Origin of the sequence: Dietzia sp. oral taxon 368, assembly GCF_002999155.1 — a bacterium.
Taxonomy (GTDB): domain Bacteria; phylum Actinomycetota; class Actinomycetes; order Mycobacteriales; family Mycobacteriaceae; genus Dietzia; species Dietzia cinnamea.
The window spans coordinates 851,583-1,074,316 of the sequence record NZ_CP027238.1; the positions used below are offsets into that span (position 1 = coordinate 851,583).

220 protein-coding genes, 4 pseudogenes and 1 riboswitch (2 of these 225 cut by a window edge) are annotated in these 222,734 nt (G+C 71.3%); of the genes and pseudogenes, 115 read left to right on the forward strand and 109 right to left on the reverse strand.

What is annotated here, in order from left to right:
• The 4 genes from C3V38_RS04060 to C3V38_RS04075 all read right to left on the reverse strand — a co-directional run.
• Positions 1 to 1,295, reverse strand: the 5' portion of a protein-coding gene (locus tag C3V38_RS04060; RefSeq protein WP_061916614.1) for an ABC transporter permease. Its footprint begins 1,279 nt before the window's first position; only the first 1,295 of its 2,574 coding nucleotides appear in the window; the start codon lies at positions 1,293 to 1,295; its stop codon lies off the left edge, out of view.
• Complete coding sequence (locus C3V38_RS04065) at positions 1,295 to 2,062, reverse strand: ABC transporter ATP-binding protein (RefSeq protein ID WP_061916611.1); 768 nt, start codon at positions 2,060 to 2,062, stop codon at positions 1,295 to 1,297. The genes C3V38_RS04060 and C3V38_RS04065 overlap by 1 nt, the downstream gene beginning before the upstream one ends.
• 27 nt (positions 2,063 to 2,089) lie before the next feature.
• A complete protein-coding gene (locus tag C3V38_RS04070) occupies positions 2,090 to 3,088 on the reverse strand; it encodes a pseudouridine synthase (RefSeq protein ID WP_106385144.1) in 999 nt (332 codons plus the stop codon).
• A gap of 248 nt (positions 3,089 to 3,336) precedes the next feature.
• Positions 3,337 to 3,978: a dihydrofolate reductase family protein gene (locus C3V38_RS04075; RefSeq protein ID WP_106385145.1), complete on the reverse strand. Its 642-nt coding sequence runs from the start codon at positions 3,976 to 3,978 to the stop codon at positions 3,337 to 3,339.
• 156 nt (positions 3,979 to 4,134) lie between these two features.
• Here C3V38_RS04075 and C3V38_RS04080 point away from each other — a divergent pair, with 156 nt between their 5' ends.
• The 5 genes from C3V38_RS04080 (at position 4,135) to C3V38_RS04100 (ending at position 6,754) form a co-directional block, all read left to right on the forward strand.
• A complete protein-coding gene (locus C3V38_RS04080; RefSeq protein ID WP_106385146.1) occupies positions 4,135 to 5,031 on the forward strand; it encodes a universal stress protein in 897 nt (298 codons plus the stop codon).
• Positions 5,028 to 5,318 carry a GNAT family N-acetyltransferase gene (locus C3V38_RS04085; protein WP_106385147.1) on the forward strand — a complete coding sequence of 97 codons (291 nt, stop codon included), beginning with the start codon at positions 5,028 to 5,030 and terminating at the stop codon, positions 5,316 to 5,318. The genes C3V38_RS04080 and C3V38_RS04085 overlap by 4 nt, the downstream gene beginning before the upstream one ends.
• 138 nt (positions 5,319 to 5,456) lie before the next feature.
• Positions 5,457 to 5,738 carry a GlsB/YeaQ/YmgE family stress response membrane protein gene (locus C3V38_RS04090; protein WP_106385148.1) on the forward strand — a complete coding sequence of 94 codons (282 nt, stop codon included), beginning with the start codon at positions 5,457 to 5,459 and terminating at the stop codon, positions 5,736 to 5,738.
• A gap of 105 nt (positions 5,739 to 5,843) precedes the next feature.
• A complete protein-coding gene (locus C3V38_RS04095; protein ID WP_106385149.1) occupies positions 5,844 to 6,101 on the forward strand; it encodes an antitoxin in 258 nt (85 codons plus the stop codon).
• Positions 6,102 to 6,157: 56 nt separating this feature from the next.
• Positions 6,158 to 6,754, forward strand: a complete 597-nt coding sequence (locus C3V38_RS04100; RefSeq protein ID WP_106385150.1) for a TetR/AcrR family transcriptional regulator — start codon at positions 6,158 to 6,160, stop codon at positions 6,752 to 6,754.
• Between the two features lie 61 nt (positions 6,755 to 6,815).
• Here C3V38_RS04100 and C3V38_RS04105 read toward each other — a convergent pair whose 3' ends face one another.
• Complete coding sequence (locus tag C3V38_RS04105; RefSeq protein WP_106385151.1) at positions 6,816 to 7,379, reverse strand: DUF2020 domain-containing protein; 564 nt, start codon at positions 7,377 to 7,379, stop codon at positions 6,816 to 6,818.
• A gap of 74 nt (positions 7,380 to 7,453) precedes the next feature.
• Between C3V38_RS04105 and C3V38_RS04110 the strand changes: the two genes are divergently transcribed.
• Positions 7,454 to 8,077 (forward strand): TetR family transcriptional regulator, encoded by a 624-nt coding sequence (locus C3V38_RS04110; RefSeq protein WP_106385152.1) that lies wholly within the window; start codon positions 7,454 to 7,456, stop codon positions 8,075 to 8,077.
• Positions 8,078 to 8,120: 43 nt separating this feature from the next.
• On the opposite strand, the gene C3V38_RS04115 is transcribed toward C3V38_RS04110, so the two are convergent.
• A complete protein-coding gene (locus C3V38_RS04115) occupies positions 8,121 to 8,702 on the reverse strand; it encodes a DUF1990 family protein (protein WP_061229236.1) in 582 nt (193 codons plus the stop codon).
• Between the two features lie 98 nt (positions 8,703 to 8,800).
• Between C3V38_RS04115 and C3V38_RS04120 the strand changes: the two genes are divergently transcribed.
• The 3 genes from C3V38_RS04120 (at position 8,801) to C3V38_RS04130 (ending at position 12,349) form a co-directional block, all read left to right on the forward strand.
• Complete coding sequence (locus C3V38_RS04120) at positions 8,801 to 9,751, forward strand: hypothetical protein (protein WP_106385154.1); 951 nt, start codon at positions 8,801 to 8,803, stop codon at positions 9,749 to 9,751.
• Between the two features lie 607 nt (positions 9,752 to 10,358).
• Positions 10,359 to 11,282 carry an Ig-like domain-containing protein gene (locus tag C3V38_RS04125; RefSeq protein WP_063972354.1) on the forward strand — a complete coding sequence of 308 codons (924 nt, stop codon included), beginning with the start codon at positions 10,359 to 10,361 and terminating at the stop codon, positions 11,280 to 11,282.
• A 125-nt stretch (positions 11,283 to 11,407) separates the two neighbouring features.
• Positions 11,408 to 12,349, forward strand: a complete 942-nt coding sequence (locus tag C3V38_RS04130) for an Ig-like domain-containing protein (protein WP_063972353.1) — start codon at positions 11,408 to 11,410, stop codon at positions 12,347 to 12,349.
• A 202-nt stretch (positions 12,350 to 12,551) separates the two neighbouring features.
• On the opposite strand, the gene C3V38_RS04135 is transcribed toward C3V38_RS04130, so the two are convergent.
• The 6 genes from C3V38_RS04135 to C3V38_RS04160 all read right to left on the reverse strand — a co-directional run bounded on the left by C3V38_RS04135 (position 12,552) and on the right by C3V38_RS04160 (position 20,192).
• Entirely contained in the window at positions 12,552 to 13,571 is a 1,020-nt protein-coding gene (locus tag C3V38_RS04135) for an alpha/beta fold hydrolase (RefSeq protein WP_106385155.1), read from the reverse strand.
• Positions 13,568 to 14,644 (reverse strand): diacylglycerol kinase, encoded by a 1,077-nt coding sequence (locus C3V38_RS04140; RefSeq protein ID WP_070723227.1) that lies wholly within the window; start codon positions 14,642 to 14,644, stop codon positions 13,568 to 13,570. Before C3V38_RS04140 ends, C3V38_RS04135 begins: the two co-directional genes overlap by 4 nt.
• An 80-nt stretch (positions 14,645 to 14,724) precedes the next feature.
• A complete protein-coding gene (gene ctaD / locus C3V38_RS04145; protein WP_106385156.1) occupies positions 14,725 to 16,482 on the reverse strand; it encodes a cytochrome c oxidase subunit I in 1,758 nt (585 codons plus the stop codon).
• Between the two features lie 140 nt (positions 16,483 to 16,622).
• Positions 16,623 to 18,629, reverse strand: coding sequence for a M13 family metallopeptidase (locus tag C3V38_RS04150; protein WP_070721306.1), 2,007 nt, complete (start codon positions 18,627 to 18,629; stop codon positions 16,623 to 16,625).
• Positions 18,630 to 18,705: 76 nt separating this feature from the next.
• On the reverse strand, positions 18,706 to 19,374 hold the full coding sequence (locus tag C3V38_RS17340; RefSeq protein ID WP_083324359.1) for a hypothetical protein: 669 nt from the start codon (positions 19,372 to 19,374) through the stop codon (positions 18,706 to 18,708).
• A gap of 305 nt (positions 19,375 to 19,679) precedes the next feature.
• On the reverse strand, positions 19,680 to 20,192 hold the full coding sequence (locus C3V38_RS04160) for a DUF4395 domain-containing protein (RefSeq protein ID WP_070721308.1): 513 nt from the start codon (positions 20,190 to 20,192) through the stop codon (positions 19,680 to 19,682).
• A 163-nt stretch (positions 20,193 to 20,355) separates the two neighbouring features.
• Between C3V38_RS04160 and C3V38_RS04165 the strand changes: the two genes are divergently transcribed.
• Positions 20,356 to 21,045, forward strand: a complete 690-nt coding sequence (locus tag C3V38_RS04165; protein WP_106385158.1) for a pentapeptide repeat-containing protein — start codon at positions 20,356 to 20,358, stop codon at positions 21,043 to 21,045.
• 27 nt (positions 21,046 to 21,072) lie between these two features.
• Here C3V38_RS04165 and C3V38_RS04170 read toward each other — a convergent pair whose 3' ends face one another.
• The gene (locus C3V38_RS04170; RefSeq protein WP_070722748.1) at positions 21,073 to 21,345 is read right to left on the reverse strand and encodes a hypothetical protein; all 273 of its coding nucleotides are present in this window, start codon (positions 21,343 to 21,345) and stop codon (positions 21,073 to 21,075) included.
• A gap of 254 nt (positions 21,346 to 21,599) precedes the next feature.
• Here C3V38_RS04170 and C3V38_RS04175 point away from each other — a divergent pair, with 254 nt between their 5' ends.
• Positions 21,600 to 22,592: a glycoside hydrolase family 25 protein gene (locus C3V38_RS04175; protein ID WP_165001064.1), complete on the forward strand. Its 993-nt coding sequence runs from the start codon at positions 21,600 to 21,602 to the stop codon at positions 22,590 to 22,592.
• Here C3V38_RS04175 and C3V38_RS04180 read toward each other — a convergent pair.
• The 5 genes from C3V38_RS04180 to trmB form a co-directional block, all read right to left on the reverse strand.
• A complete protein-coding gene (locus C3V38_RS04180) occupies positions 22,589 to 22,948 on the reverse strand; it encodes a DUF3054 domain-containing protein (RefSeq protein WP_106385159.1) in 360 nt (119 codons plus the stop codon). The genes C3V38_RS04175 and C3V38_RS04180 overlap by 4 nt on opposite strands.
• Positions 22,949 to 22,953: 5 nt before the next feature.
• On the reverse strand, positions 22,954 to 24,285 hold the full coding sequence (locus C3V38_RS04185) for a TIGR00374 family protein (RefSeq protein ID WP_070722754.1): 1,332 nt from the start codon (positions 24,283 to 24,285) through the stop codon (positions 22,954 to 22,956).
• A gap of 65 nt (positions 24,286 to 24,350) precedes the next feature.
• The gene (locus C3V38_RS04190) at positions 24,351 to 26,756 is read right to left on the reverse strand and encodes an MMPL family transporter (RefSeq protein ID WP_106385160.1); all 2,406 of its coding nucleotides are present in this window, start codon (positions 26,754 to 26,756) and stop codon (positions 24,351 to 24,353) included.
• 11 nt (positions 26,757 to 26,767) lie between these two features.
• The gene (locus tag C3V38_RS04195) at positions 26,768 to 27,442 is read right to left on the reverse strand and encodes an NYN domain-containing protein (RefSeq protein WP_082767749.1); all 675 of its coding nucleotides are present in this window, start codon (positions 27,440 to 27,442) and stop codon (positions 26,768 to 26,770) included.
• 49 nt (positions 27,443 to 27,491) lie between these two features.
• Complete coding sequence (gene trmB, locus C3V38_RS04200; RefSeq protein ID WP_070723247.1) at positions 27,492 to 28,268, reverse strand: tRNA (guanosine(46)-N7)-methyltransferase TrmB; 777 nt, start codon at positions 28,266 to 28,268, stop codon at positions 27,492 to 27,494.
• A 109-nt stretch (positions 28,269 to 28,377) separates the two neighbouring features.
• Here trmB and C3V38_RS04205 point away from each other — a divergent pair, with 109 nt between their 5' ends.
• The 7 genes from C3V38_RS04205 (at position 28,378) to C3V38_RS04235 (ending at position 35,893) form a co-directional block, all read left to right on the forward strand.
• Positions 28,378 to 29,028, forward strand: a complete 651-nt coding sequence (locus tag C3V38_RS04205; RefSeq protein WP_232303104.1) for a hypothetical protein — start codon at positions 28,378 to 28,380, stop codon at positions 29,026 to 29,028.
• The gene (locus tag C3V38_RS04210) at positions 29,025 to 30,305 is read left to right on the forward strand and encodes a hypothetical protein (RefSeq protein WP_106386361.1); all 1,281 of its coding nucleotides are present in this window, start codon (positions 29,025 to 29,027) and stop codon (positions 30,303 to 30,305) included. Before C3V38_RS04205 ends, C3V38_RS04210 begins: the two co-directional genes overlap by 4 nt.
• Complete coding sequence (locus C3V38_RS04215; RefSeq protein WP_061229369.1) at positions 30,302 to 30,715, forward strand: DUF6802 family protein; 414 nt, start codon at positions 30,302 to 30,304, stop codon at positions 30,713 to 30,715. The genes C3V38_RS04210 and C3V38_RS04215 overlap by 4 nt, the downstream gene beginning before the upstream one ends.
• A 103-nt stretch (positions 30,716 to 30,818) precedes the next feature.
• On the forward strand, positions 30,819 to 32,645 hold the full coding sequence (locus C3V38_RS04220) for a phosphoenolpyruvate carboxykinase (GTP) (protein WP_061229370.1): 1,827 nt from the start codon (positions 30,819 to 30,821) through the stop codon (positions 32,643 to 32,645).
• Positions 32,646 to 32,799: 154 nt separating this feature from the next.
• A complete protein-coding gene (locus C3V38_RS04225) occupies positions 32,800 to 33,558 on the forward strand; it encodes a hypothetical protein (protein WP_070721801.1) in 759 nt (252 codons plus the stop codon).
• A 77-nt stretch (positions 33,559 to 33,635) separates the two neighbouring features.
• Entirely contained in the window at positions 33,636 to 35,132 is a 1,497-nt protein-coding gene (locus C3V38_RS04230) for a cell wall metabolism sensor histidine kinase WalK (RefSeq protein WP_232303105.1), read from the forward strand.
• A gap of 98 nt (positions 35,133 to 35,230) precedes the next feature.
• Positions 35,231 to 35,893 carry a response regulator transcription factor gene (locus C3V38_RS04235; RefSeq protein ID WP_061229373.1) on the forward strand — a complete coding sequence of 221 codons (663 nt, stop codon included), beginning with the start codon at positions 35,231 to 35,233 and terminating at the stop codon, positions 35,891 to 35,893.
• 27 nt (positions 35,894 to 35,920) lie between these two features.
• Here C3V38_RS04235 and C3V38_RS04240 read toward each other — a convergent pair whose 3' ends face one another.
• Entirely contained in the window at positions 35,921 to 37,393 is a 1,473-nt protein-coding gene (locus C3V38_RS04240) for an aldehyde dehydrogenase (RefSeq protein ID WP_070721805.1), read from the reverse strand.
• 118 nt (positions 37,394 to 37,511) lie between these two features.
• The gene (locus tag C3V38_RS04245) at positions 37,512 to 38,330 is read right to left on the reverse strand and encodes a class I SAM-dependent methyltransferase (RefSeq protein WP_061916104.1); all 819 of its coding nucleotides are present in this window, start codon (positions 38,328 to 38,330) and stop codon (positions 37,512 to 37,514) included.
• A gap of 56 nt (positions 38,331 to 38,386) precedes the next feature.
• Here C3V38_RS04245 and C3V38_RS04250 point away from each other — a divergent pair, with 56 nt between their 5' ends.
• A complete protein-coding gene (locus C3V38_RS04250) occupies positions 38,387 to 39,625 on the forward strand; it encodes a glycosyltransferase family 4 protein (protein ID WP_106385161.1) in 1,239 nt (412 codons plus the stop codon).
• On the opposite strand, the gene C3V38_RS04255 is transcribed toward C3V38_RS04250, so the two are convergent.
• Positions 39,567 to 41,417, reverse strand: coding sequence for a hypothetical protein (locus tag C3V38_RS04255; RefSeq protein ID WP_254426079.1), 1,851 nt, complete (start codon positions 41,415 to 41,417; stop codon positions 39,567 to 39,569). The genes C3V38_RS04250 and C3V38_RS04255 overlap by 59 nt on opposite strands.
• Positions 41,418 to 41,537: 120 nt before the next feature.
• Between C3V38_RS04255 and C3V38_RS04260 the strand changes: the two genes are divergently transcribed.
• Positions 41,538 to 42,824: a polysaccharide biosynthesis protein gene (locus tag C3V38_RS04260; protein ID WP_106385162.1), complete on the forward strand. Its 1,287-nt coding sequence runs from the start codon at positions 41,538 to 41,540 to the stop codon at positions 42,822 to 42,824.
• A 490-nt stretch (positions 42,825 to 43,314) separates the two neighbouring features.
• Here C3V38_RS04260 and C3V38_RS04265 read toward each other — a convergent pair whose 3' ends face one another.
• Positions 43,315 to 44,637 carry a DUF3068 domain-containing protein gene (locus C3V38_RS04265; RefSeq protein ID WP_070721897.1) on the reverse strand — a complete coding sequence of 441 codons (1,323 nt, stop codon included), beginning with the start codon at positions 44,635 to 44,637 and terminating at the stop codon, positions 43,315 to 43,317.
• Between the two features lie 104 nt (positions 44,638 to 44,741).
• Here C3V38_RS04265 and C3V38_RS04270 point away from each other — a divergent pair, with 104 nt between their 5' ends.
• A complete protein-coding gene (locus C3V38_RS04270; protein WP_106385163.1) occupies positions 44,742 to 45,980 on the forward strand; it encodes an acyltransferase in 1,239 nt (412 codons plus the stop codon).
• A 2,174-nt stretch (positions 45,981 to 48,154) separates the two neighbouring features.
• Here C3V38_RS04270 and C3V38_RS17920 read toward each other — a convergent pair.
• Both C3V38_RS17920 and C3V38_RS04280 read right to left on the reverse strand, forming a co-directional pair.
• A pseudogene (locus tag C3V38_RS17920) lies at positions 48,155 to 50,398 on the reverse strand (DUF3367 domain-containing protein); the annotation flags it as partial.
• Positions 50,399 to 50,434: 36 nt separating this feature from the next.
• Positions 50,435 to 50,602, reverse strand: a complete 168-nt coding sequence (locus C3V38_RS04280; protein ID WP_082767775.1) for a DUF2613 domain-containing protein — start codon at positions 50,600 to 50,602, stop codon at positions 50,435 to 50,437.
• Positions 50,603 to 50,777: 175 nt separating this feature from the next.
• Here C3V38_RS04280 and C3V38_RS04285 point away from each other — a divergent pair, with 175 nt between their 5' ends.
• From C3V38_RS04285 to C3V38_RS04295, 3 genes are all read left to right on the forward strand, one after another.
• Positions 50,778 to 51,404, forward strand: coding sequence for a TetR/AcrR family transcriptional regulator (locus tag C3V38_RS04285; RefSeq protein ID WP_106385164.1), 627 nt, complete (start codon positions 50,778 to 50,780; stop codon positions 51,402 to 51,404).
• On the forward strand, positions 51,401 to 53,278 hold the full coding sequence (locus C3V38_RS04290; protein ID WP_106385165.1) for a long-chain-acyl-CoA synthetase: 1,878 nt from the start codon (positions 51,401 to 51,403) through the stop codon (positions 53,276 to 53,278). The genes C3V38_RS04285 and C3V38_RS04290 overlap by 4 nt, the downstream gene beginning before the upstream one ends.
• 80 nt (positions 53,279 to 53,358) lie before the next feature.
• Positions 53,359 to 54,429: an alpha/beta hydrolase gene (locus tag C3V38_RS04295; RefSeq protein WP_061229382.1), complete on the forward strand. Its 1,071-nt coding sequence runs from the start codon at positions 53,359 to 53,361 to the stop codon at positions 54,427 to 54,429.
• A gap of 54 nt (positions 54,430 to 54,483) precedes the next feature.
• Here C3V38_RS04295 and C3V38_RS04300 read toward each other — a convergent pair whose 3' ends face one another.
• Both C3V38_RS04300 and argJ read right to left on the reverse strand, forming a co-directional pair.
• Complete coding sequence (locus C3V38_RS04300) at positions 54,484 to 54,969, reverse strand: nuclear transport factor 2 family protein (protein WP_061229383.1); 486 nt, start codon at positions 54,967 to 54,969, stop codon at positions 54,484 to 54,486.
• Positions 54,966 to 56,177: a bifunctional glutamate N-acetyltransferase/amino-acid acetyltransferase ArgJ gene (gene argJ, locus C3V38_RS04305; RefSeq protein ID WP_061229384.1), complete on the reverse strand. Its 1,212-nt coding sequence runs from the start codon at positions 56,175 to 56,177 to the stop codon at positions 54,966 to 54,968. Before argJ ends, C3V38_RS04300 begins: the two co-directional genes overlap by 4 nt.
• Before the next feature lie 544 nt (positions 56,178 to 56,721).
• On the opposite strand from argJ, the gene C3V38_RS17540 reads away from it, so the two are divergent.
• The 3 genes from C3V38_RS17540 (at position 56,722) to C3V38_RS04310 (ending at position 58,010) form a co-directional block, all read left to right on the forward strand.
• Positions 56,722 to 56,883, forward strand: coding sequence for a hypothetical protein (locus C3V38_RS17540; RefSeq protein ID WP_157076973.1), 162 nt, complete (start codon positions 56,722 to 56,724; stop codon positions 56,881 to 56,883).
• Positions 56,884 to 57,236: 353 nt separating this feature from the next.
• On the forward strand, positions 57,237 to 57,395 hold the full coding sequence (locus C3V38_RS17545; protein WP_165001066.1) for a hypothetical protein: 159 nt from the start codon (positions 57,237 to 57,239) through the stop codon (positions 57,393 to 57,395).
• 147 nt (positions 57,396 to 57,542) lie between these two features.
• Positions 57,543 to 58,010, forward strand: a complete 468-nt coding sequence (locus C3V38_RS04310; RefSeq protein ID WP_061916119.1) for an SRPBCC family protein — start codon at positions 57,543 to 57,545, stop codon at positions 58,008 to 58,010.
• 22 nt (positions 58,011 to 58,032) lie between these two features.
• Here C3V38_RS04310 and C3V38_RS04315 read toward each other — a convergent pair whose 3' ends face one another.
• Both C3V38_RS04315 and C3V38_RS04320 read right to left on the reverse strand, forming a co-directional pair.
• Positions 58,033 to 59,169: a nitronate monooxygenase family protein gene (locus C3V38_RS04315; RefSeq protein WP_061229386.1), complete on the reverse strand. Its 1,137-nt coding sequence runs from the start codon at positions 59,167 to 59,169 to the stop codon at positions 58,033 to 58,035.
• Complete coding sequence (locus tag C3V38_RS04320; RefSeq protein ID WP_106386362.1) at positions 59,166 to 60,467, reverse strand: APC family permease; 1,302 nt, start codon at positions 60,465 to 60,467, stop codon at positions 59,166 to 59,168. Before C3V38_RS04320 ends, C3V38_RS04315 begins: the two co-directional genes overlap by 4 nt.
• A gap of 33 nt (positions 60,468 to 60,500) precedes the next feature.
• Between C3V38_RS04320 and C3V38_RS17550 the strand changes: the two genes are divergently transcribed.
• Both C3V38_RS17550 and C3V38_RS04325 read left to right on the forward strand, forming a co-directional pair.
• On the forward strand, positions 60,501 to 60,644 hold the full coding sequence (locus tag C3V38_RS17550; protein ID WP_007631416.1) for a hypothetical protein: 144 nt from the start codon (positions 60,501 to 60,503) through the stop codon (positions 60,642 to 60,644).
• A 99-nt stretch (positions 60,645 to 60,743) separates the two neighbouring features.
• Positions 60,744 to 62,042 (forward strand): glycoside hydrolase family 3 N-terminal domain-containing protein, encoded by a 1,299-nt coding sequence (locus C3V38_RS04325; protein ID WP_061916125.1) that lies wholly within the window; start codon positions 60,744 to 60,746, stop codon positions 62,040 to 62,042.
• A gap of 25 nt (positions 62,043 to 62,067) precedes the next feature.
• On the opposite strand, the gene C3V38_RS04330 is transcribed toward C3V38_RS04325, so the two are convergent.
• The 5 genes from C3V38_RS04330 to C3V38_RS04350 are packed head-to-tail and all read right to left on the reverse strand — an operon-like array spanning position 62,068 to position 65,896.
• The gene (locus C3V38_RS04330; RefSeq protein ID WP_061230005.1) at positions 62,068 to 62,712 is read right to left on the reverse strand and encodes a DNA-3-methyladenine glycosylase I; all 645 of its coding nucleotides are present in this window, start codon (positions 62,710 to 62,712) and stop codon (positions 62,068 to 62,070) included.
• Between the two features lie 60 nt (positions 62,713 to 62,772).
• Positions 62,773 to 63,468: a hypothetical protein gene (locus tag C3V38_RS04335; RefSeq protein WP_061229996.1), complete on the reverse strand. Its 696-nt coding sequence runs from the start codon at positions 63,466 to 63,468 to the stop codon at positions 62,773 to 62,775.
• Positions 63,469 to 63,477: 9 nt separating this feature from the next.
• On the reverse strand, positions 63,478 to 64,218 hold the full coding sequence (locus tag C3V38_RS04340; protein WP_061229997.1) for a trimeric intracellular cation channel family protein: 741 nt from the start codon (positions 64,216 to 64,218) through the stop codon (positions 63,478 to 63,480).
• An 8-nt stretch (positions 64,219 to 64,226) separates the two neighbouring features.
• A complete protein-coding gene (locus tag C3V38_RS04345; RefSeq protein ID WP_061229998.1) occupies positions 64,227 to 64,793 on the reverse strand; it encodes a GtrA family protein in 567 nt (188 codons plus the stop codon).
• A 32-nt stretch (positions 64,794 to 64,825) separates the two neighbouring features.
• On the reverse strand, positions 64,826 to 65,896 hold the full coding sequence (locus tag C3V38_RS04350) for a glutathione S-transferase family protein (protein ID WP_061916128.1): 1,071 nt from the start codon (positions 65,894 to 65,896) through the stop codon (positions 64,826 to 64,828).
• Positions 65,897 to 66,017: 121 nt separating this feature from the next.
• On the opposite strand from C3V38_RS04350, the gene C3V38_RS04355 reads away from it, so the two are divergent.
• Complete coding sequence (locus C3V38_RS04355; protein WP_061916130.1) at positions 66,018 to 67,037, forward strand: DUF2332 domain-containing protein; 1,020 nt, start codon at positions 66,018 to 66,020, stop codon at positions 67,035 to 67,037.
• Positions 67,038 to 67,049: 12 nt separating this feature from the next.
• Here C3V38_RS04355 and C3V38_RS04360 read toward each other — a convergent pair.
• The 4 genes and pseudogenes from C3V38_RS04360 to ectA all read right to left on the reverse strand — a co-directional run bounded on the left by C3V38_RS04360 (position 67,050) and on the right by ectA (position 70,579).
• Positions 67,050 to 67,882, reverse strand: a pseudogene (locus C3V38_RS04360) (PIG-L family deacetylase).
• A 341-nt stretch (positions 67,883 to 68,223) separates the two neighbouring features.
• Complete coding sequence (locus tag C3V38_RS04365; protein ID WP_061230002.1) at positions 68,224 to 68,646, reverse strand: ectoine synthase; 423 nt, start codon at positions 68,644 to 68,646, stop codon at positions 68,224 to 68,226.
• Positions 68,647 to 68,702: 56 nt separating this feature from the next.
• Positions 68,703 to 69,998, reverse strand: a complete 1,296-nt coding sequence (ectB, locus tag C3V38_RS04370; RefSeq protein ID WP_061230003.1) for a diaminobutyrate--2-oxoglutarate transaminase — start codon at positions 69,996 to 69,998, stop codon at positions 68,703 to 68,705.
• A 68-nt stretch (positions 69,999 to 70,066) separates the two neighbouring features.
• A complete protein-coding gene (ectA, locus tag C3V38_RS04375; protein ID WP_061230004.1) occupies positions 70,067 to 70,579 on the reverse strand; it encodes a diaminobutyrate acetyltransferase in 513 nt (170 codons plus the stop codon).
• 98 nt (positions 70,580 to 70,677) lie between these two features.
• Here ectA and C3V38_RS18285 point away from each other — a divergent pair, with 98 nt between their 5' ends.
• Positions 70,678 to 70,932 carry a pyridoxamine 5'-phosphate oxidase family protein gene (locus C3V38_RS18285; protein ID WP_311199403.1) on the forward strand — a complete coding sequence of 85 codons (255 nt, stop codon included), beginning with the start codon at positions 70,678 to 70,680 and terminating at the stop codon, positions 70,930 to 70,932.
• Between the two features lie 314 nt (positions 70,933 to 71,246).
• On the opposite strand, the gene C3V38_RS04385 is transcribed toward C3V38_RS18285, so the two are convergent.
• Positions 71,247 to 72,968, reverse strand: a complete 1,722-nt coding sequence (locus tag C3V38_RS04385; RefSeq protein ID WP_254426080.1) for an HNH endonuclease signature motif containing protein — start codon at positions 72,966 to 72,968, stop codon at positions 71,247 to 71,249.
• Between the two features lie 560 nt (positions 72,969 to 73,528).
• Positions 73,529 to 74,686 carry an acyl-CoA dehydrogenase family protein gene (locus C3V38_RS04390; RefSeq protein ID WP_106385167.1) on the reverse strand — a complete coding sequence of 386 codons (1,158 nt, stop codon included), beginning with the start codon at positions 74,684 to 74,686 and terminating at the stop codon, positions 73,529 to 73,531.
• 109 nt (positions 74,687 to 74,795) lie between these two features.
• Between C3V38_RS04390 and C3V38_RS04395 the strand changes: the two genes are divergently transcribed.
• Positions 74,796 to 75,569: a PIG-L deacetylase family protein gene (locus C3V38_RS04395; protein ID WP_106385168.1), complete on the forward strand. Its 774-nt coding sequence runs from the start codon at positions 74,796 to 74,798 to the stop codon at positions 75,567 to 75,569.
• A 10-nt stretch (positions 75,570 to 75,579) separates the two neighbouring features.
• Here C3V38_RS04395 and C3V38_RS04400 read toward each other — a convergent pair whose 3' ends face one another.
• From C3V38_RS04400 to C3V38_RS04410, 3 genes are all read right to left on the reverse strand, one after another.
• The gene (locus C3V38_RS04400; protein WP_106385169.1) at positions 75,580 to 76,326 is read right to left on the reverse strand and encodes an APA family fibronectin-binding glycoprotein; all 747 of its coding nucleotides are present in this window, start codon (positions 76,324 to 76,326) and stop codon (positions 75,580 to 75,582) included.
• Positions 76,323 to 77,123 (reverse strand): alpha-ketoglutarate-dependent dioxygenase AlkB, encoded by an 801-nt coding sequence (locus tag C3V38_RS04405; RefSeq protein ID WP_106385170.1) that lies wholly within the window; start codon positions 77,121 to 77,123, stop codon positions 76,323 to 76,325. The genes C3V38_RS04400 and C3V38_RS04405 overlap by 4 nt, the downstream gene beginning before the upstream one ends.
• Before the next feature lie 74 nt (positions 77,124 to 77,197).
• A complete protein-coding gene (locus tag C3V38_RS04410; RefSeq protein WP_061914552.1) occupies positions 77,198 to 78,622 on the reverse strand; it encodes an MFS transporter in 1,425 nt (474 codons plus the stop codon).
• Between the two features lie 500 nt (positions 78,623 to 79,122).
• Here C3V38_RS04410 and C3V38_RS17345 point away from each other — a divergent pair, with 500 nt between their 5' ends.
• Positions 79,123 to 79,317 (forward strand): hypothetical protein, encoded by a 195-nt coding sequence (locus C3V38_RS17345; RefSeq protein ID WP_129591165.1) that lies wholly within the window; start codon positions 79,123 to 79,125, stop codon positions 79,315 to 79,317.
• A gap of 102 nt (positions 79,318 to 79,419) precedes the next feature.
• On the opposite strand, the gene C3V38_RS04415 is transcribed toward C3V38_RS17345, so the two are convergent.
• Positions 79,420 to 80,304, reverse strand: a complete 885-nt coding sequence (locus C3V38_RS04415; protein ID WP_061914549.1) for an inositol monophosphatase family protein — start codon at positions 80,302 to 80,304, stop codon at positions 79,420 to 79,422.
• A gap of 137 nt (positions 80,305 to 80,441) precedes the next feature.
• Between C3V38_RS04415 and C3V38_RS04420 the strand changes: the two genes are divergently transcribed.
• Genes C3V38_RS04420 through C3V38_RS04440 form a run of 5 tightly spaced genes read left to right on the forward strand, consistent with a single transcriptional unit; the run spans position 80,442 to position 84,962 of the window.
• Positions 80,442 to 81,086, forward strand: coding sequence for an ABC transporter permease (locus tag C3V38_RS04420; protein WP_061228522.1), 645 nt, complete (start codon positions 80,442 to 80,444; stop codon positions 81,084 to 81,086).
• Positions 81,083 to 82,279: an ABC transporter ATP-binding protein gene (locus tag C3V38_RS04425; RefSeq protein ID WP_106385171.1), complete on the forward strand. Its 1,197-nt coding sequence runs from the start codon at positions 81,083 to 81,085 to the stop codon at positions 82,277 to 82,279. The genes C3V38_RS04420 and C3V38_RS04425 overlap by 4 nt, the downstream gene beginning before the upstream one ends.
• On the forward strand, positions 82,276 to 83,028 hold the full coding sequence (locus tag C3V38_RS04430) for an ABC transporter permease (RefSeq protein ID WP_070721630.1): 753 nt from the start codon (positions 82,276 to 82,278) through the stop codon (positions 83,026 to 83,028). Before C3V38_RS04425 ends, C3V38_RS04430 begins: the two co-directional genes overlap by 4 nt.
• Entirely contained in the window at positions 83,025 to 84,017 is a 993-nt protein-coding gene (locus tag C3V38_RS04435; protein ID WP_106385172.1) for a glycine betaine ABC transporter substrate-binding protein, read from the forward strand. The genes C3V38_RS04430 and C3V38_RS04435 overlap by 4 nt, the downstream gene beginning before the upstream one ends.
• A 60-nt stretch (positions 84,018 to 84,077) precedes the next feature.
• Positions 84,078 to 84,962 carry an alpha/beta fold hydrolase gene (locus tag C3V38_RS04440; RefSeq protein ID WP_232303034.1) on the forward strand — a complete coding sequence of 295 codons (885 nt, stop codon included), beginning with the start codon at positions 84,078 to 84,080 and terminating at the stop codon, positions 84,960 to 84,962.
• 12 nt (positions 84,963 to 84,974) lie between these two features.
• Here the strand turns inward: C3V38_RS04440 and C3V38_RS04445 are convergent, their stop codons facing one another.
• From C3V38_RS04445 to C3V38_RS04455, 3 genes are all read right to left on the reverse strand, one after another.
• Entirely contained in the window at positions 84,975 to 85,298 is a 324-nt protein-coding gene (locus tag C3V38_RS04445; protein ID WP_106385173.1) for a hypothetical protein, read from the reverse strand.
• A 9-nt stretch (positions 85,299 to 85,307) separates the two neighbouring features.
• Positions 85,308 to 85,613: an MmcQ/YjbR family DNA-binding protein gene (locus C3V38_RS04450; protein WP_371412138.1), complete on the reverse strand. Its 306-nt coding sequence runs from the start codon at positions 85,611 to 85,613 to the stop codon at positions 85,308 to 85,310.
• Positions 85,614 to 85,840: 227 nt separating this feature from the next.
• Positions 85,841 to 86,269, reverse strand: coding sequence for a hypothetical protein (locus C3V38_RS04455; protein WP_106385174.1), 429 nt, complete (start codon positions 86,267 to 86,269; stop codon positions 85,841 to 85,843).
• Positions 86,270 to 86,409: 140 nt separating this feature from the next.
• Between C3V38_RS04455 and C3V38_RS04460 the strand changes: the two genes are divergently transcribed.
• Positions 86,410 to 87,432, forward strand: coding sequence for a carbon-nitrogen hydrolase family protein (locus C3V38_RS04460; RefSeq protein ID WP_232303033.1), 1,023 nt, complete (start codon positions 86,410 to 86,412; stop codon positions 87,430 to 87,432).
• A gap of 36 nt (positions 87,433 to 87,468) precedes the next feature.
• Here the strand turns inward: C3V38_RS04460 and C3V38_RS04465 are convergent, their stop codons facing one another.
• The gene (locus tag C3V38_RS04465) at positions 87,469 to 88,359 is read right to left on the reverse strand and encodes a cation diffusion facilitator family transporter (protein ID WP_061914536.1); all 891 of its coding nucleotides are present in this window, start codon (positions 88,357 to 88,359) and stop codon (positions 87,469 to 87,471) included.
• Positions 88,360 to 88,427: 68 nt separating this feature from the next.
• Between C3V38_RS04465 and C3V38_RS04470 the strand changes: the two genes are divergently transcribed.
• From C3V38_RS04470 to C3V38_RS04480, 3 genes are all read left to right on the forward strand, one after another.
• Positions 88,428 to 88,862, forward strand: coding sequence for an NfeD family protein (locus C3V38_RS04470; RefSeq protein ID WP_061914533.1), 435 nt, complete (start codon positions 88,428 to 88,430; stop codon positions 88,860 to 88,862).
• Between the two features lie 52 nt (positions 88,863 to 88,914).
• The gene (locus C3V38_RS04475) at positions 88,915 to 90,276 is read left to right on the forward strand and encodes an SPFH domain-containing protein (protein WP_061914530.1); all 1,362 of its coding nucleotides are present in this window, start codon (positions 88,915 to 88,917) and stop codon (positions 90,274 to 90,276) included.
• Between the two features lie 70 nt (positions 90,277 to 90,346).
• A complete protein-coding gene (locus C3V38_RS04480) occupies positions 90,347 to 91,003 on the forward strand; it encodes a TetR/AcrR family transcriptional regulator (RefSeq protein WP_061228533.1) in 657 nt (218 codons plus the stop codon).
• 24 nt (positions 91,004 to 91,027) lie between these two features.
• Here C3V38_RS04480 and C3V38_RS04485 read toward each other — a convergent pair whose 3' ends face one another.
• The 7 genes from C3V38_RS04485 to C3V38_RS04515 are packed head-to-tail and all read right to left on the reverse strand — an operon-like array spanning position 91,028 to position 99,710.
• Positions 91,028 to 92,467, reverse strand: coding sequence for a TIGR01777 family oxidoreductase (locus C3V38_RS04485; RefSeq protein WP_061228534.1), 1,440 nt, complete (start codon positions 92,465 to 92,467; stop codon positions 91,028 to 91,030).
• A gap of 35 nt (positions 92,468 to 92,502) precedes the next feature.
• Entirely contained in the window at positions 92,503 to 93,279 is a 777-nt protein-coding gene (locus C3V38_RS04490; protein ID WP_082767679.1) for a lipocalin family protein, read from the reverse strand.
• A complete protein-coding gene (locus C3V38_RS04495; RefSeq protein WP_106385175.1) occupies positions 93,276 to 95,495 on the reverse strand; it encodes an MMPL family transporter in 2,220 nt (739 codons plus the stop codon). Before C3V38_RS04495 ends, C3V38_RS04490 begins: the two co-directional genes overlap by 4 nt.
• A gap of 41 nt (positions 95,496 to 95,536) precedes the next feature.
• Positions 95,537 to 96,346: an alpha/beta fold hydrolase gene (locus tag C3V38_RS04500; RefSeq protein WP_070722930.1), complete on the reverse strand. Its 810-nt coding sequence runs from the start codon at positions 96,344 to 96,346 to the stop codon at positions 95,537 to 95,539.
• Between the two features lie 36 nt (positions 96,347 to 96,382).
• Entirely contained in the window at positions 96,383 to 97,093 is a 711-nt protein-coding gene (locus C3V38_RS04505; protein ID WP_061228536.1) for a histidine phosphatase family protein, read from the reverse strand.
• Positions 97,093 to 98,424: a phosphotransferase family protein gene (locus C3V38_RS04510; protein ID WP_371412139.1), complete on the reverse strand. Its 1,332-nt coding sequence runs from the start codon at positions 98,422 to 98,424 to the stop codon at positions 97,093 to 97,095. Before C3V38_RS04510 ends, C3V38_RS04505 begins: the two co-directional genes overlap by 1 nt.
• Complete coding sequence (locus C3V38_RS04515) at positions 98,421 to 99,710, reverse strand: acyl-CoA dehydrogenase family protein (protein ID WP_061228538.1); 1,290 nt, start codon at positions 99,708 to 99,710, stop codon at positions 98,421 to 98,423. Before C3V38_RS04515 ends, C3V38_RS04510 begins: the two co-directional genes overlap by 4 nt.
• Positions 99,711 to 99,790: 80 nt before the next feature.
• Between C3V38_RS04515 and C3V38_RS04520 the strand changes: the two genes are divergently transcribed.
• Together C3V38_RS04520 and C3V38_RS04525 are read left to right on the forward strand one after the other, a co-directional pair.
• A complete protein-coding gene (locus tag C3V38_RS04520; RefSeq protein ID WP_061228539.1) occupies positions 99,791 to 100,780 on the forward strand; it encodes a glucosyl-3-phosphoglycerate synthase in 990 nt (329 codons plus the stop codon).
• A 79-nt stretch (positions 100,781 to 100,859) separates the two neighbouring features.
• On the forward strand, positions 100,860 to 101,468 hold the full coding sequence (locus tag C3V38_RS04525) for a trans-aconitate 2-methyltransferase (RefSeq protein WP_061228540.1): 609 nt from the start codon (positions 100,860 to 100,862) through the stop codon (positions 101,466 to 101,468).
• Between the two features lie 435 nt (positions 101,469 to 101,903).
• Here the strand turns inward: C3V38_RS04525 and C3V38_RS04530 are convergent, their stop codons facing one another.
• Both C3V38_RS04530 and C3V38_RS04535 read right to left on the reverse strand, forming a co-directional pair.
• Complete coding sequence (locus C3V38_RS04530; protein WP_061228541.1) at positions 101,904 to 102,650, reverse strand: nicotinamide riboside transporter PnuC; 747 nt, start codon at positions 102,648 to 102,650, stop codon at positions 101,904 to 101,906.
• Between the two features lie 100 nt (positions 102,651 to 102,750).
• Positions 102,751 to 102,906: riboswitch (FMN riboswitch) on the reverse strand.
• Between the two features lie 121 nt (positions 102,907 to 103,027).
• Positions 103,028 to 103,534 (reverse strand): Rieske (2Fe-2S) protein, encoded by a 507-nt coding sequence (locus C3V38_RS04535; protein WP_232303032.1) that lies wholly within the window; start codon positions 103,532 to 103,534, stop codon positions 103,028 to 103,030.
• Positions 103,535 to 103,597: 63 nt separating this feature from the next.
• Between C3V38_RS04535 and C3V38_RS04540 the strand changes: the two genes are divergently transcribed.
• Positions 103,598 to 104,758: a pyridoxal phosphate-dependent aminotransferase gene (locus C3V38_RS04540; protein ID WP_061228542.1), complete on the forward strand. Its 1,161-nt coding sequence runs from the start codon at positions 103,598 to 103,600 to the stop codon at positions 104,756 to 104,758.
• 43 nt (positions 104,759 to 104,801) lie between these two features.
• On the opposite strand, the gene C3V38_RS04545 is transcribed toward C3V38_RS04540, so the two are convergent.
• The 3 genes from C3V38_RS04545 to C3V38_RS04555 form a co-directional block, all read right to left on the reverse strand.
• Positions 104,802 to 105,767, reverse strand: coding sequence for an NADPH:quinone oxidoreductase family protein (locus C3V38_RS04545; protein WP_061228580.1), 966 nt, complete (start codon positions 105,765 to 105,767; stop codon positions 104,802 to 104,804).
• Positions 105,768 to 105,863: 96 nt separating this feature from the next.
• The gene (locus tag C3V38_RS04550) at positions 105,864 to 106,301 is read right to left on the reverse strand and encodes a hypothetical protein (protein WP_061228543.1); all 438 of its coding nucleotides are present in this window, start codon (positions 106,299 to 106,301) and stop codon (positions 105,864 to 105,866) included.
• Between the two features lie 20 nt (positions 106,302 to 106,321).
• The gene (locus C3V38_RS04555) at positions 106,322 to 106,984 is read right to left on the reverse strand and encodes an SDR family oxidoreductase (protein ID WP_082767681.1); all 663 of its coding nucleotides are present in this window, start codon (positions 106,982 to 106,984) and stop codon (positions 106,322 to 106,324) included.
• 197 nt (positions 106,985 to 107,181) lie between these two features.
• On the opposite strand from C3V38_RS04555, the gene C3V38_RS04560 reads away from it, so the two are divergent.
• Positions 107,182 to 108,444, forward strand: coding sequence for an Ig-like domain-containing protein (locus C3V38_RS04560; protein WP_061228545.1), 1,263 nt, complete (start codon positions 107,182 to 107,184; stop codon positions 108,442 to 108,444).
• 93 nt (positions 108,445 to 108,537) lie between these two features.
• On the opposite strand, the gene C3V38_RS04565 is transcribed toward C3V38_RS04560, so the two are convergent.
• On the reverse strand, positions 108,538 to 110,013 hold the full coding sequence (locus C3V38_RS04565; protein WP_061228546.1) for a peptide MFS transporter: 1,476 nt from the start codon (positions 110,011 to 110,013) through the stop codon (positions 108,538 to 108,540).
• A gap of 225 nt (positions 110,014 to 110,238) precedes the next feature.
• Between C3V38_RS04565 and C3V38_RS04570 the strand changes: the two genes are divergently transcribed.
• Both C3V38_RS04570 and C3V38_RS04575 read left to right on the forward strand, forming a co-directional pair.
• Positions 110,239 to 111,597 carry a hemolysin family protein gene (locus tag C3V38_RS04570; RefSeq protein WP_061228547.1) on the forward strand — a complete coding sequence of 453 codons (1,359 nt, stop codon included), beginning with the start codon at positions 110,239 to 110,241 and terminating at the stop codon, positions 111,595 to 111,597.
• Positions 111,594 to 112,697: a hemolysin family protein gene (locus C3V38_RS04575; RefSeq protein ID WP_243699593.1), complete on the forward strand. Its 1,104-nt coding sequence runs from the start codon at positions 111,594 to 111,596 to the stop codon at positions 112,695 to 112,697. Before C3V38_RS04570 ends, C3V38_RS04575 begins: the two co-directional genes overlap by 4 nt.
• 72 nt (positions 112,698 to 112,769) lie before the next feature.
• Here the strand turns inward: C3V38_RS04575 and C3V38_RS04580 are convergent, their stop codons facing one another.
• Positions 112,770 to 113,270, reverse strand: a complete 501-nt coding sequence (locus C3V38_RS04580) for a DUF4112 domain-containing protein (protein WP_061228548.1) — start codon at positions 113,268 to 113,270, stop codon at positions 112,770 to 112,772.
• A gap of 83 nt (positions 113,271 to 113,353) precedes the next feature.
• Here C3V38_RS04580 and C3V38_RS04585 point away from each other — a divergent pair, with 83 nt between their 5' ends.
• From C3V38_RS04585 to C3V38_RS04595, 3 genes are read left to right on the forward strand one after another with little or no spacing between them, the layout of a single operon-like run.
• Positions 113,354 to 115,285 (forward strand): penicillin-binding transpeptidase domain-containing protein, encoded by a 1,932-nt coding sequence (locus C3V38_RS04585; RefSeq protein ID WP_061228549.1) that lies wholly within the window; start codon positions 113,354 to 113,356, stop codon positions 115,283 to 115,285.
• An 18-nt stretch (positions 115,286 to 115,303) separates the two neighbouring features.
• Entirely contained in the window at positions 115,304 to 116,218 is a 915-nt protein-coding gene (locus C3V38_RS04590; protein ID WP_061228550.1) for an SDR family NAD(P)-dependent oxidoreductase, read from the forward strand.
• A gap of 10 nt (positions 116,219 to 116,228) precedes the next feature.
• Positions 116,229 to 118,046, forward strand: a complete 1,818-nt coding sequence (locus C3V38_RS04595) for an acyl-CoA dehydrogenase (protein WP_070720705.1) — start codon at positions 116,229 to 116,231, stop codon at positions 118,044 to 118,046.
• A gap of 117 nt (positions 118,047 to 118,163) precedes the next feature.
• On the opposite strand, the gene C3V38_RS04600 is transcribed toward C3V38_RS04595, so the two are convergent.
• Positions 118,164 to 118,841 (reverse strand): fasciclin domain-containing protein, encoded by a 678-nt coding sequence (locus C3V38_RS04600; RefSeq protein ID WP_061228552.1) that lies wholly within the window; start codon positions 118,839 to 118,841, stop codon positions 118,164 to 118,166.
• A gap of 150 nt (positions 118,842 to 118,991) precedes the next feature.
• Here C3V38_RS04600 and C3V38_RS04605 point away from each other — a divergent pair, with 150 nt between their 5' ends.
• From C3V38_RS04605 to C3V38_RS04615, 3 genes are all read left to right on the forward strand, one after another.
• The gene (locus C3V38_RS04605) at positions 118,992 to 120,530 is read left to right on the forward strand and encodes a molybdopterin-dependent oxidoreductase (RefSeq protein WP_061914496.1); all 1,539 of its coding nucleotides are present in this window, start codon (positions 118,992 to 118,994) and stop codon (positions 120,528 to 120,530) included.
• 98 nt (positions 120,531 to 120,628) lie between these two features.
• Entirely contained in the window at positions 120,629 to 121,210 is a 582-nt protein-coding gene (sigK, locus tag C3V38_RS04610; protein WP_061914492.1) for an ECF RNA polymerase sigma factor SigK, read from the forward strand.
• Entirely contained in the window at positions 121,207 to 122,073 is an 867-nt protein-coding gene (locus C3V38_RS04615; protein ID WP_061914490.1) for an anti-sigma factor, read from the forward strand. Before sigK ends, C3V38_RS04615 begins: the two co-directional genes overlap by 4 nt.
• Positions 122,074 to 122,138: 65 nt before the next feature.
• On the opposite strand, the gene C3V38_RS04620 is transcribed toward C3V38_RS04615, so the two are convergent.
• Positions 122,139 to 123,413 carry a class I SAM-dependent methyltransferase gene (locus C3V38_RS04620; protein WP_070722687.1) on the reverse strand — a complete coding sequence of 425 codons (1,275 nt, stop codon included), beginning with the start codon at positions 123,411 to 123,413 and terminating at the stop codon, positions 122,139 to 122,141.
• Positions 123,414 to 123,478: 65 nt separating this feature from the next.
• The gene (locus C3V38_RS04625) at positions 123,479 to 124,951 is read right to left on the reverse strand and encodes an FAD-binding oxidoreductase (protein WP_070722690.1); all 1,473 of its coding nucleotides are present in this window, start codon (positions 124,949 to 124,951) and stop codon (positions 123,479 to 123,481) included.
• 320 nt (positions 124,952 to 125,271) lie between these two features.
• On the opposite strand from C3V38_RS04625, the gene C3V38_RS04630 reads away from it, so the two are divergent.
• Complete coding sequence (locus C3V38_RS04630) at positions 125,272 to 125,871, forward strand: DUF732 domain-containing protein (RefSeq protein WP_061228557.1); 600 nt, start codon at positions 125,272 to 125,274, stop codon at positions 125,869 to 125,871.
• A gap of 21 nt (positions 125,872 to 125,892) precedes the next feature.
• Here C3V38_RS04630 and C3V38_RS04635 read toward each other — a convergent pair whose 3' ends face one another.
• Positions 125,893 to 127,020, reverse strand: a complete 1,128-nt coding sequence (locus C3V38_RS04635) for a patatin-like phospholipase family protein (RefSeq protein ID WP_061914484.1) — start codon at positions 127,018 to 127,020, stop codon at positions 125,893 to 125,895.
• Positions 127,021 to 127,209: 189 nt separating this feature from the next.
• On the opposite strand from C3V38_RS04635, the gene C3V38_RS04640 reads away from it, so the two are divergent.
• On the forward strand, positions 127,210 to 127,692 hold the full coding sequence (locus tag C3V38_RS04640; protein ID WP_061228559.1) for a DUF4262 domain-containing protein: 483 nt from the start codon (positions 127,210 to 127,212) through the stop codon (positions 127,690 to 127,692).
• Positions 127,693 to 127,730: 38 nt separating this feature from the next.
• A complete protein-coding gene (gene aroD, locus C3V38_RS04645; protein WP_061228560.1) occupies positions 127,731 to 128,660 on the forward strand; it encodes a type I 3-dehydroquinate dehydratase in 930 nt (309 codons plus the stop codon).
• Here the strand turns inward: aroD and C3V38_RS04650 are convergent.
• Positions 128,651 to 129,091: an SRPBCC family protein gene (locus tag C3V38_RS04650; protein ID WP_061228561.1), complete on the reverse strand. Its 441-nt coding sequence runs from the start codon at positions 129,089 to 129,091 to the stop codon at positions 128,651 to 128,653. The two genes, aroD and C3V38_RS04650, sit on opposite strands and share 10 nt — an antisense overlap.
• A 47-nt stretch (positions 129,092 to 129,138) precedes the next feature.
• On the opposite strand from C3V38_RS04650, the gene C3V38_RS04655 reads away from it, so the two are divergent.
• From C3V38_RS04655 to C3V38_RS04675, 4 genes are all read left to right on the forward strand, one after another.
• Positions 129,139 to 129,687, forward strand: coding sequence for a DUF1697 domain-containing protein (locus C3V38_RS04655; protein WP_061228562.1), 549 nt, complete (start codon positions 129,139 to 129,141; stop codon positions 129,685 to 129,687).
• 293 nt (positions 129,688 to 129,980) lie between these two features.
• Positions 129,981 to 130,529, forward strand: a complete 549-nt coding sequence (locus C3V38_RS04660; RefSeq protein WP_061228563.1) for a DUF2599 domain-containing protein — start codon at positions 129,981 to 129,983, stop codon at positions 130,527 to 130,529.
• Complete coding sequence (locus tag C3V38_RS04665) at positions 130,526 to 131,143, forward strand: GNAT family N-acetyltransferase (protein WP_061228564.1); 618 nt, start codon at positions 130,526 to 130,528, stop codon at positions 131,141 to 131,143. Before C3V38_RS04660 ends, C3V38_RS04665 begins: the two co-directional genes overlap by 4 nt.
• A 1,429-nt stretch (positions 131,144 to 132,572) precedes the next feature.
• On the forward strand, positions 132,573 to 133,376 hold the full coding sequence (locus C3V38_RS04675; RefSeq protein WP_061228565.1) for an alpha/beta fold hydrolase: 804 nt from the start codon (positions 132,573 to 132,575) through the stop codon (positions 133,374 to 133,376).
• A 39-nt stretch (positions 133,377 to 133,415) separates the two neighbouring features.
• Here C3V38_RS04675 and C3V38_RS04680 read toward each other — a convergent pair whose 3' ends face one another.
• Positions 133,416 to 134,105 (reverse strand): DUF981 family protein, encoded by a 690-nt coding sequence (locus C3V38_RS04680; RefSeq protein WP_254426081.1) that lies wholly within the window; start codon positions 134,103 to 134,105, stop codon positions 133,416 to 133,418.
• Positions 134,106 to 134,288: 183 nt separating this feature from the next.
• On the opposite strand from C3V38_RS04680, the pseudogene nadE reads away from it, so the two are divergent.
• Together nadE and C3V38_RS18295 are read left to right on the forward strand one after the other, a co-directional pair.
• Positions 134,289 to 135,107, forward strand: a pseudogene (nadE, locus tag C3V38_RS18290) (ammonia-dependent NAD(+) synthetase); the annotation flags it as partial.
• 24 nt (positions 135,108 to 135,131) lie between these two features.
• Positions 135,132 to 135,695 carry a cysteine hydrolase family protein gene (locus tag C3V38_RS18295; protein WP_256386777.1) on the forward strand — a complete coding sequence of 188 codons (564 nt, stop codon included), beginning with the start codon at positions 135,132 to 135,134 and terminating at the stop codon, positions 135,693 to 135,695.
• Between the two features lie 24 nt (positions 135,696 to 135,719).
• On the opposite strand, the gene C3V38_RS04690 is transcribed toward C3V38_RS18295, so the two are convergent.
• Entirely contained in the window at positions 135,720 to 136,352 is a 633-nt protein-coding gene (locus C3V38_RS04690) for a YdcF family protein (RefSeq protein WP_106385177.1), read from the reverse strand.
• Positions 136,353 to 136,464: 112 nt separating this feature from the next.
• On the opposite strand from C3V38_RS04690, the gene C3V38_RS04695 reads away from it, so the two are divergent.
• Entirely contained in the window at positions 136,465 to 137,133 is a 669-nt protein-coding gene (locus tag C3V38_RS04695) for a DNA-3-methyladenine glycosylase (protein ID WP_106386363.1), read from the forward strand.
• 465 nt (positions 137,134 to 137,598) lie between these two features.
• On the forward strand, positions 137,599 to 138,096 hold the full coding sequence (tpx, locus tag C3V38_RS04705) for a thiol peroxidase (protein ID WP_007631493.1): 498 nt from the start codon (positions 137,599 to 137,601) through the stop codon (positions 138,094 to 138,096).
• 83 nt (positions 138,097 to 138,179) lie between these two features.
• On the opposite strand, the gene C3V38_RS04710 is transcribed toward tpx, so the two are convergent.
• A complete protein-coding gene (locus C3V38_RS04710; protein WP_061228570.1) occupies positions 138,180 to 138,743 on the reverse strand; it encodes an NADPH-dependent FMN reductase in 564 nt (187 codons plus the stop codon).
• 66 nt (positions 138,744 to 138,809) lie between these two features.
• Entirely contained in the window at positions 138,810 to 139,619 is an 810-nt protein-coding gene (locus tag C3V38_RS04715; protein ID WP_061228571.1) for a hotdog fold thioesterase, read from the reverse strand.
• A gap of 86 nt (positions 139,620 to 139,705) precedes the next feature.
• On the opposite strand from C3V38_RS04715, the gene C3V38_RS04720 reads away from it, so the two are divergent.
• The 3 genes from C3V38_RS04720 to C3V38_RS04730 all read left to right on the forward strand — a co-directional run bounded on the left by C3V38_RS04720 (position 139,706) and on the right by C3V38_RS04730 (position 143,336).
• Positions 139,706 to 141,184 carry a cell wall metabolism sensor histidine kinase WalK gene (locus tag C3V38_RS04720; RefSeq protein ID WP_106385178.1) on the forward strand — a complete coding sequence of 493 codons (1,479 nt, stop codon included), beginning with the start codon at positions 139,706 to 139,708 and terminating at the stop codon, positions 141,182 to 141,184.
• Between the two features lie 11 nt (positions 141,185 to 141,195).
• Complete coding sequence (locus C3V38_RS04725) at positions 141,196 to 142,590, forward strand: sensor histidine kinase (RefSeq protein WP_106385179.1); 1,395 nt, start codon at positions 141,196 to 141,198, stop codon at positions 142,588 to 142,590.
• 68 nt (positions 142,591 to 142,658) lie between these two features.
• Entirely contained in the window at positions 142,659 to 143,336 is a 678-nt protein-coding gene (locus tag C3V38_RS04730; protein WP_305790983.1) for a response regulator transcription factor, read from the forward strand.
• Positions 143,337 to 143,634: 298 nt separating this feature from the next.
• On the opposite strand, the gene C3V38_RS04735 is transcribed toward C3V38_RS04730, so the two are convergent.
• On the reverse strand, positions 143,635 to 145,110 hold the full coding sequence (locus C3V38_RS04735) for an IS1182 family transposase (RefSeq protein ID WP_061917889.1): 1,476 nt from the start codon (positions 145,108 to 145,110) through the stop codon (positions 143,635 to 143,637).
• A gap of 105 nt (positions 145,111 to 145,215) precedes the next feature.
• Between C3V38_RS04735 and C3V38_RS04740 the strand changes: the two genes are divergently transcribed.
• On the forward strand, positions 145,216 to 146,097 hold the full coding sequence (locus C3V38_RS04740) for an ABC transporter ATP-binding protein (protein WP_061229254.1): 882 nt from the start codon (positions 145,216 to 145,218) through the stop codon (positions 146,095 to 146,097).
• Complete coding sequence (locus tag C3V38_RS04745; RefSeq protein WP_061229255.1) at positions 146,094 to 147,371, forward strand: ABC transporter permease; 1,278 nt, start codon at positions 146,094 to 146,096, stop codon at positions 147,369 to 147,371. Before C3V38_RS04740 ends, C3V38_RS04745 begins: the two co-directional genes overlap by 4 nt.
• Here the strand turns inward: C3V38_RS04745 and C3V38_RS04750 are convergent.
• A complete protein-coding gene (locus tag C3V38_RS04750) occupies positions 147,337 to 148,044 on the reverse strand; it encodes a response regulator transcription factor (RefSeq protein WP_061229256.1) in 708 nt (235 codons plus the stop codon). The genes C3V38_RS04745 and C3V38_RS04750 overlap by 35 nt on opposite strands.
• Positions 148,045 to 148,056: 12 nt before the next feature.
• Positions 148,057 to 148,896 (reverse strand): serine O-acetyltransferase EpsC, encoded by an 840-nt coding sequence (gene epsC / locus C3V38_RS04755; RefSeq protein WP_061229257.1) that lies wholly within the window; start codon positions 148,894 to 148,896, stop codon positions 148,057 to 148,059.
• 105 nt (positions 148,897 to 149,001) lie between these two features.
• Between epsC and C3V38_RS04760 the strand changes: the two genes are divergently transcribed.
• Positions 149,002 to 149,325, forward strand: coding sequence for a putative quinol monooxygenase (locus C3V38_RS04760; RefSeq protein ID WP_061229258.1), 324 nt, complete (start codon positions 149,002 to 149,004; stop codon positions 149,323 to 149,325).
• Between the two features lie 91 nt (positions 149,326 to 149,416).
• Here C3V38_RS04760 and C3V38_RS04765 read toward each other — a convergent pair whose 3' ends face one another.
• The gene (locus C3V38_RS04765) at positions 149,417 to 150,235 is read right to left on the reverse strand and encodes a DUF1906 domain-containing protein (protein ID WP_061229259.1); all 819 of its coding nucleotides are present in this window, start codon (positions 150,233 to 150,235) and stop codon (positions 149,417 to 149,419) included.
• A gap of 156 nt (positions 150,236 to 150,391) precedes the next feature.
• Between C3V38_RS04765 and C3V38_RS04770 the strand changes: the two genes are divergently transcribed.
• Positions 150,392 to 151,330, forward strand: a complete 939-nt coding sequence (locus C3V38_RS04770) for an SDR family NAD(P)-dependent oxidoreductase (protein WP_061229260.1) — start codon at positions 150,392 to 150,394, stop codon at positions 151,328 to 151,330.
• Positions 151,331 to 151,398: 68 nt separating this feature from the next.
• Positions 151,399 to 152,874, forward strand: coding sequence for an IS1182 family transposase (locus C3V38_RS04775; protein WP_061917889.1), 1,476 nt, complete (start codon positions 151,399 to 151,401; stop codon positions 152,872 to 152,874).
• A 178-nt stretch (positions 152,875 to 153,052) separates the two neighbouring features.
• Here the strand turns inward: C3V38_RS04775 and dapA are convergent, their stop codons facing one another.
• Positions 153,053 to 153,940, reverse strand: a complete 888-nt coding sequence (gene dapA, locus C3V38_RS04780; protein ID WP_061229261.1) for a 4-hydroxy-tetrahydrodipicolinate synthase — start codon at positions 153,938 to 153,940, stop codon at positions 153,053 to 153,055.
• Positions 153,941 to 154,068: 128 nt separating this feature from the next.
• Here dapA and C3V38_RS04785 point away from each other — a divergent pair, with 128 nt between their 5' ends.
• The 4 genes from C3V38_RS04785 to C3V38_RS17935 all read left to right on the forward strand — a co-directional run bounded on the left by C3V38_RS04785 (position 154,069) and on the right by C3V38_RS17935 (position 156,859).
• The gene (locus C3V38_RS04785; protein ID WP_061229262.1) at positions 154,069 to 154,377 is read left to right on the forward strand and encodes a hypothetical protein; all 309 of its coding nucleotides are present in this window, start codon (positions 154,069 to 154,071) and stop codon (positions 154,375 to 154,377) included.
• A gap of 12 nt (positions 154,378 to 154,389) precedes the next feature.
• Positions 154,390 to 155,781 carry a hemolysin family protein gene (locus tag C3V38_RS04790; protein ID WP_061229263.1) on the forward strand — a complete coding sequence of 464 codons (1,392 nt, stop codon included), beginning with the start codon at positions 154,390 to 154,392 and terminating at the stop codon, positions 155,779 to 155,781.
• The gene (locus C3V38_RS04795; protein ID WP_244881703.1) at positions 155,774 to 156,562 is read left to right on the forward strand and encodes a hemolysin family protein; all 789 of its coding nucleotides are present in this window, start codon (positions 155,774 to 155,776) and stop codon (positions 156,560 to 156,562) included. The genes C3V38_RS04790 and C3V38_RS04795 overlap by 8 nt, the downstream gene beginning before the upstream one ends.
• A 75-nt stretch (positions 156,563 to 156,637) precedes the next feature.
• A complete protein-coding gene (locus tag C3V38_RS17935; protein ID WP_254426082.1) occupies positions 156,638 to 156,859 on the forward strand; it encodes a hypothetical protein in 222 nt (73 codons plus the stop codon).
• On the opposite strand, the gene C3V38_RS18180 is transcribed toward C3V38_RS17935, so the two are convergent.
• On the reverse strand, positions 156,856 to 156,981 hold the full coding sequence (locus C3V38_RS18180; protein WP_256386791.1) for a hypothetical protein: 126 nt from the start codon (positions 156,979 to 156,981) through the stop codon (positions 156,856 to 156,858). The genes C3V38_RS17935 and C3V38_RS18180 overlap by 4 nt on opposite strands.
• 461 nt (positions 156,982 to 157,442) lie before the next feature.
• On the opposite strand from C3V38_RS18180, the gene C3V38_RS04800 reads away from it, so the two are divergent.
• Complete coding sequence (locus C3V38_RS04800; RefSeq protein WP_061229264.1) at positions 157,443 to 158,234, forward strand: pirin family protein; 792 nt, start codon at positions 157,443 to 157,445, stop codon at positions 158,232 to 158,234.
• 32 nt (positions 158,235 to 158,266) lie between these two features.
• On the opposite strand, the gene C3V38_RS04805 is transcribed toward C3V38_RS04800, so the two are convergent.
• The 3 genes from C3V38_RS04805 to C3V38_RS04815 all read right to left on the reverse strand — a co-directional run bounded on the left by C3V38_RS04805 (position 158,267) and on the right by C3V38_RS04815 (position 161,298).
• Entirely contained in the window at positions 158,267 to 159,976 is a 1,710-nt protein-coding gene (locus C3V38_RS04805) for a BCCT family transporter (RefSeq protein ID WP_061229265.1), read from the reverse strand.
• A gap of 64 nt (positions 159,977 to 160,040) precedes the next feature.
• Positions 160,041 to 160,646 carry a CAP domain-containing protein gene (locus tag C3V38_RS04810; RefSeq protein WP_106385181.1) on the reverse strand — a complete coding sequence of 202 codons (606 nt, stop codon included), beginning with the start codon at positions 160,644 to 160,646 and terminating at the stop codon, positions 160,041 to 160,043.
• Between the two features lie 187 nt (positions 160,647 to 160,833).
• Positions 160,834 to 161,298, reverse strand: a complete 465-nt coding sequence (locus C3V38_RS04815) for a hypothetical protein (protein ID WP_254425955.1) — start codon at positions 161,296 to 161,298, stop codon at positions 160,834 to 160,836.
• Between C3V38_RS04815 and C3V38_RS04820 the strand changes: the two genes are divergently transcribed.
• On the forward strand, positions 161,297 to 162,439 hold the full coding sequence (locus C3V38_RS04820; protein ID WP_061917901.1) for an IS630 family transposase: 1,143 nt from the start codon (positions 161,297 to 161,299) through the stop codon (positions 162,437 to 162,439). The two genes, C3V38_RS04815 and C3V38_RS04820, sit on opposite strands and share 2 nt — an antisense overlap.
• 27 nt (positions 162,440 to 162,466) lie before the next feature.
• Here the strand turns inward: C3V38_RS04820 and C3V38_RS04825 are convergent, their stop codons facing one another.
• Positions 162,467 to 162,874 (reverse strand): MerR family transcriptional regulator, encoded by a 408-nt coding sequence (locus C3V38_RS04825; RefSeq protein ID WP_061229267.1) that lies wholly within the window; start codon positions 162,872 to 162,874, stop codon positions 162,467 to 162,469.
• Between the two features lie 132 nt (positions 162,875 to 163,006).
• Between C3V38_RS04825 and C3V38_RS04830 the strand changes: the two genes are divergently transcribed.
• Entirely contained in the window at positions 163,007 to 164,575 is a 1,569-nt protein-coding gene (locus C3V38_RS04830; protein WP_061229268.1) for a SulP family inorganic anion transporter, read from the forward strand.
• A gap of 25 nt (positions 164,576 to 164,600) precedes the next feature.
• Here C3V38_RS04830 and C3V38_RS04835 read toward each other — a convergent pair whose 3' ends face one another.
• Both C3V38_RS04835 and aspA read right to left on the reverse strand, forming a co-directional pair.
• Entirely contained in the window at positions 164,601 to 165,377 is a 777-nt protein-coding gene (locus C3V38_RS04835; protein ID WP_061229269.1) for an acetoacetate decarboxylase family protein, read from the reverse strand.
• Between the two features lie 48 nt (positions 165,378 to 165,425).
• The gene (gene aspA, locus C3V38_RS04840) at positions 165,426 to 166,889 is read right to left on the reverse strand and encodes an aspartate ammonia-lyase (RefSeq protein WP_061229270.1); all 1,464 of its coding nucleotides are present in this window, start codon (positions 166,887 to 166,889) and stop codon (positions 165,426 to 165,428) included.
• Positions 166,890 to 166,996: 107 nt separating this feature from the next.
• Between aspA and C3V38_RS04845 the strand changes: the two genes are divergently transcribed.
• The 3 genes from C3V38_RS04845 to C3V38_RS04855 all read left to right on the forward strand — a co-directional run bounded on the left by C3V38_RS04845 (position 166,997) and on the right by C3V38_RS04855 (position 169,140).
• Complete coding sequence (locus tag C3V38_RS04845; protein WP_061229271.1) at positions 166,997 to 167,788, forward strand: phosphatase PAP2 family protein; 792 nt, start codon at positions 166,997 to 166,999, stop codon at positions 167,786 to 167,788.
• A complete protein-coding gene (locus tag C3V38_RS04850) occupies positions 167,785 to 168,324 on the forward strand; it encodes an O-acetyl-ADP-ribose deacetylase (RefSeq protein ID WP_061229272.1) in 540 nt (179 codons plus the stop codon). The genes C3V38_RS04845 and C3V38_RS04850 overlap by 4 nt, the downstream gene beginning before the upstream one ends.
• Before the next feature lie 144 nt (positions 168,325 to 168,468).
• A complete protein-coding gene (locus C3V38_RS04855; RefSeq protein WP_061229273.1) occupies positions 168,469 to 169,140 on the forward strand; it encodes a hypothetical protein in 672 nt (223 codons plus the stop codon).
• Between the two features lie 73 nt (positions 169,141 to 169,213).
• Here C3V38_RS04855 and htpG read toward each other — a convergent pair whose 3' ends face one another.
• Positions 169,214 to 171,247, reverse strand: coding sequence for a molecular chaperone HtpG (gene htpG / locus C3V38_RS04860; RefSeq protein WP_061229274.1), 2,034 nt, complete (start codon positions 171,245 to 171,247; stop codon positions 169,214 to 169,216).
• Positions 171,248 to 171,381: 134 nt separating this feature from the next.
• Here htpG and C3V38_RS04865 point away from each other — a divergent pair, with 134 nt between their 5' ends.
• The 3 genes from C3V38_RS04865 to C3V38_RS04875 all read left to right on the forward strand — a co-directional run bounded on the left by C3V38_RS04865 (position 171,382) and on the right by C3V38_RS04875 (position 173,311).
• Positions 171,382 to 171,969 carry a maleylpyruvate isomerase N-terminal domain-containing protein gene (locus C3V38_RS04865; protein ID WP_061229275.1) on the forward strand — a complete coding sequence of 196 codons (588 nt, stop codon included), beginning with the start codon at positions 171,382 to 171,384 and terminating at the stop codon, positions 171,967 to 171,969.
• Positions 171,970 to 172,055: 86 nt separating this feature from the next.
• On the forward strand, positions 172,056 to 172,484 hold the full coding sequence (locus C3V38_RS04870; protein ID WP_061229276.1) for a VOC family protein: 429 nt from the start codon (positions 172,056 to 172,058) through the stop codon (positions 172,482 to 172,484).
• 50 nt (positions 172,485 to 172,534) lie between these two features.
• The gene (locus C3V38_RS04875) at positions 172,535 to 173,311 is read left to right on the forward strand and encodes an SDR family NAD(P)-dependent oxidoreductase (protein WP_007631533.1); all 777 of its coding nucleotides are present in this window, start codon (positions 172,535 to 172,537) and stop codon (positions 173,309 to 173,311) included.
• Positions 173,312 to 173,417: 106 nt separating this feature from the next.
• On the opposite strand, the gene C3V38_RS04880 is transcribed toward C3V38_RS04875, so the two are convergent.
• The 4 genes from C3V38_RS04880 to C3V38_RS04895 form a co-directional block, all read right to left on the reverse strand.
• On the reverse strand, positions 173,418 to 174,248 hold the full coding sequence (locus tag C3V38_RS04880) for an amino acid ABC transporter permease (protein WP_061229277.1): 831 nt from the start codon (positions 174,246 to 174,248) through the stop codon (positions 173,418 to 173,420).
• Positions 174,245 to 174,907 (reverse strand): amino acid ABC transporter permease, encoded by a 663-nt coding sequence (locus tag C3V38_RS04885; RefSeq protein WP_007631535.1) that lies wholly within the window; start codon positions 174,905 to 174,907, stop codon positions 174,245 to 174,247. The genes C3V38_RS04880 and C3V38_RS04885 overlap by 4 nt, the downstream gene beginning before the upstream one ends.
• 113 nt (positions 174,908 to 175,020) lie before the next feature.
• A complete protein-coding gene (locus tag C3V38_RS04890) occupies positions 175,021 to 175,842 on the reverse strand; it encodes a glutamate ABC transporter substrate-binding protein (protein WP_061229278.1) in 822 nt (273 codons plus the stop codon).
• Between the two features lie 58 nt (positions 175,843 to 175,900).
• The gene (locus C3V38_RS04895) at positions 175,901 to 176,635 is read right to left on the reverse strand and encodes an amino acid ABC transporter ATP-binding protein (RefSeq protein WP_061229279.1); all 735 of its coding nucleotides are present in this window, start codon (positions 176,633 to 176,635) and stop codon (positions 175,901 to 175,903) included.
• 112 nt (positions 176,636 to 176,747) lie between these two features.
• Between C3V38_RS04895 and C3V38_RS04900 the strand changes: the two genes are divergently transcribed.
• Positions 176,748 to 177,986 (forward strand): fatty acid desaturase, encoded by a 1,239-nt coding sequence (locus C3V38_RS04900; protein WP_061229280.1) that lies wholly within the window; start codon positions 176,748 to 176,750, stop codon positions 177,984 to 177,986.
• Between the two features lie 16 nt (positions 177,987 to 178,002).
• The gene (locus C3V38_RS04905) at positions 178,003 to 178,464 is read left to right on the forward strand and encodes a hypothetical protein (protein ID WP_061229285.1); all 462 of its coding nucleotides are present in this window, start codon (positions 178,003 to 178,005) and stop codon (positions 178,462 to 178,464) included.
• A gap of 32 nt (positions 178,465 to 178,496) precedes the next feature.
• On the opposite strand, the gene C3V38_RS04910 is transcribed toward C3V38_RS04905, so the two are convergent.
• The 3 genes from C3V38_RS04910 to C3V38_RS04920 all read right to left on the reverse strand — a co-directional run bounded on the left by C3V38_RS04910 (position 178,497) and on the right by C3V38_RS04920 (position 180,565).
• The gene (locus C3V38_RS04910) at positions 178,497 to 178,775 is read right to left on the reverse strand and encodes a WhiB family transcriptional regulator (RefSeq protein WP_061229281.1); all 279 of its coding nucleotides are present in this window, start codon (positions 178,773 to 178,775) and stop codon (positions 178,497 to 178,499) included.
• A 229-nt stretch (positions 178,776 to 179,004) separates the two neighbouring features.
• Positions 179,005 to 179,991 (reverse strand): glycosyltransferase, encoded by a 987-nt coding sequence (locus C3V38_RS04915; protein ID WP_061229282.1) that lies wholly within the window; start codon positions 179,989 to 179,991, stop codon positions 179,005 to 179,007.
• A gap of 13 nt (positions 179,992 to 180,004) precedes the next feature.
• Complete coding sequence (locus C3V38_RS04920; protein ID WP_061229286.1) at positions 180,005 to 180,565, reverse strand: type 1 glutamine amidotransferase domain-containing protein; 561 nt, start codon at positions 180,563 to 180,565, stop codon at positions 180,005 to 180,007.
• A gap of 87 nt (positions 180,566 to 180,652) precedes the next feature.
• Between C3V38_RS04920 and C3V38_RS04925 the strand changes: the two genes are divergently transcribed.
• A complete protein-coding gene (locus C3V38_RS04925; RefSeq protein ID WP_223210220.1) occupies positions 180,653 to 181,387 on the forward strand; it encodes an LmeA family phospholipid-binding protein in 735 nt (244 codons plus the stop codon).
• 15 nt (positions 181,388 to 181,402) lie between these two features.
• Here C3V38_RS04925 and C3V38_RS04930 read toward each other — a convergent pair whose 3' ends face one another.
• A complete protein-coding gene (locus C3V38_RS04930) occupies positions 181,403 to 183,016 on the reverse strand; it encodes an adenylate/guanylate cyclase domain-containing protein (RefSeq protein ID WP_165001067.1) in 1,614 nt (537 codons plus the stop codon).
• A gap of 244 nt (positions 183,017 to 183,260) precedes the next feature.
• Between C3V38_RS04930 and C3V38_RS04935 the strand changes: the two genes are divergently transcribed.
• Positions 183,261 to 184,967, forward strand: coding sequence for a DEAD/DEAH box helicase (locus C3V38_RS04935; protein ID WP_106385183.1), 1,707 nt, complete (start codon positions 183,261 to 183,263; stop codon positions 184,965 to 184,967).
• A 248-nt stretch (positions 184,968 to 185,215) separates the two neighbouring features.
• Here C3V38_RS04935 and C3V38_RS04940 read toward each other — a convergent pair whose 3' ends face one another.
• From C3V38_RS04940 to C3V38_RS04950, 3 genes are all read right to left on the reverse strand, one after another.
• Entirely contained in the window at positions 185,216 to 186,040 is an 825-nt protein-coding gene (locus tag C3V38_RS04940; RefSeq protein ID WP_070720264.1) for a thioesterase family protein, read from the reverse strand.
• A gap of 23 nt (positions 186,041 to 186,063) precedes the next feature.
• Positions 186,064 to 187,296 (reverse strand): acyl-CoA desaturase, encoded by a 1,233-nt coding sequence (locus C3V38_RS04945; RefSeq protein ID WP_070720267.1) that lies wholly within the window; start codon positions 187,294 to 187,296, stop codon positions 186,064 to 186,066.
• A gap of 136 nt (positions 187,297 to 187,432) precedes the next feature.
• Positions 187,433 to 188,458, reverse strand: a complete 1,026-nt coding sequence (locus C3V38_RS04950) for an LLM class flavin-dependent oxidoreductase (protein WP_070720270.1) — start codon at positions 188,456 to 188,458, stop codon at positions 187,433 to 187,435.
• 66 nt (positions 188,459 to 188,524) lie between these two features.
• On the opposite strand from C3V38_RS04950, the gene thiM reads away from it, so the two are divergent.
• Genes thiM through C3V38_RS04965 form a run of 3 tightly spaced genes read left to right on the forward strand, consistent with a single transcriptional unit; the run spans position 188,525 to position 190,546 of the window.
• Complete coding sequence (gene thiM / locus C3V38_RS04955; protein ID WP_106385184.1) at positions 188,525 to 189,385, forward strand: hydroxyethylthiazole kinase; 861 nt, start codon at positions 188,525 to 188,527, stop codon at positions 189,383 to 189,385.
• The gene (locus tag C3V38_RS04960) at positions 189,382 to 190,185 is read left to right on the forward strand and encodes a thiamine phosphate synthase (RefSeq protein ID WP_106385185.1); all 804 of its coding nucleotides are present in this window, start codon (positions 189,382 to 189,384) and stop codon (positions 190,183 to 190,185) included. The genes thiM and C3V38_RS04960 overlap by 4 nt, the downstream gene beginning before the upstream one ends.
• On the forward strand, positions 190,172 to 190,546 hold the full coding sequence (locus C3V38_RS04965; RefSeq protein WP_165001068.1) for a VOC family protein: 375 nt from the start codon (positions 190,172 to 190,174) through the stop codon (positions 190,544 to 190,546). Before C3V38_RS04960 ends, C3V38_RS04965 begins: the two co-directional genes overlap by 14 nt.
• A gap of 25 nt (positions 190,547 to 190,571) precedes the next feature.
• On the opposite strand, the gene C3V38_RS04970 is transcribed toward C3V38_RS04965, so the two are convergent.
• The 4 genes from C3V38_RS04970 to C3V38_RS04985 all read right to left on the reverse strand — a co-directional run bounded on the left by C3V38_RS04970 (position 190,572) and on the right by C3V38_RS04985 (position 194,212).
• A complete protein-coding gene (locus tag C3V38_RS04970; protein ID WP_106385187.1) occupies positions 190,572 to 191,252 on the reverse strand; it encodes a TrkA family potassium uptake protein in 681 nt (226 codons plus the stop codon).
• Complete coding sequence (locus tag C3V38_RS04975) at positions 191,245 to 192,621, reverse strand: TrkH family potassium uptake protein (protein ID WP_106385188.1); 1,377 nt, start codon at positions 192,619 to 192,621, stop codon at positions 191,245 to 191,247. The genes C3V38_RS04970 and C3V38_RS04975 overlap by 8 nt, the downstream gene beginning before the upstream one ends.
• Positions 192,622 to 192,707: 86 nt before the next feature.
• Positions 192,708 to 193,652, reverse strand: a complete 945-nt coding sequence (locus tag C3V38_RS04980; protein WP_106385189.1) for a sigma-70 family RNA polymerase sigma factor — start codon at positions 193,650 to 193,652, stop codon at positions 192,708 to 192,710.
• Positions 193,649 to 194,212: a carboxymuconolactone decarboxylase family protein gene (locus C3V38_RS04985; RefSeq protein ID WP_106385190.1), complete on the reverse strand. Its 564-nt coding sequence runs from the start codon at positions 194,210 to 194,212 to the stop codon at positions 193,649 to 193,651. The genes C3V38_RS04980 and C3V38_RS04985 overlap by 4 nt, the downstream gene beginning before the upstream one ends.
• 69 nt (positions 194,213 to 194,281) lie before the next feature.
• Between C3V38_RS04985 and C3V38_RS04990 the strand changes: the two genes are divergently transcribed.
• Complete coding sequence (locus tag C3V38_RS04990; RefSeq protein ID WP_007625866.1) at positions 194,282 to 194,911, forward strand: DUF1707 domain-containing protein; 630 nt, start codon at positions 194,282 to 194,284, stop codon at positions 194,909 to 194,911.
• 162 nt (positions 194,912 to 195,073) lie between these two features.
• Here C3V38_RS04990 and C3V38_RS04995 read toward each other — a convergent pair whose 3' ends face one another.
• A complete protein-coding gene (locus C3V38_RS04995) occupies positions 195,074 to 196,441 on the reverse strand; it encodes an MFS transporter (protein WP_106386366.1) in 1,368 nt (455 codons plus the stop codon).
• Between the two features lie 153 nt (positions 196,442 to 196,594).
• Here C3V38_RS04995 and C3V38_RS05000 point away from each other — a divergent pair, with 153 nt between their 5' ends.
• Together C3V38_RS05000 and C3V38_RS05005 are read left to right on the forward strand one after the other, a co-directional pair.
• Positions 196,595 to 197,005 (forward strand): PPOX class F420-dependent oxidoreductase, encoded by a 411-nt coding sequence (locus C3V38_RS05000; protein WP_106385191.1) that lies wholly within the window; start codon positions 196,595 to 196,597, stop codon positions 197,003 to 197,005.
• Positions 197,006 to 197,106: 101 nt separating this feature from the next.
• Entirely contained in the window at positions 197,107 to 197,679 is a 573-nt protein-coding gene (locus C3V38_RS05005) for a peroxidase-related enzyme (RefSeq protein ID WP_106385192.1), read from the forward strand.
• Positions 197,680 to 197,751: 72 nt separating this feature from the next.
• On the opposite strand, the gene C3V38_RS05010 is transcribed toward C3V38_RS05005, so the two are convergent.
• Entirely contained in the window at positions 197,752 to 198,456 is a 705-nt protein-coding gene (locus C3V38_RS05010) for a superoxide dismutase family protein (protein ID WP_106385193.1), read from the reverse strand.
• A 444-nt stretch (positions 198,457 to 198,900) separates the two neighbouring features.
• On the opposite strand from C3V38_RS05010, the gene C3V38_RS05015 reads away from it, so the two are divergent.
• A complete protein-coding gene (locus C3V38_RS05015) occupies positions 198,901 to 199,143 on the forward strand; it encodes a Flp family type IVb pilin (RefSeq protein WP_106385194.1) in 243 nt (80 codons plus the stop codon).
• A 128-nt stretch (positions 199,144 to 199,271) separates the two neighbouring features.
• Positions 199,272 to 199,661: a TadE/TadG family type IV pilus assembly protein gene (locus C3V38_RS05020; RefSeq protein ID WP_106385195.1), complete on the forward strand. Its 390-nt coding sequence runs from the start codon at positions 199,272 to 199,274 to the stop codon at positions 199,659 to 199,661.
• A gap of 97 nt (positions 199,662 to 199,758) precedes the next feature.
• On the opposite strand, the gene C3V38_RS05025 is transcribed toward C3V38_RS05020, so the two are convergent.
• The gene (locus C3V38_RS05025) at positions 199,759 to 201,072 is read right to left on the reverse strand and encodes an ISL3 family transposase (RefSeq protein ID WP_106385009.1); all 1,314 of its coding nucleotides are present in this window, start codon (positions 201,070 to 201,072) and stop codon (positions 199,759 to 199,761) included.
• A gap of 261 nt (positions 201,073 to 201,333) precedes the next feature.
• Here C3V38_RS05025 and C3V38_RS05030 point away from each other — a divergent pair, with 261 nt between their 5' ends.
• The 7 genes from C3V38_RS05030 (at position 201,334) to C3V38_RS05060 (ending at position 208,111) form a co-directional block, all read left to right on the forward strand.
• Positions 201,334 to 202,056: a hypothetical protein gene (locus C3V38_RS05030; protein WP_217354160.1), complete on the forward strand. Its 723-nt coding sequence runs from the start codon at positions 201,334 to 201,336 to the stop codon at positions 202,054 to 202,056.
• Between the two features lie 10 nt (positions 202,057 to 202,066).
• A complete protein-coding gene (locus C3V38_RS05035; RefSeq protein WP_106385196.1) occupies positions 202,067 to 202,789 on the forward strand; it encodes a Flp pilus assembly protein CpaB in 723 nt (240 codons plus the stop codon).
• Positions 202,786 to 204,018: an AAA family ATPase gene (locus C3V38_RS05040; protein ID WP_106385197.1), complete on the forward strand. Its 1,233-nt coding sequence runs from the start codon at positions 202,786 to 202,788 to the stop codon at positions 204,016 to 204,018. The genes C3V38_RS05035 and C3V38_RS05040 overlap by 4 nt, the downstream gene beginning before the upstream one ends.
• Complete coding sequence (locus C3V38_RS05045; RefSeq protein WP_106385198.1) at positions 204,015 to 205,520, forward strand: CpaF family protein; 1,506 nt, start codon at positions 204,015 to 204,017, stop codon at positions 205,518 to 205,520. Before C3V38_RS05040 ends, C3V38_RS05045 begins: the two co-directional genes overlap by 4 nt.
• The gene (locus C3V38_RS05050; protein ID WP_106385199.1) at positions 205,517 to 206,461 is read left to right on the forward strand and encodes a type II secretion system F family protein; all 945 of its coding nucleotides are present in this window, start codon (positions 205,517 to 205,519) and stop codon (positions 206,459 to 206,461) included. Before C3V38_RS05045 ends, C3V38_RS05050 begins: the two co-directional genes overlap by 4 nt.
• An 89-nt stretch (positions 206,462 to 206,550) precedes the next feature.
• Positions 206,551 to 207,453: a type II secretion system F family protein gene (locus C3V38_RS05055; protein WP_106385200.1), complete on the forward strand. Its 903-nt coding sequence runs from the start codon at positions 206,551 to 206,553 to the stop codon at positions 207,451 to 207,453.
• A 1-nt stretch (position 207,454) separates the two neighbouring features.
• Positions 207,455 to 208,111, forward strand: a complete 657-nt coding sequence (locus C3V38_RS05060) for an A24 family peptidase (protein ID WP_007633021.1) — start codon at positions 207,455 to 207,457, stop codon at positions 208,109 to 208,111.
• On the opposite strand, the gene C3V38_RS05065 is transcribed toward C3V38_RS05060, so the two are convergent.
• From C3V38_RS05065 to C3V38_RS05085, 5 genes are all read right to left on the reverse strand, one after another.
• Positions 208,108 to 209,037: a tryptophan-rich sensory protein gene (locus C3V38_RS05065; protein ID WP_106385201.1), complete on the reverse strand. Its 930-nt coding sequence runs from the start codon at positions 209,035 to 209,037 to the stop codon at positions 208,108 to 208,110. The two genes, C3V38_RS05060 and C3V38_RS05065, sit on opposite strands and share 4 nt — an antisense overlap.
• 250 nt (positions 209,038 to 209,287) lie before the next feature.
• Complete coding sequence (locus C3V38_RS05070) at positions 209,288 to 209,554, reverse strand: hypothetical protein (RefSeq protein WP_129591166.1); 267 nt, start codon at positions 209,552 to 209,554, stop codon at positions 209,288 to 209,290.
• 198 nt (positions 209,555 to 209,752) lie between these two features.
• A complete protein-coding gene (locus C3V38_RS05075; RefSeq protein ID WP_106385202.1) occupies positions 209,753 to 212,182 on the reverse strand; it encodes a cation-translocating P-type ATPase in 2,430 nt (809 codons plus the stop codon).
• Positions 212,183 to 212,189: 7 nt separating this feature from the next.
• Complete coding sequence (locus tag C3V38_RS05080) at positions 212,190 to 212,405, reverse strand: heavy-metal-associated domain-containing protein (protein WP_007633030.1); 216 nt, start codon at positions 212,403 to 212,405, stop codon at positions 212,190 to 212,192.
• A gap of 68 nt (positions 212,406 to 212,473) precedes the next feature.
• The gene (locus C3V38_RS05085; protein WP_007633032.1) at positions 212,474 to 212,764 is read right to left on the reverse strand and encodes a metal-sensitive transcriptional regulator; all 291 of its coding nucleotides are present in this window, start codon (positions 212,762 to 212,764) and stop codon (positions 212,474 to 212,476) included.
• Positions 212,765 to 212,923: 159 nt separating this feature from the next.
• Between C3V38_RS05085 and C3V38_RS05090 the strand changes: the two genes are divergently transcribed.
• Positions 212,924 to 213,403, forward strand: coding sequence for a DUF4383 domain-containing protein (locus C3V38_RS05090; protein WP_007633033.1), 480 nt, complete (start codon positions 212,924 to 212,926; stop codon positions 213,401 to 213,403).
• Between the two features lie 110 nt (positions 213,404 to 213,513).
• Here C3V38_RS05090 and C3V38_RS17940 read toward each other — a convergent pair whose 3' ends face one another.
• From C3V38_RS17940 to C3V38_RS17950, 3 genes and pseudogenes are all read right to left on the reverse strand, one after another.
• Complete coding sequence (locus tag C3V38_RS17940) at positions 213,514 to 213,702, reverse strand: hypothetical protein (protein WP_007633035.1); 189 nt, start codon at positions 213,700 to 213,702, stop codon at positions 213,514 to 213,516.
• Positions 213,703 to 213,865: 163 nt separating this feature from the next.
• Entirely contained in the window at positions 213,866 to 214,198 is a 333-nt protein-coding gene (locus tag C3V38_RS17945) for a hypothetical protein (RefSeq protein ID WP_253695454.1), read from the reverse strand.
• A gap of 70 nt (positions 214,199 to 214,268) precedes the next feature.
• Positions 214,269 to 214,580, reverse strand: a pseudogene (locus C3V38_RS17950) (tellurite resistance protein permease); the annotation flags it as partial.
• A 320-nt stretch (positions 214,581 to 214,900) separates the two neighbouring features.
• On the opposite strand from C3V38_RS17950, the gene C3V38_RS05100 reads away from it, so the two are divergent.
• The 9 genes from C3V38_RS05100 to C3V38_RS05145 form a co-directional block, all read left to right on the forward strand.
• Positions 214,901 to 215,305, forward strand: coding sequence for a four-helix bundle copper-binding protein (locus tag C3V38_RS05100; RefSeq protein ID WP_106385203.1), 405 nt, complete (start codon positions 214,901 to 214,903; stop codon positions 215,303 to 215,305).
• A 93-nt stretch (positions 215,306 to 215,398) separates the two neighbouring features.
• Positions 215,399 to 215,716: a YrhK family protein gene (locus C3V38_RS05105; RefSeq protein ID WP_043568772.1), complete on the forward strand. Its 318-nt coding sequence runs from the start codon at positions 215,399 to 215,401 to the stop codon at positions 215,714 to 215,716.
• A 146-nt stretch (positions 215,717 to 215,862) separates the two neighbouring features.
• Positions 215,863 to 218,274 (forward strand): molybdopterin oxidoreductase family protein, encoded by a 2,412-nt coding sequence (locus tag C3V38_RS05110; RefSeq protein WP_081470590.1) that lies wholly within the window; start codon positions 215,863 to 215,865, stop codon positions 218,272 to 218,274.
• Positions 218,271 to 218,753 (forward strand): hypothetical protein, encoded by a 483-nt coding sequence (locus C3V38_RS05115; RefSeq protein ID WP_007633047.1) that lies wholly within the window; start codon positions 218,271 to 218,273, stop codon positions 218,751 to 218,753. Before C3V38_RS05110 ends, C3V38_RS05115 begins: the two co-directional genes overlap by 4 nt.
• An 18-nt stretch (positions 218,754 to 218,771) precedes the next feature.
• On the forward strand, positions 218,772 to 219,200 hold the full coding sequence (locus C3V38_RS05120) for a ChaB family protein (protein WP_007633048.1): 429 nt from the start codon (positions 218,772 to 218,774) through the stop codon (positions 219,198 to 219,200).
• Between the two features lie 121 nt (positions 219,201 to 219,321).
• Complete coding sequence (locus C3V38_RS17955; RefSeq protein ID WP_007633049.1) at positions 219,322 to 219,801, forward strand: APC family permease; 480 nt, start codon at positions 219,322 to 219,324, stop codon at positions 219,799 to 219,801.
• A 439-nt stretch (positions 219,802 to 220,240) separates the two neighbouring features.
• Positions 220,241 to 221,566 (forward strand): lipase family protein, encoded by a 1,326-nt coding sequence (locus C3V38_RS05135; RefSeq protein ID WP_069388651.1) that lies wholly within the window; start codon positions 220,241 to 220,243, stop codon positions 221,564 to 221,566.
• Positions 221,567 to 221,640: 74 nt separating this feature from the next.
• Positions 221,641 to 222,120, forward strand: coding sequence for a MarR family winged helix-turn-helix transcriptional regulator (locus tag C3V38_RS05140; RefSeq protein WP_223210251.1), 480 nt, complete (start codon positions 221,641 to 221,643; stop codon positions 222,118 to 222,120).
• Positions 222,117 to 222,734, forward strand: partial view of an MFS transporter gene (locus C3V38_RS05145; protein ID WP_106385204.1) — the 5' end (the start) only. It continues 789 nt past the right edge of the window; the window shows 618 of its 1,407 coding nt (coding positions 1-618); the start codon lies at positions 222,117 to 222,119; its stop codon lies beyond the right edge, outside the window. The genes C3V38_RS05140 and C3V38_RS05145 overlap by 4 nt, the downstream gene beginning before the upstream one ends.

Sequence of the window (222,734 nt, forward strand, 5' to 3'; positions counted from 1 at the left end):
AACGCCACTCCGCTGACCACGGCGAGGACGCCGATGTAGGTGCGCCACGCGCCGCCGGCCTCGGTGGAGACCGAGCCGACGCGCATGCCCTGCACGGGGGCGACGCGTCCGGCGCGCCGGGCGGGGGCCCAGGCGGAGAACACGGTGACGACGAAGCCCAGCGCCAGTGGGGTGATGACCGACATCGGCGTGAGGGAGAGGGCGCCGGACGGGATGCCCAGATCGAGGGCCTCGAGCACCAGGAAGATGAGCTGCGCGAGCCCGAAGCCCGCCAGCACGCCGATCGCGGAGCCGACGAGCCCGGTGACGGCGGCCTCGGCCATGACGGACCGGGTGAGCTGACGGCGGGACGCACCGATCGCGCGCAGCAGGGCCAGTTCGCGCAGCCGCTGCGCGACGAGCATGGAGAAGGTGTTGTAGATGATGAACGTGCCCACGAGCAGGGCGATCAGCCCGAACGCGACGAAGAAGTAGTTGACGAAGTCGAGGATGGTCGACAGCTGCTCGGAGAGCCGCTCGCGAACCTCGTCGCCGGTGCTGACGGTGTAGTCGGGGAACTCGGCGGCGATGGTGTCGCGGACCTGCTCCTGGCTCACGCCCGGCTCGGCGCGGACGGAGACGCCGGAGGCGTTCTCGCCGTCTGTGAACAGGGCGCGGGCACGGTCCTCGGAGAACCCGACACCCACGTAGCCGCCGACGTCGGTGTCGTTGGCGTAGGAGCCGACGACGGTCACCTCGAGCATGCCCTGACCGGTGGTGTAGACCTCGGCCGTGTCGCCGATGGCCAGCCCGGCGCTCTCGAGGACGGTGGTGGGCAGGACGACCTCGTCGTCGGCTGCGGGGGCACGGCCGTCGACGATCCAGCTGTTGTCGCCGACCGAATGGGCGGGGTCGACCCAGGCCAGGCCCTCCGAGGGCGCGCCGCCGGACTGATACGGCGTGCCGTCGGCGTTGAACAGCACCACGGTGCCGGAGACGCCGGGCGTGGCCGCCTCGACGCCGGGCAGTTCCAGGACCCGTTCGGCCACCTCGAACGGGACGCCGGCGCCGCGCGGGTCCTCGGGCTCGATCATGGCGGACAGGTCGGCGGTGCCCTGTTCGAGCAGGCCGTCGAAGGTGCTCTTGAGGGTCGAGGTGAACACCAGCGAGCCGGTGACGAACGCGGTGCCCAGCACCACGGCCAGCACCGACAGGACCAGTCGGAGTTTGTGCGCGGCGATGTTGCGCAGGGAGACGCGCAGCATGGGCCGCGAGTGGCGGGGCGCGTGTCGCGCCTCGTGCTTTCCGCCGGCCATCACCGCTCCTCGAGGGCGCCCATGGCCGACAGGATCTCGTCGGCGGTGGGGCGCTCGAGCTCGCGGACCACCCGGCCGTCGGCGAGCAGCAGGACGCGGTCGGCGTAGGTGGCGGCGCGGGGGTCGTGGGTGACGATCACGACGGTCTGGCCGAAGTCGTCGGCGGCGCTGCGCAGGATCGACAGCACCTCGGCGGAGGAGGTCGAGTCGAGGTTCCCGGTCGGCTCGTCGCCGAACAGGATGTCGGGGCGGCCGACGAGGGCGCGGGCGCACGCGACGCGCTGCTGCTGCCCGCCGGAGAGCTCGGACGGGCGGTGCGAGAGCCGGTCGGCGATCCCCAGCCGCCCGATCACCTCGTCGAACCAGGCGCGGTCGATGGTGTGGCCGGCGATGTCCTGCGGCAGGGTGATGTTCTCCTCGGCCGTGAGCGTGGGCACGAGGTTGAAGGACTGGAAGACGAAGCCGATCCGGTCGCGGCGCAGCGCGGTGAGGTCCTTGTCCCCGAGCCCGACGATCTCGGTGTCGCCGATGCGCACGGAGCCGGAAGTCGGCCGGTCGAGGCCGGCCATGCAGTGCATGAGGGTGGACTTCCCGGAGCCCGAGGGACCCATGATGGCGGTGAACCGGCCACGTTCGAAGGTCGCGCTGACGTGGTCGAGGGCGCGGACCTCGGTCTCCCCCTCCCCGTACGTCATGACGAGGTCGGTGGCGACGGCGGCGGCGTCCGCCGCGCCCTCCCGGTGGTGGGTCTCGGCCTGGGTGGTCATGTGCTCCCTCGGATCATGGTGGTCGACCTACAGCTTGCAGGAGTTCGGAGCCGGGGCCGATCGGGGATTGCCCGGGTTTCCACCCTGATCCTGCCCGCCGGGCCAGGCGTCGAGGGTGCGTCTGCTGGCGAAGTGGCGCGGCTGCCCGGTGACGGGGTCGGTGAAGGCGATCTCAGAGGCGAGGAGCTGCAGGGGGCGGGTGAAGTCGCCGGGGGTCACGTCGAGGACGTGCGGGTAGAGGTCGTCGCCGAGGATCGGGGTGCCGAGCGCGTTCATGTGGACGCGCAGCTGGTGCGTGCGCCCGGTGGTCGGTTCGAGGCGGTAGAGGCCCAGTCGGTCGGGCCCGGCGCCGCGGGTGTCGAGCAGGGTGATGCGCGTGTGGGCGTCGGGTTCGCCGGCCACCTCGGCGGCCTGGAGGATTCCGCGGGTCTTGAGGATGCGGCTGGATCGTTCGCGCACGGTCGCGACGCCGTCCGGGGCGGGGGCCACGGCCAGGTAGGTCTTGGTGACGCGGCGGGCGGCGAAGAGGTCCTGGTAGGCGCCGCGGTGGGCGGGGTCGGTGGTGAACACGAGGACGCCGGCGGTGAGCCTGTCGAGGCGGTGGGCGGGCGCGAGGTCGTCGAGCCCGAGGTCGCGCCTGAGGCGCACCAACGCGGTCTCGGTGACGTGTCCGGCGCGGGGGGTGGTGGCGAGGAAGTGGGGCTTGTCGACGACGACGAGGTGGTCGTCCCGGTGGAGGACCTCGATCTGATGCGGCACGGGGATCTCCGGGTCCGGCGTCCGGTACATCCACACGTCCATCCCCCGGTGCCGCCGGGTGGCCGGGGTGACGGCCGCCCCGTCGGCGGTGACGACCTGCCCGGCCTCGAGGGCCGCGTCGAGCTCGGCGAGCCGGTCGGGGAAGCGGCGGCGCAGTTCCTCGACGATGCTGCGGGGTCCCTGTCCGGGGTCGGCGAGGCGGATCCGCACCGGGTCGACGCCGTCTCGCAGCGGGAGCGGACGACCGCGTCGCCTGGAACCGGACATGTCCCTCAGCCTAGTCGGTGGGCTACACTCACTCGCGCAACAACTGTCTCGTGCATCACATGCACCACTAGAACCTCGGGAGCGCTCATGATCGACGCCGTCGTCGACTTCTTCCTCTTCGGCCCCGGTCGCGCCGTCCTCCCGGCGTTTCAGGGCAGCTTCAACCTGGCCTACCCCGCGAACGCACCGTTCCCCGACGAGTTCTGACCGGGCCCGCCTCCCCCGGGGTCGGCCGGGCCCGGCGGCGGTCAGCGCCGGAAGGTGACGTGGATCGTCCCGCTGGCCGCCGTCTCCGTGGTGACGGTGCGTCCCCGCTCGAGCCCGCGCAGGTCGTCCCAGAGTCGGACCCCGCGGCCGAGCACGATGGGCGCGATCCCCACGTGCAGCTGGTCGACGAGGTCGGCCTTGAGGAAGTCCCGCACGACGCTCGCGCCGCCGCCGATCCGGATGTCCTGCCCACCGGCGGCCTGTCGTGCCCGCTCGAGCACGTCCTCGGGGGCGGCGTCGACAAAGATGAAGCGGGTGCCGTTCGCCATGTCGATCGGCGGCCTCGGAGAGTGCGTCAGCACGAAGACCGGCACACGGAAGGGCGGTTCGTCGCCCCACCACCCGCGCCAGTCGGGGTCGTCCGGATTGGCGTGCAGGCCGAACATGCCCGCTCCCATGATCTCGGCGCCGATCCCCTCGAAGTAGGCCGCCGCGTACTCGTCGTCCACCTCTGTCGTGCCCTCACCGCTCGGGTCGTGCAGCACGCGCTCGCGGAAGGTGCGGGTGGCGGCGTACGCGGCGGTCAACCGGCCCCAGTCCTCTCCCATCGGGTCGTCCGCGGTCTGGTCGGTGGTGGTCGCGAATCCGTCGAGGGAGATGTTGAGGTCGACGCGGACGGCCATGAGCGCTCCAGAGATCGCGGTAGCGGGATGCGATCACCCTAAGAGGTGAGGACCGCGTCGAGACCGGAATCGGTGGACGGGCCGGCCGATCCGAGGAGGGCCGGTGTGACCGACAGATCTGTTATCAACTGTCGAGAACGGCGGTAGTCTCAGGACATGAGCTCCCTCGAGAACACCGTCGTCGTCGGCGTCGACGGCTCCGCCGCCTCCACCGGCGCGGTCGCCTACGCCGCCAACACCGCCGCCGCCCGGCGCGTCCCGCTCAGGCTCGTGACCACGTACACGATGCCGGCGGCGATGTTCGCCGAGGGGATGATCCCGCCCCAGCCCGTCTACGACGAGCTGGAGCGCGAGTGTCACCCGATCATCGAGAAGGCGCGGGCCACCGCGGAGAAGGTCGCGCCCGGCGTCGAGGTGTCGCACGCGATCGTCGAGGGCAACCCGGCGCAGGTGCTCATCGACTACTCACGCAAGTCCAAGATGATCGTCCTGGGCTCCCGCGGACTGGGCGGCATCAAGGGCATGGTCCTCGGATCCGTCTCGGCGGCCGTCGCCAGCCACGCGTTCTGCCCGGTCGTCGTCACCCGTGAGGACACGGACGACCTCGACCGCACCGGCCCGGTAGTCGTGGGCATCGACGGCTCCGAGGTCAGCGCCAAGGCCACCGAGTGGGCGTTCGCGGAGGCCTCCGCGCGCAACACCCCGCTCGTCGCGGTGCACACCTGGATGGACCCGCAGGTCCAGGCCGCGGCCGCCGGCATCTCGCTCACCGAGGACGACTGGAAGCAGCTCGAGGACCAGCAGCTGCAGACGCTGTCCGAGCGGTTGGCGGGATTCTCGGACCGCTACCCCGATGTCGAGGTGCAGCGGTACGTGACCCGCGATCGCGCGGTACGGGCTCTGGTCGAGCAGTCGGAGAACGCCCAGCTCGTCGTCGTCGGATCCCACGGGCGCGGTGGCTTCGCGGGCATGGTCCTCGGCTCCACCTCGCGGGCGCTGCTGCAGGCGGCGCCCTGCCCGGTCATGGTCGTGCGTCCGGAGTCGCACTCATGAGCGGCTCGGAGGATGTTCAGGTTCGGCGCGACGACGCCGCGGGGCGGTTCGAGATCCTCGTGGACGGTGTCGTGGCGGGCCAGGCCGAGTACAGCGACGGCCCGGACGGCGTCCGCGAGTTCCCGCACACGGTCGTCGCGTCCGAGTTCGGCGGCCGTGGCCTGGCCGGACGCCTGGTCGCCGAGGCCCTGCGGGTGACCCGCGAGGAGGGCCTGCGCGTGCGCCCATCCTGCTCGTTCGTCGCCCGGTACATCGAGAGAAACCCCGACTCGGCGGAGGTCGCCTGAAGGACACGGGCCAGTAACGAGTGAGCGACGTTTGATCACCGAGCGCCTCCGACCGGAAGCGTTCGTGTCGTTGTCGTGTTCTCCTGAGTGAGCGGCCCGTCCCGGGCCGAGAACATCTCTCGGGAAAGGACAATCGCCATGGGCACCATCATCGCCTGGATCATCATCGGCGGACTCGCCGGCTGGGTCGCCTCCAAGATCATGAAGCGTGACGCCGAGATGGGCATCGTCGCCAACGTCCTCGCCGGCGTCATCGGCGCCTTCGTCGTCGGTTGGCTCGTGTCGTTCTTCACCAGCAGTGAGGGCGGCGCCATGCCGGAGGCCTTCTCGATTCCCGGCGTCCTCGCCGCGATCGTCGGTGCATGCCTCCTGATCTGGATCGTCTCCGCGATCCGTGGTCGCGGGCGCTCCAGGGTCTGACACCCCTCGCACGATCGCTATCAGGACGGCCCGGCTCCCACGTGGGGCCGGGCCGTCCGCACACAATCACCACCCTCTTCGCACCAGCACTGGAAGGAGCACGAGATGGGACTGTTCGACAAGGCCAGGGACTTCGCGCGGAAGAATCCCGACAAGGTGGAGGCTGCCCTCGACAAGGCCGGAGACGCGTTCGACCAGCGCACCGGCGGCAAGCACGCCGCGCGTACCGACAGCGTCCAGCAGAAGGCCGGCGAGTTCCTCACCGGGCGGACGGCCGACGCTCCCGGCGTGCCCGACGCGCCGGACGGCACGCCGACCCCCGACCCGGACACGTCGCAGCACAGCCGCGGGCCGGGAGACTGACCGACGCCCGCCCGGCCGAGGTGGTATCGGCTATCTCTGCCGATAGTCTGTTACCCGTGACGAGAACACGGTCGACCAAGCCCGGACCGCGGGAGCGGCTCTTGGCGACGGCGACCCGTCTGTTCTCGACCGACGGGATCCGGGCGGTGGGGATCGACCGGATCCTGCGCGAGGCCGGGGTCGCCAAGGCCAGTCTCTACAACACCTACGGGTCCAAGGACGAGTTGGTGGTGGCGTACCTGCGGTCGGTCGCCGAACGGGACCGCGAACTGTGGCGCCGCCGCGCCGACCTTGCCCCGGACGCCCGGGGACGCGTCCTCGCACTGTTCGACATCGTGCGCGAGCAGGTGGAGCCGGCGATGCCCGGGTCCTGTCACCTCGCGGCCGCGATCGAGTTCCCGAGCCCCGCGACCGACGGCGAGCGCGCGATCCGCGCGGCCGTGGCCGATCAGCGGGCGTGGGTGGCCCAGACCCTGCGCGACGAACTCGCCGCGATGGGACTGGAGGACCCGGACAACATCGCCGACCTCGCCGACCGGCTGGCGCTGCTGCACGACGGCTCGGTCACCGCCGCGATGCTCGGCGAGGTCCGGACCACCGCCATGACCGCGCGGAGCATGGCCGAGCTCATCCTGGGGATGGTCACCGCCTGAGGCCGGCGGGCCCCGGTCCCGCGCCCCGCCCCGCGGCCCGAGCCCCGCGTCCCGCCGAGCCTCAGTTCTCGAGCCGCGGCCCGATGAGCTCGACGACGCTCCGCACCGCGCCGGGCTCCTCGCCGGTCGACTGCACGGCGAGGACGCGGTCGTCGCCGGACAGGACGGCCAGCGCCCCGGCCGGCCCGACGGTGACGCCGCCGCTCCATCCGGCCCCGGCCTCCACCGGCTCGGACTCGCCCGGCGGCGCCGACTCGGCGACGAGTTCCGCCGCGCGTTCGGGCGACGCCACCTCGTAGACGGTGGTCGTCAGGTGCACGGCGCCGTCGGCGTCGTAGAAGAAGCAGGCCGCCGGGTCCACGCCGTCGTCGATCCGGACGTCCGCGGCGGGCACACCGGCCGCCGCCGAAACCTCGTCGGCGGACAGGTACGGGCAGTCGGCCTCCGAGACCGGTTCGACCGGAGGCAGTTCCGGCTCGACCGTCTCGGGCGGGGCGGTCCGGATGGTGCCCATCTCCGCGGCCGGCTCCGAGGAACCGCTGCACCCGGCGAGAACACCGAGCAGGAGCACGGAGGCCGCGCCCAGGGCGACTGTGTCGAGGACCATACCCGCGGGTTTGCGCATAGGGCCAGGATAGAGGCCGGGCCGCTCAGTAGAGTCGGCGGCAGCAGACCGGTCGAAGGAACGGGAGGGTGGCCATGGGTGGCTCCGCGGGCACAGCCTCCGGCACCGACCGCACCGAGGACCGGCGGCGCGAGCTCCGGTCGGTGATCTCCGCCGCGGCGGTCGACCTGGTGATCGAGCGCGGGCTCGACGCGGTGACGGTCGACGAGATCGCCAGCGCCGCCAACGTGTCGAGGCGGACGTTCTTCAACTACTTCCCCTCCAAGGCCGCCGCGTGCATCCCGGACACTCCCCCGGCCGGGCGGGAGCACGTGCAGGAGTTCCTCTACGACCGCAGCGTGTCCACCATGACCGCGCTGGCCCGCCTCATGTGGCACCAGGTGTCCAACGCGCGGCGAAGCAGCGCAGCGTTCGACCGGTTCCACGACATGTGGCGACGCGAGCCGGGGGTCCGGACGCAGGTCCACGAGATCCTGGCGCTCACGGAGAAGGAGCTCGCACAGCTGGTGGCGCGCCGCGAGGGTCGGGCGCCGGACTCGGTCGAGGCGGCGACCGTGGCCGCGGCGTCGATCGCGATCCTGCGGGTCGCGGTGGAGCGGTGGCGGACGGACGAGTCCGGGTCGTTGCTCGAGCACCGCATCCGCGAGGCGTTCGAGGCGGTCGCCGACTCCATGGCGCCCGTGGACGCCCCGGGCTGAGGCGGGCGCCGCGCGGGGCGGTGCGGGGTCGCGCCGCGCGGGGTCACGCCCCGCCCGGGCGGGGCGCACCGAGCGCGCGGAGCAGCCGGTCGGCCATGCGGTCGTAGGCGCGCGCCTCGCGCGCGGTGGCGCCCGGAAGCACGTAGAACGTCCGGGGTCGCCACACCGTGCGGACGGTGGCGGTGACCGCGGAGGTGGCGGGGTGGAGGTCGAGGTGGCAGCGGTGCTCGGCCACCGCGGTGTTGCCCTCGAGGGTGCCGACGACGAGGCCCTGCCGCAGCGACTCGTCGATCCGGTCGACGAGTCGGCAGGGTCCCCGCATGGGCCCGTCCAGGACGACCACGTCCACCGACGGGCCCCGATCGGTCGGGGTGATGCGCAGTCCCGACCGACGGTGGGCGGACAGCGACATCAGATCGTCGGCCAGCGCGTCGAACACGGCGACGCCCTCACCGAGCCCCGCGGTGGCGACGGCCTCCCGCCAGCCTTCGGGCGCGCAGCCGTGGGCGGGCAGGCTCGAGCGCTGGTACCCGAGCGCGGGCCCCGGAAGCGACGCCGGGGGCGGGTCCAGGGGAGGGCCTTGGCGACGATCGCCCTCGGGGACGGCACCGGATATCGACTCCACTCCCGCAGTGTCGCCGGGCCAGGTGAGCGGACGGCGCACGCGCGATGAACGGCGGACGTCGGGGGACCGTACGGCGGGCCGCACCGTAGGATCGGATCATGCGATCCCAGCGACCCCGACCGGCGCGCGGTCGTCGTCTCGCTCGCGGATTCAGCGCCCTCACGGCGATCACCGCCGTCGCCACGGTCGCCGGGTGCACGGCCGGCCCCGACGCGGGCGACTCCGGCCCGCCACGATTGACGCCGAATCCCCGACACGACATCGCGGCCGCGATGGTCGAGGGCCGACCCGCACCCGACGAGCGGCTCAACGCCTGCGAACTGCTGGACCTGACCACCGAGGAGATCATCCAGCTCACCCGCGCGGACATGCCGGAGGTCGACCCCACCGGCTCCGGCGACCTCGGCCTACTGTGCACCTACGGCGGTCCGGGCTCGCCCGAGCGACTCGAGGCCGAGCGCTCCGCCGCCGCGACCGGAACCGGGACCACCGGCACCGAGACCACCGTCACCGGGGCGGACGGGGTCGAGACCACCGTCACCGCCACGGAGGACACGGAGACGACCGAGGCCGAGGACGAGACCGGGGCCGGGGCCGGGGCCGGGGCCGGGGCCGAGCAGACCACGTCCGCGGCGGTGACCACCTCGCCGACCGCGCCGGCGTTCGACCCCGGGATCGTCCCCGACACGTTCGCCGCCGGCGTCGTCACGCCGCGCGCCGGGGCGGAGGCGGCCCTCGCCGGGCAGGCCACGCTCCTCGGGGTGCGCTACGCCTGCTCCGAGGTGCGCGGGAGCGACGCCGCGGCGATCCAGGACGCGGCGCCGGCGGCCCCCGGGGCGCCCGCGCCCGTCCGACCGGACCTGGCCACGGCCTACATCGACTGCGTGGCGGCGCCGACCGGCGGCGGAGTCGAGGTGCACACGATCCTGGTGTCCGGCGACGAGCTGTGGCACATCACCCTGCTCAAGCCGGAGACCCCGCGGTCGCCCGACGCCGAGGCGTCAGCGCTGAGCGGACTCCACCGGGTGGCGCAGCGCATCCTCGCCTGACAGCCGGCGACACGGCCTGCGGAAGACTGGGCCCGCCGACGCCCGTCGGCACAGACGGGAACGGCGCCGGAGCCCCTCAGCATCCGACGCCGTTCCTCTATCCGGCGGATCGAGCACGATCCGGCCTTCCTCGCTGCCTTACACGGCTGCGGGTGGCACCCCCCCAGGTGCCCCGGTCTCTCGACCGGCCCCTCTGAAGTGTGAAGTCGCAGCCCCTCAGCAACCACTTCACCCTCGCCACCGACCCCTCAGGCGGTGACTGCGTCGACCATATGTTGCATCCGAGACCACATCAACCCCATGAGCAGGCGTTCTGTCGCTGACTTACGGTCAATAACGGCCCGCGGCGTGCCTACCAGCAGTTCTCCGATCCCCGTTACCAACGAACGTTGGGACGGTTGCGCGGCGTGGGTCCGCGAGTCGCGCCCGCGGGTTCGCGGCGGCCCGGGAGGCCCTGCGCCCCACGGGATGTACAGACGGGACGAGGCGAGGGTATTGTTGCTCCTGTTACTGATGTGGCGCATGGGACTAGGCCGCTGCCGGCCCGCCCGTGCGCCCGCGTCGCCCCGCCCCGCCGCCTCATCGCGGCGCCGCACCGAGGAGACCGATGTCGCGCCGACCCCGGACCATCGCCCCGCTTCTGGCCACGGCAGGCCTCGCCGTCGTCGGCCTCTCCCCCGCCGCCTCCGCGCAGTCACTCGCCGGCTACACCGGATCCACCGGATCGGTCGGCGCGTTCGGCTCCGAATCCGCCCCGGTCCCCACACCCCCGATACCCGGCGTGTCCGGGGTCCTCACGATCCCCGTCCCCGCACAGGCGCGCGCCGCCGCCGAGGTCGGCGTCGCCTCCGTCTACCCCACCCCGGGCGAGACGGTCGGCGTCGCACAGCCGGTGATGATCCACTTCGACGGCCCCGTCACCGACCGTGCCCGCGCCGAGGCCTCCGTGTCGATCCGGACCGCCCCCGCGGTCGGCGGCAAGTTCTACTGGGTGAGCGACACCGAACTGCGCTGGCGCCCGCACGAGTTCTGGCCCGCCCACACCTCCGTCACCGTGTGGGCGGGCGGACGCGAGCACGCCTTCCGCACCGGCGACGCGATCGTCTCCACCTACGACGACAACACCCACCTCGTCACCGTCACCCGGAACGGCGAGGTCATCCGCACCATGCGCGCCTCCGCCGGCCGCGACACCTTCCCCACCCACAACGGGATCTACTACAACGGCTGGCGCGACCGCCAGGTACGCATGGACTCCTCCACCTGGGGACTGGCGATGGACGCCGGCGGCTACGACACGACCGTCGAGAACGGCGTGCGACTCAGCTACGACGGCATCTTCATCCACTCCGCACCGTGGTCGGTCGCCGACCAGGGCGTCCGGAACGTCTCCCACGGGTGCATCAACGTCAGCCCCGAGGACGCGGCCTGGTACTACGACAACACCGGCAATGGCGACCCGTTCATCGTGGTGAACGGCCCCGGCAGGCAGTTCGGCGCCTTCGACGGTCAGGGCGACTGGAACTACTGACCTCGGGGCTCCCGGGGGCGCGGGACGGACCCCCGGGAAACACTTCGGTTGTGGCACACGACATCTCCTTGTAGAAGTCTGAGCGAGACCGAAGAAGAATCCCGTCCGTCCCCCAGGAGCCCCTCATGCCCCGACACCCCCGCTTCTCGGCAGCCGCCGCGATCCTCGCCGCGGTCGCCCTCGTCCTGGGCGTCCCGGCTGCCACCGGGGCCGCCCCCGCCGCGCAGGCCCAGTCCGTCATGCCGCTGAGCCCGCCCGGCGTCCCCCAGCTCGAGAACGCACCGCTGCCGACCCCCGTCATCCCGGGGGTGCCCGCGCAGCCCGTGCTCACCTACCCGGTCATCGGCCCCGCCCGTCCGGCACCCGAGTACGGCGACGTCACCGTCTTCCCGACCCCCAACGAGGTCGTGGGCGTCGCGCAGCCGGTCATGTTCTTCTTCGACCGACCCATCACCGACCGCGCCCGCGCCGAGGCGACCATCGGCATCCGCACCGAGCCGCCGGTAGCGGGCAAGTTCTACTGGGTGAGCGACCGGGAGGTGCGCTGGCGCCCCCACCAGTTCTGGCCCGTCAACACCTCCGTCACCGTGTGGGCCGGCGGCAAGCGTCAGCAGTCCTTCCGCACCGGCGACGCCGTGATCGCCGAGTTCGACGACCGCACCAAGCTCGTCACCGTCACCCGCAACGGCCAGCACGTCCGCACCATGCGCGCCTCCGCCGGCCGCCCGGGCTGGGACACCTACAACGGCATCTACTACACCGGCCAGCGCGGGCGGCAGGTCCGCATGAACTCCGAGACGTTCGGGCTACGGATCGAGGAGGGCGGCTACAACTCGATCGTCCACGACGCCGTCCGGCTCAGCTACGACGGCATCTACATCCACTCAGCCCCGTGGTCCGTGGCCGACCAGGGCGTTCGCAACGTCTCCCACGGCTGCATCAACGTCAGCCCCGAGGACGCCCGCTGGTACTACGACACCACCCGCAACGGCGACCCGTTCATCGTCAAGAACGGCCCCGGACGACCCTTCGGTGCCTTCGACGGTCAGGGCGACTGGAACTACTGACCCCGACCGACTCCGTCGTGGCCGCAGCGGCCCGTTCGCGCGCCGGGCGGCCAGTCCCCGGCTAGAGCCGCTCCCCGCCATGGCGTCTCGCGTGTGCCCCGGTACGCGGCGTCGGCAGCCGCTCCTTTCCATGGCGTCTCGCCCACCCCGCGGAGTGCGCGAGACGCCATGTCGGGGAGCGGCTGTGTGGAGACGGCCCGACTCAGCGGGGCGGGACCGGCGCGAGCACACCCACGAGCTGGTCCGCGGGCACGCATCGGGGCGGGGGCACGTCGAGGCCCGCGCTCTCTCCCGCGCCGTCGCCCGGCCCACCGGGCCCACTGCGCAGCGGCCCACCCAGCGCATCGACCACCAGATCCACCGCACGCGGGGACGCCAGCACGGTGAGATGCCCTGACCGGTCGGCCTCACACCCGTCCTGCAGCCGGACCACCCGCAGATCGACGAAGTCCGGCACCTGCGGCGCCACCACGGGACCGGTGAGCTCGTCGTAGTCGGACGACACCGCCACGTAGCGCACACCGCGCGCGAACGGTACGCCCTCGTCGCCCAGCCAGGCCAGGGTCGCCTCCGCGTCGCGTTCGGCGGTCTCGGCGGCCAGCACGCCGAGCAGGTCGGTGACGAACTCCGGCGGCCCCTCGCCCGATCGCGCGGGGTCGGCGCCCAGCGTGACGACCGTCCGCACCGAGTCGGCCCGCGCGGTGGCGGCGACGAAGGAGGCGATGATCGCTCCCTGCGAGTGCCCGACCAGGTCGACCTCGGCGGCGCCGGTGAGCGCGCGCACCCGGTCGATCTCCGCGGCGAGCTGCGGCGCTGACGCCCCGGTGAGCGAGTCCAGCCCTCCGGCGGCGCCCAGCCCGGGCAGTGCCCCGACGGTCGGCGCCCACACGCAGAACCCCTCCGCGGCCAGCGCCGCGCCGAAGCTCGCCCACGAGTTGCCGCCGTTGAGCCCGGTGCCGTGGACCAGGATCACCGGCTCTGGCCGCTCGGCGGTCGGTCGGCAGTCGTCGCGGTTGAGGCCCGGCGGGTCGGCGAGGCCGTGCGTGAGTTGGTGGACAGCGCCGTCCCACCAGCGCCACGGGACGCCGGCGGCTGTGGGTGGGGTGGTGGGCGCGGCCGTGGAGGTGGGCGCGGCCGTGGAGGAGGGTGCGGCCGTGGAGGTGGCCGGGGCGGTGGCGACGACGACGAGGGCCGCCACCGCGACAGCGCGCAGGAGCGTCATCTGCTCATTAAGCCACGGCCCGTGATCATCGGCAGGTCCTTGGCGTAGACGAGGCCCGGCTCCGCGGCGACGACCGCCTCGACGGAATTGACCAGCCGCATCGCGGTGACCCGCATGCCGGACTCGTTGTGGTCGCCGTGTTCGGCGTGGTGACCGAACTCGATCCGCATCGCCGGGTCGCCGGAGATCTCGACGCGGTAGCAGCCGTCGCCGTGATCGGGCCGCGGCCAGTCGGGGGCCTGATCGTGGGCCGTGCGGGTGACGTGTTCCAGCACGATGCGGAACTCGCCGTCGACCTGTCCGACCACCTCGAACCGCAGCGCCGCCTGCGTCCCCTCGGGCACCTCGCACGCGAGGAGCGACAGGTCCCGGTCGGCGGGCAGACGCTCGTGCCGCTCGACCAGCGGCTCGTCGAGGGTGACGTCGAGCGCTGCGGCGAGCTGCCGGACCACCGACCCCCAGCCGGCGGCGAGCATCCCGGGCCGCAGCAGCGGCGGCAGGGTGTCCATCGGCTGCCCGAAGCCGAAGAGCCGACGCATGGTCTCGCCCTGGTGGTAGACGGAGTAGTCGGCGATCTCGCCCACCCGGATGTGGTCGATCCGCCGGGAGAGGCTCGTCATGACCAGCGGCAGCACGTCGTTGGCGAAGCCGGGATCGATGCCGTTGACGTGCAGTGTCGCGCCGCCCTCGCGCCCGGCGGCGTCCAGCGCGGTGATCATGTCCTCCGGGATGGTGCCGTGCGGGAACTGCAGCAGCACCGGCCCGGAGGCGATGACGTCGATCCCCGCGCGCAGGAACCGGTGGAAGTCCTCGATGGCCTCCATGAACCGGGTCTCGGTCTCCGCGGTGTAGACGACGGCGTCGGGCTCCAGGGCGAGCAGCGCGGCGGCGTCATCGGTGGCGGCGACGCCCAGGTCGCGGCCCAGCCCGGCCAGGCGGCCCGCGTCCTGTCCGACCTTGGCCGGGTCGGAGACGAACACGCCCACCAGCTCGAGCTCGGGCCGGGCATCGATCCCCTCGACCGCCATCCGCCCGAGGTACCCCGTCGACCACTCCACGACCCGGATCGTCATGGAACGTGACCCTATGCGACGACCCGGGCGCCCCGGCGGGTCACGTGGCGGGCGGGCCAATCACGTGGCGCCGGGGCGTCTTACCTGTCCTGCGGAGACGGTCCCCGCTCCGGCACGTCCTTGGGTGCGTTCGGGTCCTCCGCATTGCGGCTGCCGCCGACATGCGCCTCCTCGCGCATCCGCTCGCTCATGTGCGGGTAGTGCAGTTCGAACGCGGGGCGCTCGGAGCGGATGCGCGGCAGGCTCGCGAAGTTGTGGCGCGGCGGCGGGGACGAGGTGGCCCACTCCAGGGAGTTGCCCGCGCCCCACGGGTCGTCCACCAGGACGAGGTCGCCGTAGCGCCAGCTGGAGATGATGTTCCAGATGAACGGCAGCATCGCGATGCCGAGGATGAACGAGCCGACGGACGAGATCTGGTTGAGGACGGTGAAACCGTCCGAGTCCAGGTAGTCGGCGTAGCGGCGCGGCATCCCCTGGTTCCCCAGCCAGTGCTGGACGAGGAACGTGGTGTGGAAACCGATGAACGTCAGCCAGAAGTGCCACTTGCCCAGCCGCTCGTCCAGCATGCGGCCGGTCATCTTGGGGAACCAGAAGTAGATCCCCGCGAAGGTGGCGAACACGACGGTGCCGAACAGGACGTAGTGGAAGTGCGCCACCACGAAGTACGAGTCGTGCACGTGGAAGTCGATCGGCGGCGCCGCGAGCATGATGCCGGTCAGCCCGCCGAACAGGAACGACACCAGGAAGCCCAGGGCGAAGAGCATCGGCGTCTCGAAGGTAATCTTCCCGCGCCACATGGTGCCGATCCAGTTGAAGTACTTCACACCCGTGGGCACGGCGATGAGGAACGTCATGAACGAGAAGAACGGCAGCAGGACGGCGCCGGTGGCGAACATGTGGTGCGCCCACACGCTCATGGACAGGCCGGCGATGGCCAGGGTCGCGAAGACCAGGCCGGCGTAGCCGAACAGCGGTTTCCGGGAGAACACCGGGAGGATCTCGGTGATGATCCCGAAGAAGGGCAGCGCGAGGACGTACACCTCGGGGTGGCCGAAGAACCAGAACAGGTGCTGCCACAGGATCGCCCCGCCGTTGGCCGGGTCGAAGATCCGGCCGCCGAACGTGCGGTCGTAGAACACGCCCATGCCCGCCGCGGTGAGCAGCGGGAAGATGAGCAGGATCAGCACCGACGTGACGAGGATGTTCCACGTGAAGATCGGCATCCTGAACATCGTCATGCCGGGGGCCCGTAGGCAGATGATGGTGGTGACGAAGTTGACGGCGCCGAGGATCGTGCCGATGCCACCGATCGCCACCCCGAGGATCCACAGGTCCGCGCCCACGCCCGGGGAGTGGATCTTGTCCGAGAGCGGGGCGTACATGGTCCACCCGAACGACGCCGCGCCACCGGGAGTGATGAAGCCGGTGAGCAGGATGATGCCGCCGGAGAGGAACAGCCAGAACCCCATGGCGTTGAGGCGCGGGAACGCCACGTCCGGCGCGCCGATCTGCAGCGGCATGACGTAGTTCCCGAACCCCACGACGATCGGCGTGCCGTAGAACAGCAGCATCACGGTGCCGTGCATGGTGAACAGCTGGTTGTACTGCTCGTTCGACAGGAACTGCATGCCCGGGAAGAACAGCTCCGCCCGGATGAGCAGGGCCATCAGGCCGCCGATCGAGAAGAACACCAGGCACGTGGCGATGTACATCAGGCCGATCTTCTTGTGATCGGTCGTGATGAACAGCTCACGCCAGGAGAGCCCGAACGGCCGCCGGATGGCGGGAGCGTCCGCTGCGGTGACCGCCCGCCCGGGCGGCACGAGAGTGTCTGACATCGGTACCCCGTTCCTCTTCACGGCCGAGGCGGGGCGCGGCGGTCGCCGCGTCCCGCGTTGTGACCAGCGCCAAGATCAGGTGACGACTCTCACCGTACGCGTCCCCCGGCGGAACGGAGCGGGATCGCCCCCGAGAGGGCTTACCAGATGCTCACCCGCTCCTCAGGCGCCAGCCACAGCCCGTCCGCATCGGTCACGCCGAAGGCCTCATGGAAGTCGTCGAGGTTACGCACCACCTGGTTGCAGCGGAACTCCGGCGGCGAGTGCGGGTCCACGGCGAGCCGCCGGGCGGCCTCCTCGGCGCGGGTCTTGGTGCGCCACACGATCGCCCACGAGGTGAGGAGCCGCTGGATCCCGGTCATGCCGTCGATCTCCGGACCCACGTCCGGCCCCTGCGCCGGCTGGCCGTCCGTGCCCTGCGCCAACCGGTAGGCCAGCAGCGCGATCGTGAGGCCGCCCAGATCGCCGATGTTCTCCCCCACCGTGAAGGCCCCGTTGACGTGGTCCTTCTGGGGATCGAGGCCGTCCGGGGTGAGGCCCTGGTACTGGGCGATCAGCGCCTCCACGCGGGTCCCGAACGCCTCGCGGTCGTCATCGGTCCACCAGTCGACCAGGTTGCCGTCGCCGTCGTACTTCGCCCCCTGGTCGTCGAAGCCGTGGCCGATCTCGTGGCCGATGACCGCGCCGATCGCCCCGTAGTTGGCGGCGTCGTCGGCGTCGGCGTCGAAGAACGGCGGCTGCAGGATCGCGGCCGGGAAGACGATCTCGTTCATCACCGGGTTGTAGTAGGCATTGACGGTCTGCGGCGTCATGTGCCACTCGTCGCGGTCGACGGGCCCGCCCAGCTTGCCCAGTTCGTACTCGTGCTCGAACCGAGCGGAGCGACGGACGTTGCCGATGAGGTCGTCGGCGCGGACCTCGAGCGCCGAGTAGTCCCGCCACTTGTCGGGGTAGCCGATCTTCGGCACGAACGCCTCGAGCTTGTCGAGTGCGCGCTCGCGGGTGGCCGGGGTCATCCACGGCAGCCTGCTGATCGAGTAGCGGTACGCGGCGGTGAGGTTGGCGACCAGTTCCTGCATGCGCGCCTTGTGGCCGGGCGGGAAGTGGCGGGCCACGTACTCCTTGCCGACCTCCTCGCCGAGGGCGGCCTCGACCGCGCCGACGCCACGCTTCCAGCGGGCCTTGATCTCCTCGGTCCCGGACATGACGGTGCCGTAGAAACGGAAGTTCTCCTCGACCAGCGCCGTGGGCAGGTACGGCGCGCGGGAGGAGACGATCCGCCAGCGCAGCCACTCCTTCCACGTCTCGAGCGGCTCACCGGCCCAGAGCCCGGCCACCGCGGTGAGGAAGTCGGGCTGCATGGCGACGAGCCGACCGAAGGTCTCCTCGGTGCCGCCGAGCTCGCGGGCCCAGTCGTGCCAGGGGAAGCCGGGGGCCAGCGTCGGCAGCTCGTCCCAGGTCACGGGGTTGTAGGTCTTGTCCGCGTCGCGACGGGCCACGACGTCCCAGTGCGCGGCGGCGATGCGCGTCTCCAGCGCCAGGATCCGCTCGGCGCTCTCGCGGGCCGCGGTGGCGTCCGCGAGCCCGGCCAACTCGAGCATCCGCGCGATGTGTTCCGTGTACTGCTCGCGGATCTGCGCGTACTGGTCCTCACGATAGAAGGACTCGTCGGGCAGTCCGATGCCGTACTGCACCAGGTAGAGGATGTACTCGGTGGAGTTCTTGGCGTCGTTGTTGACGTAGGCGCCGATGAGCCCGCCGACGCCGACCTTCTCGAGCCGCGCCATCGCCAGCGCGAGGGAGTCCGCGTCTCCGGCGCCGTCGACCTCGGCCAGGTCGGGTGCCAGCGCCTCGACGCCCGCCGCCTCCACCGCATCGGTGTCCATGAACGAGGCGTAGAACGCGCCGATCCGGGAGTCGACCGGGGCGTCGGTGATGATGTCGCGCACCCGCTCCTCGGACAGGTCGCGCAGCGCGAGGAACGCGCCGTCGATCGGCCGGTCCGCGGGGATCACGTGGTCACGGATCCACGTGCCGTTGACGTGTTGGTACAAGTCGTCCTGTGGCCGGACGTCCGTGTCGACGTATCGCAGGTCCAGGCCCGAGGGGCGAGGGGCGTCGGTGGTGGGGATCTCGGTCGCTGTCATGCGACCAGGTTACGGAAGGGCGCGGCCCACGCGGGTGGGATGACGACGGCGAGGACCCGCGGCGGCCGGTCCGCGATCAGGGCAGACCGTGGCGCGCGTTGTGATCCTTCGCCCCCTGATAGGCGTCGACCATCCCCCAGACCCAGAACCCGAACATGATCGGCAGCCCGATGAGGACCACCGAGAGCAGTACGCCCACGCCGTAGCCCGCAAGGATGCCGACACCCCTACCGACCCGACCGTTGAGCATCGTGCCCAGCCCGGGGATGAGCAGTGAGGCCACGAGCATCAGCGCCGGGTCCTTGCGAGTGGCCGGTGGGTACTGGCCGTAGGGCTGCATCGCACCGTACGGCTGGGCGTGGGGCTGACCGGGATGGCCGTACTGCGGCATTCCGTACTGCTGCATGTCAGAGGGTCGGGCATAGGGCTGCGCGTACGGCTGGGTCCCGTGACCCGGCTGCGCGCCGTGCTGCGCCGGGTCGAACTGCCCCGCGCCGTACTGCGGGTCGCCGTAGCCCGCGCCGCCGGAGGCCGGGTCACCGAACGCGGTGTCCCCGAACGCCGTGTCGCCGAACGCGGTGTCCCCGAACGCTGAGTCTCTGAACGCCGTGTCGCCGAAGTCGGAGCCGGGATAGCCGCGGATGCCCTCCTGCTGGGCCCACGTGTCGTAGCGCTTCTCGAAGTCGCGGTCGCCGGACCGGTCGTCGGGGCGGTCGGAAGCGGTGCCGTCAGCGGGAGTGCTCATGTGCCCACACTAACGCGGGGCGGCGGCGGCCCGGTCGCGGCGAGGAGACGATCGGGAGCTCGAGCAGACCGCCAGCGCACCCGGCTCCAGACGCGCTGCCCCTCTGCCCTGCGCTGGGAGAGTGCACGCTTGTCGCCGACCCACGCTGCGGCGATGGACCATTCCGCCAGCGCGAGCCGAAGAGGCAGCGCATCTCGGGAGGGTCGCGCTGGGTGTTTGTTCGGCACGCGCGGCCGACGCCGACGTGCGCTGCGGGAGCGTCGCGGATCGCCGCACCGTCGACACCGGACTCCGGTGGGAGAGCCTCAGTTCCGGGCGGCCATCCCGGGCCGGGCCCAGATGTCGGCGCAGTCCGCGCACGCGTCGTCCGAGATGAGGCCGACACGCTGGAGCTGCCCGTACATCCAGCAGCCCAGGCAGAAGCCGAGCGCCGCCTCCGCGAGTGCGGCCAGCACCAGCACGCCGAGCACCACGATCCCTGCCGTGGTCAGTCCGCCGAGGAACAGACCGAAGGCGATCGACGACATCACCAGGCCGATCGTCTGGGCGAACCGCTTGGGCGCGCCGGAGACCAGCTTGGGTTCCGCGCTCACCCGCGGGGCGAGCACGTGCACGGAGAGCCGGCCGAACGGCGAGTACCGCGGGCCACCCGCCACCCGCAGCGCGAAGCCGACGACCAGAGCCCCGGCGAGCCAGGTCCGGGCGGGCGACGGCACGAGGATCGTGACCACAGCGAGGGTCACCACCAGGGCAGCGGTGCAGCGGGCGGCGTAGTCGTTGACGACCTCGGGGAAAGCGAACGCCTCGCGCAAACTCATGGCCTCACCTCTCTGTCAATTCGGATAGACCGATCTGTCTATCTCGTGTCGAGCCTACTCCTGTCGCCCGCGATCCGGGACGCCCGGCCGGCACGGCCCGGACTGACGGCGCGACCGCCGCGGACGGGGCGACCCAGGTGTACTGACCACCTAGGCTGAGGCCGTGGCCCCACCGTTGCGTCGTCGCTCGAGCTCTCCCCGTCCCCCCGCCGCCCCCGCACTCCCCCGGCGTGATCAGCTCGGCCCGCCCCTCTCGGACGTGGAGCCCGACGGCCTGTGGGACGGGGTCCTGGCCACCGCCGAGCACGCACCCGGCCCGGAGGAGGGCGCCGTCGCGATGGGCGGGATGGAGGTCCGCGAATCCGCGCTCGAGGACCTACGGCTCAGCGGCGCCCGCGCTGACGGCCTACGACTCACCGACGTGGTGCTCAGCGGGTGCGACCTGTCCGGACTCGTCGCCGACGGGGCCAACCTCACCCGCGTGCGGTTCGTCGGCTGCCGACTGACCGGCATCGTCCTGTCCGACGCGCGGTTGACCGACGTGACGTTCGAAGACTGTCACGCCGACATGATCAACCTGCGGATGGCGCGCCTACAGCGGGTGCGCCTCGCCGCGACCCGCTGCCGTCAGGCCGACCTGCTCGAGGCGCAGATCGCCGACCTCACCACCGAGGGGGCCGACCTGCGCGGCGCGACCGTCGAGCGGGCGAGCGCCTCAGCCGCGGACCTGCGCGGCGCCGACCTCGCGGACCTGCGCGGGGCCTCGGCGTTGCGGGGCGCGCTCATCTCGCCCGACCAGGTGCTGGGCGTCGGGCTCGCCCTCATCGGCGAGGCGGGGATCCGGGTCGAGTAGTGCAGCCGGGCCGATCGCGCCGCGGCGTCAGGCCAGATGCGACGCGGAGGCCCGCCACTGGTTGACGGCCCGGTTGATGATCGCCTGGAGCTGGAGGATCTGGTCGCGGTCGGTGAGCGTGATGCCGTCGGCCCCGGTGCGCAGCCGGAGTTCCGGCACACCGCGGTCCGCGCCGTCCTCGTCCAGCACCACGGTCTCGGCGACGGACACCTCGAGGAACGGGTCGTCGTCCGGACCGTCGACCTCCGTGACCAGGTCCTGCCGGTAACGAGGGGTGGTGAGGTCGATGGCATCGGTCATGAGGGGCACTCCCGACTGTTCGGTGGGGTCGCCTTAAGAGTAGGTGAGAAAACCAGGTCAACGTACGCGTGGGACAGCGTGTTACAGGTTGTTGTGATTCCGTGACCCACGCCACCCCCACCCGCGGTCCGCCCGGCTTCGACGCGCTCGACCGCGGGCCCGCGGGGACGTCGCCGACCACCCGAACTGGACAGTTGTGGAAAAAGATGCGCGAGTTGCTTGTGTGACTGTTGTGGTTGCCACATACTCACCCCATGACCACTGCCGGACCGTCAGCCCGACGCGCCCTCCTTCCCCGACTCCTCGTCGCCCTGGCCTCTGCAGCAGCTCTCTCGGTCGGCCTCCTCGTCGTCGTCATCTCCCCCCGCGCCGACGCCGAGGTGCCGCTCTCACCCGTCTACCACGGCCTCGCGCAGGGCCTCGACGCCTCCAGCTGGCAGCATCCGCACGGCGCCGGGGTCGACTGGCAGGCCGCCGCCGCGGCCGGACAGTCCTTCGCCTTCATCAAGGCCACCGAGGGCACCGGGCCGGCCAACCGGTACTACGAGGCCGACATCGCCGAGGCGCGCGCCGCCGGGATGCTCGTGGGCAGCTACCACAAGGCCCGCCCCGCGATGGACCCCGCGCAGCAGGCCCACGCGTTCGCCGACCGACTGCAGTCGGTGGGCGGCCCGCAGTTGCCGCCCGTGCTGGACCTCGAGACCGACGAGGGGCTCGACGCCCGGCAGCTCGCCGACTGGACGCAGGTCTTCCTCGACACGCTCGCGCACCGCACCGGCCGCACGCCGATCCTCTACACGTACCGCTACTTCTGGATCGACCGCATGGACAACACCCCGCGCTTCGCCGAGTACCCGCTGTGGCTCGCCGAGTACGGCGTGTCCGAACCGACGCTGCCCGTGATCGGCGGCTGGGGCCAGTGGCTGTTCTGGCAGCGCTCGGAGACCGGCGAGGTCCCCGGGTTCGCCGACGACGTGGACCTCAACGTCTTCGCCGGCACCCGCGCGGACCTCGACGCGTGGCTCGGGCCCGTCGAGCCCGCGCCCGAGCCCGCCCCTGCGCCTGAGCCTGCCCCGGCTCCGGCCGCCGAGGCCGCGGCGCCGATCCCGCCCGAGGTCCCCGTGCCCGTCGAGGCCGTGACGATCCCCGTCCCGCGCGATCTCCCGACGCCCGACGGCGTGCGGCTGCCCGAGTCCATCGAGGTCCCGGCGGAGGTCGTGGCGCAGCTGGCGGACGGGCTGCGCTAGCGCCGTCGTCGGACGAGCATCGCGCGCACCGCGCGCCACCCCGCCAGGAACACCCCGGTGACGACACCGGCCACGATCATGAAGCTCCAGTGCGGCACCCGGCCGTCCCCGAGCCCGCGGATCACCATGCCCACCACGAGCGTGGCCAGCCACAGCAGCACGCCCGAGCCGATCGACGAGGGCTCTCGGCGGCCGGCCAGCAGGACGAGCCAGCCCACCGCCAGGCCCACGAGGAACGGCCACGCGGTGCCCCACACCTGCGCCACGCCCAGGCCTTCGGAGTGCGCGCCGCGCCCGAAGGTGGAGAACACCACCACCAGCACGGCGTCGAGCACGATCATGACCGGCACGGCCACGGGTCTCACCTGTCCTTCTCTTCCCGGGCCTCCCGGCCGGTGAACGGGTAGGGGTTCTGCCCCGACTCCTCGTCCGCGGCGCCGTCCTCCCGCACGCGCACGCGGAGCAGCGGGAGCGGGCCGGAGTCATGGGTCACCGTCGGGCGCCACGGGTTCCCGTGCAGCGGCCACATCGCGGTGAGCCCGGCCGGTGGGGCCGCCGCGACGGTCGCGCGGGACTGTGCGGTGCGAGACGACCCGGACGACGAGGACGACGACGAGGACTGCTCGCCCGGGTCGTGTTCGCCCAACGGGTCGGCGTCGGGGTCGACGTCCACGGCACCACGGTAGAAGAGGAAGAAGACCACCCACCCGGCCAGGGCGACCAGCACGAAGCTGACGATGCGGTAGACGAACACGGTCGCGAAGGCCTGATGCGCGCCGAGCCCGCCCGCGGTCAGGGCGGTGATGAGCGCGACCTCGACGGTCCCGAGCCCGCCGGGCGTGATGGGGGCGGTGGCGACGATCTTGCCGGTGACGTAGGCGATGCACAGGCCGCCGATGCTGTGCTGGGCACCGACCGCGTTGGCGGCCGCCCACAGGCAGCCGATGTCGGCGACCCAGTTGAGCAGGGAGAACGCGAACGCCTTGGACAGCTGCCTCTTGCTCAGGTCGACGGCGTCGGCCTGCTCGACGACCTTGCGCACGCCGGCCGCGCCGTGGTCCGCGGGCTTGTGCCGCCGGGCGTTGATCCAGGCCAGGATCGACAGGACCGACCCCTCGATCTTGTCCGGGTGGCGGGCCGCCCACTGGACCACCACGACGATCGCGACCAGACCTAACGCAGAGAGCACCAGCAGGAACGGGTTGGACACGGATCCCACGAGGAAGAAGCCGAGCAGGGCGAGCAGCACGATGCCGACGGTCGACAGGACGCCGGAGATCACGAGCTGCCACGACGCCACGACCCGGGTCGCGCCCCACTGCCGGGTCTTGCGGTACGTCAGGGTGGTGCCGAAGACCTGCCCGCCGGGGATGCAGGTGGAGAAGGCGTTGGCGGAGAACACGAGGCCGACGCTGGCCCAGTAGCCGACGCGGACGCCGGCGGACTGCAGCAGCACCTTCTGCACGGAGCCGTAGCTCGACATGGACAGGTAGGAGAAGACGAGAGCGGCCGCGATCCAGCCCCAGTGCGGGCGGGCGACGGCCTCGAAGCCCTCGGCGAAGAACGGCATCTGGCCGCGGAGCCAGTACAGGATGAACCCCAGGACGGCGAGCGTCGCGCCGGCCTTGAACCACGGGTTGCCCAGGACAGCCCGGATACGGCGCCGCACCTCGGCGCCCCGCGTCCCCGTCATCACCTCACCATAACCAGAGCGTGCCGCCCGTCCCAGGATCCCACACCGGGGGCCCGGGGCGGCGGTCACGTCTCTGGGTCCTGTCGACGTTCCTGCATCAGGCGGGCGATCAGCTCGGAGGCGGGGATCCTGCCGCCGGGGGTGGACTCGGGCTCGTCGTCGTACTCGGTGTCGTAGACGGGCTCGTACTCGGACTCGGGCTCGGTGTCCTGCGCCTGCGGCGCACTCGTGACCTCGGGCTGCCGGTCGAGCACGGCGACCGACGTAGCGGCCCCGGCCGGCGCGTGCGCCGCCCCGGCGGGCCGACCGGCGAGGAGCTCGGGCTCGTCGTCGATCTCCGCCTCGCCCAGGCCGATCCGCTCCTGGACCCGCTTCATCCACGTCGGCGCCCACCAGTTGTCGGTGCCGAGCATCTGCATGACCGCCGGCACCAGCAGCATGCGGATGACGGTGGCGTCGATGATGAGCGCGGCGATCATGCCGAACGCGATGTACTTCATCATCACGATCTCGGAGAAGGCGAACGCGCCCGTCACCACGATGAGGATGAGCGCAGCCGACGTGATGATCCGCCCGGTCTGCGCGACGCCGCTGCGGATCGCCACCGCGGTGCGCGCGCCGCGGGAGCGGGCCTCGACCATCCGCGAGACGAGGAACACCTCGTAGTCCGTGGACAGTCCGTAGATGATCGCCATGAGCAGCACCACGACCGGCGAGGTGAGCGGGCCCGGCGTGAAGCCGAGCAGCCCGGACAGGTGCCCGTCGACGAAGATCCACGTGAGGATGCCCAATGTGGCGCCCAGGCCGAGCATGTTCATGATGGCCGCCTTGATCGGCAGCACCAGCGACCCGAACGCCAGGAACATCAGCAGCGTCGTGGCCACGAGGACGTACAGGACGAACCACGGCAACCCGGCGATCAGGGCATCGACCGAGTCCTTCTCCATGGCAGGGTTTCCGCCCACGAACACCTCGGTACCGGCGGGGATCGGGAAGGACTGCAGGTACTCGACGGTCTCGGTGGCCGCGTTGCGGTCGACCACGCCGGCCTGCAGCACCACGACCTCGCGACCCTGCGAGTCCTGCCCGCCCGAGCGGGCGAACTGGAACGGACCGGTGAGTCCGGGCGCCTCGTTGGCCGCGGAGCGGATCTGCGACAGGGTCGCGCCGTCCGAGCCGAGAACCACGAGCTTCACCGGGTCGGTGCGGGTACCCGGGAAGTTCTGGTCGTACTCCTCCTGCGCGACGCGCGTGGGGTTGTCGGGCGGCAGGTAGGTCTCGTTGATGCCGCCGAACTTCACGCCCGAGAACGGGATGATGAGCGCGACCAGCACCACCACGACCGGGATCGCCACCGCCACCGGGCGCTTCATGGAGAAGTCGGCGACGCGGCCGAACAGGCCGTTCTCGACCTCCTCGCGGGTGCGGTGCCGCTGCATCCGCTTGATGCCGAGCGCGTCGACGCGGTGGCCGAGCAGCATGAGCACGGCCGGCAGCAGGGTCACCGAGAGCGCGGCGGCGAGGATCACCGCGGCGATCGCGCCGTAGGCGACGGACTTGAGGAAGTCCTGCGGGAAGACCAGCAGGCCCGACAGGGTCACGCCGACCATGACCGCCGAGAACACCACGGTCCGGCCGGCGGTGGCCACGGACCGGCGCACTGCGGCGTCCGGTGGATACCCCTCGGCCATCTCCTCGCGGAACCGGCTCACCACGAACAGGCCGTAGTCGATCGCCAGTCCCAGGCCGATGAGGGTCACGACGTTCTGTGCGAAGGAGTTCACGGGCGTGATCAGTGACAGCAGGTGAAGTGCGCCGAGCGAGCCGAGGATCGTCAGCACGCCCACCGCGACCGGCAGGAACGCGGCCACGACGCCGCCGAAGACCACGATGAGCAGGAGGAACACGAGCGGCAGCGCGATGAGTTCCGCGCGCACGAGGTCGGCGTCCATGCCGTCCTGTAGGGCGCCGGCGACGGGCTGCAGGCCGGCGATGTCGGTCTCGATGCCCTCGACCGGGATCTGGTCCTCGATCGCCCGGAAGTTCTGGAGGATCTCCTCGGCCTCGCCGGCGATCTGGATGGAGGCCACCGCGATGCCCGCGTCACGGTTGACGAGGGCCGGTGACTGGTTGAACACGAAACTGGTCACGCCGGTGACCCGGTCGGGGTTCTCGGTCCGGATCGACTCCAGCGACTGCCGGATGGGCTCCTGGAACGCCGGATCGTCGACCGACGTGCCCTCGGGGGCGTGGTAGGACACCACGACGTCGCCGAGCGCGTCGCGTCCGTACGCCTCCTGCTCCAACCGCTCGGCGGTCGCCCATCCGCTGTCGGGGTCCTCGAAGCCGCCCTGGCCGAACGGGTTGCCGAACGCGGAGCCGGCGAGGCTGAGGAAGGCCATGACCAGCACGGAGCAGATCAGGACGAGGACGCGGCGGCGGGCGACGAACCGCCCGAGTGAGTTGAACACCGGGGGAGCTCCTAGCGCGAGGTGAGCAGTGCCGACAGCGGCCGCAGCGGCTGCAGCCAGGCACCCTCGTCGGGCAGGTTGTCGAGGCTGACGCGCGGCAGGGGCTCGCGGAACACCCCGGGGATGTCCTCGAGGTCGAGGAACGTGATGGTGTCGTGCTGGACGGCCCAGGTGGCGTGCTCGCGGAACCCGATCACTGCGACCGGGATGTCCTCGGCCAGCTCCTCGAGGGGCTCGCGGAACGCCTGCCCGTCGGCGGAGGCCACGACGACGCCGGCGAGTCGGCCGGACTCGGCGCGCCGGTCGATGTGCTCGAGCATGTCGTCGTCGACGTCGGAGTCGTCGCTGGTCTTGGGCTTGGCGAAGACGGCGAAGCCGACGTTGCGCAGCGCCTCGACCCACGGGCGGACGTTGTCCGAGGTGCCCGGGACGATGTTGGTGAAGACGGTCGCCTCGGCCTCGAGGGCGTCCTGCGTCCGCACGGACAGGTCGGCGGTGTAGCCGAGCAGCCAGCGGCCGAGCGCGTCGAAGCGCGGGCGGTACACGGCGGTCGGGCGGCCGCCGAGGATCGAGCCGAGCCCCATGTCGACGTTGGGTGCGTCCCACACGAGGAGCACCACCCCCGGTCCGTCGGGCGTGGCCACGTCCGTCGTGTCGTGGTTGCGCATCTCGTCTGGTGGGGTCATCGCGTCGTCCGCCTCGGTTCTCGTCGTACGGGGTTCCTGGGGTGGGGCGTCAGTGCACCCGACGCCAGAGGAACTCGTTGATCACCCGTTCCTCCTGCAGCCCCTTGCCCTCGAACTTCGTCACGGGTCTGTCCAGACTGAACGGTACGTGGCGGAGGTCCGTCGCGGGGTCCAGCCGCTGGAGCGCGGGCTCGGCGTCGCCGGTCTCGGCGATCCACTCGGCGTAGTCGGCGTGGTCGGTGGCCACGTGCAGCACGCCACCCGGTCGCAGCCGCGATGCGATGAGTTCGAAGGTGCCGGACTGCAGGAGCCGCCGCTTGTGGTGGCGGGCCTTGGGCCAGGGGTCGGGGAAGAACACGCGGACACCGTCCAGGTCGGCCGGCGCGAACATGTTGGTGAGCACGTCCACGCCGTCGCCACGGATCATGCGCACGTTCTCCAGGCCCTCGCGCAGGATCATGCCCAGCAGCTGGGCCAGCCCGGGCTGATACACCTCCACGGCGATGACGTCGATGTCCGGCTCGGCCGCGGCCATCGCGGCCGTGGACGTGCCGGTGCCGGAGCCGATCTCCACGATCAGCGGTGCGCGCCGGCCGAAGAGCGCCTCGCGGTCGACGATCTCGTCGGAGACGTTACGCCCGTAGGCCGGCCAGTGCTCCTCCCAGTTGCGCTGCTGCCCGGGCCGCAGGGTGCCGCGGCGGAACCGGTAGGCGGTCACCCGGGGGAAGAGACGGGCACTGTCGTCCGGGGTGCCACCGTCGTTCGGGGTACCACTGTCGTCCGGGGTGCCACCGGCCGCGTGTGCGGGGTTCTCGCTCTGGTTCACCCGGCCATCATCCCGTAATCCGTGGTCGCCTCCGAATCCGGGCGTCGGGGCCCGAGGGGAAGGTCTTGCCGCCCGCAGGCGGTCGGGTCACGATGATCGCGTGCCATCCGTGACCCCCGACACCGAGCCCCCGGCCCCGGCTCGTGCCCCCGACCCTGACCCCGTCGCACGGGTCCGGCGCCTGGTCGCGTCCGCCCGGGAGCGGGACGGGGGCCGGGGTGGGACCGCCCCGGTGGAGGCCGCCGTCGCGCGTGTCGACGCGCCGGCCGATATCCGCATTCGCGGCGGACTGGGCTCGGGTCGCCGCACGCTCGCCGCCGCGCTGCGCGTCCGCCGGGGGTGGCGCGCGCGGGTCGACGACCTGGACGTCGTCGCGGCGCCCGGTTCCGAGCCCGCCGCACCGCCGGACGCGGAGATCGTGTGCCTACGCACCGCCCCGTGCCGCCATGAGGAGGCGTGGGTTCGCCGCGCGCGCCGGCACCCGATGCTCGTGGTGGCCACGGGGGTCGACGACGACGAGGACCCGCCGCACTGGGCCCGTGGACTACCCGCCGTGGACGCGCGCGAGCCCGGGCACCGGTCGGTCGACGGCGTCGTGTCCTTCCTCGAACGCGCCCTGCTCGATCTGTCGACGACCCGGGTGTCCCGTCTCGAGGCCGAGTTGGAGATGCTCGCGGTCCACGACGAGGTGGGCGATCTCGCCGAGGCCGCCCTGTGCGCCCTGGGCGCGGCCGCGCTCCCCGGATCGGCGTCGACGTGACGGCCGCTCCGGCCCCGCCCCGCGAGTTGACGATCGCGGTGCTGGGGGCCCGGGACTCCGCGGCTCCCGCCGTCGCCTCGGCGTTGTCCGCCGCAGCGGGCACAGGGTTGTCCGCCGCAGCGGGCCCGGCCGCCGACGCCGAAGCCCGGATCCGTGTGCTCGTCGACGCCGCACCCGAGGACCGGCCGGACGCGGCGGTCCTCGTCGTCGACGCCGTCTGCCCGGTACGCCCCGACGACGTCGAGGTCGCGCGCGGCGTCGCGGCCCGCCTGCCGATGGCGGTGGCCGTGGCGGGGCGCGCCCGCACGTGCACGGCCGAGCACCTCTCGGAGACGGTCGACGTCACCACCCGCCGCCTGGTAGACGCCGGCGTGAGGTGCCCGGTCCAGGTCGTCGACGAGGGCCACCCCGGCGCCCCCGCCGCCCTGCTGTCGTCGCTGCTCGCCGCGGTGCGTGCGGGCGCCGTGCCCACCGCGCCCGGCGGCCCGGTCCCGCGGCCCGCCGGGCCCGACCCGGCGACCGCCACCGTCGACTGGCTCCTCGCCCGCCGCACCGAGGCCATCACCACGCGCTCCCAGGCGCTGCGCCAGGACGTGCAGGCGCTGCGCATGGAGGTGGTCCAGGACCTGCACCGGTCCGTGCGCGACCTCGGCGGCCGCGCACGCGAGGAGCTCGCCGCCGCGCCGCGCTCCCGCGTCGACGCCCTCGTGCACCGCCTCGCCGCCGACGCCGACGCCGCGGTGGCCGCCACCGTCGCCCGCGCCGACCGCCGCGCCGACGCCCTCGTCGCCCGGCACCTCGGCCCGACCGCCCCGGCCGGACCGCGGATCCCCGCGCCGAAGAGCGGCCTCACGCCGGGACGCCCGCCCCGCAACACCGGCGAAGAAATGCTCGTCATGATCACCGGCGCCGCCGGCGGCACCGGTGTGGGCCGGATGCTGCTGGCCCCGCTCGCCGAAGTGCCGGGCGCCGCGGCGCTCGTCATCCCGCTCGCGCTGCTGTGCGGCGTGGCGCTGGGGTGGGTCACCGTGACCGTGCGCCGGACGCAGACGCTGCGCACCCACACCGTCGCCGCGGTGGGCGACAGGCTCGCGGCGCTGCGCGCGGAGACCGAACAGTCCCTCGGCTCGCGGATCCTCGCCGCCGAGGCCACGATCACCGACGGGTTCGCCCACGATCCCGGGCCCCGGGTCACCGACCTCGACCGGCGCATCCGCCGCAGGCGTTCCGAGCAGGCCGCCCGGTCCCACACCATCGCAGGGGGCACGTCGCCATGACCGATCCACTCGCCGGCCCGGACCCGTTCGACCACCACTACGCGCCCGACGTCTGCGGCCTGGAGGGCGCGCCGCTGGCCGAGCCGTCGTCGCTGGGGCTGCACGTCCCCGTCGGTGACGAGGTCCTCGACCTGGGCTCACCCGAGGCGGACCTCGACGGGGACGGCTTCATGGAGGCGGTCACGCGCGGCGATGACCGCGGCCTGACCGTGTACACGGACGTCGACGGCGACGGCACGGTCGACCACGTCTCGACCGTGCGCTTCGACGGCAGCTACGACTCGTGGCGGCTGGCCAACCCCGCCGAGGGAGTACCCTTCGGGGGCTTCACCAACGAGGCCGGCGACGATCCGGCCTCGCCGCCCCCGCCGCCGGCGCGATGGGAGCGCATCGACCACGGCCACATCTGAGGGATCCCTCACATTTGGGCGCGATCGGGGCTCGGACGCGGCGATCCGCACCGGTTGGCGATACCCTGTGACCAAGACCATGCACCACGCGCGAGGAGCAGTGATGACCACCACCACCATTCCCGGCCTCGAGGGTCAGGCACCAACCGATCACACCGAGATGCTCGCGTGGATCGCGGAGGTCGCCGAGCTCACCCAGCCGGACCGGGTCGTCTTCGCCGACGGCTCCGACGCGGAGTGGGATCGCCTCACCGCCGAGATGGTGGCGGCCGGCACCTTCGTCAAGCTGAACGAGGAGAAGAAGCCCAACTCGTTCCTGGCGCAGTCGGACCCCAAGGACGTCGCCCGCGTCGAGTCGCGCACGTTCATCTGCTCCGAGACCGCCGAGGGTGCCGGCCCGACGAACAACTGGCGCGACCCGGCCGAGATGCGCGCCCAGATGACCGACCTCTACCGGGGTTGCATGCGCGGCCGCACCATGTACGTGGTGCCCTACTGCATGGGCCCGCTGGACGCCGAGGACCCCAAGCTGGGCATCGAGCTCACCGACTCCGCGTACGTGGTCGTGTCCATGAAGATCATGACCCGCATGGGCTCCGCGGCGCTCGAGAAGATCGGTGCCGACGGCGCCTACGTCAAGGGCCTGCACTCGGTGGGCGCCCCGCTCGCCGAGGGGGAGAAGGACGTCCCCTGGCCGTGTAACGAGGAGAAGTACATCACCCACTTCCCGGAGACCCGGGAGATCTGGTCCTTCGGCTCCGGTTACGGCGGCAACGCCCTGCTGGGCAAGAAGTGCTTCGCGCTGCGCATCGCGTCCGCCATGGCCCGCGACGAGGGCTGGTTGGCCGAGCACATGCTCATCCTCAAGCTCATCTCCCCCACCGACGAGGTCCACTACGTCGCGGCCGCCTTCCCGTCCGCGTGCGGCAAGACCAATCTCGCGATGATCCAGCCCACCATCGAGGGCTGGCGCGCCGAGGTGGTCGGCGACGATATCGCCTGGATGCGCTTCGGCGCCGACGGCCGCCTCTACGCTGTCAACCCCGAGTACGGCTTCTTCGGCGTGGCCCCCGGCACCAACTACTCGTCCAACCCCAACGCCATGAAGACGCTGGAGCCGGGCAACGCGATCTACACGAACGTCGCGCTGACCGATGACGGCGACGTGTGGTGGGAGGGTCTCGAGGGCACGCCGGACCACCTCATCGACTGGCTGGGCAACGACTGGACCCCGACCGGCGACGGCGAGGCCGGCAACGCCGCGCACCCCAATTCGCGCTACTGCGTGCCGATCGACCAGTGCCCCGTCACCGCGCCCGAGTTCAACTCCCCCGAGGGCGTGCCGATCTCGGCCATCCTCTTCGGCGGCCGGCGCGCCGACACGGTCCCGCTGGTCAGCGAGGCGTACTCGTGGAACCACGGCGTGTACATCGGCGCGACCCTGTCCTCCGGGCAGACCGCCGCCGCCGAGGGCCAGGTCGGCGCGGTGCGTCGCGACCCGATGGCCATGCTGCCGTTCGTCGGTTACAACGTCGGCGAGTACTTCCAGCACTGGGTCGACATGGGCGCCCGCGGTGGCGACAAGATGCCCAAGATCTTCCTGGTCAACTGGTTCCGCAAGAGTGCCGACGGTCGCTTCCTGTGGCCGGGCTTCGGCGAGAACAGCCGCGTGCTCAAGTGGGTTATCGACCGCATCGAGGGTCGCGTCGAGGGTGATGAGACGGCCGCCGGCCTCACCGCCCGCGCCGCCGACATCGACATGACCGGGCTCGACACCCCGCTCGAGGACGTCGAGGCCGCCCTGGCCGTCGACCCGGAGGAGTGGCGACGCGAGCTGCCGCTCATCACCGAGTGGCTCGAGTTCTGCGGCCCCAAGGTCCCGGCAGAGGTCCACGAGCAGTTCGCCGCCCTCAAGGAGCGCCTGGGCTGACACTCCCTCACAGGATCGATAGCGGACGGGTCACACATTCTACTCGGAGTGACCCGTTCGCTATTACCATATGTTCGACGCTCTTCGCAGTGGCGCCACCGGGTGTCAAGGTGAACGACTGAGCGGAACACCGTGTTCCCGCGGGAGGAAAGGTATGAGAGCCACCGTCGTCGGACTCATCGCCCTCCCTGCGACGGCCGACGGGCTGGTCGTCGCCGCCACGGTCATGGGTTCCGGAAACGAAGACGCCCCTCCTGCCGCGCCCGAGCGCACGACCACCGTCTCGACGGGCGGAGGCTCCGACACCGCGGACGAGACCCGGGTCGCCGCCCCCGAGCCCGTCGGCACCGCCATCGAGGGCGTCCGGCCCCACCTCACCGTGATCGACGGCCTGTCCGCCCTCCCCGTGCCGGCACCGATCCCCTCGATCCTGTCGAGACTGTCCGCGCGGCCGGCCGACCTCGTACCCCTGCCGCCGCCGACCGACGGTCGTACCGAACCCGCGCGCTCCGGATTCGTGGCCGGGGACGGCGCCAATCGTGGCCGGAACCCCGACACCGTGGATCGCAACGAGCCGCTCGGCTCGGCGGGGTCGGGCGCGGGCGACATCCCGCCGGGCGTCACAGATCACCGCGCTCCCCGGCCGGGCCGGGATCACCCCGCGACCCCGTCGCCCATGGACGACGGCCCCGAGGGCACGCCCGATCGTCCGGAGCACCCGACCGGCCGGGACGCGCCGGTCGTGATCGGGCCGGTTCCGGGCGCCCGGATCGTCGTACTCACCACGGGCGCGCCCGCGGAGAACACTCCGGTTGAGGGCACCCCGGCCCCCGCGACGCCGACGGACGGTTCGCCCGCCGACGGCGAGCCGGGAGCGGCGCACCCCGCCGATGACGGCTCCGAGCCGAGGTGAGCCCCTCTCTCGGGAGGTCACAACCGGCCCGCTGGTGGCATTCTGCGCGTCTGCGCATCACCGTCAGCATCACCCTGGTGACCGCGGCCGTGTTCGCCGCGATGGTGATCTTCATGATCCAGATGCTGGACCTGAGCACGGAACGCGTCACCGACTCCCGGCTCAACCGCGAGGCGGCCGACTTCTCGACCTTCATGTCCGCCGGTATCCTGCCGTCGTTCGAGTCGGACGACCCCACCGTGGAACAGCTCATCCGGGCGTACCTGGCTCAGCAGTACCCTTCCTCCGAGATGCTGCTCGTCGGCACGGCCAACGAGTCGGGGACCCAGTTCACCCTCTCCCGGTACGGACCGGACGAGGACCGGCTGTTCCCCCCGGGCATGCGCTCGCAGATCCAGCGGATCGGACTGTCCCCCATGGAGGACTCCGGCGTGATCGACGACTCGGTGCGCTGGCGCAAGGCCACCGTCGAGAGCCCCGCCGGGCCGGCCAACATTGTGGTGGCCATCCACGACCGCGGCACGCATGACGAGACCCGCCGCGTCAAGAGCTTTCTGCGCTGGGCGGCCGCCGGGGGCATGGTCGTGAGCGCACTACTCGCGTGGTGGATCGCCGGCCGGATGCTCGTCCCGGTGAGACGGATCCGCGAAGCGGCGGAAACCATTTCCGCGGCCGATCTGTCACGGCGCGTGCCCTCCGACGGGCCCGACGAGATCGTCTCCCTCGCCGACACCGTCAACGACATGCTCGAGCGGGTCGAGGAGGCCTACCGCACACAGCGGGAGTTCCTGGACGACGCCGGCCACGAGCTGCGGACACCGCTGACCGTGGTCCAGGGCAATCTCGACCTCATGCCCGAGGACCCGGAGGGCCGGACGGAGACCATCCGGCTCATACAGGACGAACTGTCCCGGATGACCCGCATCGTCGAGGACCTGCTCACGCTCGCCCGCGCCGACCGTCCGGACTTCCTCCGCACCGCCGCGACCGACGTCACCGAGCTCGTGCTGGACGTCGAGGCGAAGATCGAGGTGGTGGCCGACCGGAACTGGCGGGTGCTGCCGTACGCCGAGGGCCTGGCCAGGTTGGACCAGCACCGGATCACCCAGGCCCTCATGCAGTTCTGCTCCAACGCGGTCCGGTTCACCGGCCCCGGGGACACCATCGAGATCGGGTGCCGGGTCATCGAGCCCGGTGACCCGACCATCGCCGCGGAGCTCGTGTCCGGGGCCGTCCCGGAGACCCCGGAGCGGGAGTCCTACCGTCGCCGGCTTCTGTGGTGGGTCCGCGACAGGGGACCGGGGATCCCGCCCGGCGAGGAGGAGAGCATCTTCGAGCGGTTCCACACCGCGCGCGGCCAGCTCCGTGACGGACGCGGCGGCACCGGCCTCGGGCTCGCTATCGTCTCGACGATCGCCAAGGCGCACGGAGGCCGCGCGTTCGCGTTCAACGCCGCCGGGGGCGGCGCGACGTTCTGCATCGTCATCCCCTTCGTCGCGCCGCCGCCCGCGAAGGGTTCCGGCTCGCCCGCCGGGACCGACCCGTCCGACGCGAGCGGCTCCGAGACCCGCTGAACCCCCCGGTCCCCGGCCGAGCCGCGGACACGGTCGCCCGCCAGCGTCCAGCAGCGCGGTACCCGTGCGATACTCCCAAGTCGGAGAAGGAGGGATGCATGACGAACGTTCTCGTCGTGGAGGATGATGACCTCATCCGCTCGGTCTTGGTCAAGGCACTCGGTGGTGCCGAGTACACCGCACTCGAGGCGGTGGACGGGGAGAGCGCGCGTGCCATCCTGTCGACCATCTCCGACATCGACCTGATGTTGCTCGACATCGGCCTGCCCGACACCGACGGACTGACGCTGCTGCGCGAGGCCCGCGATCGCGGGTTCGCCGCGCCCGTCATCATCCTCACGGCCCGCGACAGCGTCGCGAACACCGTCGAGGGACTGGAATCCGGCGCCAACGACTACATGGTCAAGCCTTTCCGAGTCCCCGAGCTGCTCGCCCGCATCCGGCTGCGGTTGCGCGAGCACGAGGCGACCGAAGACCCGGGCATCCTCGAGCACGCCGGCATGCGCCTGGATATCCGTACCCGCCGCGTCGAGGTGGACGGCCGCATCCAGGAGCTCACCAACCGCGAGTACTCGCTGCTGGAGATGCTGCTGCGCAACAGGGGCGAGACCATCAGCCGCGAGCAGCTCCTCGAGAGCGTCTGGGGCATGGACTTCGACCCGGGTTCCAACATCGTCAACGTCTACATCCGCTCCCTGCGCCGCAAGATCGGCGAGAACAAGGTGCAGACGGTGCGAGGGGTCGGCTACCGCGTGGAGTGAGCGCGCGGGCCGGGGCGCCCGCAGGCGTCAGGTGCCGGACGGCTCCCAGCCGAACGGCATGAGCACGCTCTGCAGCTCGCAGTACGCGTCCAGCCCCTCGGGCCCGTTCTCGCGGCCGATACCGGAGTTCTTGAACCCGCCGAACGGGGCGGTGGGATCGAAGGCGTACCAGTTGATGCCCATGGTTCCGGTGCGCACCCGCTGGGCCACGGCGAGCGCGGCGTCGGGGTCGGACGAGTAGACGGCGCCGGCGAGGCCGAACTCGGAGTCGTTGGCGATCCGCACGGCGTCGTCGACCGTGTCGTAGGCGATGACCTGCAGGACCGGACCGAAGATCTCCTCCTGGGCGATGGTCATGGAGTTGTCGACGTCGCGGAAGACGGTCGGCTGGACGTAGGCCCCTCCCGACACGTGCTCGGGCAGGCCCTCGACCTCGCCGCCACCGTAGGCGATGGTCGCGCCCTCCTCGACGCCCTTGCGGATGTACCCCTCGACGGACGCCTTCTGCTTGTGGTTGGCCAGCGGGCCGAACACGGTGCCCTCGTCGGCGGGGTCACCGACGGGCATGAGCGAGACGTTCTCGACCAGCGCGTTCACCACCTCGTCGTAGCGCGAACGCGGGGCCAGGATCCGGTTCTGGGACACGCACGCCTGGCCGGAGTTCATCAGGGCGGAGAACACCATGGTGCCGGCGGCGGAGGCCAGGTCGGCGTCCTCGAGGACGATGGCGGCGCTCTTGCCGCCCAGCTCGAGCGAGCAGCGCTTGAGGCCCTGCGCGGCGATCCCGGCGATGTGCCTGCCGACCTCGGTCGAGCCGGTGAACGAGATCTTGTCGACATCCGGGTGGGACACCAGGTGATCACCCACGGAGCTGGGGCCGGTCACCACGGACAGCACCCCCTCCGGCAGGCCCGCCTCGCGGAACAGGTCCGCCAGCCACAGCGCGGACAGCGGGGTGGCCGAGGACGGCTTGAGGATGACCGAGCTGCCGGACAGCAGGGCCGGCGCGAGCTTGGCGGTGTTGAGGTAGAGCGGGACGTTCCACGCGGTGATCGCCGCGACCACGCCGACGGGCTGGCGGGTGACGACGGAGGCGCCGAAGTCGCCCTGACGCACCTCGGACCACGGGAAGGTCTCGGCGAGACGGGAGTAGTAGCGCAGTACGCCGAGGGTGGGGGTCACCTGGATCATCGACGCGGCGCTCGCGGGCGCGCCCATCTCGTCGGACAGGATCTGGCAGACCTCGGCCTGGCGCTCCTCGAGCATGTCGGCCGCGCGGGCGAGCAGTGCGCCGCGCTCGGCGGGCGGCGTGTTCCGCCAGACGCCGGACGCGAACGAGTCGCGGGCCCGGCTGATCATCTCGTCCAGGTCGTCGGTGGTGGTCTCGGCGACACGACCCACGACCGTGTTGGTGGCCGGGGACGTCACCTCGAGGACGCCGGTGGTGACCGGATCGGTCCAGCGGGTGCCGGAGAAGAGCTTGTCATGGACGACGACCACGGGGGACCTCCGTGCGGTGGGGTACAAGAGCGGTGGGAACCGTCCCGTCAACCGGGAGTGAAGCTAACAAGAACGTGTTCCACCTCACTGTAGCGAGGGTCCGGCCCGCCGTGGGGCGCTACTTCGCGCGCAGCACTAACACCAGATTCGACACGAGGACCTCCCGCACGAGCGGGACGTGCACCAGCCACCACGCCCACCGCGGGTGGTAGCGGGGGAACGCGGCGAGGAGCTCGGCGGAGTCGGTGCCGCGCGCCCAGGCCAGGCCGTCGGCGCAGCCCACCTCGAACAGGGACTCGCCGTAGACGTTCTTGGGCGGGTGGCCGTGCCGCCGTTCGTAGAGCCGCCGCGCGCGCTCGCCGCCGAGGTAGTGGGTCAGCCCCATCTCGTGGCCCCCGAAGGGGCCGTACCAGAGGGTGTAGGAGACGACGACGAGGCCGCCCGGTCGCGTCACCCGGCACATCTCCTCGGCCATGCGCCAGGGCTCGGGCACGTGCTCGGCGACATTGCTCGAGATGCACACGTCCACCGCATCGGTCCGCACCGGCAGGGCCATCCCGCTGCCGCGGATCGACCCCGTCTGGTCCAGGCCCGCCGCGGACATCTCACCGACGTCCGGCTCGACGGAGACGTATCGGGCGCCCTCGGCGGCGTACGCGTCGGAGAAGTAGCCGGGCCCGCCGCCCACGTCGAGGACCGTCAGCCCGGGAAGCCTCCCGGCGTCGGGGCCGGGGCCCGGCCGGGCGGGCTGATCGCCGGACTCGGCCCACAGGTCCGCGACCAGCTCGACGGTGTCGCGCGCCAGGCCGGAGTAGAAGGCGTCCGGGTCGGACTGCTCGAGGGGGAACGAGCGCAGCAGCCCGAGCGAGCGGCCGAGGGTGGCGCGGCGGGCCACCGATCGCAGCGCGGGCGAGCGGTGGACGGGATCGGTGAGCACGGCGGGGACGATACCGGCGGTCCGGAACGGCCCGGCCGCCCGCGTACAGTGTCCGGGTGGCTCGAATCCTGCTGCTGTGCTGGCGCGACAGTACTCACCCGCAGGGCGGTGGCAGCGAGCGCTACCTCGAGCACGTCGCGGACGGTCTCGCCACGGCCGGCCACACGGTCGTCTACCGGACCTCCCGCTCGCGGGGCGCGACCCGCTCCGCGACCACCTCCACCGGCGTGCGGTTCAGCCGGGCCGGCGGGCGCTTCACCGTCTATCCCCGCGCACTGCTGGCGATCCTGTCCGGCCGGCTCGGCCTCGGGCCGCTCGGGGTCCTGCGACGGCCCGACGTCGTCGTCGACACCCAGAACGGCGTCCCCTTCTTCGCCCGCCTGATCACCACCGCCCCCGTCGTGGTGCTGGTCCACCACATCCACCGCGAGCAGTGGCCGGTCGCCGGGTGGCTGGTCGCGCGGATCGGGTGGTGGGTCGAGTCGTGGGTCTCGCCGCGCGTCCACGCCCGGTCCCAGTACGTCACCGTGTCGCTGCCGTCGGCCGACGAGCTCGCCGCGCTCGGCGTCGCTCCCGCGCGCATCGCGGTGGTCCGCAACGGCCTCGACCCGCTGCCCGACGGAGTCATCCCGGCCTCGCCGGGCACCCGCGCCACCGGCCCGCGGCTGGTCGTCCTGTCCCGGCTGGTGCCGCACAAACACGTCGAGGACGCGCTGGACGTGCTCGCGACCCTGCGGGCGAGTCGACCCGGGCTCGTGCTGGACGTCATCGGCAGCGGCTGGTGGGCCGACCGGCTCCGCGAGTACGCCGCCGAGCGCGGGCTCACCGCCCCCGCCGGCGAGACCGGCGGCGGTGGTGAGACCCGCGGCGTCGTGTTCCACGGGCACGTCGACGAGGCCACCAAGCACCGCCTGCTCGCCGGCGCCACCGTCCACCTCATGCCCTCGCGCAAGGAGGGGTGGGGGCTCGCCGTCTCCGAGGCCGCGCAGCACGGCGTCCCCACCGTGGGCTACCACCACGCCGCGGGACTGCGGGACTCGATCGACGACGGCGAGACGGGCCTCCTCGTGGACGACGTCGCCGCCATGACCATCGCCGCGGACCGTCTCCTGTCGGACCCCGACCTGCGGGCGCGGATGGGTGAGGCCGCCCGCCGGAAGGCCGCGGGGATGTCGTGGCCCGCCACCGGCGCGGCGATGGAGCGGGTCCTCGCGGCCGTCACCGAGGGCCGGCGGCTCAGCGGCGTGATCGACGGCCGGGCCAACCGCCAGCCAGCGCCGCGCCGACCAGCGTGAGCAGCCACAGCGCGTGCGCCGCCAGCACCGCCGCGCGGGCCCACGCCGGGGCGCCGGGAGGGGTGACCGCGCCCCATCGCGAGTCCGCATCACCCGGCCCGTCCGGCGGGGCGAGCTCGTGCAGGGTCAGTTCGGGGTCGGAGAACCTCGTCGTCGTCGCCATCAGGGTCTCCTCCGCCGCGCCCCGGGGCCCGGCGGACGTGCGCTCGTCGAGCACCCAGCGCACGCCCAGGCCCGCCAGCTCGCGGGGGTCCGCGCCGCGCAGCAGCGCGTCGGTGGCGCGGCGCGCGCGATCCCCCTCGCCCGGCACCGCGGTGGCGTCACCCACCCCGGCTCCGGCCACGAGCAGATCGCCCGCGACGAGGACGCGGGTGTCGAGCAGCCGCGGCGCGGGGTCGAGGACCGGCCGGCCCTCGGCCCACAGCGGCGTCGAGCGGAACGACCCCGCCGGCAGCACCAGCAGGTCCCCTGGCCGACCGTCGACGATGCCCGCCACCTGCTGCCACCCCTGCCCGTACGTCACCGGCCGCAACTGCTGCCACAGGGCGCGCGGGGCGTCCGGGACCGCGGCCACGGCCACCGCCGTGACGAGCACCCCGGCGACGACCGGCCGCACGCGCGCGGAGAGGGCCCGGGCGGCGAAGGCCAGCGCGAGCACGGTCGCCGGCAGCGCCAGAGCCACGAACTTCTGGGTGTCCCGCAGCAACCCCGCGCCCGGTACAGCGGTGACCAGTGCCTCCATCGCCGCGAGACCCGGGCGCGTCGCGGCGGCGGCCACCAGCAGCCATGCGGCGAGGGCCACGGGGACCGTCGCGCGCACCACACGGTCACGTCGCGCCCGCCACAGGCCCCGCGCCGCGAGCACCCACACGAGCAGCAGCGCGAACAGCGCGGCGGCCGCCCACCACGTGGCCCGCGAGGGCGGCACGGCCTGGGAGTTCCATATCCCACCCAGCGCGACGACCGAGCCCAGCGTCCCGATCCCCGGTTCGGCGCGGGCAGCGAACGCGGCCACCCCTACGGCCGCCTCCGCTCCCCCACCGGCAGCGCCACCCGACCCGGCGTCCGGTCCGATCCCGGCCCGGTCACCCGCCGCGGTGAGAGCGGTCGCCAGCCCCCACGGCAGGGCGGTCACAGCAGCCGTAGCCGCCAGCGCTACCGCAGCCCGGCGCCGACGAGCGCCCCCTCCGCCACAGGCCAGCGCCACCACCGCCGCGACGACCGCCAGGACCCACCCCGTCGGCGTGAGCCCGGCGGCGGCCAGCGCAGCACACGCCGCGGCCACCCGGGGCCGGCCCCGGGCGAGCAGAACCGGCATCGACACCACCGCCGCGACCCCCGCCAACAGCGACCAATGACCCTGGAGGAGCCGCTCCACCACGAACGGATTCCACACCGCGCCCACCACCGGCGCTAAGCGCGCCCACACCCCCGTGGCGCTCTCTCCGAGCAACACCCTCCGCACGAGCGCACCCGCCGCGACCGCCAGCCACACGCAGAACACCGCCGTGAGCAGACCCGTCAACGGCCACATCGGGAGCCCGACCGCATCCAACGCCCGGGTCGCCCACGCCACCGCCACGTCCTGCGGAACCGCCCGCGCCGCCGACTCCCCCAACCCGAGCGCCGCGTCCGACAGTGGCGGCGTCGGCGTGGCCACCCAGTCCCGCAACAGCGGGAAGCCCGGCCGCGCCACCCCGGCCAGCAGAACGCCCGAGACGACCACACCCACCGCGGCGTCCGTCACGGCCGGCCGCGCGATCACGCGGTAAAACCCGGCAGCGGAGGACATGTGCACATTCCACCACGCGCCACGGTCGCGCCGATCGCACTGGCGGGGTGGCCGACCCGGCGCCACCGCGTCACCCGACCCGCAGGAGAGACCGCGGGACGGCCCCCTACGATCACCGATGTGGACCATCAGGCGCGCGAGGCGGCACCCGGCTCCGCCACCAGGCGCGTCCTGACCGGCGCGGGCGCGGTCACGGCCGGGTCGATGCTGGCCAACATCGCCGCCTACCTCCTGCATCTCCCGGCCTCCCGGTGGCTCGGCCCGGAGGGCTACGGCGCGTTCGCCGCCTTGCTCTCCGCGCAGTTGCTGGTGGCCGTGCCCTCGCTCGCGCTGCAGGCGGTGGTGGCCCGCGAGCACGTCCGCGGTGTCCCCCGGGACGTCCTGCGCGCGCTCGGCAGACGGGCAGCGCTACTGGTCGCGGTGGTCGCGGCGTCGGTCGTCGTGCCCATGTCCCTGCTGCTCGACACCCCGGTGTGGGCCACGGCCGCAGCGCTGGCCCCTGGCCCGGTGCTGTGCCTGCTCGCCACCGAGCAGGGGCTACTGCAGGGCGCCGAGCGGTTCCGGGCCCTCGGTGTGGTGCTCGCCCTGGCCGGCGCGGGCAAGGTCGCCCCCGCCGTCGCGGTACTCGCCGTCGGCGGCGGTGTCGGACCCGCACTCGCCGCCGGGGCCGTGGGCGTGGGCGCGGCCTGGGTCGTGGCGGCGCGGGTGACGTCCGGGCCCGCGTTGGCCCCGTCCAGCCTGGGGACGGGAGGGGACTCGGCCGGCGGGGGAACGCTCGGCAACTCGGCTGGCGTGGGCCCGCGCGGAGACGGGGCGGCTCTGACCTCCCCCGGCGTGGCCGCCGTGCTCGCCGCCGGCCAGGTGCAGCTGGTGATGATGGCCCTCACCTCGGTCGACCTGCTCCTCGCCCGGGCACTGCTGGCCCCGGAGGACGCAGGCCGCTACGCGCTGGGGGCGGTCGCCGCGAAGGCCGCGTTCTGGCTGCCGCAGGCCGTCGGCACGGTGCTCTATCCGCGGATGGCCGATCCGGCCGGACACCGGGGAGCCGTCCGCTCGGCAGTGACGGTCCTGCTGGGCATCGGCGCGGTCGTCGTGATCGGGGCCGCCGTGGCCGCGCCGCTGGTGCCGGTGGTCGTCGGCGAAGACTACCGGCCGGTCGCCGGGCTCCTCTGGGCGTTCGCCCTGCTCGGTGTGACACTGAGCGTCCTGCAGGCGTTCCTGCTGGCCATCATCGCCTCCGACCGGACCGTTGAGGCCGGGATCGCGTGGTGCGGGCTGGTGCTCACCGCAATCGCCGTGTGGTCCGCTCCCCGCGATGTCGAAGGCGTCCTGGCCGCCGCGCTCGTCACCGTCGTCCTCACCACGGTCACGGCCGGCTGGCGCGCGCTCCGGTCGCGGCCGGCCTGATCCGAGGGCGCTGGGCCGGACCGAGCCCCTCCGGCCGAGCCACGCCACCTATCCACTTGCGACTCGCCTACGGGACCCCGTGGGCGGCGCGTGATCCGATAGGTGACGCGGTTGCCGGCGCGGCTGACCTAGCAGGGTCGTCGCGAACCGCGTCGGGCTCGCGGCGCGCGATCTGCTCCTCGGACCTCGATTCACCCCTCGCGCCGCGATTCGCTCTCGGAGTTCCTGGGGCAAGACGCAATCAGAAGCGCAGCGCGTGATCCGATAGGCGGCGCGGTTGCCGACGCGGCTCGGCGCGGTTGCCGACGCGGTTGCCGGCGCGGCTGACCGAGCAGGGTCGTCGCGAACCGCGTCGGGCTCGCGGCGCGCGATCTGCTCCGGCAACGAGAAGAGCGTCCCGCACACGCCCTCTCAGGTGATGTGTGCGGAACGCTCTCGTCGATGCGCCAGGCGGCGGGGCCGGCTCAGCTCAGGCCGCCACCGGCTCAGCTCAGGCGCGCGCCCGGGCGGCGTGACCGCCCGTGCCGCCACGGCCACCGCGCAGACCGAGCACGATGCCGCCGATCAGCGAGATCAGGCCCAGGATGCCGAGGACGGCGGGCACGACGCGGCCGAACGTGTTGAGCGTGTCCGCGCTCTCCTGCGCACCGGCGAGGGTCACCTGCTGCGTCTCCTCGTTCCAGCCGGACTGGAAGCGGACGGCCGTGCGGGTGGGCTCGGCCCTCTCCTCCTCCATGCGGGCCTTGTCGCCGAAGAACGCGTCGGCCTCGGCCTGGCCCTCGGCGAAGAACTGGAAGATGTCCTCCTTGCCGTTGACGATCTGACCGGTGGTCGGGTTCACCCACACCGTGCGGGTGTTGGTGTAGAAGCGGCGCATGTCGACCGCGCGCTCGGGGTCGCCTCCGAGGCCCCACTGCCCGGCGGTCATGCCCTCGCGACGGTAGCTGGCGAGGATCGACTCGACGGCGGGGTCGTAGCCGTCGGAGATGGAGGCGAAGTGGTCACGGATCGAGGACCACATGTCGATCGGGCCGAGCTCCTGGCGGAACTCGTAAGCGTCGATGCCACCGACGGTGGTCTCGCCGACGAACTCGATCGGGTTGGTGGTGAAGGTGCTGGCGTCGAAGTAGTCGTAGGCCCGCTGCTCGGTGTCGAACGGGAACTTGTACTGCAGCCCCTCGCGCACGAAGCCCGTGGGGGCGTCGTCACCGCCCGAGCCGCCGGCCACGATCTGCAGCGTGCTGGTCGCCTCGTCCACGGGCATCGCCGAGACGCGGTCGACGGTCACGCGGTCGATCGTGGCGTTGATCAGCGCCTCGACGTCGTCGCCGCCCTGCTTGTCCTCACGCAGCAGCGACTGCGCGGCCTGCATGGTGATGACCTCGGCGTCAGACGGCTCGACGGCCTGGACACGACGCTGCGAGTACATCGGGATGTCGTTGTCGATGAAGCACGTGACCGCGAACTGCACGCCGGAGTCGTCGGCCTCGGGCCCGTCGAGGGTCTCGACCGTCTCGCCCTCACCCTCGGCGCCCTCGCCCTCGTCGGCGGGGGCCTCGGGCGCCCGGCACTCGGCGCGGTCGGCGTTCAGCTCGGTGGGCGTGTTGGACGCGAGCGCACTGCCCACGAGGACCGCTCCCGGCACGGTGTCGGTGACGGTGGTGGAGTTGATGTCCAGCGGCGTCTTCTTCTGCGCCGGCACGACGAAGAACACGAGAGCCAGTGCCATAGTGATGAGAAATGCGCCGAGCCCGACGAGGACCAGTGCGGGCACCGACGACCTCCGTCCCGCCGAACTGCTCTGACGTGCCATCGTCTAGTCCTCCTGGTGTCGCGCCCTGGGCCCGCCGGGTTACCACCCGGTAACCACCGGGTTGCCTGCCCGGCCGGACCATCATCAGGAGAAGATTAACAGTGATGAAGAACGCATTCGGCACCCCCGACCCCCGAGTCGGCACTCTGCCGTCCGCGACCGGCTTCGCCCCGGCGCTGGAAGGCCTGCGGGCGGTCGCCGCGTTCGCGGTCCTCACGACGCACGTCGCGTTCCAGACCGGCTCCTCCACGGGCTCGTTCGTCCACCGGGTGTGGGGCCGGTTCGACCTGTCCGTGGCCGTCTTCTTCGCACTGTCCGGGTTCCTGCTGTGGCGGGCGCACGCCCTCCACGCGCGTCGGAACGGCCCGGGCACCGCCCGTCCGGCGGTGGATTATCTGCGCTCCCGCCTGGTCCGGATCCTGCCCGCCTACCTCGGAGTGGTCGCGGCGGTCTTCCTCCTCATCCCGCAGAACGTCCGCGCGTCAGCTGCGACCTGGGCGTCCAACGTGACGCTCACCCAGGTGTTCGTGCCCGATTCGCTGGTCGAGGGCCTGACGCACGCGTGGTCGCTGTCGGTGGAGATGAGCTTCTACCTGGTGCTGCCGCTGTTGTGGTGGGCGCTGTCGCGGCTGCGTGGTCCGGCCGCGCGGTGGCGGATCCCGGCGATCGCGGCGGTGGGGGTGGCGAGCCTCGGCTGGGCGCTCGTGCCGTGGTATGATTTCGGGCTTCCCGAGCGGATCAACGACCAGATCCTGCCCCCGGCGTTCGCGTCGTGGTTCGCGGCCGGGATGATCCTCGCCGAGCTGGTCGCCGCGCCGCCCGGGCGGGTCGCGGCGCTGGCCCGGCACTCGCGCGCGCGGTGGGCGTGGTGGGCGGTCGCGGCCGCCGCGTTCCTCGCCACCACGGTCCCCCGGTGGTTCACCGAGGGCTTCGTCCACCCGTCGGGCCCGGAGTTCGCGGCCCGCACCGCCCTCGGTGCGGTGGTCGCGTTCTGCCTCCTGGCGCCGGTCGCCCTGTCGCCGGACCGGGAGCGGTTCGCCGTTCTGGGCTCGCCGGCCCTCACCACGCTGGGCCGGTGGTCGTACGGCGTGTTCCTGTGGCACGTCCTGGTCCTGCACTTCGCGTTCCAGATCGCGTCGGTGCCCATGTTCTCGGGCCGGATGCTCACGGTCTGGCTGGTCACCGCCGTGATCTCGACGGTGGTGGCGGCGGCGAGTTACGCGCTGGTGGAGGTCCCGTCCCAGCGCTGGCTGGCGCCCCGACGCGCGCCGCGCGGGCGTCCGGCGGACGGCCAGCTCGCGGCGAGCCCCGCGCAGACGAGCCCGGCGACCGTCGCGACCTGAGGCCCGAGGGAGTCCCCGGCGTAGCCGAGCGGGTCCGGCCACGGTGCGCGGGCGAGCAGCGCGGCACCGGCGACGATTCCCACGCCGGCGCCGGCGACGAGCAGCCGCCGCGCCCCTGCCGCGCCGAGGTGGCGGCTGGCCGCCAGCGCGCAGGCGGTGAGCCCGGCGGTCACCGCGAGCCCGACCGGCCCGGCGAGAAGGTAGCCCACCGCGGCGGTCGCCACGACGGTGACGGGACCGCGGCCGCGCCACGGCGTCGCGCGGGTCCCCGCCCGGTCGCGGTGGCCGCGCACGAGGAACAGCAGCAGGACCAGCAGCAATGCGAAGGGTCCGGTGAGCAGCGCCCACCGGTACGGCGCGTCGAGCGGGACGGTGAGCACGAGCGTGGCGCCGGTCGTGGCGGCGGGCAGCACCCAGCCCTGCTTCCACCCGTCGACCGTCACGGCCCGCGGATCGGCCAGGGCGGTGCCGTCGTCGGCGACCAGGCGCGCCCGCCACGCCGGCGAGACCGATTCGGGGACCACCAGCACGCGCTCGCGCGGGGCGGCCGGGACGTGCAGCTCGCGGTGGGCGTCGTCCCACCGGACGGTGGTGACCGCCCGGGTGGGCTGCGGGGCGCCGCCGAGGACGCGCGCGGCGCCGGCCGACGCGCTGCCGGCTCCCTCGCCGCCGGTGGTGGAGCCGGGACCGTCGACGACGACGAGGCCCACGGTGTCCACCGAGAACGCCTCACCGGGATCCACGGAGACCTCCTGCGGCCCGGCGGGGAGCGGGACCGGGGACTCGTCGCAGAGTTCGGCCGGAACGGCGCGGCCCTCGAGCAGGGCCCGGCGGGACGCGGTGATCCGCGTGCCCACGACCCGGTCGCCGATGTGCAGCCGGGGCCCGTCCTGGCAGGTCAGCGTGACGGGGTCGTCGTCGGCGGCGGGCAGCGCGCCGATGCGGGCGCCCGAGGCGTCCTGCACCCAGACCTCGGCGATGCCGGCGGGCACGGGCGCCCCGCCGGGGGTGCGCACGTCGCGGGTGCTGTCGACGCGGACGGTGACGCGGTCGGTGTGGTCGGCGGGGAGGTCGACGACGACGGAGCCGTCCTCCTCGGGTGTGAGCGTGGCGACGTCGACGCGCGTGCGCTGGAGGCCGGTGTCGATCGTGACGACCCTCGGCGCCGCCGGCGCGTCCGAGCGGGGCGCCCACAGGCGCAGTGACCCGACGAGGTGGCGCCCGGGCAGGCGCAGGCCGAGCGACGGCGACGGGGCGTCGGTCGCGTGCCAACTGGTGGAGCGGTCCCCGTCGACGGCCGCCGACGGCGCACCCGCGGGATCGGTGACGAGGGAGTCGCCCTCCGCGCGCACCTGCCGGGCCCGCGAGGCCGGGTCGCCGCGCAGGACGTCGTCAAGGGCGCTGCCCGGGCGCGGGCGCACGAGCAACCGGGGGGCGACGGCGGTGTCGGCGGGGACGTCGAGCAGTCGGGCGAACCGGCCCGGTTCCTCCGGGGCGATCGCGAGGTCGGGGGCGCACCGGGCGGCGCCCGTGGCCTCCTCCGCCCCGGCGAGTCCCTCGACGGGGCTGCCGCCGTGGACGCAGTCGGTGCGGCCGGCGAGCTCTTGCCGCAGCAACCAGCCCGACGGCGCGCGGGTGTCGTCGGCCCGCTCGGGCAGGGCGATGGTCCGCAGCAGCGGGATGTCCTCGCCGCCGGCGGCGAGCCCGATCTCGGAGACCTCGAAGTACGTGCCGCGGCCTCCGTCGGCGACGCCGGTGACCGTGACCCGGACCTGCTCGGTGGGGCCGGGCGGCAGGACGACGGTCGTCTCCTCGTCGGCGCGCGGGTAGACCGTGGTGGTGCCCGTGTCGGTGCGGACCTCGAGCGCGGTGACCTGCGGGCCGACGGCCGGCGCGGGGACCGTCAGCCGCAGGACCGCGCGGTCGACGGGCTCGGTCAGGTCGATGGCGATCCACTCGCCGAAAGCCGAACCGTATCCGCCGGAGCGCCACGCGGTGTCCGGGTCGCCGTCCACGGCCGCGGCCACGGAGTGTGAGGGCCGCACGGGGCCGGTCTGTGCGGAGTCGGCCGCCGAGGACGACACGCTCACCCTGGCGTCCCGCCAGCGGGCCCGGGTGCGCGATGGCTCGTCGCCGGCGACGCTCGCCGAGTAGTCGGGGACCGCGCCACGGCTGCGCCGTGGATCGCCCTCGGCCCGGACGGCGGAGGAGTTGTGGTCGAGCCGGCCGAAGTCGGTCTCGCGGTCGGTCGGCGAGTCCGTGAGCACCGGCGCCGTGGAGGCCAGCGGCCGCGGCCTCGGGAACGGGTCGGACGCGGGGTCGACGCCGGCCGCGAGCGCGTCGGCCTCGAGCAGCCGCGTCACGCGCGGCGGCGAGCCGATGGTGTCCTGCTCGGCGAGCAGGTCGTCCAGCCGGGACAGGGCCTCCGGCCCGCCCGCGACCACGGGCAGGTCGCGAACCTCCACCGTGTACGGGGCGGTCGCCGACCGGGGCGGTCCGGGCGGCGTCGCATCCGAACCCAGGCGGGAATCGACCCGGTAGATCTCGATCGCCGGATACGCCGGCCGGAGCCCGGAATCGTGGACGACCACCTCGTCGTCGTCGCCACCGTCCCCACCGCGAGCCACTCCCGCGCCGCCGTCACCGCCGGTGCCCTCGGCACCGACGTCGTCCCCCCGCGCGGCGACCGGCTCGCCGAACTCGGCGACCTTCACGAGCCCGGGAGAGCCGTCGACGGCCTGGTGGACCAACGCCGGGCGCGGCGCGGCGGAATCCACCGACAGGTCGTTGCGCACCACCAGGTACCCGATGCCCAGCGAGGCGAGCGTGGCGGCCATGCCGGGCGCCGCGCGGCCGTCGGCGAGGCGGCGCTGCACGGCGTCGAGGGCACGGATCGCGGGGGCGGGCTGCAGCGGCACGGAGTCCCGCACCGCCCACGGCGTCTCGGCCAGCGGCTGGAGCGGCTCGTCGCGGGTGACGCCCCAGACCTGACGGCCGAACGACGCGCCGGGGACCACCAGGGCGCGGGTGGTCGCGGCAGGGTCGCGGTCCTCTGTGCCCGGCCCGGCCACCGGCGCGTTCTCCGACAGCCACGCGGCGGCCTGCGGCCAGTGATCGGGCAGCTCCTCGTGCGACCCCACCGGCGCGAGACGCCCGAGCCACGCCGGCGCGACCGACACGCCCGCCGCGAGCACCACGATCATCGCCACGGCAACCGCCCGGTCGCGCTCCGGATGGGCCAGCGCGCCGGGGGCCCGCTCGCGGTCGAGACCGCCGAGCAGACGCGCGAGCAGGTGCGCGACGCCCAGGACGAGCGGCAGACGCAGCAGCGGCTCGAACTTGTGGACGTTGCGCAGCGGAGCGCCCGCGCCGTCGAGGAGGGCGCGGACCATCTCGGCGAACCCGCCACCGGCCGGGCCCACCCACGCCGCCGACATCGCCACCAGGCCCACGGTCGCGATCACCAGCAGTCGGCCGCGCGCGGGCATCCCGCGCATCAGCAGGCCCACGACCCCGGCCGCCGCCAGGACGCCGGTGGCCAGGACGAACGCGGGCTCGCTGGTGAGGTCCGCGCCCGCGATGCGGTCGGTCGACACGAACGGCACCCACGTCGCGGCCCCGCGCAGCACCTCGGTCACCGACGCCCACCTGGTGGTGACCTCGGCGGACTCGATGTAGTCCAGGAACGGCGGCGACACCCGGCCGAGCAGCACCAGCGGAACCGCCCACCACACGCACACCGCCGCGGACAGCGGCACCCACCACGCGGCCAACCGCGCCCACGTCCGGCCCGGCCGGTGCAGCGCCCACCACAGGACCGCGGGCAGGCACGCCACCGCGGTCGCGACGGCGTTGACGGCACCCATCAGCGCCAGCGCGAGCGCGGCGCCGGCCCCGCCGCGACGCGGTGACATCCGGCCCTGCAGCACCCGGATGACCGGCAGCAGCACCCACGGCGCCAGGGCGACCGGCCAGATCTCCGACGAGATCGACCCCAGGTCGCCGAGCATCCGCGGGGCGAGCGCGTAGAGGACACCCGCGACCGGGCGCGTGACGCGGGTGCCGATGCGCAGCGCGGCGGCCACGCGCACCACGCCCACGTACGCGACGGTGAGCACGACCGCCCACCACAGGCGCTGGGTCAGCCACGCGGGCATCCCCGCCAGGTCGAACAGGGCGAAGAACGGCCCCTGCGGGAACAGGTAGCCGTAGGCCTGGTTCTGGACCTGGCCGGCGAAGGACAGGCCGGTCCACAGGTGGGTGGCCTGGGCGAGGAAGCGGCCGGGGGCCGCGACGAGGTCGTACTTGGTGTCCGGGGCGATCAACCCGGGGGACTGCAGACAGGCCAGCAGCAGGAAGGCGAGGAACGCGACGACCGCGTCACGCGCACCGGCGCCGAGACGGGCACCGCGGATCACCTACGCCGGCGTGCAGAGAGTCGAGAGCTGCGGGCGTCAGCGCGCGCCGTACTCGACCTGGCCGAGGAGGGCCTGGTCGGCGGGCGGTTGCGGCACGTCCGGGATGGAGTTCTCGGCCATCGTGGTGTTGACCCCGAACGCGACGATGCCGCCGAGGACGATTCCGCCGACTGCGCTGGCGAGCGCTCCGGTGCCGAAGCTCATCGTGGTCTCCCTGGGGTTCACGTAACGGTGGGTGTCCTGCGGTGTCGTCGAGACACCGATGCCGGAAGCGTAACACCCGTCGGGGCGCCGGATCCGGGGAGCGGCTCCCACGAGTCCTTACCGGCGGGTAAGTTGAGTGTGGCACATGACACCGCGACCCGCCGGGAGGAGACCTGTGACGACGGGGACCAAACGCATCCCACGTGCGATCCGCGAGCAGCAGATGCTCGACTCCGCGATCCGCGTGTTCTCCGATCTCGGCTACCGATCGGCCTCGATGGACACCATCGCCCGCCACGCGCGCATCTCCAAACCGATGCTGTACCTGTACTACGGCTCCAAAGAGGAACTGTTCGCGGCGTGCGTCGTCCGCGAGTCGGGTCGGCTGATCGACCACCTCACCGCCGCCGCCACCGGCAGTGCCGGCCCCCGCCGACGGCTCGAGGACGTCGTCCAGGCGTTCCTCGAGTTCGTCGACGCCCACACCGACTCGTGGAATGTGGTCTACCGTCAGGCATTCGCCGAACCCCAGTTCAGGGAGGAGGTCGAGAAGACCCGGACGGTACTGGTCGACCTCACCACCGATCTGCTCGCGCAGAATTCGGGCGACGAGCGCGGCCGCGAGGTGCTCGAGGTGGTCGCCACCGCCCTGGTCGGTGCAGGCGAGGCGGTCGCGGACCGCGTCGCCCACCGGTCGATCCCCACGTCGGTGGCCGCCGCTGTCGTCGTGGAACTCGCCTGGCGCGGCCTCGCGGGCGATCCGACCAAGTCACTCACCACGCCCACAGAGGAGAAGTCGTGACCGACAAGACCACCGTCACCGGCCGCCGGTCCGGGGCCGCCCGCACACTCAGCCCGGCGGACCTCGCGCGCGGCCTGCCCTCCCTCGCCGCCGACCTGCCGTCCGTCCTCAACGGGCTGCGTATCGTGCGGACCTCCCGCAGCACGGACAAGGTCTCGATCGGGCGCCGTTTCCAGAAGCTGGCCGCCGCCCGGCCCGACGCGCCTTTCATCAAGTTCCTCGGCACGGAGATCAGTTACGGCGAGGCCAACCGCCGCGCCAACCGGTTCGCCGCGGTCCTCAAGGCCCGCGGCGTGACGCGCGGCGACACGGTTGGCATCTGTATGGGCAACCGTACCGAGGTACTGCTCGCGATCCTCGGCGCTGTCAAGGTCGGCGCCTCCGTGGGCCTGCTCAACCACCACCAGCGCGGCGAGGTTCTCGACCACTCGCAGAAGATCCTCGAGTCCACGCTCGTGCTGGTCGGCGCCGAGTGCGCCGAGGCCGTGCAGTCCGTGCCGCGCGAGAACTGGATCGGCGAGCTCCTCGCCGTCAGCTCCGAGGTCGACCTTCCGTTCCGCGACTTCACCGCACGCCACCGCCCTGACGAGCTGGCGGACCTGACGTGGCTCGAGGACGAGCTCGCGACCCTCGGCGACGACGTCGGGGACGTCAACCCGCCGGAGGCCGACGAGACGGTCGGCACGGAGACCGCGTACTACATCTTCACCTCGGGCACGACGGGCCTGCCCAAGGCCTCGACCATGTCCCACTACCGGTGGAACAGGGCGATGGCCGGCTTCGGCCTGTCCGGCGTGCGACTGAAGAAGGACGACGTCCTGCTCAGTCCGCTGCCGATGTATCACAACAACGCACTCACGGTGGCCCTCGGCTGTGTGCTCGCCTCCGGGGCGTGCCTGGCGATCGAGGAGCACTTCTCGGCGTCGAAGTTCTGGGACCAGGCCCGCGCGACCGGGGCGACCGCCGCCATCTACATCGGCGAGATCTGCCGCTACCTGCTCAACCAGGATCCCGGCCCGGGCGACCGCGACCACTCGATCCGCGTGATGACCGGCAACGGGCTGCGGCCCGAGATCTGGGACGAGTTCCAGGAGCGCTTCGGCGTCGGCCGGATCTGCGAGTTCTACGCGGCCAGTGAGTGCAACATCGCGTTCGTCAACGCGTTCAACGTCCCACGGACCACCGGGTACTGCCCGATGGACTTCGCGATCGTCGACTACGACCCCGACACCGGTGAGCCACGCCGCGGCGAGGACGGCCGGTTGACCCGGGTGGGCAAGGGAAGGACCGGCCTGCTGATCAGCGGCATCTCCGACTCGCAGCCGTTCGACGGCTACACGGACGCCGAGGCAACGGAGAAGAAGATCGTCCGCGACGCGTTCAGCGACGGCGACGCCTGGTTCGTCTCCGGCGACCTCATGCTCGACCAGGGGCTCAAGCACGCCTCCTTCGTCGACCGCCTGGGCGACACCTTCCGCTGGAAGGGCGAGAACGTGGCGACCACCGAGGTCGAGGCCGCGATCGGCGCCCGCCCGGAGGTCGACCAGGCCGTGGTCTACGGCGTCGCGGTCCCGGACGCCGACGGCAAGGCCGGCATGGCGGCGATCCGCCTGCACGACAAGTCGGACTTCGACGGCGCGGCGCTCGCCGAGCACCTGCGGGACTCCCTGCCGTCGTACGCGGTCCCGCTGTTCATCCGGCTGTCCAAGGAGCTCGAACACACCTCCACCTACAAGAGCCGCAAGACCGAACTGCGCGCGCAGGCGTTCGACACCTCGACGTTCGACGACCCGCTCTACGTGCTGTCCAAGGAGAAGGGGTACGTCCCGTTCTACGATGGCGCGGAGAACGACGTCGTCGCCGGCACGGTCTGACCCACAGCCCCGTGCCCGGGCCCTTTAGCAGCAGCGCCGCAGGGCCGGCCGGCGTTCCCACCAGGAGGTATCGCCGCCGCATGCCCAGCCGTCCCGCGACCCGCCGTCCCGCGGCCGGCCGTCGCGCACCGGGCCGTCAGGTGCCGGGCCGCCGCATCCCGCGCACCCGGGCAGACCTGTCCCGCCGCTCGCTGCTGATAGGCCTGTCGGCCGCGCTCGGCGGGGCGGCGGGGTGGGCTCTCACGTCGGTGATCGGGCGGGGTGACGACGACGAGGACCTCGATCGCGGCCAGAGCGCCGAGTCCGTGGCCCCGCGCCCGTACGTGCCGCCGGAGGGTGCGGTCCCCGTGCGCGAGCCCCGCCGGTTCCACTACGCCGATCCGGGCGATACGGACGGGCAGTCGTTCGGGGACCTGTACCTGCCCGACTCGGCGAACCCCGCGCTGCCGGTGGTGGTGCTCGTCCACGGCGGGGGCTGGAAGGACTCGCTCGGCCTGACATACATGGAGAACCAGGCCCGCGACCTGGCCTCATTCGACGTGGCGGTGTGGAACGTGGAGTACCGGCGGGTGGACTCCGGCGGCGGCTGGCCCACCACGGTGGCCGACGTGTGCGACGCCGTCGACCACCTCGCCGAGGTCTCCGCGCAGCTCGGCGATCGGCTCGATCTGCGCCGGGTCGTGGTGGTCGGGCACTCCGCGGGCGGGCACCTGGCGCTGTGGGTCGCCGGCCGGGCGCGGCTGCCGTCCTCGCTGCCCGGCTCGAGGCCGGTCGTGCCGGTGTCCGGCTGTGTCTCGCTGGCGGGGGTCGCGGACCTGCTCATGGCCGAACGCGCCGGCGACAGGTACGTCCACGATCTCCTCGGCGGGCGCCCGGGCGACCGCCGGCAGCGGTACGTCGACGCCTCCCCGGTGACGCACCTGCCCGCCGGGGTCCCGGTGGTGTGCGTCCACGGCCGCGAGGACAAGGTCGTGCGTCCCGAGCAGTCCGAGTCCTACGTCCGGGCGGCGCGCCGGGCCGGCGATCCGGCCCGCGTCTCGCTCGTACCCGGTGGCCACGACCCGTGGGGCGACATCACCGGCACCGTCTGGCACGACACCCGCGACACCATCCTCGCGATGGCACGCCGTAGCCCCGACCCCGCGGGCTGAGCGCAGGGGCAGACCCGCGCGTGCAGCGCACCCGCACGAGTCCGACCCGCCTGCTCAGACCCAGCCGGTGTCCACGCGGATCCGCTCGAGCCGGCGGTAGGAGATCAGCCACCGCCCGTCCACGCGGCGGTACCGCTCGTGATAGTGCCCCCAGCCGTGGAGCCGGCGCTCGCGGTCGCCGACGCGCCACCAGAGCCGGTCCTCCATGGCCCAGATCCCGCTCGCAGTGGGTTCGCCGGTCTCCGGGTCGGGGCCGGTGAACTCGAGCAGCGGGGTGTGGCCGTGGTGGACGCTGGTCACCGGGCTGGAGCCGTCGAGGGTCTCGCGAATCGCGGCAGTGAGCGCGTCGCGGCCGCGCACCTCGGCGGCGCCGCCGCTGGCCGCCCACGACTCGCTCACCACGTCCTCGGTGTGGCACGGCCCGTAGGCGTCCCACTGCTTGGTGTCCATGACGTACAGGCGGCGGGCGAACACCGCGCGGATCGCCTCGAGGTCCGCGGCGCCGAACTCGTGCGCGCTCACGTCATCGTGCGCGCTCACGTCGTGTAGTCGGCGTTGATCGAGATGTACTCCCGCGTGAGGTCGCAGCCGTAGACCGTGCAGGAGCCGTCCGCGGCGCCGCCCTCCACGCCCAGGTCGACGGAGATGGTGACCTCCTCGGCCCGCATGATCTCGGTGAGCCGCTCGAGCTCCGCCTCACCGGGGAAGGCGGGATAGGTCTCGAGGTCGCCGAAGACGATCCGCACCCGCTCGGGGTCGATGTCCGTGTCGTCGTGGCACTTGCCGATCGCCATGGCCACGCGGCCCCAGTTGGGGTCGGCCCCGTGGACGGCGGTCTTGACCAGCGGCGAGTTGAGGATCGCCTTGGCCACGCGCTTGGCCTGCGCGCGGTCGCGCGCGCCCGTGACCTCGACGGTGAGCAGTTTGGTGGCGCCCTCGCCGTCGCGGGCCAGCTGCCGGGTGAGGTCCAGGCAGACCGCCTCGAACGCCTCGCGCAGCTCGACCTCGCCGACCGGATCGCCCGCCCCGCTGGCCAGCGCGATGGCCGTGTCGGAGGTCGAGGTGTCGGTGTCCACGGACAGGCAGTTGAAGGTCTCGTCCACCGCGGCCCGGAACGCCGAGTCCAGCACACCCGGCTCCACTGCGGCATCGGTGAACAGCACGGCGATCATCGTTGCCATGTCCGGTTCGATCATCCCGACACCCTTGGCGATGCCCACCACCTGAGCGGTGCCGCCCGTCGTCGTCGTCACCTCCACCCGCGCGGTCTTGGGGTGGGTATCGGTGGTCATCATCGCGGTCGCCAGCGCGACGGCGTCGGCGTCGAACGTCGCGCCCGCCAGGCCGTCGAGGTGCGCGCGCAGCTTGTCCATCGGGTAGCGGCGGCCGATCACGCCGGTCGAGGCGATGAGCAGCTCCCCCGGGGCCACGGCGATGGCGTCGGCGGCGCGCTCGAGCACCTCCCGCGCGTCGGCCATTCCCTGCTCACCGGTGGCGACGTTGGCGTTCTTGGCCACCACGACCACGCCGCGCGCCGTACCGCTGGCGGCGTTCTGTCGGCTGAGCACGACCGACGGCCCCGCGAAGAGGGAGCGGGTGAACACCGCGGACGAGGCCGGGGAGGGGCCGTCATTGACGACGACGAAGACGTCGTCACCGCGCTCGCGCAGTCCCGCGGCCCCTGCGTGCGCGCGGAAGCCTGGCGGGAGCGGGACGGGGTCGTGGGCGGGCTGCGTGGGCGGCGTCATGTGCTCCATTCTTACTGCCGCACCCCGGCGCCCGCCGCCACCCCGCTGGAACTCCCGAGCTCCCTGGCGATGACCGTGCAACACGCAGGCCCACCCAGTGGATGTACTTGTGAGCCACATCACAGTAGAAGCCCTGGGGGCCCGGTTCATCGCGACCGCCTTCGGCTCCTGATTCGACCGACCCCCGGCCAGATCCGGACCGGGGCCACGCACGCCGGACACCGGTCCGGCCCCCACCCGCCGCGCCGGCGCCCGCCATCCACGGGCGCCGGCGCCGCTGATATCCGTGGCGCACCCTACAGCTCCAGTCACTGCGCACGGCATTCGGCGAAATATGCATTAGATCACACCATAAATGTTTGCGGACCTCCGACGTCGGTTGATAAAGATTCTGACGTCGGCGCCAGCGCCCACAGGGCAGGCCTGTCACCGATGTCGGGTAACGACTCGGACCCGGATCCGGATGTACCTCACGAGTCCGCAAGCAGGACTGCACCACGGAAGCGGCGCACCCCGGCGCCGCTCAGAGCGAAAGGATCATCACATGATCGAGCAGATTTTCAACGGCATCCTCGGCTTCTTCAACAGCCTCATCGACACCGGCTCCACCGCGGCCCAGGGCTTCGTCAGCACCGGCTCCACCGCGGCCAAGGGCGTCTACGGCACCGTCACCGGCTCGCTCGGCGACATCGTCGGCTCGCTCTGAGCTGAGTGATCCCGGGCCTTCGGGTCCAGATCTACGCAACGACACCGGCAGCCGCCTCGCGCGGGTGCCGGTGTCGTACATTTCAGCCGGCCCTCCCCCTTTTCGCCGGATCACTCGATACATAGTGCGACGCGTGAAGTGATCTAGATCACATTAACCGAGACCGCGACTTCACCTGCAAAAGTAAACGATTCCCTCGGACCTTGGGCCCTCTTCGGCGTCCGAGCGGATGAAACGGCCCGGCCAGCTACGTAGCGTCTGGTGGTGAGATCTTGAGGGACCAACGGTCCGCAGGATCCTCACGCCAGACCGAGCGGCGCATCCGGCGCCGCCCCTGACGAAAGGACCACATCATGGGTTCCATTGAGCAGTTCCTCCCCGGCCTCGCCGCTGGCTCCAACGCCGTCAACACCGGCTCGCAGGTCGTCGACGGTGGCGCCGGCCTGGCCGCCGACGTCCTCGGCTTCTTCGCCGGGCTCGTCAGCACGGTCACCGACGCCCTCGGCTCCTGAGCCGACGCGCCTCACGGCGCATCGCGCGGGTCGGTGTCAGCTGACCTGAGCACGAGAAACCGGCCTCCGCCTCGGCGGGGGCCGGTTTCCCTATTTCGGCGTCCGCGTGCTTCCTCCGCGACGCTGGACGCCGGTAGCCTCGAGGCCATGGAACTCGACCTGTCCCGCCACGTCGCCGCCGACCCGGACACCGTGTGGTCCGTGCTCACCGACATCCCCGAGGCGCACCGGACGCTCAGCGGGGTAGTGGCGGTCGAGATCCTCACGACCGGCCCCTATGAGCCCGGCCTGCGGTGGCGCGAGACCCGCAAGATGTTCGGGATGAAGGCCACCGAGGAGATGATGGTGATGGCCGCCGAGCCGCCTCACTCCACCACGATCGTCGCCGAGAACGGCGGGACCGAGTACACGACCGTCTTCACCATCACACCCGACGCCGAGGGCGGGTCGACGCTCCGGATGCGCTTCGGAGCCGAGACTGCCCACGCTCCCGCGGTCTCCCGCGTCGTCATGGGGCTCATGGGAAAGTTCGCCGAGAAGTCCACCCGCAAGACCATGGAGCAGGACCTCGCCGACATCGCGGCCGAGGCCGAACGGCGGGCCTCCTCTTCCTAGCCGCCGTGGGCGCGTACCTGATCTACTCGGCCCAGCCCGCCTGCTCGCCCGCGCGGTCCCACAGCTCCGCGACGACCTCCGCGGCCGGCTGGTCGGCGTAGGCGTCGGCGGCCCGCCAGCGCGATCCCGCCCACAGTGGCGGCACCTCGATGTCGCCCGCCCGCGCGGCGGCCTTGCGCATCGGGCCGGTGAGCAGGTGCAGGTGCGGGTACGCCGCCGGCGCGGCCTCGTGGAACTCCGCGACGAACTCGTTGACGAGCGCCCGCGCGTAGCGACCGGTGTAGCAGCGGGTCGGCCGCGACTCGGTGAACCGGGGGTCGCCGAGCGCGGACCGGTGCAGTGCGCTCGTGCCCGCCTCAGGGGTGCGCAGCAGCACGGTCCCGAGCTGGACGCCGTCCGCGCCCGCTGCGAGCACGGCGGCGACGTCGTGCGGGGTGCTGATCCCGCCGGCGGCGACGAACTGCACCTCCGGCAGTGCCTCGCGCACCGCCCGCACCAGTTCCACCGTCGTGATGTCGTCGGGCTCCTCGCCCACCGTGGTCGTGGAACGGTGCCCGCCGGCCTCCGCGCTCTGGACCGACAGCCAGTCCGCCCCGGCCTCGACGGCCCGCCGCGCGTCGGCGACGCCTGCCACCGTCACGACCACGGCCGTGCCCACGTCCTGTAGAGCACGGACCATGCCGGGCTCCGGGATGCCGAAGGTGAACGAGACCACCGCGACCGGGTCGTCCAGCAGCGCGGCGAGCGTGGCTTCCTGGTCGAAGTCGGTGAATCCCGGCGACTCCGCGAGGGCCACCTCGAGCCGCCTGGCGACCGGCCCGATCGCCTCGGCGTAGCGCTCGACCGCCTCGGGACCGCCCGCCGCCGCCAGCGCGGCGTCGGAGTCGGCGCGATCCAGCAGGAACACGTTGACGCCGAACGGCGCGTCGGTGAGCTCGCGGACGCGCCCGATCTCCGCTCTGGTGTCGGCGGCGTCGAGGTAACCGGAGCCGATCATGCCCAGGCCCCCCGCCTCGCCCACCGCGGCGATGAGTTCGGGCGTCGTGGGGCCGCCGGCCATCGGCGCCCCGATCACGGGCCGGCGCAGATGCGACGGGAGCAGGCGGCGGTGGTTCTGGCCCTGCGGGGCCCGGTCGGACTGTGTCTGGTGCTCGGTCATGCCCGTGACGCTACGCCCGGGGTCACCGCCCTGGGGCGGGTGACGGCGTAGACCACACCGCCGACGACGAAGACGACGAGGCCTCCGACGACCGACTGCCAGGGCAGGCTCCCGGCGACGATCACGCATCCGACCGCGCCGAGCACCGGCACCCAGGCCGGCAGTCCGCGGCGCCGTCGATCAAGACGCAGGGCCGCGGTGTTCGCGACGAGGTAGTAGATCAGGACGGCGAAGGAGGAGAACCCGATCGCCTGCCGTACGTCGGCCGCCAGGACGATCACGGCCACCACCACGCCCACGCAGATCTCGGCGACGTACGGCGTCCGCGTGGTGGGGTGCACTGCCGCCAGCGGAGCGGGCAGGTGCCGGTCCCGCGCCATCGCCAGGGTTGTGCGGGAGACGCCGAGCACTCCGCCCAGCAGGGCCCCGAGCGCGGCGATCCCGGCGGCGATCCGCACCACGGGCGCGAGCACCTCCCCGGCCGGGACCCTCTCAGCGGCGTCCAGCACGGGCGCGGCGCTCGCGGCCACGCCTTGCACCCCGAGCACGTGGACCGTCGCGGCGAGAACGATCGCGTAGACGGCGATCACGACGCTGATGGCGATGACGACCGCTCTCGGGATCGTGCGGCCCGGGTCGCGCACCTCCTCCCCGAGCGTGGCGATGCGGGCGTACCCCGCGAAGGCGAAGAAGCAGAACCCCGCGCCGCCCAACACGCCGAGTATGCGCCCGGGCAACGCCTCTCCGTCGACGGCGGGCACTGCCGCGGGCGCCGCCGCCCCTGGCACTGCCGATGAGCCGGCCGACGAGACGAACGCCGCCACCACGAACACTGCTAGTGCCGCCAGCACCACGCCGACCAGTACCTTCGACGCCGTGGCCGTGCGCTGCACCCCGAGAACCGACAGCACCGTCAGCGCCAGCACGGCCACCGCGGCGACCACCGAGGACTGCTCCGGCCAGAGGTACAGGCCCACGGTCAGGGCCATCGCCGCGCAGGACGCCGTCTTGCCCACCACGAATCCCCAGCCGGCGAGAAACCCCGGCAGCGGGCCGAGCAACTCGCGACCGTAGACGTAGGTCCCGCCCGCCGCGGGGAACTGCGCTGCCAGGCGAGCTGAGGACAGGGCGTTGCACACGGCCACCACGGCGGCCACCGCGAGTGAGGCCCACACCCATGAGCCGGCGCGTGCGGCGGCGGGCGCGAACGCCACGAACACGCCCGCCCCGATCATGGCACCGAGGCCCACCACGACGGCATCGGACGGCCCCAGTCTGCGGTCGAGAGTCGAGTCCATCCACACACCATCGCAGCCGCAGGTGGACGAGACGTGAACTCCTCGACCGTGGTCCCCCGCCGCGATTCAGCCCTGCCCCGGGCGCTGGTCAATTCCGAACACGTCTCCGGCGGCAGGGGCAGCGTCGGGCAGGCGATCGATTTCGGCAGCAGAGCGCTCGAGATGGTCGGACGCTGACCCGATGCCGGGACGCCCGGGCGCCCCTGGGACACCACCCATGGTCGGAGTGCGCGGGACCAGCGCGGTCCCCGAGTCGACCCCGGATACAGTGGGGGCGTGTCCCCCACCCGCCGGCTCCGTGTGGCGGTGGCCGCCCTCGCTGCGGGGTTGACATTGGTCGGGTGCGCCCCCGGGGAGCCCGCCGCGCCCGGCTCGGACCCCACCGCCGCCGCCGCGGCCGCTCCTGCTCCGCAGGCGACTGCCGCCCCGGCCGCTGATCCCGGTGGCCACAGGTCGGCACCCCCGCCCGGATGCGTATCTCCGCTGGACGGGCTGACGCAGCGTCAGCGGATCGCCCAGCTGTTCACCGTCGGCGTGAGTTCCATGGCCGACGCCCGTCGAGCGGTCGAACAGCACTCGATCGGCGGCATCTTCCTCGGCGGTGACGTGGTGGGCGAGGTGGTCTCCGGCGATGGGCTCGCCCGACTGCAGCACGACTCGCCCCTACCCCTGCTCGTGGCGATCGACGAGGAGGGCGGGCGCGTCTCCCGCATCGCGCCGTATGCCGGCCCGCTGCCGTCCGCCCGCGTGATGGCCGCGACCATGAGCCCCGATCAGGTCCGGGCGGCTGCCCGCGCCCGAGGGGAGTTTCTCCGCGGGATGGGCGTGACCGTCGATTTCGCGCCCTCCCTCGACGTGTCCGAGCAGCCGGACGGCGCGGTGATCGGTGACCGCTCCTTCTCCCCCGACCCCGCCCGCGTCGTGTCCTATGCCCGTGCGTTCGCCGCCGGCCTGCGTGACGCTGGCATCGCCCCGGTGTTCAAGCACTTCCCGGGGCACGGACGCTCCTCCGGCGACAGTCACCACCGCTCGGTGACGGTGCCCCCGCTCGACGAGCTCATGACCCACGATCTGCGGCCCTTCGCGGCACTCGCCCGGACCCCCGGCGCGGGCATGATGCTCGGCCACCAGCAGGTCCCCGGCCTGACCGGGGTCGACCGGCCCGCGTCGCTCTCGCCCGCCGCGTACCGGCTGCTGCGAGAGGGCCACGGCTACGGCGCCCCGCCCTTCGATGGCCCGATCTTCACCGACGACCTGTCCGGCATGCGCGCCGTGACCGACGCGTTCGCGCTGCCCACCGCCGTGACCGAATCCCTCATCGCCGGGGCGGACTCCCCGCTGTGGATCACGACGGCCGGGCTCGGTGAGACCCTGGACGCCGTCGAACGCGCCGTGGCCGACGGCACCCTCAGCCGGCGGGCGCTGGACCGGTCGCTCGAACGCATGGCGACCCTGCGGGGAATCCCGGTGTGCGTGGGCGGCCCCGCCACCGGGTTGCTCGAGCATGACGGTTCGCTGGCCCCGCCGTTGCGCGACCTCCCGCCGCGGGCGGGCCTGGCGCCCCTGCCGGCGTGACCCGGGTCGGGGCGCCGCTGCCGGGTCAGCCCGCGCCCGGCAGCGGAGCCCAGACCCCCGACGTGCCGCGGCGGTGCGAGTCCACAAGGTGCGTATCCACCACGCCAATGGCCTCCAGGAGGGCGAAGACCGTCACCGGTCCGACAAAGCTGAACCCCCGTCTCTTGAGCTCCTTGGCGAGCGCCTCCGACTCCGGCGACCGGGTCGGCACCTCGTTCATGGTCCGCGGCTCGGGTGTCGCCTCCGGCCGGTAGGACCACACGAGCTCCACCAGGCCGCCGTCGGATCGCAGCGCGACCACGGCGCGCGCGTTGGCGACGGCGGCGTCGATCTTGCGGCGATTGCGCACGATCCGCGTGTCGGCCATGAGCCGCGCGACGTCCTCTTCGCCGAAGGCCGCCACGGCGTCCGGGGCGAACCCCGCGAACGCCTCGCGGAACGCGGGCCGTTTGCGCAGGATCGTGACCCAGCTCAGCCCGGACTGGAACCCCTCGAGGACCAGCCGCTCGTACAGGCCGGCCTCGTCCCGGACGGGCATGCCCCACTCGGTGTCGTAGTACTCCCGCAGCAGCGGGTCCCGCGCCGCCCACGGGGGCCGCCTCAGCCCGTCCTCGCACAGCACGGAGCCGGAAGGCGCGGTCGTGGTGATCTGCACGTCGTCGATCTGCATGTCGTCTCCCTCGTCGGTCGGACCACCGGCGATGGTGGTCGCCGTCACCCTAGGACCGGACTATGACAGCACCCCGGTGAGCTGGACGATGCGGACGACGGCCAGCACGGTCAGCGCCACGCCCACGACCAGGGTGAGCACCCGCCCGGCCACGCGGCCGTAGGACAGGAACCGGTCGATGCGACGGGACGCCGCACCGATGCTGCCCGACGGCACCCGCGACAGCGCGATGATCAGCCCGGTGCTGGGCAGGATCGCGATGACCGCGAAGAACAGGATCTGCAGCAGCTTGGACCACCACGGACTCTCGGCGAACGAGATGAGCACCATGCCCGCCGCGAACGGCGCGGATGTCCCCGACTGGATGACGCCGAGCGCGATGCCGGTGGCCATGATTCCGAATTTCTGCAGGACGTTCTGGGTGAGCGGGGCCTCGACGCTCTCCTCCTTGGCCTCCGCGGGCCGGCGCAGGCCCATGACGGTGATGACCAGGCCGATCACGCCCAGCGCGATCATCGCCCACAGGTTGTAGAACAGGCTCCGGACGAACTCCTGGTTGTTGCCGATCACCCACACGGAGATCAGCGAGAGCAGCACGATCCCGCAGAACGCGCCCCCGGTGAACCGCGCCGCCCGAGGGGCGAACGCGATGCCGCGGCCGGCCGACGTCAGCCACAGCCCCGCGATGACGGCGAAGGCCAGGAGATTGAGCGAATCGATCGCCGCGAAACCCAGCAGGCTGAGGTAGTACTGCACCGGGTCACCCTACCGGCGGCCGAGCTCGTCGTCGTCGTACTCATCGTCGCGGAGGCCGTCGTCCCTCTCGCCGCGCGGTCGGCCGAACACCGACCGCTCCCGGCGCCGCAACACGTCCAGGTCCCGCACGGTCCAGGTGCGCACGGGCGCCGGCACGCGCCACTGTCGGGCCCACGCGACCATCCGGAAGGCGAACACCAGCACCGACAGCACGGTCGCCGATACCGGCCCCCACACATCGGTGGACACGGCGACGGCCGTGAGCGCGGCGCCGGTCGCCGCGGGGATCACGTACAGGTTCGACCCGCTGAACACGGCCGGGATCTCGTTGGCCACCACGTCGCGCATCAACCCGCCACCGACCGCGGTGACCACGCCGAGCAGCAGCGCCGAGGCCACCGGCATGCCGTGATCCAGCGCGCGCGCCGTGCCGAACGTGCAGAACAGGCCCAGGCCGGCGGCGTCGCACGCCACGATGAGCGTCTGCACCCGGTGGATGACCGAGCCCAGCAGGTACACCACCACGACGGCGACCAGTGGCGGAACGAGGTACACGGGCTTGGCCAGCGCGAGCGGCGTGACGCCCAGCATGACGTCGCGGATGATGCCCCCGCCGAGCCCCGCGAGCAGGCCCAGGATGAACCCACCGGTGATGTCGATGTCCTTGCGCGCGGCCAGCAGGTTGCCCGAGAGGGCGAAGAAGAACACGCCCATCAGGTCGAACCACAGGACCAGCGGCGACGTCTCCACGGTCGGTCCTAGACCACCGCGTTCGCGGTCGAGCGTGCGTGGTGTCGGTTACGCACCGCGCGGAACGTCCAGAGCTTGTTGACGACGAAGTTGATCGGCATCGTGATGAGGATCGTCAGCAGCTGACTCCAGTACTCCCGGGAGTGGATCCCGGCCTCCTCGTGCCACCACGGCTCCGGCAGGTAGAGCGGGCTGGTGGGGTTGGTGAACGCGAGCTTGATGAAGATGCCCGCGGCCGCCGCCACCGACCCCACCACCAGGAACGGCCAGAACTCCTGCCACGCCGGCGCCTTGTGTCCCTTACCGAACGTCCAGTGCCGGTTGAGCAGGAAGTTGTAGAAGTTGGCCACCAGGAACGCCACGATCCACACCAACGTGGTGAACCGGAAGTTGAACTCCGTGCCCGCGATGGGGAACAGGATCTCCTGCGCGTTGGCCGTGCCGCCGTTGGCCTTGTTCATCAAGACCGTGACGATCATGTTGACGACCATGCCCGAGCCGCCCACGATTCCGAACATGACGAACTGCCGGGCGCCGCGACGATAGCGACCGAGTTCGGCGGGGGCTGGGTTCACAGGCGACCAGTCTAGGCCCTCTCCCGGGGACGTCAGGCCGCGCCGTGTCCCTCCGGCACCCTCTCGGACGGATCGGTGATCGGCCCGGGCGCGGTCCCGTCGCCGAACGGGCGACCGCCCAGCTCCTCGCGGTGGTGCGGGGTGAGCAGGCCGGACAGGTCCGGCCCCTTGGGGATGACGCCGGTGGGGTTCACGTCCCGGTGCACGTTGTAGTAGTGCGCCTTGATCTGGGGGAAGTCGCACGTGTCGCCGAAGCCGGGGGTCTGGAACAGGTCGCGGAGGTAACCCCACAGCGCAGGCATCTCGCTGATCTTGGACCGGTTGGCCTTGAAATGGCCGTGGTAGACCGCGTCGAAGCGGACCAGCGTGGTGAACAGGCGGATGTCGGCGACGGTGATGGAGTCGCCGACGAGGTAGCGGCGGGTGGTCAGGCGCTCCTCGAGGCGGTCCAGCGACGCCCACAGCTCGTCGTAGGCCTCCTCGTAGGCCTCCTGGTCGGCGGCGAACCCGCACCGGTACACGCCGTTGTTCACCGTGGGGTAGATCCACGAGTCGAGTTCGTCGATCTCGTCGCGGTGCTCCTCGGGGTACAGATCGGGCGCGCCCTCGCGGTGGAAGGCCGTCCATTCGGAGATGAAGTCGAAGTTGAGCTTCTGGTACGCGTTGGTCACGACGGACTTGGTGGGCAGGTCCACCAGCGCCGGCACCGTGATGCCGCGCGGATAGTCCGGGATGCGGTTGAAGTAGGCCTCCTGCAGGCGGTGCAGGCCGGTGACGGGATCCCGCTCGTCCGGGTCGAGGTCGAAGACCCAGGAGTTGATGTCGTGCGTGGGGCCGGCCAGGCCCAGGGAGATGGCGTCCTCGAGGCCCATGAGGCGGCGGACGATGATGCTCCGGCTGGCCCACGGGCAGGCTCGGGCGGCCATGAGCCGGTAACGGCCGGCCTCGACCGGCCATCGCATCTCGCCGATCTTCTCGCCGACCGGGTCCGAACCCGCGGGCACGTCCGCCACCACGCGATCGTTGATGTACGTCGCGTCGCGGACGAACTCGCCGTCGGTCGAGGCGTTCTGTGCGGGGGTGAAGTCGGTCGCGGTAGACATGCGGGGCTCCCAGGATTGTCTCAGTTTATTGATGCGTCACCAATCATACCTCCTGCCTACGAGTGAGGCCACCGTTCCCGCGTCGACGGCGTGTCCCGCGTCGGTGTGCGACGCTGATGACATGGACTCCGCGCACGTCGACGACGTCCCCTCCCGCTACTCCGACTTCGCCGAGTACGAGGTCCGCGAACGAACGCCCGTATACCTCTCGTGGGCCCGCGGGATCGCCGGAGACCCGGGGACCGGCGACCTCATCGGTACGCTGCCCCGGATCAAGCGCCAGCCCGCCCTGTTCTTCGCCGCCGCCCGGCACGCCGGGGCCCCCGAGACCGAGGACTACGCGACCTTCCGCGGGTTCGTCCACGACCACTGGGCCGAGATCGAGCGGATCGCGCTCACCCACTCCACCCAGACCAACGAGGCCAAGCGCTGCGCGGTTCTACTGCCGTTCCTTTCCCTCCTGCCCGGCCCGCTCTCCCTGGTGGAGATGGGGGCTTCCGCGGGACTGTGCCTGTACCCGGACCGCTACGCCTACCGATACACGGTCGACGGCGGGAGCACCCACGAGCTGCGACCCGACGGTGCCGGTGACGGTGCCGGGGCCCGCACACCGGTCCTCGACTGCGACCTACGCGACGGCGTGCCCCTGCCGCGCTCGCTGCCCGAGGTCGCCCACCGCGGCGGGGTGGACCTGACGCCGATCGACCCCACCGACCCCGACTCCCGCGCCTGGCTGCACAGCCTCATCTGGCCGGGCCAGCACGACCAGCGGGGGCCGCGCCTGGACGCCGCCCTGGACATCGCGGCCGTCGACCCGCCTCGGATCCTCGCCGGTGACCTCGTCGAGCGGTTGGAGGAGTCCGTGGCCGCCTGCCCGGCCGGTACCACCCCGGTGGTGTTCCACACCGCGGTGCTCGGATACCTCGAGCCACCGGCCCGCGCCGAGTTCGTCCGCCGTGTCACCGAGCTGGGCTGCGTCTGGATCTCGGTCGAGGGCGTGACCCTTCTACCCGACGTCGCCGCGCAGGTCCCCGAGTCGATCCGCCGCCACAAGGGCCTCTTCGTCGTCGCCGTCAACGGACGCCCCCTGGCCACCGCGCACGGCCACGGCGACTGGGTCCGCGCCCTCGACATGCCCTGACCCGCCCGGCGCTCAGTCGAACGGCCACGCGCGGCGCATCGGCTGCTCCGCGCCCGGCTCGATGAGGTACTCGGTACCGAAGGCGACCGCGTAGATCTCCGGCGGCAGCGCCAGCATCGTTCCGATGTCGCTGGTCTGGCTGGCGTGACACTGCATCGCGCGGCGCTTGGTCTCGATCACGTCCTGCGGCAGGTCGATCGACCACGCGATCTCGGACTCCGGCATCCCCACTGGCTGACCGTCGTCGCCGGTGAGGATCATCGCCCGCAGCTGGTCCGGGTCCAGCTCCGTGCCGCCGACCGCGAGCATGCGCAGGAACTCGGTGGCCTCGGGACTGTCGAGCATGGCGAGCTGGGCGTCACGGTTCGTGGTGGCCTCCAGCAGCCGCGGTCGCGCGCGGCCAGCTCCACCGCGCGTCGGGCGATGCGGTGGACGGCGATGTGATCGGGGTGACCGTAGTTGCCGTGATCGTCATAGCCGACGAGGACGTCGGCGTCCTCGCGGTCGAGGATCCGCGCCACCCGGGCGGCCGCGTCGTCGATGTCGGCGCGGTGGAGGCAGAGCGGGTCGTCGTTCTGCTCCCAGCCGGTCATCCCCGAATCGCGGTAGCCCAGCCAGTCGATGCGGGCCACGCCCAGCACGGCCGCCGCGGCCCGCGCCTCCTCGCGCCGGTGTTCGACGAGGTCACCGTCGGGGCCGAGGTGCTCGGGGCGCTCCCCGTGGTCGCCGTCGGTGGCGAACACGGTCACCACCCGGTGCCCCCTGCGGGCAGCCAGGGTCATCATCCCGGCGGTCTGCGAGGTCTCGTCATCGGGATGGGCGTGCAGGAACACTATCGTCGACACCCGGATATTCTGCCCTGGTTCAGCCTCGCCGTGTCGACGCCCGCGCCTCGGAGTGCGGTCGAGAGCTCCCCGGCGTCAGCCTCGGCCCGATCGGTTCGACGCGCACGACCTCGGAGTCGCAGCGGAACAGGTCTCGCAGTGCCGGGTGTCGGCCGCGTCGACGTTCCACAGTCCGCCGACGTCTCCGGCGAGCTCGAAGCCCACCCGATCCCGCCCCGATGATCGCTGGTGGACGGGCATCAATACCTGTTGCTCGTTCCAGCTAGTGCCCCGGAACGAGCAACTCCCCGGCCGGTTTCGCTCGGACTGAACGAAACGGGCCGGGGAGTGCGGCGTGGGGCTTACTTCTCGCGCACCACGGTGCCGTCGTCCTGCAGGCGCAGGAGCGGGTAGATGCCGTTCTCGTCGTGGTTCTCGTCGCCCACGACGGGCGGGTTGAAGACGCAGAGCATCTGCATCTCCTCCTCAACGATGACCTGGTGCTTCTCGTTGCCGTCGAGCAGGTACATCGTGCCCGCCTCGAGCGGGTACTCCTTGCCGTTGGTGAGGTCACGCAGAGTGCCCTTGCCGCGGGTCAGCCAGACGGCCTCGACGTGGTTGGCGTAGTGGAAATCGTTGGTCGTACCGGCGGCGATGGTGGTCTCGTGGAACGAGAACCCGACGCGGTCGTCGGCCAGGACGATGCGCTTGGACTCCCAGTTACCGTTGTTGCCCTTGATGTGGCGGTCGGTATCGGTGATCTCTGCGGTGGTGCGAACGATCATGCGGTGCCTCCTCGTCGAGGGGTTGGTGGTCTGCGGTTCTCAGGCGTACTGCTGGCTCAGCCGTACTGCTGGGCGAGGACGTGGTCGACGGCCTCGTAGCAGATCTCGATGCCGCGGTCGCGCTCTTCATCGGTCAGCGTGAGCGGGGCGAGGAACTTGACGACCTCGTCGCTCGGGCCGGCGGTCTCGACGAGCATCTTGTTGTCGAAGCAACGCGCCATGACCTGCGCCGCGAGCTCGGGGTTCTCGAGGAACGCGATCCCGAACGCCATGCCACGGCCACGCAGTTCGAGCTTGCCCTCGTACTTGTAGACCAGCGGGGAGAAGCGCTCGCGGAGGATGCGGCCGTTCTCGAGCGTGCGGTTCTGCAGCTGGTCGTCGGACCAGTACTTGCGCAGTGCCAGCTCGGCGGTGACGAAGGCCATGTTGTTGCCGCGGAATGTACCGTTGTGCTCGCCCGGGGTCCACTCGTCGAGGTCGCGACGGAAGAGCGTCACGGCCAGCGGCAGGCCGTAGCCGCCGATCGACTTGGACAGGGTGACGATGTCCGGCTTGATGCCCGCGAACTCGAACGAGAAGAACTCGCCGGTACGGCCGCAGCCCATCTGGACGTCGTCGACGATAAGCAGGATGTCGTGGCGGACGCACAGCTCGTTGAGCGCGCGCAGCCACTCGGCGCGTGCGGCGTTGATGCCGCCCTCGCCCTGGACGCACTCGACGATGACGGCAGCCGGGCGGTTCATGCCCGAACCGGAGTCGACGAGGACGCGCTCCATCCACTGGAAGTCCTCGGTGACGCCGCCGAAGTAGTTGTCGTACGGCATCGGCGTGGCGTGCACGAGCGGGATGCCGGCGCCGGCGCGCTTCATCGAGTTACCCGTCACGGAGAGCGACCCGAGGGTCATGCCGTGGAACGAGTTGGTGAAGTTGATGATGGCCTCACGGCCGGTGACCTTACGGGCCAGCTTCAGCGCCGACTCGACGGCGTTGGTGCCCGTCGGCCCGGGGAACATCACCTTGTAGTCCAGGCCGCGCGGCTCGAGGATCTTCTCTGAGAAGGTCTCCAGGAAGGCCCGCTTGGCGACGGTGTACTTGTCGAGCGAGTGGGTGACGCCGTCGCGGGAGATGTACTCCAGCAGCGCGGTCTTCATGTCCTCGTCGTTGTGGCCGTAGTTCAGGGCGCCGGCGCCACCGAAGAAGTCGAGGTACTCGTCTCCGTCGACGGTCCGGAGCGTCGCCCCCTTTGCAGTGTCGAACACCACAGGCCAGTTACGCGAGTAACTACGCACCTCGGATTCGCGATCGTCGAAAATCTCCGTGTTGGTGCTGGTGTCGTGGGTGGGCTCGGTCATTGTCCTGATCACTCCAATGGGGAAGGTGCGGGCGGCGGTTGTGGGCCGGGCGGCCCGCGCGCCCTCGTCTAGGAAATCGTGTAGAGGTCTTCTTGCTCGTGACCCTCTCCGAGCAGCTCGGAGCTCAGGTAGTCCTCGCTGGACAGGGTCATCCCCCTGTCGCGGGCCACGGCGCCGAACGTCCGCTGCGACGCCTCGTTATCCGGGCTGATGGTGGTTCGCAGTCGCACGACGCCGCGTTCGGCCAGCCGGTCTAAGAGACTGTGCAGAAGCCGGGCCGCGAGACCCTTGCCGCGCTGGTCGGCGTCGACGCCGACCTGCCACACGAAGATCGTGTCCGGCTCGGAGGGGCGGATGAACCCGGTGACGAAGCCGACGACCCGACCTTCCACCTCCACCACGACCGAACTCTCGGAGAATTCGGCGCCCCACAGAACGTAGGCGTAGGAGGAGTTGAGGTCGAGGACGCCGCTGTCACGGGCGATCTCCCACATGCGGGTTCCGTCAGCCGCCGTGGGCACACGGAACACCGCGTCGGACGAATCAGGGGTACGGGGTACTTCTCGTTCTCCTGGGTTCATAATCGCTCTCTACCGTAGTGACGCAACCCCGTTGTTGCATCTACCTTCCTCGAGTTGTTACCTGAAACGCCGATGAGTGCGCAGGTGGCCGACGTGGAGTGAGGTCAGTCACCCAGCGCCCGTTCTGGGGGACCCCACGAGCCCGCTTCCGGTGGGGCGATGGGGCGATCGACGACAGGCCGATCACCGATCTCGAGGAGGCCCGCTGCCTCCAACTCTTGGCCCCAGATTCCCTCTGCCGACTCGTCACCGTCACCGGGGGCCGCGCTGAGATCTTCCCCGTCAACCACGCGATGTCGAGGGACGGCAAGATCCTCTTCCGCACCGCGGGGGGAGCAAACTCGCCGGCCTGACCGTGCACCCCGAGGTCCTCTTCGAGGTCGATCACGTGGAGGGCCGTCACGCCTGGTCGGTCGTGGCCCGAGGGTGAGCCCGCAGCCTCGAGAGCTTCGATGAGATCAACCGGCCGAGGAACTCGACCTCAAGCCGTGGATCCCCACGCTGAAGTACATCGTCGTCGAAATCACCCCGGAGCATCTCACCGGCCTCAGCTTCGAATTCGGCAAGGAGCCCGAGCGCTACCAGGGCTGACTCGCGAACTCGCCACCTCGCCTCGCCGCGGCCGGGCTCGTCGGCCCTGGCCGCCGGCGCTGACTACGTCCCCGCCTTAGAAGGGTGGTGGTGGTTGGAGGAGTTCGTCGAGGTGCTCGTGGAGGGCGTGGAGGATGGCTTTTTCCAGGGTGCTGTCGGTGGGTTTGTTGCGTTGCCACCAGCGGCTGGCCGCGGCGGGGTTCACTCGCTCACGCGGGGCCGGGCTCGGTGCCCGGCCTGGGGTCGCATCCGGGTCTGGGGCGGTCTGGGGTGGCGGCGAGGTCGCGTCGGCTGCGTTGCGGGCGGTGGCGCGGGCGCGTTCGCGGGCCAGGCGTTGGGCGCGGCGGGCGAAGTAGGTGGCCTCGTCCAGGATCCCGGCCCCGATGTCGGGGTTGGGGTTGCGGCGTTGCTGACGCGCCCAGGCGTCGGCCTCGTCGCGTTGGTGCTCGCGCCGGTATTGGGCCAGCGGCCCGTCGGGGCGGGTGAGCATGGTCGTGCCGTCGGGGGTGGTCACGATCAGGGTGCCGTCGGGCTCGAGCTTGTAGGTCCAGTCGGAGAACGTTTTGAACCGGTGATGGCGCCGGCATTGGGCCACCAGGTTCGCCTCGATGGTCAGGCCACCGGCGGCGGGGTCGGCGTGGTTGAACGGCACCACATGATCCAGGTCACAATCATCAGCGGGGATCGCGCACCCGGGGTGGCGGCAGGTGCCGTCGCGGAGCCGGACCCGGCGCGCCAACTGGGCACTCGGCCGATATCTCAGGGCCGCATCTGTGTCGTCGGCGGCGCCGATGTGCGGGTCGACCTGCTCGAACGAGGCCCCATCCGAGGTGGCGAGCATCTCCAGCAGGGTCTGCAGGGCTGCTTCGCCGGTGCGGGTGAACTCCACCCGCGCGCCGTGTTCGTCGCGGCCGTTGTCTCCGGTGGCGATGACGGTGACCTTCGGCCGCAACACCGGAGCCCGACCGCCCGCGGTGGCGGGCGCGCCCGCGGCGCCGTGAGCGTCATTGGACGTGTCGGCAGCGTCGGGGTGGGTGGGGGTGTCGCCGCAGATCAGGGACATCAGGGCGTCGGCGCGGCGTTCGGCTGTGGAGTAGTTCGGCTCCGGCTCGTCCGGGTCGGTATCGGGGTCGGCGGTCCGCGCGGCAGCAGCGGCGGTGGCGTCGTCGTCGGCGGCCTGGTGTTCGGCGACGCATTGGTCGAGGGCTTCGGCCAACACGGCGGCTTCCTCGGTGGCCAGCAGGGCGGAGACGGTGGACATGCCGTCGACGCCTTTGCCGATGCGCACGCCGCGGCCGCGGTTGGCGTCTTCTTTGCGCAGGCGGATGGCGTCGGGGTCGTGGCGGCCGATGACGGCGTCGATGTCATCGCGTAGGGCTTTGTCGCCCAGGCGGTTGCCGGCGGCGATGCCGTTGAGGTAGTCGTCGACGACCTGGCGTTGGACCTGCTCGAGGACATCGCCGCGGACGGTGGCCATCTGCCGGGCCAGCAGTTCGGCGACGCGTTGTTCCATCAGGCCGGCGGCCATGGCTTCCAGGATCGCCGGGTAGCGGGTGTGCAGTTCCCAGGCAAAGGACAGCATCTTCTCCGCGCGCCTGGCCGAGATGGACATCGCCGCCACCACATACCCGGCCGCCGCGACGAGCCCGTCCACAACGGCGTGGCCGGGACGGGCCTCGTGACTGCCGTCGATACCGTGCCCGTACTCACGCCAACACTCCTGCAGCAGCGCGTAACAAGCGACCAGGCGCTGCGCGGCCGCCCGGTTCTCCGCCGCCCACCCCTCCCGCGCCGCCACCGTCAACCCCGTCAACGCCGCCGGGGCGGATGAGTCGGCGGAACCGGACGAGCCAGCAGCGCCAGACGAGTGGGCAGAACCGGACGAGCCAGTGGAGCCGGCAGGGCCGGAACCGGACGCGGGGCCGCCAGCAGCGCGCTCGGGATCGCCGTCCATGCCCCACCCCCCGTGGTCGCCTACGCGGCCATGCCGCGCCATATCTCGAATACGTGTTCTATCCTACGGCCACGCGTTCGACACCACAAGGGCTTCCCACGAGTCGACCGCCGAGTTCCGTACGACGCACTCCCCCCACGGCCCGCGCCAGCAGAGCGGCTCGTAACCGCCGTCGCGTCCCGCCCGGGCCCGTAGCGACGTTCGGCCCTGCGGCAGCAAACTCCCGGTACACGCACGATCGCGCGCACCCAAAGGCGCGCGCGACCGGTCAAGCGGAACGGCGGACGCCGGTCACCGACGGCGGCCACGGCACCGCGCCCACCCCGGGCAGCCGGCACCGCGCCGACCCCGGGCAGTCGGCGCCGCGCAGCCCACGCGCCGCGCGGACCCCGCCCGCAGGAGGGCTACAGCGCCCGGCCGATGACCTCCTTCATGATCTCGTTCGTGCCGCCGTAGATCCGCATGACGCGGGCGGCGGCGAACTTCTGGGTGATGGGGCACTCCATCATGTAGCCGTAGCCGCCGAACAGTTGGAGGCAGCGGTCCACCACGTCGTCGAGCATGTCGGTGGCCTGCATCTTGGCCATGGAGGCGGTCACGGCGTCGAGTTCACCGGCGATCTCGCGCTGGATGCAGTAGTCGACGAACGTGCGGGTGGCCATCACCTGGCTCTTGCAGTGCGCCAGCTCGAAGCGGGTGTTCTGGAAATCCAGCACCGGCTTGCCGAACGCCTCCCGCTCGCGGGTGTACTCGAGCGTCTCCACGACGGCGGCCTCGGCCATCGCCAGCGCGTCGACCGCGATGGCCAGACGCTCGCGCGGCAGCTGGTTCATCAGCTGGTAGAAGCCCTGCCCCTCCTCGCCGCCGAGCAGGTTGGCGGCGGGCACGCGCATGTCGTTGAAGAACAACTCGGCGGTGTCGGCGCCGTGGCGGCCCATCTTCTCGAGCACGCGCCCCCGCTCGAAGCCGGGCGTCGACGCCTCGACCGCGAACAGGGCCATGCCCTTGTGGCCGGCGTCGAGGTCCGTCTTGGCCGCCACCACCACGAAGTCGGCGGAGCCGCCGTTGGAGATGAAGGTCTTGGAGCCGTTGATGATGTAGTCGTCGCCGTCGCGGCGGGCGGTGGTGCGCACGCCCTGCAGGTCGGAGCCTGCGCCGGGCTCGGTCATGGCGATCGCGGAGATCCACTCGCCGGAGCAGATCTTGGGCAGCCAGGCTTTCTTCTGTTCCTCGGTGGCGTAGTTGGCCACGTAGTGCGGGGTGATGGTGGAGCCGACGCCCATGCCGAACGCGGTGTCGCCGGAGTAGACGAGCTCCTCGGTGACGAGGTACTCCATGCCGGGGTCGCCGCCCTGCCCGCAGTACTCCTCGGGCACGTCGAGGCAGATGAGGCCGGCCTCGCCGGTGCGCACCCAGGTCTCGCGGTCGACGTGCTTCTGCGCGGCCCACTTCTCCTGGTTGGGGGTCATCTCCTTGGCGAAGAACGCGCGGGCGTGTTCGCGCAGCAGCCGGTGGTCGTCGGTTTCCCACGCGGGGCGGTAGTCGGGGAAGAGTGCGGACACGAGAGGCCTCCGGGAGGGGACGACGACGACGAGGAACGCCTCTGAGCTGACGTCCGCCCGTTCCGGAAGAGGGCGCGCGCACGGGCGCGGGAGAGGTCATACTCGTGCCATGAGCGAATCCCCCGACCTGCCGGAGAAGGCGGAACCGACCAGGACGACGCCCGGAGGTGGGGCCGCGGCTCTCCCCGAGCCGTTCCCCTCGGACTGGACCCGCTGCCTGATCCTCGTCGCCCACCCTGATGATCCGGAGTACGGGATGTCCGCGGCCGTGGCGCGGTGGACCGCGGAGGGCCGCAGCGTCGTCTACGTGCTGGCATCGAGCGGTGAGGCGGGCATCGAGGGGATGTCGCCGGCGATCGCCGGGCCGATCCGCGAGGAGGAGCAGCGGCGGTCCTCTGCCGTGGTGGGGGTCGACGAGGTGGAGTTCCTGGGGTTCCCGGACAGCCGGATCGTCAACAACGCGGCGCTGCGTGACGCGATCGCAGACGCGATCCGCCGGCACCGGCCCGACATCGTGGTGTCCCTGTACTCGGGCCCCGAGTTCGGCCCCGGCATGCCCAACCAGAGCGACCGCATGGAGTTCGGCGCGGCCGTGGGCGCGGCGTACGACGACCTCGTGGCTGCGGTCGGCGTGGACGCCGCGGAGGGGCGACCGCAGATGTGGTTCGAGTCCGCGCCCGGGCCCACGCACTACGTGGAGGTCACGGGCTTCGTCGAGCCGGCCGTGGAGGCGGTGGCGCAGCACTCCGAGTACCTCTCGGTCCTCGACCCGGCCACGCCCGTGCGGGAGCAGGCCCGTCGGCAGGTCGAGGCGGTGTGCGCGCCGATCGAGGGGATCGCCGGCGGGAACCCGGTGGTGGGTTTCCGGCGGATGCGGCCGTGACGGGCGGGCGTCAGGCAGGCGCGCCGGGGCCGAGTGGCGCGTAGTAGCCCTCCTCCACGGGCCGCAGGCGCTCGACGATCTCGTCCGCCCACTCCGCGGTCGGTGAGGGCACGGTGCCGTCGCCCGGGCGACCGACGTAGGTGAGCCAGTAGCGCTGCGTGCCCTGACCGACGACCGCCGAGTACACCAACGCCCCCTCCGGGCCGACCACGTCCTGCGGGGCCGAGGGGATGACCCGGAACGAGACCGACCAGCCGTCGCCGACTCGGGTCGACAGCTCCTCGACCCGCTCGTCGACCGCCTGCCCCGGGACCGGGAGGAGGATCGGGCCCATTCCGTTGGCCAGGGTGATCGCCGCCAGCCGGTTGTCGCTCTCGCGGGGGTCGAACAGGTCCTCGGTGAGCCCGCCCACCAGCACGACTCCGTCGGACTGGGCGGGTTCTGCCCGCTCGGGGCTCATCGCGGTGCTGCCGAAGAGCAGTTCGCCCGACTCCGCACGCCAGCCCTCGGGGACGCGGATCACCAGCCCGGCGAAGGGGTCGACGTGATCGGAGCCGGCGGCCACCTGGACCTTCGGACTCAGCTGCCGCGCGGACGGCGCGTGCGTCCGGTCCGAGATCACCCATGTCGCCACGGCCGCGATCAGCGCCACCACCAGGACCAGCGCGATCGCCAGCGCGGCCCGGGCCCGGCCCGCGAGAGGGGACGCGGAGGGCCCGGAGGAACGGCCGGATTCGGACCTCTCTGCGGAACTCATCCGCCCAGCGTAGGTGGCCGGGTCATCCGCAGCGTGATGTTGACCCGCCCCGGCTCGGCGCCCAGCACCTCACGGCACCACGACGGCGCCGTGGAGTCGAAGACCTTGGGCACGCCGTGGAACGCCATCCGCGACGGCCCGCCGAACACCACCAGATCGCCCGACTCCAGGCGGACGTCGGTGTACGGCCGGCCGCGGTGCTCGGGCGTGCCGAAGCGGAACGTGCACGCGTCTCCCAGGCTGAACGACACGACGGGCGCGGGGCTCGCCTCGTCGCGGTCCTGGTGCAGGCCCATCGTCGCGCCACGGCCGTAGAGGTTCACCAGAGCGGCGTCGGGGGTGTAGGCGGGGCCCGGGACCGACTCACGGGCGCCGGGCTCGGCAGTGTGGGTCTGGGCAGTGTGGGTCTGGGCAGGGTGGGTCTGGGCAGGGTGGGTCTGGGCAGGGTGCGGCTCGTGATCGCCGCCGTCGAGGACCGCGGAGCGCGGATCGACCGCCGCAGCCGAGGTCAGCGCGGTTCGCGCGGCCCGCACGAGCCAATCGGGGATCGGCGGGGTGGCGGCGTCGTCGTCGTCATATCTATACGGCGACCAGTGGCGCCCCAGACTGAACGTCCGCACCGACATCCGCCCGCCGCCGGGTAGGACGATCGAGCGCGGCGCCGCCACGGCCGCCCAGTCCGCGCACGCCCGGAGGAGATACTCCTGCTGCTCGCGGCTCATCCAGTCCGGCACGTGCACCGCGCCCGGACCGAGAAGCGACGGCTCGCGGTGGACACCGAACAGTGGCTCAGTCATCGAAGAAGAACCCAGTCATCGAGGAAGAACCCAGTCATCGGAGAAGAACTCAATCATTGAAGATGAACTCAGTATCACCTGGTCGTGTTCTCCTCCCCCGGCTTCTGCGCGGTGATCGGCGCGGCGATGTCCTCGAGGGACTTCCCCTCCGCGTCGACGCCGAGGAAGATCTCGGCGATTCCGCCGATCGCCATGATGCCCGCCGCGAGGAGGAAGCCCAGGCCGACCAGTCCGCGGTCGCCGCTCTCGATGAAGTTACCGAACAGCAGCGGGCCGATTATGCCGCCGACGCCCGTGCCGATCGCGTAGAAGAAGGCGATCGCCAGCGCGCGGGTCTCCATCGGGAAGATCTCGCTGACGGTGAGGTAGGCGGCCGACGCGCCCGCCGTGGCGATGAAGAACGTCAGCGACAGCAGCACGACGAAGCCCCACAATCCACCCGTCTCATTGAGGAATACGAAGTACAGCGGCACCGTCACCAGCGCCGACCCGAGGTACGTGCCGGCGATCATCTTCTTACGTCCGACCTTGTCGAACAGCGGGCCCAGAGTGAGCGCGCCGAGGAAGTTGACGATCGCGAACAGGGCCAGTAGCAGCGGCGCCGAGCCCGCGTCGATGCCGTAGTAGTTCTGGTAGAGCGTGCCGAGGTTGAAGGTGATCCCGTTGTAGAGAAACGCCTGACCGATGAACAACGCGAGGCACAGGATCGCCCGCCTGGGATACTTCCCGAAGGCGGTCCTCGCGATCTCGCTGAAGGGGATCGAGGCCCTCTGGTGGATGGTGATCCGCTCGTCGCGGCCGACCTTCTCCAGCGGTTCGTCGGTCTCCTTCCGGATCTGCTTCTCGATCCTCTCGACGATCTCCTCGGCCTCGTCCTCCCGGCCGTGGATGAACAGCCACCTCGGACTCTCCGGGACATGCCGGCGGACGAAGATGATCACCACGCCCAGCAGCGCGCCCACGCCGAGCGCGAACCGCCAGCCCAGGTTCTCGGCGAACATCGCCGTGTTGAGGAAGAACAGCGAGTAGAACGAGCCGAACGTCGCGCCCAGCCAGTAGGTGCCGTTGATGAGGATGTCCACGCGACCGCGGTAGTGGGCGGGGATCAGCTCGTCGACCGCGGAGTTGATCGCCGCGTACTCACCGCCGATGCCGGCGCCCGTGAAGAACCTGCAGATGAAGAACATCCACGGCTCCACCGCGAAGGCCGTGGCGAACGTGGCGACGCAGTACACCACCAGGGTGAGCATGAACAGCTTCTTGCGGCCCCACTTGTCGGTCAGTCGGCCGAAGAACAGTGCACCCAGACAGGCACCGAAGATGTAGATCGACGCTGCGAGACCGATCTGGCCCTCCGTGATCGGCAGGCCACTGCCGGGCTCCACCAGGCGCGCGGCCAGTGAGCCGATGAGGGTGACCTCGAGGCCGTCGAGGATCCACACGGTCCCGAGGCCCACGATGATCTTCCAGTGGATCCCCGCCCAGGGAAGGCGGTCCATCCGGGCGGGTACGGCCGTCTTGATGGTGCTGAGCCGGCGCTTACGCCTGCGTGTGCCCGACCCTGACCCGGTGTCGGGGGACGCATCACCCCGGGGATGTCGCTCCATGACTAGGTTCTAGCCAACTGTGACCGGGGTCGCATCCGATCCGGGCGTCGGCGCGGCGGGAAGTCCGTGCGCTCTCCTCTACCTCCGGCACGCACTCCGGCACGGTCCCGTCGGCATCACCGACCCGGTAGACGGTGTCGTCGCATTCCTGCCCCCCGGACGCCCCGGAGCCCGACGCCGGGGTCGTGCTGCTCCACGAGCGGTTCGGCTTCACCACGTTTTCGACCCCACCGGGCGGGGCGACGGCCCACCGGCGTGGTGGATGCGAGCGGCCGCAGAGACCAACCTGCGGCGTTAACCCCCCTGACATGGGCAAGAACTTATGTTTGGTAGATTCTTAACGTCCCCAAAGAAACCGAGCCGAACTTCGGACGAAACAAGGAGAATCCTCAATGGGAAATCAAGGACTCGCGGCACTCAGCCTTATGCCCACCCTGTCCCTCACCGCGTTGATCCCCACGGCCGTCGGCCTGGTCACCTCGACCTCGTTCTGGGGCGCCGTCGCGCACAGCATGGGGATGCTTCCCCAGGAAGCCTTCATCCAGGCGGAGCAGCTGGGCATCACGCTGCCTCCCATGCCTCGCTGATTCAGGGGACTCTTAAGTAGTGCCTTCCGCGCCCCTCGACGTTTCTCGTCGGGGGGCGCGTCTGCGTCGTCGTGCCCTACCGGAGGGGCAGCTCCTCCCCTCTCACCGCTCCGGCTGCAGCACCGCCCAGGCCTGTTCGGCCAGCTCTGGCGTCGCCGCCGCCACGACGGTCCCGCCCTCGAGCGGCTGCCGGCCGTCCGGGCCCGTGATCACGCCGCCCGCGGCCTCGATGATCGGGATCAGCGCCACGATGTCGTAGGACTTCAGGTCGGCTTCCACGACCAGATCGACGCGCCCCGCGGCGAGCATGCAGTAGGCGTAGCAGTCCCCGCCGAAGCGCTGGAGGCGGACGCGGCGGCCGAGGTCGTCGTAGCGGCTGCGGACCTCGCCGTCGTCGCCGAACATCGACGGGTGCGTGGTGTACATGATCGCCTCGGACAGCTCCGTGCAGCCCGATACGCGCAGGTCGATGGCCTCCGGTCCGTTGGTGCGGCGCCGCACGGTGGCGCGCCCGTGGACGGCGGAGAACGTCTCGCCCAACACCGGCTGGTCCATCCAGCCCGCGACGGCGCGGCCGCCCTCCACCACGCCGACCAGGGTCCCCCACCCCGTCATCCCGGTGAGGAACGCCTTGGTCCCGTCGATCGGATCCAGGTACCACGTACGGGCGGCGTCGGCGGGACCGGTGAGGCCGTTCTCCTCCCCCACCACCCGGTCGCCCGGGGACATCGACGAGATCCCCGCGCGCAGGAGCTCCTCGATCGCACGGTCGGCCTCGGTCACGGGATCGTAGCGGTGCCCGTTTCCGCCGACGGCCGCGCCGTTCGAGTCCGCGGTGCCCGTGCCCGCGCCGCCCTTGTCCGTGGCGGCCAGCGCCGCGAGGTCACCGTAGAAGTGCCGGCGGGCGATGCGGCCGCTCGCGGCGAGGAGTTCGTCGAGGTGCTCCGTCAGGTCGGGATCCAGGGGACGGGTGGGCCGTGGCGTCATGTCTACATGGTGCACGACCGCACCGCGCCGCCACAGCCGATCCGGGAGTCGGATATCCCGACTCCGCCCTCTACAGGTGCGGACGGGGCTAACGTGGTCGCACCCGTACCGCGCCGACCCGACAGAGCCGAGATGCGATGACCGCCCTGATGGACTTCCTCTCCACGCGCCGCCTCCAGCTGGCCACGGACTCATGGCAGCACGTCAGCGCCACGGTGCAGGCGGTGCTGCTGGCGACGCTGCTGTCGGTGGCGATCGGCGTGGCCGTCTACCGCAGCCGGTCCGGGTCGGCGGTCGCCACCGGCCTCGCCGCCACGGCGCTCACGGTGCCGTCGTTCGCGCTGCTCGGCCTGCTCATCCCGGTGCTGGGTCTGGGCGTGCTGCCCACCATGACCGCGCTGGTCATCTATGCCGTGTTGCCGATCCTGCGCAACACGATCGTCGGCCTGGACGCCGTGCCCGCCGCGACCGTCGACGCCGCGCGCGGGGTGGGTATGAGCCGGATCGGGGTGCTCGCCCGCGTCGAACTACCGCTGGCGTGGCCGTCCATCCTCGCCGGGATCCGGATCTCCACGCAGATGTCGATGGGCATCCTCGCGATCGCCGCGTACGTCAAAGGTCCGGGGCTGGGCAACCTCATCTTCGCGGCGCTGTCGCGGGTCGGCACGCCCACCGCGCTGCCCATGGCGCTGACCGCGACGGTGCTCATCGTCGTCCTCGCGCTCGTCCTCGACGCGCTCCTCGTCCTGCTCGGACGCCTGACCATCAAGGGGAACCAGTGACCAGTACCGGATCGACCACCACCGAGTCCGTCTCCGGCGTCCCGATCGTCCTGGACGACGTCACCAAGATCTACCCCGGCCAGGAGCGGCCGGCGGTGGACAACGTCTCGCTCGAGCTGCCCGCCGGCCGGACCACGGTGTTCGTGGGGCCGTCGGGCTGCGGCAAGACCACCACCATGCGGATGATCAACCGCCTCATCGAGCCGACCTCCGGCACCATCACGATCGACGGTCAGGACAACCGCGGCCTCGACGCCGACACCCTGCGCCGCTCCATCGGCTACGCCATCCAGGCGTCGGGGCTGTTCCCCCACATGACCGTCGCGCAGAACGTCGGCACGGTGCCGCGGCTACTACGGTGGAAGAAGGCCCGGACCCGGGCCCGCGTGGACGAGATGCTCGAGCTGGTCGGCCTGGACCCCGGGGAGTTCCGCGACCGCTACCCCGCGCAGTTGTCGGGCGGCCAGCAGCAGCGGGTCGGGGTGGCCCGGGCGCTGGCCGCGGATCCGCCGGTGCTGCTCATGGACGAGCCGTTCGGGGCGGTCGACCCCATCACGCGGGCGTCGCTGCAGGACGAGTTGGTGCGGCTGCAGGACGAGCTGCGCAAGACCATCGTGTTCGTCACCCACGACTTCAACGAGGCGGTGAAGCTGGGAGACAGGATCGCGGTGCTCGGCCCCGGGTCGTCGGTGCTGCAGTTCGACACCCCGGAGGCCGTCCTCACCAACCCGGCGGACGACACGGTGAGCGGGTTCATCGGTGACGACGCCGCGCTCAAGACCCTCACCCTCCGGCGCGTGGGTGACGTGGACCTGGGAGAGGCGACGACGGCGAGGGCCTCGGACGACCCGGCCGAGTTCGCCACCCGGTTGCGCGGGTCCGGCGACGAGTGGGCGGTCGTGCTCGACGACGCGGGCCGGCCCCTGCGGTGGGTGCGCGGCGACACGGTGGCCCGGATGCCCGATCTGCGGTCGGGCGGACTGCCGGTGGTCGGGTCCGTGACGGTGGACTCGTCCCTCCAGGAGGCGCTCGACGGGCTGCTGTCCACGGCGAGCGCCACCACGGTGGTCGTGGACCGCGACGGGGTGTACCGCGGCACCATCGGCATCGACGACCTGGTCGCCGAGCTGCGGCGCATCAACCACCGGCACAACGACGAGGGCCGGGTCCCCAGCCAGAGCGGTCGGGCATGAGCGCGCCCGCTGCCGTGGCCCGCGGCGGGTCGGCGAGGTTGTGGGTGCAGCCGCTGGTCATCGTGGCCGCGGCGGTCGGGGTGCTGTGGTGGGCGTTCTCCCGCGAGCTCGACGAGACGCAGCGGGCCTCGCTCAACGCGGCGTCCCTCACCCAGCGGACGCTCGAGCACGTGCAGATCACGGTGACGGTGGTGGGGATCGTCGTGGCGGTGGGTGTTCCCCTGGGGATCCTGCTCACCCGCCGGCGGACGCGGTTCCTCGCTCCGGTGGCGGTGGGGTTCGCCAACATCGGGCAGGCTGCGCCGGCGATCGGGCTGATCGTGCTGCTGTTCCTGGCGACCAACCGGACGGGCTTCTGGATCGGGGTGCTGCCGGTGGCGGTCTACTCGCTGCTTCCGGTGCTGCGGAACACCATCGTGGGGATCCGCAACGTCGACCCGGCGCTCATCGACGCCGCGCGCGGTCAGGGGATGACGAGCGCCCGCGTCCTGCGGTCGGTCGAGCTGCCGCTGGCGGTGCCGTTCATCCTCGCGGGGCTGCGCACCACGCTCGTGCTGGCGGTGGGCACGGCCACGCTGAGTTTCCTGGTGGACGCCGGCGGGCTGGGCATCTTCATCGACACCGGGTACCGCCTGCAGGACTACACGACGCTGGCCGTGGGCTCGGTGCTCGCGGTGTGTCTCGCACTGTTCGTCGACTGGCTCGGCGAGGTCGGCGAGCTCCTGTTCAACCCGAAGGGGCTGCGATGACCAGCACGAGAACCTCGCCCGTCAGACGCCTCGCCGCCGCCCTGCTCACCACCGTGCTGCTCGCGACCGGCTGCGGCCTCAACAACGGCGGGTCGGTCCCGCTGCCCGTGTCGCCAGGTCCGGCCGGCACGGTCCCCGAGCTCGAGGGCGTGCGCATCACGGTGGGCGGCAAGGACTTCACCGAGGGCGTCATCGCCAGCTATCTCGTGGAGTTCCTCCTCGCGGCGGCCGGCATGGAGGTGTCCGACATGTCGTCGCTGGCCGGGTCCAACAGCTTCCGGCAGGCGCTGGTGACCGGGCAGGTCGACATCGGTATGGAATACACGGGCACCGCGTGGATGAGCTACCTGGGCAACTCCGAGCCGATCCGCGATCCGCAGGGGCAGTGGGAGGCGGTGCGCGACGCCGACCTGGCCGAGCACGACCTGCGCTGGCTGCCGCCCACGACCGTGGACAACACGTACTCGTTCGCCATGAACCGGGCGACCGCCGAGGAGACCGGGGTGCGGACGTTCTCGGACTACGCCGAGCTCGTCCTCACCGACCCCCAGTCGGCCGTCACGTGCATGGAGACCGAGTTCTCGGTGCGCCGCGACGGCTGGCCGGGGCTCGCCGAGGCGTACGGGTTCGACGCGGCGGCCGTCCCCACGCCGATCATGCAGCCGGGGATCATCTACCAGGCCACCTCGGTCGGCCGGGAGTGCCGATTCGGCGAGGTCTACACGACCGACGGCCGGGTCAAGGGCCTCGACCTGGTGGTCCTCGAGGACGATCAGCGCTTCTTCCCCGTCTACAACCTCGCGACCGTCGTCCGTGGCGAGGTGCTCGACGCGTACCCGCAGATCGAGGACGTCCTCGCGCCGCTGGTGGACCTGCTCACCAACGAGGTGATGGTGGAGATGAACATGCGCGTGGACGTCGACGGCGAGGACCCCGCGCTGGTCGCGCGGGACTTCCTCGAACAGGAGGGATTGGTGTCCGTGGACTGACGCGGATGCACCCGGCCGCCGGGTGCCCCACAATCAGGACACGACCCCAGGAGGTTGCGCGTGACCAGGAGGCCTATCGGATCGCTGCCGCGGGTGGCCACGCGTGTGCCGCGGATGGTGCCGGACCTGTCGCTGCTGCCGCCGGGGCGGATCGTCTCGCTCGCCGACGGGGTCACCACCCGCGTCCACGACACGGGCGAGGAGCACCTCACGCCGGTGATCCTCCTGCACGGCATGGCGGCCACGGGGATGCTCAACTGGTACCAGACGTTCGAGCGGCTCCGCGGCGAGCACCGGCTCATCACCTTCGATCAGCGCTGGCACGGCCACGGCTTCCACGGCGAGTTCACGTTCGAGACCCTCGCCGACGACGTACTCCGGGTCGCCGACCACCTCGAGCTGCCCGCGCCCGTGCTGGGCGGGTACTCGATGGGCGGGATCGTGTCCCAGCTGGCCGCGCGCCGCGACCCGTCTCGCCTCGGCGGGCTGGTGCTGGCCGCGACCGGCACCGGCGCGCGGCGCAACGCGATCGAGAGGATGTCGCTCGGTGGCCTGACGCGCTCCGCCCCGTTGCTCAACGCGGTGCCGGAGGAGGTCGGCGAGGTCGTGGAGGAGGAGGTCGACGACGAGGTACTCCGGCCGCACGCGTGGGCCCTGCGCGAGTTGTCCTCGGTGTCGTTCGCGACGCACCGCAACGTCATCGCGCAGGTCGCGGGTTTCAACTCGACGTCGTGGCTGCACGAGCTCACGCTGCCGGTGGCCGTCGTCAAGACCACCCGGGACCTGGCGTTCCCGCAGTGGGTGCAGGACGAGATGGCCGACCTGCTGCCTCACAGCGCGGTGTTCCCGGTCCACGCCGGACATGCCGCGTGCGCGACGCACCCCGGGGAGTTCGCCCGCCGGATGCGCACGGCGATCGGCTGGGTCGTGTCGAACCTCCGCTGATCGCGCCGGCCCCTACAGCGCCGAGTACCGCACCGCGGTCACCACGAACACGACCAGCGCGATCGAGCCCAGCACCTCGCCCCACAGCCCACGCCGCGGGTTGGTGTCCTCGTTGGTCAGCCACCCGGTCGGCCAGCGCGCGAGCAGGCCGAACGCCACGGCCATGAGCCCGGCGAGGAACGCGATGATGTTGAGCAGCGGCACCCAGGACAGGACCAGCGAGCCGACCCCCAGGAGGAGCGCCCGGGTGCCCAGATCCATGTCGCCGGGCGAGCGCTTGCCGCCGGACGAGCGCTTGCGCGGCGAGGCGGCGTCGGAGCGGGGGCGCAGCGGCATGCGGCCAGCCTAGTCGCGCGAGCGACCGCGCTCGTCGTCGAGACTAGCGACCCGCCGGGTTCCCGCGGTCTGCCGGTACGAGGATTCGACGAGCTCGGCGACCTCGTCCCAGTCGGGCCCGGGGCCGCCGCCGTCCGCTCCATCGTCCAGAGGCAGCGCCAGCCACCCGGCCGGCCCGTAGTACGCCGGGACGTGGAACCGCTCGTCCTGCTCCAGCGCCGCGCGCTCCCCCGGATCCGGCAGGAACAGCAGCGCCCGGGACAGGAGCGGGTCCGCGTGGTCGCCCTTGACCGAGCCGCCATACACCGCGAACACCTTGGTCGTGTATCAGTTGGGGCGTCCGTGCGAGATCTTCTCGGCGGCGTCGGGCAGCGCGAGGCACACCTGCCGCAGCCGCGCCAGCAGCGGGTCCGCGGCGTCGAACATGATCGGGTGGCCCACACCGCCGAGGATACGACCGCCGGCGGCCCGGGCCGGGGCGAACGGCGCACAGACCCCGCCGGGCCGGCCGCGCCCGACCCGCGCTCGGCCTCCGAACTGACTCAGCCCATGAGCTGTCCCGAGACGAACCCCGCGAGCAGCACTGCGAACCCGCCGATCTCTCCGAGGATGAGCGCCCCCATTCCGAGGTGCAGCGCGGCCGAGGGCCGCTCGAACTGGTTGGTCGTGTCCTTCAGCGCGCCGTGGAGGATGTAGCTGCCGATCGCCACGAGGAAGAAGAACACCAGCACGCCGGCGGCGGTGAGGTTGACCCAGGTCGGCCAGCCGCTCAGTTCGACGAACACGGCGATGAGCAGAGTCGCGAACGAGTACAGCAACGACGCCCGGTGCGCGATGTCCACGTACGGGTGTGCGACGTGGCCGGGGCTCGTGGCCATCTGGCGGTACTTCCACACGCCGAGGAACAGCGCCAGCAGAAAGACGAGGCCCGCCGCGAGGAGGGTGAGCAGGGTGTCGATGCCGAGTTCCATGGGTCCTTCCGAAGAGCACTTGACAATGCGCGGGGATTTGTATGATGACGACCATAGGGCAGGTCGCTGACCTGCGCGCTCGTTCGCGGTCGGTCCGCGTTCACGCTCGATCCATGTTCGTGCTCACTACAGGAGGTCCGATGTCGGGTCAGGTGGTCCGCGCCGCGGCCGTGCAGCTGGAGGGCGTGCCGGGTCGCGTCGACCTCACGCTCGGCCGGCTGGAAACGATGATCGTCGAGGCCGCCGAGCGGGGCGCGCGCCTCATCGCGGTGCCCGAGTTCTGTACATCGCCGCTGCCGATGCGGGCGGAGGTCCACGACGCGGTCCTGCCGCGCGAGAACGTGGCGGTGGACATGTTCCGTCGCCTCGCCGCGCGCTACCACCTCACCGTCGGTGGGTCGATGGTGGTGGCCGACGACGACGAGGTCTACAACCGCTACCACCTGGTCGAACCCGACGGGACCGTGCACACGCACGACAAGGACCTGCCGACGATGTGGGAGAACTGCTTCTACACCGGCGGCGACTTCTACCGCGACGGCAGTGACGACGGCGCGTTCGAGACAGCACTGGGCGGCGTGGGGGTGGCGAGCTGTTGGGAACTCATCCGCACCGGAACCGTGAGCAGACTCCGGGGACGCGTCGGTGTCGCCGTCACCGGCACGCACTGGTGGACGGTTCCGCGGAACTGGGGCAGGCTCACCGACCGCGCACTGGGCCCGCTCGCGGAGTACAACCGCCGCCTCTCGGAAGGCGCACCGACGGAGTTCGCCCGCCGCCTCGGCGCACCGGTCCTACAGGCCTCGCACTGCGGGTCGTTCCGCACCGATTTCCTCCTCGCTCCCGGGACGACCGTGTCCGTGCCGTACGAGACGGAGTACGTCGGCGCCACGCAGATCGTCGACGCCTCCGGCACGGTGCTCGCCTCCCGGCGGGCCGACGAGGGCCCCGACATCGTCTACGCGGACGTCACTCTCGGGACCCGAGAGCCCGTCCTGCCGCTCGAGGAGCGGTTCTGGATCCCCGAGTTACCACTTCTCCTGCGCGGTTACTGGCACCAGCAGAACGTCGTGGGCCGGAGCTACTACCGGCGTCGCGGCCGCGCGGCGGGCCTGCAGGCGGCGGGGTTGCGGGCAGCGGAGCCGCGGGAGACGGCGGGGTAGCGCCGGACGGCCGACGGGCGGGCCACGCGACGCGCTCTACAGGTGCACGTCGTTGTAGGCCCGCTCGTCCTCGATCGGCTCGAGGTGGGTGGTGATGTGCGAGTTGGGCAGGGCGGCGTGGATCTCCTGCTCCACGGTCTCCACCAGGTCGTGCCCGCGCTCGACGGTCCACCGGCCCGGCACGAGCGCGTGGAACTCGACGAAGCGCCATTTGCCCGACTCGCGGGTCCGCAGCTCGTGGAAGTCGACGCGGCCGGGCTCGCGGTGCCGCTCGAGCACCTCCTCGATCAGCCGGTTGTCCTCGTCGGGCAGGGTCGCGTCCATCAGGCCCATGCCCGACTCGTGCACCAACCGGTAGCCGATGAACAGGATGTTCAGACCCACGCCGATCGCCACGATCGGGTCGAGCACCTGCCAGCCGGTCGCCCACGCGAGCCCGAGACCCAGAACCACGCCGACGGAGGTGATGACGTCGGTGAGCAGGTGCTTGCCGTCCGCCCGCAGAGTCGGTGACCGGTGGCGGGTGCCCGCCCGCACGAGCGCCAGACCGACGACCCCGTTGAGCGCTGCGGCGACCACCGAGATCGCCAGGCCGACGCCGAGCGCCTCCAGCGGGGTCGGATTGATCAGCCGCTCCACACTCACGACCAGGATGAACGCCGCGGCCACGAAGATCATCGCGCCCTCGACACCCGCCGAGAAGTACTCCGCCTTGGAGTGCCCGTACTGGTGGTCGTCGTCGGCCGGCCGCTCCGACACGCTGATCGCGCCGAGCGCGATCACCGCCGCCACCAGGTTGACCACGGACTCGGCGGCATCGGACAGCAGGCCCACCGAGCCGGTGACCCACCACGCCCCGACCTTGAGCGCGATGGTGACGATCGCGGTGGCCACCGAGAGCCAGGCGAACTTCTTCAGAGTCGACACGTTCCCAGAGCGTAGTCGCGTGCCGAGAGTCCACCTGCCGACCGCCCGTTGTCGGTAGGGTCGGTGTCATGCACGTGGGATTCGCCTGGCTGGGGGCAGCGGTTCTTCTCGCCGCCGGAGAGGCGGCGGGCGGAGAGCTGTTCATGCTCATGCTCGCCGGAGGCGCCCTCGGCGGTTCGGCCGCCGCCTTCCTCGGCGCACCGGTGTGGGGTCAGGCGCTGGCGTTCGCGCTCGTCTCGCTCATCCTCGTCGTCGGTGTCCGCCCGCTCGTCCGTCGGCGCCTGCTCAGCACGCTGCCCGAGCACGACACCAACACGGCCGCCCTCACCGGTCGCGGCGGCACGGTCGTCGAGGCGATCGGGCCGTCCGACGGCCTGGTCGAGATCGCCGGGGACACCTGGACGGCGCGACCGCTGATCGAGGGCGAGACGTTCGAGGCCGGAGACAAGGTCCTGGTGCACCAGATCGAGGGGGCCACGGCGATCGTCGTGCGCGGCCTATGAGTTCGAGGCCTCCCAGCAGCAGCCGATACGCACGACTCAACCGGAGGTACCCATGGGTGGCTTGATCTTTCTCGCCGTCATCGTCGTCCTGATCGTCTCGGTGGTGGTGAGCTCGGTCAAGCTCATCCCCCAGGCCGAAGCCGCGGTCATCGAGCGGCTCGGCCGCTACCAGCGCACCGTGAGTGGTCAGCTCACGCTCATCATCCCGTTCATCGACCGCGTGCGCGCCAAGGTCGACCTGCGTGAGCGGGTCGTGACGTTCCCGCCGCAGTCGATGATCACCGAGGACAACCTCACGCTGAGCATCGACACCGTCGTCTACTTCCAGGTCACCGACCCCAAGTCGGCGGTCTACGAGATCAACAACTACATCATCGCCGTCGAGCAGCTCGCGACCACCACCCTGCGCAACGTGGTGGGCGGCCTGACGCTGGAGCAGACGCTCACCAGCCGCGACATGATCAACAAGCAGCTCCGCGGCGTGCTGGACTCGGAGACCGGCCGGTGGGGACTGCGCGTCGCCCGGGTCGAGTTGCGCTCGATCGATCCGCCGCCCTCCATCCAGGACTCGATGGAGAAGCAGATGCGCGCGGACCGCGAGAAGCGCGCCACCATCCTCACCGCCGAGGGGCAGCGCGAGGCCGCCATCACCACCGCGCAGGGCGCCAAGCAGGCCGCGATCCTCGACGCGGAGGGCAACAAGCAGGCGGCCATCCTCGCGGCCGAGGCGGACCGGCAGTCGCGCATGCTGCGCGCGCAGGGTGAGCGGGCCGCCCGCTACCTGGTGGCCGAGGGGCAGGCCGCCGCGATCGCGCGGGTCAACGCCGCCGTCAAGGCCTCCAAGCCGACGCCGGAGATGCTGGCCTACCAGTACGTGCAGAACCTGCCCGAGATGGCCAAGGGCGACGCGGCCACCATGTGGATGATCCCGTCTCAGTTCGGCGACTCCCTGGAGACCTTCGCCAAGGCCGTCGCCAAGAAGGACGACGACGGGGTCTTCCGCTACGAGCCGTCGGACGTCGACACCGACGCGGATCTGCCCTCGGCCCCCGACGAGTGGTTCGACACCCGGACCGATCCGGAGATCGCCCGCTCCGTGGCCGCCGCGGAGGCCGCCGCCAAGGGCGCCACCTCCGTGATGGACGAGGAGCCGCGACGGGACAAGCCCAGGCCCGGCGTGTTCGACATGGTGCCGGAGTCCGAGGGCGGCGCCGCCCCCGACGCCCCGTCGAGCCGGGAGACCCAGGCGATCGACGGCCCGCGGGGCGCCGCGCCCGGTCAGCCCGGCTTCGACCAGAGCGGGCAGGGCGCCCAGGGCTACGACCCGGCCTATCAGCCGGATCCCGACCAGCGGTGGGGCCAGGGCCAGCAGGGCGGCTATCCCGTCGACGGCGGCGATCAGCCTCCGCGATAGCACAACCCCGGCGGGCCCCCGACACCCCGTTACGGGCAGCCGCCGCGGCCTCACGTCCTAACATGAGGGCGTGACTCGTGACAGTGGCCGCGGTGGTGTCCGGACGCCGGAGGCGGAACCGGACGCCGAGGACGTCCGTCTGATCGAGACGGCGTCCGCGGTGTTCGCCGAACGCGGGATCAAAGGGACCAGCACCGACGACATCGCGCGGGCCGCCGGCGTCACGCGGGTGACGCTCTACCGTCGGCTGGGGCCACGGGACGACATCCTGCGGGCGATCTACGCGCACGAGGCGCAGCGGCTCATGATGACCGTCAACGCGCGGTACACGCCGTTCGAATCCCTCGAATGGGACCCGGTCCGGCACGTCGAGGACCTGCTCGTGGGCACCGTCTTCGACATCCGCCAGAACGAGTTGCTGCGTCGGATGATCGAGAGCGACAAGGTCGAGGCCATGGCGATGCTCGCCGGTCAGTCGGATTCGGTGCTCGAGACGATCATCGAGATGCTCGCGCAGTTCGTGCGCAGCACGTGGAACGCCGACGTCCACACGCGCCACATGGAGCCCGACGAGGCCGAGCAGCTCTCGCTCGAGGTCGCCTCCGTGGTCGGCCGCTTCCTGCACTCGCTCGTGGTGATGCCGGACGGCCCGCCCGTCGTGGACTCCGAGGAGCAGATCCGGGCGCTGGCGCGCCGGGTGCTCGTGCCCATGATCCTGCAGCGCTGACGCTACAGCGCGGTCGGCACCTCGCTACAGCGCGGCCGGGACCTCCTCCGCGCCCAGTTCGTGCGCGAACGCCGCGCGCAGCGTGCGATGCCGGAAGTGGTGACCGGCGTCCGTGAGCGTCCGCGGCAGGATCCGCTGATCGGCCAGGGCCAGTTCGTCGGCCCCGCGCTCACCGAGCAGGACGGCCGGCGCCCACCCCGGGACGGGGACGAGAGTGGGGCGGCGCAGGACCGAACCCAGGACGCGGGTGAACTCGGCGTTCGTCACCGGCTCGGGGGCCGTGCCGTTGACCGCCCCCGACATCGTGGGGTCGACGATCGCGCGCAGGTAGATGTCGGTGAGGTCGTCCAACGAGATCCACGACATCCACTGTCGGCCGGAGCCGATACGGCCACCGAGCCCCGCGCGCGTCAGGGCCGCCAGCGGAGGCAGCATCCCGCCGGCCCCGGACAGGGCGATGCCGGTGCGGACGGAGACGACCCGGGCACCGGCCTCGCGGGCGGGGTCGCAGTCGCGTTCCCAGTCGACCACGATGTCGGCGACCGGCCCGGTCCCCGGCGCGGAGTCCTCGGTCAGCTGCTCGTCACCGCGGTCGGGGCCGTAGTAGCCGATGGCCGAGGCACAGACCATGGCGGTGGCCCCGTTGCGGGCGGCGACGAGCTCGGCGAGGCGACGCGTGGGGCCGACGCGGCTGTCGCAGACCCGTGCGACGTGACGATCGGTGAACCGGCCCGCGATGGGTGCGCCCGCCAGGTGGACCAGCACGTCCACGCCGTCGAGCAGATCCGGGGCGGGGGCCTCCGGATCCCAGCTCCGCTCCGACCCGCCACCGCGTCCGTCCCGGGCGACGCCGCCCTCGTCGTCGTTGTCGTCGTCGTTGTCGCCGTCGTTCTCGCCGACCGGTCCGCGCACCAGGCGGATGACGCGGTGGCCGGCCACGCCGAGCAGGGCCGTCAGGGCCGTGCCCACCAGTCCGGAGGCACCGGTCACGGCGACCGTCACCGGCGCGCCGCGGTGGCGGTCGATCGCGGCCAGGTCGGCGGCCATCTGCCGGTACCGGTAGGCGAACACGGGGGCGAGGGCCCCGCCGGGGACGCGGGCCTCGACCCGGTCGCCGAGGAGCGCTTCACCGTCCGGAGCGGCGGTGACGGTGTGCGTGTGGACCCAGCCGGTCGCGGCGGCGTAGGGCTGCGACACGCAGCGGTCGACGAAGCGCTCCCCCTCCACGTAGCCGGCGGGATCGTGCCGGGCGTGCCACCGGGGACCGAAGCGCCTGCCCAGCGGGCCGGGCAGGGCCGTGCGCGGCTCGAGCACCGCGAGGCCGTCCCGCAGGGACGCCGCCTCCCGGACCGGACGCAGCGGCATGAACGGCGGGGACAGTCGGCGGAACGCACCCGGGGAGGCGAAGTAGCGCCACGCCTCCCCGGGCGTCGCGGCGACCGTGCAGGTCAGGTCGATGCTCATCGGTCACTCATCCGTGTCGATGTGGGTCGTCTGCGTCAGGGCAGGAGGCACAGCGGGGAGGCGTCGCCCCGCCCACCGGCCATCGGGACGGTGAGGAACGCGCAGGACCACCAGCCGCGGTCCTCGATGACGTCGCGCACCGTGGCCCACTGCCCGGCGTCGAGCGCGGGCTCGCGGCTGAGGACGAAGCCCGACGAGCGGGTGGGATCGCCGACGATCGCCAGCGAGTAGTCGTCGGCGAGGTAGGTGATCCGGTAGTTGACGGGTCCGGCCTCGTCCTGGAACGGGACCATCGGGAAGTTCACCCGCAGGGAGGCGTTCGTGTCCGTGTCGCGGACCTTCGCCTCGCCCTCGATCACCGAGTCCGAGCTGATCGCCGAGCCGCAGCTGTTGCGGACCGAGACCGTGCCGGGCGCGGTGACCGCGTACTCGGCGCGGGTGTCGTTGGTGCACTGCAGGGTGTACGGCTGCGGGATCGCGGCGACCTGGAACCACTCCCCCGCGTAGCGCTCGAGGTCGACCGACTCGACCTGCGAGAGCTCGGGGCCGCCGAGGGATCCGAGGGCCACGCCGTCGGGCAGCAGCTGCGAGGACCCGCCGCCGAGGCGGCCGCCGTCGGTGAGGTCCTGCGCGCCCGCCGCCGGGGCGGCGCCGAGGCCCGCCGCGAGCAGCGGGGCCACGGCCAGCGCGGTCACGAGCCCACGGAGGCGGGAGGAGGGGCGGGAGACGCGGCGGGAGGCGGGGCGCCGGGTGCGGTCGGCCGGGGCGTGGGCGCCGGCGGCGGGGGCGTGGGTGCGGGCGGTGGTGCTCATGCGCGGATCTCCTCTGTGTGGCGGGGGGTGTCGGAGTCGGGGCCGGCCGGGTCGGGGCCGGTGGTTCCGGTGCCGTCGGCGGTGTGGTCGGCGCCGGCGACGCGGCGGTGCCCGCCGCGCGGATCGCCCGGCCACCAGACCTTGTCCCCGACGAGGGTGAACAGCGCCGGGACGACCAGGGTGCGGACGATGAAGGTGTCGAGCAGCACGCCGAGGGCGACGATCACGCCGACCTGGGTGAGCACGATGAGCGGCAGGACGCCGAGCACCACGAACACCGAGGCGAGCACGATGCCGGCCGAGGTGATGACCCCGCCGGTGAGGGCGACGGCGCGGACCATCGCCTCGCGGGTGGCGTGGGTGCCGGCCTCCTCGCGGGCCCGGATGGTGAGGAAGATCGAGTAGTCCACGCCGAGGGCCACGAGGAACAGGAAGCTGTACAGCGGCACCGCGACGTCGAGGCCCGGGAAGCCCAGGATCTGGGTGGTGACGAACGTGCCGAGCCCGAGCGCGGCGACGGACGACAGCGCGGTCGCGGTGAGGACCAGCAGCGGCGCGACGAACGACCGCAGGACCAGGATGAGGACCAGGAACACCACGAGCAGGATGAGCGGCGCGATGAGGGTCAGGTCGCGAATGTTGCCCTCGGAGGTGTCGACGGCCTCGGCCACCGACCCGCCGACGAGTGCGTCCGAGCCCGACACCGTGTCGACCGCCTCGCGCAGGGCGACCACGCTGTCCTCGGACCGGTCGGTGGCGGGGGCGGCGTCGAGCACGACGGTGACGCGGCTCCACCCGGTTCCCGATTCCCCGGCGGGTCGGGCGGAGACGACGCCCTCGACGCCCCGGGCGGCCTCCGCGACCCCGGCCTCGGTCCCGGTGCGGGTGAGGACGGTGACCGGGTCGGTGACACCGGCCGGGAAGTGCTCGGCCGCGGTCTCCAGACCGGCGGCGGACTCGGACGCGGTGCGGAACTGCTCGGTCTGGCTCAGGCCGACGCGGGTGCCGACCAGGCCCAGCGCGAGGACCGCCAGCAGCAGAACGCAGGACACCAGCACCGTGACCGGGCGCTTCACGACGCGTGCGGCGATGCGGCCCCAGACCCCGGGGGGCACCTCCTCGTCGAAGCCCTCGGGCGTGGCGGGCTCCGAACCCGCCTCGTGGCGACCGTGGTGCCGGCCCGGGCGCGGGATGAACGGCCAGAACAGGCCGCGGCCGCACACCGCGAGGGCGGCGGGCAGCGCGACGAGCGCGTAGACCAGCGCGACGAGAAGGCCGACCGCCGCGGACAGGCCGAGCGAGCGGTAGTTGGGCAGGGTCGCCAGCAGCAGGGTGAGCAGGGCGAGGACGACCGTGATGTTGCTGGCGAGGACGGCCGGGACCGCGCCGCGGTAGGCGTCGCGGAGTGCGGTGCGGCGGTCCCGGGTCCTGCGCAGTTCCTCGCGGTAGCGGGAGACCAGCAGCAGGGCGTAATTGGTGCCCGCGCCGAAGACGAGGACGGAGACGATGCCGGAGGTCGAGGCGTCGACGGTGACGCCCGCGGCCTCGCCGACCGACGAGACGAGCAGAGCCGCGACCCGGTCGGCGACGCCGATGATGAGCAGCGGAACCAGCCACAGGACCGGCGAGCGGTAGGTGATGATGAGCAGCACCGCGACGACCAGAGCGGTGGCGGCCAGGAGCCGGAAGTCGGCGCCCTCGAACGCGGCGGCCGTGTCCGCGGCGAACGCGGGGCCGCCGGTGAGCTGCGCGCTCAGACCGTCGTCGAGCCCCGCGACGACGACGGAGCGCATCTCCGCGACGAGCTCACGCCCCTCGCCGCCGGAGATGAGCGACGCGTCGACGGGCACGAGCACCAGAGCGGCGGCCCCGTCGTCCGACGGGATCGGACCCTGCGGCGGGGTCCCCACGACCTCGGACATGCGCTCACCGGCGCCGACCGCGGCGGCGATGCCCTGCGGGCCGAGCTCCGCGCCGTCCTCGCGGGTCACCACGAGGACCGCGGGCACCGAGCCGGAGTCGGGGAACTCCCGCTGGATCTCGGAGACGAGCGCGGCCTCGGAGTCGTCGGGCAGGGTCCGCGGCGCCTCGGACGAGCTCTCCGACGAGGCGAACGCGAACACCGCCCCGCTCACCAGCAGAACCGCCACCAGCGTCACCCAGGCGGAGACCCGACCGGTGACGACGCCCACCCACCCTCCCGCCGACCCTGACATCTCCGCGGCAGAGCGCCCCGCTCGCATCGATTCCCCTGTCTTCACACGCCGTATTCGGAGAGGAACGCCTCGAGGATGGCGGTGACCTCGTCGGGGCGTTCCAGGGTGGGCGAATGCCCGGCCCCGGGTATCTCGCGGTACCGCGAGTCCGCGATCAGCTCGACCAGCCGGCGGGACTTCTCCGGCGGCGTGGCCGCGTCCTCGGCGCCCACCACGACCAGCGTGGGCGCGATGATCCGGATCGCCTCGTCCTCGCACGGGTCCCGATCGGCGACCGACTCGATCGCCTTGACGAGTCCGGCCCGGTCGGTGCGCTCGAGCATCGCCATCCACTCGTCGACCCAGGGCGCGTCGAGGTTGGCGTCGGCGAGCATGATCGGCGCTACCCGCGACCGGACGGGGCGGATGCCGGCGACGCGGTACACCGCCGACAGGGTCCGGTACTTGCGGCGGTTGGCCGGTTCCTCGGCGGTGGCGGCGGTGTCCATGAGGGTGAGGGTGTGCACGGTCTCGGGATTGCGGGCGGCCAACCGGATGCCCACGAAGCCGCCCATGGACAGCCCCACGAAGTTGACCACCGGGATCTGCAGGTGCCGCAGCAGCTCGGCGACGTCCACCGTGAGGGTGTCCATGTCATACCCGCCGAGGGCGCGCGGCGAGTTGCCCTGCCCGCGGAAGTCGATCGTCACGCAGCGGTAGCGGTCCCGCAGGCGGGCGATCTGGGGGTGGAACATCCAGCCGGAGAACAGCAGACCGTGGGCGAACAACACCACGGGGGCGTCCTCACGACCGGCGGGCGCGCCGGTGTCGGTGTAAGCGATCGTCGTGTGACCGCGTCGGAACGTGGGCATCGGGCGTCTCTCCTGAGGTCGTGTCCCGCTGCGCGCTCACCGGAGGGTGATCAGGCGACGCGGGTCATCCGGTCCGGCCGCCCGTTCGAGGTGCTGGTGCTCGTTGACCGCGATGCAGGTCATTCCGCCCCGACCCACCACGACACGGGCCGTGCCGGTGTTCACCGTCACACGCTGCAGTCGGGTCCACAACCCGACGACGCCCTCCGGGTCGGCCAGCAGGGTCGCCACGGCCAGTGAGATGGTTCCGGCCGACGACACGACGAGGGTCGTCCTTCCGCTGCCGGAGCGGGCGGCGGCGTCGGCGAGGGCGGCCTCGGCGTCGGCGCGGTACCGGGCGAACGCCTCGAGCCCCGACCAGTGACCCAACGCCGCGTCGAGCTCCCGCTGGAAGGCCTGCTTGGCCTCGTCGGAGGAGCCCGCCGAGTCGAGGGTCCCGTGCTCGGCGGACAGGCCGGCCACGCGCGCGGCCTCCAGGACGGCGTCGGCGTCGTACTCCGCCCACCGCTCGTCGACCTCGACGGGGCAGTCGACGGCGCCGTGTGCGCGCAGGCCCTCGAGCAGGCCCTCCGCGGTCTCGCGCTGGCGCCGCATGCCGCCGTGCACGACCACGTCGGGCCGCAGGCCGCGGGCGGCCATGTCCTCGCCGGCCAGGCGCGCCTGCAGGTGCCCGGTCTCGGACAGCCGGTCGTAGTCGCCGCTGCCGAACGACGCCTGCCCGTGGCGGACGAGGTGGATGGCGCCCATCAGCGCTCACCCCCCGCGCCGCGGACCAGACCGCCGATGACGGGGAGTCCGCCGAGGACGCCGGTGACCCTGCCGCGGGCGTCGTGGACGCCGCCGGCGAGAAGCGGCAGCGCCACCCGGGGCACGCCGAGCAACTCCGGGATCACATCCTTCGGTGAGATCCGCGTGGGTGACAGGCGTCCGTCGCCGGTGCGGATGAGGCGCAGGCAGCGCTGCTCGAGGAACGCCACCCCGGGGCGGAACGCGCGGAAGGCCGGGTTGGTGGTCTGCCCGTGGTAGTAGCGGTGGTTGATCTGCTGGGCGATCACCGCGAGCCGGAACAGGCCGAACACCTCGTAGAAGCGCCACTGCTCGTCGGTGATGTCCAGGCCGGCGCGGCGCGCGTAGCGCTCGACGACCTGCCGCCGGGTGAGCATCCCCGGCGCGTTCGTGGGCTGGCGACGGAAGGCCTTGAACAGCGGGCCGTCGTCATCCTGGACCCAGTACGCCAGCGCGCCGCCCAGGTCCATGAGCGGGTCGCCCACGGTGGCCATCTCCCAGTCCAGGACCCCGATCACCCGGGTGACGTCGTCGGGGTCCAGGACGAGATTGTCGAACCGGAAGTCGTTGTGGACGAGGCAGTGGCCGACGTCCTCGGGCTGGTTCGCGTGCAGCCACTTCATGACCGGCGCGAAGTCCGGGACGTCCGGGGTGCGGGCGCGGCGGTAGCGGGCGGACCAGCCCTCAACCTGGCGGCGCACGTATCCCTCGCCGCGGTCGAGGTCCTCCAGTCCGGCGGCGGCGACGTCCACCGCGTGCAGGTCCACCAGCGCGTCCACGGCCGACTCGCTCAGGCGCCGGGTCGTGACCCGGTCGAGGCGCAGGTCGCGGGGCAGGTTCTTGCGCAGGATGGTGCCCGCCATGCGTTCCATGACGTAGAAGTCCGAGCCGATGACCGAGTGGTCGTCGCAGAACCCGACCATGCGCGTGACCAGCGGGTAGACCGGCCGCAGCGCCGACTGGACGCGGTACTCGCGCCTCATGTCGTGCGCGCCCCGGGCCTTGGTCCCCGCCGGCGGTCGCCGCAGGACCAGGTCCGCGCCGGGGTAGCGCAGCAGGTAGGTGAGGTTCGACGCGCCACCGGTGTACTGGCGGACCTCCGGGAGGACCGGCTCGTCGTCGTCGCCCAGGTCCACGCCGGCGAGCACGTCCGGGTCGTCGGGGGTGATCGACCGCAACCACGCGGCGACGGCCTCCACGTCGAAGGCGTCCTCGGCGCGCACCGCGCCGGTGCCGGGGACGCGGCGGCGCAGGGCGGCGTCGTCGTCGGGCATACCGTCCCGCGGGCTCACCGGTCGGACCCGGCGTCGGCGGTGGTCCGGGCCGCGGCGGCGTCACGGTAGGGGGCGAGCATGGCGCGGGCGACGACGGCGAGGTGGACCTCGTCCGGGCCGTCGGCCAGTCGCAGCGACCGCGCGGTGGCGTACGCCCCGGCCAGCGGGAAGTCGTCGCTCATCCCGCCGCCGCCGTGCAGCTGCAGCGACATGTCGATGACCTCCTGCGCCATCTTCGGGACCGCGGCCTTGATCGCGCTGACCTCGACCGCCGCCTGCCCCTCGGCGTCGAGCTTCCAGGCGGCGTGCTGGACGAGCAGGCGGGCCTGGTCGATCGCGATGCGGGCCCCCGCCAGGCGCTCGCGGTTGCCGCCGAGGTTGACGATCGGCTTGCCGAACGCCACCCGCTCGGAGGCGCGGCGGCACGCCAGATCCAGCGCCATCTCGGCCAGCCCGATGAGCCGCATGCAGTGGTGGATGCGGCCCGGGCCCAGGCGGCCCTGCGCGATCTCCGCGGCCCGGCCGGGGCCGGCGATGATGTTCGACACCGGCAGCCGCACACCGGTGAGCGTCACCTCGCCGTGGCCGAGCGGCTCGTCGTGGACGCCCTGCGCGGTGAGCATCCGCTCCACCGTCACGCCGGGGGCGTCCATGGGCACGAGCACCATCGAGTGCCGCAGGTAGCGGTGCGCGTCCGGGTCGGACACGCCCATGAAGATGCCCACCTCGCAGTCGGGATGACCGACGCCCGTGGACCACCACTTGCGACCGTCGAGCACCACCTCGTCCCCCTCTATCCGCGCGGTGGCGGCCATGTTCGAGGCGTCGGAGGAGGCCACTGCGGGCTCGGTCATGAGGAACGCGCTGCGGATCTCCCCGGCCAGAAGCGGGTCCAGCCAGCGGTCCTTCTGCTCCTGCGAACCGTACTTGAGCAGGACCTCCATGTTCCCCGTGTCCGGGGCGTTGCAGTTGAACACCAGCGGGGCCAGGAACGAGCTGCCCATCTCCTCCGCGACCGGGGCGTAGTCCGTGTTGGTCAGGCCCGTGCCGCCGCGGGTGCCGTAGCGCTCCGCGTAGGGACGCTCGTGGCCGGCCGGCAGGAAGAGGTTCCACAGCCCCTGCTCGCGCGCGAGCGCCTGCAACTCCCCGACCCGGGGGTCCACCGCCCACGGGTCCCGCCCGGACAGACGGCGCCGGGCGATGTCGGCGTGGATGTCCGGTTCGACCGGGGCGATGTGGGCGTCGATGAACTCGCGGACCGCGGCGGTGAGCTCGGCGGCGCGCGGCGACGGGGAGAAGTCCATATGTGCATCGTGGCACACCGCTCCCACCCGGGCCCGGCGCTCGAGACCACCACGTCCCCGGCTCTGGCAGGATCGCGGACGTGACCGAGCATTCGCGGACGACCCTCGCCGACCGGGCGGACCCGGTTCGTGCCTGGTCGGCGCGACGAACCTACCGCGCGGCCGACTTCCGCCCCGGCGACCTCGTCGCGGCCAAGGCGGGCCGCCGCATCTCGGTCGTGCTGCCCGCCCGCGACGAGCAGTCGACCGTCGGCGCGATCGTCGCCGCCCTGCATTCCGAGCTCGTGCGGGGCGTGCCGTTGATCGACGAGCTCGTCGTCGTCGACTCCCACTCCACCGACGCCACCGCACAGGTGGCGCGCGCCGCCGGCGCCCGCGTCGTGGCCCAGGGTGAGATCCTCCCCGCCCTGGGCGACGTGCCCGGCAAGGGCGAGGCGCTGTGGAAATCGCTCGCCGCCACCGACGGTGACATCGTCGCGTTCCTCGACTCCGACCTGCGCGACTTCGACCCCGCGTTCGCGACCGGACTGCTGGGGCCGCTGCTCACCGAACCCGGCGTCGTGTTCAGCAAGGGCGCCTACGACCGGCCCCTCGACGACGGCCGCACCGTCCTGCCCGCCGGCGGCGGCCGCGTCACCGAACTCGTCGCCCGGCCCCTCATCGCCACCCACTGGCCCGACCTCGGCGGATTCGTCCAGCCGCTCGCCGGCGAGTACGCGGGGACGCGCGAGGCGCTCGAGTCCATCCCCTTCGCCGGCGCGTACGGCGTCGACCTCGGCATTCTCGTGGACCTCTATGAGGCGTACGGCCTCGACGCACTCGCCCAGGTGGACCTGGGGCGACGGGTGCACCGCAACTCCCCCGACTCCGCGCTGGCCGTGATGGCCATGCACCAGCACCTGGCGATGCTGAGCCGACTGCGGCGACACGGACGCGTGACCGGCGCCGACGCCCCCGGCGACACCCTGACCCTGCACCGGCGCGATCCCGACGACGGGGGCTTCCGCGCCCAGACCGTCCGCGTCGACCCCGGTGAGCGGCCGCCGATGCGCGACGTGCGCGGGTCGTAGTCGCCCTCCCTCCTGTCCGCCCCACCCGACCTCTCCCGTACTCGACCTCTCCCACACTCGACCGAAAGGACCACCGCCCGTGGACGCCTCCGCATGGAACGCCCGTTACCTCGCGCAGCCCGATGCCTGGGGGACCACCCCGGCCGCCCGGATCGTCGCGGAGGTCACGGCCGCGGAGGACGCCGGCCTCGGAGTGGGCACCGCCGTCGACCTCGCGTGCGGTGACGGGCGGCACGCGCGCTGGCTCGCCGCGCACGGCTGGCGGGTGCAGGCCGTGGACTTCTCCGAGGTCGCGATCGAGCAGGCCCGGGCGAAGGACTCCGACGAGGGGCGCAGCGGCAGCGTCGACTGGGTGGTCGGCGACGCGCGGACCTGGTCACCCGCGGAGCCGGTCGACCTCGTCGTGGTGGGCTTCCTCCACCTCGACCTGCCGGAACTCGACGCCGTGCTCCGCGACGCCGGCACCTGGCTGCGGCCCGGCGGGCACCTCGTCTACCTGGGCCACGCCGCCGAGAACCTCCGCCGCGGTGTCGGCGGGCCCCAGGACCCGACTCTCCTGCCCGGAGTCGCCGACCTCGCCCGCGGTGCCGAGGGCCTCGAGGTGATCTCCCTGCGACACGACCTGCGGCCGGCCGGCAAGGCCACCGCGATCGACGTCCTGCTGCACGCGCGGCGCTGGGCCGACTGACGGCGCGCGCGAGTTCGGCGTCCGCGGGGGTCGTTCGCGGCGGGGCCGTCCACGAGGGCCGTCCGCGGGGCCGTTCGCGCTGACAGCGGCGGTGAGCGGCGGTTTGTGACTGCCCCTGCGAACGCCACCTATCTGATCACGCGACACCTATCGGACCCCTTAGGCGGCGTGAAATCGGATAGGTGGCGCGACGTGAAAGGGCGGGCACTCCCGAACCCACGGCCGGAGCGCTGGTGTCGGGCTCGGTGTTCGCGGGGCTCGCGATCCGCACCTCGGGCCACGATCGGCCCCTCGAATTGCGATCGGCCCCTCGAATTACGATCCGCCCGCGGAGTTCCTAGCGCGGAGCGTACTCCGGAGGGCGAATCGTGAATCGGAGGGCAAGTCGCGAATCGGAGGGCGGATCGACGCAGCGGTGCGTACCCGGCAGCGGAACTACGCCCGCTGCGGCTCCGCCAGCGACTCCGTCCTCCCGACGGCCGTGGCCGCCGCCGCTCGCTCCGCCAGGTCGACGCGCCACCACACCACGAACCCCCAGATGACGAACGCCGCGTACACGAGGTACAACGCCGCCGACGGGTAGTAGCCGGCCTTGAGCAGCAGCGGAACGCCCACGACGTCGACCGCGATCCACAACAGCCAGAACTCCGTCCAGCCGCGGGCCATGCCGTAGGTCGCGAGGATCGAGCCGGTGAAGATCCACGCGTCCGCCCACGGGCCCCACGAGCCGAGCTGCGCGAAGATCCAGCCGAACAGCAGCGTGCCGACGAGCATCCCCACCACGAGCCCGGCCCTCTGACGGCCCGTCGCCCAGTGCGGTCGTACCGCGGGCGCGTCAGCGACGGGCCCACCGTGGGCGGCCGCCGCGGCAGCAGCGGTCGCGTTGGCCCGCCGCGTCCGCGACCACTGCCACCAGCCGTACACGCCCACCGCGAGGAACATCACCTGCCGGCCGGCCTGGCCGTAGAGGTCGACGTCCTGCGGGGTGTGGAAGACGCCGCCGAGGAAGACGGTGAGCAGGGTGAGGTTGCCGACGATCCCCACCGGCCACGCCCACACCACGCGGCGCATGCCACCGATCGCGGCGGCCAGGCCGAAGACGTTGCCGATGATCTCGCGCCACAGGATCGGGACTCCGCCGATCACCAGTTGCGCGTCGAGGAAGGAGACGAGGAGGCTCATCGTGTGCCCCTTTCACGGGCTCTACACAGACGGCCCAGGGCTTGTGCCACGACGCCCGCCCGGCCACGACCGTCGCCGGCCGGGTCCGCATCGGGTGACGCGAGGTTCTCTTCCATCCGGACTATGACCGTCGGCCCCGGGATCACACCGGGTCTGCTGACCCCCGCGCGTGCGGGGCGCTCGCGGGCTCGCCGCCGACCATGGGGTCGACGACATCACCGCCGGTGGGGAGTTTCACCCCGCCCTGAGAACGTGTTCCTGTTGTACCCCTGAACGCGGCCGCGCCGCAACCCGCGTCGGGGCCGCGCCGCGCCCCGCCCCGGGATGCACCGCAAGCCGCGGGGTCGTAGGCCGGCGTCGACCGGCTCCAGTCAGCGTCAGCCGAGGGCGAGCTGTCCGCCGGACTCGCTGACCGGCACGACGTCGAGTGGACGCGGCGCGGGGGCGAGCGTGTTGCGGCCGTCGGTGGCGTCGTACTCGGCGCCGTGGAGCGGACAGCGCAGCGTCATGCCCTCGATCACCTGCACGACACCGCCCTGGTGGGTGCAGCGCGCCGAGTAGGCGACGAACTCGCCCTCGGTGGGCTGGGCCACGATGACCGTCGAGTCGCCGGCCTTGAACTGCTTGGCCGTGCCGACGGGGATCTCGGCGGCCGGGATGGTGGTCGCGGCCACCGTGGTGGTCTGCTGCACGGTCGACGGCGGCTGGGCCGGCTCGGTCATCCCGCACGCGGAGGCGATGCCCGGCAGCAGGATGATCCCGGGCAGGGCCGCCAGCACGGCCCGGCGCTGCGTGCACGGGCCGACCGTGGTGGAGCGGGCACCGCTGGCACGGGCGGGGGAGGTACCGATCGGAGCGGGGGCGGCGGAGAAGGGCTCGGACATGCCGCCCATCGTATCGGCCCGGCCCGCGGCCACCGGCGCCGTCAACACACCTAGGCTTCCCCCATGACGGTCCGCAGACTCGCGCCCCACGCCACGACGATCTTCACCGAGGTCTCGCGCCTGGCAACGCAGTTCGACGCGATCAACCTGGGCCAGGGCTTCCCGGACACGGACGGGCCGGAGTCGATGATCGAGGCGGCGGTGCGGGCGCTTCGCGACGGCCACAACCAGTACCCTCCCGGGTCGGGGATCCCCGAGCTGCGTCACGCGATCGTCGCCGACGAGACGGCGCGCACCGGCCTGGTGCACGATCCGGACACCGAGACGTTGGTGACGGTCGGCGCGACGGAGGCCATCGCCGCCGCGGTGGTGGGCCTGGTGGAGTACGACGACGAGGTGGTCGTCATCGAGCCGTATTACGACTCCTACGTGGCCGCGGTGGCGATGGCCGGGGCCACTCGTCGCGCCGCGCGGTTGATCCGCTCGGGCGGCCATATCCGACTCGATGTGGACTCGCTGCGGGACGCGTTCTCGCCGCGGACGCGGGCCGTGCTGGTCAACACGCCGCACAATCCCACGGGCGCCGTGCTGCCGCGTGAGGACCTCGAGGAGATCGCGGCCCTGTGCCGCGAGTTCGACGCGATCGCGATCTCCGACGAGGTGTACTCCCACCTCACCTACGACGGGGTCGAACACGTCTCGATCGCCACGCTGCCCGGGATGGCGGAGCGGACGCTGCGGATCTCCAGCGCGGGGAAGCTGCTCAACTGCACGGGCTGGAAGATCGGGTGGCTCACCGGGCCGGCGCATCTCGTCGAGGGGGCGCGCACCGCGCGTCAGTACATGAGCTTCACCGTCGCCTCGCCGCTACAGCCGGCGGTCGCGCACGCGCTGCGCCACGAGCAGGAATGGATCGCGACGCTCCGGAAGGACATGCAGGACCGGCGGGACGAGCTGGCGGGGATCCTCACGGGAGTCGGGTTCGACCTCGTCGTCGCGCAGGGCACCTACTTCCTGACCGCCGACCCGGGCCCGCTCGGGGTGACCGACGCGGCGGCGTGGTGCCTCGAGCTGCCCGAGAAGGTCGGGGTGGCGGCGGTGCCGTTCGCGCCGTTCACCGACGCGTTCACCGACGACTGGTCGCACCTGGTGCGGTTCGCGTTCTGCAAGCGACCCGAGGTGCTCGCGGAGGCCGGGCGGCGGTTGCGGGCCCTGGCGCGCTGACGCCGCCCGGCGCAGCACCCGGCCGCCGCGACGCGGGCCCGGGTCAGCGGCCGGTGGTCAGGACGATCTTGCCCACCGCGCCGCGGCCGTCCATGAGCTCGAGCGCCTCGGCGGCGTTCTCGAGCGGGAACTCCGCACCGACGAGAGGGTCGAGCCGGCCCGAGGCCAGCAGCGGCTCGACCTCGGCCCACTGCTTCTGCAGGTAGCCGGGGTTGGACATCCAGTACTCGCCCCAGCCGACGCCCACCGCGCTCTTGTTACCCAGCAGCAGGCGGTTGACCTTGACCGTGGGGATCTCGCCTGCCGTGAAGCCGATGACGAGGATCCGCCCCTCCTGGCCCAGCGCGCGGATGGAGTCGGTGAACCGGTCACCGCCTACGGGGTCGACGACGATGTCGACGCCCTGACCGCCCGTGAGCTCCTTCACGGCGTCCTTGAACCCCTCCGGCGCGATGACATCGGTCGCGCCGGCCTTGCGAGCGAGCTCCCGCTTCTCCTCGGTGGAGGCCACCGCGATGACGCGGGCACCCAGGGCGGTGGCGAACTGGGTGGCGGCGATACCGATCCCGCCGCCCGCGCCGTGCACGAGCACCGTCTCGCCCGGCTGCAGCCGACCGCGGTGGGCCAGCGCGAAGTGGACGGTGAGCACGTTCATCGGGATCGACGCGCCCTGGACGAAGCTGAGGTTCTCCGGCAGGTGGAACACCTGGGACGGCTCGGTCGCCACAACCTCGGCGAAGCCACCCAGACCGGGGAACGCGCACACGCGGTCCCCCGCGGCGAATCCCGATCCCTCGGGCGCGGACCGCACCACGCCCGCGACCTCCGAGCCCGGGATGAAGGGCAGAGGCGGCGAGATCTGGTACCTGCCACGGGTCTGGAGCACCTCGGGGAACGTCACGCCGGCGGCGTGGACGTCGATCAGGACCGCGCCGGGCTCCGACTCAGGAAGATCGACCACCTCGAGGGCGGCGGGTCCGTCATGGCTGGAGATGTGGATGGCACGCATGCGATCCATAGTGTCAGCCCACCACTGCGCGCGTGCCCCGCTCGGCTCAGCCGACGCGCGCGCCGGAGGGTTCAGCCGACGCGCGCGCCGGACGTTTCAGCCGACGCCGGCGCCCTCCGCCGCACGGCGATGACGACGCCGGCGGAGCAGGTGCAGGACCAGCCCGAACGCGACCAGCACCTGGCCCACCTGGAACGCCAGCGCCATGACGATGAACTCCCGACCGAATGCGGTGGGCGAGATCAGCAGTGCCGCGCAGATCCCCAGCAGGATGACCGTCACGAGCTGGCCTCCCGCGAGGAACCGCCGCGGCATCGTGGTGAGCTGACGACGGAGGCCCATCAGCAGCGAGTTGAGCGCCACCAACAGGCACACCGGCACGCCGATCTGCGCCGGGAACAAGAACAGCACCACGAACAACGGATGGGAGTTGAGCGTGACGGTGTCTGTGATGATGTACTGCGGGACGCTCCACGACGCGGTGAGCAGTGCGCAGATCACGGTGATCCACGAACCTCCCACCAGGATCCTCATCCGGTGAGGATAACGCGGCGCTAGTCCCTCGTCAGGGCCTCGCCGATCGGGGTGTCCCCGTCGGAGAACTCGATGGTGCGGCGGACGGTGTCGGGCCGGCGCAGGACGGCGGCGACGACCTCGGCGACCGTGTCCCGACTGGTCGCCCGGTCCTCGCGCTTGTCCGCTCCCATCCCGATCGTCTCGCCACCGGGCTCGTCGGTCAGCGCGCCGGGCCCCAGAATGGTCCACTGCAGATCGGACTCGCGCAGGTGGGCGTCGGCCGCCGCCTTGGCCTCGGCGTACGGGAAGAACGCGTTGTCCTCCGGCACGCCGTGATCGGGTCCGGCGCCGTCGTAGGACACCATGACGTAGCGCTCCACGCCCTCGGCGACGCTCGCGTCCATCGAGCGGATCGCCGCGTCGCGGTCTACCGCGTAGGTGCGGTCGGGATTGCCGCCGCCCGCGCCGGCGGACCAGACGACGGAGCCGCTGCCGCGGACGACCTCGCGGAGGCCCTCGACGTCGAGCTTCTCGACGTCCGCCACCACGGGGGTGGCGCCCGCCGCCCGGATGTCGTCGGCGTGGTCCGGGTTGCGGATCACCGAGCGCACCTCCGCGCCCGCGTCCGACAGGATCCGGGCCGTGCGGAGGGCGACCTTGCCGTGGCCGCCGATGATGGTCACTGGTCGATCGATACTCATGGCCTCCGTTGTACCCGTCCGAACGCATCCCCGCCGACCGGCTTCCGCCATCGCGCGGGCCCCACGACGGTCACAACTCCACAACGAGTGGGCGGCCGGCCGTTTCGGATTCGCTCCGTGTCGGACACGGAGTGCATCATGTCGACATAAGCCGTGATTCACCGGCTGCCCCACGCTTGTCGCTTCGGAGTTGATGCATGTCCCTGTCCAGGTCTGAAACCCCCTCTCTTCCGGCGGTGACGGGCCCCCTCGCCCTGCTCGCCGGACTGCTCGCGCTGATCCTCGTCGTCGCCGGGTGCACCATCCCGGTGCCCACGGGCTCCGCCGGGGAGACGACCCCCACCGAGCCCAGTGCGCAGGCGCCCGCCCCGGCGGCACTGGAGGTCGTCCCCGCCGACGGCGCCACTGACGTCGCCGTGGTCGACGGCGTCCGGGCCACCGTCGAGAACGGCACCATCACGAACGCGGTGCTCACCAACGACGCCGGCAAGCAGATCGAGGGCGAAATCTCGCGTGACGGATCGGAGTGGGAGCCGGCCGTCACACTCGGGTTCGGGCGCACCTACACCCTGGAGATCACCTACGAGGGTGCGGTCGGCGGGACCAGGACGGACACACGGACGTTCAGCATGGCCGACCCGGCGGCCGTCGTGACCCCGACCCTGACCACGACCGGAGGCGGGACCCTGCAGTCGGACCGTGAGTACGGCGTCGGAATCGTCATCGTGGCGAAGTTCGACCAGCCCATCGCTGACCGCGAAGAAGCTGAGAAACACATGAAGGTCACCACCTCGCCCGAGGTGGAGGGCAACTGGTTCTGGGCCGACGACTCCTCGGCACACTGGCGTCCGAAGGACTACTACGAGACCGGCACCCGAGTGCGGGTCGAACTCGACACCGAGGGGCGCGACCTCGGTGGCGACCAGTGGGGCGGTGCCGGCGCGGAAGCCGACTTCACTATCGGCGACCGGCGCATCGCGATCGCCGACGACGCGACCAAGACGGTCTCCGTGTACCGCAACGGCGAACTGCTCAAGACCATGCCCACCTCCATGGGCAAGGGCGGCTGGGCCACGTACGGCGGCGTGACCATGCATTTCTGGACCCAGCCGGGGACCTACACCGTCCTGGACAAGTCCAGCTCGGTGTTGATGGACTCCACGACCTACGGCCTGCCCCTGTCCGCCGGCTACCGGGTCACCGTCGACCACGGCGTGCGCATCTCCAACGACGGGATCTACTTCCACGCCCTGGAGTCGTCGATGTGGGCCCAGGGCAACACCAACACCTCGCACGGCTGCCTCAACCTCTCCCCCGCTGACGCGAAGTGGTACTTCGACCAGGCGGTCACCGGGGACGTCGTCGAGGTCCGCGGCACCGGCGGGCCCGAGCTGGAGGTCTGGCAGAACGGCGACTGGTCCGTGCCATGGGAGGTCTGGCAGACCGGCTCGGCCGACTGAACACCGCCGTCCCGGCCGGATCCTGATACGACCGCGGCCACCGAGAATCTCCTCGGTGGCCGCGGTCGTGTCAGGGGATGAGTCAGAGGTGCGTCAGCGCACGCCCATCATGTTCTTGCGGATCCACGGCGACAGCGCGGCGATGATCCCGGCCAGGACGATCGACGCGACGCCGAGCACCAGGAAGTAGTTGCGCTCAGCCCCGGCGTCGTTCGGGTCGTAGTACCCCGCGAGCACGCCGGACAGCGCACTGCCGATGGAGACGCTGAGGAAGAACAGCGCGACCATCTGCGTCTTGAAGGCCTCCGGTGCGAGCTTGGTCGACAGCGACTGCCCGACCGGCGAGAGCAGCAGCTCGGCCATGGTGAACAGGAACAGGATACCGACGATGCCGAGCAGCGGCGTCGCGACGCTGCCGACGAAGAACAGGAACACCAGGTAGGCGATGCCCATGATGAGGTTCGCGAGCGCGAACTTGATCGGGCTCGAGGGCTGACGGCTGCCGAGCTTGACCCACAGGGTCGCGAAGACCGCGGCGAAGATGATGATGAACAGCGGGTTGATGGACTGGACCCAGCTCGCCGGCATCTCCCAGCCACCCAGGTTGCGGTCGAGACGCTGGTCCGAGTAGATCGCGATCACCGTGAACTGCTGCTGGAAGAGCGCCCAGAACGCCACCGACGCGATGAACATGGGGATGAACGAGACGACCCGGCTTCGCTCGTCGGGCTGCGTCTTGGGGCTGGTGATCAGCAGCGCGAACAGTGCGACGGCGCCCACCACGGCGATCGCGGTGACGATGTCCGCCAGGGATTCCAGCGGAATGAGGCCCAGGGCCAGCGCTGTCGCGACGAGCACCACCACGACCACGCCGATGACCAGGGCCCGGACCCGCTGCGGCCGCGGGAGCGGGTCGGGCACGACGGCCCCGACGCCCTTGAGCGTGGCGCCACGCACCGCGACGTACTGGATGAGGCCGATCGCCATTCCCGCCGCCGCGGCGCCGAATCCCCAGTGGAATCCATTGGCGTGCCACAGCACCCCGGTGATCAGCGGGCCGGTGAGGCCACCGATGTTCACCGCCATGTAGTAGATGGAGAACGCGGCGTCACGCCGGTCGTCCGTCCGCCGGTACATGTCGCCGACCACGGTCGAGGTGGTGGCCTTGAGCGTGCCGGCGCCGACGCCCACGAACACGAGGCCGATCCCCAGCCCGACGGGGCCCGGCACGAGGGCCAGGGACAGGTGGCCGAGCATGATGAGCACGGCCGCCCCGAACAGGGTCCGTTCGGCGCCGAACAGGCGATCCGAGATCCAGCCGCCGAGGATCGCGGAGGCGTAGACCAGACCGCCGTAAGCACCGACGATCGACGCCGCGATCTGTTCGGAGTACCCGAGGCCACCGTCCGCGACCGCGTAGTAGATGTAGTACGCCAGCAGGCCCTGCATGCCGTAGAAGCTGAAACGCTCCCACAGTTCGATACCCGACAGGTTCGCCAATCCGAGTGGATGGCCGAAGAACCTGCGGTCCGTATCGGCGAGAGCCACCTCGGCATTCCGAGTTGTCATGACAGACAGTGCTACTCCTGCTTTTCCTGCGGGACAAACTGTGCCGTCGATCTCGCCCCACAGGTGGGAGTCGACATTTCCCACCCGGGACAGGACAATCGGAGAAATCAACCCTCGGGCGACCGGCCCGGGGTGCAACCCGATGAGCGCAGGAGCACCTCCAGTGAGCCGAGCCGACACCCCGGCCCGATCTACCAGCCCCCTTCACGGAAGGGGGCACACCGGATGAGCATCGCGCTCTCACTACTAGTGGGCGTCGTGGTCGTACTGGCGATCACCGCGCTGACGGGCTACTTCGTGGCCCAGGAGTTCGCCTTCATGGCCGTCGACCGCTCCCGCATGGGGGCGGCGGCCGAGAAGGGCGACCCCGTCGCCGAGCGGGTCCTCGGCGTCACCAGACGCACGTCGTTCATGCTCTCGGGCGCACAGCTCGGGATCACCGTCACCACCCTCGTCGTGGGGTACGTCGCCGAGCCGCTCATCGGCCGGGCGATCGGTGACCTCCTCGGCCTGGCCTCGGTGCCGCAGGCCGTCGGCGTCGGTGTGGGCACGATCCTGGCACTGCTGTTCTCGACCGTGGTCCAGATGCTCTTCGGCGAGCTCGTGCCGAAGAACCTCGCGATCGCCAAGCCCGAGCCCGTGGCCCGGTGGCTGGCCCGGTCCACCGCCATCTACCTCGCCGTGTTCGGCTGGATCATCGGCCTGTTCGACAAGGCCTCCGAGGCGCTGCTCAAGGCGGTCGGCATCGAGCCCGTGCACGACAAGGAGCACTCGGCCACCGCTCGCGACCTCGAGCACATCGTCGCCGAGTCGGGCGAGGCCGGCGAACTCTCCCCCGAGCTCAGTCGGCTCCTCGACCGGATGCTCGACTTCCCCGGGCAGCCGGCCGAGCACGCGATGATCCCGCGTTCGCGCACCGACGTGGTCCGCGCCGAGGACTCCGTCGACGAGGTGCTGTCCAAGATGGCGACGGGACACACCCGCTACCCCGTGGTGGGCGAGGACTCCGACGACGTGATCGGCATCGTCGACCTGCACGACCTCCTCGTGCTCTGTGGCGACGACACCGACGGCTCGCTGACCCAGGTGTCGACGGTGATGCGCGCCCCGATCCGGGTGCCCACGTCGCTGCCGCTGCCCGAGGTGGCGGCCCGACTGAGCGCCCAGAACTCCGAGATGGCCGTGGTCGTGGACGAGTACGGCGGGTTCGCCGGCGTCGTGACCATGGAGGACATGGCCGAGGAGATCGTCGGCGAGATCGCGGACGAGCACGACCCGCAGGCCGCGGACGTCCCTGTCAGTGAGGGGCTGGGTTGGATCCTCACCGGCGACACGCACCTCGACGAGGTGGAGCGTCTCCTCGACATCACCCTCCCCGAGGTCGACGCCGAGACACTCGGCGGCCTGGTCATCGAGACGATCGGCGACCTGCCGGACGTCGGCGCCCGCGTCGACATCCCGCTGCCGGACACGGACGTCCTCGAGGAGATCTCCGCCGATCGCGTCCTGCGGACCGAGGTCCGCCGCATCGAACGCCGCGTCCCCGCGGAACTGCACGTCGTGGTCGAGGAGGCCGCACGATGACCCCCACCACCACCCTTCTCGCCGCCGACGCCGACGGTGGGATCATGAGCAACCCCTGGGTCGTCCTGGTGGCGACCGTCCTGCTCATCGCGGCGTCCGCGTTCTTCGTGGCCGTCGAGTTCTCGCTCATCTCCGCCCGCCGGCACCGGCTCGAGGACGACGCCGCGCACAGTGCCGCCGCCCGCGCGGCCCTGAAGAACGCGTCCGAGCTGACGCTCCTGCTCGCCGGCGCCCAGCTCGGCATCACGCTGTGCGCGCTGGCGCTGGGCTCCATCACCAAGCCCGCCGTGCACCACTGGCTCACCCCGGTGTTCGCCGGATGGGGGCTCCCGCTGTGGACCGCCGACGTCATCGCGTTCATCCTCGCGCTGATCATCGTCACGTTCCTGCACCTCGTGGTGGGCGAGATGGCCCCCAAGTCGTGGTCCATCACCCACCCCGAGTACTCGGCCACCCTGCTGGCGATTCCGATGCGGGCGTTCCTCTGGCTCACCCGTCCGCTCCTGGTCGCCCTCAACGCCATGGCGAACAACATCCTGCACCGGCTGGGGGTCGAGTCGAGGGACGAGGTGTCCGCGGGTCAGGACGCCGACTCGCTGCGTGAGCTCGTCCGGCATTCCGGCGAGGCCGGGACGCTCGACGACACCCATCAGCGGCAGCTGCTCAGCGCCCTCGAACTGCAGGAGCTCACCGTGGGCGACCTGCTCGGCGAGCGCGACCTCGATCAGCCCGCCGCGCCCGAGGAGATGTCCTCGGTCGGCGTCGACGCGGGCCCGGAGGAGATTCTCGACACCGCGCGCCGCACCGGCCATCTGCGCCTGCTGGTCCTCGAGGACGACACCGCGGTCGGCGTGGTCCACGCGCGGGACGCGATCAACGTCGACGGCGACGCCACGGCCCGGGAACTCATGCGGCCGAGCCTGTCACTCGAGCACGATCTGACGGTCGCCGAGGCGTTCCGCCGGATGCGTGAGGCGCGCGCCCACCTCGTCGTCGTCGAACAGTCCGGTGGGCACCCGGGCACCCACGTCTCCGAGGTGCGGGGCGTCCTCACGCTCGACGACGTGGTCCGGCGCCTCCTGCCGGTCACCTCGGCCTGACCCACGCACCGCGACGACACGCCCCCGGGAGGACTGGCCTCCCGGGGGCGTTCCCCGTCGGCGCGGCGCGGGTCAGAACACCAGGCCGATGAGCCTGAGCAGTCCCCACAGCGCCAGGCCCACCAGGCCGAGGAGCACCAGCAGGATGAGCCCCACGGCGCCGATCGCCCGCAGCAGGTAGCCGCGGGCGTCGGTGTCCACGCGGCGCCCCTCGGCGATGGCGCGGTCCACCAGCCGAAGGTTCTTGGAGGTGGCCTTGTGCGCGACGTCGGCGACGTCGCCGACGAGGGGCACCACGCCGAGCGCGGCGTCGACCAGGTAGTTCCACCCCATGCGGAACAGCAGGTGGACGGGGATGCGATTGCGCACGGCCTCGGCGAACACGGCCGCGGCGACCACCGTGCCCACCGCGTCACCCACCACCGGCACGAGGCCGATCACCGGGTCCAGCCCCACGCGGTAGTTGGTGCCCGGCACCCGGACGAGGTCGTCGAGGACTCGCGCGAGGCCGGCGGTCACCGGCGAGGCGCCCGGACGGTCGGCGGGTGCCCGCGCGGGGCGGCTGTCGCTCATGTGGCCCGAGGGTACGTGGCGGACCGGCGGCGGCGCCGACCACACGACGGGCGGACGCGGCCGGAATCTGGTTTCGTGGAGAGATGACGACCGCGCCCGCCTTCCGCACGACCCGCCGTCGGCGCGGCCGCACCGCCTCCGGTGTGGTCGCCGCCGTGCTGACCGTGGCCCTCGGGGGAACCGGCTGCGCGGCGCTGACCGGGGACACCGGCTCCGACGAGCTCCAGCAGTTCCTCTCCGCGCTCGAGGCCGGCGACGTCGCCGGGGCGGCCGCGATGACCACCGACCCGGCCGCCGCGGAGGAGACGCTCGCCGCGAACATCGAGTCGATGGGGTTCACGCCGACCCTGACGATCGACACGCCCGAGGGGGACCGGCGCCCCGACAAGGACCCCGTGCCCGTGGAGATTACGTGGGACATGGGCGTCGCCGGAGGCGGCGGGGGTGAGGGTGACGACGACGAGGGCGGCGCCGACCCGGCCGGCGGGGGCGGTGAGCCGTCGCCCGCCCCGCGCGTGGCCACGACCACGGGTGAGGCCGCCACGACCAAGGTGGACGACCAGTGGAAGGTAAAGTGGGCGCCGACTATCCTCGACACCCGTCTCGAACCGGGTGGCTACCTGGCGTTCTCCGAAATCCTCGACTACGACACGTCCGTCCTCGACCGGACGGGCGCGCCGCTGCTGCAATGGACTCCGGTCACGGCGGTGACGCTCGCCCCCGACGCCGCCGGGAGCGCCGACGCGGTCGCGGCCCTGGTGAGCGCGGCCGCCCCGACCATCACCGGGCAGTCGATCCGCGACGGCATGGCGCAGGCCGGCGACCAGCCGTACCAGGTGGTCGCGCTGCGGCCCAGCGACATCGACCCGATCCGCGAGCGACTCGCCGCGGTCCCCGGCGTGAGCCTGCCCGAACAGGGCCAGCTGATCCGCACCGACCGCGAGCTCCGCTCCCCGGTGCTGGACGGACTGCCCGACGCGTGGCTCGCGGCGCTGCAGGCCGAGGGCGGGTGGCGTGCAGAGATCGTCAACCCGGGCGTCGAACCGATCGAGCTCGGCAGCGCGCCGGTCGGGGAGGTCGAGGACCTCGTCTCCACCGTCCAGATATCCGTGCAGCAGGCCGCGGCGGACGCGGTGGCCGGCACCGGGCTGGCGGCGTCGATCGTCGCGATCCAGCCCTCGACCGGCGGGATCCTGGCCGTGGCGCAGAACTCCGCCGCCGACCAGCAGGGACCCGTGTCGCTCGAGGGCCGCTTCCCGCCCGGCTCCACGTTCAAGGTGGTCACCACGGCCGCCGCGTTGCAGTCCGGCGCCGTCGGTCCCGACGAGATCGTGCCGTGCCCGGCCTCGATCACCGTCTCGGGCCGCACGATCCCCAACGACAGCGATTTCGCGCTGGGCGAGGTGCCCATGGAGACCGCGTTCGCCCGCTCCTGCAACACCAGCCAGGCCGTCATCAGCGACCGCCTCGAACCGACCGCCATGAAGGACACGGCCGCGCAGCTGGGCCTGGGGGTCGGCTTCTCCGGGCCGGGGATGAGCCCGTCGTGGTTCACCGGCTCGGTGCCCGTCACCGACCGCGGCCCGGCGCGCGTGGAGGCCGCGATCGGCCAGGGCGAGGTCCTGGCCAGCCCGCTCGGTATGGCGGTGATGACCGCCTCGCTCGCGAACGGCGGACGGATGATCCTGCCGCAGGTGATCGCCGGCATGCCGGCGGTGGCCGCCGCCTCGCCCGAGCCACTGCCCCCGGCCGTCGTGGACACCCTGCGCCGGTACATGGTGCAGACCGTGCAGTCCGGCACCGCGACCGCCGCCCGAGCGGTCCCCGGCCTGGGCGGCAAGACCGGCACCGCCGAGGTCGGCAGCGGCCCGTCGCACGGCTGGTTCGTCGGCTCGACAGGCGACATCGCCGTGGCGGTGCTCATCGAGGGCGCCGACTCCTCGGCCCCGGCGGTGGAGATGGCCGCCGACTTCCTCGGCGCCGCAGGGCAACCGGCCCCGCTGCCGGCGCGCTGAAACGGGTAGTTTCGGCTCATGCGCCTGCCCAAGGTCCCCCTCCCCGCACTCTCCCTGCCCGCGGTCTCCCTGTCCGCTCTGCCGCTGCCCGGGCTGGATCGACTGCCCTTCTCGTCGTCGTCCCCCTCCCCCACCGACACCAACCGTCGCATCCTCGTCACCGGCGGCGCCTCCGGACTCGGACTGGCGCTGGCCACCGCGTTCCTCGAACGCGGTGACCGCGTGATCGTCACCGACGTCGCCCCCACCGACGCCCGGCCCGACACGATCCCCGCCGACGCCCGCTACCTGCGCCTCGACGTGCGCTCGGAGGACGAGTGGCAGGCCGCGCGCGACGAGGTCGAGTCGATCTGGGGCGGCCTCGACGTGCTGGTCAACAACGCCGGCATCGCCCAGGGCGGGCGCATCGAGATGCTCACCGAGGACGACTGGCGGCAGATCGTCGACATCAACCTGCTCGGCGTGGCCCGCGGCTGCCGCACGTTCGTGCCGATGCTCAAGGCGCAGAACAGCGGTCGGATCGTCAACACCGCCTCCCTCGCCGGGCTCGTGCACCCGCCCACCATGTCCTCCTACACCGCCGTCAAGGCCGCCGTCGTGGCGATCTCCGAGAGCCTGCGCTGGGAACTCGAGCCGTTCGGCGTGGACGTGTCCGTGATCTGCCCGTCGTTCTTCCGCACCAACCTCGCCTCGAGCCTCAACTCCTCCGACCCCGCCGCCAGCGGGTTCGCGAGCAAGCTCATCGACCGCTCCGAACGCGGCGCCGCCGAGATCGCCGCCGAGGTCATGAGCGGACTCGACGCCGGGCGGTTCCTCATCCTCCCCGACCCCGAGGCGCGGAAGTCCTACCGAGGCAAGCGGCTCCTGCCCGCCGCCTACGAGAAGACGATGACCGAGATGGGTCGGAAGTTCGCGCGCGCCACCCGCGAGTAACCTGTGGGGCATGACCCCCTCCAGCCTCCTGTCCCGCGCCGACCTCGACTTCCTCCTGCACGACTGGCTGCGGGTGTCCGAGCTGACCGGGCGCGAGCGCTACGCCGACCACTCCCGCGAGACGATCGACGCCGTGCTGGACCTGTCGGCCGAGCTCGCCGAGACCTACTTCGCGCCCCACTTCCGCAAGGCCGACCTCACCGAGCCCCGCCTCGTGGGCGAGGAGGTCGAGCTCATCCCCGAGATCGGCGAGGCGCTGGCGAAGTTCGCCGAGGCCGACCTCGTGGGCGCGGCGATGGACGAGCGGGTCGGCGGCATGCAACTGCCCTACACCGCGTACCTGGCGTGCATGGCCTGGTTCTACGCGGCCAACATCTCCACGGCCGCCTATCCGCTGCTCACCACCGGCAACGCCAACCTGCTGCTCGCACACGGCTCCGACGAGCAGATCCGGACGTACGTCGAGCCGATGATCCAGGGCCGTTTCACGGGGACGATGTGCCTGTCCGAGCCGCACGCCGGCTCCAACCTCGCCGACATCACCACCCGCGCCGAGCCGCAGCCCGACGGTACCTACCGCCTGTTCGGCCAGAAGATGTGGATCTCCGGCGGCGAGCACCAGATGGCCGAGAACATCGTCCACCTCGTCCTGGCCAAGGTGCCCGGCTCCCCCGCTGGCACCCGCGGCATCAGCCTGTTCATCGTGCCCAAGTACCTCGTCGACGACGACGGCTCGCTCGGTGAGCGCAACGACATCGTCATCACCGGCCTCAACCACAAGATGGGCTTCCGCGGCACGGTCAACACCATGCCCACCCTCGGGCAGGGTATACACACCCCCGGCGGGCGGCCGGGCGCGGTCGGGTACCTCGTGGGCGAGGAGAACACCGGCCTCAAGAAGATGTTCACCATGATGAACGAGGCCCGGCTCGGCGTGGGCCTGGGCGCCACCGCGATCGGCTACACCGGCTACCTCAAGTCGCTGGACTACGCACGAAACCGGCCCCAGGGCCGGCCCGCCGGCGCCGATCCGTCGACTCCGCAGGTGATGCTCACCCGTCACACGGACGTGCGGCGGATGCTGCTCGCCCAGAAATCGTACGTGGAGGGCGCGCTGGCGCTGGGCCTGTACTGCGCGAGACTGGTCGACGACGAGAAGACGGGCTCGCCGGAGGAGTCGATGGCCGCGAAGACGCTTCTGGACGTCCTCACCCCGATCGCCAAATCGTGGCCGTCGCAGTGGTGCCTCAAGGCCAACGAGCTGGCGGTGCAGGTGCTCGGCGGGGCCGGGTACACGATCGACTACGACGTCGAACAGCACTACCGCGACAACCGCCTCAACCCGATCCACGAGGGTACCCACGGCATCCAGGGGCAGGACCTGCTCGGCCGGAAGGTCCTCGCCGGCGGCGGCGCCGGACTGACAGCGCTCACCGGGCGGATCACCCAGAGCTGCGATCGGGCGGCCGCGGCCGGCGGGGTCGTCGCCGAGCTGGCCTCGCTGCTGCGCCCGCGCGTCACCCGGCTCATCGAGGTCACCACTTCGCTCGCTGAGGTCGGCGCGACCGACCCGGAGGCGTTCCTCGCCGACGCCACCGAGTACCTCGAGGCGACCGGCCACGTGGTGATCGCGTGGATCTGGATCGAGCAGCTGCTCGCGCTGGGTGACCGGGTGGCGGGCGGTGCCGGCGCCGACGCCTTCGCCGCCGGCAAGCTCAAGGCGGCCGAGTACTTCCTGCGCCGCGAGCTGCCGATCGTCGACGCCAAGTTCGACCTGCTGGCCGCCGGCGACCGCACGACGCTGGACATGCGCGACGACTGGTTCTGACGCGACTGGGCCCGGACCGACGTGGTGTCGGCCCGGGCCCGGGTCGCGTTGCGTGGGAGTTCAGGGCTCCCACTGATGCCCTCGGCGGGGTGTTCAGGGCACCGGACGCCGGTCTGCTCACTCCTCGGGGATGAGGACCTGGTCGATGAGGTAGACGGTGGCGTTCTCGGTCTGGACGCCGCCGCAGACGACGCCCGCGCCGTTGACCATGAGCTCGTCACCGGATCCGGTGACCTCGAGCTGCGCACCGTTGAGGGTGGTGTGCTCGCCGACGACCTGATCGGGCGCGGCCTGACCCTCCACCACGTGGTAGGTCAGGATGCCGGTGAGCAGGTCGGCGTCGGTCTGCAGCGACTGCATAGTGGCCTCATCGATCTGCGCGAAGGCGTCATCGATCGGGGCGAACACGGTGTACTCGCCGCTGTTCAGGGTGTCGACGAGGTCGACCTCCGGGTTCACCCCGCCCGAGACGGCCGAGGTGAGCGTGGTGAGCAACGGGTTGTTGGAGGCGGCGGTGGCGACCGGCTCCATCGCCATCGCCTCGACCGAACCCGGACCCTCCGGGTTGGCCTCGGCGTAGTCCGCGCAGCCCGCGCCGACGAGCATGCCGGCAGGCTCCGACTCCATGGTGGAGGTCTCGCTCGCCGACGTGGTGGTCATGACCGAGGTGGCGGTGCCCTCGGCGGTGTTCTCCGTATCGCTTCCCTCGTCGCTCGAGCAGCCGGCGAGGACGAGACCGGAGACCGCGGCGGCCGCGGCGATCGACGCGACGCGCCGGGAGATCGTGATGCCCATGGTGCGTTTCCTTTCGGTAGGGCCCCGCCGAGTTGGCGGGACTCTGTGCAGTGGGTCACCAGTGCTTCGGCGGGCCATCCGGTCCGGATGGGTGCCGTAGGGAATTTGTTTCGTACCGGTCCACCGAGACCCCGGCTCCGAACTCCTGGCATGGACAGCACAGAGCAACGACCCAGGGCGGTCGCTCGGGCCGCCTCGGGCCTCCTCGCCACCGGCCTCGCCGTCGCGGTGGGGCACGCCATGGCGGGATTCGTCGCCCCGGGCTCGTCCCCGTTCCTCGCGGTCGCCGACTCCGTGGTCGACCGCGCACCGGCGGCCGTGCGCGAGGTGACGATCGACGCGCTCGGCACCGCGGACAAGCCCGCGCTGATGCTCGGCCTGGCGGCCATCCTCCTCGTCACGGGCGTGGTGGCGGGCCTCGTCGAGCGTCCGCGTCGTCCCGCCGGGAGCGCCGTCCTGGTCGTCTTCGGCCTCGTCGGCATGGTGGCGGCGCTGGCCCGCCCGTCTGCCGGGCCGCTGTGGGCCGTACCGACCCTGCTCGGCGTGGTCGTCGCCGTCGTGGCGCTCCGAGCCCTCATCGGGACCCTGTTCACGGCAGAGGCCGGGTCCCGACCGTCCGCAGCCACCTCCTCGGAGGCGGGGCCGCCCGCGTCGACGCCACCGTCGGCGCCGACGCCGCAGCCCGGAGCGCGGCTGGGCGACCGGCCCGCACCCGACCGCCGACGCTTCCTCGTCCTGGCCGGGTCCGCTGTCGCCGTCATCGCGGCCGCCGGCACCACGGGCATCGCCCTGACCCGCCGCGCCGCCGACGCGGTCGCCGAACGCACCGGTCTGCGACTGCCGCGGGTACTCGCCCGCAACGCGGCCGCCCCGGTTCCGCCGGGCGTCGTGCCCGACGCGCCGGGCGTGACACCGTTCCTCACCGACAACGCCGAGTTCTACCGCATCGACACCGCCCTTCGCGTGCCGTCCCTGAGCACCACGGAGTGGCGGCTGCGGATCCACGGGATGGTCGAGCGGGAGATCGAGCTCGACTGGCAGGCGCTCGTGGACCGCGAGGCACGCGACCGCATCGTCACCTTGACCTGCGTGTCCAACGAGGTCGGCGGGGATCTGGTGGGGACCGCGACCTGGACCGGGTTCCCCATCGCCGACCTGCTCGCCGAGTCGGGGCCCCTGCCCGGCGCAGACATGCTGCTGTCGACGTCGGTCGACGGCTGGACCGCCGGGACGCCACTGGAGGCTCTGACGGACGGCCGCGACGCCCTGCTGGCAGTGAGGATCAACGGCGAGCCGCTGCCGTTCGAGCACGGCTACCCCGTCCGCCAGGTGGTCCCCGGCCTGTACGGGTACGTCTCGGCCACCAAGTGGGTCGTGGACTGGGAGGTCACGCGCTTCGACCGTGCCAGCGCGTACTGGACCGACCGCGGGGCGCAGCGCCGCGGCATCGACCGGGTGGAGGTGAGGGTCGACGACGGGCCGTGGCAGGACGCCCAACTGGCGGACGAGTACTCGGTGGACACGTGGCGCATGTGGTCGTGGGTCTGGGACGCCGAACCGGGCCTGCACACCCTCCACGTCCGGGCCACCGACTCGACCGGTGAGGTCCAGCCTGAGGAGCGCAGGGATCCCGTACCCAGCGGCGCCACCGGCTGGCACAACCGCACGTTCCGGGTGGTGGCGGCATGACCCTCCAGGTCACCCGCAGACCGTCGGCGCGGCCACCGGGTCGACCACCCGCGCCGCCGTCGCGCGGTCACGAGCCGGCTGGCACTAGACTGGTCTCCGTGTCCGAGCCAGCCGCCCCGCCGCTGACCGACCCGGGGAGCCTGCTCGAGCTGGCCGCGTCCGGTGATCTCCAGGCCTTCGGTCGTTTCTACGACCTCATGTCCCCACGCGTCTACGGGCTCGCCCTGCGGGTCCTGCGCGATCCGGGGTACGCCGAGGAGACGGTGCAGGAGGTGTTCCTGCAGGTCTGGAAGCAGGTGGCCGACTACCGGCCCTCGCTGGGGTCCGTCCAGTCCTGGGTGCTGACCATCACGCACCGCCGGGCCGTCGACCGCGTCCGCTCCGAGAGTTCGGCCGCCCGACGTGACGAGGTCGACGCCGCCACCGGCACCATCCACGGAGGCGACGTCGCCGACCAGGTCACGGAGCAGATCTCGCGCGACGAGGAGGCCGCCGAGGTGCGCAGGTGCCTGGAGACGCTGACTGACAACCAGCGCGAGTCCATCGAGATGGCGTACTTCTCCGGCCACACCTACCGCGAGGTCGCCGAGAGACTGGGCGCCGCGTTACCCACCATCAAATCGAGAATCCGCGACGGACTCCGTCGCCTGAAGAACTGCCTGGGAGGTGAGCTGTCATGAGCGTTCGTCACCACGATCACCCGTCGACCCCTGACAGCGTCCGCCCCGAGGACCTCGACCTCTACGCCCTGGACGCACTGCCCGAGCACGAGGCCGACGCCGTCGAGGCCGCGCTGGTGGATGCCGCGCCAGAGGATCGGACGTCGATGCTCGCGCATATCGCCTCGACCCGCGAGGTCATGGCCGGACTCGTGGCCGACGCCGGTCTCGACACCGCGCCGCCCGCGCACCTGCGGGAGCGCATCCTCGAGTTGGCGGCGACCTCCTCGCCGTCCGGCCCCACCGGGCCCGTCGGTCCGGGCGACCGCCGCGGCTCCGGGCGGGACGCCGACGGGGGTGCGGACGTCATCGACCTGAGTCGCGAACGCGAGCGCCGACGGCCCGGTTTACTGACGTTCCTCGCGGTCGCCGCGGCCGCCGTGGTGCTGCTGGTCGGTGGTGTGATGATCGGCCGCCTCACCGACGGGACCGGGTCTGAGAACCTACCCACCGCCGCGCCCCCCTCGGGGACGATGCCGCGTCAGGTCACCTCACTGTTGGCGGCCGAGGATCTCGCGGTGGTCCGCGGCCAGGTCGGCGGGACCGGAACCGCCACCGTGCTGGCGTCGAAGTCGGCGGACATGGCCGTCATCTCGATGACGGACCTCCCCGCCCCGCCGGAGGGCCGCGCCTACCAGCTGTGGCTCATGGGCGATCACGAGCCCATCTCCGCGGGAACCATGGAGTCCGGTGAGGTCGGCCCGTCGCCCTCGGCCCGGATCGACGGCATCCGTGACTCAGAGCAGATCGGCATCACCGAGGAGCCCGCGGGTGGTTCGCCGGCGCCGACCGGTCAGGTCCTGCTCGCGCTCGACCTCCAGTGACCCGGTGGGGTCGGCGGGCCGCATAGGCGGCCCGCCGGCTCACCCTCTCGCCGGGGGTCAGTCGCTCAGGCCTGCCACCATTGCCGCAGCGGCACGTCCCAGGTCTGGCGCTCGTCCAGGCGCACGGCGAGGATCTGGTGCAGCTGGATCTTGTTGTGCTCGAACCCGTACTGGCAGGCCCCCATGTACAGGCCCCACAGCTTGGCCATGGGCTCGCCGACCTCCTCGACCGCCTCGTCCCAGTGCTCGACGAGATTGGTGCACCAGTCGCGGAGGGTGAACGCGTAGTGCTGGCGCAGGTTCTCCTCGTGTACCACCTCGAACCCGGCGTTCTCCGCCTCGAGGTGCACGGTGCCGGCGCCGGCGAGCTCGCCGTCGGGGAAGATGTAGCGGTCGATGAACTGCCCGGCCTTGACCTTGCCGACGTTGTCCGGCCGGGTGATGCAGTGGTTGAGCAGCCGCCCACCCGGCTTGAGATATCCGTGCAACTTGGCGAAGTAGTCGGGGTAGTTCTTCCGGCCGATGTGCTCGGTGATGCCGATCGAGCTCACGGCGTCGAAGTCTCGCTCGGGCACGTCGCGGTAGTCCTGTAGCCGGACCTCGGCCAGGTCGCCCAGCCCCTCGGCCTCGATGGCGGCGCGGCCCCACTCGACCTGCTCCTTGGACAGGGTCACGCCGATCACCTTCACGCCGCGGCGTGCGGCGTAGCGGACCATGCCGCCCCAGCCGCAGCCCACGTCGAGCAGCCGGTCCCCCGCCTTGAGCCCGAGCTTGTCGAACACCAGCCGGTACTTGTTCTCCTGCGCCGCCTCGAGCGACGCGTCGGCGTCCGGGTAGCAGGCGCACGTGTACGTCATGGACGGTCCGAGGATCCACTCGTAGAAGCGGTTCGACACGTCGTAGTGGTAACTGACCACCTCGGAGTCCCGCTCCTTGGAGTGCCGCCGCATCCCGGACAGGACGCGCTTCCACGCGGGCTTGACCTCCATCGGCGGAGTAGGCAGGAACCGGACGTTCTCCGTGCCCACGGACCGGGCGATCCGCGCCAGTGTCCTGGCGTCGGGTGTACGGGTCATGTGCTTGCGGAACACCTCGAGCGCGCCGAACACGTCGTGGGGCGCCCCGGGGTGCACGCCGTCGATCTCCAGCTCGCCCATGAGGTAGGCGCGGGCCAGGCCGAGGTCGCCGGGGGCGGTGACGAAGTACTGCAGCGCCTTCTCACTCTTCAGGCGTAGCACCAGTCGGCTGTCCGCCGGGCCGATCGCGGACCCGTCGTACGCCTCGATCCGCAGCGGCGGCTCACCGGTGGCGAAGGCTGCGATGATCTCGCCGATCGTCATCCTGCCCGCTGCACCCGCTGCGCCCGCCGCGCCCGCGGGCTCCGCGGTCCCCGCGCTCGTCGTGGTCACCGTGCACCCACCGCCTTCTCGTAGAGGGTCGCGAACCGGCCCTCGGGATCGAATTGCGTCTTGAGCCGGCCCGCGTGGTCGCCGCCGTAGAGTTGGGCGAACTCCTCACGGGAGTAGAAGACCTCCGAGTACAGCGACTTGTGACCGCCGAGCCGGGACACCTCCTCCTCGATGCGCCGGTTCCACGCGCCCTCGGCCATCCCGGGCTCGATCGGCGCCGACGACCAGAAACCGATGTTGACGTAGGTGGTGTCGGCGGCCAGAGGGTACAGCGGCCACGGACGGTCGGACGCCGGCTCGCCGTCCAGGCCCGGCGCCGGGGTGGACTCCCGAAGCCGCAGCGGGCAGATCCACAGGGGTTCGATGGGCACCTCGCGCAGGAACCAGTCGAGGAACTCGGCGGTGTGGTCGAGGGTCACCTCGACGTCCTGCACCACGCGCTCGCGCGGCCCCTCGCCCTTGAGGGCGCCGATCTTGTTGCCGAGGTCGTACTTGTGGTCGAGGCCGATGATCTTCCAGTACGCCGAGGAGCGCAGCAGCTGCTGCGGCCAGAACCGGCGGACCCTCGGGTTCTGCACCCCGAACGCGCGGGAGCACCAGAACCAGTCGGTGTCCCAGCGCCACAGGTAGTCCCGGATGGTCAGGCGGTCGCGTTTCACGGAGCCGGCGGGCCCGCCGTGTTGGACGGAGCGGTAGTAGATCGCCTGCTTGTCGGTCACCCCAGAGTAGTCCGAGACGGGCCCGGGCTCATCGGTCCGCCGCCCCAGACACAGGTACGACTCGCCGGCCGAGAAGACGATGCCGTCGAGGAAGTCGACGTCCTCGTCGTCGTACGTCCCCGACTCACTGACCCGCGCCAACGCCGACTCAAGCGCGGTGAGGGAGTCGAACCGCACGTGCCGCAGTTCCACGAACCGGCTGACCGGTTCGAGGGCGATGCGCAGCCGCACCGCGTACCCGAGGGAGCCGTAGGAGTTGGGGAAGCCACGGAAGAGCGCGCGTTCGCGCTCGGTGCCGTCGGGGCGGGCGGTGACGATCTCGCCGGTGCCGGTGAGGACGTCCATCTCGAGCACGGACTCGTGCGGCAGGCCCAGGCGGAACGAGGTGGACTCGATGCCCAGGCCGGTCACGGCACCGCCGAGGGTGATGGTCTTGAGCTGCGGCACGACGTACGGCATGAGGCCGTACGGCAGGGTCGCGTCGACGAGGTCCTCGTAGGTGCACATCCCCTGGACGTCGGCGGTGCGGGCGTCGGGATCCACGGAGACGACGCGCGTGAGGCCGGTGGTGTCGAGACCGGGCGACGACGACGAGGCGCGCGGTCGGAAGAGGTTGGACGTGGACTTGGCCAGCCGGACGGGCTCGTGGGCGGGCACGGCCCGGAAGCTGTCGACGAGTCGCTGCACGCCGCGCGCGTGGCTTTCGGTACCGACGACGAGTGGTTCGGCGAGACTCACGGCGGTTCCCATGAGTCACACCTTAGTAGCGCTCGGTGGCCCCCGCCGACTATCGGGTGGCGGGGGCGGACGGCGCCGGCGAGGCCGCAGGCTTCCACCCGGGCGGGCCTAAGACGCATCCGAGCCGCTCGCGGCAGCCGCCCGCGACTCCCCGAAACCCATCTCGTTCACGTCTCGATTGTGACACCACTCACGGGCGATCGGGCGATCCGGGCCACCCGCCCCCGCGCGGGCCCGTAGCCTCTCGGACACGTCGGCCTCGAGGGCCGTTCGCGCACACCGATTCTGCGCACACCACCGCGTGCGCACACCGTCTCCGGAGGAGGACCCGAGTGTTCACCGCATCCCGATCCGCTCGCCCCACCCGCTCCCGCGCCGCCCGTTCCGGCCCCTCCCGTCCCCGCACCGTCGCCGCCGCGTCGGGCCTCGCCGCCCTGGCGTTGGCGCTCGGCGCCTGCGGCGAGGAGGGCAGCGCCGAGCAGGCGGTCGGCGAGGCCACCAGCGCGGTGGGGTCCGCCGCCGCCGAGGCCACGAGCGCGGTGGGTGACGCCACGCGCGACGACGGCGAGGGCGACCCCGACGCCACGACTGGCGACCAACCGCAGCCCGAGGACTCCACGGGCGGCGAGGGCGGGTCGGGGAACCCGGACGAGGAGTTCCTGCGCGACATCGGGCGGGTGGGCGTGGACGCCGGGAACGAGCAGGACTATCTCGCCCGCGGCCGCGACGCATGCGCCTCGCTCGACGCCGGAACCGGCTACGTCGACGTGCTCCGGCAGTACAACGACGCCCACCCCGACGCCCCGGTCACCGAGGCGCCCGTCGTGGTCACGGCGGCGGTCAAGGCGTTCTGCTCGCACCACCTGCCGCAGGTCGGCGAGGGTGACGGGGGCGGGGGCGGCGAGGTCGGCGAGGCCGGGGGCGGCGCCTGACGCGGGAGACCCGGCCCTGTCTCAGACGCCGGCCCGGTCGAGTTCCTCCGCGGTCAACCGTCGCCCGAGAGCGATGAGCTCGTCTGCCCGGTGGAAGTCGAAGGTCGAGCACGCGTCGGAGGGCACCTCGACCAGCACGTCCGGGCGGTTGCCCGCGAGGCGGTAGGCCGTCACGATGCTCTCCATCGCCTCGATGGATTGCGTGACCACGTCGAAGATGCGCAGCGAAGCGGGAAGCGACTCCTCGTCGCCGTCGGCCACCTCCTCCTCGCCGTGCTCCACGGCCTCCTCGACCTCGTGGGAGAGCTGCCGCGGCGTCTTCGCACCGACCGAGCCGTCGGAAGCGGTGACGGTCGCACCGGCGTCCACCCCGTCGACGGCGGCGACGTCCGGATCGGGTTCGGGGTCCTGACCGAAACGGGCGGCGATGAGCCGGATCAGGTCGGCGTCGCGGACGTCCGCCGCCGCGGTGCGGATCCGGCCGGCCAGCCGTCCCGCCGGCCTCGCCCCGCCGCCGGGGCCCCTGCGGGCGATCCGCGGCTCCGCGTCGGGCGTCGCCTCATCGGGGTCCGAGCTCTCCTCGAACGTCGACCCCCGGATCCCGGTCCGGCGGCCCGTCAGTGACACGGCCAGCAACAGGTCGCTGCTCACCGGCGCGAGCGGTTCCAGCGGGACCGGGTTGGTGACGCCGCCGTCGATGATGAGCCGCCCGCCCACGAGCGCCGGGGTGATCACGCTGGGGATGGCGAACGACGCCCGGACGGCGACGTCGGCTGGCCCGCGGGTGAACCACACCTCGCGCCGGGCCCGAAGGTCGGTGGCGACGGCGGTGAACGGGATGGCCAGGTCCTCGATGCGGACGTCGCCGAGCATCGCGCCGATCACGCCCATGATCTTGTTGGCCCGGATGGCCCCGCCGCCGGCGAAGGACACGTCGAGCAGCCGCAGGACGTCACGCTGCGTCAGCCCGCACACCCAGTCCTCGAAGTCGTCGAGCTTCCCGGCCGCGTAGAGCGCGCCCACGATCGCGCCCATCGACGCGCCGGAGACGCCGACGACCTCGTGCCCACGTGCCTCGAGCTCGCGGATCACCCCGATGTGCGTGTACCCGCGTGCCCCGCCGGATCCCAGTGCCAACGCCACTCTCATCGATGCCCCCTCCTGCCCGGTCTTCGCGCGATCCCCGCGCGGTCGTGACCAGTGTGCACCGGGCGCGTGCCGGCCACGGGCCTCATCGTCACCCGTTCGTGTCGTAGGCGCGATCTACCGTCTGCACCGTATCGAGCACCTGTTCGATATCGGACCCACAGTCCGGACGACTCACCATCAGGAGAAGCCATGTCCCGCACCGCCATCCCGCTCACCTCCCGCTCCGGCCTCGCCGCGACGATCGATCCGACCATGCTCGGGATCGCCTCGGCCATCGACCGTCACGGGATGCACGTCATCCACATCGGCGAGGGGTGTGACTGCGGGGAGTGCACGGCCGCACCACTACCACCGGACCAGAGGTTCGGCTACACGATCGGGTTGACAGGCGTCGGGCACCCGGAACTGATGGTCCGCGGGCTGAGCGCCCGGGAGACCGCCGGACTGCTCTCCCGGTGGGGTGACACCGTCCTGTCCGGGGAGGTCTTCGACGCCGGGCACCTGCTGTGCGAGGGCTCCGGCGGGCCGACCTGGGAACTCGTGCCGGTGCGGCGCCCGTCGCGCACGCTGGTGCTGGCCGCGCGCTACTACCGCACCGCCGGGACCGGCGGCCTCTCCGCGCTCGAGCTGATCCCCGCGCGTCGGCCCTGCCCGTGCGAGGTGTGCGACTGACAGCCGAGGCTACCCGCGGGTCGTCGTAGGGTCTAGGGATGCCCCGCACTCCGCTGCACCTGGACGCGAACTCGCCGTCGATCATCGTGCCGGTCACCGCGCGCGACCGCTCCGAGCTCGGCCGACAGGCCGAGGCACTCGCGCGCGCCCGCGCCGGGGCCGTCGGAGTCGGAGCCGGAGTCGGCGTTGACGCCGGAGCCGGCGAGGACGGCGTGGCGGACATCCGGGCGTACGAGGCGGAGGACGACCAAGACCCCGCGGGCGCCGCCCGGCCGTTCGACCTGATCGAGTGGCGGGTGGACCTCTACGAGCCGTTCACCGCCACCGTCGGGGCGGACGCCGCGGGAGGTCGCGACGCCGCCGGGAGCGGGTTCGATCCCGTCCCGGTGGTGGCCGCCCTCGGCGCCCTGGCCGCCGCGCTGCCGGACACCCCGATCCTCGCGACGTTCCGCACCACCGCCGAGGGCGGCGGCGCGCCCCTGTCCGACGAGCTCTACGTGCGGCTCGTCGACACGCTCGCGGCGAGCGGCCTCGCCGCGGCCGTCGACGTGGAGTACCGGCACCCACTCGCGGCGCGGGCGATCGCCGCCGCGCACGACCACGGTGTCGCCGTGGTGGCGTCCAACCACGACTTCGACGCGACCCCGCCTGTCGAGGAGATCGTCGCGCGCCTGGCCGCCATGGAGGAGGCGGGCGCGGACGTGGCCAAGATCGCCGTGATGCCGCGCTCGGCGGCCGACGTGGTGACGCTGCTGGCCGCCACCGAGCGTCGCTATCGCGAGGCGGAGATCCCGCTGATCACGATGTCGATGGGGGCGCCGGGCGCGGTCACGCGGATCGGCGGCGGTGCGTTCGGCTCGGCCGCGACGTTCGCCACCGTGGGCGAGGCCTCGGCGCCGGGCCAGCTGCCCGCGGCCGGGGTGCGCGCGGCTCTCGGCCTGCTGCACCCGGGTGCGGGTCAGCCGTAGCGGCGCAGGACCTCCTCGCGCAGGCCGGCCGTGGCCACGTCGGCGATGTGCTTCTGGGCCTTCTTGACGACCATGCCCGGCAGCTTGGCCTTGAGCTCCACCTCGAGGTCGAACACGACCCGGGTGGTCCCGTCGCCGTTGTCGGTGAGTGAGTACCGCGCGTTCTGCATCTTCTGGTTGGTCCCGGATTCGAGGGTCCAGCTCACCTCGCCGTCGTACCACTCGTAGCGGACGACCATCTCCTCGGTCATGCCGTACTGGGAGATCTTCTCCCACACCACGATGGGCCAGCCCTCGTCGTCGGCCTCGCGGACCTCCACGGCGCGGTGCGCCTCCGACCAGTCGACGAGGGACTCCACGTCGGCCAGGACGGCCATGATCTCGGGGATCCCGGCCTCGATGGTCGTCACGGACTGCACTGACACTGCCATGGCCGAGAAGTTACCCTCACGCGCGAATACGGTGGGACGATCGATCCATGAACGCCGCCACCGATCGCAAGATCGCCCTCCTGCGGGGGATCAACGTGGGAAAGGCCGCGCGGATCGCCATGGCGGACCTGCGGGAGTGCACCGAAGCCGCCGGCTGCGCGGACGTGAAGACGGTGCTGGCCACCGGCAACGTGGTCGTCACCGACCCTCGCCCCGAGGCAGAGCTACGTGCGGCGCTGGAGGCGGCCTACGCCGACCGCTTCGGCTACGACGCGGTGGTCCAGGTCCTCACGCGCGGCGCCGTCGAGGACGCGGTCGCGGCGTACCCGTTCGCCACCCTCGACGACCATCACGACTACCTGATCTTCTGCGACGACCCGGACGTCACCGTGGCCGTCGCCGGGGCGATGCGCGCTGCGATGGCCGCCGAGGGCACCGAGGAGGTCGCGGCCGGATCGGTGTGCGTCTACTGGCGGGTGGCCAGAGGGCTCACGCTGAGCTCGCCCGCCGCCAAGGTGACCAGCGGGAGGTCACACGGGCGGCATCTGACCATGCGCAACATCAGGACGCTGCGCAAGATCCTCGCCCTGGGCTGAGTCGCCCTGGGCTGAACCGCCCCGGGCCGAGGGCCGTGCCGTCAGGAGATCAGGGGCCCTGGACCGACGCACCGATGGTGTCGACCACGGCTGCCAGGGGCCCGAAGATCGCGGGGAAGATTCCATCCCACATGGCCTGGAGCTGGGAGAGGTCGAACGGGGGCATCTGTCACGCTCCTTCTCTTGCAGAGGGCGGCGTGCGGGCTCTCCGCCGTCGCCGGGCTCCCTCTGTCCCCAGGATCCTCTGCCGTCACACTCGGGCGCAACCCCTCCCTCGTGGCAGACTGCGTGCGATGCGCCACCGACCGCCCCTCCGAGCCACCGCCTTCGCGGCGCTCCTGGCGATCGCTCTCACCGGCGGGTGTGCGGCCGACCCCGACGATCCCGCCGGGCCGGCGACCGCGACCGACGCGACGCCGACCTCGCCAGGAAACTCCTCGTCGTCGCCGACTCCGGGCACGTCGTCGCCGGCCACCTCGCCGTCGGCCCCAGGACCCACCTCGTCCGCCCGGCGGTCGCCGCCGACCCCGCCCGCACCGCCGTTCATCGCCGCCGCGACCTGGGCGGACTCCGACTACGGCGCCACCCTCGAGGTCGCACCGACCGACTCGGGGCGCCGCGCGTGGGCCGAGGGCGACGCCGAGGCCGCCTGGCAGGAGGTGCTGCGGCTCGCCCCCGACGCGGACACCCCGGGCATGTGGGAGCAGTTCGACTGCCACTGGACGTGGGCGCGTCTGCTCGAGCCAGACAAGCCCACGTGGAACGTCGAGCCGTGGCGGCCGGTCGTCTCGCCGGAGCGGATGCTGGCCGAGGGATGCAACCCGGGAGGGCCGGAGGTATGAGCAGGTCAACGGGAAGTGCGAGCAGGTCGGAGAACGGGCCGGTGATCCGTCCGGCCACGATCGGCGACGCCGCCGGATGCCGGGACGTCTACGCGCCGTACGTGCGCGAGACGACCGTGACGTTCGAGGACGAGGTGCCGACCGTCGACGAGTTCGCCGCGCGGATCTCGCGGGCGCTCGACCGCTACGACTGGCTGGTCGCCGAGCTCGACGGGCGCATCGCCGGTTACGCCTACGCCGGGCCGGTCAAGGAGCGCGCCGCGTACGCCTGGTCCTGCGAGGTGAGCGTCTACGTGGACCCCGACGCCCGCGGCAACGGGCTGGGCCGGGCGCTCTACCGCGAATTGTTCACCCGGCTCGAGGGGCTGGGCTTCCGGCGGATGCTCGCGATCATCACCCTGCCCAACGAACCCAGCGTCGGGATGCACCGGGCGCTGGGGTTCCGGGAGGCGGGGCGGCTGGAGCGGATCGGGTTCAAGCACGGGCGGTGGCTGGACGTGACCTGGATGCAGGCCGACCTCGGCCCGGACCCGGCGGCGCCCCCGACAGCGCGTCCGGGTCACCGATCCCCGGGTCACCAGGGGCCCCCGGGGCACCGGCCCCCGCCGGGCTGAGGGCTCCGAGGGCGCGGCGCACCAACCCGGCGCACAACTCGTCGAGCCACCCGCCCACCGAGGCCCGCGCGGCGGGCGTGTCCGGGTAGCGGCAGCGCACGTGCAGTCCCGAGCCGTTGACCACGAACCACACCATCACCCCGTCGGTGCGGATCACCGCCGACACGTGCTGCGGGCGCAGGTCCAGGTCCACGTCGATCGGCAGGCGCCGGTGGTCGAGCCACGAGACCGCGAACATGCCCGGCGTGTGCGGCATCCCGCCGTAAGGGGCGAGGATCGGGGCGAGCGCGTGCGAGCCCAGCTCGATGGCCTCCCGCACCGCCGCCGCGCAGGCCGCCGGGTCGGGGTCGTCGCACTCGATGACCGAGTTGGTGATGAACCAGCCCACCGAGTCGTCCCAGCGGTGCGGCCGATCGGGGTCGTGGCGCGAGTGCACCGGCAGCACCGCCCGCAGCCCCACCCCGGCGCGGCGGCGCAGCACCTCGGTCATCTCGGCCACGGCCAGCGCGATCATCCGCACCCCGCCCGCCGCGGCCGCCGCCTCCAGCGCGGCCACCCCGTCCGGGTCGAGCACGTCGCGCACCTCGACCACCTGCTCGCGGGGCGCCGAGATGTCGCCCAGGTTCAAGGGGAAGACCGGCATCCCGCCCGCGCCGCGGTCCATGATCCCCGCCCACTTCTCGTGCACCCGGGCCGGCGCCGGTGGCCGGGCCGCCAGCTCGGCGGTGTGCTCGGCGAACGGCGCCGCCGGCGGCAGGCGCGCGGCGGGCTCGCGGCCGCGGGCCAGGTCGTCCAGGCCGGAGCAGAGGTCGCGCATCACCACCAGCAGCGACCACGCGTCGACGTGGCTGTGGTCGAACCCGATCACCACCACCGGCCGCTCCCGCGGATCGGTTGGCTGCACCAGGCACAGCGCGTGCGCCGGCCGGGCGAACGGACTGCACGCCTCGTCGAAGACCCGCCGGACCACCGCCCTCGGGTCCTCACCCGGCCCCGTCCGCGGGACCCGCCAGCCGAGCGGCTGCACGGTCACCGGCCGCAGGCGGAGCTCGTCGTCGACCTCGTCGTCGTCACCTCCCCCGTGACCCACGCCGCGCCCGGCCCCGTCCCGGCCGCGGCGACCCCCGCCCTCGAGCACCGTGCGCAGGGTCCCGTGCCGCTCGATGACCCCCAGCCACGCGCGGGCCACCAGGTCGCGGTCGGCCGCCGGCGGCAGGGTGAACGCCAGCGCCATCCACGACCCCGCGCGCGGCCCGAGCGAGGCGTGCCGCGCCTGGTCGAACGACGGCGGCAGATCGGCGTCCTGAGCTGGACTGATCTTCGTCACATACCGGTGGACGACGCCGTCCGGCAGCTCCATCCGGGTTACCGTGGTGAGCCTCATGGCCCGCACGGTAGGGCCGCCGTGTTACGGGGAAAGGCGCGAAGTGTGACGACGACGAGACGGGCGGACACCCCGCCCGGCGGGGACGGACACGCGCTGGCCCGGGACCGCAGGGGCACCGGCCTTCCGGTGGTGCAACTGCACGGGCTCAGCTCGAGCCGGCGCCGCGACGAGGTGTTCGGGCTCGATCTCACGGCGGGCCGCGACGGTCTGCAGGTGGTCCGCTACGACGCCCGCGGACACGGCGAGTCGCCCGGCACCACAGATCCCGACGACTACACGTGGCCCGCGCTGGCCCGCGACCTGCTGGCGCTGCTCGACGAGGAGTTCCCGGGCCGGCGCGTGCACGGGGTGGGGCAGTCGATGGGCTCGGCCACGCTCCTCACCGCCGCGGCCGCCGAGCCGGACCGGTTCGCCTCTCTCACGCTGGGCATCCCGCCGACGGTGTGGGGGTGGCGGCGTGAGCAGTCCCGCCTGTACGACCTCGCCGCGCGGCAGGTGGCCCGGTGGGGCGGCGCGCGGTGGTCTGAGCTGACGAGGACGCTGCCGACCTCGCCGGCGATCGACCCGGACCGGCCACACACCGCCCCAGACGTGCGCGACGAGTGGCTGCCCGCGGCGTTCCGGGGCGCGGCGGCGACCGACCTGCCGCCGGAGGAGCAGATCGGGCGGCTGCGGATGCCGGTGCTGCTGCTGGCGTGGCCGCAGGACGCCTCCCACCCGCTCGAGGTGGCCGAGCACCTGCTGGAGCTGCTGCCGGACGCCCGGCTCGAGGTCGCCCGCTCCCCGGAAGAAGTGGCCGACTGGCCGCGGCTGGTGGGGCGCTTCATCGGTCGGTCCGCCCACTGACCCGAACGGCTCGTCCGGGTCTCACATCCTGCTGACGTCTCACATCGTGTTGACCACCAACCCGATGTGGGAATAGAAGTTCAGGGCCCCGAAGAGCAACCAGATGACCCCGGAGACCGCCCAGCACCACCCGATGATGCCCGCGGCCACACCGCCGTCGAGCCCACGGGCGATCCGCCCGGAGGCGAACGGTGTGAGCAGCGCGCCGACACCGATCACGGCATAGAGGGAGGAGATGAAGATCGCCTCGACCATCGGCCATTGGGCGAAGAAGCCGGCAACGGGCTCCTGCGGCGGTGCCGCGAAGAGCTGGTAGACGACACCGGCGAGGGCGATGGCGAGCATAGCCAGCCCGAGACCCACGACGAAGATCGTCAGCGGCCGCGAGTCGCCCGCCACCTCGCGCGCGGTCACACCGACCACGCGCTTAGACCACAGGTACACCGCCGCGGCCAGCAGGAGTACGCCCAGTGCGAGACTCGGCTCGCCGAAGATGATGTTGTCGAATGCGAACCCACCGGCGGCGAGCGGCCAGGTCAACGACATATGCAGGCCGGTGGTCGTGAGGATCAGGCCCAGGACGCCGAAGTTCAGGGCCCAGCCGGTGACGCTGACGTCCGCGGCGTCCGCGCGGACCGCCCGGAAGAACAGCACCAGCCCCAGCAGGGCCGCGCCGACCGCGACGGCCATCACCGTGTTGTACGTCGGCATGGCCGTCCAGTCGATCATGCCCGGCGTTTCCACACCTCGGAAGAAGTCGCCTACCGAATCCTGCGTTTCCATAGTGCTCCCTTCACGGCCTCGGGGTCCGGGTAGCGTTCACCGAGCCACTATCCATCCACGCTCATCGACGGGCAAGGCTCGTCCGGCCTCCGGTGGCGCGCCGCCGCGGCGCATCCACACAATGGGGCCATGCGTGAACTTCAGAGGACGATCATCGACCACCTCGGGGTGAAGCCCGAGATCGACCCGGCCGCCGAGGTCGACCGTCGGGTGCGGTTCCTCGTGGACTACCTGCGGGCGAGCGGCGCCAAAGGGTACGTGCTGGGACTGTCCGGCGGGGTGGACTCGACACTGGCCGGTCGTCTGGCCCAGCTCGCGGTGGAGCGGATCCGCGCGGAGGGCGGGGACGCGGTGTTCGTCGGGATGCGCCTGCCCTACCGCGTGCAGCACGACGAGGCCGACGCCGTCGCGGCCGTGGAGTTCGTCGACGCAGACGAGGCCGTCACCGTCAACGTGGCGCCCGGCGTCGATGCGCTCAACGGCGAGATCGCCCGGGCCACCGGCGCAGAGCTGACGGACTTCACCAAGGGCAACGCCAAGGCCCGCCACCGCATGGTCGCCCAGTACGCCCTCGCCGGGGACCGCGGGCTGCTCGTGATCGGCGCCGACCACGCCGCCGAGAACGTCACGGGCTTCTTCACCAAGTTCGGCGACGGCGCCGCCGACGTCCTCCCGCTGTCGGGCCTGAACAAGCGGCAGGGGCGCGCGCTGCTGCGACACCTCGGTGCGCCCGAACAGCTGTGGAACAAGGTGCCCACCGCCGACCTCCTCGACGAGAACGAGGGGCGGACCGACGAGGACGAGCTGGGCCTGCGGTACGACGACATCGACGACTACCTCGAGGGCCGCGACGTGCCCGAGCAGGTCGCCGAGACCATCGAGTCGGTGTGGCAGCGCAACCGCCACAAGCGCACCACCCCGGTGGAGGTGTCCGATACCTGGTGGCGTCCGGGCGAGCAGACCGCGCTCGTGGTGATCGACATGCAGAACTCGTACTTCGAGTTCCCCGACCTCGCCTCCGTGCGCGACGAGCTGGTGGCCTCGGTCAACGAGCTCATCGAGGCCGCGCACGAGTCCGGCCGCCCGGTGGTGCTGGTGCGCACCGAGCACGCCCGGGACGGGTCCACGTGGACCCTCAACATGTGCGAGGACGGCCAGGGCTTCGCCTACCCCGGCACCGAGCAGGCGCAGTTCCTCGACGAGCTGGTCACCGGGAACCACATCGAGGTGGTGAAGACCCGCGACAGCGCCTTCTTCCGCACCGACCTCAATGCGCGGCTCGCGCACCTGGGCGTGGACCACCTGCTGGTGTGCGGGGTGTCGACGCACAGCTGCGTGGCGCAGACCGCGATCGACGGGTTCGCCGAGAACCTGCACGTCGCGATCGCCCGTGGCGCGATCTCGTCGGACAACTCGGAGCTGTCCGAGGCGCTACTCGACTTCTGCGCGGACCAGATGCGCCAGCCGATCGTCGACCAGCAGGCGAGCCTGGAGCTGCTGCGGACCGGCGCGTGGCCGGAGTCCGACTCCGACTAGCGCCCGGCCGGGCGGCGCCGCCGGTCAGCCCCGCGCGACGACGCCGGTGATCGGGATGCGCCCGCCCACGGCCTGCCGGAAGTTGAGCACCGCGCGCTTGACGTGGTCGCCGGTGGTCACCACGACCGCGCCCGTGGTGCCGCGGTCGCGGAAGATCCCATCGGTGTACTGGGCGTTCTGCACCGTGGAGTTGGAGTTGCCCTCCTCGGTGATCCGCAGCGGCGAGATGCCGGCGCCGCGGAGCCAGTCGCCCATCGCGCGCGCCTCGGTGCGCCCGTTCTGCGGCACGCCACCGGTGACGATGATGCGGGCCGTCGGGTACTCCTGAGCCAGCCGGTAGCCGGTGCGCAGCCGCTCCTCGAGCACGGGGCGGATGCCGCCGTCGGGGAAGAGGCCGGCGCCCAGGATCACGATGTCGGTCGTGAAGGGGTTGATGGTGAGCATCGCCGGATCGTCGGAGGTGAGCACCTCGAAGTCGCCACACAGCGGCAGCAGCGAGGCGTCGACCTGCTGGCAGCCGAGCGACGTCAGCCCGCTGTACAGCGCGACCGGTGTGGGCATCTCGGCCGATCCGGCGGATGCGGTGCCGGCCCCGGCTCCGAGCGCCAGCGCGCCGGCGGCCGCGATCGCGGCGAGACGCGTGTTTGTTCTACGCACGAGAACGTTCCTCTCCCAAGCAGTGTCGTGACCGAATGGTTATCGCGGATCACGGGGCCGCCGTTACCCATAGCACGGGGTGGTCACGACGTCGCCGCGTACCCTGCACGGCATGCCGGAAGGATACGACAGAGTAACGGCCGCGCGGTACCTCCACGATGCGGATCCGGAGCTCGGTGCGCACATCGCCGTGGTGGGACCGTGCACGCTCACCCCCACCCCGGATGCGGGGCCGCACACGCTGTTCGACCGCCTGGCCTCGTCGATCCTCTCCCAGCAGCTGTCGGTCAAGGCCGCCGCGACGATCGCCGGGCGGCTTCGTGAGCGCGCCACGAGCGCCGGTCAGCTCGACCCCGTCCGGGTGGCCGCCCTGTCGGACGAGGAGCTGCGGGCGTGCGGCGTCTCGCGGCCCAAGGTGGCCGCCCTGCGGGATCTCGCCGATGCGGTGGGCACCGGTCGGGTCCCGTCACTCGCCGCGTTGAGGGAGTACGACGACGATGAGGTCATCGCCTCCCTGACGACCGTCCGCGGGATCGGCCGGTGGACCGCGGAGATGCAGTTGATCTTCCTGTTGGACAGACCCGACGTCTTCCCCGTGGCGGATGTCGGGGTCCGGCGCGGCTTCGAGCGGGTGCTGGGCCTCGACGAGAAGGCCTCCCCCGACCTCATGCTCGAACGGGCGCGGCTGTGGGCCCCGTACCGGTCGGTGGCGTCCTGGTACCTGTGGCGCGCGGTCGACCAGACGGGCGAGTCGGTGCCCGCCACGTCCGCGGCGTCCTAGGCTCGGGCGCATGGCGAACCTCTACTGGGAGCGGACGCGGGCGGCGGCGGCCCGCGCCGCTGCGAGGGCACGATCGCGCGGCTGGCCTGGCGACTGTTCGACGAGCAGCCCACCGCGAGCCGCGAGGTGACCCTCGGCGGTCTACAGGTGTGGCACGCCCTGCGCGAACGCACCGGTCGCACCGGCGTCGGCGCCGAGGTGACGATCGTGTTCACCGACATCGTCGGGTTCTCCGAATGGGCGATGCGCGTCGGGGACGAGGAGTCGCTACTCCTGCTGCGCCGGGGAGGTCCTCGTCAGCGAGGTCACGCGCGCCGGGCTGGACGCGGCCCGGGTCGCGACGCGCCCCAAGCGCGGTTTCCGGTGGGGCGGGGTCAAAGGTGTGCCCGAGGAGATCGCCGTCCACGTCGCGACGCCGCGCTGACCGGCCACCCGTCGGCCGGGGGCGTCCGGTAGAACGGACACATGGCAACCACCGCATTCAAGGGCAATCCCGTCACGACCTCCGGCGAGCTCCCGGCCGTCGGCTCCACCGCTCCGGCGTTCGAACTGGTCGGCACCGACCTCGGCCCGGTCACCTCCGAGTCGCTGGCCGGCAAGAAGCTCATCCTCAACATCTTCCCGAGCGTGGACACCGGCGTGTGCGCGCAGTCGGTGCGCACCTTCCACGAGAAGGCCAGCGGCCTGGACGACACCGTGGTCGTCAACATCTCGGCCGACCTGCCGTTCGCGCACAAGCGCTTCTGCGCCGCCGAGGACATCGAGAACGCCACCGCGGGGTCGACGTTCCGTAGCGACTTCGCCTCCGACTACGGCGTCAAGATGACCGACGGCCCGATGGCCGGACTGTGCGCCCGCTCGGTCGTCGTGGTCGACGCCGAGGGCAAGGTCGTCCACACCCAGCTCGTCGACGAGATCACCACCGAGCCGGACTACGACTCCGCGCTCGCCGCCGTGAACTGACGGCTCCCCGACGCGAACGCCCGCGGCCCGCCCCCGTATCTCTCAGGGGGCGGGCCGCGGTGTCTGCATCAGCGCGGGATCACTCAGGCGCCCGCGTCCACCAGCGCGAATCGCCGCGTGGCCTCCTCGAGCTGGTCGAACAGGGTCGCGATCTCCTCGGTGCGCCGCTCCGCGGGCCGGACGCCCTCGGGGCCGAACTCGGTGAACAGGCTCAGCGAGATCTGCTGACGCACGCCGAACATGCGGAAGTTGGCCACTATCTGCCGCCAGTGCTCGACCGCGCGCACACCACCCTCGGCACCGTAGGAGACGAACGCGACGGGCTTGTCGGCCCACTCGTTCCCGAGCGAGTCGAAGGCGTTCTTCAGACCGCCGGGGACGCTGTGGTTGTACTCGGGGGTCACAAAGACGAAGGCGTCGTAGGAGTCGATGGCCGAGCTCCAGCGCTGGACCCGCTCGTCCTCGTACTGCTTGTTCGCCGCACCCGGCACGGTGGCCGAGGTCAACAGGGGGATGTCGAAGGACTTGAGATCGACGAGCTCATAGGTCGCGTCCTGCCGGTCGCGGGCCTGCTGCGCGACCCACTCCGCCACGGACTTGCCGGTCCGCTCCTCGCGGATGCTGCCCAGGATGATGCCGATCTTCATGCGTCCCCTCTCGTCGTACGGACTGATTCTTACCCGTCCATACTACGTGAGTGACGTGACAACGACTTACCGGCGGCCATAGACCGTGACCGTCGCCACCGCGCACACCCGGCCCCGCTCGTCCCGCGTCGTGACCTGCGAGATCCCCCAGCTCCGACCGTCGTGCAGCACCTCGGCGCGGACCGTCACCGGCTGCACCAGCGGGATCTGCCGCACGTACCGCACGTCCAGCGAGGAGGAGCTGACGTCGCGCTCGTGCGAGAAGACCGCGGCGCCGACGACCTCCGCGGCCGCCGCGAACACGCCCCCGTGCAGATTGCCCAGGGGGTTGGCGAGCGTCGGCTCCGGCGCGATGACGCCCTCCACCACGCGGCCGCCGTCCCCGTCGCCCCGCTCGCTCAACGTCAAACACAGCACCTCGGCCAGCGTCCCCGGCTCGAGCGCGGACGGCCACGGCGGCTCGTCGTCATATCCCTCCGCGTCCACGCCCGCCGCGAACTCCATGGTCTTGACCAGTCCCGAGGCGATCACCTCGCCGTCGTCGTCGACGACCTCACCGCGCGTGGTGAGGCAGTGACCGTCGTGCCCCAGGTGGTCCGCGCGGATCCCCAGGCCGGTCGAGCCCTCCCGCGGCGCGCCGATCAGATCCAGGCGCAGCTCGGTGGTGACGGTCCACTTCCCGCTGGGGCGGCGGCGGTGGTTCTCCGCGCCGAGCCCCGAGTCCACCAGCACGGCCAGGCCGCCGGTGGCGAAGCGGCCGGACGGGTCGACGAACTGGTCCGAGACCGGCTGGTGCCAGCTCACCGTGCCGTCCGGGTTCTCACTGAACGTCAGGCCGAGGCGGGGCTCGGGGCCGTTGTGCTGCGATTCTCTCACCCGGCGACGCTAACACGTGTTCTAGTCAGGCCCCCGGTCCGCGTTCCCGCCCTTCCCAGGCCCCCGGCGCACCGCACAATGGAGGCGTGCCGCTGACCCGCGAGGCCCTGACGACCCCCCGCCGCTGGCCCATCCGCGTCGCCACGACGGTGATCGCCACCGCGATCGTCATGCTGGTGCTGGCCCTCGCGGCGGGCGGTGCCTGGCTGCTGCTGCGCTCGGCGGTGCACGGCGCGATCGACTCGGCGGCGCGCGACCGCGCGGTCGACGTGGCGTCCAGGCTCGCCGCCCGCGGCCCGCAGGCCTCCCTCGAACTGGTCTCCGAACCGCTGTCCGGCGTGGACCTGGTCCGTGTCGTCGCCCCCGACGGCCGCGTCCTGGCCGGCCAGGTCACCCGCGGGCTCGAGACCGTCCCCGCCCTGCCCGTCCCGGCTCCCGGCGAGATCCTCCGCCGCCAGGTCGACGCCCCCGACGGCACCGACCTGCGGGTCACGTCCGTCGGCGTGGACATGCGCGGGGTGACGCTGGCCGTGGACGTGGGCACCGACAGCGACCGGTACGACACCGTCCTGGCCGCCGGCGCGGTGCTCTTCCTGTCGTTCGTGCCCGTCGCCGGACTCGCGACCGCCGGCTTCGTCTACTACGCCATGGGCCGGGTACTGCGGCCCGTCGAGTCGATCCGCTCCCGCGTCGCCGAGATCTCCGTCTCCGGCCGCGGCGAGCGGGTGCCCGTGCCCGAGGCCGAGGACGAGATCGCGCGCCTGGCCCGCACCATGAACGAGATGCTCGCCCGCCTCGACGCGGCCCGCACGGCCCAGGTGGCCTTCGTCGGCGACGCCTCCCACGAGCTGCGCAGCCCACTGTCCACGCTGTCCACCATGCTCGAGCTGGCGTCCACCTCCGGCACCCCGGTGGACGTCGAGACCGTCGACGAGCTGCTCCTGCCGGAGGTGGAGCGGATGCGCGCGATGGTCGAGGACCTGCTCCTGCTCGCCAAGAGCGACGAGCGTGGGATGCCGCTGCGGCGCGACGACGTGGACCTCGACGACGTCGTCCTGTCGGAGGCCGCGCGCCTGCGCGGCCTCGCCGGGCCCGCCGACGCGGCCGGGCTCGAGGTGGCGGTCTCGGTCGAGCCCGCGCGACTGGTGGGCGATCCCGACGCCCTCCAACGCGTCGTGCGCAACCTCGTCGACAACGCGCGGCGGCACGCGCGCGAACGCGTGGCGCTGCGCCTCACCGTCGACCGGTCCGGTACCGGAGCCCCGCGCGCCGTGATCACCGTCGACGACGACGGCGAGGGCGTCCCCCCCGACCAGCGGAAATCGGTGTTCGATCGCTTCGCCCGCCTGGACGCGGACCGCGCGAGGGGCACGGGCGGGTCGGGGCTGGGCCTCGCGATCGTCTCGGAGATCACGCGGACCCACGGCGGCTCGGTGCGGGCGGAGGACGCGCCCGGCGGCGGCGCGCGGTTCGTCGTCGAGCTCCCGGTCGAGCCGCTGGACGAGCCGGGAGACGAACCGGACGGCGAGCCGTACGGCGAGCCGGGCCGTCCGGCCACCGGATAGGCTCACCTCTCGTGTGGGACCGTCTGAACCGCCTGTTCGACGCCGACGACGCGTGGATCCGCCCCCTGCCGGAGCACTACTTCCGCGCCGACGCGGTCCTCGCCCTGGTCGTGTTTGCGTGCTCGGCGGTCGGTGTGGAGATCCTGCGGAGCATGGGCGTCCTGGCCGACGAGAGCGCGCCGGTCTGGGCCCAGTACCTGGCCATGGCCAGCGTGGCGGCCCTGCTTGCGGTCCGCCGCCGCTTCCCGCTCACGACCGGTATGGGCGCGACCGCGCACCTGCTGGTGGTCGGCAGCGTCATGCCGCTGGTGATGGGGCAGGTCTCGCAGCAGGTGCTGTACTTCGTCGGGGTCTACTCCGCGGTCGCCTGGGCCCGCGACCGGCGGGCCCTCATCGGCGTCGCCGCGGGTATCGCCGCCGCCCTGGCGGTGTGGATGGTCTGGTACACCGCCCTGGGCTCGGGGATGCAGCAGATCCTCGACCCCGTGGACGACGTCGACCGCTCGAGCGGCCTCCTCCCGCCGGTCCCCGCCTATCTCCTGTACACCGTGCTCATCAACATCGTCTACTTCGGCGGGGCGGCCGCACTCGGCATCGCCTCGTGGCGCGGCGCCCGCCGCCGACACGACCTCGCGGAGCAGGCCCGGACGATCGAGCAGCAGGCCGATGCCCTGCGAGATCAGGCCGTGGTGGAGGAGCGGCTGCGTATCGCCCGCGAGCTCCACGACGTGATCGCCCACCACGTCGCGGCGATCGGGGTCCAGGCCGCCGCCGCGCGCCGTGTCATGGACCGTGATCCCGACTCCGCCGCGGGCGCTCTGCGCACGATCGAGGACTCCTCGCGCTCGGCTGTCGCGGAGATGCGGGCCCTGCTCGGCGCCCTCCGGTCCGACGACCCGGGGTCCCGCTCCGAGGGCGACGCGTCCCGGCCGACGGCTGAGCCGTCCCGGCCGACGGGCGAGGCGTCCCGGTCCGCCGGTCACGGGCTCGCGGACGTCGCGCGGTTGGCCGCCTCCCACGACACGGCCGGCTTCTCCACCACCGTCTCCGTGGCCGCCGACGCCGGGCATCCGCTCGAGGAGGTCCCGCCCATCATCGGCCTGTCCCTGTACCGGACGGCCCAGGAGGCACTGGCCAACGTCCGGCGCCACTCCACCGCCAACCGTGCCGGTGTCGTGCTGCGTACCGGGGAGGGCCCTGACCGCACCCCGTACGCGGAAGTCGAGGTCCTCGACGACGGGCGGCCGCGCACCGGGACCTCGGGCAGCGGTCTCGGCCTGCTCGGGATGCGGGAACGGGTCCGCTCGCACGGCGGGGAGTGCGAGATCGGCCCGCGGGTGACCGGCGGCTACCGCGTCCGCGTGCGGCTGCCGTACCGGCCGGGCACCGACGGCGGCGAGGAGTGACCGTGCCCGGGACGAACGACCGACCGCGCGCCGGCAGCGAGCACACTCACGAGGCCGCCCGCGCCGGCGTGCTCCGTGTGCTCGTCGTGGACGATCAGTCGCTCATGCGCTCCGGGTTCTCGATGATGCTCGGCGTCGAGCCGGACATCGACGTCGTCGGCGACGCGGCGGACGGTGCGACGGCGATCGAGAAGTGCCGCCGCCTCCGTCCGGACGTCGTGCTGATGGACGTCCAGATGCCGGGAACCGACGGCATCGCCGCCACGGAGATCATCACCGGCGAGCACCTGGCCAAGGTCCTCATCCTCACCACCTTCGACCGGGACGACTACCTGTTCGACGCCCTGCGGGCCGGCGCGAGCGGCTTCCTGCTCAAGAACTCCGACCCCGACGACCTCGTCGACGGTATCCGTGCGGTGGGCCACGGCCACGCCCTGCTCGCGCCCGAGGTCACGCGCCGGGTCATCGAGCGTCTGGCTGCCCCGCCCCCGACCGACGACGCCCCGGATGCCGAGCCGCCAAGGTCGCGCGCGTCCGCGCTCGCCGTGCTCACCGCACGCGAGACCGAGGTACTGCGCCTGGTCGCGCGGGGGCTGTCCAACGCCGAGATCGCCGACGAACTGGTGGTGGGCGAGGCGACGGTCAAGACCCACGTGTCGTCCTGCCTGGCCAAGCTCCACCTGCGCGACCGCGTCCAGGCGGTGGTCCTGGCCTACGAGGTCGGCCTGGTCCACCCCGGCGACTGAGCCCGCCCGGTCCCTTCCCCTCGAGGCCACCCTCTTCCTGACGCCGCCCTCCCCCTCGAGGAGGAGATCTCTCCGCCGCCGTCCGCGTCAGATCATCCCGTGGGCTGATCCGCCGACGTGCGACCCGGGCCTAGGAGCATGGGTCAGTAATGGCTCGAAGCGCGCCGAGAGTACGGCGGAGTGCGTGAGAGCGTTGCGCTCGGGCCGGCGTCACTGGCGGCCAGGTATTCGGTTTGCGAAGCCGCGGTGATGGCGTTCAGTCCGCGGGTCAGCCTGTAGGTCGCCCGGGCCTGCCAGTTCAGGCGATCTGGAGGCCGCCGAGCCCGGTGGCGCCGATATGACCGTGGAGCTTTCGCAGGTTGTGGCAGGCAGCGAGCAGTAGCCATTCACCGCGGGCGGCGTCCAGACCGCGAATCAGGAGTTGCTTGCCGTTCTGCAGGGTGCTCATCTGTCCGAAGACCGGTTCGACGATCGCTTTGCGCCGGGCGTAGACCGCTCGGCCTTTCTTCGTGGCGAGCTTGCGGGCCATGCGCTGCTTGTCCGTGGCGCTGGCCGGGATCGGTCCCCGGGGGGCGATCGGCGCCGGTTCCCCGCTGCGCTGTCGTCCGGTGGCGATGAAGAACTCGGTGCCCTGCTCGCCGGTGACCTCGGCGGAGGCGGCGAGGTTCGCGGCTGAGCAGTACCCGGCATCGGCGAGCATCTGCTTCGGGGCCTGCCCCGTGTTGCTGATGGCCTGCTCGGTCATGGGGATGAGGTTGCCGACGTCGGCGGCACAGTCGTTGACCTCGGCCGCCACGATGATCTGATGGGCGGCATCGACCACGGCCTGGCCGTTGTAGCACTGAGCGAACGACCCGTCCCCGGTGAGCATGATCTTCGACTCCGGGTCGGTGAAGTTGCGCTGGGCCTTCGGCCTGGGCGTGGCGCGCTCGGCGGCCTCAGCGGCCTTCTGCGCGACGGTGTCTTCGTCTTCGCCCTTACCGCGGGCCTTAGCCTCAGCCTTCTCCGCCGCATCGGCGGCGGCGTCGGCTTCCAGAGCAGCTTTGGCCTGGCGCAGCTTGACCAGGCGAGACTCTCGGCGGGCCAGCTCATCGGGCAGCTCGTCCCCGCGCCGGTTCTTGCCGAACTTGGCGTCCTCGGCCTTGTCGATGGCCTCGGCGGCGGCCAGCAGATCGGAGACCTCCTGGGCCAGTACCTTCTCCTTGTCCGTCAGCCGCGCGTACGACATGGCCTTGCGTTTGGAGGCGTTCGCCCGCAGCTTCGTCCCATCCAGCGCGACCTGTCCAAGCGTGACCATCCCGGCGGCCTGGCACAACGCCAACGCCTGCAAGAACAGGTTGCCCAGCGCGGCCAGGTGCCTCTTGCGAAACCTGGCGATCGCGCGGTAGTCCGGGGCCGCCCCGGCCGCCAACCACCGGAAAGCGACGATGTCGGTGCAGGCCTTCTCGATCCCGCGGGAGGAGCGCACCCCCGTGGTGTAGCCGAAGATCAGCAACCGCACCATCAACCGCGGATCGTACGGCGGGGCCCCGCGCCCCTCCTGGTAGGAGACGTAGATCCGCGATAAATCCAGGTGCTCATCGACCAGATCCGCCACGAACCGTGCCAGATGATCGGCCGGAAGCCAGTCATCCAGCGACGGCGGCAGCAACAACCCCTGGCCCGGGTCGAACGCCCGAAATGTCTTGCCTGCGCCCACCGGCTCGACCTCGCCCTGCCGGTCAGCCCGCTCGACGCGGAACTCCTCGGCGGCGAACAACCCTTCCTCGCCCATGACGACAATTATCCCGCCGAACCCGCCCCATCAGCGGACCTGAACTGGCGTGTTACTGACCCACGCTCCTAGCGTGAGCAGTACACCGGCGCCAGGGAGGGCACGATGCTCGGAGTCAACGGACTGACCAGACGATTCGGCGACAACCTCGCCGTCGACGGCGTGACCTTCGAGGTCCCCGCCGGGGCGATGACCGGCTTCGTCGGCGGCAACGGCGCCGGCAAGACCACCACGATGCGCATGATCATGGGCGTCCTCCAGCCCAGCGCGGGAACCGTGACGTGGGCGGGTCGCGAGGTCACGGTCGCCGACCGGCGCACGTTCGGCTACATGCCGGAGGAGCGGGGCCTGTACCCGAAGCAGCCGATCCTCGACCAGCTCGTCTACCTCGGCCGGCTGCAGGGCCGCAGCGCGGCGGGCGCCAAGCACACCGCGCTCGACCTCCTCGACCGGTTCGGCCTGGGCGAGCGCACGGGCGACAAACTCGAGTCGCTCTCACTCGGCAATCAGCAGCGCGTCCAGATCGCGGCCGCCGTCATCGGTGAGCCCGAGTTCCTCGTCCTCGACGAGCCCTTCTCCGGCCTGGACCCGGCCGCGGTGGACTCCATGGTCGACCTCCTGCGCGAGTACACCACCCGGGGCGTGCCCGTCCTGTTCTCCTCCCACCAACTCGATCTCGTCGAGCGGCTCTGCGACCAGCTCGTCGTCCTGGCCCGAGGGCGGGTCGTGTCGACCGGGACCGTGTCCGAGCTCCGCAGCCGGGGCCGGGTGCTGCACCGCCTCGTCGTGGGCGGGGACGCCGGCTGGGTGCGTTCACTGCCCGGCGTGCACGTCGTGGACGTCGACGGCCCGGCCGCACTGCTCGAACTCGAGGGCCCGGGGAGCACGGACCTCGTCCTGCGTGAGGCGATGGCCCGCGGCAGCGTCAGCGAGCTCGCCCGGGTCGTGCCCAGCCTGTCCGATATCTACCGCGAGGTGACCTCATGACCACCACCCCCCTCACACGACGCCCGTCGTCGGCCGACCACGAGGACGCCTCCACCGGGCCCCGCTCCACGGACGCCGCATGGCGGATCGTCGCCGGGCGCGAGATCATGGTCAAACTGCGCGACCGGAACTTCATCATCTCCACCCTCACGACCATCGCGATCTTCATCGTCGCGTTCGGGGTGTCGTTCCTGCTGGGCGGGGACGACGGGGAGAAGCGGATCGCTGTCGTCTCGGGCGACGCGGTGACGATCGTCGAGCAGACGAACGTGCGGGCCGACGCCGCCGACGGCGAGGACACCGACTCCTCGGCGACCGCGGGCGCACCCACCGTGCGACTCGGGATCGAGCAGGTGGCGGATCCGGCGGCGGCCGAACAGGCGGTACGCGACGGCGACGTCGACGCCGCCCTGCTCGGCGAGCCGGGGGCGTGGACGCTCGTCGGCTCCGACGGCGTCGACTCGGACGTCGCCGCCGCGGTCAGCGCGACGGTGGCGGCCGACGCGCTCGAGCGCAACGCCGCGGCCGCCGGGACCACTGTCGCCGATCTCACCGCGGGCTCGGTCGTCGAGGAGCGTCTCCTCGAGGCCGACGGGACGGACGACGAGGGGGTCCAGGTGATCGCCGGGTTCGTGTTCGTCTTCCTCTTCTACATGGCGGCGATCCTCTTCGGATACGCGATCGCCAACAGCGTCGTGGAGGAGAAGCAGTCGCGGATCGTCGAGATCCTCGCCGCCGCCATCCCGCTGCGGCAGCTGCTCGTCGGCAAGGTCGTCGGCGCCACGGCCCTCGCCCTGGGGCAGATGGTGATCTTCGTGGCCATCGGCCTGATCGGCCTCAGCTTCACCGACTACGCCACCCTGCTGCCATCGGTCGCCGGCGCGGCGGTCTGGTACCTGGTGCTCTTCGTCATCGGCTTCGTCGCGCTGGCATGCCTGTTCGCCGTCGCCGGTGCGATGGCCACCCGCGCCGAGGACGTCCAGACCACCACCTCGCCCCTGCTCACGGTCATCATGATCGTGTTCTTCGGAGGCCTCTTCCTCCAGGACACGTGGCAGGTCATCGGTTCCTACGTGCCCATCATGTCCACGGTGACGATGCCGATCCGCCTGGTGGCCGGCACCGCGTCGTGGTGGGAGCCGGCCGTCGCCACCGTGATCACGCTCGTCACCGCCGCGGTGATCATCCGGATCGCCGAGCGGGTCTACCGCCGGTCGATCATGCAGACCGGCCGCAAGCTCACCTACCGCGAGGCGCTGTCCCTGAAGGAGTGACCTCGCTGTCGACCAGCCGGTAGCCCTGGCCGCGGACGGTCTCGATGGCGTGGGCACCGAACGGGGTGTCGATCTTGCGACGCAGGTATCCGACGTAGACCTCGACGATGTTGTCGTCCCCGTCGTAGGCGGAGTCCCACACGGCACGCATGATCTGCGCCTTGGACACCACCTGGTTACGGTTGCGGATGAGGTATTCGAGCACCGCGTACTCCCTGGCGGTCACGCTGATCCGGGTGTCGCCCCGGCGGACCTCCCGCGCGGCGGGGTCCACGACGAGGTCGCCGGCCTCGAACGTGGCGGGTCGTTCGGGTGCGCCGCGGCGCACCAGGGCCCGTAGCCTCGCCTCGAGGACGACGAACGAGAACGGCTTGACCAGGTAGTCGTCGGCTCCCAGGTCGAACGCGTCGGCCTCGTCGTACTCACCGTCCTTGGCGGTGAGCATGAGCACAGGGGTCCAGATGCCGCGTCGCCGCATCTCGCGGACCACCTCGTAGCCGCTGCGGCGCGGCATCATGATGTCCAGCACGACGACGTCGAAGTCGTCGCCGCAGGCCATCTCGAGACCGGCTTCGCCGTCGGGGGCGGTCTCCACGGACCACCCGCCCGCGGCCAGGCCGCGGCGCAGGCTCTCGCGCAGCGCCGGCTCGTCGTCGACCACCAGGACCCGCATCGGCTCGCCGCCCTATCCCTGCGGGTCGATCTCCTGGTCCATCCGCTCGGCGGGGACCAGCGAATCCGCGTGCCGGCGGACGATCTTGGCGGGCACTCCCGCCACGGTGGTGTGGGGCGGGACCTCGTGCAGGACGACCGAACCGGCGGCGACCTTCGAGCAGTCGCCGACGCGGACGTTGCCGAGCACGATCGAGCCCGCCGAGAGCAGGACGCCGGACCCGATCTTGGGATGCCGGTCGCCGTCCTCGTTCCCCGTGCCGCCGAGGGTGACGCCCTGGAGGATCGAGACGCCGTCGCCGATCACGCAGGTCTCCCCCACGACGATGCCGGTGGCGTGGTCGACGAGGATGCCCGAGCCGACCCGCGCGGCCGGGTGGATGTCCATCGCGAAGACCTCGGAGATGCGGCTCTGTAGGAACGACGCGGCCATCACGCGACCGGAGTTCCACGTCTCGTGGGCGACGCGGTGCACCTGGAGCCCGAGGAAACCCTTGGCGAAGAGATAGGGCACCAGATAGTTGGGGTAGGCCGGGTTCCTCTCGTAGCTCACCACGAGGTCCGCGGCCACGGCGTCGAGGACGTGGGGGTGCTCGACCAGCACCGCCCGGATCTCCTTCTCCAGGACGTGGCGGCCGATCTCGGGCGTCGCGATCCGGGACGCGGCGAGCCGCGCCAGGGATTCACCGAGGTCGTCGCACCCGTCGATGAGATCCAGGACCAGACCCGCGATCAGCGGTTCGTTCCGGCTCGAGGTCGCGTCGAGCGACAAGCGGTTCCAGACGGCGCGGACGGAGGAGTCGGCCTCCGCCTGCGGGACGCACGGGTTCTCGATGCTCAGCTCGATGGTCACCTGATACAGGGTAGGCGTGTGCGGCGACGCCGGGCGAGTCACGGCCGAATCGCCCGTGCCGAGCCACGCCTCGACGACCCTCGCCGGGCCCGGCAGGATGGGGACATGATCCTCATCAACGTGCGCTTTGACGTCAAACCCGAGTTCGCCGACTCCTGGCTCGAGATCACCCGCGAGTTCACCGAGGCCACCCGCGCCGAGGCGGGCAACCTGTGGTTCGACTGGTACCGCTCGCCGGAGTCCCCGAACACCTACCTGCTGTGCGAGGCGTTCCGCGAGGGCGACGCGCCGGCCCTGCATGTGCAGTCGGACCACTTCCAGCAGTTCACGGGGTCAGCCGCCCGGTACCTCGAGCGAACGCCGCGCATCATCAACACCCCGGCGGAGGGCGATCAGTGGGGCACGATGGGCGAGATCACCGTCGAGTGACCGTCGCCGGATAGCAGTGCGCCCCGGTGTCGCCGGCCGCGGGATCGCGGACGCGGACGACGCCGGGGCGTGCCGAAGCGTCGCCGGTCGGTCAGATCGAGCTGCCCAGCGCCGACTGCGCGAGCGCGAGCGGGTCGATCGGCCACCACTGGCCGTAGTCCAGCGCGTAGACGCGGTTGAGGTCGGACACCACACCGCCGACGGTGACCTGCTGCGCCACGGGCAGCTGGTGGATCGTCGCGGCCGGGTTGAGCCGCCCACCGGAACCCCAGTCGTGCTGCCAGAAGTACTGCCCGAGGCCGATCTGCCGGCACCAGTCGATCGTCGGCGCGTTGGCGTACACGCCGAGCTTCATGCCCGAGCCGTGCAGGTGGGCGCGCCAGCGCTCGAGGTACGGGCGGATCTGGTTGTCGAACTGCCAGCGGGTGGGGTTGTCGTCGATCGCCACGTACATCGGCACGCCCGACGGCCCGCCGGCCTCCCGGTGGATGCGGATGCCGATGGGCGCGTGGTGATCGCCGGCGCCGGCGCCGCCCTTCCAGTCCGCGGTCTCGGCGCGACCGTACTGGTAGCAGGAGACCATGTTCAGTCCGTGGGCACGAAAGTCGTCGACCTCGCGGCGCAGGAGCGGCTTGCCGGACATCCACTCGGCGCCGGGGCGGCGGTTAGAGCAGTAGCGCACGGCACCCATGTGGCCGGCCGCGCGGACCGACGCCGCCGACGGCGGGCCGGAGGCGTAGTCGAGCAGCGTGCCGACCGGGACCCCGGCTCCCGCGCCCGGCAGGGCACCGATCTCGGCGGGGATGGAGGACTGAGCGCCCACCGCGGGGGTCAGGCCCGCGGCGATGGCGCCGGCCCCGGCCGCGCTGAGGCCTGCGCGACGGAGGAAGGATCGGCGGTCGAACGTCATGGAGGTACTCCGGGATCTCGAACGGTGAGGGAGGCGTGTGGCCTGTGGGACTCACGCACCCCGACGAGTGTGTCACAAAGAGATCGCGGACGATATCCCCGCGTTACCACAGGAGAGCACCACCGCAGGGCAGGCGCGGCTGGTTGACTGATCTTCATGACACGATCCCGCAGATGGTCCGCCGTCGACATCCCCGACCAGACCGGGCGGACGTTCGTGGTGACCGGCGCCAACGGGGGCATCGGGCTGGCCACGACGGCCGCGCTCACGGCGCGGGGGGCCCGGGTCGTGATGGCCTGCCGGAACCTGGAGAAGGCAGAGGCGGCGCGCGCGACCCTTCCTGAGGCTTCGCGCGAGCGAGCGCGTGTGTGCCGGCTGGACATGGCCGATCTGGACTCGGTCGACGAGTTCGTCGCCGCCATGCGGGCGGAGGCCTCGGCGCCCGACGCGGCACGGTCCGGTGGCGGCCGGGTCGACGTCCTCATCAACAACGCCGGCGTGATGAACATCCCGCACGCCCGCACGGCGCAGGGCCACGAGATGCAGTTCGGGGTCAACGTCCTCGGCCACCACGCGCTCACCCTGGGCCTCGAGCCGATCCTGACGGACCGCGTGGTCTGGCTGGGCTCCCTCGCGCATCTGATGGGGCGGGTCGACACCGACGACCTCGGCATGGACGTCCGCGGCTACCGGCCGATGGCCGCGTACGCGAACTCCAAGCTGGCGTGCATCATGCTGGCCTACGAGTGGCAGCGGCACTTCGAGCGGGCCGGCGGCGGCCTCCGCTCGGTCGCCGCGCATCCCGGCTACACCGCGACCGAACTCATCCGGCAGAGCGGCAACCCTGTCGCCGACCGGTTCTTCGCACTCGGCAACTCCCTCACCTGGGCGGGCCTGTCACCGGAGACGGGCGCGCTGTCCGTGCTCTACGCCGCGACGGTGCCCGACGTGCCGGGCGGGGCGTTCGTCGGACCGGACCGCCTCGGTGGTCTGCGGGGGCACCCGCACCTCACCCGGTCGAGCCGCCGTTCGCACGACCGTGCCACCGCCGCCGCGTTGTGGCGGCGGTGCACGGAGGCCGCGGCGTTCCGCTAGGAGCGTGGGTCAGTAACACGCCAGTTCAGGTCCGCTGATGGGGCGGGTTCGGCGGGATAATTGTCGTCATGGGCGAGGAAGGGTTGTTCGCCGCCGAGGAGTTCCGCGTCGAGCGGGCTGACCGGCAGGGCGAGGTCGAGCCGGTGGGCGCAGGCAAGACATTTCGGGCGTTCGACCCGGGCCAGGGGTTGTTGCTGCCGCCGTCGCTGGATGACTGGCTTCCGGCCGATCATCTGGCACGGTTCGTGGCGGATCTGGTCGATGAGCACCTGGATTTATCGCGGATCTACGTCTCCTACCAGGAGGGGCGCGGGGCCCCGCCGTACGATCCGCGGTTGATGGTGCGGTTGCTGATCTTCGGCTACACCACGGGGGTGCGCTCCTCCCGCGGGATCGAGAAGGCCTGCACCGACATCGTCGCTTTCCGGTGGTTGGCGGCCGGGGCGGCCCCGGACTACCGCGCGATCGCCAGGTTTCGCAAGAGGCACCTGGCCGCGCTGGGCAACCTGTTCTTGCAGGCGTTGGCGTTGTGCCAGGCCGCCGGGATGGTCACGCTTGGACAGGTCGCGCTGGATGGGACGAAGCTGCGGGCGAACGCCTCCAAACGCAAGGCCATGTCGTACGCGCGGCTGACGGACAAGGAGAAGGTACTGGCCCAGGAGGTCTCCGATCTGCTGGCCGCCGCCGAGGCCATCGACAAGGCCGAGGACGCCAAGTTCGGCAAGAACCGGCGCGGGGACGAGCTGCCCGATGAGCTGGCCCGCCGAGAGTCTCGCCTGGTCAAGCTGCGCCAGGCCAAAGCTGCTCTGGAAGCCGACGCCGCCGCCGATGCGGCGGAGAAGGCTGAGGCTAAGGCCCGCGGTAAGGGCGAAGACGAAGACACCGTCGCGCAGAAGGCCGCTGAGGCCGCCGAGCGCGCCACGCCCAGGCCGAAGGCCCAGCGCAACTTCACCGACCCGGAGTCGAAGATCATGCTCACCGGGGACGGGTCGTTCGCTCAGTGCTACAACGGCCAGGCCGTGGTCGATGCCGCCCATCAGATCATCGTGGCGGCCGAGGTCAACGACTGTGCCGCCGACGTCGGCAACCTCATCCCCATGACCGAGCAGGCCATCAGCAACACGGGGCAGGCCCCGAAGCAGATGCTCGCCGATGCCGGGTACTGCTCAGCCGCGAACCTCGCCGCCTCCGCCGAGGTCACCGGCGAGCAGGGCACCGAGTTCTTCATCGCCACCGGACGACAGCGCAGCGGGGAACCGGCGCCGATCGCCCCCCGGGGACCGATCCCGGCCAGCGCCACGGACAAGCAGCGCATGGCCCGCAAGCTCGCCACGAAGAAAGGCCGAGCGGTCTACGCCCGGCGCAAAGCGATCGTCGAACCGGTCTTCGGACAGATGAGCACCCTGCAGAACGGCAAGCAACTCCTGATTCGCGGTCTGGACGCCGCCCGCGGTGAATGGCTACTGCTCGCTGCCTGCCACAACCTGCGAAAGCTCCACGGTCATATCGGCGCCACCGGGCTCGGCGGCCTCCAGATCGCCTGAACTGGCAGGCCCGGGCGACCTACAGGCTGACCCGCGGACTGAACGCCATCACCGCGGCTTCGCAAACCGAATACCTGGCCGCCAGTGACGCCGGCCCGAGCGCAACGCTCTCACGCACTCCGCCGTACTCTCGGCGCGCTTCGAGCCATTACTGACCCATGCTCCTAGGAGCGACCCGTCAGGCCAGCCCGGCGGCGGCCAGCCCGTCGCGCAGCTTGGCCTGATGCTCGGGCGGCCCCTGGAGCAGCGGCATGCGCAGGCGGTCCGAGCCGATGAGACCGGCCATCTTCAGCGCGGCCTTGACCTGGATGGCGCCCTGCGAGGTGTGCATGATGGCGTCCACGGCCGGGATGAGGCGCGTGTGGATCTCGCGGGCCCGCGGCAGGTCGCCCGCGTCCACGGCGTCGATCATCGCCCGGTAGTCGTCGCCGGCGACGTGGCCGACCACCGAGACGATCCCCGTGGCGCCGAGGGCCAGGAACGCCAGGTTGAGCACGTCGTCACCCGAGTACCAGAGCAGGTCGGTCTCGGCCATGAGGCGGCTGGCCTCGAACAGGTCCCCCTTGGCGTCCTTGACCGCCCGCACGTGGGGGATCTCCGCGAGCCGACGGATGGTGTCGGTGGCCAGCGCGGTGCCGGTGCGCCCCGGGATGTCGTACGCCATCACCGGCCGGTCGGCGGCCTCGGCGATCATCCGGAAGTGCTCGACGATCCCGTGCTGTGTGGGCTTGTTGTAGTACGGGGTCACCACGAGCAGGCTGTCCGCACCCCTCGCCACCATCTCGCGGGCCGCTCGCATGGAGTGCTCGGTGTCGTTGGTGCCGCATCCGGCCATGACCTGCACGCGGTCGCCGACGGCCTCGACGACCGCGGCGACGCTGTCGTAGTCCTCGTCGTCCGTAGTGGTGGCCGACTCGCCGGTCGTGCCGTTGACCAGCAGACCGTCGTGGCCGTGGTCGGCGAGATGGACCGCGAGTCGCTGCAGCGCGTCGAAGTCGATCGAGCCGTCGTCGTGCATGGGGGTCACCATCGCGGTGATGACCCGACCGAAGGGATTGTCCGACATGGGCACCAGACTAAGGCACACCTGTGACGCCGCGAGAGCCCGACGGGCCGTGGCGGACACGGCTAGGGTCGACACCACAGACCGAGGCACCACACAGCACGACCCACCGACGACCCCCGGAGGCGACCGTGACCGACTCGACCCGACCCGAGAACGACGCCCGCGTGCCCGACGAGTCGCCGGAGGAGCTCGGCAACACCGTCGACGGCTCCGGCGCCGGTGACGGGAGCACCACCCGAGGCACCGACGAGGAGGGTCGCGCCCCGGCGTCCCGGCCCTCGACCGCCGGCGACACCGGGCACGCCGCCGGCGACGCGGCCACCGGCGCGTCCGGTGAGAGCTCAGCCGACCGGGCCGAGCAGTCGAAGGTGTACCGGACCCCCGAGCAGCCGGACCACGCCGTCGGCGGCTCCGACGGCACGGCCGACGGTCAGTAGCCCGGTCGACCGGTGACCGTCGCACTCCTCCTCACGCTGGCGCTGGTCCTGCTCATCGCAGCGAACGCGCTGTTCGTCGGGGTCGAGTTCGGGTTCCTCACCGTCAACCGGGACGACGTCCGCGCCGCCGGCTCGGAGGGCGATCGCGTCGCCGCGGCCCTGGACTCCTCGCTCTCGAAGACCTCGACGAACCTGTCGGGGGCCCAGCTCGGCATCACGGTCAGCAGCCTCGTGGCGGGATACCTCACGGGCCCCTCCGTCGGGGAACTGCTCACCGGCGCGTTGGGCCTGTCCGGAATGCCGGAGGCCGCCGCCCGCGGTATCGCGATGACGGCGGCCTTCGTCGTCGTCACCTTCCTCCAGATGGTCTTCGGCGAGCTCGTCCCCAAGAACTGGGCCATCGCCGCACCCATGCAGGTGGCGAGGCTGGTCGTGCATCCGCAGCGCACGTTCATGACCGTGTTCGGTTGGCTGGTCACCGCCCTCAACGCCTCGGCCAACCAGGTGCTGCGCCTGCTCGGGTTCACCCCGACGGAGGAACCGGGTGACGCCCGCTCCCCCGAGGAGCTGCGGGCGTCGGCGGCGCGGTCGGGACGCGAGGGCGTGATGGACCCGCACACCGCCGAGCTCGTGACCCGGTCGATCTCGTTCGGCGAGCACCGGGCGGCCGACGCGATGGTGCCCAGGCCGCTCGTGACGTTTCTTCGCGACCACACTGCGCAGGACCTGCTGGACACCGTCGCCGCGACCGGCCGGTCCCGCTTCCCCGTCCTCGGCGGCACCGTCGACGAGGTGGTGGGCGTCGTCCACTACCGCCAGGCGCTGGCCGTGGACCCCGATGAGCGGGACCGCACTCCGGTGCGCGACATCGCCGCCGAGCCGACCGTGGTCTCGGAGATGATGACCCTCGATCCCCTGATGCGGCTGCTACGGCAGACCGATCTGCAGATGGCGGTGGTCGTGGACGAGTTCGGCGGTACCGCGGGGATCGTCACGCTCGAGGACCTGGTGGAGGAGATCGTCGGCGAGATCGACGACGAGCAGGACCGCGCGTCCCGCACGCACGAGCGGATCGACGACGACACGGTCCTGGTCGGCGGGATGATGCGGCCCGACGAACTGGGCGCGATCCTGCGGCTGGAGATCCCCCCGGCGGGCGCCGCGTCGACCCTGTCCGGGGTGCTGTCAAAATCGGCGGACCGCCTCCCCGAGGTCGGAGACGAGGTGGAGCTGGAGGCCCACGACCACGAGCACCGCGACCGCGACGACCTCCCCACCCGGGCCCGTGTGCGGCTGCGGGTCGAGACGGTGAGCGACTACCGGGCCGAGCGGGTCCGGGCGACGGTCCTGCGCGGCGAGCCGGACGACTCCGGCGACGCGGGGACGGAGGAGTCCGATGAGTGACGGCGTCGCGATCCTAGTGCTCGCCGCCCTCCTGCTGGGCAACGGCTTCTTCGTGGCCGCCGAGTTCGCGATGGTCTCCGCGCGCCGCGACCACCTCGAGCCCCGCGCGGCCCGGGGCAGCACCCGCGCCCGGTGGTCACTGCGTGCCATGGAGAACGTGTCGCTCTCGCTGGCCGCCACGCAGCTCGGGATCACCGCGTGTTCCCTCCTCATCGGCGCTGTCGGCGAGCCCGCCATCGCGCACCTCATCGAGAGGCCGCTGGAGTGGCTGGGGGTGTCGACCGGGTTCGCGCACCCCATCGCGCTGGTGATCGCCCTGCTCATCGTCACGTTCCTGCACATGGTGCTCGGCGAGATGGTGCCCAAGAACATGGCGATCGCACGGCCCGCCGCCGCCGCGCTGCTGTTGGGTCCGGTCCTGCGGGTGTTCGTCCTGGTGTTCCTGCCCGCCATCTGGCTGATGAACAAGACCGCCGACCTCGTCGTGCGCCACGTCCTACGCGTCGAGCCGAAGTCCGAGGTGGACACCACGGTCACGGTGGACCAGATGCGCGGGATGGTCGCGGCGGCCGGCGAATCGGGCCTGCTGGACGAGGACGAGACCACCCTCCTCGCGGGCGCGCTGGGGTTCGATCACATCACCGCGGCGGATGTGCTCCGACCGCTCGATGAGGTCGACGCGGTGGACGCGGACCTCACGACCGGCGAGATACAACAGCTGTGCGTCCGCACCGGGCATTCTCGGTTCCCCGTGCTCCGCGACGGCCGGTACGTGGGGTAAGTCCACGTCAAGGACGTCCTGGCCGACGACCCGTCCCGCCCGTTGCGCCCCGAGCGGATCCGCCGGCTCGGCTCGGTGTCGCCCGACACGCCACTGGACGACGTGCTGGCCACCATGCAGCGGGCCCGGGCCCACCTGGGGGGCGTCGACCGCGATGACGCCGCGGACGACACCTCCGCAGCCGGCCCGTCGGGTCTCGTGGTTCTGGAGGACGTGCTCGCCCGACTCGTCGGCGAGGTCCGTGATGCCACCCCGGAGGCCGAAACGGGCGCACCTCAGGGGTCGACCGGCGCCTAGCGGACCTTGTCCGGGTTCGTGTCGAGTACGCGGCCGAGCGTGTTGTCCACGAGGAGCTGCGTCACCCCGGCGTAGGTGGCCACACTCACTCGAACCGTGGCGATCAGCGCGTTCTGCAACATCCTCTACCCTCCGTCGATAAATGTGACTCCTGTCACGGTACCTGCGAGCATGGTCGCCCGCGGGTACTTCCACCCAGAAACCTGGACGCCCGTTCTGATGTGCGACTCCGAACGCTAACCATCCCCCTACTCGGATGCCACCGGATCCCGCCCGTCAGCCGGCGGGGTAGCGCCGAACGGTCGAATCCGATCACGTTTGCGCCGGTCGCGACCCCGTCGGCCCTGCGCTTGTGACCACTCGGCGCAGATCGGGGCGACCCCCGGCCCGGGGGTGCGGGCGACCCCGGTGCGGGTGCGGGCGACCCCGGTGCGGGCGACCCCCGGCCCCGGTGCGGGTGCGGGCGACCCCGATGCGGCGCGGGCCATCCCCGGCGCGGCGCGGCCACCCCGCCGCTATAGTTGATGCGTCACCGGAGCCGGCGGCGCTCGCACAGGGCCCGCCATGTCCCGAGGAGGTCACCGTGCCCGCGCTCGTCCCCGGCGTCGAGATCCACCGCTCCCGTGCGCGGTCCCGCGACCGGGGCGGCTGGCTGGACTCGCAGCACTCGTTCTCCTTCGGCCGCTACCAGGACCCGATGAACACGCACTTCGGGCGACTGCTGGTCAACAACGACGACCACATCGCGCCCGGCACCGGCTTCGACACCCACGGGCACCGCGACATGGAGATCGTCACGTGGGTCCTGTCCGGCTCGCTGGTCCACCAGGACTCAGAGGGCCACAGCGGCGTCATCTACCCGGGGCTCGCCCAGCGGATGAGCGCGGGCTCGGGGATCCTGCACTCCGAACGCAACGACGGCTGGCGCGACGGCTCGCTCCGTGCCGACACCCCCGCCGAACCGGTCCACCTCGTCCAGATGTGGGTCGTGCCGGACACGACCGGTGAGCAACCCGGCTACGAACAAATGGAGATCGATCCGCGCGAGCTCGAGAACCACCTCGTCGTCGTCGCCGGGGGCCTACCCACCCACGAGGACCGCGCCGCCATCCGGATCCGCAACCGCACGTCCGCGCTCCACGCCGCCCGGCTCACACCCGGACGCACCGTCGAGCTCCCCGACGCGCCCTTCCTCCACCTCTACGTCCCACTCGGGTCGGTCACCCTGGAAGGCGAGGGCGCCCTGGACACCGGCGACGCCGCGCGCCTCACCGCCACGGGCGGGCGACGCGTCACCGCCGGCGCGCAGGGCGCCGAGATCCTCGTCTGGGAGATGCACGCGGGCATGACCATGCTCGACGTGCGCGGACACTAGCCCTCCCCGCTGGCCGAGCCCTTCCCGCTGGCCTAGCCCTCCTCGGTGGCGGCCGACGGCGCCCCGTCATCCTGCTCGGAGTCCGGGATGTGATGCAGCGGGTGGACAGGTTCGGGCGACGGCGAGTGCTCGTTCCGCTCGAGCGCCTCCGGCGAGTACGCACGGCGCCACTGGCGGGTCACCGTGGGCGGCCGCTCGCCGAGATCGTTGCTGATACCCCGCACGAGGCTGTACATCATCACGAAGCCCACCACGAAGAACGGCAGACCGACGACCGTGATGACCTCCTGAAGGGCGGTCAGACCGCCCTCGCCGGTACCCGCCAGGATCGTGGCACCGACCGCGCCCATGAGCACGCCCCAGATCACGCGCTGATGGGTGGGCGAGACCTGGACGTCGTCGTCCTTCCCGGACGCGATCATGTCCACGACCATCGCCGCGGAATCCACGGACGTGGTGAAGAAGATGACGACGAGGACGACCGCGAGACCGGACAGGAACGTCGCGAGCGGGTAGTTCGACAGGAACGCGAAGAGCGCACCCGGGATGTCACCCTCGTCGACCACCGCCTCGGTCAGCCCGCCCGAGCCGAACAACTCGACATGGAACGAGGCCATACCGAAGATCCCGAACCACAGGACCGAGAAGCCCACCGGCAGGCCGAGGACGCCGAAGACGAACTGACGGATGGTGCGGCCGCGGCTGATCCGGGCGATGAAGATGCCCACGAACGGCGACCACGTAATGGTCCACGCCCAGTAGAAGACGGTCCACGTGTTCTGCCACGATTCCAGGTCGTCACTGGCGGGGAAGACGTTGTTCCACAGGGCCAGCTCCGGCAGCGTGGCGAGATAGACGCCCAGCGACTCGACCGTGCCCTTGAGCAGGAACAGGGTCGGGCCCGTGACGAGGATGAACAGCAGCAGGGCGATCGCCATGGCGATGTTGAGGTTGGACAGCCGCTTGATGCCCTTCTCCAGCCCCAGGGCCACGGAGATGCAGGCCACGGACGTGACGACCGCGATGATGAGCACCTGGACGACCGGCGACATCGCGATGCCGAAGAGTTCCGCCAGGCCCGCGTTGATCTGCAGGGTACCGAGGCCGACCGAGGTGGCCACGCCGAAGACGGTACCCACGAGCGCCACGACGTCGATTGTCTTGCCGATGGGACCGAAGACCTTGTCCCCGAGGATCGGGGCGAAGATCGAGCTGACGCGCGGCGGCATCTTGCGCTTGTAGATGAAGTAGGCGAACGCGAGGGCCGGCAGGGCGAAGATCGTCCACGTGTGCAGACCGAAGTGGTACAGCGTGAACGCCATCGCCTCCTGCGCGGCGTCCGTGCTGCCCGGTTCCACGTTCCCCCGCGGCGGCGTGGCGAAATGAGAGATGGGCTCCGCGACGCCCCAGAACATGAGGATCGTGCCGATGCCCGCGGCGAAGAGCATGCCGAACCACGCCGCGGTGGAGTGCTCCGGGTCCTCGTCGTCGCCGCCCAGACGGACGTGTCCGAACCGGCTGATGGCTATCCAGATGAGAAAGGCCAGGAACGACGTGACCCCGAATACGTAGAACCACCCGAGGTTGGTCATGATCCAACCCGACGCGGTGCCGAAGACCTCGCCCACCCACTCGCCGGCGAAGAAAGTGATGACGACGAAGGCGAGGATCACCCCGACAGTCGAGAAGAACACCCCCGGATCGGTCTTGAGCCTCAGTGCTCGCAGTATCCGTTCGGACATGATCTCTCCCGTCGTCTCGGCCCCCTCAGAGCACCGCTGCCGGATCGAGTAGCTCAGTCAGAGTTCATAGGTCAGATGCGAAGTTGTGTACCACGAAAACTTTGCCGTTGCCGGAGTAGGCGATGCCCATGCCCGCCGAGCGGTAGCCCGGGTCGAGGAGATTCTCGTTGTGGCCGGGCGAGTTCTTCCACAGGTCGACCAGGCAGATCGCCCCACAATGGGTGCCCGCGGCGACAATGTTCTCCCCGTGACCCCGGTTGATCAATGCTGTGTTGTGAATCACCTCATCCCGGGCGGCGAGGCGATCCGCCCACGCCTGGGCCTCGCGGTCAAGGTCGGCGTTGGGCGCAAGGGCTCCGCGGCCGTGGGCGATGCGGTAGGCGTCGATCTCGCGAATGATCCCCTCGCGCAACCCCCCGGTGACCCCGAAGGCGGCGACATCCCCGTACGCCATCTCGCTGGAACCGACCGCCGCCCACGCCTCCGGCGGCAGGGCGGCGCGCACCTGCGAGACGATCCCCTCCACCTGCGGCGCGAGGTGCGCCGGGATCAGGTGCTGGGGGATGAAGGAAGGCAGGGTCTGGGCGGAAGCCGTGGCCGCCCCGCCGCCCACGAGGGTGGCGGCGGTGACGGCGATCGTCGCGAGTGACGCGGTGAGCCTTGTGCGCATGATGGTGATAATGCCGTTTCGGTGCGCCTGACGCGAACCGTTTGATCGATCAGGTAACGAACCGGACTCGGCACCGCGTTACCGCTGTGACCAGTGATTATCAGTGTTGCTTGTGTGGCGAGAGTGGTTACTCCGTCCGGACGGGCGGCCAACTTCGGCGGCCGCGCCGAGTGGGTCCCGGGAGCGGCTAGTGGGCATCTCCGTTAGTTCGTCGGGGGTCGGTGATCCAGGCGGTGGGGTCGCCGAGATAGAGGCCGCAGGCGGTGTCGAGGGCTTCTGCGGGAGTGCCTGAGGGCCATCCGTTTGGCAGGGCGGCTTGCTGGTAGTCGTCGTGGCTGGCGCGGTAGATCGCAAAACCCCACTGGCTGGCTGATCCGGCGTAGCGCAGTCGGCAGAGCTTGACTTCGTCCCCGTCGGTCAAGGTGGCATCGATGTAGGCGAATCCGGCCCGGTAGCGGGTGTGCAGGGCCTGGATCTGGGGCCACCGTTCGGCAGCGCGGGCCAGGAGTTTCTGTCGCAGTGAGGTCTGTGTCGAGTCGGGGATCTTGGCCATGGTCTCCATCATCGCCGCCGCCGTTTCTCGCCCTCGACTTTCGGCTTGTTCCGGCGTGGCGGCTTGGCGGGCGCCGCTGGGTGCGTCAGAAATGAACATGCCTCCCACCAGCGCCGTTATCGTCATCCTGTCCGGCAAAGAACGCGACGTGCTGACCCGCCGCGCGCACGCTGCTCGTTGTGCGCACCGCGATGTACTGCGAGCCCGGATCGTCCTGGCGGCCGCTGCCGGTGATGCCAACGCTGCGATCGCCCGCGAGGTCGGGGTGTGCGAAGACACGGTGCGCCAGTGGCGGCATCGGTTCTGCACCGAGCGCCTGGAGGGTCTCAAAGATCGGCCCCGCTCGGGACGACCGCGAGTGTTCACCCCCGTCGAGGTCGCCCAGGTCAAAGCGTTGGCGTGTACGCGCCCGGCTGACCACGGTCTGCCACTGACCAGATGGTCGGCCGCCGAGTTGAGAGCCCACGCCGTGGCCACAGGGCTGGTGCGCCCCGTGGCGTCGGCGACGATCGGGCGCTGGCTGGCCGCAGATGCGATCAAGCCGTGGCAGCACCGGTCGTGGATTTTTCCCCGCGACCCCGACTTCGCCGTCAAGGCCGCCCGGGTGCTGGACCTGTACCACCGGCGCTGGAACGGCGTTGCTCTCGGCGACGATGAGTACGTCATCAGTGCGGACGAAAAATCACAGCTCCAAGCCCTCAAACGCCGTCACGCCGAGACTCCCGCCAGGCCCGGTCAGCCGCGGCGCGTGGAGTTCGAGTACCGCCGCGGTGGGACGTTGGCCTACTTCGCCGCCTACGACGTCCACCAGGCCCGCGTGATGGGGATGACCGCACCCAAGACAGGGATCGCCCCGTTCACCGAACTGGTCGAGCAGGTGATGACCCAAGAGCCATACGCATCCGCGAAGCGAGTGTTCTGGGTCGTCGACAACGGCTCATCCCACGCAGGTCAGGCCTCGAAAGACCGGATGCGTCATGCGTTTCCCAACGCGGTCCTGGTGCACCTTCCGGTGCACGCCTCGTGGCTCAACCAGGTCGAAATCTACTTCTCGATCCTGCAGCGCAAAGCCATCGCCACCGGCGACTTCGCAGACCTCGACGATCTCGCCGCACGCATCCTCGCGTTCCAGGATCGCTACAACCGAAGCGCCGAACCGTTCGGCTGGAAGTACACCCGCGACGACCTCAACCGCCACCTCGACCGCCTCAACAACGACGGCACCCTCCGCGCAGCATGACCCCCGACGAACTAACGGAGATGCCCACTAGTCGAGCCTCTCGCGGACCAGCTGGAGGAACTCGGCCCCGTAGTCGAGATGCTTCTGCAGATCGCGGTAGCGCGCCTCCGCCTCGCCGTGAATCTCCTCGACGGTCGCCCGCGCCGCGCGCCTCTCCTCCGACCCCGACCCCCCCGCCTGCGGGCGCCGGCCCGCGGCGAGCACGTCCGTGGCCTGCAGGAACTGCTTCATGCGCTCCAGGGAGAAGCCGAGGGGCTTCATCCGACGCACCAGCAGGAGCCGTTCGACGTCGTCATCGGTGTAGAGCCGGAACCCGCCCGCGGTGTGACCGGAGGGGACGACCAGGCCGAGCTCGTCGTAGTGACGCAGAGTCCGGATCGACAGACCGGTGGCCTCGGCGACCTCGCCGATCTTCCGCACCGCGTCCTCCGACATGATCCTCCTTGTGGGCTTGCTCACAGCGGTCGCCGGAGATTCGCCGCATCATCAAACCTACCGTTACGGTAGCTTCAGAATCTCCCGCTACGGGAGAGTGTGTCATGCCCCTGCTCGGTGAGGACAATCCCCATGTCGGCTCCCGCCACCACTCCTGGGGCGCCCTCCCCGGCGCCTGCCGGCGACGATGACGGTCTGGCGCCGGTCGGCGTCCTGGCCTCGTTCCGGTACGCCTTCTCGTCCGTGCGGCGGTTGCGGACCGAGGTCCTGGCCGGCCTGGTCGTCGCCCTCGCACTGATCCCCGAGGCGATCTCCTTCTCGATCCTCGCCGGCGTCGATCCTCGCGTCGGGCTGTTCGCCTCGTTCACCATGGCCGTGACGATCGCCTTCACCGGCGGGCGCCCCGCGATGATCTCGGCGGCGACCGGCGCGATCGCCCTCGTCGTGGCCCCGGTCGCCCGCGACCACGGGATGGACTACCTCGTGGCCACCGTGCTCCTCGCCGGGTTCATCCAGGTGGTACTCAGCCTGATCGGGGTGGGCAAGCTCATGCGCTTCATCCCTCGCAGCGTGATGATCGGTTTCGTCAACGCGCTCGCGATCCTGATCTTCGCCGCCCAGATCCCCCATCTGCTGGGCGTTCCGTGGCTTGTCTACCCGATGGTCGCGGCCGGTATCGCGATCATGGTGTTCTTCCCGCGGTTGACCACCGCGGTGCCGGCCCCGCTGATCGCCATCATCGCGATCACCGCCGTCGTCCTGCTCTTCGGATGGTCGATGCCGAACGTCGGGGACCAGGGCGAGCTTCCCTCATCCCTGCCCGCGCTGTTCTTCCCCGACATCCCGTGGACACTCGAGACGCTACAGATCATCGCCCCCTACGCCCTGGCCACCGCCCTCGTCGGCCTCATGGAATCCCTCATGACGGCCAAGCTGGTCGACGACATCACCGAGGTGCGCACCGACAAGACCCGAGAGGGCTGGGGCCAGGGCGTCGCGAATCTCGTCACCGGGTTCTTCGGCGGCATGGGCGGCTGCGCGATGATCGGCCAGACGATGATCAACGTCAAGCAGTCCGGCGCCCGCACCCGGCTGTCGACACTCCTGGCAGGCGTCTTCCTGCTCATCCTCGTGGTGGCGCTGGGCGACATCGTCGGGCTCATCCCCATGGCCGCCCTCGTCGCCGTGATGATCATGGTGTCGGTGGCCACCCTGGACTGGCATTCGATCCACCCGCGCACCCTGCGCCTGATGCCGCTGAGCGAGACGGTCGTCATGGTCGTCACCGTGGTCGCCACGGTAATCACCGAGAACCTCGCCATCGGCGTCGTTCTCGGTGTCCTCACCGCGATGGTGATGTTCGCCCGGCGCGTGGCCCACATGACGACCCTCGAAAAGATCTCCGAGCGCGACGTCGACGACGACGGCACCATCGACGTCCGCACATACCGGGTGCGCGGCGAGCTGTTCTGGGCGTCCAGCAACGACCTCGTGTACCAGTTCGACTACTCGGGCGACCCCCGGCACGTCGTGATCGACCTGACCGAGGCCGACATCTGGGACGCCTCCACCGTCGCGACCCTGGACGCGATCACCCACAAGTACGCGGCCAAGGGCAAGACCGTGGAGATCATCGGGCTGGACGGCTCCAGTCGGCAGCGACTGGAGAGGCTGTCCGGCAATCTCGGCGAAGGGCACTGAGGGACAGCGCCGGGCGCCGGGCCCCTCAGCCGATCGGCGCCGGCGCCTGGAACTCGGCCTCGAACTTCTCGTAGGAGAACGTGCCGAGCGCGCGGGCCCGGTCCAGTCCCAGCTCGCGGACGGCCTCGACGAACCGGGCCACGTCGCCGCCGGCGTCGTCGGCTCCGGGCGCGATCGTCACGCGGGCCCCGCTGAGCGGCCGCATCCGCCCGCCGGTCGCCGTGGCCTGGGCCCGGACGAGGACGGGCGCACCGTCGAGGACCTGCACGCAGTTCATGGCGAGCGACTGACGGCCGGGGATCGGCAGGCCCACGCGCGTGTCGAGCCGGAGGTCGACGCCTCCCGCTCCGGCCGAGCCCACGGCGCCCAGACGCGCGTCGTCGAGGGCGCCTCCGGCCGTGCCGACCATGTCGCCCTTCCACTTGGGGAAGCCCCACAGCTCGTTGCCCGCCGCCAGGGTGAAGTCCTGGTCGACCGGCAGCTCGTGGATGTGCACCAGCGTCCCCGCGCCGGGCACGGTGAGCTGGAACGCCAGGCCGATCTCGTGATAAGCGCCCAGGACGTTGCCCGGCACGTCGTGGTAGCGGACATGGATCATGATCGCCGGGGTGCGCCCGCCGGGCAGCGAGACGGGCTCGGCGCCCGCGGCCTCGATCACGGCGGACTGCCGCCCGCCGGCGATGAGCCTGCGCACGACGGCGGACCGCGCGAGGAAGGCCGCGCCCGAGACCGAGGCGGACACGACGGGAACCGGGAAGGTGATCTCGCGTCCGGCGACGACGCGCGATGTGGGAGAGGTCATGGGCCGACGGTAGCGGTCCCCGCGCCCGGAATCAGCCCCCTTGCGACCTCAGCCCGTCGGCCCGGTCGTGTCCTGCCCCGGCTGTGCCACGACGTTCTTGACCGAGCGTCCCTTGTACTGCGGGCGCAGGAGGTTGGCCGGGGACAGGATGTCGTCGAGTTCCTCCGCGGACAGCAGGCCCATCTCCAGTACGACCTCGCGCACCCCGCGGCCGGAGCGAGCGCACTCGCGCCCCACGATGTCGCCGTTGTGGTGGCCGATGATGGGGTTGAGGTAGGTGACGATCCCGATCGAGTTCATCACGTTGGCTCGGCAGATCTCGGCGTTGGCGGTGATCCCGCGGACGCACTTCTCGGTGAGCGTCTCCATGGCCTTGGTGAGCAGGGAGATGGACTCGAACATCGCCTGGGCGATCACCGGCTCCATGACGTTGAGCTGGAGCTGCCCGGCCTCGGCTGCCATGGTGACGGTCATGTCGTTGCCGATCACCTTGAAGCACACCTGGTTGACGACCTCGGGGATCACGGGGTTGACCTTGGCTGGCATGATCGACGACCCCGCCTGCAGTTCGGGCAGGTTGATCTCGTTGAGGCCGGCGCGCGGCCCGGAGGACAGCAGCCGCAGGTCGTTGCAGATCTTCGACAGCTTGACCGCGGTCCGCTTGAGGGCGGCGTGGACGTTGACGTAGTCGCCGGTATCGCTCGTCGCCTCGATGAGGTTCATCGCGCCGGTGACCGGGAGGCCGGTGACGGCGCGCAGGTGGTTGATGACCGCGCGGCGGTAGTCGGGCGGGGTGTTGACGCCGGTGCCGATCGCGGTGGCGCCGAGGTTGACGTCGAGCAGCATGCGGGCGGCGGAGCCGAGCACGTGGAGTTCCTCGTCGAGGTTCACGGCGAAGCCGCCGAACTCCTGGCCCAGGGACATGGGCACGGCGTCCTGGAGCTGGGTGCGGCCCATCTTGAGGACCTCGCGGAATTCCTCGGACTTGTCGTAGCAGGCCTCCCGCAGCGCGACGAGCGCCGGTTCGAGCCGCTCGAGCGCGTGCCACAGGGCGATGCGGAACCCGGTGGGATAGGCATCGTTGGTGGACTGGGACCTGTTGACGTCGTCGTTGGGGCTGATGATGTCGTAGGAGCCCTTGGGATGCCCGAGCCGTTCGAGCGCGAGGTTGGCCACCACCTCGTTGGTGTTCATGTTGACCGAGGTGCCGGCGCCGCCCTGGTAGACGCAGGAGGGGAACTGGTCCATGCAGCGTCCGTCCACCAGGATCTCGTCGCACGCCCCGACGATCGCGTCCGCCACCGTCTGGTCAAGGACGCCCATCTCCAGGTTGGCCAGGGCGGCGGCCTTCTTCACCATGACCATGCCACGCACGAAGTCGGGGACGTCGCTGATGGTGGTGGGTGCAATGGGAAAGTTCTCGACAGCCCGGACCGTGTGGATGCCGTAGTACGCGTCCGCCGGGACCTCCTTGGTGCCGAGCAGGTCTTCTTCCACACGGGTTCGGGTCATTCGTCCTCCGCCTCTCGGGTCGACTCCGGCCCACCTTAATCGTGGGGCACCGGGCCTCGTCGCGATCCGCGGGCGGGGACACCGCGGGATTGCCTAGTCTGGGGGGTATGTCGCGCACGACGACCACCCGTGGCGCCCGGGCCCTGTCCTCGGCGCGGGACGTGTTTCGCCGCCTGCATCCGTCGGACGGACTGCTCGGCAGCATCGTCGACCGGCAGGAGGTGCCGCTGCCCCGCGGGACGTGGGCGATCTTCGGGGTGGCGTTCGTGGGGTTCGCGACGCCGGTGATCGGCTTCGTCGAGCTCGCCGAGCGCATCCGCAGCGGTGCCAAGCTGCCCTTCGACCAGCCGGTGATGATGTGGCTGCAGCGCAGGCACTCGCCCCGCAACACGCGGATCGCCCGGGCGGTGACCGAGCTCGGCGGTGTCACGGCGGTGCCGTTGTTCGCATTGGCGACGTCGGCCTACCTGGTGTCGGTGCGGGGCAGCCGCCGCCCGGCCGCGTTGCTCACGGTGTCGCTGGTGGGGTCGACGATCATCAACTCGGTGCTCAAGGCGCTGTACCGCCGCGACCGGCCGACGTTCTTCACGCACATCGTGCAGGAGAAGAGCTTCTCGTTCCCCAGCGGTCACGCCATGGCCAGCGCCGCGCTGGCGGCGTGCACGTGCGTCCTGGCGTGGCCGACGCGGTGGCGGGTCGCGGTGATCGCCGGGTCGGCGGTGTACGTGCCGACCATCGGCGGCACCCGGATGTATCTGGGGGTGCACTTCCCCAGCGACATCCTGGCGGGCTGGTGTGTGAGTCTGGCGTGGGTGGGTGAGGTGGCGACCATCATGTGGCTGATGGACCGCCTCGATCACGCGCCGACGCCGATGATCCGCCGGAGGGAGACGGTATGACGACGACGAGGCGCGCTCGGATAGAGCTGAGCCACGGCGACATCACACGCATGGACGTGGACGCGGTGGTCAACGCGGCCAACAGTTCACTTCTCGGGGGCGGCGGGGTGGACGGGGCCATCCACCGCGCGGGCGGGCCGACCATCCTGGCGGAGTGTCGCGAGCTGAGGTCCGGCCGGTTGCCCGACGGATTGCCGACCGGCCGGGCCGTCGCGACCGGCGCCGGTGATCTGCCCGCGCGCTGGGTGATCCACACGGTCGGCCCGATCCACGGCCGCGATCCGGACGGTGCCCGGCTGCTCGCCGACTGCTACCGGAACTCGCTGGCGGTGGCCGACGAGCTCGGCGCACGAACGGTGGCGTTCCCACTGATCTCCGCGGGGGCCTACGGCTGGCCGCGCGAGGACGCGATCCGCACCGCGCTGGCCACGCTGGCCGCCACCGACACCGGGGTCGGGACCGCGACCCTGGTGCTGTTCGACGCGGCGACCCTGCGCCTGGCCGAGGAATGCCGCGCCGACATCCTCGGCGACTGAACTCTCCCCGCCGCGCCCGCCCGATCCGGCCACCTCCAGCCAGCTCCAGTCACCGCCAGCCGGAATCCGCTACTCTCCCTCCGGGTTCGCTACCCCTGTAGCAGTAGCGGATGCCGAGACGGAGTAGCGGATTCGGGGGGGTGGATGGTGGCTGATGCGGGCGACACGCGGATCGCGGAGGGCGCACCGGATGCGGCGGGGGCGGCGGTGGCTTTCGGTCCGGGCCTGGCCCCGGCAGCTCTGCTGACAGAGGTCTTCGCACCGTGGGTCGTACTCACGATCGGCTCTGTCCACCTGGGCCGGCAGGTGGGGTCGACCCGGTGGGGCGTGGCGGCGGCGGCCGGGTTGGGTGTGGTGCCGCAGGCGGCGATCACGTGGCGGGTCCGGCGCAAGGCGCTGTCGGATCACCACGTCACCCGTCGGGAGGACCGGCCGCTGGTGATCGCCGGGATCGCGGTATCGGTCGCGACCCTGTTGGCGGCCCAGCAGCGCCGCGGAGCGCCGGACGAGCTGCGCCGCATGACGCGGGCCGCGCTCGTGGCGTTGGGCGTCGCCGGGTCCGCGACCCTCAAGGTGAAGGTGTCGTTCCACACGGCGGTGCTGAGCGGGGTGATCGCGGTGCTCGCCCGCGAGCTCTCGCCCCGCTACTGGCGACTGCTGGTGCTGGTGCCGCCGGTGGCGTGGGCGCGCGTGCGGATCAGTCACCACACGCCGATCGAGACGGCCGCGGGCGCGGCGATCGGCCTGGCCTGCGGCCACCTCGCCGGCGGCCGGGCCGGGTCACCCGCGTCCGCCGCGGCCGCGCACCAGCCCTGAGATACGCCGCCGCCCCGCGGTGACCCGGTCGGGGTCCCGCGGGGCGGCGTAGTCGATGGTCGGGACCGGCCCGTCAGATGCGGTCGACCAGCAGCTTGGCGAACGCGGCCGGGTCGGACAGCGTGCCGCCCTCGGCGAGGACGGCGGCACCGGCGATGAGCCGCGCGGTGTCCTTGAGCTCGGGCGCCGAGGGATCCTCGGCGTGCCGGGCGCGCAGGCGCTCGACCAGCGGGTGCGTGGGGTTGAGCTCGAGGATCCGCTTGCTGACGGGCAGTTCCATACCCGAGGCGCGGTACATGGCCTCCAGCTGCGGGGTCATGTCGAACTCGTCACCGACCATGCACGCCGCCGACTCGGTGAGGCGATGCGACAGGCGCACCTGCTTGACCTCGTCGGACAGCTCCTCGCCCAGCCAGGTGAGCAGGTCGGCGTACTCGGCGGCGTCGGGCTCGTCCTTGCCCTGCTCGGCCTCCGCGCCGATGCCGGACAGGTCCACGTCGCCCTTGGCCACAGACCGCAGCCGCTTGCCGTCGACCTCGCCGACCGCGTCCACCCACACCTCGTCCACCGGGTCGGTGAGGATGAGGACCTCGACGCCACGGGCACGGAACGCCTCCAGGTGCGGGGAGTTCTCCACCGCCGCGCGGGACGTGCCGGTGAGGTAGTAGATCTCCTCCTGCCCGTCCGCCATACGGGAGATGTACTCGGCGATGGTGGTGCCAACCTCGTCGTCGTCCCCGGTCTTCTCGCCCTCGCCCTCCGGCGCCTTCTCCGACGCGGTGGCGGGCCGGGTGGACGCGAAGGTGCTCACGGCGAGCAGCTGCTCGCGGGCGTCGACATCGGAGATCAGGCCCTCCTTGAGGACCGCGCCGAAGTTGGCCCAGAAGCTGCGGAACTCCTCCGGCCGGTCGTTGCGGAGCTGCTCGATGGTCTGCAGCACCCGCTTGACCAGACGCTTGCGGATCGCCCGGATCTGACGGTCCTGCTGCAGGATCTCGCGCGAGACGTTGAGCGACAGGTCCTGGGCGTCGACGATGCCCTTGACGAAGCGGAGGAACGGCGGGACCAGCTCCTCGCAGTCGTCCATGATGAAGACCCGGCGGACGTAGAGCTGCACGCCCCGCTTGGTGTCCGGGGAGAACAGGTCGAACGGCACCTGCGTGGGCAGGAACAGCAGCGCCTGGTACTCGAACGTGCCCTCGGCCTTGAGGGTGATGGTCTCCAGCGGCTCGTCCCACGCGTGCGAGATGTGGCGGTAGAACTCGGCGTACTCCTCGTCGGTGACCTCCGACTTCGGCCGGGTCCACAGCGCCTTCTGCGAGTTCAGGGTGACGGTCTCGGTGATCGTGCCGCCGGCCGGGGCGTCGCCGGACTCCCCGTCGGCCGCGCCCTCCTCCGGCTCCGGCGCCGGGCGCTCGACGTCCATCCGGATGGGCCAGGCGATGAAGTCCGAGTAGGTGCGCACCACGCGGCGCAGCGTGTGTTCCTCGGTGTAGTCCGGCAGGGCCGCGTCCCCGCCGGCGGGCTTGAGCTGCAGGATGACCGACGTGCCCTGCGGGGCGTCCGGGGCCTCCTCGATCGTGTAGGTGTCCTCACCGCTCGACGTCCAGCGCGTACCAACGCTCTCCCCGGCCTTACGGGTGATGAGCGTGACCGTGTCGGCCACCATGAACGTGGAGTAGAAGCCGATGCCGAACTGGCCGATGAGGTCCGCGGTGGCCTGCTCCGATACCTCGCCCGACTCCTGCGCGGCGCGGGCGGCGGCGAGCGCCTCCCGCATCTGCCCGGTGCCCGACTTGGCGAGCGTGCCGATCAGGTCCACCACCTCGTCGCGGGACATGCCGATGCCGTTGTCCCGGATGGTCAGCGTGCGGGCCGCCGCGTCCGGGACCAACTCGATGTGCAGGTCCGAGGTGTCGACCCCGAGCGAGGAGTCCTGCAGCGCGGCCAGGCGTAGCTTGTCCAGCGCGTCCGAGGAGTTGGAGATGACCTCGCGAAGGAAGGTGTCCGGATTCGAGTAGATCGAGTGGATCATCAGATCCAGCAGCTGCCGGGTCTCGGCCTGGAACTCCCGGGTCTCGGCGGCACCGGAGGTCTGCGGGCTCATGTCGGGTGTCGGTCCTTTCTCTGTCACGTCGCACGGGGGCGAGAAGCGGGCGCGCTCATCGCAGGCACTCTGTTCTCGCCGTCAGGACCAACCTAGTGTGGAGCTCTGACATTCCCCGAGATGAGGTGCCGCCCGTGACCCCGTCGCCACTGCCCCGCGAGGACCTCGACGTCCTCGACCGGTCGACGAAGGTGTTCGCCCGCGCACTCGCCTCGCCGCTCGACGGCGACTGCGAGTCCTGCCCCGGCTGGTCCCGGCGCGACCTCGCCAACCACGTCCTGGGCGGCGGGCTGCGGTACGCCGCCTACTTCCCGCGGCTACCGGAGTCGGAGATCGGCTGGACCCGGACCGCCGACCACGCCGGCGACAAGCCGGTCCCCGCGCTGTACCGGACCTCGGCCGGCCTGCGTAAGGAACTCGCCCGGTCTCGCGACGCTGACGCCCCCGTCCCGCACCGGTTGGCCGAGATCCCCGTCCGCGATCTCCTCGCGCTTCGCGTGTTCGAACTGCTCGTCCACGCCCACGACCTCGACCCCGCCTCCTGGGGGTCGGAGGACACCGGGGAGCTCGCCGCGTGGACCCTCGCCCACGCACGGGACGTGGTCGAGCTGATGCGGTCCTTCGACGTGCTCGCCGACGCGTTTCCGGTCCCGATCGGGGCCGATGCGCGCACCCGGCTCCTCGCGCTGTCCGGCCGCCGGACCAACGGCGACTCGATTTAACGTGCCGTCGACCACGCCGGAGGTCTAGCGTTATCGCTACCGGGCGGCACCGGCAGGCGGGCGCCCACGACGAGAGACCGCGGTAGATGTCCATGTCCTGCGCCCCGTACATCTCCTTCCCCGGCAACGCCTCCGAGGCGTTCCCGTACTACCACGAGCTCTTCGGCGGGGAGCTCAGCCTGATGACCTACGACCAGTTCCCGTCCACGGACGACTTCCCGTTCGACCCGCCGCACGGCTCGGTCGCCCACGCCACCCTCGAGGCGCCGGGGATCACCCTCACCGGCGGCGACGCCATGGGCGAGTCCCTGCCGCAGCTGAGAAATGACGTCTACTCCTTCCTCCTCGGCTTCGACACCGAGGACGAGGCCCGTGCCTTCCTCGACAAGGTCACCGGCAGCGGGGGTCAGATGGCGATGCCCTTCGAGATCGCGCCGTGGGGTGACCGGTACGGGCAGGTCCACGACCGGTTCGGCATCCGCTGGGACGTCGTGGTCCCCGGCACCGGCGAGTAACCCGGAGGAAGACACCCGTATCCATCGCCCGTGCTTGTTACGGTGCTCGTATGGAGATCTCTGGAGCAAGTGCCATCGTCACGGGCGGTGCGTCGGGAATCGGCGCCGCCGTCGTCCGTCAACTCGCCACCAAGGGCGCCAAGGTGGTCGTCGCCGACCTCAACGCGGAGAAGGGTGAGGCCCTGGCGAACGAGGTCGGCGGCACGTTCGTCGCCGTGGACGTGACCAAGACCGAGGACAACGAGAAGGCCGTCGCCGCCGCGCTCGAGCTGGGCCCGCTGCGCTACCTCGTCAACTCCGCCGGCATCGGGTGGGCACAGCGCACGATCGGTCGCGACGGCGAGTACTCGTCGGCCTTCGATCTCAACGCGTTTCGCAAGGTCATCGACATCAACCTCATCGGCTCGTTCGACATGCTGCGCCTGGCCGCCACCAAGATGAGCACCCAGGAGGCCGACGAGGACGGGCAGCGGGGCGCGATCGTCAACATGGCGTCCGTCGCGGCGTTCGACGGCCAGATAGGCCAGGCCGCGTACTCCGCGTCCAAGGGCGGCATCGTCGGCATGACCCTCCCGGTCGCCCGCGACCTGTCGGCCGCCGGCATCCGCCTCAACACCGTGGCGCCGGGCCTCATCGACACCCCGATCTACGGCGAGGGTCCGGAGTCGGAGGCGTTCAAGGCCAAGCTCGGCGAGAGCGTCCTTCACCCCAAGCGTCTCGGCTCCGGGGACGAGCTGGCGTCCATGGTCATGGAGCTGCTCACCAACCCGTACATGAACGCGGAGACCATCCGCGTCGACGGTGGCATCCGGATGCCACCGAAGTGATCTGACCCGGTCAGCACACGACGAGAGGGGCCCCGCCGGATCGGATCCGGCGGGGCCCCTCTTCGCAGTCCCGGGCCCGTAGGCGGAACGGGAAGTGTCGCGGCGGTCAGGCCCTGGCGCGGCGCTTCTTCATCCGACCCTCGAGGTACACGGCGAGCTTGGTCAGCGAGTAGTTGATGACGATGAACAGGATGCCCGCCACGATGTACGCGGGGACCGTGTTGGCGTACGCCGAGCCGAGCGTCTTGGACCAGTTGAGCAGCTCGAGGTAGGTGATGCCGTAACCCAGCGCGGAGTCCTTGAGGACGACGACGAGTTGGCCGACAAGGGCCGGGAGCATCGCTGTGAGGGCCTGGGGGAGCTGGATCGACCGCAGCACCTGCCCGGAGGTGAGGCCCACCGACAGTCCCGCCTCGGACTGCCCCTTGGGCAGACCGTGGACGCCCGAACGGACGAGCTCGGCGATGACAGCCCCGTTGTAGAGCGTGAGAGCGGTGACGACGGCGGCGAGCGGCGCGTGCTGGTTGGGCACGAGGTCGGACGTGGCGAAGTACCCGAAGTAGGCGAACACCATCATCAGAAGCACCGGCACGGCGCGGAAGAACTCGACGATCACACTGCAGAACCACCGCAGAGGGGCGAACGGCGAGAGTCGGCCCATGCCGAACAGCAGCCCGAACACCACCGCGAGCACGATCGAGATCCCGGCCGCGGTGAACGTGCCCTTGAGCCCGGGGATGAGGTACGACGTCCACACCTCGGGGTCGGTGACGAAGGGCTCCCACATGAAGGCCTTGAGCTGACCGGCCTTCTGGAATTGCAGGAAGACGATGTACGCGATGCCCAGCGCGAGGATCGCGCCCACCACCGTGAGGACACCGTGACGCAGCCTGGCCTTGGGACCGGGCGCGTCGAACAGGACGGCCTGGGTGCTCATCGCTTCACCGCCAGCTTCCGGGAGAGGGAGGTGGTCCACAGCCCGATCGGGAGGGTGAGGATCACGAAGACCATCGCGAAGAAGAAGAACGTCGGCAGGCTCGCGCCCTCGTTCTCCGTGATCACCTGCAGCAGCCCCGCCGAGTCACCGACGCCGATCACGGCCGCGACGGTGGAGTTCTTGATGAGCGCGATGATGACCGAGCCGAGCGGGGCGATCGCGCCGCGGAACGCCTGCGGGAGGATCACCTCGCGCAGGGACTGTCCGAACCCCAGGCCGATCGAGCGGGCCGCCTCCGCCTGCCCCACCGGCACCGTGTTGACGCCCGAGCGCAGGGCCTCACAGATGTAGGCCGCGTGGTAGACGGCCAGCATGATCGCCGCCCACCAGAACGCGTTGCGCGCGAAGTCGTCGGAGACCGACAGTTGCAGGATGAAGGACAGGCCCAGGATGCTGAAGACCATCAGCAGCGTCAGCGGCAGGTTCCGGAACGTGTTGACGTACGAGGTCCCCAGGCCGCGCAGCACCGCCACCGGGGACACGCGCAGGACGGCCACGAGCGTTCCCAGGATCAGGGCGCCGATGCTGCCCAGGATCGAAAGCTGGATGGTCACCCAGACCGCTCCGAGGACGTCATAGTCGGCGAAGATGTCGCCCATGGTCCACCTTCCGTGATGGGGTGCCGGACCTCCGCGCCCCGGTGGGCGGCGGCGCGGAGGTGGCGGGGCCGGCCGGGTCGGGTGTCGACCCGGCCGGCAGGGATCGATTCAGATCAAGCGCAGGCGTCCGGCTCGGGCGGGTTGCCCTCGCCCGGGGTGAAGCCGGCGGCGCCGAGGTTCTCCTCGACCGCGGTGTCCCAGCTACCGTCCGAGATCATCTCGCGGATGGCCTCGTTGATCTGCTCGCACTTCTCCGTGTCGCCCTTGGCGATGCCCACGCCGTAGCGCTCCTCGGTGAACGGCGCGCCGACCACCTTGAGCTGGCCCTGGTACTGGTCCTGGGAAGCGTAGCCCGCGAGGATCGTGTCGTCCGTGGTCAGGGCGTCGACCGCGTTGGACACCAGCGCGGAGACGCACTCGGAGTAGGTGCCGAACTCCTGAAGGTTGACGCCCGGCACTTGCTCCTTGACGGTCTGCGCCGAGGTCGAGCCGGTGACCGAGCACAGGCGCTTGCCGTCGAGGGAGTCCGGCCCGGTGATCGAGTCGTCGTCGGCGCGGACCAGCAGGTCCTGGCCGGCGATGAAGTACGGTCCGGCGAATCCGACCTTCTCCTTGCGGGAGTCGGTGATGGAGTACGTGGCCACGATCATGTCGACCTGGCCGGTCTCCAGCAGCGTCTCGCGCTGGGCGCTCGGCGCCTGGATCCACTCGATGTCGTCCTCGGCGGTGCCGAGCTTCTCGGCGATGTAGCGGGCGACGTCGACGTCGAAGCCGGTGTACTCGTTGCCCTCCTTGAGGCCGAGGCCCGGCTGGTCGAACTTGATGCCGACCTTGAGCTGGTTCCCGCCGTCGCCGCCGTCATCGCTGCCGCACGCGCTCAGCCCGAGCGCCAGGGAGACGGCCGCCGCGGCCGCTCCGATCCGTCGGATGTTCATGAGTACTCCTTGTGGGGTGGGGTGGATGGGTCCTGAACGGGTCCGCGGACGGGCCCTTCTAGTTGGAGAGGATCTTGGACAGGAAGTCCTTGGCCCGGGCGCTCTGCGGATTGGTGAAGAACTCCTCGGGTGTGGCCTGCTCGACCAGCTCGCCGTCCGCCATGAAGATCACGCGGTCGGCGGCCTTGCGCGCGAAGCCCATCTCGTGGGTCACCACGACCATCGTCATGCCGGTCTTGGCTAGGCCGGTCATCACGTCGAGGACCTCGTTGATCATCTCGGGGTCGAGGGCGGAGGTCGGCTCGTCGAAGAGCATGACCTTGGGGTCCATGGCCAGCGACCGGGCGATCGCCACGCGCTGCTGCTGGCCACCCGACAGCTGCGCCGGGTACTTGGCCGCCTGGTGCTCGACCCCGACGCGGGTGAGCAGCTCCATGGCCCGTTTCTCCGCCTCCGCCTTGCTCTGCTTACGGACCTTGATCGGCCCCAGGGTGACGTTCTCCAAGATCGTCTTGTGGGCGAAAAGATTGAAGGACTGGAAGACCATCCCCACGTCGGCGCGCAGCTTGGCGAGCGCCTTACCCTCCTCGGGCAGCGGCTTGCCGTCGATCGTGATGGAGCCGGACTCGAAGGTCTCGAGCCGGTTGATGGTGCGGCACAGCGTCGACTTACCGGAGCCGGACGGCCCGATCACCACGACGACCTCCCCCTGCTCGATGGACAGGTTGATGTCCTTGAGCGCGTGGAAGTCACCGAAGTGCTTATTGACGCCTGAGATCTCGACGAGAGCCATGTGAGGAACTATAGGGCTCCGAAAGGCCTCACCGCCCCAAGACCGCGGACGTGTCCGCTACGCGCACCGCGAACCGGTCGACATGGCGTGCAGCGGTGCGTACCGTCGTTACATGGCGATATCAGCTGTCAGGGAATACGCCCATCTCACCGCCGACGACGTAGAAGCCATCGGCGAGGAACTCGAGGCGATCCGCCAGGACGTCGTGGACTCCCTCGGCGACCGCGACCGCCGATACGTGCAGAACACGATCAGACTGCAGCGCGGCCTCGTGGCCGGCGGCCGAGTCGTCCTGCTCTTCTCCGGGTACCGGCCCGCGTGGGCGCTCGGCACCGGGTTGCTCGCCGCCGGGAAGATCATCGAGAACATGGAGCTCGGGCACAACGTGATGCACGGGCAGTGGGACTGGATGAACGACCCGGTCATCCACTCCAGCTCCTGGGAGTGGGACATCGTCGGCACGTCCGAGCACTGGAAGGCCACGCACAACTACCACCACCACAAGTACACCAACATCGTCGGCATGGACGACGACGTCGGGTACGGCGTGGTGCGGGTGACGCGCGACCAGCCGTGGCACCCGCCCAACTCGCTCAACCTGGTCTGGAACACGATGCTCGCGTTCGCGTTCCAGTGGGGCGTGGGCGTCCAGCACCTCGAGATTGCACCGGGGACCATCAACTCCTCGGGGTGGGACGAGCAGAAGAAGCGGATCGGGCAGTTCCTGCGGAAGGCCCGCCGCCAGGTGGGCAAGGACTACGTGTGGTTCCCGCTGCTGTCGGGCCCCAACTGGAAGACCACCATGACCGCGAACATGACCGCCAACGTCATCCGCAACCTGTGGTCGAACGCCGTGATCTTCTGCGGTCACTTCCCGGACGGGGCCGACAAGTTCACCCTGGAGGACCTGGAGAACGAGACCCAGGCGCAGTGGTACCTGCGCCAGATGCTGGGCTCGGCCAACTTCACCGGCAGCAAGCTCATGCACTTCATGTCCGGCAACCTGTCGTTCCAGATCGAGCACCACCTGTTCCCCACGATCCCGTCCAACCGGTACGCCGAGGTCGCCGAGAAGGTGCAGGACGTCTGCCGCCGCTGGGATCTGCCGTACACCACCGGCCCGCTGTACAAGCAGTACTGGCAGTCGTGGCGCACCATCGCCAAGCTGTCGCTGCCGAACCGGTTCCTCAAGGCCACGGCCGACGACGCGCCGGAGACGCGGTCGGAGAAGATGTTCGCCGGCGAGCCGAGGACGTACGAGACCCGCGACGGTCGGCGTGCGGGCCTGGTCACCGCACTCAAACACCACACGAACCCGCGGCAGCTGCAGCGCATCACCCGGACGGTCTGACGTGGCGGGAGACGACGTGGCATCCGGAGACGACAACCGCACCCCGAGCGTCGACGAGACGCACCGTCGACCCGAGGGCGCGACCGACGCCGAGGTCGAGGCGGCCGGCAGCGTGAGCGAGGCACTGGAGTACATCGAGCGGGCCCGCGGTCGGCTGTACGACCTGCACCAGCTCATCGGGCGAGCGGACATCCTCCTCCAGGAGGCCGCCGACAAGCTCGACGAGATCGGTCGCACGGAACTCGCCGAACGGATCCGATCCGAGGTCGTGGGGGTCAACGTCCTCCACGGCCGGTGGACGTTCCAGATGGTGGAGGAGTTCGACGACGGCTTCTGGTCCACCGCGCGCGAGGTCGACCGCGCGGTGCGCGAGGAGCTCACCGGCGGCCGCCGACACGTCCACGAGGCGGAGATGAAAGAGGCCAACAGGACGAAGGGCCGCCCCGGACACGAGGCGACCCCTGGGGATCCAAATTAGGATCCGCACGATCGCTCGCGCGGATCACGGGGTCAGCCGGTGCGGTGGCGGCCGGCGATCCGATGCCTTTCGGCCTCGGTGAGGCCGCCCCATACGCCGTACAACTCCTTGGTCTCAAGGGCGAACGTCCGGCAGGTGTCGAAGACCGGGCAGGTGGCACACACCGCTTTTGCCTGGTCCTCCTTCTTCCGCCGCGCGCCCTTCGACTCCTCCTCGAGGCTGTAGAACAGGTCCTCGTGGCCGATGCACGCCGCACCGTCGCGCCACGACCAGAAAGCCGCCATGGGTTCGAGGTTCTTGTATCTGGGCATGTGGCCTCCGTTCCCGCCGTTCCGACGTGCCCGTGTCAGGCCCTGAAAGCTCGGTCGGCAGCGCTCTGCACCCATCCTGTCAGTGATCCGCCTCGCCGTGCGCGGAGTGAACTCACATACCGAGAGGTATATGTTCGTGTCAACGGGTTGCGCAGCGCTTTTGCAGCAGAATCCACTACAGGTGAGAAGTTGTCCACGCCTCACATTCCGGCCGTGCGGGCGGCAGCGGTCACCGTCGAGACGCGGTCCTCGTCGTCGTCGACCGGATGACCTCCGCGGCGCGCGACGCCGCGCCGTCCACCCCCCACCACTTCCGGATACCCCCGGCTTCGCCGTCCAGAGCGCGGTCCACCTGCTCGCGCACCGCGTGCGCGACCGCCGTGGGCCCGTCTCCGTACCTCATCACCGACGTGCCGGGGAGCCCGGCCAGCGCCTCGGCGGTGGCGTCGTACTCGCCGTGATCATGCTTTCCCGGGACCACCACGAGCGGGACGTCCGCGCAGGCGGCGTCGGCGACGGACGTCTGGCCCGCCCCGGTGACCACCACATCCGCAGAGCACAGCTCGGACCACGGGTCGTCGTGCCACGCCCCGTCCGGCCCACCCAGCTCCGTCCATTCCGCCACGCCCAGCTCGCCGGCGGTCGTGCGGACCGCGCGCCAGAACCGGTGGTCCCAGACTTCGGTGGATCCGTTGAGGTGGACCACGCGGGGGCGACGGCGCCGATCGCGCGGCTCGGGCTCGCGACGCTCGAAGCGGGAGATCCCGCCGATCTCGTACACCGCACGTCCCGCCTGCGCGACGGCCTCGCGGTGCGCGCCGGGTGGCCACGCCGCGATGAGTTTCTCGGCGGCACGGCAGCGGAGCCGGTGCGGTTCGTCGTCCCGCAGTCCGGGCGGCAGGGTGCTCACCATCGGGACGCCGGCCATCCGCGCGGCCAGCGACATCCCCGGTGACGAGTCGACCCAGAACGCCCGCGGCCGGGCGCGGTCGATCCACGCCACCGCGCTCCGGCGAGCGGCGACCGCGAGACCCTGGGCCGCGACCCCGTCGACGGGCAGGTGCACCACCTCGACCCCGGGCGGGCGGAGGGCGTGGTCGAACGGCCCGGTCACGAGCAGCGTGACCTCCTCGCCCCGCTCCCTCAGAGCCGCGACGACCGGCAGCACCCGGTGCAGATGCCCGCGCCCACGGTTGTGGACGTAGACGCCGATCATCGTCGAAACGTCCTCAGGCGTCTCCGCGAAGTGCCTCGAGGAGCGCGTCGCAGAAGGCGGGCAGGTCGTCGGGCCGGCGGCTGGTCGTGATCCCGCCGTCACTGACGAGTTCCGCGTCGACCCACTCCGCGCCCGCGTTGACCAGATCCGTCCGCAGGCTCGGGTAGGACGTGATCCGGCGGCCGCGGACCACGTCGGCCTCGACGAGCATCCAGGGGGCGTGGCAGATGGCGAACACGGGCTTACCCGCGTCGACCATCTCGCGCACCAGGTTGACGGCGTGGGAGTCCTGCCGCAGCGCGTCCGGGTTGGCGACGCCGCCGGGTAGGACGAGCACGTCGATGTCGGCGGCCGAGGTGTCGGCGCTGATCCGGTCGACGGCGTGCGCGCCGGCCGGGTCGAGGTGGTCGACCAGCCCGACCTCGCCGCTGTCCGTGCTGACGAGGATCGGCGTGTGACCCGCCCCGGAGACGGCGCCCCACGGCTCGGTGAGTTCGACGCGCTCGATGCCCTCGGAGGCCACGAGGAAAGCGACGGTTCGGGTGTCGGTTCGTGCATCCTGTGTCTCGGTCATGCCCCCGATCGTGAGGGCGGACACCTACCCTCGCAACCGGTCCCCGAGACGGTGGACCCCGTAGCGCGGGTCCGGCACCATACCCCCATGGGACGACGAGATCGGATGGCCGCCAACGGACGTCGCGGCGGCGGGCGACGCGGACGCGGGTGCGGGTGCTCGCTGCTCGTACTGCTCCTGCTTCTGGTGGGGCTGGTGGTGGCCGCGGAGTTCGGGGCCCGCTGGTATCTGTCCGACCGGGCCGAGAGCGAGGCGTCCGCCCGGCTCGATGCGCCGGTGTCGGTGGGGTTCGGCAGCACTCCCGTGTTGTGGGATCTGGCCACGACCCAGGCCGTGGGGACGGTCCGGCTGACTTCTCCGGGCAACGCGACCGTCCCGCGCATCGACGTGACCGGCCACTCCGTCCGGCTGGTCGACGGCGGGATCCGCGCCGACACCGCCGACGGCATCGCGGTGCTCAGCGGCGAGCAGCTCGCGGCCGCCGCCTCGCAGGGCAACCCGGCGGAGGGCTCACCCGTGGCGGGTCTGACCGAGGTCCGCTCGGTGCGGCCCGACCCCGCCGCCGGGCTGCTGCGCGCGGACATCGGCGGGATCGCGGAGGTCGGCGTCGTCCCCGGCGTGACCGACGGTCAGCTGACCCTCACGCCACAGCAGACCTCGCTCCTCGGGTTCGACCTGCCGAACGGCCTGTTCTCGGGCATCACGGGCACCGTCGACTCGACCGTCGCCTCGCTGCCCGACGGCGTGGTGATCGAGGGCGCCCGCGTGGTGCCGGAGGGCCTCGAGGTCGCGCTCGGCGGGCAGGATGTCGTCCTGCAGTAGCAGCGGGAGTCCGTCTTAGCGGGAGTCCGCGCCGTCCGCGCCGTCCGCGGTGTCAGCCGCCTCCGGCGTGTCCGCCGCGTCGGCCGGCGCGCACAGCCGGGTCGGTTCGTCCCGCCCCCGCACGACCTGCGAGCCCACCTCGTCCCAGCGGCCACGCTCGACCTCCGCGGCGGCGTCGGTCGCCGCGCCCGAGGCCAGGACGAGCCCGGGCCGGTCCTTGGCCAGCTCGCACAGGCGCGCGGCCTCGTTGACCGCGTCGCCGATCACCGTGTACTCGAAGCGGTCGTCCGAGCCGACGTACCCGGCCACCACGTCGCCGAACGACGCCCCGATGCCGGCGCGGCAGTCGGGCACCCGCTCCTGCAGCCGCCGCCCGAGGACGCGCGCACACGCCAGGGTCGCGGTGGCCGGGTCCGCCATCGACCGCGGCGCCCCGAACACCACGAGCGCGGCGTCGCCCAGGAAGCTGTCCACGATGCCGTCGTACTCCTCCACGGTCTCCACCACCACGGAGAAGAACTGGTTGAGCACGTCCACCACCTCGGAGGCCTCGGACCGCACCGCCATCTCGGTGGAGCCGATGAGGTCCACGAACACGACGCCGACGCGCGAGTCCCGCCCGCCCAGTTCGGGCTCGTGGAGTTCGGCGGCCTCGGCCACGTCGCGGCCCACGTGCCGCCCGAACAGGTCCCGCAGCCGCTCGCGCTCCTGGAGCCCGGAGGCCATCTGGTTGAAGCCGCGTTGCAGCTCGCCGAGCTCGGTGCCGTCGTAGACCACCACCCGCCGGGACAGGGTGCCGGCCGTGATGTCCTCCATCGCCCACCGCACGCTGCGCAGCGGGCCGATCATCGAGGCCGTCGCCAGCGAGATGAGGAGGAACCCGGCCAGCAGTGAGGTGGCACCGAGGACGATGACGACGACGGCGAGGCGTTCCAGTGACAGGGCGCGGCCCGCGAGGGTGTAGATCGCCACGATGATCAGGCCTGTCACGGGGACCCCGCTGCCCAGGGCCCATGCCACCCGGAGCCGCGTCATGGCGCCGAGGAACCGGGCCCGCGGCGCCCTGCCGGTGGACAGCGCGACCGCCGCGACGGGACGCAGTCCGAAGTCGGCCAGCAGGAACGCGACACCGCACACGACCAGGCCGGCGAACACGATCGTGAATCCCACGACCGGGATCGACGACGGGTCCACCACGCCGTACGCGGGGGTCACCACGGCCGCGCCGAGCAGCCACAGGAACGCCTGGATGAGGGTGATGCGCCCCGGCAGCCGAAGGGTACGGATGCGCTGCCGATCAGTGGGTTCGTGTCCCTCCAGGAACCAGCGGACCCGGCGGTAGACGGCGCGGGTCACCCACACCGTGCCCGTGATGACCGCCAACGACACGTAGACGGGCACGACGATCACGGTGGGGACAAGGAACTCCCGCGAGAGCAGCGCCGGGCCGGGCAGCACGAAGAAGATCAACGTCACGGCGACGGCGACGCCCACGAGGTTGGAGCCCAGTAGCGACAGGATCAACAGGATCCGAACGCGCCAGGCGCGGATCCGGGCGGATTCCTTCTCCCGTCCGAGCAGCACCGACCCGAGCTCCGGGCGGCGCAGTAGGGACAGGTCGAGTCGCACGATCTGTATGGTGCCACCCCGCACCGACACTCGTGATGTCCTCGTCACACCTGTCTCGGCGAATGGGGTGCGCGGTCCGTCGGCGAGTAGGATGGTCCGAGGACGGCCCGCACCACTCTTGCCTCGGGCCGCGGCCTGTCGACCATCCCGTGGTCGCGCACCGGACGTACCGCCTGAGGGGCGATGCGATTATCCGTGAGCGCGCCGGGCAAGACGCCATCCTCTATGTTCGGAGCACTTCCTCTTGTCACGTTCTTTCGCCGATCTCGGCGTTCCTTCCCCCCTGCTCGACGTCCTGAACGGCGCGGGCATCACCACGCCGACGCCCATCCAGTCGGCGACGCTGCCCGACGCCCTGTCCGGTCGTGACGTGCTCGGCCGCGGCCGCACCGGCTCGGGCAAGACGTACGCGTTCTGCCTCCCGCTCGTCGCGCGTCTGGCCGCCTCCGGCGGTCGCCGCACCCGCAACGCGCCGCGCGGCCTCATCCTCGCCCCGACCCGCGAGCTCGCCCGCCAGATCGACGAGACCCTCGCGCCGCTCGCCAACGCCCTCGGTATGAAGACCACCGTGATCTTCGGCGGAGTGTCCCAGGGCCGCCAGGTGGACGCGCTGAACCGCGGCGTCGACATCGTCGTGGCCTGCCCCGGTCGCCTCGAGGACCTCATGGGTCAGAAGCACTGCCGCCTGGACGCCGTCGAGATCAGCGTCCTCGACGAGGCCGATCACATGGCCGACCTGGGCTTCCTGCCCGGCGTCACCCGCATCCTGTCGGCGACCCCGGCGGACGCGCAGCGCCTGCTGTTCTCGGCGACCCTCGACTCGGGCGTGCAGAAGCTGGTGACCAGGTTCCTCACCGACCCGGTGGACCACTCGGTGGACGACGGCTCGGCCACGCCCGGTCCGACCGCGCACCACGTGTTCCACGTCGACGCCGACGACCGCGTCCGCGCGCTCGCCGACCTCGCTGGCGCGACCTCGCGGACCGTCATGTTCACCCGCACCAAGCACGGCGCCAAGCGCCTGGCCAAGCAGCTCACCGGCCGTGGCGTGGCGAGCGTGGACCTGCACGGCAACCTGTCGCAGAACGCACGCGTGCGTAACCTCGACGCGTTCTCCTCCGGCGAGGCGACCGTCCTCGTCGCGACCGACATCGCCGCCCGCGGCATCCACGTCGACGACGTCGGGCTCGTCGTCCACGCCGATCCGCCGGCCGAGCACAAGGCCTACGTCCACCGGTCGGGCCGCACCGCCCGCGCCGGCGCCATCGGCACTGTCGTCACCGTGGCCACCGCGGATCAGGTCCGAGAAGTCCGCTCGCTGCTGCGCGCGGCCGGGGTGACCGCCGGCGAGATCGAGCTGCCCGTGGGCGCCGACGCGGCCGCCGCGCTGGCCGACGCCCCCGAGCCGCCGGCCCACGTGCCGTCCGACGACGGCGCGGAGGGCCAGTCGGTCCGCGGTCAGTCACGTCGCGGTCGTGGGCGGGATCGCCAGAGCCAGAACCGCCAGCGCGCGGGCCAGCAGGCTGACGGCCAGGGCCAGCAGGGTCGGGGCCGCCAGGCTGAGGGCGAGCACGGCCGGGGTCGCGGCGGGCAGTCCCGCGGCGACGGCCGGCGCAGCGCCGACCAGGACCGCCAGGTCCGGGCGGGTCGGGATCGCGACGGCTCGGAGTGCGGTGCCCGCGACCAGCAGGGCTCCGGCGGTGGCGGCGCTCGTCGTCGTCGCCCCGAGAGCGGCGGCGCCCCGTCGGCCGCGCCCCAGGGCTCCGCTCGTCAGGGCTCTGCGCGACAGGGTTCGGGCGCTCAGCGTTCCGGCGGCCATGGCTCCGGCGCGCAGCGGTCAGGTGCGCAGGGCTCCGGCGCGCGCAGCACGGGTGCCCGCCAGTCGATCGGGCAGGCCGCCGGCAGCCCGCGTGGCGACCAGCGGCGACGGGCCACCCGCTCCGCCGGCTGAGCAGCTGAAGCGCCGGGATGGCCGGCTGAGCGGCTGAGTCTGCCCGGCCGGTCGGGCGGCGGCTCAGCGGCCGCTCACCGGCGGTCCGGCTGAGTCTGCCCGGCCGGGCGTACGCGCCGCCTATCCGAATGCGCGCCGCCTACGGGATCCGCTAGGTGGCGCGCATTCGATTAGGTGGCGTTTAGGTGGCGTTGCCGTGTGAGGCTCATGCGCTGCGCCGACTCGTGTTTTCGCGCCGGGCAGACGGCTCAGCCGAAGATGGTGATCGTCTGGCGGCTGATCGCGAGCAGCTCGCCGTCGGGCCGCCACACCATCGCGTGAGTGTGCGCGTAGCCGTCCCGGGCGGCATCGGTCGTCGCGGCATACGCCAGGTTCGCATCGGCCGGGACGACGTCCGGGCCCACCTCGGCGACGAGCTCGATGGTCCACGTGAGGCTGCTGCCTGGCGCGAACCCGTCGAGCATCTGGAGCGGCGCCGGCGGCCATGCGTCCGTCAGCAGCACCAGGTGCTCCTCCTCGAGCCGCTCCGGCGCCTCACGCAGTGAGGTCCACCCGGACAGGTCCGCCGACTCGGCGCCGCTGAACGGCATCTGCCCGCCCACCTGCCGCAGCTCGACGAACCGGTAGAACTCCGGCGTGAGATCCTTCATGTAGGGGAACGGCTCGATCGCCGACGGGTCGCCCAGCTCGGGCATCGGGTGCGCGGGCGGCACGGAGATCGACGACTCCCGATGCCTGCCGAACGCTGCCAGCGCCGTCGCGACGATCGCGTCGGACTGCCGGACCGTCGCCTGGCACTGGGTGACGTTGGAACCGACACGCAGGATCTCGGCCTCGACCTCGACGGGGCCGGTGGCCGCGGGGCCGACGAACGACACGGTGAGCGACCGCAACGGCGGGACCCCCACCGGGCTACCGGTGCTGCCCGCGAGATCGCGGAGCTTCCCCTTCATGGCGGCCAGCAGCAGGGCCCCGGTGAGCCCACCATAGATGGCCCTTCCCTGCGTCCAGCCCTCTTCGACCTCGACAGTCCCACCGTGCGCGGCGGACTCCAACATGCTCGTCAGCGACATGCGGCATAGTCTGCCACCGCCGCTCAGCGGGCCTTCGGGGAGTGCTCCCCCCGGCTGCGGCGAGCCCGGCCCCGGGCCTTCCGGACCCCGGCCAGCGCGGTGGCCAGCCCGGACATACGCGGGCCGTGGCCGAACATCTTCTCGCTGCGGGTCTCGGGGGCGTCGTCGGCGGTGCGGCGCAGGTAGCGGTCCGGCAGCGACAGCCGCGCGATGGTCCGCCACGACTGGAGGTACTGCTTCCACAGCGGCCCGGAGACGTACGGCAGGTCGTAGCGGGCGCACAGATCGCGGACCTCGAGTGAGATCTCCGAGTACCGGTTGGACGGCAGGTCGGGGAACATGTGGTGCTCGATCTGGAACGACAGGTTGCCCGACATCAGGTTCATGGCCGGTCCGCCGTCGAGGTTGGCACTGCCGAGCATCTGCCGCAGGTACCACTCCGCCTGCGATTCGGTCTCAACATCCGTCATGGTGAACTTCTCCGCGCCGTCCGGGAAGTGGCCGCAGAAGATCACGGCGTTGGTCCACACATTGCGGATGATGTTGGCCGTGACGGTGGCGGTGAGCGCCTGGGGTCCGCTCGGCCCGGCGAGCACGGGGAACAGGACGTAGTCCTTGAGGATCTGCTGGCCGGCCTTGCGCAGGAACGCGCGCGCCTTACGGCGGTCCTCGGGGGCGGCGTCCCGGTCGAACGCGTCGCTGAGGGTGACGGCCTGCAAGCCGATCCCCCACTCGAAGCCCGCCATCAGGGCGGCGTTGACCGCCATGTTGGCGAGGAACCTCGGCTCCCACGGCACGTCGCGGGTCACGCGCAAGACGCCGAACCCCACGTCGTCGTCCATCCCGACGATGTTGGTGAACTTGTGGTGCAGGTGGTTGTGGGTGTGCTTCCAGTCGGCGGAGCTGCCGACGAGGTCCCATTCCCAGTTGGTCGAGTGGATCTCCGGATCGTTCATCCAGTCCCACTGGCCGTGCATGACGTTGTGGCCGATCTCCATGTTCTCGAGGATCTTGGCCACCGCCAGTGTGCCGGTCCCGAGCACCCACACGGTGCGGTTGCGCGCACCGAAGTACAACAGGGCGCGTGCACCCAATTCCAGTCCACGCTGCAACTTTATGACGGAGTGTATGTACCGGTAATCACGCTCCCCGCGCGACTGGATGACCCGGGCGCGGATGGCGTCGAGTTCCCGCCCGAGCTCCTCGATCTGGTCAGGGCTCAGGTGGGCGTATTCGCCGACGTCGGAGATCGCCATGTGCCCACAGTAGGCGCGCCACGGCGCCCGCGGCTACGGCTCGGAGCCGGGTCGGCGCCGTATCGTGATCAAGCGCACGCGACGCGACCACACCAGCCACTCCAGGCGCGTCGTTCAGTGGCCCCGGCCGCGCGCATCAGTCATCCCACGCGCGACGCAACACCTCCAGCGTCCCGTGGATCCGCTCGACCGTCGATCCCACGGGCGCGATCATCAGCTCGTCGGCGCCCGCGCGACGGGCGAAGTCGGTGAGGTAGTCGCGGACCGCCGGGCCGTCGCCGCACGCTGTGTAGGAGATCATGTGCAGGATCTGGCGGCCGCCGGCGGACTCCATGATCATGTCCAGCTCCTCGTCGCTGAACTCGCGACCGCGGCCGGCCATGAGCTTGACCCGCTGGCGGCGGTACCACTGCAGTTCGCGCCCGGCCCGCTCGGCGTCGTCGTCGGCCACCACGTTGACCGCGGCGATCATGTACGGCTCGGCCAGCTGCTCGCTGGGCTGGAACCGCTCGCGGTACACCGCGGACGCCTGCTCCAGGGCGTCGGGCGCGAAGTGGGAGGCGAACGCGTAGGGCAGTCCGTAGGCGGCGGCGAGCTGCGCGCCGAACAGTGACGAGCCGAGGATGTACAGCGGGATCTTGGTTCCGCGCCCGGGGATGGCGGCGATGCCGCGGGTGCGGGCGAAGTCGGACGGCGAATCTCCGAGGAAGGCCTGCAGTTCGCGCACGTCGTCGGGGAAGTTCTCGGCCGCGGACGGCTCGCGGCGCAGCGCGCGCAGCGTCTGCGGGTCGGTGCCCGGGGCGCGTCCCAGTCCGAGGTCGATGCGGCCGGGGTGGAGCTCGGCGAGGGTGCCGAACTGCTCGGCGATCACGATCGGCGCGTGGTTGGGCAGCATCACGCCGCCCGAGCCAAGCCGGATGCGCTCGGTCCGCGCGGCGATGTGCGCCATGAGCACCGCCGGCGCCGACGAGGCGATCGACGGCATGTTGTGGTGTTCGGAGTACCAGACCCGCTCGTACCCCAGCTCCTCCGCCTTGCGCGCCAGTTCGACCGAGTCCTGCAGCGCCTCCCCCACGGTCTGCCCGGGGCGGACGGTCGCGAAGTCGATCACGGACAGGGGCAGGGCGCGGGCGCCGGGGGCACCGGTATCAGGGGACGTCATGCCCCGTACAACCGGCACCGGATGCGCGCTATTCCTGTAGCGGCCGGTCGGGGGCACACTGGGGGCATGCCCACCGCCGCTGACCGCGCCGACGCCGGCGCCGCCGACAGCCCCGCCGACGTCGCCCGCCTGGTGTCCCTCATGCGCGAGACGGGCCCGCTCGTGCACTGCCTGACCAACTCGGTGGTCCGTCAGATCACCGCCGATGTGCTGCTCGCCGCGGGCGCGGCGCCCGCGATGGTCGATCACCCCGACGAGGCCGGCGACTTCGCCGCGATCGCCTCGGGTGTGCTCGTCAACGTCGGCAATCCGACCGCCGAGCAGGTCGAGGGCATGCACGCCGCGATCTCCTCCGCCCGCGAGGCCGGGACCCCGTGGGTGCTGGACCCGGTCGCGGTGGGCGGGCTCGTGCTGCGGACCCGCCTGTCCACGGCGTGGCTGGAGTCGGGTCCGGCCGCGATCCGGGCCAACGCCTCCGAGACCATCGCGCTCGCCGGCACGGGGGCGGGCGGCCGGGGCGTCGACTCGACCGAGGAGGTGGCCGCCGCGGAGCCCGCCGCCCGGGATCTCTCCGCGCGGTCCGGTGCGGTGGTGGCGGTGACGGGGCCGCGGGACCTCGTCGTCACACATCACGACGGCCTCGAGCGCGCGACGTGGGTCGAGTCGGGTCACCCGTTGCTGCAGAAAGTCATCGGCACGGGGTGCGCTCTGGGCGCGCTCACCGCGGCCTACCTCGGGGCGGCGCGCGCGGCCGGTGCCAACGACCACGACGCGGTGGTCGCCGCCCACGCCCACGCCGGGGCCGCGGGGACGGTCGCCGGCCGCACGTCCGCGGGGCCCGGCAGCTTCGCGGTGGCGTGGCTGGACGCGCTCCACACGCTCACCCCCGAGGACATCGCGGGTCTGGTCACGGTGACGACGGAGTGAGCGACGCACGGCCCGACCGGGACGTGGGCGAGGCTCGGCTCGACCGCGGCGCCGGCGTCGACTGGCGGCTCTACCTGGTCACCGATCCGCACCTCGGCGGCGGGCGCGACGCCGTGCCGGGGATCGCGTACGAGGCGGTGCTCGGCGGGGTGGGCGTGGTCCAGGTCCGGGACAAGGAGGGCGACGACGACGAGTTCGCCACCCACGCCGTCGCCGTCGCCGAGGCCGTCGCGAGGGCCTGCACCGAGACGGGCCGGGTCGTCCCGGTGTTCGTCAACGATCGCGCGGACGTCGCGCGCGAGCTGGGGCTGCACCTGCACGTCGGGCAGCGGGACATTCCGTTCGCCCGGGCTCGCGCGGCGATGCCGGACCACCTCATGGTGGGGCTGTCGATCGAGTCGGATTCCCAGCTCGCCGCCGCGCTGGCGGGTCCGGGTCCGGTGCCGGACGTTATCGGGGTGAGCCCGGTGTGGGCCACGGCGACCAAGACCGACACCGCCGCCGCGCTCGGGCCGGAGGGGGCGGACCGTCTCGCCCGCGCCGCGCACGCTCACCGCTCGGCCGGCGGCGGTGTTCGCGAGGCGGACGGTGGAGTCGGCGGCGCGGCCGGCGGTGTCCGCGCGGTCGGGATCGGCGGGATCACGCCGGCGACCGTCGCGCAGCTGGCGGCCACCGAGCTGGACGGGATCTGCGTGGTCTCGGCGATCATGGCCGCCCCGGACCCGCAGGCCGCCGCGGCGGAGCTGCTCGCGCGCTGGGAGGCCGGGAAATCACTCCCGTCCGAACATGAGCCCGCGTAGCGTCTGCACCGTGAAGAAGAGGACGCCGCTCGAGATCACTTCAATCGAGTTCCCCAGCACCTCCATGCCCGCGACCGCCGAGTTCCTGGAGACCGTGTGCGGCTGGTCGCCCACGGTCTACGGGACCTCGTTCACCAGCCTCATGGGAGGCGGCGTGGACGTGGGCATCCAGGGTGACATCGACGAACAGTCCCCTGCCCCGCTGCTCGTGATCCGCGTGGCCGACCTCGACGAGGCGCGGCAGCGGGTCGAGGAGGCCGGCGGCACGGTGACCTTCGGGCCGATCGACTTCCCCGGTGGCTGCCGCTTCCACTTCCGCGAGCCGGGCGGCAACGAGTTGGCCATGTGGGTGCCCCGCTAGCCCGACCGGGTTGTCGGTCGAGCCCTCACCGCTTCTGCTCGGAGTAGTCGGCGAAGCGTTCCAGGTCGCGAACGTGTCCTGAGACGATGATGACGTCGTCTGCGCCGATGATGGTCTCCGGCTGCGCGTACTGGAACGGACCGCCCGGTGTCTTGATGCCGACGATGTTGACCTTGTGCCGTCTGCGGGGATGGCAGTAGTCGATCGAGTGGCCTATGACGTCCCTCGGTGGCCGCATCTTGACGATGGCGAAGCTCTCATCGAACTCGATGAAGTCCATCATCTGATTGGCCACGAGGTGGGCGACCCGGACCCCGGCGTCGTGTTCGGGGAACACGACATGGTGGCAGCCGATACGGGTGAGGATCTTCCCGTGGGCCTGGTTGATCGCCTTGGCCCAGACCTGGTTGATACCGAGGTCGACGAGGTTCACCGCGACCAGCACGGACGACTCGATCGACGTGCCCACTCCCACGACTGCGGTGGAGAAGTCCCGGGCGCCGAGCTGCTGTAGCGCCTCGATGTCCGTGGCGTCCGCCTCGACGACGTGGGTCAGGGCGTCCGCGTATCTCTGTACGAGTCCGTGGTCACGTTCGACGGCGAGGACTTCGCGTCCCTGGCCGACGAGTTGTGTGGCCAGGGAGATGCCGAATCTGCCCAGCCCGACGATGAGAACTGGGGACTGGCGGCGGGTGCGATCAGCCAATGATCGGCCTCTCTACGGGTAGGCGGTACCTGGTCCGCTGGGCCCGCATGGTCAGTGCGGTGGCGAAGGTGATGATGCCGACTCGGCCGGCGAACATCAGCCCGGACAGAACGTACACCCCCGCCGGCTCGAGTTCAGCGCTGAGACCTGAACTCAACCCACAGGTGGCGAAGGCGGAGATGGACTCGAACAGAGGCCGCCCCAGGTCCTCCCCGGTGAGGATCATCAAGGTCAGGGCGGACACGGATACCAGGGTGAGCCCCATCCCGGCCACGGAGACGGCGACCCGGATCGAGGAGGTGGGCAGGGCCCGCCCGTGGGCGGTGGTGTCCTCCCGACCGCGGGCTTCAGCGAGGAACGCGAGGAAGATCACGGCCAGGGTGGTGACCTTGACCCCGCCGGCGGTCGACACCGAACCGCCACCGACGAACATCAACGCGTCGGTGATGAGCATGGTCGACGCCCTGGTGTCGACGGGATCGATGACGGCGAAGCCCCCGGAACGCATCATCACCGAGGCGAACACCGACTGCTGCAGCTTGTCGGCCACGCCGTCTCCGCCGAGGGTCGCACCGTTGCTCCACTCCAACGCGGCGAACCCCAGGGCACCGACGAGCATCAGGAGCACACTGACCTCGACCGTGAGTCGCGTGTGGAGATTCCAGCGTCCGAGGTGCCACTGGTGCTTCCACAGCACCAGGAGAACGGGAAAGCCGAGGCTGCCCAGGAACACAGCACAGATGAGCGCCCAGAACACGACCGGATCGTCCGCCACCGGCGCCAGGCCCCCGGGGTCGAGGACGAACCCGGCGTTGTTGAACGCGGACACGGCATAGAACACGGCGTGCCAGAGCCCGTCCCCGAACGATCCGTGGTGGGCGATGAGACGGGGTGCGAGGACCAGCGCGATGACCAGTTCCACCAGGGCGGAGGACACGACGATCGTCGTGATCAGCGATCGGACCTCCCCCAGTCCGCCCGCCGACATCCCCGTCTGTGCGAGGAGCCGCGTGCGGACGCCGAACTGTCTGGTGACCGACAGGGCCAGCAGAGACGAGATCGTCACGATCCCCAGGCCACCGACCTGGATGCCCGCGAGGATCACCACCTGACCCGCCGGAGACCAGTGCGTCGCGGTGTCCACCGTCGTCAGGCCGGTCACGGACACCGCGGAGGTGGCGGTGAAGACCGCGTCGTGCAGGTACGCCGGGGCGTCGGAGGCGGTGGCCCACGGCATCATCAGCAGCACCGTGAAGACCACGATCGCCGCTGCGAACGCCAGCAGCGCCGAGCGGGCCGGTGAGCTGTACGTGAACGCGCGGACCGCCCGTGCGCCCGAGGACAAGACGCCCGGGATCGTCGAGACCATGTCGAGAGAGTAGACCCGGCACTCTCCGCTCGCCGGAGGCGCCCGGGGACAGGCGGCGGACGACCGGCGATGCGCGGCGGGCGGAGTCAGCCGCCCGCCGCGAATCCCTCGGGAACGGCCAGGCGCGTGAGCTTGTCTGGATTGCAGTGGAAGTACAGGCGGTCCACACGGCCGTCCACCACCCCGGCCTGCACCACGCGCAGGACCCCGCGGGACACCACGGCCAGCGCGACCTCACCGTTGACCTCGACCGGCGCGACCGCTCCCTCGGCGAGCTCCATGGCCTTGACCAGGAAGTACGCACACTTGCGGGCGCCCACGATGTCGCGCCGGGCGGCGTTGACCTTGCCGTTGCTATCCGACAGGACCCGCGCGTCCGAGGTGAGCACGGCGATCGTCTGCTCGAGGTCGCCGGACATCACCGCCTCCACCAGCCGCGTGATCAGCTCATCCGGCGCGGGCTCGGGCGGGCGCAGGTCGGTCTGCAGCCTGTGCCGGGCGCGGCTGACCCACTGGCGCACCGTGGGCGCGGTGGCGTGCAACGCCTCGGCGATCTGGGCGTAGGGCAGTTTGTAGGCCTCGCGCAGGACGAAGGCGGCCCGCTCCTCGGGCCCGAGCTGCTCATACGCCAGCAGCACCGCGATCCGCAGCTCATCCCGCTGCTCGGCCAGCTCGGCCGGCAGCAGCGCGGTGTCGACGGGTTCGGGCAGCCACGCCCCGATGTAGTCCTCGCGCTTCCGTCGACGGAGGCGGTCCAGGCACAGGCGGGTCGCGACGGTGGTCAGCCACGCCTCGGCGTTGCGGGGAGCGTCCGACGGATCGAGCGCCACGAGTCGGGCCAGTGCCTCGTCGGCGGCGTCCTCGGCGTCCGCCCAGGTGCCGGTGATGCGGTAGCCGATCCCGAGCAGTTGCCCGCGGATCCGCTCGAGCGCCGCCCGGTCGGGCAGGACCGCGCCGGGCGGGGCCGCGCCGGGCGGGGCGGCCTGCTCGCCTGTCGACGCGCCCGTTCCGGCGAGGACGCCCGCGGTCATCGCGGGCTCGTCGGCTCGAGGTCGCTCGGGATCAGCCCGCGTAGCGAGCCCGGGTCCTTCCGGGTCGCGATCGCTATGCGGTTCCACGCGTTGATGGTGACGACGTCCATCAGCACCTGTCCAGCCCCGCTCTCACCGCGGTAGCGCGCCACCTCATCCCAGATCTCGTCGGGGACGGACTCCTCGCCGTCGATGCGGGTGACGGCGTCGGCGAACCGCAGCACCGCCTGCTCGTCCGCCGCGAACTCGTCGGCGTGGGCGGTCCAGTCCTCGGCGGCCGCGATCCGGTCGGCGCTCCACCCGTCCTTGCGGGCGTCGCGGCGGTGCATGGCCGCGCAGTAGCGGCAGCCGTTGACCGCCGAGACGCGCAGGCGGATGAGGTGACTGTCGTCCCGTGAGACCCGGGCCCGGGTATAGGCCTCGAGCGCCAGCATCGACGTCATGGCGCCTGCGCTGACCTGCTTGCGCTGGTCGTTCCTGCTCTGTGGTGTGCTCATGTCCTGTCGACGCACGAGCATCCGGAAACGTGACACCCCCGCGGCGAACTCGTCGGAATCCACGACCCCGCCTCCGCGAATCGGGGCGATCCCCTATGGTGCGGGCGCGCCAGCGGTCATAGCCTGGAAGGCATGGCCGAGCCCGACGACCTGCTGCTCTCCGACGCCGAACGGCTGCACGCCCTCACCGTGCTCGGCGACCACTACGCGTCCGGGCGCCTGGACGACTCACAGTTCCACGCCCGGTCCGGCGACGTGGCCGCGGCCCGCACCCTCGCCCAGCTGCGCGACTCGTTCGCCGACCTGCCGGGCGGGACGCCGCTGACGTCGGTGGACGGCATGATCGTGCAGTCGGCCACGGCGGGCGGCGGGGAGGTCGCGCTCTCGTCGTCGTCCCCGTCGTCTCTCGTGCCGGCTCCCACCGGCGCGCGGACGCCGGCCACCCGCGACGCCGACGCCGACCTCGAGGACCTGCGCCGCCGCGGCAAGCTGGTCGAGTCGCTGGACGGCGTGGTGATCGGGCTGACGCTCATCACGTTCCTCGTCCTGCAGATCGTCGTGGACTGGCAGTACGCGTGGATCGTGTGGCCGTCGCTGGTGCTCACGCTGGGGATCCCGCGGCTGGCGCTGCGGTTCACCGATTCCGACGAGAAGACGTACGAGAAGCTCAAGAAGGCCGACGAGAAGGCGCGCGAGGAGAGGCTGCGGGCGGCGTCGGAGCGGATTCGCGAGCTGGGCGACAGGCGCGAGAAGCGCGACTGAACGCCGCGCCGACCCGATGAGCTCGGGCGGCGGCTGGCTTAGCGGAGCGCGCGACGACCATCGAGAAGACAGTTCGGCACAAGGCCACTCGGCCGATACGGGCGAAACTGTCTTCTCGACGACAGCGGGTGACCGCGCGGCGCGCCGTGACCCGGCACGGGGTCAGGTGTCCTCGAGGGCGACGCCCTTGCGCTCGGGGAGGGTGAAGGCGGCCAGGGCGGCGACGACGAAGGCCGCCGCGAACACACCGAAGACCATCACCGTGTCGCCCAGATCGAGCAGGAACGGGACGAGCAGTGGCGCGATGATGGAGGCGATCCGCCCGAACGCCGCCGCGGCGCCGGTGCCGGACCCGCGGGTGGCGGTCGGGTAGAGCTCGGGGCCGATCGCATAGAGGGCGCCCCACGCGCCGAGGTTGAAGAACGACAGCGCCATGCCGGCGGCGATGATCGTGGCCGGGGAGTTCGCCAGGCCGAACAGGCCCGCCGACGCCGCCGAGCCGACGAGGAACACCGCAAGCGTGACCCGCCGCCCCCAGACCTCGATGAGCCAGGCGGCCACTGCGTAACCCGGCAGCTGGGCGAGCGTGATGATGAGCGTGTAGCCGAACGACTTGACCAGGTCGAAGCCCTGCGAGACGAGCAGGCTGGGCAGCCAGATGAAGGCGCCGTAGTAACTGAAGTTGATGCCAAACCACACGATCCACAACGCGGCGGTGCGGCGACGCAGGCGCGGGGACCAGATCGACTCGCCCGACTCGGCAGGCGCGGCGGGTGCGGCCTCCGGCGCGGTCGCGGCGGCCTCGGCGTCAGACCGACCGGTCGTGGGGACGCCAGCCGCGGCGGCGGGCGGGGGCGTGACACCCGCAGAGGCCTCGTACTCGCGGACGATCCGCTCGGCCTCGTCGCCGCGGCCCCGCGACTCGAGGTAGCGCACCGACTCGGGCAGGCCGAAGCGCACGACCAGTGCGTACGCGGCCGGGACCAGGCCCACGGCGAGCGCCCAGCGCCATCCGTCGTCGCCGATGGGCACCACGAAGTAGCCGATGAGCGCGGCCATGATCCAGCCGACCGCCCAGAACCCCTCGAGGATCACCACCACCCGGCCTCGGATCCGACGCGGTGCGAACTCGCTGACCAGCGTCGACGCCACGGGCAGCTCCGCGCCCAGGCCCAGCCCCACGACGAACCGCAGGACGATGAGCATCGCCACGCCTGTCGACAGCGCCGCCGCCCCGGTCGCCAGCCCGTAGACCAGCAGCGTCGCGGCGAAAACCTGCCGGCGGCCGATCCTGTCCGCGAGCAGCCCGCCGAATGCGGCGCCCAGGGCCATGCCGACGAAGCCGATGGACCCGATCCACGACAGCTCGGTGGGCGTGAGCGACCAGTGGACGGCAAGTGCCGCCATGACGAAGGAGATCAACCCCACGTCCATCGCGTCGAGCGCCCAGCCGATGCCCGAACCGAACAGCAGTCTGCGGTGCTTGCGGGTGAACGGCAGACCGTCGAGGCGCTCCGTGCGGGTCGTCATGTCGGCCACGCTACTTGCCACGCCGGGCGTGTCAGAGAGCCTCCCGGACTGAACAATCCCCGGATCCCAGCGGCGGTCGCGACAACGCTCTTAGGCGGCCGGGCGGCCCGGACCGGTGGAGAGCCGGGAGGAAACGCAGCACACTTCTCTGGTATGAGCGCCACGCCCCTGGATGACGATGTCCGCGACCTGCTCCTCGAGCCCAACCCGTGTGTGATGGCGACGCTGCGCAAGGACGGCTCGCCGGTGACGGTGCCCACGTGGTACCGACTGGTCGACGGCGACCGGATCCACCTCAACCTGGACGCCGGCCGGGTTCGGTTGCAGCACATCCGCCGCGATCCGCGGGTGGCGCTCTCGGTCATCGCGTCGGGCGACTGGTACACCCATGCGAGCATCCAGGGGCGGGTCACCGAGATCGCCGACGACCCGGACCTGTCCGGCATCGACGCCCTCGCCCGCCACTACACCGGCGAGTCCTACCCCACCCGCGACCGGCCGCGCGTGGACGCGTGGGTGGAGATCGAGCACGTCCACGTCTGGGGCCGGCTCCTCGACAACTGACGCGCCGGGGGCCCGCGGGGGCAGGACTGCCGCATCGCCCGCGACGAGGGCGTGGCCGTCCTACGCTGAGGCCACTCACGCCCCTCGACCCGGAGGCCCTCATGTCGGATCGCTATCCCCTCGCCGAACTCGCCGATCTGCCCGATGACCTGCGCGAGCGCATCCTCGCCGAGCAGGAGAAAGCGGGATTCGTCCCCGAGGTGTTCCTGATGTTCGGGCGGCGGCCCGCCGAGTCGCGGGCGTTCTTCGCCTATCACGACGCTCTCATGGAGCGCGAGGGCAACCTGTCCAAGGCGGACAAGGAGATGATCGTGGTGACCATCTCCGGGCAGAACAACTGCCTGTTCTGCGTGGTAGCCCACGGGGCAATCCTCCGGATCGTCAAGAAGGCTCCGCAGATCGCCGACCAGCTGGCGGTGAACTACCGCAAGGCTGATCTGACCCCTCGGGAGCGGGCGATCTGCGACTTCGCCACCAAGGTCAACCTGCGCTCGGACGAGCTGTGCGACGCCGACTTCGCCGCCCTGCACGAGCACGGCTTGGACGACGAGGACGCGTGGGACATCGCCGCGATCACCGGGCTGTTCGGGCTGAGCAATCGACTCGCCAACGCCACGGACATGCGTCCGAACCCGGAGTTCTACCTCATGGGCCGGGTGCCGCGGCAGAAGTAGTCGCTCGCCGGGGACCGTGCGCCGGTGACCGCGGGACGGTCGCCGGCGCACGGGCAGCTGAGCTCCAGCCGATCAGTTCTGCTCGCTCACCACGCCGCAGGCGACGCGGCTGCCACCGTCGCCGGCGTTGCGGGTCTCCTCGTCGGGTCCTTCGGGCGCGTAGCGCTCGGGGATGTTGGCGAGATTGTCGGAGTTCTCGTGGATCATCACGGCCGAGCCGTCGTCGTCCAGGAGCAGGTCTCTGTCGAGTCGGTCGGTCAGCGTCATGATGCGGGCCGTCCCGTCCTCGGTCACGAAGAGCGGTGGGAGGTCGCCGGCGTGTTCGGGGTGGCCCGCTTCGCCGTCGGGGCCGGCGAGGTGACCGCCTGCGGACAGGAAGGCTCCGCGCTCGCCCGGCTCGTTGGGGTTCTCACTGTCAGGCTCGCAGAGCCCGATGCCATGGATGTGGAGGCCGTGGAACCCGGGCGTCAGGTCGGTGGCGTCGACGGTGACGAGCGTCCCGCCGCCGGCCTCGGCGAACTCCGCCGTACCGCGGGCCTCGCCCTCAGGGTTGACCAGTTCGGCAACCGCGAAGACCTCGTCACCGCCGGTGCCTCCATCCGCGCCGCCTTCGGTCACGGTTGTCGTCGCGGTCTCTTGGGGCTCGACATCGCCCTGAGCCGCCGGCGAATCCTCCCCGGTGCCGCATGACGCGAGCAGGAGCACGGATGCACCGAGGGCGGCGAGTGGCATTTTCTTGCGCGAAAGTCGGGCAATGGACACGGTGCGTTCGGTCATGGAACCTCCTCGGACGGCGTCGTGTGCATCACGGTACCGAGAGGCACCGTCGCTGCAACCGCCTTGCGCGACAGCGATTCTCGGCCCAGCAACGCAACCGTGACGCGTTAGCACAAAGTAAGCCCGTTCTCGCCTAGCTGACCTGGCGTTTTGTTGATCTGCCAGCGGACGAATCGGACATTCGCCCTGCAGCTTCCGCGGCCGACTCGTCTCGCCCAGTTAGAGACGCTGGCCTGCAACAACTTTGACGATCAGTGCGAAGCGCCCATCCGCCAGTTGTGACCCTGCGTGATGTTCGTTACGCAAACTTGTCGGAAGACTTGCAGAACCTGAGAGGGGGATGCATACTCTTCTCAGTCCCCGCACAGATTCCCTCTGGCCCTCCGCGGGGCGCCCCTCCCCCTCGGGCCCACGGGCTCAATCCCCCTCTAGAAAGGGTTCATCATGAACCAGGCGTTCTACGCTCTCGCCACCCTCCAGGCCTTCTTCTCCGATCGCCTGGACAATCGCAAGGACCGCGGCGCGACCGCCGTCGAGTACGGCCTGATGGTCGGGCTGATCGCCGTGGCAATCATCGCGACGGTGTTCCTCCTCGGCGACAACCTCAGTGACCTATTCAGTGGCGTCGCTGAGGACGTTGGCAATCCGGCTGGCGCCGGCGCTGCCGCTGGCGACGGCCAGGGCTGACCCTTCTAATGCAGTCCGGCGCGGCGCTCCTCGCGAGCGCTGCGCCGGAGTCCGGCGAGTGTTCCTACCCGGACCGAACAGTCCCTTCACTTCCCAACCGTCTCGTCCCTCGCTCGACAGGCGCCGCAATGTTCACGCCCTCACGTGACCGCGGAGCTGCAGCGGTCGAGTTCGCGCTTATTCTGCCGATTCTTCTTCTCCTGGTAATCGGCATTCTCGAATTCGGCCGGGCATACCACGTGCAAACCACCCTCTCCAATGCCGCGCGCGATGGCGTCCGGGTGATGGCATTGCAGGACAGTGCCACAGCTGCACGTACAACGGCCAAAGACTCCGCGCCAGGTCTCCCCCTCACCGACTCGATGATCGACGTCACCCCTACTCGATGCGCATCAGACACCACCGCCCCCGGCCAGGTGTCGGTAACCATCTCCTACCCGTTCACGCTGGTCTCCGGCTTTCTCTCCCTCGATGACTTCACCCTCACCGGCAGGGGGACCATGCGATGCTTCGGCTGAAGGATGACCGGGGCGCGGTCGCCGTCATCGTCGCGATCCTCATGGTGCCCCTCATGGGTTTCGCGGCGATCTCCCTCGATATCGGGCCCTTCCGGATTTAGAGTGCGTTGATCCGATTCTGGAGCTGTCCGGAGTGGATCAGTGACCGCAAGATGTAGTGCTTGAGGTTTCGGAAGCCCAGGGCGATTCCGCGGAGGTGCTCGAGGCGCCCGTTGATGGCCTCGACGGGGCCGTTGGAGGCGTCCACGTCGAAGTAGGCGAGGATCTCGCGGTGCCGCTTCCACAGTGACCGGCCAAGTTGGGCCAGCTCGGGGAGTTCTTTCGGTACACCGGCCCGGATGGAGCGCAGGAGCTTGTACATCGCGATCTTGCCCTCCCGCTTGCCCGAGGCCTCGTAGGCGGCGATGAGTCGCTGGTAGACGCCGTAGGTGACCTCCACCGCCGCGTGTGCATCATGGGCGGTGAACGCTTGGAACAGGCGCATCTTCTGCTTGTCGGTCAGCAGGTCAGCGCGGGTACGCAGGGTGCGGCGGATGCCGTACAGCGGGTCGCCGGTGCGGCCCCGGTGCCCGGTGGTGGCCTGCTGGATGCGTTGGCGGCACACGGTGAGCTTGTCGGCGGCAAGGTGCACGACGTGGAACGGGTCCATCACCGTCCGGGCAGCGGGCACCGCGCTGGCGGCGGCGGTGTGGTAGCCGGCGAACCCGTCCATCGTGACCACCTTGATGCGGTCCCGGAACGCCTGGTCACGGGCGTCGAGCCAGTCGGCGAGCACCTTCGCTGAACGGCCCGGGACCATGTCCAACAGGCGGGACGGGCCGGTGCCGTCCACGACCGGGGTCAGGTCCACCAAGACGGTGGCGAATGAGCTGCTGCCGTCGCCGCGCACGTGCTTCCATTTGTGCTCATCGACTCCGAGAACGCGGACGCCGTCGAAGTGTCCGGGCTGCTCGTAGACCATGGAGCGGATCTTCGAGACCGCCAGGTCGTTGACGAGATCCCAGCCCAGCCCGAGGGCCTTGGCCACCGCGGACACGCTGGTGCGGTCGATCGCCAAGCGCTGCAGGATCCAGCGGCTGCAGCGGCGGGTGGTCTTGGCCCGCGGCTCAGCCAACGCCGGCATCCGCTGCTGGAAAATCCTCGTGCCGCAGTCATCGTTGTCGCAGGTGAAGCGCGGTACCCGCACATGCAGCCTGGTCGGGTGCCCGACGATCGGTAGATCCGTGACCTTCCGCTGGACGTGGTCTCGCAGGCGCCCCGCCATCCCGCACCCGGGGCAGATCGGGTCGAGTGTGACCGGGGCGCAGAACAGGTGCGTGAGCTCGTCGGCCACAGCGGCGTCAGTGATGGTCACCCCGAGCTCGACGGTGCGGCAGATGGTGTCGGCAAGCAGGCTGGCGGTAGCGTTCAAAGCGGGTCCTGGGGATGCGAAGTGCTGGTGTAGGAACTTGCATCTTCACACGCCCCAGGACCCCTACATCTTGTGCCTCACCGCATCACCGGCGAACCCCAGCTACGCACTCTAAATCCGGAAGGGCCCGATATCGCTGCGACACACGCCGTGAAGCAACAGCTTCAGATCGGGGCCGACGCGGCAGCCCTGGCGATAGCCCAGGACTGTGCACGGAAAGCCTGCGGGTCCCCACGTGCCACCGCTCAGGACTTCGCCACGTTGAACAGCAACTCGGGCGAGGCTGTCGCCACTGTGCCCGCGGTCCCCTCCGCCTCCACCGGGAGGGTGACCGTCCACAACTCGGCGGTGCGCGAACACTGGTTCGCTCCCGTTCTCGGTGTCGACAGCACCGCGCTCACCACCACATCCAGTGCGGGATGGGGCGGGCCGACAGGCGGCACCGCGGCGCTGCCCCTCATCATCTCGCTCTGCGACTTCAACAAGTTCTCGGTCGGCGGGATCCCGACAGGAGTGGAACAAACGATCGTCACCACGCCCGCCGGCACGTGCTCGGGCGCGGGAGGGAACTCACCGACGATCGTCCCCGGCGGTTTCGGCTGGCTGGAGACCGACGCGAAGAAGAGCTGTTTCACCACCACCAACATCAACACGAAGGCGTACAGCGAACCCGGAAACACCCCGAAGCAATGCGACCTCTCGACGATCCGCGGGAAGACCATCCTCATCCCGCTCTTCGACGAGGCTGACCTCACCAGCTCCGGCGGCAACGGCAGGGGCGCCTGGTACGAGGTCTACGGGTACGCGGCTTTCCACGTCACCGGGTACTACTTCTCCGGCCAGAGCTGGAACCCGCCGTGCGACAAGAACCAACGCTGCATCCGCGGCTACTTCACCTCGATGGTGAACACGGACCCCGACTTCACCTACGGCCCGGACGCCCCAAACCTCGGCACATCCGCCGTCTACCTACTACCTGACTAGTGAGAGACCAATGAACCGACGTCTCGTCTCGGCTATTGCGGCCGGGGTGCTCGCGATCCTCGGCGCGGTGTTGCTCGTCAGCTACGTGAACAACGCCGACAGCCGCGCGATGGCCGACATGGACCCCGTCGAGGTCTTGGTAGTGTCCGCACCCATCGCTCAAGGAACGCCGGCAGAGGAGATCGCCGAATCGGTCACCACCCAACGGCTGCCCCGAGCCGCCGTCGGCCCGAACCCCGTCCAGTCGATCGCGGAAGTTGCGGGCCGGGTAGCCGTCACCAACCTACAGCCGGGCGAGCAGGTCTTGAACGCCCGGTTCGTCACCCGGCAGTCGCTAGAGCGGTTCGGCGGTATCCCGGTCCCCGACGGATACCACCAAGTGACTATCCCGCTCGACGCCGCCCGCGTCGTTGGCGGCACCGTCACACCCGGCGACACCGTGGGCATCTTTGTGACTAACGGCAACGGAGCGACCCGGCTAATCCTACGGAAGATTCTCGTCACTCGAGTCCAGGGTGGGCTCGGCGCCTCCCAGCCGGACGAAGGTGTTGAGGACCCGGACGCGGCTCCCGAGCCCGAGGGGGGCGCGCTAATCACCATGGCACTCACCACCGGCCAGTCTGTTGACGTCGTCAACGCCGCCGAGCACGGGACCATCTGGCTTTCCCTCGAAGATGAAACCGTCCCCCAGGACGGCACCCCGCGGGCCAACTACATGGACTTTTACCGATGAGCCGCATACTGATCGCCTCCGACTCCGCCGACCTACGCGGAAAGGTCGCCACCGCGGCCGGCGCGCCCGTCTCGGTCATCGCCGGCACCGCGCTGCCGGCAGGTCCCCCGCAGCTGTTCCAGCGACTGGGCGCGGGCGCGCCGATCCCGCAGGTCGTGGTGATCGACACCTCCACGGGGCTCGACGACGCGCTTGGGCTCTCGTCGAGACTGTCCGCCGAATGTCCGGGCATGGCGGTGGTGTTGGTGACCGACCAGCCCGACGCCCTCGCCCTATCCGCGCTGCGGGCCGGGGCGTGCGACGTCGTGCACCCCGAGGCCGAGGTCCCCGAGTTCGCCGAGATCCTGCGGCGCGCGACCCAGGTCGCCGCCGCCTCGGCCCCGCAGAACCTCGCCGACGGCGCCGGCAGCGGCAACGGGGACTCCCGCGGCCGCGTCATCAGCGTCGTCTCCCCCAAGGGCGGCGTCGGCAAGACGACGGTCGCCACCAACCTCGCCGTCGGCCTGGCCCGCTCCGCGCCGCACTCGACGGTGCTCGTCGACCTGGACGTGCAGTTCGGCGACGTGGCCAGCGCCCTCAACCTCGATCCCGAGCACACGCTTCTCGACGTGGTCCGCGGCCCGGCCGTGCAGGACTCGATGGTGCTCAAGACCTTCCTCACCCAGCACCAGACCGGCCTCTACACCGTGTGCGCGCCGGCCTCCCCCGCCGAGGCCGACGACGTCACCTCCGCCGACGTGGCCCGCCTGCTGCAGACACTGGCCTCGGAGTTCCGCTACGTCGTGGTGGACACCGCCCCGGGCCTCGACGACCACGCGCTCGCCGCGATCGACCAGGCCGACGAGCTGGTCCTCATGACGAGCCTCGATGTGCCGGGCGTGCGCGGCCTGCGCAAGGAGATGACCGTCCTGCGCGACCTGGCCATCGCCGTCGACAAGCGCCACATCCTGGTCAACTTCGCCGACCCGCGCAGTGGCCTGACCAAGGCCGACGCGGAAGCGACCATCGGCGCGAGCCTCGACCTGGTCCTGCCCCGCAGCAAGGCCGTGCCCGTCTCCGTCAATCAGGGCCTGCCGCTCCTGCAGAGCGACACCCGCGACCCGATGACCAAGCAACTGCGCAAACTCGTCGACCGCTTCACGCCGGCACCCATGCGCCCGGCCCCGACCGCCGCGCCCGTCACCGTGGGTGGCCGCCACCGTCTCCGCAGGAAGCGGGTGAAGGCATGAGCCTGTCCGAACGCCTCCGCGCCGCGCGCGCCACCACCGGCGCCACCCTCGATGCGGCACCTCCGGCCGACACCGCCGCGCCATCCCCCGCCGCGCCGGGCTCGGCGTCGTCCGTGGTGACCCCGACGGCGACGACGACGAAGCCGGCCGCCGCGGGCGGTCCGCAGACTCCCGCGACCGCGGGCGGGCCTCCGGCCGACGACCCCACGGCCGATCCGTTGATCGCCCTCAAAGAACGCGCGGCCACCGCGTTGTTCGAGCGTATCGGTGCGCGTCTGAACAACCCCTCGCTCACCGAGGACCAGCTCCACACCATGGTGCGGGCCGAGCTCAACAAGGTCGTCGAGGACGAGACCGTTCCCCTGACCGGCGACCAGCGGCAGCGCCTCATCTCCGACGTCCAGGCCGACGTCCTCGGCCACGGCCCGCTCGAGAAGCTGCTCGACGACCCGGACATTACCGAGATCATGGTCAACGGGCCGGACATGATCTTCGTCGAGCGCGCCGGTCAGCTCACCCGTCACCCCTCGCGGTTCACCTCCGAGGACCACCTGCGGCAGGTGATCGAGCGGATCGTCTCCCGCATCGGTCGCCGCGTCGACGAGTCGTCCCCGCTGGTCGACGCCCGGCTCGCGGACGGCTCCCGCGTCAACGCGGTGATCCCGCCGCTCGCGGTGAACGGGTCGTCGCTGACCATCCGTAAGTTCTCCAAGGACCCCTTCCAGGTCCACGACCTCATCCGCTTCGGAACGCTTACCCCGGAGATGGCCGAGGTCCTGCAGGCGTGTGTGCAGGCTCGACTCAACATCATCGTCTCCGGCGGCACCGGCTCCGGTAAGACCACCCTGCTCAACGTGCTGTCCTCGTTCATCCCCGAGGGCGAGCGGATCGTCACCATCGAGGACGCCGTCGAGCTGCAGCTACAGCAGGACCACGTGGTCCGGCTCGAGTCCCGGCCCGCGAACATCGAGGGCCGCGGTGAGATCACCATCCGCGAGCTCGTCCGCAACTCGCTGCGTATGCGTCCCGACCGGATCGTGGTGGGCGAGGTCCGCGGCGGCGAGACCCTCGACATGCTCCAGGCGATGAACACCGGCCACGACGGCTCACTCTCCACCGTTCACTCCAATTCGCCACGTGACGCCATCGCCCGCCTCGAGACGCTCGTGCTCATGGCGGGCATGGACCTCCCGCTCCGCGCCATCCGGGAGCAGATCGCCTCCGCCGTCGACGTCATCATCCAGCTCACCCGCCTGCGCGACGGCACCCGCCGCATCACCGCCGTCACCGAGGTCCAGGGCATGGAGGGCCAGACGGTCACCCTGCAGGACGCGTTCCTCTTCGACTACTCCGCCGGCGTGGGACCCGACGGGAAGTTCCTCGGTAAGCCCGTCGCCACCGGGGTCCGCCCGCGGTTCACCGACCGGTTCGCCGAACTCGGCATCACCCTGTCCCCCCGCGTGTTCGGGGCCACCACCGACGGAGCGGGAGCCATCCGATGACCGCGTCGCTGTTCTCCCCCGCCGCGTTCGGGCTCGCGGCCGTCACGGTGGCGATCGCGGTCCTCACCTTCCTGGCGCTCGCCCCCGCCCGCAACCACATTCCCCGCGAGCGTCGGAGGCCCGACCAGGCCCCCGGCCCCGGCCTGCTGAACCGCACGGCCACCGCGCTGACCGAGGCGATCGACTCCCTCCTGCGCCGCCGCGGGACCACGGGAGCCGGCCAGCTCGAACGCGCCGGTGTTCGCATGGGTCTCCAGGACTACGTCTTCCTCGTCGTCGTCGCCACGATCGTCGCCTTCGCGCTGGGCCTCATCGTCATCGGCCCGCTGATGGGCGTGTTCCTCGCCCTCCTCGCCCCTGCGGGCGGATACGTGCTGCTGCAGGTCCTCGCCGCCCGCCGACGCGCGGCGTTCGCCGACCAGCTCGACGACTCGCTGCAGCTCATGGCCTCGAGCCTGCGCGCCGGCCACAGCCTCCTGCAGGCGCTGGCCTCCGTGGCCCGCGAAGCCGAGCAGCCCACCTCCGAGGAGTTCGCGCGGATCATCAACGAGACCCGCGTCGGCCGCGAGCTCGCCCCCGCTCTGGAGGAGACCGCCAACCGGATGGGCAGCCAGGACTTCGTGTGGGTCACCCAGGCCATCGCGATCAACCGCGAGGTCGGCGGCAACCTCGCCGAGGTCCTCGACGGCGTCGGCCACACCATCCGCGAACGCAACCAGATCCGGCGGCAGGTCCAGGCGCTGGCCGCCGAGGGCAAGCTCTCCGCGTATGTCCTCATGGCACTGCCGTTCGGCATCGGCGGCTTCCTGCTCGTCTCCAACCCCTCTTACATCGGTGTCCTCACCCAGAGCCCGCTCGGCTGGGGGATGATCGCCGCCGGCGTCGTCATGCTCACCATCGGCGGCATCTGGCTGAGCAAGGTCGTGCGCATCAGGTTCTGACCAGGGCCGCGGTTCTGACCCGGGGCCCATCCCACCGCCCCTCCCCTCCCCCCCCTCTTGCCCCGTCTCCGCGAAAGGAGGCCCCTGCGATGCCGTTGTCCGCCGCACTGGCCGTGTTCGTCCTGACCGCGTCCATGTTTCTTCTGGCCTTCGCCGTGTTCTCGGGCCGCGACACCGTCCGCGCGCGCACCGTCGCCAACCTCCGCCGCGGCATCGACGACGGGTTCGCCTCCCAGGTCGACCTGACCGGCGTCGACGACGACGATTCCCGCAGCCGCCTGTACGAGGTCGCCCGCCGCCTGACTCCGGTCGGCACCGTCCGCCGGCTGGAGAAGCTGTCCATCCGCGCGGGGCGGCCCCGCGGCTGGTCGATCCAGCGGCTGGTCGTGGCCAAGATCGTGGTGCCGCTCATCGTGGTGCTGCTGGGCCTGGCGCTGCTGAGGACCAACCCGGAGCCGCTGCTGATCCTTCTCACGCTGGGGACCGCGGTCGTCTGCTACTTCCTGCCCGAACTCCTCCTGCAGAGTCGTGGCCAGGAGCGCAACGACGAGATCGCGCTCGAGCTGGCCGACACCCTCGATCAGATGACGATCGCCGTGGAGGCCGGCCTCGGCTTCGACGCCGCCATGGCCCGCGCCGGCCGCAACGGCACCGGTCCGCTCGCGCAGGAGCTCATCCGCACGCTGCAGGAGATCCAGGTGGGGCAGTTGCGGCGCACCGCCTACGAGCAGCTCGCCCTGCGCACCGACGTGCCCGACCTACGCCGGTTCATCCGCGCGATCATCCAGGCCGACGCCTACGGCATCTCCGTGGCCGACGTGCTCCGCACCCAGGCGTCCGAGATGCGGCTCAAGCGTCGGCAGCGGGCGGAGGAGAAGGCCCAGCAGGTGCCGGTGAAGGTGATCTTCCCCCTGCTGGTGTGCATCCTGCCCGTACTGTTCATCGTGCTGCTCGGTCCGACCGTCATCAACATGATGGAGGCGTTTTCCTGACGTGACCACCCCTGTCACCGCCCTGATCTGCGCCCTCCTCTGCGGTGGGGCCGCCGCCGCGCTCACCCGGTGGATGCGCCGCCTCATCGAGTCCGACTCGCGTTGGCTGCGCAGCGGACTGCACATTCTCCTCTCCGCGGCGGGTGGCGTCGGCGCGACGGCGCTCGCGACGAACTGGGCCGAGCTGGTGGCGTTCGCCGCACTCGCGGTGGCGTGCGGCCTGCTCATCGCGATCGATCTGGCGGTGTTCCGGCTCCCCGACGCGATCGTGGGGCCGCTGTACCCCGTCCTGTTCGCCGGGCTCGCGGTGTCCGCCTGGCTCACCGACGACTGGGCAGGCCTCGGACGGGCCGCCGCGGCAGCCCTCGCTCTGCTCGCCTTCTACTTCGTCCTGGCACTGATCAACCCGTCCGGCCTCGGGTTGGGTGACGTCAAGCTGTCGGGCGCGCTCGGGGCGTTCCTCGGCTGGCTCGGCTGGCCCGCCGTACTCGCCGGCACCCTCGCGGCGTTCGCCCTCAACGCCGTCGTCGCCCTCGTGCTTCTCGCGTCCCGGCGGGTCACCGCCAAGAGCGGCATCGCGTTCGGCCCCGCGATGATCCTCGGCGCGGTGCTCGGCGCCGCCTACTGGGTAGCGCGCTCAGCTGCCCTCGCGGGTTAAGCGGGCCGGCGAGCCGCGCGGTCGGCGGCCCCGCGACCGCGTTCCCGGCGCAGCCCCGACAGTCGCCGGCCCAGCGCCACGACCACCACGACCACCGACGCGATCGCCGCGGTCCACACCAGGGCGGCCGACTCGTGCTCGCCCGAGGCGCGGCCGTACGCGACCCAGGCCAGGCCCCATGCGGTGGCCAGCGCCGGCGGGATCCGCCCGCCGCTGATGAGCGCGGTGGCCACCCCGACCCCCGCGGCCACCACGATGCCGACGATGCCGAACGGCACGCTGGTCACCACGTCGACGCCTGCGCTCGCGAGCCACGCGAAGGTGTTGGCGAAGAACGCCACGGACACCCAGCCCAGGTACAGCCCGAAGGTGCCGTCGGTGACCACGGCCTCCGGGATGCCGCCGATGCGCGGCGCGCCGAGGATGTACAGGATGCGCACGAGCACGGCCAGCAGCAGCACGATCACGATGACCGAGCCCAGGATCAGTTCCAGCTGGACCGCCCAGATCCACGCCGCGTTGAGCAGTACGGAGGCCAGCGCCCACGGCCGCAGGGCCGCCTGCCGGGCCGAGCGGCGGGCGGTCGGGGTGAGTTGCCACAGGGCGTACGCGGCGAGGCCGATGTAGATGACGCTCCAGATGCTGAACGCCGACGCGGCGGGGGCGACCGGCGTGGCGTCGGCGGACAAGACTCCGCCGGCGGCCTCGGCGATCGGGGTGCCGCCCATCGCGCCGCTGCCGAAGAACGCGGCCACGATCGCGGCGGCGGTGCCCAGCACGGTGATGATCGGCAGCGCCCAACCGGTCGGGGTGGCGAGGGCGCCCGGGCCGGCGGGATCGAGGGGCCCGCCGGGCTCACCGTGGTGGGCGGCGCGCGCGTCGGCCGCTACGGGGCTATCGGTCGCAGGATTCGTGTGGGACCTCATGTTTCCACCACACCACACACGCGGCCGCCTCGCAGCCGGTCGCGGGCCCGTCGCGCCGCCCGGTCACAGCGCTGATCAGGCGAAAGTCGCCGCGGCCAGCCCGGAGCGATGATGGTGGCGGTTCCTCGCTCGCCAGCCTCGCGGATGTCTCGCGCGGCCTCCTCCACCAGGTCCGACTTCACCCTGAGCCAATCGTCTCCACTCGCGATGTCGGCGGGGGCCCAGGAGAGGTAGGCGTCCACTCCGAGAGTCATTCCCCACAGGCCTCTCCGATGGCCGCCGCGTTGGCGGCATCCGCCTCCTCCACGGTGGCGATCCCGCCGTGGATGTCCGGATAGAGCTGACTCAGCTCGTCGGAGATCTGCCGGATGAGCGGCTCCACGGTCTGTCGGAATCCGATACACCCGTTGATCAGCTGGGCACCGGGCACCGACGCCTCGACGGTGGCCACTCCGTCGAGATCCGCCAGCGCGCCGATGCCCCGGGATTCGAACTCGACGGTGTCCGGAAAGGTCACGAGCAGGCCGGGGACGGTGTCAGTGGAACCTGCCGCCGTCCGATCCGCAACCACGAAATCCGCTACTCCGCGTGGGGATTCGCTAGCTCTGGGGGAGTAGCGGATCCCGACGCGGAGTAGCGGATTCGGGAGGGGGGCTGGGCCGGGAGGGCGCTGGGCCGGGAGCGGGTTGCGTCGGGAGGGCCCGCGCCGAGCCGGTCAGACGGCGGCGCGGAACCTCCGGAGGCGCAGGCTGTTCGCCACCACGAACACCGAGGAGAACGCCATCGCCGCCCCCGCGATCATCGGGTTGAGCAACCCAGCCGCGGCCAACGGCAGCGCCGCGACGTTGTAGGCGAACGCCCAGAACAGGTTGCCCCGGATGGTGCCCAGCGTGCGCCGCGACAGGCGGATCGCGTCGGCCGCCGAGCGCAGATCGCCGCGGACCAGCGTGAGGTCGGAGGCCTCGATCGCCGCGTCCGTGCCGGTGCCGATCGCCAGACCCAGGTCGGCGGTGGCGAGGGCGGCCGCGTCGTTGACGCCGTCGCCCACCATCGCGACGACCCGGCCCTCGGACTGCAGGCGGCGGACCACCTCGACCTTCTCCGCGGGCATGACCTCGGCGATGACGGTCTCCGGGCCGGGATCGATCCCGACCTCGGCGGCCACCGAGGCGGCCACGGCGGCGTTGTCGCCCGTGAGCAGGACGGGCGTGAGCCCGAGCTCGCGGAAGCGACGAATGGCCTCAGCCGAGGTGTCCTTGATCTGATCGGCCACCACGAGAACCCCGCGGGCCTTCCCGCCCCAGCCCACTGCGACCGCCGTGCGGCCGGCCTGCGCGGCCTCGCCGAGGGCCACCTCCAGCTCCTGCGGCAGCGGCATGCCCCGCTCTGCCAGTAGCGCGGGCCGGCCCACGACGACCACCTCATCGTCGTCGACACCCTCCACGGCGTCCGCGCCGACCGCACCGCGGGCACCGGCGCCGCCACCTACCCGGCCCGATACGCCCAGGCCCTCGTGGTTCCGGAAGCCCTCGACCGCCGGAAGCGCGCCGACCGCCTCGCGCGCGCCGGCGGCGATCGCACGGGCGATGGGGTGCTCGGAGGCGTCCTCCACGGCGCCGGCGCGGCGCAGCACCTCGGCGCGGTCCTCGCCGTCCGCGACGGTTGTCGAGACCAGAGCGTGCTGACCGGTGGTGACAGTGCCGGTCTTGTCCAGGACGATGGTGTCGACGCGGCGTGTGGACTCCAGGACCTCGGGGCCCTTGATGAGGATGCCTAGCTGCGCGCCGCGGCCGGTGCCCACCATCAGGGCCATCGGCGTGGCCAGGCCGAGCGCACACGGGCAGGCGATGATGAGCACCGCCACGGCCGCGGTGAACGCCAGGGCGGCGCCGCCTCCGGTGAGCATCCAGAAGGCGAACGTCGCCACGGCCAGCACCAGCACGACGGGGACGAAGATCCCGGAGATGCGGTCGGCGAGGCGCTGCGCGGCGGCCTTGCCGGACTGGGCGTCCTCCACCATCTGCGCCATCTGGGCGAGCTGGGTGTCGGAACCGACGCGGGTGGCGCGCACGGTCAGGCGGCCGCTGGCATTGACGGTGCCGCCCACCACGGCGTCGCCGGGACCGACCTCGGCGGGCACGGACTCGCCGGTGACCATCGAGGTGTCGACCGCGGAGGCGCCGTCGACGATCTCGCCATCGGTGGCGATCTTCTCGCCGGGGCGGACGACGAACTCGTCGTCGACCTGCAGATCCTCCACCGGGATGCGGGTCTCCACACGCCCGCCATCAACACCCCCGCGAAGCACGGCGACGTCCTTGGCGCCCAGCTCGAGCAGCGACCGCAATGCGGCGCCTGCCGTGCGCTTGGACCGCGCCTCGAAGTAGCGGCCCAGCAGGATGAACGTGGTCACCCCGGCCGCGGCCTCGAGGTAGATGTCGCCGGCGCCGTCACTGGGCGAGAGGCTGAACTCGAACCCGTGGGTCATCCCGGGCATGCCCGCGTGGCCGAAGAACAGGGCGTACAGCGACCAGAGGAACGCCGCGGACGTGCCCAGGGACACGAGCGTGTCCATGGTGAACGCACCGTGGCGCAGGTTGATCGCGGCGGCGCGGTGGAACGGCCACGCGCCCCACACGATGACCGGGGCGGCCAGCGTCAGCGACAGCCACTGCCAGTTGGTGAATTGCAGCGCTGGGACCATGGCCATCGCGATCACGGGGATCGACAGGACGGCGGAGATGATCACGCGTTGGCGCAGCTCGTCGACCCGGTCGGGCGCGGCGGTGTCGTCGGTGGCGTTGCCGGCGTGGCCGGTCGACTGCCCGGCGTCGGCCGCGGCACCGGACGCGTCGCCCCCGCCGGGCGCGGACGTGCGGGGCTGAGTGTTCCGGGGCCGCGGCAATTGTGCGTGGTACCCGGCCTGCTCGACGGTGTCGAGCAGCAGCTGCGGCTGCAGGCCCTCGGGGATCCGTACGCGCGCCTTCTCGGTGGCGTAGTTGACCTCGGCGGAGACGTCGTCGAGTTTGTTGAGTTTGCGCTCGATCCGGTTGGCGCACGACGCGCAGGTCATGCCCTCGATCTGCAGCTCGACCAAGGTGGTCCCGGCGGAGGGCGCCGTGTCCCGACTGTCGGTGGTGGTCATGGTGTGCTCACTCCTGCGCTGTGACTGTGTACCCGGCCTCGTCCACGGCGGCGCGGACCGCCGCGGGATCGACCGGATCGGAGGAGACGACGACGAGGCGACCCGACTCCAGATCGACTTCGACCTCGGTGACTCCCGAGATCTCCGAGACCTCCTCCGTCACGGAGGCGACGCAGTGGCCGCAGGTCATGCCGGAGACGGTGTAGGTGGCAGTGGCGGACATGGTGTTCTCCTCGTTCGGGTGGTGGGTGTGCGGTGACTGTCGGGGCCCGCGATCGGTCGGCGCGGTGATCAGGACCTGACCAGGCGGGCGATGGCGGCGTTGGCCTCGGCGAGCTTGGCCTCGGCTTCCTCCGGGCTGCCGCTGGCGATGGAGCCGGCGACGCAGTGTCCGAGGTGCTCGGAGAGCAGGCTCAGCGAGACGGACTGGAGGGCCCGGGTCATGGCGGAGACCTGCGTGAGGATGTCGATGCAGTACTTGTCCTCCTCGACCATCCGTTGCAGCCCGCGGGCCTGTCCCTCGATGCGGCGCAGCCGCTTGAGGTGGTCCTCCTTGTGCGGGGTGTATCCATGCTCGGCCATGGCCCATACGGTACCCCCCTAGGGTAAGTGCCGCAAGAGCGGATCGCGTTCTCCGACGCGCGCTCCGACCCCCGGCACCGGTTTTCAATCCGGCCCCTGCTGTTTATGGTCGGGACAGCGTCACTTCCGATGTCGATCAGTCGAGAAAGGAATGGACTCATGACGGACACGACCCAGACCGCTCGCCCGGCCCGGCACCGCTCCCCCGTCCAGTACGCAGCCCTCGCCTTCGGCGTGGTGTTCCTGCTCGTGGGGATCGCCGGCTTCATCCCCGGGATTACCGCCGCGTACGACACCATGCAGTTCGCCGGCCACGAATCCGAGGCCATGCTGCTGGGCCTGTTCCAGGTGTCGATCCTCCACAACATCGTCCACCTGCTCTACGGCGTCGTCGGGATCCTGATGTCCCGGACCGCCCCACAGGCTCGTATCTACCTACTGGCCGGCGGCATCGTCTACCTGGCCCTGTGGGTCTATGGCCTGGTGATCGGCCACGATTCGGCGGCCAACTTCGTGCCGCTCAACACGGCCGACAACTGGCTGCACCTGATCCTGGGCCTCGCCATGGTCGCCCTGTCCTTCCTCCACCGCGACCGCTTGCGCGAACAGCGTCATCAGGCTGAGCCGCGGCAGCCCTGAGGCGACACGCTCCATTCGACCCCTGTCGACGATCTCGGTCGTCGCCAGGGGTCGTCTGGCACAGCAGGGCCGCAGCGCGGACGGTTGGCCGCGGTGGGTGCCCACCTCGCCTACCCTGTGTCGTCGGCGCGCTCACCGTGACGGGGTCTGAACCAGGACCACACCATCATCGCGGTGGCGACGAGCCACGCGAGGAGGGCGACCCACATCCACGCCGCACCGATCTGCTCCACGATCGGCAGTGAATCGGCCCGCCCCACATACATCCCGGCGACGGCGTACATGCCGAGCGGGAACACGACGCTCCACCAGGACGACTCGTACGCAGCGGAATGTGGTGCACCACGTGTCTCCACACCCCGGCCGAGATGAGAAGCGGGATCAGCCAAGTCGCCCAGGCCCACCACAGCACGGTAAGTCCAGAAATGAGTCCGGCCGTCGCGTCCACCATCGGGGCGGACGTCAGCTCGACGATTTTGGCGCCGCGGCGACCACCGTGATCGCCGCGGCGCCCATCGCCACCCAGTACGGCGGGTCAAGATCCCGTGGCCGCAGCGGATAGAGCATGAGACGCAGGGCCACGAACACCGCACAGGCGGCGTAGAGAACGATCCCCACCGACCATGCCACCACCGCTACGACGGCGAGTTCGCCTCTCCCGGTGGGCACCAGAGGTTCGAGACTGGCCGACGCGGTGGCGATGGACTGGACGGCGACCACCCAGATGAACCAGGTCCCATCGGCCTCGGACAGCACCGGTCGCTCGGTCCGGGACAGGACTGCGGTCCAGGGCACCGCATAGGGCGAGCAGCAGCCCGGTGACGAAGCCGAGAGCGAGCAGCCCCACCGCGAGAAGGCGGTAATCGTCGGCCAGTCGGACGGCGAGCACATTCGTCCCCGCCGCGAGCGTGAAGAACCCGAAGGCGCGGCCGGGGTCATGGATATCGGCCACGACCCGGTCGCGATACCAGAGAAGTCGGCCTGCCGTGAGCATGAGAAGAGCCACCCAGGCGGTGCCGGCCAGGACGAGGCCGATGCGCGACGCCCCCGCCAGTTCCTGCCGGGACAGTCCGACCGAGAGGATCCCCGTCGCCATCACGAAGGCGAAAGCTCCCGGCGGCAGCCCCATGACGGCCTCCCGTATGCGGCTCGTCACCATCGACCTCCTGAAGATCATCGCCGTGGGCGCCGGGGCGGTCCCCGCTACTGCCAGGCGAAGAAAGCGAGCGTCACCCACGGCGGAGCGGTATTCCACAACAACGGCGGGATCTTTATCCCCGCACCCTACGAGCCCGTCCACTCGGGGATAACCGCTCCATCAGCGGTGAGTGATTCTCTCGGTGGTGACGTCCTCGCGGTCGGCGTAGCGTCGTGGACGCCTACGAGCCCGGGAGCGAGGCTGTAGCGCCGTGCTACCGCCGATCACCACCCCGGCCGTCCGATTCGACTAGCCATGCTCCTGCTACTCGGCAGTGAGACGACGAAACGGAGGAACCCATGAGCATCAGCTCGATCATCACCACCCACCCCAATCCGACTGCGGATCTGCAGGTGGACCACCTCGCCGAGGCAATCGACGCCGCCGCCGCGTGCACGGTCACGTGCGCCGCGTGCGCGGATGCGTGTCTCGCCGAGGACTCGGTCGCCGACCTGCGTGACTGCATCCGCACCGATCACGACTGCGCTGACGTGTGCGCGACCACCGCCTCGGTGTTGAGCCGCCGGACCGGCAGCAACTTGGGCACCGTCAAGGAACTGCTCACCGCGTGCCGCGCCGCGTGCGCGAGCTGCGCTGACGAGTGTGAGAGCCACGCGAGCATGCACGAGCACTGCAGGATCTGCGCCGAAGCGTGCCGCCGCTGCGAGAAGGCCTGCACCGACCTACTCGGAGCCATCGGCTGATCTCTCCACCTCCCCCGGAGGTCCACGTCGCACTCCGTCCCGGTGGTCACGCGGCCGCCGGACGCGCCGACTCTCTTCAGAGGTTGCGTTTTCATGAGCACCAACACTCACACCAGCAGCGGACCGTCCCCCGGTTCCTCATCGCTCCGGCTTCTCGTCGGACGCGAGGAAGTGGTCATCAACGACCGCTACGAGACGCTGTCGATCGCCAACGACGTTCTGATAGCCCTGTTCTTCCTCGTGGGCAGCGTCCTGTTCTTCTTCGACTCCACACAGACCATCGGCACCTGGTTGTTCCTGCTCGGCTCTCTGGAGTTCCTCGCACGACCGGCCATCCGTCTCGCCCGTCGGGTCCACCTGAAGCGGATCGGCACGAACTCGGGGAACCACGGCAGCGACTACGACTACTGAGCCGAAACGCCACCGCCCGCGAACCGCTCCGAGAGACACTCCATGGCGTCTCCGGTCCGGGCTCTTCACGCCGTTCCGGTGGTCCGTTCGCCGGGCCGCGCGTACGGTCGGCAAGCAGCCCACAGACCTCGTCGCGAGGAATGTCAATGTCACACGGGAATCAGTCAGCCCCCGATCGAGTGGAACGCCCCTGGGGCGAACGCACCCCCTACGGCCCCGGCGAGCAGTGGCCGGTCCGAGTGGACACCTACCTGGCCGACGGAATGGCCGAGGCGGATGTCGACCGCTGGGTACAGACGGCGTCGATCCTGCACTCCAACGGCGACGGACTGGACATCGCCGTGAAGGACGACCGGATCTGCGGGGTGCGTGGACGTGCCGACGACCGGGTCAATCGCGGACGACTGGGGGTCAAGGACCTCTACGGCTGGCAGGCGAACTCCTCACCGGACCGGCTGACCCGCCCGCTGGTACGCGAGAACGGCGTATTGGTGGAGACCGACTGGGACACGGCGATGGACCGGGTCGTCGGCCGGACCACCGAGTTGCTGGACGAGCAGGGCCCCAGCGCGATCGGTTTCTACACCACCGGGCAACTCTTCGCCGAGGAGTACTACACCCTCGGTGTGATCGCCCACGGTGGCATCGGCACCAACCACGTCGACGGTAACACCCGGCTGTGCACCGCGACGGCCGCCGCGGCGCTCAAGGCGTCCTTCGGATGTGACGGTCAGCCCGGCTCGTACGCCGACATCGACCACGCCGACGTCATCTGCCTCTACGGACACAACATGGCCGAGACGCAGAGCGTGACCTGGATGCGGATCCTGGATCGTCTGGCCGGGGACGACCCGCCCGCGATCCTGTGCGTGGACCCACGCCCCACCCCGGTCGCCGAGCACGCCACCCTCCATCTGACCCCGAGGCCGGGCACCAACCTGGCGCTGATGAATGGTCTGATCCACGAACTGCTCGAGGCCGGCCACATCGACCGCGACTACATCGACCAGCACACGGTCGGATACTCGTCACTGGCCGAGCAGGTCGCCGACTACCCGCCGGAGCGGGTGGCCGAGATCTGTGACGTGCCGGCCGAGCAGATCCGCCGGGCCGCCCGGCTCATCGGGGGCGCCGAGCGGCTGATGTCCACGGTGCTGCAGGGTTTCTACCAGTCCAACCAGGCCACCGCGGCCGCTGTGCAGGTCAACAACATCCACCTGCTGCGCGGGATGCTCGGCCGGCCCGGGTGCGGCGTGCTGCAGATGAACGGCCAGCCCACCGCCCAGAACACCCGTGAGTGTGGCGCCGACGGCGACCTGGCGGCCTTCCGGAACTGGTCCAACACCTCGCACGTGCAGGACCTGGCCCGAGTGTGGAACGTCGACCCGATGGACATCCCGCATTACTCGGCACCCACCCACGCCATGCAGATTATGCGGTATGTGGAGGACGGTTCGATCCGGCTGTTGTGGGTCAGCGGCACCAACCCGGCCGTCTCCCTGCCGGAACTCACACGCATCCGCTCGATCCTGTCCCAGGAGCGACTGACACTGGTGGTGCAGGACATCTTCCTCACCGAGACCGCCAGGCTCGCCGATGTCGTCCTGCCGGCCGCCACATGGGGCGAGAAGACCGGCACGTTCACCAACACCGACCGGACGGTGCACCTGTCGGAGAAGGCCGTCGATCCGCCCGGCCAGGCCAGGGCCGACCTGGACATCTTCATCGACTTCGCCCACCGCCTGGGGCTCAAGGACAAGGACGGCGGGCCGCTGGTCAAGTGGCACGACCCCGAATCGGCGTTCGAGGCGTGGAAGGACTGCACCGCCGGCCGGCCGTGCGACTACACCGGGCTGACCTACGACAGACTGCGCGGCGGCTCCGGTATCCAGTGGCCGTGCAACGACGACAACCCCGACGGCACCGAGCGCCTCTACTCCGACGGCAGATTCTGGGCGGACCCGGACTACTGCGAGAACTACGGTCGCGACCTGGTCACCGGCGCCCCCAAGGACGCCACCGAATACAAGGCGATGAATCCGGAGGGCAAGGCGATGCTCAAGGGCGCGGAATACCTCCCCGCGCACGAACCGCCCGACGAGCACTATCCCCTGCAGCTGATCACGGGCCGGACCATCTACCACTTCCACACCCGCACCAAGACCGGCAGAGCCCCCGAGTTGCAGGCAGCCGCTCCGCAGGTGTGGGTGGAGATCTGCGCCGCCGACGCCGCGGCCGCCGGCATCACCGCGGGAGACCTCACGGAGATCGCCACCCCCCGCGGACGGGTGCGGGCGGCCGCCCGGATCACCGGGATCCGACCGGGAGTGATCTTCCTGCCGTTCCATTACGGCTACTGGGACACCGGCGACAGCGCCGGACCGGAGGGCGACGCCGTGGGGACCGCGGCCAACGAGCTCACCCCCACCGACTGGGACCCCGCCTCCAAACAGCCGATCTTCAAGACCGCCGCCGCACGCATCGCCCGGATCGCCGACCGCGATGAGTCCACCCGACGAGCCGGAGCGGCGACGACGGCCACGGGAGGGCTGACATGAAACTCGGACCCGTTCTCCGCGAACTTCACCGCTCCGAGGTCGAGCTCGCCCACAAACTGCTGCAGGTCTCCGAGCGCCACAAGGTCGATCACGAGATCTACCACGTCGCACGGGACCTGGTGGGCTGGTCCCGCAGCCACCTCGCCGAGATCGCCCGGATCGGTGGCGACTACGGCCAGGACCTCGACCCCGCCCCCCGACTCGAACTCGGACTGGCCGAACGGGCGCGGGAGAAGGGCAGCGAACTACTCGGCAGACACCACACCCCGGAGCTGCTCCTGCTCGAGGACCTACGGACCGTCTACATGGAGGCCTCCGGGGTCGCCATGGACTGGCTCCTCATCGCCCAGGCCGCGCAGGGCCTACGGCACCGCGACCTTCTCGAAGTCGCGGAGAAATGCCAACCCCAGACCACGCGCCAGGCCACATGGGCCCAGGCCAAGCTCAAAGAGACCGCCACCCAGATCCTGGTGAGCTGACAAACGAGAGGAATCGCCATGCCGAAGACAGACAGCGACGGGAACGCGAAGGACAGCGAGCTGCCCTCGACTCTGCAGCGAAGCGACCAGAAGGCCAAGGACACCTTCGCCAAGGCCTACGACTCGGCGGAGGAACAGTACGGCGACGAGTCCCGCGTCGCGCGGACCGCCTGGGGCGCCGTCAAGCACACGCACGAGAAGGTCGGCGACCACTGGGAGCCCAAGGACGGCAAGGGCCCCTCGGATTCACGCTCGGAGAGCGGCGGCCCGAACCCCTCCGGCGAGTCGAAGGACGGCGTGGACGCGAACGCCAGCAAGGATCACCTCTACGAGCAGGCGCAGAAGCTCGGCATCGAGGGCCGCTCCGACATGACCAAGGACGAGCTCGTGGAAGCGCTGCGCAAGGCCGACGACCGGAAGACGGAGGAGAGCCGAGACGACTCGTGAGCCCGACAGGACGGGTCCCGCCCCGGCCCCCTCGCACCGAGGATGAGACCACAGATGGACCACGCCCGTGCCCGGGAATCACTCTCACTCACCGGCTCGGTCGCGCCGGGCACGGGGGGCCATGATCGGAGCCGGCATCCTCGCGCTGGGCGGCCAGGTCGGCGAGCTGGCAGGCGGGTTGATGCCACGGGCGTTGTTCGCCGGGGCGGTGGTCGCGGACTTCAGCGCCTACTCGTACATCCGGAATTCGGCGAGCACCCCGTCGTCCGGTGGTATCGCGATGCTGCTCGAGGCCGCGTACGGCCTCGCAGTGATCGCCGGCTCGTTCTCCCTTCTCATGTACGTGTCGATGATCCTCGCCGAGTCCCTCCTCGGGAGGAACCGCGGCGACCTCGACCCCGACCTGGATCCGGAGACGGTCGTGACCACGCTCGTGGCGCCACTGGTGCTGACGCCGCTCGTTCCCGTCCGATCGCTGCGTCAGGGGGTGCGCCTCGATGGATTCCGGCCTGGCCTCAAGATCGGACTTGGCCGTCCGGACGGACTGATCGACCTTCCACAGGTCGTGGACCGTCCATCACGGCCGGGTAGATATTGCTGACGTACCCCTTGTGGCCGGCCGCCTGGCGCGACCGCTCGCTCGGTGCCTCGTCCGAGGTGACGTTCTGTCCGATGACCTCGACGAACCGTTGCTTCTTCAGTGGTTCGGCCCGGTCGGCCTCCTCGAGGGCATTCAAGTTAGCCGCCGAGAGCATCCCCACATCGGCCACGACTACCATGTCAGCGATCGTGTGCCGCCCCCCGGAAGGCGGTGATGACCGGGATCAACGTCTTGGTCTCTGCCTTGTCAGACCCACCAACCCGGGTCCCGCTCAATTGGTGACCCCCGCGCCACACGCTCAGCCTCATGAATTGCAGCAAACCTAGCGAATCAGCCGGGAACGACGTCAACTTGCGGAACTCAGGTTAGACTCAGCTCAATTTTGTGAGACAGAACACAACCAGCCCCAGGGGGGACCGTGCAACTTCGCCGAACCGGAATGCGCGCAGCCGCATTCGCCACCGCCATCGCCACCGCATTCGCCGGAGGGGCCGTGGTCGCCCCCGCCGCCGGCGCGCAGGGATCGTCCAACGACCCGGCGCCCGCCTTCTACCAGCCGCCCGCGGACCTGCCCGCAGCCTCCGGCGAGCTCATCAAGACCGAGCCGTTCCCCCTCGCCGCCGCGATCCCGCCGATCCCCGGCGCCGACTCGATCTCCGATGCAGCCGGACCGCTGTCCACCGACGCGCAGCGCATCATGTACACCTCCGTCGGATCGCGCGACCAGGCGATCGCCGTGACCGGCGCCTATCTGCAGCCGCGCGCACCGTGGACCGGCCCGGGCACCCGCCCCCTGGCCGTGATGGCGCCCGGAACCCAGGGGCAAGGCGACCACTGCGCGCCGTCCAAGACGTTCCAGAACCTGGCCACCGTCCGCACCGACCCGCCGGGAGTCGGGTTCGGTTACGAGCTGTTCCAGACCTACGCGCTGCTCGCCCGCGGGTACGCCGTCGCGATGACCGACTACGAGGGGCTCGGCACCCCTGGGCTGCACTCGTACGTCAACCGCGAGTCGCAGGCCCGCGCAGTGCTCGACCTCGCGCGCGCCGCGTCGTCGGTACCGGGCGCCGACGTCGAGCCGGACGCCCGCACCGTGTTCGTCGGCTACTCCCAGGGCGGCGGGGCGGTGGCCGCGGCCGCCGAACTCCACCCGCAGTACGCGCCCGAGATCAACTTGGTGGGTACCGCCGCGGGCTCCCCGCCGGCCGACCTGCTCGCCACGCTCGAGCAGATCGACGGCACCGCCATCGCCGGGGCGATCGGCTACGCGATCAACAGCCTGATCGACGCCTACCCGGAGATGGGCCCCCTGATCAACCCGTACTTCAACGACCGGGGCCGGGCCATGCTCGCCGTCACCTCTGACCAGTGCATCGGCGAGACCGCGGTCCAATTCTTCCAGCAGCGCACCACTGACTTCACGATCTCGGGCCTGTCGGCCGGCGACATCGTGCGCAGCGAGCCCGAGATCCTGGCGTTCCTCGAGCGTCAGCGCATCGGCCGCCTTGCCCCGACCACGCCCGTGCGTGTGCTCTCGCCCGTCAACGACGACGTCGTCCCCGGCCACCAGTCGCAGCAGCTCGGCCGAGACTGGTGCGCGCAGGGCGCCGCCGTCGACATGGTCATCGACCCGATGCCTCCCGTCGCACCCGGTCTGGCGATCGGCCACGCCGTGCCCATGCTCACCGGTCTGGAGGGCAACCTCCGGTACCTCGACGACCGCGTCAACGGAGTCCCGGCGTCGAGCAACTGCGGAACCTACTGAGGCCGGGCGGGCCCCACCGCGCACCCCCACCCTTGCGCAAGCAGATTGCGCAATCTGGTTGTAGACTCGCCGGAGTGACACCCGCCGACCCGCCCGCTGGACCACCTGCAGACCCGACCGCTACCCCGTCGCCCGACATCGCCGCCCTGGCCGACGACCTCCGCCACGCGCTGCGCCCCCTGTGGCGACGGTTCAACTCCCATCGGACGTTGTCGATGGGCAAGGTCGGGATCCTGTCCCACCTGGAACAGCGCGGGCCCCTGGCCGCGACCGACCTGGCGGGCCTCGAGCGCATCAGCCACCAGGCCGTCGCCAACGCCGTCCGCGAACTCCGCGACCTGGGCCTGGTCTCGCGCAGCCCGGACCCCGCGGACGGCCGACGCACCCTCGTCACCATCACCGCAGACGGGCGCGAGCAGCTCCGTACCGAGCGCGCCGCGGGCCAGGACTGGCTGGCCCACGCGATCGCCGACCACCTCGATGACGCCGAGCGCGACCGTCTCGCGGCCGCGGTCCCCCTGATCCGCCGCCTCGACTCGGAGGACGCCCGATGACCCCCCACCGTCGACCGGCGCCCCGCTGGTTCGTCCAGGCCCTCGTCTACGCCGCCCTGACCAGCTCGATCGTCAGTTCCCTCGGCATGCTGCTGGTGCCGTCGGTCTCGGCGGAGTTCGGCATCCCGGTGAGCACGGCGCAGTGGATGCTCACGGCCAACCTGCTCGTCGGCGCGGTCGCGACCCCGATCATGGGCCGCCTCGCCGATGGTCCCCATACCCGGAGGCTGCTCCTGACCAGCCTCGGCGTGATCTTCCTCGGGTCCATCATCGCCACCGTCGCGCCGAACTTCACCGTCTTCCTCATCGGCCGCGCGCTGCAGGGACTCCTCTACGGCACGGTGCCCATCACCATCGCCCTGGCCCGCCGCCACCTGACCTTCACCGAATCCCAGCCCATCATCTCGACCCTCTCGGTCACCGTGTCGGTGGGAATAGGACTGGGCTACCCGCTCACCGGGATCCTCGCGGCCACGTTCGACCTGCGGGCCGCGTTCGCCTTCGCGGCACTGTTCGTGGCCACCGCGGCGATCGGCGTCTGGCGCTTCATCCCCGCCGGCCCCGACCCGCTCGCGCCCCGCACGCCGTTCGACATCGGCGGCGCCCTACTGTTG

Excerpts from the sequence above, each read along its gene's own strand:
- C3V38_RS04295 (WP_061229382.1), top strand. The coding sequence starts at position 53,359 with ATGCCCAGCCGTCCCGCGACCCGCCGTCCCGCGGCCGGCCGTCGCGCA.
- C3V38_RS04365 (WP_061230002.1), bottom strand. The coding sequence starts at position 68,646 with ATGATCGTTCGCACCACCGCAGAGATCACCGATACCGACCGCCACATC.
- C3V38_RS17340 (WP_083324359.1), bottom strand. The coding sequence starts at position 19,374 with ATGAGCACTCCCGCTGACGGCACCGCTTCCGACCGCCCCGACGACCGG.
- C3V38_RS04090 (WP_106385148.1), top strand. The coding sequence starts at position 5,457 with ATGGGCACCATCATCGCCTGGATCATCATCGGCGGACTCGCCGGCTGG.
- C3V38_RS04835 (WP_061229269.1), bottom strand. The coding sequence starts at position 165,377 with ATGACCTCTCCCACATCGCGCGTCGTCGCCGGACGCGAGATCACCTTC.
- aroD (WP_061228560.1), top strand. The coding sequence starts at position 127,731 with ATGCCCCGCACTCCGCTGCACCTGGACGCGAACTCGCCGTCGATCATC.
- C3V38_RS04665 (WP_061228564.1), top strand. The coding sequence starts at position 130,526 with ATGAGCAGGTCAACGGGAAGTGCGAGCAGGTCGGAGAACGGGCCGGTG.
- argJ (WP_061229384.1), bottom strand. The coding sequence starts at position 56,177 with ATGACGCCGCCCACGCAGCCCGCCCACGACCCCGTCCCGCTCCCGCCA.
- C3V38_RS04405 (WP_106385170.1), bottom strand. The coding sequence starts at position 77,123 with ATGACTGAGCCACTGTTCGGTGTCCACCGCGAGCCGTCGCTTCTCGGT.
- C3V38_RS04600 (WP_061228552.1), bottom strand. The coding sequence starts at position 118,841 with ATGGGCATCACGATCTCCCGGCGCGTCGCGTCGATCGCCGCGGCCGCC.
- C3V38_RS04430 (WP_070721630.1), top strand. The coding sequence starts at position 82,276 with ATGAGCGCGCCCGCTGCCGTGGCCCGCGGCGGGTCGGCGAGGTTGTGG.
- C3V38_RS17540 (WP_157076973.1), top strand. The coding sequence starts at position 56,722 with ATGATCGAGCAGATTTTCAACGGCATCCTCGGCTTCTTCAACAGCCTC.
- C3V38_RS04105 (WP_106385151.1), bottom strand. The coding sequence starts at position 7,379 with ATGCGCAAACCCGCGGGTATGGTCCTCGACACAGTCGCCCTGGGCGCG.
- C3V38_RS18180 (WP_256386791.1), bottom strand. The coding sequence starts at position 156,981 with ATGTTGCAGAACGCGCTGATCGCCACGGTTCGAGTGAGTGTGGCCACC.
- C3V38_RS04585 (WP_061228549.1), top strand. The coding sequence starts at position 113,354 with ATGACGACCGCGCCCGCCTTCCGCACGACCCGCCGTCGGCGCGGCCGC.
- C3V38_RS04990 (WP_007625866.1), top strand. The coding sequence starts at position 194,282 with ATGGCCGAGCCCGACGACCTGCTGCTCTCCGACGCCGAACGGCTGCAC.
- C3V38_RS04625 (WP_070722690.1), bottom strand. The coding sequence starts at position 124,951 with ATGGGAACCGCCGTGAGTCTCGCCGAACCACTCGTCGTCGGTACCGAA.
- C3V38_RS04085 (WP_106385147.1), top strand. The coding sequence starts at position 5,028 with ATGAGCGGCTCGGAGGATGTTCAGGTTCGGCGCGACGACGCCGCGGGG.
- C3V38_RS05080 (WP_007633030.1), bottom strand. The coding sequence starts at position 212,405 with ATGTCCGCCACTGCCACCTACACCGTCTCCGGCATGACCTGCGGCCAC.
- C3V38_RS04485 (WP_061228534.1), bottom strand. The coding sequence starts at position 92,467 with ATGAGCATCGACCTGACCTGCACGGTCGCCGCGACGCCCGGGGAGGCG.
- C3V38_RS04355 (WP_061916130.1), top strand. The coding sequence starts at position 66,018 with ATGGACTCCGCGCACGTCGACGACGTCCCCTCCCGCTACTCCGACTTC.
- C3V38_RS04500 (WP_070722930.1), bottom strand. The coding sequence starts at position 96,346 with ATGCCCACGTTCCGACGCGGTCACACGACGATCGCTTACACCGACACC.
- C3V38_RS04110 (WP_106385152.1), top strand. The coding sequence starts at position 7,454 with ATGGGTGGCTCCGCGGGCACAGCCTCCGGCACCGACCGCACCGAGGAC.
- C3V38_RS04925 (WP_223210220.1), top strand. The coding sequence starts at position 180,653 with ATGGGACGACGAGATCGGATGGCCGCCAACGGACGTCGCGGCGGCGGG.
- C3V38_RS04650 (WP_061228561.1), bottom strand. The coding sequence starts at position 129,091 with ATGGCAGTGTCAGTGCAGTCCGTGACGACCATCGAGGCCGGGATCCCC.
- C3V38_RS04400 (WP_106385169.1), bottom strand. The coding sequence starts at position 76,326 with ATGAGTTCCGCAGAGAGGTCCGAATCCGGCCGTTCCTCCGGGCCCTCC.
- C3V38_RS05010 (WP_106385193.1), bottom strand. The coding sequence starts at position 198,456 with ATGACCGAACGCACCGTGTCCATTGCCCGACTTTCGCGCAAGAAAATG.
- C3V38_RS04415 (WP_061914549.1), bottom strand. The coding sequence starts at position 80,304 with ATGACGCCACGGCCCACCCGTCCCCTGGATCCCGACCTGACGGAGCAC.
- C3V38_RS04490 (WP_082767679.1), bottom strand. The coding sequence starts at position 93,279 with ATGAGCACCACCGCCCGCACCCACGCCCCCGCCGCCGGCGCCCACGCC.
- C3V38_RS04315 (WP_061229386.1), bottom strand. The coding sequence starts at position 59,169 with ATGACCGAGCACCAGACACAGTCCGACCGGGCCCCGCAGGGCCAGAAC.
- C3V38_RS04560 (WP_061228545.1), top strand. The coding sequence starts at position 107,182 with ATGTCCCTGTCCAGGTCTGAAACCCCCTCTCTTCCGGCGGTGACGGGC.
- C3V38_RS04760 (WP_061229258.1), top strand. The coding sequence starts at position 149,002 with ATGATCCTCATCAACGTGCGCTTTGACGTCAAACCCGAGTTCGCCGAC.
- thiM (WP_106385184.1), top strand. The coding sequence starts at position 188,525 with ATGCCCACCGCCGCTGACCGCGCCGACGCCGGCGCCGCCGACAGCCCC.
- C3V38_RS04900 (WP_061229280.1), top strand. The coding sequence starts at position 176,748 with ATGGCGATATCAGCTGTCAGGGAATACGCCCATCTCACCGCCGACGAC.
- C3V38_RS04540 (WP_061228542.1), top strand. The coding sequence starts at position 103,598 with ATGACGGTCCGCAGACTCGCGCCCCACGCCACGACGATCTTCACCGAG.
- C3V38_RS04850 (WP_061229272.1), top strand. The coding sequence starts at position 167,785 with ATGACGACGACGAGGCGCGCTCGGATAGAGCTGAGCCACGGCGACATC.
- C3V38_RS04640 (WP_061228559.1), top strand. The coding sequence starts at position 127,210 with ATGTCCCGCACCGCCATCCCGCTCACCTCCCGCTCCGGCCTCGCCGCG.
- C3V38_RS04215 (WP_061229369.1), top strand. The coding sequence starts at position 30,302 with ATGACCGATCCACTCGCCGGCCCGGACCCGTTCGACCACCACTACGCG.
- C3V38_RS04160 (WP_070721308.1), bottom strand. The coding sequence starts at position 20,192 with ATGAGTTTGCGCGAGGCGTTCGCTTTCCCCGAGGTCGTCAACGACTAC.
- C3V38_RS04820 (WP_061917901.1), top strand. The coding sequence starts at position 161,297 with ATGCCTCCCACCAGCGCCGTTATCGTCATCCTGTCCGGCAAAGAACGC.
- C3V38_RS05065 (WP_106385201.1), bottom strand. The coding sequence starts at position 209,037 with ATGAGGTCCCACACGAATCCTGCGACCGATAGCCCCGTAGCGGCCGAC.
- ctaD (WP_106385156.1), bottom strand. The coding sequence starts at position 16,482 with ATGTCAGACACTCTCGTGCCGCCCGGGCGGGCGGTCACCGCAGCGGAC.
- C3V38_RS04980 (WP_106385189.1), bottom strand. The coding sequence starts at position 193,652 with ATGACCGCGGGCGTCCTCGCCGGAACGGGCGCGTCGACAGGCGAGCAG.
- C3V38_RS04135 (WP_106385155.1), bottom strand. The coding sequence starts at position 13,571 with ATGACGCTCCTGCGCGCTGTCGCGGTGGCGGCCCTCGTCGTCGTCGCC.
- dapA (WP_061229261.1), bottom strand. The coding sequence starts at position 153,940 with ATGTCGGACAATCCCTTCGGTCGGGTCATCACCGCGATGGTGACCCCC.
- C3V38_RS05015 (WP_106385194.1), top strand. The coding sequence starts at position 198,901 with ATGAACCAGGCGTTCTACGCTCTCGCCACCCTCCAGGCCTTCTTCTCC.
- C3V38_RS04695 (WP_106386363.1), top strand. The coding sequence starts at position 136,465 with ATGCCGGAAGGATACGACAGAGTAACGGCCGCGCGGTACCTCCACGAT.
- C3V38_RS04395 (WP_106385168.1), top strand. The coding sequence starts at position 74,796 with ATGAGCGAATCCCCCGACCTGCCGGAGAAGGCGGAACCGACCAGGACG.
- C3V38_RS04830 (WP_061229268.1), top strand. The coding sequence starts at position 163,007 with ATGTCGGCTCCCGCCACCACTCCTGGGGCGCCCTCCCCGGCGCCTGCC.
- C3V38_RS05120 (WP_007633048.1), top strand. The coding sequence starts at position 218,772 with ATGCCGAAGACAGACAGCGACGGGAACGCGAAGGACAGCGAGCTGCCC.
- C3V38_RS04920 (WP_061229286.1), bottom strand. The coding sequence starts at position 180,565 with ATGACCGAGACACAGGATGCACGAACCGACACCCGAACCGTCGCTTTC.
- C3V38_RS04655 (WP_061228562.1), top strand. The coding sequence starts at position 129,139 with ATGAACGCCGCCACCGATCGCAAGATCGCCCTCCTGCGGGGGATCAAC.
- C3V38_RS04555 (WP_082767681.1), bottom strand. The coding sequence starts at position 106,984 with ATGAGTATCGATCGACCAGTGACCATCATCGGCGGCCACGGCAAGGTC.
- C3V38_RS04125 (WP_063972354.1), top strand. The coding sequence starts at position 10,359 with ATGTCGCGCCGACCCCGGACCATCGCCCCGCTTCTGGCCACGGCAGGC.
- C3V38_RS04130 (WP_063972353.1), top strand. The coding sequence starts at position 11,408 with ATGCCCCGACACCCCCGCTTCTCGGCAGCCGCCGCGATCCTCGCCGCG.
- C3V38_RS05050 (WP_106385199.1), top strand. The coding sequence starts at position 205,517 with ATGACCGCGTCGCTGTTCTCCCCCGCCGCGTTCGGGCTCGCGGCCGTC.
- C3V38_RS04320 (WP_106386362.1), bottom strand. The coding sequence starts at position 60,467 with ATGGACTCGACTCTCGACCGCAGACTGGGGCCGTCCGATGCCGTCGTG.
- C3V38_RS04235 (WP_061229373.1), top strand. The coding sequence starts at position 35,231 with ATGACGAACGTTCTCGTCGTGGAGGATGATGACCTCATCCGCTCGGTC.
- C3V38_RS04775 (WP_061917889.1), top strand. The coding sequence starts at position 151,399 with ATGGGCGAGGAAGGGTTGTTCGCCGCCGAGGAGTTCCGCGTCGAGCGG.
- C3V38_RS04875 (WP_007631533.1), top strand. The coding sequence starts at position 172,535 with ATGGAGATCTCTGGAGCAAGTGCCATCGTCACGGGCGGTGCGTCGGGA.
- C3V38_RS04270 (WP_106385163.1), top strand. The coding sequence starts at position 44,742 with ATGAAGAACGCATTCGGCACCCCCGACCCCCGAGTCGGCACTCTGCCG.
- C3V38_RS04435 (WP_106385172.1), top strand. The coding sequence starts at position 83,025 with ATGACCAGCACGAGAACCTCGCCCGTCAGACGCCTCGCCGCCGCCCTG.
- C3V38_RS17545 (WP_165001066.1), top strand. The coding sequence starts at position 57,237 with ATGGGTTCCATTGAGCAGTTCCTCCCCGGCCTCGCCGCTGGCTCCAAC.
- C3V38_RS04310 (WP_061916119.1), top strand. The coding sequence starts at position 57,543 with ATGGAACTCGACCTGTCCCGCCACGTCGCCGCCGACCCGGACACCGTG.
- C3V38_RS05000 (WP_106385191.1), top strand. The coding sequence starts at position 196,595 with ATGAGCGCCACGCCCCTGGATGACGATGTCCGCGACCTGCTCCTCGAG.
- C3V38_RS04885 (WP_007631535.1), bottom strand. The coding sequence starts at position 174,907 with ATGGGCGACATCTTCGCCGACTATGACGTCCTCGGAGCGGTCTGGGTG.
- C3V38_RS05115 (WP_007633047.1), top strand. The coding sequence starts at position 218,271 with ATGAAACTCGGACCCGTTCTCCGCGAACTTCACCGCTCCGAGGTCGAG.
- C3V38_RS05040 (WP_106385197.1), top strand. The coding sequence starts at position 202,786 with ATGAGCCGCATACTGATCGCCTCCGACTCCGCCGACCTACGCGGAAAG.
- C3V38_RS04765 (WP_061229259.1), bottom strand. The coding sequence starts at position 150,235 with ATGACGTTCGACCGCCGATCCTTCCTCCGTCGCGCAGGCCTCAGCGCG.
- C3V38_RS04195 (WP_082767749.1), bottom strand. The coding sequence starts at position 27,442 with ATGACCCCACCAGACGAGATGCGCAACCACGACACGACGGACGTGGCC.
- ectB (WP_061230003.1), bottom strand. The coding sequence starts at position 69,998 with ATGACCGAGCCCACCCACGACACCAGCACCAACACGGAGATTTTCGAC.
- C3V38_RS04220 (WP_061229370.1), top strand. The coding sequence starts at position 30,819 with ATGACCACCACCACCATTCCCGGCCTCGAGGGTCAGGCACCAACCGAT.
- C3V38_RS04455 (WP_106385174.1), bottom strand. The coding sequence starts at position 86,269 with ATGGAACTCGGCATCGACACCCTGCTCACCCTCCTCGCGGCGGGCCTC.
- C3V38_RS04350 (WP_061916128.1), bottom strand. The coding sequence starts at position 65,896 with ATGTCTACCGCGACCGACTTCACCCCCGCACAGAACGCCTCGACCGAC.
- C3V38_RS04515 (WP_061228538.1), bottom strand. The coding sequence starts at position 99,710 with ATGGACTTCTCCCCGTCGCCGCGCGCCGCCGAGCTCACCGCCGCGGTC.
- C3V38_RS04570 (WP_061228547.1), top strand. The coding sequence starts at position 110,239 with ATGAGCATCGCGCTCTCACTACTAGTGGGCGTCGTGGTCGTACTGGCG.
- C3V38_RS05055 (WP_106385200.1), top strand. The coding sequence starts at position 206,551 with ATGCCGTTGTCCGCCGCACTGGCCGTGTTCGTCCTGACCGCGTCCATG.
- C3V38_RS05100 (WP_106385203.1), top strand. The coding sequence starts at position 214,901 with ATGAGCATCAGCTCGATCATCACCACCCACCCCAATCCGACTGCGGAT.
- C3V38_RS04530 (WP_061228541.1), bottom strand. The coding sequence starts at position 102,650 with ATGAGCCTCCTCGTCTCCTTCCTCGACGCGCAACTGGTGATCGGCGGA.
- C3V38_RS04915 (WP_061229282.1), bottom strand. The coding sequence starts at position 179,991 with ATGATCGGCGTCTACGTCCACAACCGTGGGCGCGGGCATCTGCACCGG.
- C3V38_RS05085 (WP_007633032.1), bottom strand. The coding sequence starts at position 212,764 with ATGGCCGAGCATGGATACACCCCGCACAAGGAGGACCACCTCAAGCGG.
- C3V38_RS04870 (WP_061229276.1), top strand. The coding sequence starts at position 172,056 with ATGTCCATGTCCTGCGCCCCGTACATCTCCTTCCCCGGCAACGCCTCC.
- C3V38_RS04855 (WP_061229273.1), top strand. The coding sequence starts at position 168,469 with ATGGTGGCTGATGCGGGCGACACGCGGATCGCGGAGGGCGCACCGGAT.
- C3V38_RS04895 (WP_061229279.1), bottom strand. The coding sequence starts at position 176,635 with ATGGCTCTCGTCGAGATCTCAGGCGTCAATAAGCACTTCGGTGACTTC.
- C3V38_RS04965 (WP_165001068.1), top strand. The coding sequence starts at position 190,172 with ATGAGCCCGCGTAGCGTCTGCACCGTGAAGAAGAGGACGCCGCTCGAG.
- aspA (WP_061229270.1), bottom strand. The coding sequence starts at position 166,889 with ATGACCCGAACCCGTGTGGAAGAAGACCTGCTCGGCACCAAGGAGGTC.
- C3V38_RS04065 (WP_061916611.1), bottom strand. The coding sequence starts at position 2,062 with ATGACCACCCAGGCCGAGACCCACCACCGGGAGGGCGCGGCGGACGCC.
- C3V38_RS04255 (WP_254426079.1), bottom strand. The coding sequence starts at position 41,417 with ATGTCCTCCGCTGCCGGGTTTTACCGCGTGATCGCGCGGCCGGCCGTG.
- C3V38_RS04080 (WP_106385146.1), top strand. The coding sequence starts at position 4,135 with ATGAGCTCCCTCGAGAACACCGTCGTCGTCGGCGTCGACGGCTCCGCC.
- C3V38_RS04660 (WP_061228563.1), top strand. The coding sequence starts at position 129,981 with ATGCGCCACCGACCGCCCCTCCGAGCCACCGCCTTCGCGGCGCTCCTG.
- C3V38_RS04815 (WP_254425955.1), bottom strand. The coding sequence starts at position 161,298 with ATGTTCATTTCTGACGCACCCAGCGGCGCCCGCCAAGCCGCCACGCCG.
- C3V38_RS17955 (WP_007633049.1), top strand. The coding sequence starts at position 219,322 with ATGATCGGAGCCGGCATCCTCGCGCTGGGCGGCCAGGTCGGCGAGCTG.
- C3V38_RS04070 (WP_106385144.1), bottom strand. The coding sequence starts at position 3,088 with ATGTCCGGTTCCAGGCGACGCGGTCGTCCGCTCCCGCTGCGAGACGGC.
- C3V38_RS04150 (WP_070721306.1), bottom strand. The coding sequence starts at position 18,629 with ATGACAGCGACCGAGATCCCCACCACCGACGCCCCTCGCCCCTCGGGC.
- C3V38_RS04825 (WP_061229267.1), bottom strand. The coding sequence starts at position 162,874 with ATGTCGGAGGACGCGGTGCGGAAGATCGGCGAGGTCGCCGAGGCCACC.
- C3V38_RS04770 (WP_061229260.1), top strand. The coding sequence starts at position 150,392 with ATGACACGATCCCGCAGATGGTCCGCCGTCGACATCCCCGACCAGACC.
- C3V38_RS04750 (WP_061229256.1), bottom strand. The coding sequence starts at position 148,044 with ATGCGGGTCCTGGTGGTCGACGACGAGCCGGCGCTGCGCGAGAGCCTG.
- C3V38_RS05075 (WP_106385202.1), bottom strand. The coding sequence starts at position 212,182 with ATGACCACCACCGACAGTCGGGACACGGCGCCCTCCGCCGGGACCACC.
- C3V38_RS04950 (WP_070720270.1), bottom strand. The coding sequence starts at position 188,458 with ATGACGTCCCCTGATACCGGTGCCCCCGGCGCCCGCGCCCTGCCCCTG.
- C3V38_RS04740 (WP_061229254.1), top strand. The coding sequence starts at position 145,216 with ATGCTCGGAGTCAACGGACTGACCAGACGATTCGGCGACAACCTCGCC.
- C3V38_RS04880 (WP_061229277.1), bottom strand. The coding sequence starts at position 174,248 with ATGAGCACCCAGGCCGTCCTGTTCGACGCGCCCGGTCCCAAGGCCAGG.
- C3V38_RS04590 (WP_061228550.1), top strand. The coding sequence starts at position 115,304 with ATGCGCCTGCCCAAGGTCCCCCTCCCCGCACTCTCCCTGCCCGCGGTC.
- C3V38_RS04575 (WP_243699593.1), top strand. The coding sequence starts at position 111,594 with ATGACCCCCACCACCACCCTTCTCGCCGCCGACGCCGACGGTGGGATC.
- C3V38_RS04075 (WP_106385145.1), bottom strand. The coding sequence starts at position 3,978 with ATGGCCGTCCGCGTCGACCTCAACATCTCCCTCGACGGATTCGCGACC.
- C3V38_RS04550 (WP_061228543.1), bottom strand. The coding sequence starts at position 106,301 with ATGAGGATCCTGGTGGGAGGTTCGTGGATCACCGTGATCTGCGCACTG.
- C3V38_RS05005 (WP_106385192.1), top strand. The coding sequence starts at position 197,107 with ATGTCGGATCGCTATCCCCTCGCCGAACTCGCCGATCTGCCCGATGAC.
- C3V38_RS04710 (WP_061228570.1), bottom strand. The coding sequence starts at position 138,743 with ATGAAGATCGGCATCATCCTGGGCAGCATCCGCGAGGAGCGGACCGGC.
- C3V38_RS04410 (WP_061914552.1), bottom strand. The coding sequence starts at position 78,622 with ATGGACCGCCTTCCCTGGGCGGGGATCCACTGGAAGATCATCGTGGGC.
- C3V38_RS04265 (WP_070721897.1), bottom strand. The coding sequence starts at position 44,637 with ATGGCACGTCAGAGCAGTTCGGCGGGACGGAGGTCGTCGGTGCCCGCA.
- C3V38_RS04470 (WP_061914533.1), top strand. The coding sequence starts at position 88,428 with ATGCACGTGGGATTCGCCTGGCTGGGGGCAGCGGTTCTTCTCGCCGCC.
- C3V38_RS04280 (WP_082767775.1), bottom strand. The coding sequence starts at position 50,602 with ATGAGCTTCGGCACCGGAGCGCTCGCCAGCGCAGTCGGCGGAATCGTC.
- C3V38_RS05110 (WP_081470590.1), top strand. The coding sequence starts at position 215,863 with ATGTCACACGGGAATCAGTCAGCCCCCGATCGAGTGGAACGCCCCTGG.
- C3V38_RS04910 (WP_061229281.1), bottom strand. The coding sequence starts at position 178,775 with ATGCCCAGATACAAGAACCTCGAACCCATGGCGGCTTTCTGGTCGTGG.
- C3V38_RS04735 (WP_061917889.1), bottom strand. The coding sequence starts at position 145,110 with ATGGGCGAGGAAGGGTTGTTCGCCGCCGAGGAGTTCCGCGTCGAGCGG.
- C3V38_RS04420 (WP_061228522.1), top strand. The coding sequence starts at position 80,442 with ATGACCGCCCTGATGGACTTCCTCTCCACGCGCCGCCTCCAGCTGGCC.
- C3V38_RS04805 (WP_061229265.1), bottom strand. The coding sequence starts at position 159,976 with ATGTCCGAACGGATACTGCGAGCACTGAGGCTCAAGACCGATCCGGGG.
- htpG (WP_061229274.1), bottom strand. The coding sequence starts at position 171,247 with ATGAGCCCGCAGACCTCCGGTGCCGCCGAGACCCGGGAGTTCCAGGCC.
- C3V38_RS04810 (WP_106385181.1), bottom strand. The coding sequence starts at position 160,646 with ATGCGCACAAGGCTCACCGCGTCACTCGCGACGATCGCCGTCACCGCC.
- tpx (WP_007631493.1), top strand. The coding sequence starts at position 137,599 with ATGGCAACCACCGCATTCAAGGGCAATCCCGTCACGACCTCCGGCGAG.
- C3V38_RS04605 (WP_061914496.1), top strand. The coding sequence starts at position 118,992 with ATGGACAGCACAGAGCAACGACCCAGGGCGGTCGCTCGGGCCGCCTCG.
- C3V38_RS04505 (WP_061228536.1), bottom strand. The coding sequence starts at position 97,093 with ATGGGCGCCATCCACCTCGTCCGCCACGGGCAGGCGTCGTTCGGCAGC.
- C3V38_RS05105 (WP_043568772.1), top strand. The coding sequence starts at position 215,399 with ATGAGCACCAACACTCACACCAGCAGCGGACCGTCCCCCGGTTCCTCA.
- C3V38_RS05090 (WP_007633033.1), top strand. The coding sequence starts at position 212,924 with ATGACGGACACGACCCAGACCGCTCGCCCGGCCCGGCACCGCTCCCCC.
- C3V38_RS04140 (WP_070723227.1), bottom strand. The coding sequence starts at position 14,644 with ATGACGATCCGGGTCGTGGAGTGGTCGACGGGGTACCTCGGGCGGATG.
- C3V38_RS04795 (WP_244881703.1), top strand. The coding sequence starts at position 155,774 with ATGAGTGACGGCGTCGCGATCCTAGTGCTCGCCGCCCTCCTGCTGGGC.
- C3V38_RS04890 (WP_061229278.1), bottom strand. The coding sequence starts at position 175,842 with ATGAACATCCGACGGATCGGAGCGGCCGCGGCGGCCGTCTCCCTGGCG.
- C3V38_RS04535 (WP_232303032.1), bottom strand. The coding sequence starts at position 103,534 with ATGTCCGAGCCCTTCTCCGCCGCCCCCGCTCCGATCGGTACCTCCCCC.
- C3V38_RS04175 (WP_165001064.1), top strand. The coding sequence starts at position 21,600 with ATGACCACTGCCGGACCGTCAGCCCGACGCGCCCTCCTTCCCCGACTC.
- C3V38_RS05135 (WP_069388651.1), top strand. The coding sequence starts at position 220,241 with ATGCGCGCAGCCGCATTCGCCACCGCCATCGCCACCGCATTCGCCGGA.
- C3V38_RS04595 (WP_070720705.1), top strand. The coding sequence starts at position 116,229 with ATGACCCCCTCCAGCCTCCTGTCCCGCGCCGACCTCGACTTCCTCCTG.
- C3V38_RS04330 (WP_061230005.1), bottom strand. The coding sequence starts at position 62,712 with ATGCAGATCGACGACGTGCAGATCACCACGACCGCGCCTTCCGGCTCC.
- C3V38_RS04615 (WP_061914490.1), top strand. The coding sequence starts at position 121,207 with ATGAGCGTTCGTCACCACGATCACCCGTCGACCCCTGACAGCGTCCGC.
- C3V38_RS05020 (WP_106385195.1), top strand. The coding sequence starts at position 199,272 with ATGTTCACGCCCTCACGTGACCGCGGAGCTGCAGCGGTCGAGTTCGCG.
- C3V38_RS04945 (WP_070720267.1), bottom strand. The coding sequence starts at position 187,296 with ATGGCGATCTCCGACGTCGGCGAATACGCCCACCTGAGCCCTGACCAG.
- C3V38_RS04565 (WP_061228546.1), bottom strand. The coding sequence starts at position 110,013 with ATGACAACTCGGAATGCCGAGGTGGCTCTCGCCGATACGGACCGCAGG.
- C3V38_RS04545 (WP_061228580.1), bottom strand. The coding sequence starts at position 105,767 with ATGCGTGCCATCCACATCTCCAGCCATGACGGACCCGCCGCCCTCGAG.
- C3V38_RS04475 (WP_061914530.1), top strand. The coding sequence starts at position 88,915 with ATGGGTGGCTTGATCTTTCTCGCCGTCATCGTCGTCCTGATCGTCTCG.
- C3V38_RS04095 (WP_106385149.1), top strand. The coding sequence starts at position 5,844 with ATGGGACTGTTCGACAAGGCCAGGGACTTCGCGCGGAAGAATCCCGAC.
- C3V38_RS04120 (WP_106385154.1), top strand. The coding sequence starts at position 8,801 with ATGCGATCCCAGCGACCCCGACCGGCGCGCGGTCGTCGTCTCGCTCGC.
- C3V38_RS17345 (WP_129591165.1), top strand. The coding sequence starts at position 79,123 with ATGGGAAATCAAGGACTCGCGGCACTCAGCCTTATGCCCACCCTGTCC.
- C3V38_RS04170 (WP_070722748.1), bottom strand. The coding sequence starts at position 21,345 with ATGACCGATGCCATCGACCTCACCACCCCTCGTTACCGGCAGGACCTG.
- C3V38_RS04495 (WP_106385175.1), bottom strand. The coding sequence starts at position 95,495 with ATGTCAGGGTCGGCGGGAGGGTGGGTGGGCGTCGTCACCGGTCGGGTC.
- C3V38_RS04940 (WP_070720264.1), bottom strand. The coding sequence starts at position 186,040 with ATGTCGCTGACGAGCATGTTGGAGTCCGCCGCGCACGGTGGGACTGTC.
- C3V38_RS04680 (WP_254426081.1), bottom strand. The coding sequence starts at position 134,105 with ATGATCGACTGGACGGCCATGCCGACGTACAACACGGTGATGGCCGTC.
- C3V38_RS04620 (WP_070722687.1), bottom strand. The coding sequence starts at position 123,413 with ATGACGATCGGCGAGATCATCGCAGCCTTCGCCACCGGTGAGCCGCCG.
- C3V38_RS05045 (WP_106385198.1), top strand. The coding sequence starts at position 204,015 with ATGAGCCTGTCCGAACGCCTCCGCGCCGCGCGCGCCACCACCGGCGCC.
- C3V38_RS05035 (WP_106385196.1), top strand. The coding sequence starts at position 202,067 with ATGAACCGACGTCTCGTCTCGGCTATTGCGGCCGGGGTGCTCGCGATC.
- C3V38_RS04995 (WP_106386366.1), bottom strand. The coding sequence starts at position 196,441 with ATGACGACCCGCACGGAGCGCCTCGACGGTCTGCCGTTCACCCGCAAG.
- C3V38_RS04845 (WP_061229271.1), top strand. The coding sequence starts at position 166,997 with ATGTCGCGCACGACGACCACCCGTGGCGCCCGGGCCCTGTCCTCGGCG.
- C3V38_RS04460 (WP_232303033.1), top strand. The coding sequence starts at position 86,410 with ATGTCGGGTCAGGTGGTCCGCGCCGCGGCCGTGCAGCTGGAGGGCGTG.
- C3V38_RS04635 (WP_061914484.1), bottom strand. The coding sequence starts at position 127,020 with ATGAGAGTGGCGTTGGCACTGGGATCCGGCGGGGCACGCGGGTACACG.
- C3V38_RS04745 (WP_061229255.1), top strand. The coding sequence starts at position 146,094 with ATGACCACCACCCCCCTCACACGACGCCCGTCGTCGGCCGACCACGAG.
- C3V38_RS04225 (WP_070721801.1), top strand. The coding sequence starts at position 32,800 with ATGAGAGCCACCGTCGTCGGACTCATCGCCCTCCCTGCGACGGCCGAC.
- C3V38_RS04445 (WP_106385173.1), bottom strand. The coding sequence starts at position 85,298 with ATGCCGCTGCGCCCCCGCTCCGACGCCGCCTCGCCGCGCAAGCGCTCG.
- C3V38_RS04975 (WP_106385188.1), bottom strand. The coding sequence starts at position 192,621 with ATGGTCTCGACGATCCCGGGCGTCTTGTCCTCGGGCGCACGGGCGGTC.
- C3V38_RS04580 (WP_061228548.1), bottom strand. The coding sequence starts at position 113,270 with ATGAGCGACAGCCGCCCCGCGCGGGCACCCGCCGACCGTCCGGGCGCC.
- C3V38_RS04185 (WP_070722754.1), bottom strand. The coding sequence starts at position 24,285 with ATGACGGGGACGCGGGGCGCCGAGGTGCGGCGCCGTATCCGGGCTGTC.
- ectA (WP_061230004.1), bottom strand. The coding sequence starts at position 70,579 with ATGAACCCAGGAGAACGAGAAGTACCCCGTACCCCTGATTCGTCCGAC.